Here is a 230,686-nt window from a genome sequence, read left to right as displayed (position 1 = left end):
CTGCCCTTTCCGTTACATTCCGGAATTAGGCGGTCATGTTCCTCTCCATTCTGAAACAATGGAAACCCCTCTTTCTGGTTTATTTGTAGCCGGCAATATAACTGGCATTGAAAGCGGGAAAATTGCAATGGCACAAGGAACTGTTGCCGGATATTCAATTGTAAAACAAGCAAATAAAAAATCTCATTCGGTTGAACAACACTTACAACAAGCGATCCAACATGTACATGCGGTACGTCAACAAGCTGCTATTCAATTTAACCAAGGTGTTGATGTCGGTAGACGGAAGATGAATGAAATTTGGCAGGATTATTCCCTTGCATATGCCCATACTAAAAAGAGCTGCTGAGATTACTCTCAGCAGCTCTTTTTCCTACTCATCTGAGTTATTAAATTTCGCTAATGCGTAAATGCCTTCTTCATCATCTAATTCAAGTTGTAATCTTGCCGCAAATGAATTGACATTATATTCTCTGTCAAGCAATAAGCGTAGTGCTTCGATTAAGTTCGCTTGAATTAAAATTTGTTGGCGACCATTTACCTCTACTTCAGCAGAGAAACCGTAGTCATCGTCGTACATGAGTTCAACTAAAACTTCTTCTGGACCAACTTGTCTTTTTTCAGCGATATATACGCAAAGTGCATTAATCAGTTCTTGTTCAGAAATTTTTATCGTTTCCATGCTACTTCATCTTCCTTTTTCTTACGTTGATCTTTGAAGTATTTAAATGCACGAACTGCTAACATTACGATACCAGCCATTACTAACATATTTACCATAAATGCTAATACAGAACCAAGAGCTCCCATATTTGCAAATAAGCTACCCATTAGTAAACCACCAAGACCACCTAGTAATAAACCTTTCATAAAGCTTCCTTTATTACTTTTTGGTGCTGTGTTTGTTGCTTTCGTTTTTGAATCTGGAGTCGTTTTTTGAGAATTTACATTTGAATCTTTTTTGTTTAAATCAACTTTTGATTTTTGGCCTGAACTTGGTGAAAATGATTTTTTACCAGATTTGTAACTTTTCGCTGCCGCATGATCTACGAACATAAAGCTACTAGCACCAAAGATTACCATGAATGCTGTCATGACTGCTACAAGTTTTTTCAACATATTATATCCATTCTCCTTTTATATAGATATATGTGAAATCTATCTCTCTAGTAAATTCAGAATGATAGATTTATTTTTAAGAACATTTTAAGGTTCTTATGAACTTATTATATGAACTTTTGTCGAAATATGCAAGTATTATTTACTTCCGACAGTTTTATGACATAAGGAAAAATTAAGCAAAACAGAATTGACTTTAAATGAAACAAAACATATTATAGGTTCATAAGAACTTTTTATTATTTATGGAGGTGAAAAGATGGAAACATTTCATCTCACACGAAACGAAATGGCTACCCTTCTTCTATCACTAAGAGGTTGGAATACGAAAAAGCCTCTCGGTATTTTACAAGAAGCTTGGGCAAAGTCACATAAAAAAGATATTGAAAGCGGACAAAGCGTTACTGCTTTTATTACTACCGCACTTTCACCTATTTTCGAAAAACTAATTAAGATTGAAGATACGGACGTTGGTTTTTCATTAAATGAAATAGTTGCGCTTGGCAATCAAATTGAAAATACAAGTTTCTCAGTAACAGCCATGCAGAACTGGGTGAAACGAGATATAAAAGAAATGATTGGCTCTCCTCAAAAAGGAAAAAAATATTCAATTGAACAAGCAGCCTTACTATTCATTGTTGAAGATTTAAAAACAGCACTTGATTTCGAATCCATTCGTAAGCTATTACGCCTTATCGTAAATGACCCAGCCGATCGAAGTGATGACTTAATCAATCCTGTTCATTTATATGGAGCATACTCTTCTCTATTTGAAGAACTCAATCAAGGGAATTGCTTACAATTAAATGCAACAGATACAATCCATACAATTGAAAACATCGTAAAAGAAAGAGCTGATAAAATTGCAAGCAAGTTCGATCAAATTAATAATGAACAACGCGAAGCAATTCGTAACGCCATTATTATCGCCACACTCTCTGTGCATACCGCTTATGTACAAATGTTAGCGAAACGTTACGTAACAGCAACTTTATTTTTACAGAATTTAGATGTGAAGCCGTAAAAAATAGGAGCAGAAATGCTCCTATTTTTTTATGAGAAATTTTTAATAATCTTTTCATTATCTCTTCATGAAAATTGAACTTATATATTTTACTATAATACTTATAAAGGACATAAAAGAATTGAAATAGCAATCCTCTATACAAATAAGGTATAATCTACACATAGTGAATCTTTTATATTATTAACTATAAGGTTCACCTATTCAAAAATACATAAACTAGAAGGTGCAACAATGGTAAGTAGTTTTATTCACTCAGTATTAACATTTTTTGAAGGGTTAGGTTATTGGGGCATTATGCTTGGACTTATGATTGAAATTATTCCAAGTGAGATTGTCCTTGCTTATGCGGGATACTTAGTATTCAATGGTAGTATCTCATTTTTAGGTGCAGTTGTGTTTGGTACAATTGGTGGTGTTATTGCTCAAATCTTTATTTATTGGATTGGACGATACGGCGGACGCCCTATTTTAGAACGTTACGGAAAATATATTTTCATACATAAAAAACAAATAGATGCTGCAGAAGATTGGTTTAATCGTTACGGAACTGGCGTCATTTTTACAGCACGCTTCATTCCAGTAGTGCGTCATGCGATTTCAATTCCTGCTGGTATTACAAAAATGTCATTCCTACGTTTCACTACGTTAACAGCACTCGCAATCATCCCTTGGTCTATCATTTTCATTTACTTAGGTGAAAAACTAGGTGAAAATTGGGAGAATATTAATGATATCGCTGGACCATATGTGAAATCATTCGCAATTGGTGGCGTCATACTTATTGTTTTATACTTCGTTATAAAAAAATGGACAAAAAAACGTAAAAATCTTGCGTAAAAATATATAATAAAAACCGCTATACATTCATTACGAATGTTAGCGGTTTTTATTATAGGCTTGATTTTGTATTAGAAATTGTATTATTTCTTCTTTGTGCTTTAAGTCATGTTGAATGAGTGATGAAAAGTAATGATTTAATTTCACTTTTTTAGTGCCAAATTGGTAGACATTATAAAAATATTTGGTGGGAATTCGCTCAATTTCATCCACTAACTGTTTACGAGTAACACTGAATTGATTTAATAGTCCTTCTTTTGAAATACCAGATCTCGCATATTTAATTGCTCCCTTATTCATTTCCTCAACATCTATTGGAACATTTGGTACAGATTGTCCACTTATAAAGTATGGAATTCTATCCTTTATTAAAAACACGTCCCAAACGATAAAATGTGAAATTACATCCGCAATTGCCCATGAACCTTCTCTTAATGCCTGAAACCATATATCATCAGGTACTCGCTGTAATGTTTGACACCATTCTATTAAATATAATTTTTCTTCCAAAACATTCTCTTTCTTCATTATTCATTCCTTTCTCGCACTTATAATTCATTCATATGAATATCTTCTAGAAATTGTATAAAAAGCCTTCATACTTATGTGGATAAGCTACAATTCACTCATTCATTTCGTATATTATCTCAAAAAGGAGTGATTCCCCTATGCATTGGCAACAAAAAATACAATACTTAATCGGACGCCCTATCGGTATTTCCTTCATTAATGGGCAAGGAACCTCTGGTGTATTATGTTCAGCACATGATGGTCAATTATATGTGTATGAATACCTTTATCAAGCGCAGTTCGCAATGAAGCATTATGATTTTAGACAAATTAAAGATATACATGCCTTTCCGAATTGCCCACATCAAAATCCTCTATACTAAAAAAAGGAACAGCTTATAGCCGTTCCTTTTTCTCCACACTTATTTCTCAGTATAAAAGTTTTGCACTGCTTCATCAAAGTAAATCCAGCCTTTCCAACCTAAATGAATTGTATCTTTTAAGAAATACTTATCATATTCATGGCCAGAGAAATCGACTACTGGATACCCAGCTTTCTCAACTTGTTCCCTAACTTTTTTATAATACACTTCACGGCGCTCTTTAGGGAAACCAGCGTAATCATACCATGGTCCGTTTACAGGTACAGAAATAAAGAGCGGCTTGACATTTTTCTCTTTAAAAATATTTAAAACAATTTGTAAGTCATCATATTCTGGTGATTCTTCATACGATTCATTTGCTCTAAAGTTTTTTAAACCTTTTAACTTTTTCTTCAAATTATGTTTATAGTAATATGGATTTTCAATTCCGAATGTGTTTGTAGTAGATTCCGCTTTCCCTTCTTCTTCCGCATGTTTACGTGCATCTACCCAAGAAATTGAACGTAGTCCCACATTTGTTTTTTCTTTCATCGGCTCAATCTTAAATATGGAGTTAAATAAATCTCTATGATCTAAAATATTTCGATGCATATAAGCAAGTGGTTTAACTAAGCCCGCTTTTACGTTATGTTTCGTATCATTAAATACAATACCTTCTAAGGAATTTTTTAATATATCATCTTCTTGAACAACTTTATAATCTAAAAGTCGTTTCGCAATTTGCTTCTTCATTTCTACATTTATTTTATCATTAAAAATAAAATGATATGCTTGTTGTTTAGAGAAATTGTTCGTAAAATCCCCCTGCGATACACCAGTCTTTGTAAACCATTGTGGTGATAAAACAAAGACTACTTTTTTACCTTCTAACTCATCCATTGTAGATGTCATATTTAATATATGAGCTAAACTTTGTGTACCGCCAATTCCGATTAAATATGGCGTAAAACCAGCGGGATTTACTTTGAAATAATTAGACGGATGATATGCATCCATTCGTAAAAATTCAGATGAACCGTACATCGGTAAATACTGCGAATTCTCTAACATTTTCTGTTGCAAGAATACACTTTGTAATTTTTCTTTTTGTAAAGAAGTTGCCGCATCTTCTACCTTCTTATCACTAATAAGTGATACTAAACTTTTCGATGGGATGAGTATGATAATGAAAAAAAGCACACACGCTAAAATTATCGGACCAAAGGCATGCTTCATTTTCATTTTTTATTCCTCTTCCTATCGCAATTAAATTGTAACCCTTGTCTTTGACACGTCATCATTTCTCTCCTTTTTCTCTATACATGTTCCATTCTATTTATCTATTATATACATGTATGTATTTCTTTCCTTGTTCTATTAAGACCTATATATAGCGCAAGAAAATGTTTCCATAGAAACACGTTAATTATACAAGATTCTACATACATTTCACACTGAAATTTTAGTAATAATTTTATTTTTTAACAATGAAAAAACATATGAAATGTCTAGAATTCTTCGGATGATGTATTGAGTTCAAAATATGATAATAAGCGCCCGCTATAATCAACTTCATGAGTATATATAAACCCTAGATTTCGTAAAAGTTTTTTCGAGTTCTCATTTGCTACTTTTACTCTAGCAATTATTCTTTTTACATTCATCATCTCTTTTGCATATTGAATGGAAGCCTTTGCTGCTTCTGATGCATAGCCATTTCCCCAATATTCCGGATCAAGTAAATACATAATTTCTATTTCACCTGTTTCATCTATTTTTCTTAAACCACAATGTCCTAAAAGCTCTCCTGTATTTCTATTAACTAATAACCATACCCCGAAACCATACTGTTCCCAATGTGATATTAGTTGCATAATATAGTCCTTTGCTTCTTCCTTTGACATTCCCTTTGATTTAGCAAGCCATTTGCCAACAGCCTCTTCTTTTACTATGTTATAAAATTGATCAACATCTTCTATAATGGGCTTTCTCATGAATAACCTTTTTGTATGTATTACTTTCTTTTCTTCAAACATAAAACTTCATTCCCCTCCAAAATTTTATACAGACTAGTAAATTATACCATGTACTATTTACCCGACTTTAACTAAAAAACAGACTACCACAAACGTGGAGTCTGTTTTCTCATCCTTTATTTTTGTACATCTGCCCACTTTAAGCTTGTTGCTGGTCCAAATTGATGTACGTATAAATCTTTCACATATGGCTTTTGTAAGTACGATAATCCGCGCTGGAATACCGGAGCAATTACCGCATCATCCAGCAACATTTTTTCAGCATCTTGCAATGCTTTCCAACGAGCTTTTTCATCATTACCTAATTCTGTTTTAATCTTCTTAATTAACGCATCATATTCTGGATTCGCATATTCAGTATTGTTCACACTGCTTCCAGAAAGGAATACTTCTAAGTAAGTCATTGGATCTGGATAATCTGGTAACCAGCGTGATAACGACATTTCATATTCTTTCTTCTTCTCTAGCGCTAATTTTTGCGTATGTGGTTGTAATTTCACATTTACCTTTAAGCCAGGTAAGTTTTTCTCAAGCTGCTCTTTAATATATTCTCCTACTTTTTTGAAGTTTTCTAAATCATAGTTTAATAACTCAAGCGTTACTTCATTTGTACCTGTTTCTTGCTTCGCCTTTTCCCAATATTCTTTCGCCTGTTTTACATCCGTTTTATTAAACTCACCTGCCGTACTTCTAAAATCTTTCTTATCTGGACCTTTTAAAAATCCTTTTGGCACGTAATAGTTTGCAGCAACCGAACCATCATTTAAAAATGAAGTCGCAAGTCCTTTCTTATCAAACACTGTACTTAGTGCAAGACGTGCATTTTTATTTTTAAGAATCGGCACATTTTCATTAAATCGGAAGAAGTACATAACTGGATCTGTATATTGTTTTAGCTCTTTATTATTTTTATATTTATCTACGAATTCTGTAGAAATGACAGCTCTATCAACTTTATCTGTTTCATATAAATTTACCGCAGTTGAAATTTCTTTAACAATTTGATAGTTTACTTCATCTAGCTTCACTTCTTTTTTATCCCAATACTTATCGTTTTTCTTCATCGTAAAACTAGCTTCATGCTTCCAAGCAGATAATGTAAATGGCCCATTATATACCGCTTTATTTGCTTCTAATCCATATTTATCACCTTGCTCTTTCGCATATTTCTCGTTAATTGGATAGAAGGACGGTAAAATAAGTAGTTTCGTAAAATACGGTACAGGATGTTCTAACTCTACAACGAACGTTTTATCATCCTTCGCTTTTACCCCTAATTCCTCTAATCCTAGCTGTTTCTTATTTATTTTCTCCGCATTTTTCACATCGTACGCAATGTATGCATATTGAGAAGCAGTATCCGGATTAATAAGCTGCTTCCAAGCATATACGTAATCTTGTGCTGTTACTGGATCTCCGTTAGACCATTTCGCATCACGCAAGTGGAATGTATACGTTTTTCCATCTTTGCTCACTTCATATTTTTGTGCGCCAGCTTCAATTACTTCATCATTTTTCGATAAGCGGAATAATCCTTCCATTACGTTATTTAAAACGTTAAATGATACTGCATCAGTTACTTTCCCTGAATTTAATGACGGAATTTCACCCGTTTCTAGTAACTGTAATACTTTCTTCTCATCTTTTGGCTTTGTCGTTGTTTTTTCTTTTGCGCAGCCAACTAAAATTGAAGAAACGAATAGAGTACTAACTAATGAGTAACGAACAACTTTTTTCATTTGAAAACCCCCTCTATTTTTTAAGGTAAGTAACGACGGGCACCAGCATATTCTTCTATATATCCTGGTGTATTTAGCGGTATAATCTCTACTGATCTTTCAGCTCTTGGTGAGTGAATCATATTTCCGTCACCAATATACATAGCAACGTGATGAACACTACCTTTCCCTTGATCATGTGCAAAGAAGATTAGATCTCCTTTTTGTAAATTTGCTTTATCCACTGCAACTCCATTTCTCGATTGCGGACCAGAATCTCGCGGAATGGTAATACCGTGCGATTTATAAATCGTATGTGTAAATCCAGAGCAATCAAATCCGAAGCCACTTGTACCAGCCCAAATGTACGGTAATCCTAAAAACATTTTCCCTGTGTTTATTAAATCATCGGCCGTCGGGGTTGGAATATCATTTTGAGAACGGTAAACCGTTCCATCATTTTTTCGTAGCCAAGCTTTCTGCCCATTTGGTAGCAACACGCGGTATGAAATCGTATCTTCACTAAGTAGCGGCAGTCGCGTATTATAGCTCACTTCAAGCGATTTATGTTTTTCAGAAGGATTTATATATAAAATGGCTGTCGGTTTTGTTACTAATACGAAAGGTTTATTTGTTTTATCTGCAAATTCTTGATTATATGTTAACTGTTTTTCAGGCATCCATCCTGGGTAGCCTTCTTCATTTCGAGGTGTTGGCTGACCATGGACTAACACTTTCACCCAATCCCCTTTTTTATCTACAACTGTTACTTCTTGGCCTAATAACGCTTGCGTTTCTAATTTATTTGCACTTGTTAACCAAAGTTTCTCATCAAGCGTCATCGATTTCGTCCACTTCCACAAATCAACTGGATTTGTAGCACTTGGTGCATCAATTGGCCGTAATGAATCAGGCGTGGTCCAAAGTGTTGCAGCAGATACATCGATAAAAGCCTTACTATCTTTCTTTTCTTCAGCATTTGCTGATGTAAACGATGAAAATATAAATAAAGTTGTTAAAAATGCAGTTCCTACTTTTTTCATACATATCCCCCTTAAAAGATAATTTACTAGTCTCTTCTCCTAAGATTTACTATTCACTGTCCATTGAAGGTTTACCTTTGATCCAGAATAAGTCATTCCTTCCGGTTCTTCCATTAACCAAAGCGGTGCATCAAGATCGAAGTAATGAATATTAGGATGTGCAGCAGCTAAATGTGCAACAGCGCTAACAGAAAGAGAAGATTCCATCATGCTTCCTACCATACATTTCACACCAGCTGCTTCTGCGATATCGGCAATACGCCACGCTTCGCGAATGCCACCACATTTCATTAATTTAATATTGATTAAGTCTGCATATCTTCCTTGCACAATTTTTAATGCATCACTCGCTGAAAATATGCTTTCATCTGCCATAATAGGTGTTTGTACATGATCTTTGACGTACTTTAATCCATCCCAATCTTTCGCATGAACAGGTTGTTCAATAAATTCAATATTTAAATTGCGATTTTCCATCTCTTTAATGATAGAAACTGCCTCTTTTGGATTCCACCCTTGATTTGCATCTAATCGTAACGTCGTATTTTTTGGTATGCTATTTCGAATCGCTTCAATACGTTCTAAGTCTAAGTGTGCAGATTTCCCTACTTTAATTTTTAAAGTTTGAAATCCTTTTTCTACATGTTGCTTTGCCTCTTTCGCCATAGTGAAAGGCTCATCTACACTCACCGTAATATCTGTATGAATTTCTTTCTTCCCGCCTAATAATGCGTAAAGTGGAACGTTATGATATTGACAATACACATCATATAATGCGATATCTACCGCTGCTTTCGCACTTGGATTTCCAATGCAACTCACTTGAATGTGCTGTAGTAACTGCTGAAATTGAATGATATCTTGACCGATTAAACATGAACGCATCGGCCCTAAAATTGCTTCTTCAATCCCGTTAGCGAAATCTCCCGTAATAATCGGTGTTGCAGCTGCAGCTCCCTTACCGATAATTCCTTCATCTGTATGAATATATACATCTATACTTTCTATTTCGGTTACGGTACGAAGAGCTGTTTTAAACGGTGTATGAAGATTAACACGTCTACGATTTACTTTTACATCGGTAATTTTCATTTTGTTCATCCTTTCTTTGTCTAGCAAAATGGATCCTTAATTCTTAACTTTTTTGGATCAAAAGATCTCCGCTTGTGCTTACTTTTCATGTAGAAGGTACATGTGAAATAAAAAAATCCAGCCATAAGAAGATTCTTACGGCTGGATTTTGTCTATGAATGGGTAGACAAAGCAGCGATTTGATTATATTTTTTTTGTGCATCTTTTAATGCTACAAGTAGTGCTTTTTGAGACGAACCGAAATAACGATCTTTTATTTCCATTACTAACGCTGGGTCATTAATATTTTTATGTAGAAATAAATATTTAACAAATTGAGATGTTAATGCAATTGTCGCTGAGCAATCTGCATCTACAATTTCCCCAGTCTCCTTAACAAGTACAAACGCTACAAAATAGCTTTTAAACTTTTCGGTAATGGGATTATTTTGAGGTGCTTTCGCATCCCCTACGACATAAATTGTATTTGAAGCGTACACAGCTCTCTTCCTTTCTAATACGGGATAACGGTTTTCTTAATAGGCGTATGAGTTATAAACTCAACATTGATTAAAAAGTGTATCCGCTTACCTTGTATTATAATACAATTGACAGAATTTTAACAACATTTATTTTCGTATATATTCCATAAGTATAAAAACAGCTCAAGCTCTTCATTTTTACAATATGTAATTGTTTCTTGTACCATGCCATTCCTACATGAAAAAACAGCTAGCTATCGCTAACTGTTCTATTACACTACTTCGGCAACACAAATATAGTTTCATTTGATTTAGAGAATTGATATTCTTTTCTCGCAAACTTCAAAATTTCTTCCTCATCATCTGTTAAATTTTCTATGTTAGTCTTTAAAGAAGCCTCATCTTTCTTTAAAGAAACCAATTGTTTTTTTTGATTCGTTATTGTATCTTTTTTTTCTACAATTATTTCTTGTTGTTTCGTTAAAATAAATTGAACGTACAAAGTAGCCGCCGCAATAAATATAAACATGAATATAAATCGCCTTAGTTTTTTCTTATTAATTGCTTGATTCTCATTAGACTGTGATAGTTGTTCTTGTATATTAGGAACATTTATTCGCTTGAGTTTCCTCATTATGAAATCCCCCTAACACATATATTTTCACTACCATCGGCATGATTTCTTATTAACTTTAATTCTATTCTTATAAAATAAGCTCCTTCACAAAAATATCTCACTAATTAACCAATTAAAGATAGCATTCGACGACATTTCCATATTTACATTGCATTTTTTTATGTATGCTGGCATAAAATAGTAGTTTCTGTTATTCTTTTTCTACTATTGTAGAAGAGTTTTTTTACATACAAAGTTCTCCTTGTTTTAACATGGTTACAAGGAGAAAAGAGATGCATTGTCGTATATTTGATAAAACCAGAATGACTATTTAAGAGCTTAAGTTTAGAGCATAGATCATACCTATATACACTTAAAATAAGAAAAAAGCCCAATTTGGGCTTTTTTAATTTTGTAAATCAATATCATATTCCATACTTTTTGCCGTATCCTCAGCAACCTCCACACCTAACAAATTTTTCACAATATGAAATGACATGTTAATACCAGCTGAAATACCTGCCGATGTAATGATGTGCCCTTCATCTACAAATTTCACATTCTCCATTACTTCTACATTTGGAAAATCTTTTTTGAAAGTTTGAATACTAGCCCAATGTGTTGTTGCTTTTAACCCTTCCAGTAAACCAGCTTTCGCGAGTAATAACGCTCCGGTACAAACTGAAGTCATTAGCTTTACTTCTTTCATTTGCTGACGAACCCAATTTATTATAATATCATTTTTCACTTCATTTTCCCGTGCGCCTTTACCACCTGGAATGATTAATATATCAACTGGTGGTAAATCTTCAATACTATAATCAGGCTGTACCTTTAATCCGTTCCTTGCTGTAATCATTTCTCCATTTTGGCTAACTGTATAAACAGTAAATGGTTTCTCTTCATGTACTTTAGTGATAGAAAAAACTTCAAATGGCCCTGCAAAATCTAACACTTCCACCTCATTAAATAAAAATATCCCTACACTCCATTTATTCATCACACGTTCACTCCCTGTTGCAAATAATGTAAAAGGTGAGCATGACCTTTTTCTAAGGCTATATCATAGGCTGTTTTCTCATCATCACACTCTTCTATATGTTCTGTTGATTATTATATATTCCTTTTTTAATTATAGTTTACATAATAATATTATCTATTTAAACATCTATCTTTTATTTTAAATATTAAAATTTTCTGCTAAAATAATGCTAATCATGTTTAGTATGGAGGAGAAATTATGTTACACGTAATACCTTTAAATAGTGAAGACTATGATTTAATTACAGCGGCTGAAAAGTATACAAGTGAAGTAAAATAATTATTCCAGTTTTCCATTCATCTTATAATATTATTCCAATAAAAAAACAATCCGTTTTAAAAACGGGTTGTTTTTTTATTTCTGTTTTATGCAGTTTATTTTATTTTTCTATTTTTAAAATAATTAAATTATCATTAACAAAAATGAAATTAAAAACATTTAAGTTTATTACATTTTTTCATTTGAAAATAAAAATGCACTTTCTCCTTACATTCGATAAATATGAATATAAAATCTCTAAAATCAGCAGTCTTATCATACCAATCTATAACAATTCTGTCTTCTTCCCTTACCTGTTTCCTTTAACACATATGATTTTAATACAAGCGACGTTAATGAATCTGTTAATGTTTTATATGATAAATTAGATAATGCCAATAGATCGTTCGTATATAACATTCTATGCTTCTCTAATAATAATAGTACTAATCGTTCAGACGGTTTTAATGCCTCATCACTTTCTAGTATAAAGTCTATATTTTTCATTTCTCTAATTATTACTCCTTATATAAAAAAATACTTACGCAACTAATTTAATATAAAAATAATACATAACAAAATTTGAAATATATTAAAATAACATTGTTTTAAAACACTATTATACTATAACATAGAAAAAGCATTTCCCGAAATAGGAAATGCTTTTTTATTGCTTATAGAATTCTTCAAACCATACATTATATTTCAAATATTGATCCGTACAATTCCCTACAAACTTCTCTGATCATTCAAAAGTATTTGTAGTACATCAAGTTCTACTAAAATGAGTTAACCATTTTCCGGCATTTTGTTCTACCTTAAATATTTCTTGCGATGTGCGGCTTACTGTAATGACTTGTTCCACCACCGCCTACTACTACTTTACCGCCCTGTTCGAAAATTAATAATTTACTTGAACCATCTGCAAGAAGTACTATTACTTCAGCATTATTACTTGTTGCTACATAAATTACATAACCACTTTTTGATATACAAGTTTCCCAATTCGCATCAAATTCTGATCTTAATACACGATTTGAATACACTTGATTTTCAATTCTATCTTGTTCTTCGTTTGCCAAATTTATCCCCTACCTCTCTAAAATATCATTTATAGAAACATTACAGTTCTATTTAAAATAGTGACTGTCTTTAATATAAATAGTATATGTAGTTAGTAGAAGGATGCTTGGACAATGAAAACGTAATAACATGTACGTAATATACAATTAAAACAAGACAATCGATATTGTATCGATTGCCTTGTTTTCTTACATACTTCTTTATTTTTCTTTTCGCACTGCTTCAAAAGTAAACATTTGATTTGCCTTTGACGGTTTTTTTTCAAAAACATAGTCAGCAGAGCAAGTAATATTAGAGAAACCAATACTTTCTAAAAGAAGTTTAAACTCTTCTATTCCATACCAACGCACCGCAAAGCGTTGCAATTCCGTTTGTACTAACTGCCCTTTACTCCATTTTTCATATTTTAAATATGATAGAGTAGTTTGATTCAGCCAATCTATTTCAATTGATTTATTTTCTAATGTAATTCCGTCTCCATTTGGCAAAGAAAAAGTCGATGTATGAATCTCCCCCGTCTTCCAGTCATACGGAAGCATAATATCTACGATTAATCGTCCGCCTGGATTAAGGTGTTCATAAAAACATTTCAATGCATTTATAGAATCCTCTCGATTTTCAATTAAGCAAAAAGAACCAGTAGGAATGATAATTGCCTCATATTTATGCGGAAGTGAAAATTTTTGTAAGCTTCCTTCATATAAATTAGGGAGTAAGCCTCTCTCTTTGCATCTTATACGGCACGATTCTAGCATCTCAGGTGAATAGTCAATCCCATCTACTGTAAAACCAGCCTCAAGAAGCGGGATGATGACACGACCTGACCCTACTGCTGCTTCGAGAATTCTACCTCTACAATTTTTCAAACGTTCTTCGTAATACTCAATATCACCATTTAAAGAATAACCGACAGGCTTTGTGTAATCATAAAGTTCCGTGCAAAGTGAACTATAAAAACTAAACATTTATTTTCTCCTCCGTTTTTACGTACGGAAGATTTTCATTCAATTAATCTTCCTGTACCTTTACTTTTAATGAAAATTCGAAAGAGCTGACTGTCATACTATATCACTCGCTTTCCATAGAATATAATCATATTGTATAATATTTCCTTTGAAATGCCAATGTAAATAATGAAAATTCAAACTCTTCACCAAAAGGAGGATATGATGAATTCATTCATTATATTTCTTTTACTTCTTATTGCTTGTAATGCTCTAATTTTCTTTATAGCGAAGAAATATAGGCAAATACGGAAAATATCTAGTGGTATTTTCATTCTTGCTGCCCCCATTGTTTTCTTCGCCACTTTACACATAATTGGCGAAAAAGTAGGCGATGGCTTCGCTGGAGGTTTTGCGGCCCTTATATTTAGTGGCCTATTGATCATGAATGCAATTTTCTTATTTGTTGTAAGTATTTTTGTATCTACCAATAAAAATTCATAATAAACTCCCCCCTTTCAAAATATAAAGAGCTTACTATACGGTAAGCTCTTCATACTATTTATTTCACAATTGGCAATGTCACTTCACTTAATTTTACTGTAAGCTTCGTGCCCGCTTTCGGTCTAATTGTATAATCATAGTCACTAGCTATTAAAACGACCCCTATTTGATGCCCAGCTTTAAATACATAATCATCTGGCTGCATATCCCATGTAAATGTATAATCTTTGCCCGGTTGAATCGCCGTTGAATTTTCTATACTCTTTACGTTTTGTGGATCCATCCAGCCTCTCGTTACGATTTCCGGCTTCGCTCCTCCATAATCAACAAGTAAAGCGGTTAAATTTGATACAGATCGATCAATATTTCCCGTAATTGAAATCTTTGGTGTACCACTTATACGCGTATCTTTTTGCAGTACAGGCATTGTATACACTAATCGATTGGCTACTTCTAATTCTGGGTTTGCAACTAATTGGTTTGATTTTATTTTTGCATCATCTGCGAATGAAAAAACTTTATTTACAGAACCCATACTTAATGGTAAATTAACGGCTTTATTACTTAAATACATTCGCACTTTTGATGGCACAGCTGATGGATCCGGCCAATTTTTTATTTTATCCCAAGTTTTATTTTCACGTTGTACATCGACCATTGGTTCATTCATAATTCCATTTTCAATTCCGTATAACCAATAATCGAACCATTTATTTTGTGTTCTTTGCCAGTCATTCGTTGATGTTCCACCGTGTCCACCTTGATGTAACCACATTTTACGAGGAACATCATTCTCTCCAAGCGCTTCCCACCATTGCGCGAACTGCTTCGTCTTTACATTCCAATCATTTAAACCATGAACAACAAACACACTCGCTTTTACGTTTTTGGCATCTTTTACATAATTTCGTTTATCCCAAAAATCATTATAATTACCAGTTTTCCGGTCCTGTCCGGCTGTTAGCTCTTTTATTACTTGTCCGCAAACTTCAGGGTTTTCCCTTGTTAATACTGCTTCGGCCATATTATCTGTATCTTCTCCTTGGTATCCACCTGGCGCAATCACTGCACCGTTTGCACGATAATAATCATACCAACTACTAATCGCTGCGATTGGTATAATTGTTTTTAGCCCTTCAACGCCTGTCGTTGCAACAGCATTTGGTAACGTACCATTATACGAAACTCCTGTCATACCTACATTTCCCGTTGACCAATCGGCTTTAACTTCCTCACCATTTTCTGTATATGCTTTCGCACGTCCATTTACCCAATCAATAACAGATTTCGTCCCTAATATTTCTTGCTCATCCCCAGTCGTCGGACATCCATCTGATTTCCCAGTTCCAATACTTTCACCTAAAATGACTGCATAGCCTCTTGGTACATAATAATTTCCATACGAACCAAGATTAACAGCTCCATACGGTTTCCCTTCATACGCATACAATTCTTCATCTACGTTATATACAGGAACATCTTTTAAACCAGCTCGATATGGACTCATTTCATATATAACAGGAACTTTCACATTCGAATCAGTTTTTGGACGCATAACTTTTACCGATACACGATCCTTTTTTCCATCTCGATCACTATCTACTTCCGTTTCTACAAATAAATTTTCAATAATCGCTTCATCAAGCGAATAAATCGGTTTTGTCATCCCATTTTCTAATTCAATTTTCGTGTTTGATTGTAACGCCTCTGAAACACTTTTATTTAACTTCACGTCATTCTCATTTATGTAGTTTGTTTCTTTATTGTCTGCATACGCAGTCATACTAGAAACTCCTGATGTAATTGATAAAGATAATATTGCTGATAATGTTGCTATTTTCTTTTTCCCCATACCCTTCCCTCCCCATATATTTCTCTTTTTACTATACAATAAAATTACGGAAAATTCAGTTTATATTTTATACAACAACTTGAGAAATTTGTAGAACACTCTTCCAACGGGCTTTCAAGGTTATATATTTTGAATTACTACTTACATATATCAATAAAAAACATCGCCTATTAATAGACGATGCTCTACTAGTATTGAATTAGTCATTCTTCATATGAATATAAAATCGTATTTCTCCCCCTATAGTAAATACTCCATAGTCAAAACCATGTCTTTCTAAAATACTTTTCACGATCGCTAAGCCTAGTCCTGTACCTGAACGATCTTTACTACGAGAAGATTCTAAGACGTAAAAAGGTTCCCAAATTTTATCGATATCTTTCATATGTTCAGCATTCATACCATTTTGAATTTGAAAATATACACTCTCATTTCGATCTTCTAATGTAATTTTTATATTTTGATTTGATGTATATTTTATCGCATTAGAAATTAAATTTTGGAACACCATTCTCATTTTATTTACATCTGCATAAACAATTGCATCGCCAACATTATAGTTCACTTGCAAATTAATTTCTTTCGACTCCAGTTCAATCTTATGCTTATCTAATATACTTTGGACTAGTGATTTAATAGAGAATTCTTCTTTTTGTAACAGATCTCTTTCTAGTTTAGAAAATCGTAATAACTCTTCAATTAAGTTTGATATGTGATCCGATTGTTTAATGATTGTATCTATGTATGTACCATCATCTAGACCATCTTTTATTCCCATAGAATATGCTTTCACTAACGCGATTGGAGTTTTCAATTCATGGGTCACATCACCCATAAATCGTTTTAAATGTTCATTACGATCTGTTAAATCTTGATGCGCTCCCTGTAGTTTTTCACTCATGATATTAATACTAGTAGCTAAGTCTCCTATTTCATCATTCGTTTTCACTTTTGTCTTTTTAAACTGTAAACGTGAAATATCTTCTGCGACATCACTTAATTCTTTCAGCGGTGTCGTAATTGTTTTTGACAATATCCATACAAGTACGATAATGAGAAAAATCGTAATAACTAAAATGAATAAATAAAATGAGTTTAACGTTTTTATTATTTCATTTGAATGTGCGATAGAAACTCCTACTAAAATCAACATATCATCCTTCGCCATGTATTTCACAAAAAAACTAGATTTGATTTTCTCTTGATCATATATTTTATTCGAATGTCCGAATTTCTTTACTTTCATTATTTCTTCTTTTGTAATCCAAATTTTATTAAGGGCAACTCTTTTTTTTGTAAGTTGCACACGTAACTCATCATTAATATGATCTTCTGAGTCTTTTATGGATGTATACGCAATCGTAACATTCCCCTCATTTTCAATGCTCGTAATTGCTTCATCCAATTGTTCTCTCGGTATGGACTGAATTTGCGCTGTAATACCTTCTAAGCTTTCTCGTGTTTTGTAAATATTATATTTCGGTAAAAGATAGTTAATTAATAATAAAGAGATCGTAAATATAAGAATAACGGTTAAAGATATACTAAGAAATAGCTTTTTTCCAAGTTTATTCACTCTGTTCCTCCAAACTATATCCTAGCCCGCGGTGCGTCTTTATAATATTTTCTCCAACTTTTTTTCGTAATCTCCTTACATGTGTATCAACAGTTCGCTCTTCTCCAAAATAGTCAAATCCCCATACGATATCTAACAATTTTTTACGATTTAAAATCATCCCTTTATGATTTAAAAAACATTTTATTAATTCTAGCTCTGTTTTTGTAATATCTAATTCTTTGTCATTTTTATAAACTTTATTTTTCGTAAAATCAATTTTCAAATCTTGAACTTGAATGACATCATCGTGCTGTATTAGCTTTTTCGCTCGAGTAATGAGTACACCTGGATGAAATGGTTTTTTTACGTACTCATCTGCCCCGCTTTGAAGAGCTGCTAATTCATCTTCGCTTTCACTTTTCGCCGTAAGCATTAATACTTTTACGCTTGAGTTTTTCTTTATTTCCTTACAAACAGTAATACCGCTATGTTTCGGCATCATCCAATCTAAAATAGCTAAATCAATTTTTTCATCATAAAATATTTGAAGTGCTTCTTCTCCATCTTTCGCTAAGAAAACTTCGAAGCCTTCTTTCTCAAAATAAGCTTTTAAAATCCTTAGCATATCTTGTTCATCATCTGCGATTAATACTTTCATACATTATCCTCCATTGCTTTTAAACAAAAATCAATTGTATCATACAACTTCTTTGTTACATGTATGTGACAGAAAAATATTTGAACCAGTTAAGGGTATAGTAAAAACGAGGTGTTGTACTATGATGAAAAAAATCGGGGTCATTACTCTTCTTTTCTTCTTATTATCAACAAATGCGTTCGCAAATACAAATCAACAAATTGAAGTATTTGATTGTCAAAAAGAAATGGTCGTTCAAAAACAATCTTTAGATCCAGCTATTCAAAAAAAAGCTGTTCAATATGCTAAATCCATTACTGGCCCGTTCAAAAACTTAAATGTCGTTCCAAAAGATGGTCACATGATAAAAATCCCTTTATCTAAACCAGTTTCTATTACAAATCAATGGTTACATACAACAATTGATGAAGTACTTATTCTTCTCCCGCTTAACGAAAAACCTTATATTATGCTTTACGATGATGAAAATAATCCACATTTCTATTATGTAAAAGGTGATCCGAAGAGATTATTGAAGCAAATGAATGTAAGCACATAATTGACTAGAAAAAAAGAGATCTCGTAAGCTTATTTTTAGAAGCTGAGGTCTCTTTTTTATACTATTATTTCGGTAAATGAAATTAAATTTTCTTTTTATAAATATAGGAACTCGAGACTAATAAAATATTGTTTTGATAGCCTTTTCTATAATACTTTATAGTGACTAGATCCTTTATATACTTCTCTCTTCACAAATCCATTTGCAGTATAAAATACATCACCTTGTTTCGTATCTGTATGTAAAACCACCACTTTAAAATACTTTTCTGCATGAGATAATAGTTTGTTTAATAACAACTTCCCTAGTCCTATACGACGATAGTCCTTCGCAATATAAAATCTCCTTAATCGGCCAATCTTATTATTTTCTGTATACTGATCCGCATTTAGCCCACCTATTCCAATTAACTTTTCCCCTTGAAAAATACCATATAAACATTCTCCAGTTTTATTAAATGTGTTTATTTTATTTTCATATTCACTTATTAGTTTTATTAGGAAATAAAACCCTTCATCTTTGCTTTCCTGAACAAGATAATCGGATTCGTATATCATTAAATCTTCAATTTGTTGAATATGTATATCTTTCAAGTAAATCCCCCCCTTAATATGGAAACACATAAAAATGCTCTAGAATCATTTATTCTGAGCATTTTTATGATTGTTATCTTATTCAATTCGTAGTATGTGTATTCTTCACTTCAGTTTTAAATCGATAATATAGTTGTTTAAGTCTTATTGAACTAAAGTAGCTGTTTGCTTAAATGAATAGATTTACATTTATAATGTCTCTCAAATATAATATCAGTTTATAAATTTATCATTCTACTCTAACATGTTCAAGTTAAGTTATAATTTGTTAATCTATAAGCTTGTGTAACCACAGTTCAAATATCTTTAACTGTTCTTCAGTATGAAAATAATGTTCACCTGTCTCCATGACTTCTAATGCACAACGATGTTTTTTTGTAAAATCGTTAATAATTTCAAATTCACACAGTTCATCCTTACCTCCGTACATAATATATGTATCTATGTTCCATGTATTAATAGGATGTTCTTTTACATAGCATAAATAATCCCAATATAACTTTTGACCAATCGGTGTCTCTATAATCATTTCTTTTTGCAAAAGTTCTGGTGTTACATTAAACCATTTCATCATATTTTCGATAATTCGTTCCATATTAACTACTGGTGATAAAAATAATGCCTTTTCAATCACATCATTTTGATAGGCTAAAAGGCTAAAATAAGCTCCTATACTACATGCAAACACACTTACCTCTTTCCAATGTTCTTTTGCGTAATTCATAATTATAGATAATTCACTAACACAAACTTGTACTTTGCAAAGTGTATTATCATTTGTTCTTTCTCCATGCTCAGGTAAATCAAAGCTTAATACTTGATAACCTTTTTGATTAGCTTCTTCAGCTAGTATTTGAATAACTGCATCTTCCTTATTTGACATATTTCCATGTACTGCAATAAAAACTTTTTCACTTTTATCTCCCCACAAAACCGTGGGAATATTATTAATGTTAAAATTATCTTTAAGCATATTTCCTCCGTGGAATAAGATATATAGGGATTGGCAAAAACTGCACACACTTTATAATCTTTGCACAGTAGGCAATATTCCCTTCAACTCCATTAAATCATCTATTACTATATCTGCCTGAGTAAGCTCATCTTCTTGTGCAAAATCAAAATTGCATCCAATCGCAATTAAGCCATTTTCTTTTGCTGCATTTATATCAGATAAACGATCCCCAACTACAGCTGCTTCTTTTATATCATATTTGTTCAAAATACTTTTTACTAAGTCGCTTTTATTAAGTGAGTTTATTTGTTCAATACTAAACGTTTCAGTAACCCATTGCTCTAACTCATAATAAGATACGATTGCTTGTAAATATTCAGTTAAACCATTACTAGCAATATAAATTGAACAATTATTTTCTGTTATATATGTAAAAATTTCTTTTACGTTCGAATATAAAGCACCTTTTCCGCTCTTAATATTTTCAATTAGTCTTTCTAAAAAATATGCATCTGTTTGTTCTCTTACTTCAAGAGAATGATTCGGTAATAAAGTTTCCCAAACTTTCGGTAATGGCACACCCATGATTTCACGGTATTTATCAATAGGTGTTACCGTATCCCATAATTGTAGTGATCTTAAATGATCAAAAGTATCATCTAACGATAATTCTAATATTTTATCTGTTTGAAATAACGTTCCGTCCATATCAAAAATTAATGCTTTTAACATTCCATTCTCTCCTTTTGAACTATAATACAGTTTTACTTGATATATTTTTAAGCATCTCAACGATAATTTCTGAACAATAGTTTGCGGCCGTTTTCGCGAAGTCATCATAAGAAATTTGAGCTTCATCGTCTGCGCTGTCAGAAATACATCTTATAACGAGAAACGGTACTTCATTTATGTAGGCAACATGTCCAATTGCTGCACCTTCCATTTCTGTACAATGCGGTGCGTATTCGTCTATTAATTTCGCTTTTAGTTTGGAATCTTCAACAAAACATTCACCACTTACGATTCTTCCTTCATGAATTTCCATATGTAAAGAACTACTATTACATGCTTTACGCGCTAGCTCTACTAATTCCTTACTTGCGATAAATTCTTCTTGAAACGGGAATAAGTTTTTCATTTGAGTTTTACTTACATCATGGTGGGTAACATTCGTTGAAATAACGATATCACCAACTTTTACATCTAGGTGTAACCCGCCAGCAACACCCGTATTGATGATAGCATCTACATCAAATTTATGAATTAATGTTTGCGTACATGCGGCTGCATTTACTTTTCCTACGCCACACCTTGTAACAATTATTTCTGTTCCCATGAATTCGCCAATGTAAAAAGGCATTCCCGCAATTGTTTGTTCTTCTTGTACAACTAATTTTTCTAAAAGTAAGTCTATTTCAATTTGCATTGCTCCGATAATGCCGATTTTATTCATGTATGTTGTCCCCTTTATTAATTAATCCCTTTAATTCTTTCAGACATAACCGAAAATATAAATCTTGGAAGTACAAGTTGTCTCTTTAATCTGTTCGGCTGTGAGAGTAACCTATACAGCCATTCAGTTCCAGTATCCCTCATAATTTTTGGTGCTCTTTTTACAGTACCAGATAATATATCGATCATACCTCCAATACCAATAGATAGTGGAATGTTTAATGTTTGTATGTTTTCATAGATGAATTCTTCTTGTTTTGGTGAACCTAGTCCTACTAGCAGTAAGTGCGGCTTGAATTGCTTTATTTTCATTTTTACTCCTTCTATTTCTTCATCATTTACAAATCCATGCTGTCCCTTAAACTGTGCTCCCGGGAACTGCCCATTTAATTTTTCTAATGCCTTTTTATTACTATCTGGAGCAGCACCAAAAAGAAAGACGCGGTATCTATTATCGTTACAATATTTTATTAAATCGTGAGTGATATCTGCGCCTGTGACGCGTTCTTTCAACGTTCCTTTTAATATTTTCGAGCCAATTATGACACCAATTCCATCCGCTGTTATTAAATCCGCAGATAGTAACATCTTTTTAAACTGTTTAGATTTAGCTGTGCTTTCCTTTGCAGACATAACAATCTCAGGATTTGCAGTTACTACAAATCTTGGTTTCTCTTGTTTTTCATGTAGCCAACTTTTTAATAAACTTATAGCTTTTGTATATTCTAAAGTTGAAAAAGGTATTCCCTTTATAAGTTGGTGATCCACTATACTCTCTCCTTACATAAGTCGCAAATATTCATCAATATCTTTAGAAATTTGTTTAAAGGCTTTATCCCAAAATTCATAGCTCGTTATATCTATTTCAAAATGTTTTTTCATAAGTTCTTCCACTGGGGCTTTTCCTGTTTCTCGTAAAAACTCTTTATATTTCAAGTGAAAAGTACTTTTTCTTTCTTTAGCTATTTCTAATAAACTAAAACTAACTAAATAGCCAAATGTGTATGGATAATTATAAAAAGGAACATCTGCTAAATAAAACTGAACATATTTCATCCAAACAAACGGCTGATATTCTGATAATGCATTCCCGTATGCTTTTTCTTGCGCTACTATAGATAATTTCTCGATTTGATCAGCACTTAAAGGACTTTCTTTACATTTTTCATAAAAGTTCTTCTCAAATTCGAACGATGCTCGAATTGCCATTACATAATTAAAACAGTTTCTTATTTTCCAGCTAAGCAATGACTTTTTTATATCTATACTATCTGTTGTTTGAATTAGATAATTTATAAGCACTGTTTCAAAGAAAATAGATGCTGATTCAGCTGTACTCATTGGCAAATAATCATCTAAAAAAGAAGAGGATGGTTCAAAACTCATATTATAAAAATGCCAAGCATGTCCTAGTTCGTGGGCAAGTATTCTTACACTATCGATACTTCCGTCATAACGCATAGAGATTCGAGATTCTTTTTCACTGAAAAAAGGAGCACAAAATCCACCTGGTGGTTTATTCTCTCTCGGTTCTGCATCTAGCCAACCACTTTCTATTGCATTACGTGCAAATTCTACTAATTCTTCATCTATATTTTTTAATACATCGTATATGTTTTGTACTGCTACTGAAAAAGGAATAATAACCTCATTATTCTCCTTTACTGTCATAAGTTCATGCCATGTAATCGAAGCTCTGCCTTTCTTATACACATTTAAAGCACTAACTAATTTGTCTAGATTTTCTTCTGTCGTATTCCATATTTGTAATAATACAGTTTCTGAAATACCATTCGCATGAAGTGACCTTGCTAAAATCTCTCTATCTTCTAATTCATTACCCTTTGTATTACGCAATCTTCCTATTTGATTTAATACAGTAGCAAAAATTTCTTTCTCCTTATGTAAAGCAAATGTTAATGACTCGAATACTTCTAGTCTTTCCTTTTCATTATCACTATTCATTGCAATATGATTTGCTTGTCCAAATGATAATTGCTTATTATTGTGCTCTATTTCTATCCTATTCCTTAATTGTATGTACATATTTTCCCACGCATTTAGTTCATCTTTTATTAGCCTAGTACTATCGGTAATTTCCACTTCACTTTGCTGTATGACTTGCTGCACTTCACTTTTTAATTCCTTTACTTTCACAGTCAATCTAGTATTATCCGATGCAACACTTTCTTCAGCCGATCGACAGTACAAATAGTATTCTGCTTTTTCAATAGCTTGTATAAGTTTTGAAAGGCCCCCTACATCCTTTGTCTCATAATATTGTTCTTTCAATTCCAATATTGGATTTAGAATATCCTCAACCGGATACAATCGATCTAAATTCCATCTAGCAATTTCATGCATTTTTATAGCCGCCTCCTATTTTTACAAATAGTTACAGAAATTTCCCCCCTCACAATTATAAACGAAATGAAAAATTTTTAATATCTTTAAATATTTAGATTTCTATACAAATATTCTTATTTATGCTCTTTGCTTACGCTACTAAAACGCACATAACATAAACAGATAAATGCTACGGCTACTGGAATCAGTATTACTCCTCCAATAAAAGGGTAAACAACTACACAACATGTAAAAGCTACTATAGAAAAAATTTTACCTAACTTATTCTTTATTAATTTCATCCCAGCCCCAGTACCGACTATATATGTAACAATTCCTAACGAATTCGGTATTAAAACAATTTTATCTATACTAATATGACAAACGAAACTTATTAATAAACCAATTATTGCAATGTAACCAACAACCTTTACTGCATTTGTTGGGGTTTCTCTTTTTTTATTTATATGCGCTAAATAACGCGGTGCAACTTCTTCTTTTCCTAGTGAATAACCTAAGCGCCCCATACTTGCGATAAATGCATTTGTCGTCCCTAAACAAATGATAAAAGCTACAAATCCAATTATCCATGCAAATTGGTCGCCTAATGCTTGCTTCATTACAAGCATCAGAGCTGTAGTATTATCAGCATTGATATGATAGGATTTCGTTCCAATTACTGATAATGCAATACCTATATATAAAACTCCAATAATAATAATCGCAAATCCCGTAGATAAAATAATATTTCTTTTTCTAGGTGATTTAAATTCAGGAGCTAAACTTGCAATAGCTTCCCAGCCGAAAAAAGACCAAAAAATTAATAATGATGCCTCTAAAATTGGATTTATTTCATGCATAGAAATATGTACATTTATATTTTTCATTTCAATATAAGGTAGTGAGCTAATAATTGTTATTAGCAAAATAAAGAAAGTTAATACACCTATACATACTTGAAACAATCCACTCATTTTTAGCCCATATAAATTGAAACCAATTGAAATACTTAAAATAATAAGCGCTATAACGTAAGAAAAATATGATGATAAATCAAACACTCTCACTATATACATTCCACCAGTCATTGAGACAATAATTTGTCCAACACTACCTGCAATAAAAAAACACCATCCTATAATGGCACCAATATTTTTACCGAAAGCTTTTTCTGCAAAAGTAGCTATTCCACCAGCACTTGGATGCTCAATCGATAAAAATGCGAATGTGAATGCAAGTGGAATACTAAGTGATATCATAATAAGCCAAGAAACCATTGCATTCCCCTCTGCTACACTCGCTGTCATACCAGGTAATATAAGAATTCCTGATCCTAGAACCGCTCCGACGTATAAGGCTGTTCCCTTTTTAATAGAAATTGTTTCATCAAAATGATTAGACATTACATGCACCTCCATTTATATTTTAATTATAGAAATTTATCATTCTATTCAATATACAAAAGTGTATGTAATTTAACATTAGATTTTATATTATGTATTCATTTCAGAAATTTACTTTCAATTTTGCAAAGGAGCATAATTCATGGATGAAATTGACAAGAAAATTACGTTATTACTACAAGAAGATGCCAGAATGACAATTACAGAAATGACTGAGCACTTACACCTCAGCCGCCCTAGTGTTACAGAAAGACTAAAGAGATTACAAGATACTGGAATAATCGAGAAATATACAGCTCGGATATCATTAGATGCAGTTGGAAAATCAATTCAAGCATTTTTAAGAATTGAAAATCTAAAGATTCCTTGTAAAAAATTTGAGGAGAAAATCTACGAAGAATATAGAATACTCGAATGTCATCGCGTAACAGGTGAAAGTAGCTATTACTTAAAAGTAGCAGTTCACTCTATGAAGGAATTAGAGGAATTAATTGATATCGTGATACCCTTTGGAACAGTCAAAACTTCGATGATTTTATCTTCACCGATACCATATCGACCAATACTTATAGAATAGCAATGAAAAAGGTTATCCAAAAAGTATAAAATATACTACTCTTTTGGATAACCCCTTACAATTTATTTGAGTTTTTCACTAAACTTCCCTATAAATCCATTTTATTTTCAGCTGATATTTTAAAATACTTCGCAGATAATTTATAAGAGCGATTTTCATTATAAAAGTTACCTAATTCATAGGATAATTCAGCAACTAAACGATGTTGTTTTTTTCCTACTCCCACTTCAATTGCCTTTTGCATATTTTTCTCATATTCATAATAATCCCCACGTATTTTGAATACTTTAGCTTTCAAACCATATAGTTGAACATGTGCAATTGGTACATCATAAATTGATAAAAAATGAAATGCTTCATTCATAACCTTATTAACATTTTCCCAATCTTTAAGTTCTATGTAAACCTCCAACATGTTTCGTAACGCATATACTTTTTGATCTTTCTGTGATAAAAATTCACTTAATTCCAAAGTTTTTTCGTAGTATTTAATGGCATTCGTATAGTCTTTCAAACCTTGATAAATTTTCCCGTAATCATAAGAAATTACAGGTAAATACTTTGACTCACCATTAATAGCCAAACTATTTTCTACTTGCTGTAAAATTTCAAGTGCCTTTTCATATAACTCATCCATAATATACAATATTGTAAGCATTAAAAGTGTATTTATTACGTTTTTCTGCATACCATTTTTTCTGTATATGTTGTAAGCTTTTAAGGCATACAAACGACTAATACTTTTATCTTTATAAAGCTCCTTATATACATGACATAAATTATAGTATATATGACCATGTTGTTCAGTTTCTTCTACGCCAAGTAAACTCTCAGCCTGTACATATATATCATGCGCAGCACTGTAGTCTTGTTGATTATAAAAATATAAACCTCGAGCTTTTAAATAATAAATATAATCTTCAGGATCTTGCATTTCGACCTGACTTGGTATCATTTGCGAAGCTTGATCTATAAGCGATTTCGCATATAACACGTTTTTTTGTCGGGCATGATAGTATATAAGTACACCATATACCTTTAGTAATAAAGGGATTGAATCCACTTCACGAACGTATAATTCTAACAAAGATAAGTCACCTTCTGTAATACTTTTATCTTTTTTATATTTATTACATATTTTTAAAATAGTAAGCTTTATCTCCTCGAAATTTCCATTTATAAGATAATCACTCTTAACTTCTAACTTCTTAGAAACCTTTTTTATAAAAGAAGATGACGGTTTTATTTTTCCACTTTCTATTCTACTTAAATATGTTATTGAACATATTCCTGATACGAGTTCCCCCTGTGTTAATCCTTTATGCATTCGAACATGGCGAATACGTTCCCCTATTTCCATCTTTCTACTCTCCCTGCTTAACCATTTCTTACTTTTCACTAAATAAGCCATTATGTATTGCTTAATCTTTCATATTAAGGAAATGTATAACTTCAAAAATGTAAAAAAATGTATCACACATTTTAATTTTACATTCATACAATGATTATTTCTAGATGCCTTGTTAAATTTAATCGTTAAAATTTAGGTTTTTCACCCATTTTTTTATGTGATTTTACTACTTGTTATTAACAAAAACAGAATCATATACTTGAATTACGATAAAACTAATGAAAAGGATTTAACTACATGTAAACTATCATTCTTCATTTAGATAGTTATAGTTCATTACATTTACCTAGTACATAGAAGATATTTATTGTAAACCGAAAAAATTAAATAAATTTAATAGACGAATTATTAATATCAAATTCTAGAAATTAGTTTATCAAATTATTCAATAAAAATGAAAGGATGATACAAATGTTTGTAAGAATTAAAGATGAATCTTCACGAAAAATAGTTAGATATGCTGGAGGCGCTGCTTTACTTTTAATATTGGCTTCTTTCATTTATCAGTGGAAAAATGACTTAGTAATTGATCAAACTGAAAGATTCGGCTTTGGACTAGCGATTATCATTTTCCTATCTACCTTCTTACCTTTTAAAGAGAAAGTGAATAAATAATTACATATAAATGAGATTAAAAAAGGATTGATCAAAAGATCAATCCTTTACTCTACTTCATTTAAGAAAAATAACGTTATAACGCCAGGTCCTGTATGTGCTCCGATTGCTGCACCAATTGTATTTACGATAAATACTTCACAGCCAAATCTTTCTGTAATTAATGCTTTTAATGCTTCAGCTGTTTCTAAGTCATCGCCATGAGTCATACCAATTGTTTGACCTTTAAGCTCTTTTCCACGTTCTTCCATAATATCAACAATACGACTCAATACTTTCTTTTTCCCTCGTACTTTTTCAAGTGGTACAAGTTTTCCTTCTTCCACGTTTAAAATCGGCTTAATGTTTAGTAAACCACCGATAAAACCTGCTACTTTACTTAAGCGTCCACCTCTCACAAGGTACTGTAAGTCAGCTACAGTGAAGATATGTTCCATATGATTCATTAGAAAATCAACACGTTTTAAAATATCTTCTTTTGATGCACCGTCTTTCGCCATTTTAGCAGCTTCTAATACGACAAGCCCTTGACCAAGCGAAGCACATTTCGTATCGATGATTTCTAAATCTAAATCAGCATATGTTTCTTTTACTTCCTCTTTAATGAGAACTGATGATTGATATGTACCAGACAGTTCAGATGAAAAAGCTAAATATATACAAGGATTACCTTCTTTTGCATAAGAAACAAATTTTTCTTGGAAAGTTTCAAGTGAAGGCAATGACGTTCTATAAACAGCGCCTTCTCTCATATTTTGCAATAATGTAACTGACTCTAATGTAACTCCATCTAAATACTCTGTTTCTGCTTCATCATAAACACGGAGTGGAATTAAATCAATATCATATGCTTGCAGCAATTCTACCGGTAAATCCGCCGCACTATCCGTAATGATTTTAACACCCATTTTTAAACCTCTATTCTGTTATAAATATAAAATAATAAAATAAAAATAGTACTTTTAAATTATATACGTAAAACTTAAATGAAGAAAGGAAAACACTTTATATTGTATGCACTATTCTTCAAAACTTGAACTGATAATAAAAATCATGCCAGTATAATCACTTTTTTCCTGATATTATATTCTATATAATAGGAAAATTACATTTTTTATAAAGGGGAGATATAAATGAGTATTCAAATGGCTACATCTAATGATTTAGAATGGATTAATAATCAATATGACTCAATAGGATTTGTACGAAGTGATTTAAAAAGAGATAAAGTTGCAATTATTACACACAACAATGAGTATGCGGGTGTTGGACGATTAGTCCAAATAGATGAAGATACTTTAGAAATGGGTGGAATTTATATTCTTCCTCAATTTAGAGGGCTACAATTAGCTGGGGATCTTGTTTCATTTTTAGTAGAAACTGCGAAGAAATTACAAGTTCCAAATGTATATTGTCTTCCTTTTGAGGAATTAGAAAACTTTTATAAGAAATATGGCTATACTAAGGTCGATACTACGAAAGAAGTTGTTCATCCAATTATTCTAGAAAAATATAATTGGTGTTTGGATCATTATGAAAAGCATGTTTTATTATTTAAGTTGTAAAGGTACCTAAAGTGAGTATATATAAATATTAATTATACTTTTCCGCATAGATAATAACCCTAATTTATTTGGTCAACATCAGCTTCTACAAGATATACTATTACTTCTTACGCTGTCTTTTTTCTTAACCTTACTTTTGTATAAAAGATTAGTTTGTTTAAAATTACCTTAAATCGTATTCAAATAAACTAATCGAAAGGCCAATTCCTATATAATACAATTAAGTAATTAAAAGGAGCGTTATTTATGATAGATGTAATAAGACTCGTTATCTTTACTGTAGTTGCAATTGGTGCCATTATTAACATATACATAGAATTTAAAAAACCTAAAAAAAGTATATTCTCAATCGTTTTTTTATCAGTACTCTTAATTGGATCCTCAGGGTTAATTAAAAATATTTTATCTCAACTTTTATAGAAGATTGATTAAAAATCAACCTCCCGTCAATAATGTAAATAACATGATTGTATCTCTCCATTCCCCCTTTGGAGAGGAGCAGTTAGCTTTGGCTAACTGCTCTTTTATTTGAACTATTATCCACAAAATAAGTATCATACGCCTTATCAAAAACATATCCTAGTTTTTCAGCTAGTTTTGCAGATGTAGTATTCGCTGCATCCCAGTTTGGATATATCCCTTTTTCTAAACAGTCCAAGATGAGTGCTGCACTAACTATAGTCGCCAATCCTTTTCTTCTATAATTGTGATCAGTCGCAACTTCAATTTCAATGCCATTATCATAAATGCTATATGATGATGCACCGCATACAACTTCTCCTTTATACAAAATACAATACCCTATACCTCGGTTTATATAATCTTCTACTGATTGAAATTGACTTGTAAAATCTTTAGAGACTTTATGTAATGTAGGGTTATTTACGATATTTTCATCTATTCTTCTTAACTCGTATCCTTTTGGAAGCGCTGATATAAGAGATTGTAATTTTGAACGATCAAAAACTTCTGCATTACGTTTAAATTTATATCGTAAAAACTTATCTATTTTTCTTTCGTAAAATGTTTCTAAACGCTTTTTCCATTCTACACTATTTACGATGACTAACATTCTATCAGGAATGTTTCGAAGCAATTCTTCTGTTTCTTTCATCTTTGAATCCCCAGCGTAAAATGTAAAGATCCCTACCGTAATTTGCGCTACTGTCGGATTTTCAAGATCATTTACCCAAGCGGTACCCATATGTCCTTGTAAATAAGAAAGTAAAACAACGTTATTGAAATCTTCGAACATAGTAACTAATTTTTCTCTTGTATGTATATTCGCTTCATATATCATTTACATTCCTGCTTTCTTTAGAATTAATGTACTTCTACTCTTTTCTACATATAAGCAAACGTCTACTACATTCCATATAATTATAAATTATTCATAAATATAAAATTATTATAACATTTAATCAAAAAGTAAATGACTTTCTAGTGTATAGGTTTACAGATAATATACTTAATAAAAATTCACAATCTATAATCTTTTATTATGTAAAAACCCTCAACATTAGTTTAAGGGTTCATTTAAATATATATGTTATAACTCATTCTTATAAACAAATGATTCTGTTCCTCCGTTTTTATATACTTTAGTCACTTTAACAACTGATGTGTACGTATTATCGTCATTCGATATTATCTTTTTCATCTCTTCTATTTCAGCATTACCAGTTCCACTCTCTATCCTCAAACAATTCGAAATGTTGAGGTATCCACTCGATGTGAAAAGAATAATAAACGTAAGATCAGGGAAATGAATGAACAGTATTCCAAACTTTAAAGGATTCGTAGCCGTATCAGATAATACTAGTCGGAAACTTAATAATTCAGGCACTTGAACAAAATCTTTAGAAACAATTGCTTCACCTATTATAGTAATTTGTTTTACTACATTTCCCATCTCATCTATAAACTCAGTACAACTAGGCGCATCAATTGTTTTTGCTTGAAGTGATAAATTCAATTCTGAATTGTGAAAGTCAAAAAAGAGTGTGCTTCCCTCTGTTAAACATTGCGGACAAACGTTTCCAAGTAGACTGAAATCCTCTTCAATAAATTTGACTTTCGTTTTACAACTACAAACTTTTCCTATTCGAATTGCATCAATCTTAGAGCAATCTACAAAAATAACCTCATCGTCCTCTTGTACGAAGGATACGACACCATTCTTCTTATTAAATGAAAGAAAATAAGATACAACAATTTCATTTCCGGCAATTACAATACTCTCAACTTTTGTAAAAGGCTCTAGACTTCGCAAAAATTCACAAATACTATTTTGGCAACATCGATCATTTCGTTTCGGCTCACAACCCACTTACACTCCATCCCTTCTCTATATGTTTTATCTCATACACATAATATGAGCGGGATATGAGAAAAGCTTGGACAATATAACTTTAACGTAGGAATATATTTGCCTACTTATCGCATTAAAAATGAGTACTAACACATAAATTTCCCTATAAATACATATAACAATTTCATCTTTCATGAAAAAAACGTTATAATGAAGTGTAGCCTCTACGATTACGTTATAAAGGAGATTAAAACAATGGCTAAAATTAAAGTATACCAAGCAAAAGAAGAAAATATGGAAGCAGTAAAAAACATCATTGATGTTGAAGAACAAAATCCAACTGCTGAAAACTTACAAAATCTATACGCATGTGTATTAGATACTGAAGATATGGCATTGCCTGAATCATACATTGAAGAAGATATCTTAATTGATTCTATTGAAGTTATGGTTAACGCTTCTCAAAGCAAAATAAGAGACTTAGGTGCTTACGATGTAATCGAAGTTCAAAACAAAGGTAAGAAAACACAAATTTTATTATTAGCAGACGAAGAATACGAAATCATCGAAGGCTAATCTAAATCCGTACATACGAAAAAGCTCCTTTCCAATTGGAAGGGAGCTTTTTCATTACGCTTTTGATGTTTCGCTCTTTTTATTCTTTTGTTGTTTTTTAATTACCATGCGCTCATTTCCCATAAAGAAAATAAATATGAATGCTAAACCAGCTGGTACCAATGCCCACATAAATGTTTGGACAATTGAGCTAGAAAGAGCATCAATAATTTTATCTAATATTTGCGGTGGAATTTGAGATCTTGCCGATTCTGATAAAATAGCTCTTGAATCTCCTAAAGCGTTTGTATTCATTCCCCCGTTCATACCTTTAAATGCTTCTTCTAATTGATCTTGGAAACCTGTTCTTTGGATCATTCCGAAGATTGTAATACCAAGCGTCATGCCTAATGAACGAATAAAGTTACTCGTTGAAGTCGCAGACCCTCGCTGTTCCATACCAAAGTTGTGGATAGCCGCCATACTTAGTACAGAGAATGAGAAACCAACTCCAAATCCAATAATAATCATATACACTGTTAATAATACACGACTTGTTTCTGGCGTTAATGTGCTTAATAAGAATAGTCCAATTAGCATAATAACAGCAGAAATAATCATAATGTTTCGGTAGCTAAGCTTCGTCGTTAAAAACCCACCTAATTGCGCTGTTACAACTGATCCTAACATCATCGGTAATAGTAATAACCCTGAGTTTGTTGCGGTCCCTCCGTATACACCTTGAATGAATAACGGAATGTATACAGTTGCTGACATAAACGCAGCACCATAACATAAAGCAATAATGGTACTCATTCCGAATAAGCGCTGCTTAAACATCTCAAATGATATGATTGGCTCTTCTACTTTTCGTTCAATAAATATAAATGCAATAATTAAAATAGCGAATCCACCAAATAAACTTAAAATAAAGCTAGAATCCCAGTCATACTTTTGTCCGCCAAGTTCTAAAGCAAACATTAACGAAACTACTGCACCAACTAAAGTAATTGCACCAAACCAATCAATTTTTTGCTTTCTATGAACTCGTGACTCTTTATAAAAGAATGTAATAAAAATAAGTGCTAAAATGCCAAGCGGTAAGTTAATGTAAAATACCCAGTGCCAGCTTATATAATCTGTAATATACGCGCCAAGCAACGGTCCAAAAATACTTGATAAACCAAATACTGCTCCGAATAAACCACCCATTTTCCCGCGCTTTTCAGGAGGGAAAATATCAAAAACAATAGTAAATGCAATCGGTACTAATGCCCCGCCGCCAATACCTTGAATGGCACGATAAATGCCTAACTGTGTAATGTTTTCAGCAGTACCACAAAGTGCCGAGCCAATCATAAAGACGATTAAACCAAAAATAAAGAATCTCTTTCTTCCATACATATCTGATAGTTTACCGAAAATCGGCATACCTGCCATTTCTGCGACCATATAGGCAGAAACGACCCATACAAAGTTTTCAAGACCTCCTAAGTCACCAACGATCGTTCCCATCGCTGTTACGACAATGGTATTATCCATTGATGCCATTAAAATACCTAGCAATAAGCCCGCCACAATAAAGCCGAGCTTATTATTCTTCTCAACCATAACCTTGCTCTCCCTCATACTACTTATATTTGTTTATGTTCTTTTACGACTGTATTACCCTTTTGATAAAAACTAGTATGATATTCTACAACACTAATTTCACACCCAGGGCCAATTGTAACGTTGTTTCCTCTCACTACGTCAGCAATCGTATGTTCTAAATAAATATCATCTCCTTCAACAATTGAAGTTTGGAGGTTTCCAACATGACTAATAAAAGGAAGAAATCTCGCTTTTTTACGAATCGTAATTTTTTTACCACCAATTTCTCTTACCTTACTTCCTTCATAACGAAGTGAGATTTGAATATTTTCAGCATTAAGTAATCCATCACTTTCAAGACCACCAGTTAATGATAAATCTTCTACTTCAATATTTCCCCTCACATTTAAAGCACCTTTTACATCGACAAAATCACCTGAAAACTTCCCAGCAATATCTATCATACCTCTAACTTTTGTTTTTTCAATATGTGCATCACCATGCATTTGTGTATTACCATATACTTTTACATATTCTGCATCTACATTTCCTTGTACTTCACTATCTCCATACACAACATAATTTTTTACTTTCATATTACCCCGTACATCACTCGTGCCGTACGTTTTAAATTCATTACAGCTCATATCATTAGAAATCGTTCCTTCGCCGCGTATCTTCACTTTATTATAATCTCCGCCTGCTGAATTACCGGAACCATTTACTGTGAGACTATGTGGATGTTCCATAGTGCTTTCTCCCTCCCATTAAACCTGCTTAATTTCTTTTACATTTGCGCTTTTATCAACAGTTAGAACACCTGTATATTCAATGAGTTCAATCTCACAGTTCGGTCCTACTGTAATATTGTTTCCTCTTACCGTTCTTATGTGAGCATAATCAATATCGATATTGTCACCTTCTAATAGTTCAGCTTCTAACTGCAAGCCAAATACTGTTTTAAATAGCCTACTTAATGTACCTGATCTATGTCTTACTTTAATCGTTTGACCACCAATTTCTTTCGCGCGACATGTACCGTGAATATTAATATTTATTTCATCAGCGCTTAATAATCCGCCAATTGTAAATTGTCCTTCTGAAGAAAAAGTATCTACTTCGCAATTACCGTCAATGGTTGCTTGACCATTGACTTTAAATTCTTCACCTGTGACATTTCCGCCTATCGTACCTTTTCCTGCAATTTTCAAACTGTTTGCCTTTACATTTTGCGTAATTGTAGCTTTCCCATCAATTCGCATCGTTTCAGCATGAACTGTGCCATCGACTTTACCAGATCCGCTAATTCGTGCACTGTTACTTTTCAAATCGCCAGTAACTGCTCCGTAACCGTTACATTCAAATTGCTCACATTCGACATTTCCATTCACAGTTCCTTTTCCGTTTAATTGCACTTTATGAAACTCACCGCCATTCGATGAACCGTAACCATTTATAATCAAATTATCTGTACGCATACTTACTCCTCCATTACAACAATTTAGTTTTTAATGCTTCGGTATATTTCATAATCGCTTCGCGTAAAACGATTTTGGTGCCTTTTTCAAAAATTAAGTCGTCCACGTTTGAAACTAATAAACATGTAGAAATCCCTAACTTTCGGATAATAATTAAGTCACACGTTTTATGTTTAATCGCTTCATAATTTTCACGTAAAACTTGCAAGACCATTTTTCCTTCTTCTAAACTAATCTCTCCCGATTGTAGTAATTCTTCTAACATGTACACATAAAGAATATCTACAAATTGAAACTCCGCTGTTTTATTCGTTTGTTCTATGAAAAATTGTAAAACTGGTTCTGATGCAATCCCCTTACGTAAAATGTCTTCCTTCGTTAAAAGAATTTCCCTCACACTCGGCGAAAACATATTCGCTAGTTCATCAAGTGATAGATCCTCTTTCATCGTTTGAATTTTATCAATACGCTCTAATATCTTTTCTTTCGGAAAAAATGTTTCCTGACCCGTGAATGTAGACTTTCGTACAAACCAATCTTCCGGTATTAAATTTTTTCTTTTCCACCTATATAACTGTCCATATGAAATACCAGTAAGTTCTAATAAATCTTTTTTTGAAATTAAATCTGTACTCAACTGTATAACACTCCTTCCTGATAACAATGTAACATAACACTGTTACGCTGTAAATAGACTTTTATAACAAGTAGCGTAACAATGTGTAAAACAACCCTGTTTCACACAAAAAAAACAGGGTTCTCACGCATCTTATAAAATGCGTAAAAACCCTTATATATCAACATGTAAACCATATTTCATAAAAATCAATCCACCCTTGTGAATTAATCATTATATTTTGTACTTTTTCATGAGAAGTTACTTGTTGTTTGTTACGGTATAAAGGAATAACTTGAATTTGACGTAACAATGTCTCCTCAATATCGCGTAACAGTGTAACTCTTTTCTCTACTTGTTCTTGTTTAAAATAAGGGGACAATGATTTATGAAAATCCACGCTGCTTTGCCCATGAATAAAACTGTTTTTTGTAAGAAACATATATAACAAACTATCTTCTATTCGTTCGCTAATTGTTGCGCTATCATGCATCATATCAGCCTTTTGTATCGTACTAATTTCTAAAAGATCTTCTATTTCAAGAAAATTAGTTTCTACACGAATCCCGTACTTCGCACACTCTTTTTGTATCCATTGTGCATCTTCAACGTGATCTCGTCCTGTAAATGTGTATAGTTGTAGCACTTCACTATGATACGTACTCCTTTTAATTAAACTTTCGATATCTTCCTCAATTTCTACTATACTTTCATTTGCTAATATTAGTTTCTTTGCCACTTCTCCACGTTCTCCGCCAAGTTCTTGAACGATTTTATCACCATGAATAATTTTATATAGCGCTTTTCGAAACAGCTCATCTTGCATTGGCCCTTCTTTTACAAGATTACACGTTACATATGTCACATTCGATTCAAGCCGTGAAAGTTCTTTATTAAGATTTTCTTTATCTTTATACTGCGCCTTTACTAATACGTCATATGTATTTACATTTTGCTCTACATTCAATAGTTCAATTCGGTCAAGAAAAGGTCTTTCACGATAATATAAATCATGTACTTCTAATGCAAATAAATGTGTATTCTTCTCTTGTAATATAAAAGGCCCTGTACCTATGAAGTTTCCTGCTTCATCTTCAATTACGATAGAACACTGTTCTGCGCTTAGCATATGTAAAAACATCCTATTTACCGTATGTAATTGAATTTCAACAACAAATTCATCCACTGCACGGAAACTTTCAACATGTTGTAACATCCATGCGTGTGGGTTGTTTTCAGCTTTCATAAATCGATTTAATGAATGTATAACATGATATGCAGTAAGGCGTTTTCCATTATGAAGACGAACGCCTTTTCGTAAATAAAAAGTCCATACTTTTTCAGCATCATTATATTCCCATTGAAAAGCAAGTCTTGGTTCTATAGAATTTGTTTCCTCATTTACATATACGAGTGTATCAAAAATATGTTTAACCATATGACATTCCGATCGCATCGTAGCGTAAACCGGATCTAATGCAATATCTAAATTCATTTGAACCTGCAAACGAAGTACATCTCTTCTCCCTTCGGATGTCCTTTCTATTTGATGCCCAAATATGGAATCTATCCAAACTTCATACTCTTTCTTTACTGACGGAAATTGCGAGCTGTAGCGCTCCACAAATGAGATTCCACTTTTCACATCTCCTTTTTTCGTTAATTCTTTTCCTCTTTCTAAAATTAGTGGAATTGGTTGCTTTTGAAATATTAATTTAGAACGATTCCCTCTCCCCCGACCTGGAAACCAAGCAATCCAATTTAGTTCATCTAACTTTTTGATAATTAATTTACTATTCCGTTCTGTACAAAATAATGTTTCTGCAATCATTTGTACTGTTACTTCAAATTGTTCGCCTTCTTGTCTCCCTTTACCATAGGCACACCATAGTTCAATATATTGATCTAAAATGAACATTATAATCCCCCTAAAAGGTGAAAAATACCCCCTTTTGTTTCTACCCTTTTTCCATTCCTCCTTTTATCTTATCATTTCAATATAGAAAGGAGGAAACAATATTGAATCATCTCTTATTACGTTACAATAAACCAATCATTATTAGACTGGGCGGTGAATTATTAACTCGAACAACAGAATCCATGTTAGCACTCATTATGATTATTTATGTTAATAAAATGTTAAACGGTAATATAATGATTACTATGCTTATTTTCGGGCTACAACCACTTTCAGACATCGTATTTACACTAATTGCTGGTGGAATTACTGATAAATATGGACGAAAGAAAATCATGTTACTAGGATTGTTACTACAAGGTGTTGCAATCGGTAGTTTCGTTTTCGCTCAATCCGTTTTTATATTTGCATTGTTATACGTCATAAATGGTATTGGCCGTTCCTTATATATTCCCGCTCAACGGGCACAAATTGCTGATTTAACAAAACAAGGGCAGCAAGCGGAAATTTTTGCCCTCCTGCAAACGATGGGAGCAATTGGTACCGTAATTGGCCCTTTAATTGGTGCAGTCTTTTATAACACTCATCCTGAATATTTATTTATGATGCAAAGTATTACACTTATGGTTTATGCAGTAGTTGTTTGGACTCAGCTCCCAGAAACCGCTCCGGCAATTACAATGCCCGAGCAAAAACTTGAAGTATCATCTCCAAAACAGTTTGTACGCAATCATTCCGCCGTAATTGGACTTATGGTTTCTACACTGCCTATTAGCTTTTTTTATGCACAAACTGAGACAAATTATCGTATTTTCGCAGAAGATGTATTTCAGAATTTCATTTTCATACTCGCTTTTATTTCAACATGCCGGGCTATTATGGAAATCATTCTACAAATTTTCCTCGTAAAGTGGTCTGAAAGATTTTCCATGGCCAAAATCATCATTATTTCTTATGCCTGTTATATAGTAGCTGCAATTGGCTACGGCCTTTCAGCAACAATCGTGTCACTATTTTTCACGTTACTCTTTTTAGTCATTGGCGAAAGTATTGCTTTAAACCATTTACTTCGATTTGTTTCAGAAATCGCTCCTTCAGATAAACGTGGATTGTATTTTTCAATTTACGGTTTACACTGGGATGTATCTCGAACTTGCGGTCCTGTTATCGGTGCGGTTTTATTAAGTAAACTAAACGGTAGTATGCTATTTTATATTTGTGCTTGTTTCTTAACAATTGGAGGCATTATCCAAGCTCTTTTTGTTCGAAATTTAGAGCGTAAGAACAGAAGAGAAGTTATTCAAAAAGATGTTTTAGAGCATCCCCATCATATTTTATAAAAGGAAGTTTCTTATTTACACCCAAAAAAGGATGTCACATAGTCTAGTCATCGATTTCGACTTTTGTGACATCCTTTTTTTATTATCCTACCCTGCCATTTTATTTATACTATCCTCTGGCGAAAATACCGAAATATGATTTACCTTACCAGTCGATTTTGGAATAATAAATTTTAACTCAAACTGATTGTTTACTCTATATACATATATTTTATCTTCGCCATTTACTTTAACTGAGTTTGGTTTTCCTAATGCCTTTTCAATTTCTTGTAATGTAATTGATTTTAGTTCTGCATGATAGGAGCGTACATCAAAAACTTGTGATCCTTTATTAAAACCGAAGGAGACATTTTTATTTGTAAAAGTTGCGTACATTCCGTTTCCTGCTTGTTCTGTTTTATCTGCTTTTCCCCACGCTTTTTCTATTTCTTCAATATCTCCTGTATGAGCTGCGAACGGAACATTAGGTACTTTTCCTTCTTTCGCTAGTTCAAACAAGTTTTTAACGTGGTTAATTGATTTTTGGTTTATAACTGTATCCTTCGAATTTGAATCGGTATTTGATTTAACCTCAGGCTCTTTCTTTCCTTCAGAAGAAGTATTCTGTTCGTTTTTACTATTTTCCGAAGTTTGGTTTGTTTCCTTTTTTTCATCTGTTCCTTTACATGCCGCTAAGGCAAATATGCATGTAAAAGTAAGACATAATAAAGCTATCTTTACATACACTTTCATACATTTCAGCTCCCTATTAAATGCTATTCATTTCGATAACCAATCCAACACACTACTTTTTAAATTGTATTTATTCCAAAAAGTAAATACCTCACTCTCTCCCAATGCTTGTACAACATATTCTACAAAAGCAGTTCCTAAAAAATAACCGAGTCGGTTGTATCCAAAATACTGTCCACCAGATAACCGAAACCACTCTTTCTCTTTTTCAAACGTCCATCCTTCTATATAATCTTTCAAAAAACGTTTCTTTATATGTTCTTCATTTTCTATATAGCATTGTAACCAACGTTCACCATCATTGTCATATGAGTAATATACTGATTCATTTAATCCTTTTATAATTTGCTTTGATAAGTATGTTGCAACGCCTTCACGATACAAATTAACTGTCGCATCGGCCCACTCGGCTTTCCCCCAGTCCATTCCATCATTTTGTAACATAACATTATGATATATATGTCCTATTTCGTGAGCGACAATAACACGAAGGTGATTTAAATCTGGAGATAATTTTTCTACCGCAAAAAATATATCTCCAATGATCTCCCTCTCTACGAATGCATTAGATCCAAAAGCTCCAATAAATATGTGGAATTTCATATTTACATCAAAGCTATATTTATTACGATATTCATTCGTTATCTCTTGAATAATAGTCGGTAATGTTTCTGCAATGATACGAATATCTTCTATTTTTGCGGGATATAGGTTAATGGCATTAGAAAGACGTTCTTTCGTTTTAGGACAATGATACTTAAAGTATTCTTCAAATATCTCTGGATGCAAAGTGAAGTATTGATTGAGGACCGCTAATTCTACGTCGGTGCTTTCCCATAATTTTAAAAAACTTGGAATTGTATTGTTTATCATTTTTCCATCTCCTTATATATCCCTTCTCGCCATTTACACTGCACTCCTTCCTTAAATAGAAAAAAGCTGTCCAAAAAGGACAGCTTTACATATGTATTTTACACTTCGATTGACTTACCATCTTCAACAATATGATAAAGTAAGTGAGCTAAATGATGAATTGGACCATACTCTTCCTCTTCTTCATCAGTTTCACCTTGGAATTCAAGATCATTTAAGTATAGTGCTAAAAATTGATAGTATAGTTTTAAATCAAATCCGTAGCACGCAGTTGGCTCTTCATGATCTCCTTCATATTGTAACATTAAGTATTGATCATTTCCTTCTGCATCTTCTGCATCAAAGAATACGAAGAATCCAACATTTGTATCTAAATCAAATAGATGACGAGTGCCTTTTTCTGTCGCTTTATTGAAGTCCTCTTCACTTAATTTATGTACTGTTGTCGCTTTAGCATTATCTTCTTGATGAAAATTTACTGTAAATGTTTTCAATGCTGACACCTCCTGATTGTATAATACTAGCATAACATATAAAAAGGACTGCTTACAAATGTAAACAGTCCTTACATTCATTTTCGCATTGCTCGCAATAAGAAACTTACGATGAAGATTAAAATAATCGCACCAATTAAAGCTGGAATAATTGCATATCCGCCGATTACTGGGCCGAAACTACCAAGTAATTTCCCACCAATCCAAGAACCAATAATACCAGCAATAATATTACCAATTACACCGCCTGGTACATCCCTACCAGTAATTAAGCTAGCAAGCCACCCTAATATACCACCAACGATTAAAGACCAAATCATATGATAACCTCCTTTATATTTCACCAATCAAAATATAATTAGAAACAATTGCTTACCATTAGTTATGTTACATTTTTCATAAGTTATTCATGGAGCATAACTGTATTTTCTTGTAAAAATAATGCATGTTAATTAACTTTTTAGACTAACGATTTATGCAGCTTGAGATATTACACTTATTATGGACAATCGGGCTTCAATATTGTCCGCATAAACTCTTCTTTAAATGCAGGATAATTAAAACCAACCGCAATTCTTTGTATCGGCCGATCATCAAACCTCGTCGGCTCAGCTATTTTTCTAAAGTCAGCCACACTTTGTCCTCTTGTTACGTCATTTGTCGTACTAATCCAAACTGCAGATTTTTTATATTCAAAAATATCATCATTTATAAATGAAATGAACGGAAGCAAATCGTGAATCGGACTTCCAGCAATACCCGGGTATTCTTTTTTATAAAAGTTCTCATAATAAAAATCAATCATTGGTTTAATAAGCTTTGCCTGCCCTGTTCCTTCTTTATTAATAATATCCACCATTTCAGGCGTAATTAGGGCCTGTTGCGTTACATTTAATGGATAAATAGTCGTATTCTTTGCGTACTTCATTACAATATTTGCAGCAATTGGATCTCCATAAAAATTTGCCTCCGATACAGGAGTAACGTTACCAGGAAATAAAAACGCACCACCCATAATATAATACGAACATATTTTATCCATTACATTTGGATATAATAAAAATAATGTTGCCAATGTTGTTAATCGTCCTGTCGCTACGATAATAATATCTTCTGGACAAGGCTCAATTAATTTAATTAATTCACAAAAATTTTCCCGTTTACAAATCCTCATTTCAGGTGGAATAATGGGACCTAGGCCGTGCTCTCCATGAATTTCAGGAAAAAACAAAGGTTCTTCAGCTGTCATCGGTCTTGCTGCACCCTCAATGATTTTTACTTCTGTAGCATAGTATCTTTCTAAAAAATACACATTTTCTGTTACGATTTCTCGCGATACATTCCCATATTCAGCAACAATACCTAAAATATCTAATTTACATGTTTTATTTGCATAAATTAACGCCACAGCATCATCAATACCAAAGTCTCCAAAAAAGATGATTTTCTTATTAACTATACTCACCCCTCTTCAGCATTATCTACTATTATTAGTATGTAAAAAAGACAAGGCTGTGAAACGGTGCAAACTAAAAAAGCCGCCTATTTATTGGCGACTTCAATCTTTTTATAAGATAAATATGCTAGTACATTTTTACTTGAATCATATTTTGGATTATTTCCTTTTCTTGGTTCTCTCGTATGTGTTTTTTCAAATCCAGGAATATCCGGCATTTTCTCCATAAATTCAAGCATTTCTTCTTCAGTTCCTTCAATACGTACGCGAATCATTATTACATTTCCTCAATTCTCATTTTCTCTGTTACTAAGTATAACGTACTTTGGAAAGACTGCAAGAAATTTATCTTTTTAATGTTAAACTTTTTTTACATACAAACAATGCCATTTCAGTATAAAACGATATGATTTTATTATTTTCATATTGAATGTTAAAGAATTCTTGCATTTCAACTGATGTTTTCATCATACATTCTGTTAACTTCACCCGCTTCTGCAAAGGTACATTCATCATATCGCACCACCAGTCAAAATCAAATTTCTTGTCAAAAGTAAGACATGACTGCATTTGCAAACCATTTTTCTCTAATAAGGTAATCCATTCTGTTTTTTTCAAAGCCCGTTCATGACTCGGATCCCGCTTTTTTTCTATAAAATTATAAAATGTATCGTATTCATTATTTTCCGGTGAAACATTATCTATTAAAATAAACAATCCATTATCTTCTAACGTACGATTTACTTCATAAATAAACTGAGCTGGATTCGTAAAGTGATGTGCTGCAATTCGGCACGTAATTGTATCAAAAGAACTATCAGAAAACGGTAAACTCTCAGCGTTTCCAGCAACAAAAGACACATTTTCATGGCCGTTACTTATAATAAATTTTTTTGCATTCTCTAACATTTTTTCTGTTAAGTCTAAAGCAACTACTTCTTTAAACAATGGCGCTAATACATTTGCAACATGTCCTCCGCCAGTAGCAATATCAAGAAGACGATTATTATGACGAGACTCAACTTGTTGAACTACATATTGTAAATCCGGTCCTTTAGCATGAATTTTACTTTTTACATACTTCTCCGCATTATTACCAAACTGTTGTTTCACAAGCTCTTCTTTACTCATTTTATCATCTTCTTTCTATTGTTATTTACATATAGAATTCATATAATAATTAAAGTTCTCTTTATGTATTTTCAAATCCTCTTTTCAGCTCACTTCTTATCATGCTGTCCTATCATCAACATAAAATCGATTTTCCGTTTACATATAAAACAAAAAAGGCTACGGGAACTTGTCCCCTAACCTGACTAAATATCAATTACATTTTTACTTTTTCATATACATCTATATAATATAAATCCTCTTTCAACTTCATAATAACGTCTACTTCGTTATAAGTAGCCTCACGAGCATGTAAACCAAATTGATCCATACCAATCCATATCCATCCAGGTGTATGATAGAGAACATCTACGTTAAAATACTCTAATTTAGTAAGCTCCGATTTAATAAATTTATTTTTATTCGCGGTTTGTTTATCTATTAAACCATATTCTTTTCCATTTTCCAATAGCGATATAATTTTTCCTACAATCGGGTGTTCACGAACAATAAAGTGATATTCCTTTTCCTCCACATTCGCCACAATTAAACGAGAATCAGATAAATCAGCCTCTAAATTCGACATCTTTATTTATTCACCTCCTTTATGAGTTTTACCAATATAATAACATTTAAATATTTAAATACAGTTAATTTAATGTAAAAAATAAAAAATCTGACTCCCTTTTAGAAGTCAGCCTTAATACTTTGAATATCTGTATACTTTTATAAATGATTATATTTTTTCTTTTTCCTCATCGTTCCCGGAAACTAAATTCCCAATAGCATCAGCTGTTACTTCAACTACAAATTCACAAATACCTGCTACAACTTCTCCAATCACTTCATCCATCTTTTTTACCCCCTTATTTTTTATAGCTTATTTGTAGTATAGAAGAGATTGGTTATTTTTAACTATCGGAAAACATGACAACAACATTACATTTTTGTAAGCTTATTCAAATTACGTAGCTTCTATCCTTTGAAACTCTAAGTATGATTCACAAGCATATAGACCATCATAATATTAGGTAAGTTCTAATTATGCTAAAGGAGGTGTGTAAAATTTACTACGTAAAATTAATTAAAGGTCAATCATTCTATGCTTTTGACCACCGTTTCTTAATGTATGAAGAAGAAGAGGTATCCGAGAAAGTTTATAATTACTTACGTCGAAATGAATTTTTTGAAGTACGCAAAGAAGAATATTCTGCATAACTACAAAAAGCATCAAGAAAAATATCACCTAATTGTGTTATTTTCTTGATGCCTTCATTTAATCTTCCTCTTTTCAATAATTGTGCTCAATTCTCTTAAAACTTTCTATTATTTGTCCAATCTATTTTATCGTAAATTTCATATTTTAGCATATGAGGAGGTGAAGAATATGACTCATATCATTGACTATCAAGCTACTCAGCCTATAAGTAAAACGGGTGAAACAACTTTTGCAATCCCAGCTGCTCCAAATAAAGCAATTCTAGCAAATTTGAAATTGAGAATTTCAAGTAGAGATTCACGTAATAATAGAGTAGAATTAATTGCTACAGTTGGTGTAGAAGGTATATCTGGGACTTCACAAATTTTATTCCGAATTTTCCGTGATAACTTTGAAATTTTCAATGCACAAGCAGGTATTGAATCTACAGATTCTGAGCAATTCTACACTCAAACATTTCAAGCTATAGATCAAAATGTTAGCAGTGGAACACACCAATATTCATTAACTGTAGAAAACCTTACTAGTGGTGCAAGCGCAGAAGTTGTTGGTCCTCTATCTTTTAGCGCTTTAGCTATTGGACAAGAGCGTAAATGCTGCTAAGTGAATCTAATGTTTAATTTTGCAATTGAGAAAAGCGAGACATAGTTATATGTTCTTGCTTTTTTATTTTTTTAATATTTATCCCTACTATTCATTATGTTTTAATCATTTAGTATTTACATTTTGATTTGCTTATTTTATCAATTAACGAATCGATTTTTTGACAAATCAAAAAGATTGAAATCCGCTGATGAAACACGTAATATAGACTCTGACTCTAAAAAAGTTCGTTAATAAAAATACATAAAAAAAGGAGGTTTTATATACGAGTTTTTCATTTTAAAAGACGGAGAGGTTTTATATTATGTGGCGTAATAAAAATGTTTGGATTGTTTTAATTGGGGAGTTTATTGCTGGTTTAGGGTTATGGCTTGGAATTCTTGGCAACCTTGAATTTATGCAAAAATATGTCCCTTCTGATTTCATGAAATCAGTTATATTGTTTATCGGACTATTAGCAGGTGTTCTAGTGGGACCTATGGCTGGTCGTATCATCGATCAATATGAAAAGAAAAAAGTTCTTCTTTATGCTGGTTTTGGTCGTGTTATTAGTGTTATTTTTATGTTTTTCGCTATCCAATTTGAAAGTATCGCCTTTATGATTGCATTTATGGTTGCGCTTCAAATTTCAGCAGCATTTTATTTTCCTGCATTACAATCTGTAATTCCACTCATCGTACGTGAGCATGAGTTATTACAAATGAACGGTGTACATATGAATGTAGGTACAATCGCTCGTATTGCAGGTACTTCACTAGGCGGAATTCTTTTAGTTGTAATGAGTTTACAGTATATGTATGCTTTCTCAATGGCAGCGTACGCTTTATTATTCCTCTCAACTTTCTTCCTTCAATTCGAAGATAAGAAATCAATAACACCAAGTAAACAAGCGGCAAAAGATAATAGCTTTATGGAAGTATTTCGTATTTTAAAAGGGATTCCTATTGCTTTTACAGCACTTATATTAAGTATTATCCCTCTATTATTTATAGCTGGATTTAATTTAATGGTAATTAATATTAGCGAAATGCAACATGATCCAACGATTAAAGGATTTATATATACGATTGAAGGTATCGCATTTATGTTAGGTGCCTTCGTTATTAAACGTTTATCGGACCATTTCAAACCTGAAAAGTTACTATATTTCTTCGCAGTTTGTACCGCTTTTGCACATCTATCATTGTTCTTTAGCGATATAAAATGGATGTCTCTTACATCATTTGGTTTATTTGGTTTTAGTGTCGGTTGCTTCTTCCCTATTATGTCGACAATTTTCCAAACGAAAGTGGAAAAAAGCTATCACGGCCGTCTATTCTCATTCCGTAATATGTTTGAGAGAGTTATGTTCCAAATTGTCTTACTTGGCACAGGCTTCTTCTTAGATACGATTGGATTGCAATATATGGTTTTAATCTTCGGAGTTATTTCATTATTAATTATTTTCATATCGCTATCTAAACAGAAACAGTATGAAAAACAACCTTCGCAATCTGCGAATTTATAACATAATTAAAGAAGCATGGATTTAGTAGTATTAAACTAATCCATGCTTCTTTGTTTTATATAATCTTATTTATTACGTTTATTGAAATTATTAAAAGGAGTAAACACTCTTATCTTCGAATACATTCTATAAACTATTATCTACAACAAGGCGGTGTAGGAATGTCTGATGGTATGCAATTATTTATTATCTTTATTTTTGTAATAGTTATGTTTAGCATCCTAAACTTTTTAGCCATTTCCCTTTCTCAGCATAACTTTAAAAGAAGAATTGTCGCAGGTTTTATATTTTCACTACTGACTCCCCTTGTCTTTTTGACTACCACAGCATTCGCTTCTATATTTGATAAAGCTGGATTTGGCGCAGGTACATTAGCCTTTATTGTTGCAATTGTATATATTTGAAACGGAATAATGGTCCTACTTTCCTCTTTATTTTTCCTCAAAAGAAACATAACATAAGCTACAGTACTCAGCATGAATCTGACTATACACTTGATTCATGCTTTTTCAATTCCCCTAAATTTTTATATGAAATTAAATAATTCTTTATAAAAATTTAAACTTTTTTTATTACAATATTCCTATCGCATTCGCACGTTTATCGACAATGAAAAGAAAGGAGTACAAAATGAAAAAGGTTCTATTACTTATTCCATTATTCATTATACTACTCAGTGGATGTAGCAATAATGATATATACGGTTCTTGGGAAGTCGTTGACAACAAAAACGGTCTTTGTCCTATATCGTATAAATTTGAAACAGTTGTAAAAGAAGAAAAGAAAGAAAAAATTATTCAATATTTAGTAGAAATGCAAACAACAAAGAAAAAAGAAGATTTATACAAAGGTTCATTTGTAAAGAATTCTAATGTATATCACATAGATTATGGTAACTCATTTACATCGGATCAAACTTTACAAATTGTCGATGGCAAATTAAATGTATACTTTTATGCAGTGGAAAAATTATGTACATATAAAAAGAAATGATTGCTCTTCATTTAAAACGCAGAAAATATTTTCTGCGTTATTTTTATCCTCCCTCTAAATTTGTCAATCGTTTTAATTTTCATAAAAAAATGATAAAATGTACTCATGTGTTTTCAGAATAATTAAAAACGCAGAAAGAAAACACTGTTTTTTAGGAGGGGTTTTGATGACTTACACGTTAGCAACTAGAATGAAAGCATTCCAATCTTCTATATTTAGTGAATTAGGGGCCTATAAAAAAGAAAAAATTGCAGCAGGTCACAAAATGATTGATTTAAGTATCGGGAATCCTGATATGCCACCTGCTGATTTCGTAAGAGAAGAAATGGTACATACAGCAAATCAAAAAGAAAGCTATGGATACACATTAAGTGGTATTCAAGAATTTCACGAAGCTGTAACTGAATATTACAACAACACTCATAATGTTATATTAAATGCCGATAAAGAAGTTTTATTATTAATGGGGTCACAAGATGGACTCGTTCATTTACCTATGGTTTATGCGAATCCGGGAGATATTATATTAGTTCCTGACCCAGGATATACAGCTTATGAAACAGGAATTCAAATGGCTGGTGCAACATCTTACTACATGCCTCTAAAGAAAGATAATGATTTCTTACCTAACTTAGCGCTAATTCCTGAAGAAATTGCAGATAAAGCGAAGATGATGATTTTAAACTTCCCAGGGAACCCCGTTCCAGCAATGGCTCATGAAGATTTCTTTAAAGAGGTAATCGCATTTGCGAAAAAGCATAACATTATTGTTGTCCATGATTTTGCTTATGCTGAATTTTATTTTGATGGTAATAAACCAATTAGCTTCCTCTCTGTGCCTGGTGCTAAAGAAGTTGGCGTAGAAATCAACTCTTTGTCAAAAAGTTATAGTTTAGCAGGTAGTCGTATTGGATATATGATTGGAAATGAAGAAATTGTCGGGGCACTTACACAATTTAAATCTAATACAGATTACGGAGTGTTTTTACCAATTCAAAAAGCGGCATGTGTTGCACTAAGAAATGGCGCTGCTTTTTGTGAGAAAAACCGCGGTATTTATCAAGAACGTAGAGATACTTTAGTTGATGGATTCCGAACATTTGGCTGGAATGTTGATAAACCAGCCGGCAGTATGTTCGTCTGGGCCGAAATTCCGAACGGCTGGACTTCTATAGATTTCGCATATGCATTAATGGATCGTGCGAATGTCGTTGTTACGCCAGGTCATGCATTTGGACCTCACGGAGAAGGCTTTGTACGCATTGCACTCGTTCAAGATAAAGCAGTGTTACAACAAGTTGTTGAAAACATTAGAAATAGTGGTATTTTTTCTCTTGAAAAAGCAGAAGAATTAGTTAAAAATTAATGATAACTCCCCTGCTTAACTATAAGCAGGGGTATTATTCATTGGAGGTACTTTCATATGCATATTAAAGACACGCTTCCCCATCGTTATCCATTTTTAATGATTGATAAAGTAACAAATGTAAAACAAGGTGAATCCGTTACAGGATATAAACTCATTACAAATAAAGAATGGTTTATAAATGATAGTCAAAAACATATGCCTCATATGTTAATTGTAGAAGCACTTGCTCAGCTTAGTGCATTTGTACATACAAGTGACTCTGACGGACTAGGCTTCCTTTCCTCGTTAGATGGGGCTGAATTCCATGAAAAAGCATATCCCGGTGATAAACTTACTTTACATTATGAGTTAACTCGCAATCGCCGAGGTTTTGTTCTCGGTAAAGGTACCGCAACCGTTAATAATCAACCGATTGTAACGATAGAAAAGCTATTAATATATCAAGCAGAATAGAGACCTTTTTATTCACCAGGGTATCTATCTCCTACCAATTCGTTTCATCAACATGAACAGAGTAAATAAATTACTTAGTTAGGAGCAGGCAAATGGAAAGTACGATCGGTATCGATGCTGGAGGAACATTAACAAAAATTGCTTATTTAAACGAAAAAAAGAAATTAACTTTTGAAAAATTTTATTCAAATGAACAAGATAAAATAATAGATTGGCTTAAGAAGCAAACTAGTATAAAACAAATATGTATTACTGGTGGTAAAGCGAAACAATTACAGCAACTACTTTCAAACTCATATAAAATAGTAGAACTAAACGAATTTGAAGCTACTCTTGTAGGTGTCCGATACATATTAAAAGAAGAAAAATATGATATAAACAACTTTGTTTTAACAAATATCGGTACAGGTACCTCCATTCATTACATTTATAATGACCGATATATTCGCGCTGGTGGAACCGGTGTTGGCGGAGGTACTATTATGGGACTTTCAAAATTATTAACAAATATAGATCATTTTGAAGATGTGATTCCTTTAACAAAAGTGGGTTCTAGAAAAGATTTAGATATTACAGTTGGAGATATTTATGGTGGGATTCTCTCCCCTATTGATAATAGTTTAACTGCAAGCAATTTTGGTAAAGCCGCTACTATAGAATCAAATTATAATAACTCAGATATACTTGCTACTGTACAAGGACTTGTCGGTGAAGTCGTTACTGCATTAAGCCTTCAATTCGCTGAAACAAAAAACATTGACCATATTATTTATATTGGTTCAACTCTATGTAATAACATACACCTTCAAAATATTATTAGTAGCTACACAAAATATCAAAATAAAACACCTGTTTTTTTACAAGATGGTGGTAATAGCGGTGCGATTGGTGCTTTACTTCATGTTACGAATAAAAAAAGCTGACTTTTGTCAGCTTTTTTGCAACGGTACTTCAAATTCAATAATTGATTCCCCGTTCTCTCCAATTCGCTCTACACTAATTCTATCAATTACACATTGTAACTTTTCAGGTAAACTATGTATATCCTTGGCTACTTCAGCAGCTAACTCCGCGCTTTCTTTTCTCCCAACTGTTACATGCGGTAAGTAAGGAATATCTTCTTTCAAAAATTGTATTAAAGGTCCTGTATACAGCATATCATGTAGTTCTTCTATTGGTTTTCTTCCTCCCTCCACTTCAAAAAACAAATAGTTTCCTACATTAGTGATATGATTTGCAAACTCAACTTCAATTTCCCCTACCCCTTTTGATAAATTTAAAATATGAGATTTTAATGCATCACTTGAAATATTACTCTTAAATGGAAATACGATTGTTATATGCGGTGGAATTAATCCAAATAAAGGATCATGTTTTTGCCTAATGTTCTCTATTTTATCGATGGACATGTTATTTAGAAAGAATAAAATGGTACGCATTTTTATCCCCCTCTACTTTCCTTCATTTTAATAATTATCATATTCTACAACAACATTGTACTTCAACAAATTGTTTTGCTTACATGTAAAAACAAGAAAACTTCTCGAGTGAGAAGTTTTCATATAGCATGGTTACTATTTTCCCGCCAAACTTTCCTAAACTTTATATAACAGGCAATTCTCCAAGGAATAATATACGATACTGCAACGATGTAAAATAATAAACTAATCGTTTGCTGATCTAAGTCAACAATATATTGTCTTGAACCGTATCTCAAAACAACAAGTGCAATAAAAGTAATTAAAAAGGCAGCACTTTTTTTCGTATAAATATTCCCATCATCTCTTCGTTCATAATTCGTTAAAACTATAAGCGGCACAGCAAAAAGTACACCAATGAATACCGCTATAATTACTTGTAATATAGCTGGATGTACTGGACCAAAAAACCATAAAACACCTGGTGTTAAAAATAATAATGGCCACAAAATACGTTTTCCCGATCCCTTTATTGGCTTATACATAGAACGATAACGACGCCAAAATATTAGTAGTGCAATGCATAAAAAGACTGTAATTAGTGAGGATGTGTCTCCCATTTAATCTTCCTTCTCCCTTAAATTAAATGTATTTAAATTGTATCTTCAAATGAAACCTTACGAATAAATAGTGCGCTTATTACAATATATATGAAAATAAGTACTATCGAAACTGATATAAAATGAGGTATTTCTAGTAACATTTTACTATTAATAAACACCAATTCTTTTATTCCTATCCCTGCATACATTGTACTAGCCAATCCAAATAAAAATATTATACTAAAGGCTAATCCGAACCAATTAAATCTTTTCTGAAAAATGATTGTTGATTGGAATAAACAAGCTAATGTACTATAAAATATGAACTGCACAAAGAATTGTTCAATTGCATATGATCCTAAATTTATCTGTTCTGTTTTATAAAATGTACCTTGTAAAAATAAAATTTGAAGACCTGAAAACAATGCTGATTGCAATAAAATAAAACATATTGAACCCATCAAGAATTGCAACCTAGTGACACCGAACGAGACGACCGTAGGGAAAATATCAAGTTGAATAAGAAACATACTTATCACAATAAACATTACGATTGCAATTGATGAATTATTAAAGATATCGTGTAAAAATGCTACCTTTATTCCCTTTAAATCCGTTGCTGTCATTGTCCCTTTTATAAGTAATGCTACAGTCCAAAAGGTAAGAATGGCTTTATACTGATATTTTATATGTAACTTCAACTGTTTCATTAACATCGTCATTTCACTTCACCACCCGTTATATGAATAAATAGTTTTTGTAATGTAATTCTATCAATTGCTAAACCTTCTTTTTCAAGAGAGTAATAATCTTCATTAGAAAGTTCTTTCCATATAACAGCAATCCCCTTATTTCCATAAACTTCTCGGTTTATTACTTTTTTATTGCTTGAAAACTCATCCACTTTATCTTTTTTTCCTGAAATAATATGACCTTGTTGTAGCAATTCTTCCACTGATGATTGAACAACCAATCTTCCTTCTTTTATGATGATTACATCTTCAATAATATGAGTTACTTCTTCTACTAAGTGGGTTGATAATATAATTGTTCGTGGATATTCACCGTAATCTTCTAGTAGTAAACTATAAAACAACTCACGATGCGCTGCGTCTAAACCTGTAGTTGGTTCATCAAAAATAGTAATTGGTGATCTACTTGCTAATCCTTGAATAATACCGACAACTGTTTGCATTCCGTGTGATAATTTATGGTATTTTTCTTTCAAATTAAGCTGAAATTTCCTAGCAAGTTCTTCAGCAAACTTTTGATCCCAGTTTTTATAAAACATGTTACATAAATTAAAAATTTCTTTAACTTTATTATTTAAATAAGCAGCTTCTTTCACTTTAACAAAACAAATATTTTGCATCGCTTTACTATTCTCAAAAACATGTTCGCCAAATATTGATACGCTTCCACTACTTGAAGTAATTTGGCCTGCAAGTAAATTTAATAGTGTCGTTTTTCCTGCTCCGTTTCTACCGAGCAAACCATATATTTTATGCTCTTCCAATGAAATCGTTACTTCATTTACTGCTACTTTCTTTTTGTATTTTTTCGTTATATCTTTCGTTTCAAGTGCAATCATCCCTCGTTCCCCTCCTTCGTAATTTTTTGAATCATATCCATCAATTCATCTTTTGATATTTCTAGCACTTTTGCTTCTTCCCACACTTTCGGTAAATATTCGGTCATAAAAGTGTTTTGTCTTTTTTTTAGTACGACTTCTTTCGCTCCCTTTGCAACAAACATCCCGATCCCTCTCTTTTTATATAAAATCCCTTCATCCACTAATACGTTTACCCCTTTAGCTGCAGTAGCTGGATTTATTTGTAACATCTTCGCAAATTGATTTGTTGATGGAACTTGTTCTTCTTCAAGTAATATGTCTTTTAAAATATCTGATTCAATCGTTTCTGCAATTTGCAAGTATATTAATTTATTTTGCTCCAGAGTAGATTTCATAATTTCACCACCTTAGGTTCATAGGTTCATTACTTATGTAATTAACCATATCACATAAAAATGTATATTTCCATAAATTTCTTTTATAAAAAAAGAGAGTCATTCGTTTAAGAATAACTCTCTTTCTAAAATTTTGAAGTTTCAACTCTAACTTTTAAATTCTTTTCATTTATACCATTTTGACAAAAATTAAATTTTTGTCCCTTTATAGACTTTGTACGATCTACAACTTGCCCTAAATGATAACTTGTGTGCTCCACTAAATGTAATAAACTATGAAGGTCAATATGTCTTTTTTCTCCACATGCTTGTATATATGTTTTTCCCCATTCATCAAATACTTCTTCAACGTACTGTAGCAAAAGTTCAGTACGTTGTCGCTTTACTGGAAAATACTCCTCAATTCCCTTTTCAAAGACTATATTTGGATTTTTATAACGACTAGTATTTCTCTGTATATGTTCACAAATATGTAGTATAATTCCACCAATTGAATTCACAAAATCCCCTTGTTTCCATAAATCTTCTTCACTAACGAACTGAATTGCCTGTACTAACTTAGGTAAATAATGAGCCTGCATTCTATGATAAGAAATTTTGTATACTAACTCCATCTTTGTCCCTCCAATTATTTCGACTACTTTACTGGATGTTTAACAAATAAAGATTTTCGGAAATCTTTATCATTCACAAGCCTATTAATTTTTTCGTTATTATCATTAAGGAACTTTACTACTTTCTTTTTATCCCATATATTATCTTCTTTTGGAAAATCATTAAAATTTTCATACAATGTTGGTAGTATTTCTTCTCTTTTTATCGTAAACTTTTTATTTTCCACTTGAAACTCGTAGCTTTTCGCATTTGGTACTAAAATCGCTAAATAAATAATGTTAAAGAGAAAATTCTTCTCCATCGTATCCTTACCATCAAACCAATACGTCTCAACCATGTCTTCTGTAAGGGGGCCATTCCCTTTTGTACCATAGTTCACCTTTATACTTTCATTCTCTAAACTTACACTTTGAAATGTTTCACCACCGGGTAAATGATTAACAATTGCAACTATATCTGAGTTATTCCCAACGTATGTCCCCGCATATTTCTTAAAATCACCAGGTTCAACATCGGATATTTCTTTTATCCTTTCTCCTTTAGAACAAGCAGTAATACATAAAAAAATTGTTAGCATAACAACTACATTACGATGCATATATTTCATTTAGCATCCCCCATTTTTATCGATATTTCGTTAATTACAATACACCTTATCAAAACCCTTTAAAATATACGCATTTTAATCAAAATTAAAAATTTTCATTTTTTATGTTTACAATTATCCATTAATTGTATATACTTACTAACGTAAGAAAAATATTCTAAAAGGAGGTCGAAGGAAATGATGAAATTACAATTACATGCTTTAACTTTAGCGTTAACTGCACCTGTGTTTTCTGGACAATTAAATATGAATTCGACCACCCTAATGGAGAATTGAAAATCGTACTTTATTTCTATTAATTCATAAATTCGCCACAGGAGGTCGTATACTTTCCTGTGGCTTTTTCACGCCTGGCCATAGGAGAACTATATCTTCCTGTGGCTTTTTTGTGCGATTTTTTAGTCTCTTACATTATTTTTTAAAGAAAGGAGCAACATTCGATGACTATTAGCGTATTGTTTTTAAGTATTACGATTCAAAGAAATAAAATTTCTAAAGATGAAATGTTTCATAATGAGCGAATAGAAAAAGCTATGAATGATGTTAAGGAGCGCCAAGCACTTTATTGTGATCACATGTAATTCCTTTTCGAAAGGAGGAATTCATTTATGACTTTTCATATTTTCTTTTTTACGACTGTACTTCAGAAAAATACTTTAACTGAAGCTGAAATCATTCGTAAACAACAATTAAAACAACTGACTGATAAAATGACTGACATTAAAAGTTCATACTATACGCACATGTATTAAAAATATATTTTTAAGGAGAAATACCTTTATGAAATTTAAAGCATTCTTTTTAACGATTACGATTCAAAAACGTAAACTTTCACAGAATGAGATTTTACGTGAACAACACATTCAAACTATTATGGACGAAGTAAAAGAGCGTCAAGCCTCTTATTACACACGCCTTTTCTAAATTAATTATAAAGGAGCAATGCCTTCATGAAATTTAAAGCATTCTTTTTAACCATTACGATTCAAAAACGTAAACTTTCACAGAATGAGATTTTGCGTGAGCAACACATTCAAACTATTATGGACGAAGTAAAAGAGCGTCAAGCTTCTTATTACAGCCGTCTTTTCTAATAAACTTATAAAGGGGTAATATGTAATGAAATTTAAAGTATTCTTTTTAACCATTACGATTCAAAAAACTAAGTTCTCCGACAGTGAAATATTGCATGATCATCAAATTAATAAAGCTATGGAAGATGTAAAAGAACGTCAAAGTCACTACTGTAGCCATCTATAATTCCTTTCGAAAGGAGAAATGTATCATGAAGTTTCACCTTTTCTTTTTAACAATTACAATCCAGAAAGAAATCTTTTCTGAAGATGAATTAAAGCAAGAGCAACAATACAAAAAGATTATGGACGAAATTCGAGATCGTAGAAGCCAATACTACTCTCACCTATAATCCTTTAAAAATATAAAACTTGAAAGGAGTCGATTATGATGTTGATAGCACGCTCTAGGGAAATGATTTGGATAGTTCAGAGGGATTCCACATAGTTTTATCGGGTCTATATCATACAACTTTACCGTTATATTTGATATGTAATAAATATATAATAAGATTGCATTCGTACACTTTTCAACATTGATTAATAAACAAAGATACACCACTTAAAAAGCGGTGTATCTTTCTAAACATATACTATTTTCGATTACTTCGTTTCGTCTTAAACAGTCTCACTAAGTTCGATACAACTGTTTTCGTTACTGCATAAACTGGTACCGCCAAGATCATTCCGATAATTCCCGCAAAGTTACCTACCCCTAAAATTAAAATAATAATTGTTAACGGATGGATATTTAATTTTGAACTCATAATACGCGGTGAAATGATGTTACTTTCAAATTGTTGTACAATTGTTACGATAATAATTACGTACAACGCTTGCATCGGAGATACGAACAAACCTACAATAACAGCTGGTGCTGCACCGATAAATGGACCTAAGTTAGGAATTATATTTGTAAATGCAGCTATAATTCCTAAAACAAAAGCGTACGGTAAATCGATAATTAAATAACCGATAAAAGTAAAAGCACCTACAAATATACAAACGAGCGCTTGCCCTTGAATATATGCAGATAATGTTTCGTTCGTTTCCTTAATGATACGAAGCCCTTCTTCACGGTATGACTCTGGTAATAAACTTACTGCTTTTCCTGGAAACGCATGTCCATCTTTAAACATATAAAATAAAATGAACGGTACTGTAAAAATAACTAATGCGACGTTCGTTATGATACCAAATAAAGCCGTTGCACTCGACGTAATTGTGTTTGGTATATCCTTTAAGTATTCAATTGCATTTTTTTCAATTGTTTCAATGGAAACATAGTTTTGTGTAGATAACCATTCAAACAATCTATGATGGGATAAATCTTGTATGTATAGTTTTCCCTCTTTTATATAGCCTGGCATATTTTTCACTAAATCCATTAGCTGTTGTGAGATCGTTGGAACAACTACCCCAACGCCAACTGCAGTTAATGTTATGATAAAAAGATATAACAGTAAAATCGCTAAATTTCTAGGTACTTTTTTATCCTCCAAAAAGACTAATACCGGATTAAATATGAAGTATAAAAATAACGCGATTAAGATTGGGAAAAACAGCGTTGATATGAAGATACCAATCGGTTGAAATAGAAACGATATTTTTGTGCAAATAAATATGATCGCTACAACCATTAGCACTTCTAATGTCCAAAAGTGCACTTTCGATTTCAAAAAAACGTCCTCCTTTAAACTAGCACTTCTCTTCATTGTACCAAAATAAGTAACAATTTCACATAATATTTTCCTTTACAATATTCCAAAATGCCAATAAATACACTACAATGAGATTACATACAAATTTGCAGGTAAAGGTGATAAAAATGACACAATGCATCATTTGCAGAAAAGATACGAAAGAACTTAGTGAACAATATGTCATCCCAGAAATATTATGTGGATATTATTTCACAAACTCAATTTGTGATACTTGTTATGAACAAATGACAACAAATATTGATCGCCCCTTAATCCGGCATAAATTAAGTCAGTTTAAGATTGAACACATGAAAAAACAAATTGACTCCCCGCTCTATACGAATGAGCATGGTGAGGAACTTGCAGCGGCTGAGACGGATGTTGTTGAAGTAAGTGACGAAATACTTTATTCCAATGCATTAATTATGAAACTATGTAAAAAGCACGATATTTCACTACATAACGAAATCTGGAAAGAAGAACGTGTAACAAAAGTAGCTAGCTCTATTCAACGTGAATTACTTTTAGATAACCGTAAGTATAAAATGAGTGTATTAAAAATGGCTTATACTTTCGCTGTACAAGCAGTCAATGGCTATTTTGAAGATCCAGATGCGATTGATATTTCTAGCATCCTATCGAATGCCGACTTCATGGAATTAAAAGAAAAGAGCATTGTTCGTGATTTAAGCAAAAGTTCTTTATGGAATACATTAAATACAAATAGCGAAAACCACTACTTTATTTTATTGAGTGATAAAGATGGACTGTTCTGTTTCATTCGTCTATTTGATATTTTTGATGTTGTCGTTCATTTATCAGAAAAAAGATATGAACTTCCTTCACCAATTGTCGGCGTAAATGATGTAAATAAGCAAGAATTTTACGTTCAAACTTTAAAACAGTATATGGACGGACTCTTTAAAGAAAAATCACCTTCTATTTGATCACAAAACAGAACATACGGTCTCCTTTCTTGATGAAAAGACACTGTGTTATAATAAGTATGAAAAGAACAATACAATCACATAAACCAATTATAAATTGTATATAAATAAAAAAAGACTAGTGTGCGGCTACACACTAGTCCACGTAACTTAGCAGATTGGATTGTTCATTTATCCTATTTGTTTCTTACAAACAAAACAACCCACATTCTATCGGCATAGGTGGGTTGTTATTTTTTGAGCTTGTCTATTAAAACGACGACGAACGTTAACAATGCAACGAGAAACAGTCCACCTTGCAGTAACAACGCTATTTCACTCACTTATTATCACCCCCCTTCTACTTGGAGAAGTGATAATTGAACAACCAACCATACCTTAAGTTACTATTTAATTTTACCATATTTTCTGATAGTTTACGATGAAAACTCGCAAGTGATTTACTTGCGAGTTTTTTTATCCCGTATTAACAGGCAGTAAATAAAATGGAGTAAAGCATAGGTGAAACTGCCTGTAAATACCCGATTGGTTCAACTAATAATCCTTTGGGACAATTCATCCAAAGGATTAAAGTTTCACTTTATTTCTCACTATTTTTTTAATGCATATGCATCAGCTATCATTTCACCAACAATTTTATTTTCTTGTTTCTTATCTTCTTTCAATAAAGGAAATAACAGTTCGGCCACTTCATATGCCTCTTCTAAATGAGGATATCCAGATAAAACAAATGTATCAATTCCTAACGCTTCATATTCTTTTATTCTATTTGCTACTGTATGCGGATCTCCAACAAGCGCAGTGCCCGCACCACCTCTTACAAGCCCGATGCCAGCCCATAAGTTAGGACTTATCTCTAGCGACTCCCTTGTTCCTTTATTTAAATGTGTCATTCGTTTTTGTCCCACTGAATCATATCTTGCAAATGTCTTTTGAGCAAGCTCAATTGTCTCATTATCTACATATTGAATTAAACGTTCTGCCTCTTCCCACGCTTCTTCTTCTGTTTCCCTTACAATTACGTGTAACCTAATGCCAAATCGTACTGAACGCCCCTTCTCTTCTGCCAGTTTTCTTACTTCCTCTATTTTTTCCTTCACTTGCTCTGGCGGCTCGCCCCACGTTAAATATACATCACTATGTTCTGCTGCAACTTCCTTTCCAGCAGCGGATGATCCTCCGAAATATATAGGAGGGTATGGCGTTTGCACTGGCGGGAACACAACTTTACTTTCCGTAACTTTAATATGTTTTCCTTCTAAAGAAAATGTTTCACCTTGCAATGTCGATTTCCAAACTTTTAAAAACTCATCAGCTGCTTCATATCTTTCATCATGCTCAAGATACAATCCATCTCCTTGTAATTCAACTGGATCTCCTCCAGCGACTACATTAATCAGTAGTCTCCCGTCTGAAATTCTATCAAATGTAGATGCCATCCTTGCTGCAACTGTCGGTGACATTAGTCCCGGTCTAACTGCTACTAAAAATTTTAGCTTTTCTGTCTCAGCTGCAAGAGCTGACGCTAACACCCATGGATCTTCACAACCTTGGCCAGTTGGAAGTAACACACCTGTATATCCTAAATAATCAGCTGCCTGTGCAACTTGTTTATAATAACCATACTCAGCTGCTCTTCCTCGTTTTGTCGTTCCTAAATATCGTCCATCTCCATACGCCGGAATAAACCATAATAATTCCATACCTTTACACACCCCTTATTTATTTTGAAACGTACACTAAACTACTCTATATAAATTACCCCTAATAATTTATATGTTAATTTCCTATCTCGCCTTTAAAATTATCTCGCCATCTTAAAAACTTCACTTCTAGTAAACGTACGAGTGAATCCGAAAACTTCCCAACGAATGCAAAGATGATAATACCGACAAATACAATATCTGTATTTGAAAATTGCCTTGCATCCATAATCATATAGCCAATACCTTCTGTAGATCCCATAAGTTCTGCGACTACTAAACTCACCCATGCAACTCCTAATGATAATCTTGCCCCAAGTAATAGGTTTGGCAATGCTGCCGGTAAAATTAGTTTTGTAATTAATTTTCTTTTACTAAACTCTAACACTCTCGCAACATCAAATAACTTTGAATCTACACCTCGTATTCCTAGAAACGCGTTTACGTATAAAGGAAAAAATGCACCATCTGCAATTAATAACACTTTTGATGTTTCCCCAAAACCGAACCATAATACGAAAAGCGGTGCAACAGCTAAGTGAGGCACAGTTCTTAACATTTGTACTGACGGATCTAAATATTGCTCACTTCTCGTTGAAAATCCAACAATTGTTCCTAAAATAATTCCTAAACTCCCGCCAATAAAGAAACCAGCCGCAGCCCTGAATACACTAATACTTAAATGACCGAATAACTCTCCTGTTTTTATAAGCTCTTGAAAAGCTAAAAATATATCTAGCGGCGTTGGTAAAACTGTTTTAGAAACTAGACCGAATACGCCGGCCAATTGCCAAATTATTAATATAATAATCGGTATAGTAATTGCCCTTATCAAAAATTTGATATTCGTCTTCTGTACTTTCTTTACATTGTTCTTCTCAATCGTTATACTCGCCCTTTTAATAACCGCTTTCGTATTCTCCAATTTATACAACCTCTTTTCACTTCGCCTTTAACGCTTTTTCTACGAAAGAATTATCTACAACTTTATCTGTCTTAATTTCTTTCTTTATAGAACCAAGCTTATATTGAAAATCTGCTGTCTGTTGCTGTTCTGCAATTATTTCTTTCGTTACCGGAACTAAGATGGGTTTGTCGTGATGAAACACTTCTTTTACAATATCTGCATCTATTTTCTTTGCAGAAGTGTATATTTTTATTGCTTCATCCAAGTTTTCATCTTGCCATACACGTGCTTTTTCATATACTTTAAGGAATTTCTCCACTAATTCTGGATGCTCTTTCGCAAATTTTGTTCTCGCAATTAAAAACTCTGGAGAAGATACATTTAATTGTTCACCATCTGTAATCACCTTCGCTCCTTTATTTACCGTATGTAACGATATGAAAGGATCCCAAATTGCCCATGCATCTACTGATCCTGATTCAAATGCTGGCTGCGCTTCATCTGGTTGTAACTGAATGACATTTACATCTTTCGCATTGATACCTTCTTTATCAAGCGCTCGATACAATAAATTAAATGCGCTACTTCCTTTTGCTACTGCGATTTTTTTACCTTTTAAATCTTTTACACTCGTAATCTTGCTATCTTTTTGTACAAGAATCCCTGTTCCTTTTCTCGCATAACTTGTATTAGCAATTTCGGTAAATTCAATACCTGCTGCTTGCGCGGAAATGACTGGGGAGTTCCCAACTTCACCAAAGTCTAATCGATTTGATGCAATCGCTTCAAAATAAGGAGGACCGCTTTGGAATTCTGTCCATTTCACCTTAACTCCTTCTTTTTTAAACTCCTCTTCAAACCATCCCTTTTTCTGCGCGAGTAATAGTGGACTTAATCCTTGCTGAATACCAATTTGTACTGTTACATCTTCCTTCTTACTACTTGCTGTACTTTTCTCACATCCGAATAAAAATAAAGAAATAGCTAATGCAAAAGAAAGAACTTTAAATTTTTTATACATAAATACTCACCTTCTCCCTATAAACTTGTTTGAATCAATCCTCCATACTCAAACTGCTGTAATACTTTCTTTCGAATTTCTTGGAATGACTCCGAAGTTTTACTACGCGGATAAGGTAAATTATTTTCAATTACTTTATGTATTTTTCCAGGCTTTGCACTCATGATGACAATTCTGTTTGAAAGATATATTGCTTCGTCTATATCATGTGTAACGAATATCATTGTCGTCTTTTTTTGTTCCCAAATATTGAGCAGTACTTCTTGCAAATGACTTCGGGTAAATGCATCCAGTGCTCCAAATGGTTCATCAAGTAATAATACATTAGGATCTCTTAGCAACGCTCTTGCAATCGCAACACGTTGTGACATCCCGCCTGATATTTCTTTCGGATATGATTTTTCAAAACCATCTAACCGAACAATTTCAACCCATTCCTTTACCTTATCCTTCACATACTTATCTTTTAATGACAAATCAGCTGCAATGTTTTCTTCAACTGTTAACCACGGAAACAGACGATGCTCTTGAAATATAAATCCTTGCTTCTTACTCGGTTTTGTTATGCGCTCCCCATCAATAATGATTTCACCTTCAAAATCGTTGTCTAAACCAGCAACAATTTTTAATAATGTACTTTTCCCGCAACCACTCGGACCAATTACTGTAACAAAATCCCCTTTTTCTAATTGAAAATTAATATTCTCTAATACTTGAACAGTACCAGTTTGCTTCGAAAAATATTTTGATACCTTATTAATTGAAACAGTCACTTCTTCCCCTCCTTGAAATGATTCATCTAAATGAATAGATTCAGTATTTATGTAATAAAAAAACCAAAGGCATTTTATCAATAGATAAAATGCCTTTGGTTTCTCCAATCAGCAATACGTTATGGAATTAACTACATATTATACAAATATTTCCGATAAGTCAACTAGGTTTTATTAAAAAATACATATGATTCGTTTAAATATCCTTATTGTTATTTATATAAAAATTATTTTTTATGGTTCTTAATCCACTGTAACCAATAAGAAAACTCACATGCCAAATGCATTTGATGCGATTTAATAAGACTATTAGGACAAAGTGCCGGAAACTCTACAACTAGACTTACTTCTATACCAGTATCTGTATCTTTGAATTGATGTCGAACTCCACCAATAGTAGTACCGTCTTTCATACGTGCAACACCTGTTGATTGGTATTGATAAGACTTATCTCTAGGTGTCTTTAATCCTGTTTCGTCACCAAAAACAATAAAAAATTGAACTGGAAATGGAGAATTACCAGTAGTTTCGATAACCTCCAATTCATTTTCCCCAAAGGGTCTTAGTACGTAGTGATCTGGACAGGCTGATAAATTCACTTGATTATTTTCATCTGATTGTTCAAGCATAAAACTATCAATTCCATTTATCGCCTCTTCTGCTGTAATCCCATCTAAATAAATATTTGTTTTTGAAAATTTTCGTCTATCACCAGATAAAGCAGTACAAATACGCATACCCATTTCACTTAATTTAAGTTTAGATTTTAACTTATCATACATTTCATTGTATGAATAATTTAATTTTAGTTCTGTTAGTTTTTTTATCATAACGTCTGTATCATTTAATTCTGGCTCTTTATGTCCTAATGTATTGAAAACTTTTTTCATACGTTCTTTTTTCCACTTTGTAAGTTGTTCATTCGAAATATTGTTTCCATCAATCATGATCTTCATATACATTCTCCTTCTCTTTGATTATATCGTAGTGTATTTAATACTAAATTAACCATTTCTTGCTTCGTGTCTAGATTCAAATTCACCTCTGAATGAGCAATACTGCTAAGACCGTATAAAATAAATCCTGATGCTAATAATGAGTTATCAGTATTAAAAATCCCAGTTTTCACCCCTTCTTCGATTACTTGTCGAATTAATGGCTGCATTCGCGTAAATAATTTCTGTTCCAGTTGAAAATGTTGTTCCGTCTGAAACGAACTCACATTTTTATAGGGTGCTAATTTTTCGATAAATGTCCAAAATATATTTAGAGAATCTTTCAGCTTTTGCATGACAGACCGTTCATTAGAAATAAGTATTTCTTCAATTAACTCCATATTTTTCACAATAAAATCATTTAATACTTCATCAACAAAATTCTCTTTAGACTTGAAGTAATAATAAAATAAGCCCGTTGCTACACCAGCATGATTCACAACATCTTTTATGCCAAATCCTTTCATACCATTTTTCATATATAGTTCAAAACCAATATCCATCAACTCTTGCCTTCTAACATCTGGTTCTTTCGATATTCTTTTCATATGTTATCTCCTATTATGTTTTTTCTGCGACTGAATCTGATTCAATCATAAACGACTGAACTGTATTCAGTCAATATTAATTTCCACAAAAAAGAGTAATCCCAAGAAATATACATCTAACCTTAGACTTATCAAAAAAGTTAGATTATATAACTTGAGACTACTCAATTTCATTAAACACGTATTCTATTTTCAAATCGATTACAATTTAGTTTAACCTCACTCTTTCTGTTTCTACAATCATTTGAGGAAGGGTCTTTTGAATGATTTCCTCTAATACATTAAGAGCTTCATTCACATAACCATCCTCAAACTCCTCTAAAGACTCAGGCAACTCATCCTCATCTAAAATAAAATATTCTCCGCTTGGAAGTACCAAAATATCAATAATTAAGTCTTCAAATGACACTAGTTCATCTGTTATTTGCGTATTTTTTACAACATTAAAATAAGAGCCTACATACGTTCCATTCTTATCTCTCCATATGTATAAATTGTACGGACGATCTTCCCAATAGTATGCAATGGTGTAACTTCCTTTTGGGATTGTTAAACTCGCACGATGTGCAGTCATTGTAAATGAATACTGAACCTCATGAAATAGCACGATACTTTGCAACTGCTTTTCAAGTAATAAACAAGTGTGTTCTACTGTTGTCGAGTCATATCTTATTTTTCTTTCTATAATTTCACTTTTTGGTGTTAGTAATTTATTCATTCTTTGTTTCCCCTTATGCTATTTCTAGCTTTATTATATCGGTTTATATAGTCATAAAGAAGTGTTTGGTCTCCAAGTATACAATAAAACTCCCTCTTATTTTAGAAGGAGTTTTTCACTGTCCATGTTTCATATTTTTTTACTTCTAATGGAAGCTCATTTGTTTTCAGCCACTCTACTGCACTACATACAAGCGGAGATGAATTGTCTTCTGTAATGCTTTCTATAGAAACCCATCTCGCTCCTAAAGAATCTTGACCTTCAAATTGTTTTGGTACTATGATTTTCCCTGCACTCTTTTCAACTTCATACAAAACTGCAATATGGTGTACATGTGTATAATCTTTAAACTTTGAAGGGTATTGAAAATTAACCGTACCTACTTGCTTTATAACCTTTACTTCTAATCCAGTTTCTTCTTTACATTCCCTATGGAGTGCCGATAACAGCGACTCCTCTTCATATAAACTCCCACCAGGTAGATCATATCTATTCTTATATGGACCTTTTGATTTATCGATTACTAATATATTATTATTTTCGATACAAATACCGTACACACCAAACGCACGATGAAAATTAATAGCATTACCCATGTGTTAATTTCTCGGTAACTGCATCATAAAACTTCCGTTCCTCATCAACATTTAAGTGAACGTGACTTACTGTTTTAGAAAATCCATATAACAATTGTGCTTTTATTGGCTCTTTGAGTATGATTTCAAATGTTGGAGGTTCCTTTATAAATTCCATCACCGTTGCGTCAAGAAGCTCTTTCTCTTTTTTTAAAAGTTCTCCTTTATAAAACGTAATCTTATCAATTTGTGTAAACGGTATAATGATTTTCTTTCCTAATCCAATTTGAATGATTACTTTTTGTTCCGTAACAATAATTGGATTTTTACGCATTGCTTGTATTTCAGCTAAAAAATAAAACATTGCATATACGTTTAAAATAAGTAACACCCATGCTACAACTGGATTCCATTGATGAAACAAATAATGAAAACCGATACTTTCTATTAAAGTCGCATGGATGATCATAATATATACACCTATTGCACCAATCTTTTTGTGATATGAGTATACGCATTCACCTTCTGGCACTTTTTCACGCCACGATAAAAATGCATAATAGATTAACTTACACTCTGTTACAATGATATCTACTAATTTATTTCTTTTCATAGTGGTGTCAAACGCTGCATCAATTGCATAAGAAAATGAAGAATACTCACTTTTATATTCTTTATATTTTTTTCTTATTGTAGGGAGCTTTCTAACAATTTTATATAGAAGGAATAACTCTACACATACAAAAGCAATTTCCCCTGCAACTATAATATAAGAAACGTATGAAAAAGCTTGTAAATAGTCGCTTGGAATAATAAATCTTGCAAATATATAACCAGCTATTACAACAGGAAATATATACGTTAACGAGTATCTTTTTCGAATAATAAAGAAATACGTAATGATTGGAATTACAAACATACAATCTAATATTGATCCAAGGACAACTTCTTTCGGAGCAGCTGGTACAATCGGAAGAGCATATAATAAATAGTTTGATAACAAGATTAAAGATACGAGTCCAATCCATATACCTTTTCGCCTTCGCGAAAGTGTGACACTCATACATTCACTCCTCTATTTATAAACCTCGTTTAAATGGTCTTTATAAAATGAAATAGCACGTTCAAATTCTTTAACCTCTTCTACTTTTACGACTGTTTCAAGTAATAATTTCATCGCGGATTCATGATCGTTTACATTATATTTCGCTAATGACAAAAATACTTTCATCACATCATTATCTGGAAACTGCTGCAAACCTGTTTCTAAAACAGTAATTGCTTTGTCATACTCACCTATACAACGATATGTACTACCAAGACCGATATATGCGCCGCAAAGCGACTCACCTTCAAGACCGTTTGCAATCGCCTGTTCATAATACGGCATAGCTTCTGTTTCCAGCCCCATTACATCATGTATCCATGCACATTGATAAAGTACTTCTGCATCCCTCGTAAAGTTCGTTAATCCAATGAGTATCTCTTTAGACTGCGCATATTTCTTTTCTTTCCGGAGTTTAATAGCTTGCTTTAATAAATGTTCCATAGAATTCACTCCTCACCAATTATTCTATGTATCCATATTGAATGGTTAACGTTTGTATCAAAGCAAAAAGTTTCGCTTACCAATATATACTATGCGGATTCACTCTTATCCAAATACTTGAAATTATAAAGCAGTAACGTGATTACATAGTACTTCTAACCTTTTGACAATTTCTTTCGCTGTTTCATCTTTTCCATTACATAACTGCCCTTTACCGTCTTGTCCAATTACGTAGTGCATTGCTCCGCGCGAATATAAAGAATGTGGTGAATTTGCAATCATTACACTTGCCTTTGCTTCTTCCATTCTATTTTTCGCTCTTTCAAACAGTTCTTCTTCATTTACATCGCTTTCAAGTTTAAAGCCAACGAGTACAGTTTCTGAATCCCACTGTTTTATTTGCTTTAATACTTTCGGTGCCTTTTGAAAATGTATAATTGGCGCTATATCACTTGAGATTTTTCCATTCATATCAAGAACATTGCCCTCTTGATCACAAATTTTGTCCACAACCCAATCAGATCCAGCCGCTGCCATAATAACCGCATCGACTTTTTCATGCGTAATGATACTTTTCATTTTATCTCGTAAATCAATAATTCCTTCAAATGGGTGTAATTCTAATTGATTGTTTATATCATTCGGTTTCTCCGCAAAATAACCGTGTAAATATATAACATGGGCCCCTTTACTTATAAGCTCTTCGGCGATTATTCTTCCAATTGTTCCTTTTGCCATATTTGTATGTCCGCGTACTTGATCCCATTTTTCTAAACAACCACCGCTTGTAATTAATACCTTTTTCCCCTTCATTGTAACCATCCCTTACTAATTTTTCTTACGAAACCATTCTGTTCCAAAGTCAACTATATCACGTTGTTTCATAAGACGGCACTTTGCGTTTCCTATTTTTCCTATTGTTACGGTTCCCTTTTGCTCAAACTCTACACCAATTTCTACAAATTTGTCAGAATCGTAATCCATATCAACAAATTCTTTCCATACTCTTTTACCATTTTCTATAATCGGTGCCCCTACTTTTATTAACTCACATGCACCAGAACGTACTTCTGATAAATGTACAGAAGTATTGGAATCATATCCAACACCAATTAATAATATGTATCCGTCTAAATCATATATTTTTCTTAAAGGAGATTCTTCTCCTAAACTCATCGATAGTGACTGATTCACCGTTATTTCTTCTGCATGTTTTCCCCATGCAGCAAAACTTCCTAATGGATGGTTACTGCGTACTACATTCGGATATGTACGAAAACATTCAACTATTTCCCCCATGCCTCTTGTTGGTGTTATTCGTGGATCATAAGCTGGGACATTATCACGGATAATCTGCCACCAATCTTCAGGAACAGGCGGTCTTGACCAATGTTTCGGATCGGATAAATCTGAAGATTGCGTTGGCATAATGAGTGTTCCTTCTTCTGTAATAACATTCATTAACGCCTCTACTACTGCAACTGCTCCGCCTGATACCCAGCCAATGGAACTTAACGAAGAATGTACAATAACCGTCATTCCTTTTTCTAACCCTAATTTTCTTAAATCATTTGTAATTGTTTTGATTGTATTTGGCAATTGCGTACTTGCCACTATGTCATTCATTTTCACGATTGTTCCCCCATTTGTTTTAAACTACTACATACATATATTATCATATTTTTCTTAATTTTTAACTTAATCGTTTTTATCTATGCAAAAAATTAAGGCGTTACATCAAAAACATAAAAACACTATATGCAAACAAAGAGCTCATCAAAAATGATAAGCTCTTTGTTTCATTTATCCTTCAATTGTAACTCCAGTAAACATCGATAAGTTTCCCGTTATTTTCTCACCTACACGTAAAAATAAACCAGCAGCTCTCCCGCTAATACAGTGTGAACCAATCAATAGTTTACCAGTATACGGACCGTCCCACGTGTCAATTGTATAGTCTGGCATTTCTATGTATTGCTGATATATTTTCCGCTGTTCAAAGTAATACTCTGTTTTATCTTCAGCTAATAGTTCATTATTTTCGTATATAGATACTCCTCCGCCTTCACGGCCGTATAAAGGTTTAGAAACATAGGATTCATTTCTTTCTATAAACGGTTTATTTGTAAAATATGTTGGTAGGAAGTATTTCTGAATGATTCCTCGCTCCTCTTCCTTAAAGAAAACTTCTTCTTCGTAAAGTTGCCAAATTAATGCGAGTACACTTTTATTTTGCATAAGAAAAGCAGCTGGTGGATTAATGATTTTCACTCTGCCTTGCGCTATATGATCTAAAAACTGGAGTCCAATTCTTTTCCCGCTTTTATCAGCATCTGAAACTAAATATTCAATTGGATATAGTCTATATAAATAATGAATTCTCTCACCATTTGGCGTATATATACCATCATCTGCCACGACGATATCTTGTATACCTATATAATCCGTTGACTGATCTAAGCAATAGCTTCTTAAAAATTGAACCGTTTGATGGTCTTCATCATGCCAATCATAACTCGTAAAATAAATCGTTTCTCTAGGATCTATACTATAGTCATGTTTAATTTGTTCCCACGCCTGCACAATATGCTCTTCTATATGATTTGGATGATTTACATCGTGATAACGGCATAATACTTCATTTGCGACAGATGGCTCTAAATAACCTGTGGGTGTATCACAATTTACTTCTATTAACTTTATATCTTCACCATTTACGATAAAGTCAAACCTTGTAAAATATGAAAACAAACCTGTATGTTTCATTCTCGCAATTTCCCACGTTTCAGCTGGAAATCCTAATTTTTGAAAATCTTTTGTCGTATTGAGAATGTATTGATATGTTCTATATAGCACATACATAATTTCTTCTGTCGCTTTTGAAATAGCAGTATAAGTTTTTATTGGCATACGATACATACCTGTTGCCATATATTGATTCCATTCTTCATTTTCTAATAGACTCGGCCAAGTAAACCCATTCCGACCAGCCTCTTCTGCAAGTGAAAACCATACTTTCATATAATCTTTCTGTTCTTGTTCTGTATACATTACTCCATTATCCTTTCATTTTAGGATCCGGCTGGCGCTTTTGCATTCCCAATTCCACTAGAACCAGAATTCACTTTCGGCGTTTGTGTCGTAGATGATTTCGGCGCATTTGTATCTGGTGTTACTTTATTTGATGGATTTGGCTGCTGTTTATTTAAATCTACTTTATTGGAAGAATTACTATTGTTACTGTTAGTTCCGCCGTAATACCCTCCACCACCACTGCCACCAGTTCTACGCTCATCTTTTTCACGATAAGGAATAATATTGTTCGTATATGGTTTCTTCAGTACATTTGGTTTTGCTGAATAATTCATATTTGAGGTTCTGCTTGCTAATAAATATCCTGCAACGAACGGCAGTATCGGTAAATGCGAACTTTCATGATAAGAAGAAAATGACGGATTATTTTCCTTACATAACTCATCTTTTTCTACATTTTCATTAGTCGGGGCTTTATCATCACAATTTAATGTTTCTTGTTCATTTTCTTGTTTTGCACCATCTGTTTTAACAGCAGTACTTTCTTGCTGGGCAGTATCTTCTTCATAATCCCCACAGCCCGTTAATAAAAAAGATGATACGCCTATTGAAGTAGCAATTTTTATAAATTTACTTTTATCCATTCTCATGTGTTATACACCCATCTTCTTTTATCTATATTTTTCCAGATAACTATATTATATAATGTTATTATTACTTTTTTCAAACCATACTCAATATGTATATTTTCATTGCTCCTTTTCCAAGTAACAATGAAATCTTTCAACTCCTGGATATTTTTCTCCTAAACTTCTAACCTGAAAACCAATTCTTTTATAAAATTCTACCGCCTCATCGTCTGTCTCTGCTTCTAGATACATCAATTGATGCATTCTTAATACTTCCTTTATCATTTGCCACGCAATTCCATTATGACGATATTGTGGAACGACTGCTATATGACAAATTCTCGCTTTCTTTGCTCCGATTATTTCAATACCTATGCAAGCCTTTTCTTCATATCTATGCAAAGTCGCTTTATTCCTTTCATAAAATAAAACTGCTTTCTTTAAGCTAGTTTCACTTGGTCCGACTGCATATTATAGTACATTTAAAATAGAATCTTTCTCAATTTGTTCAACATGTTGCAAATTCATTTCTTCATCCCTTTCTACGAAAAAAGATTAGCTCTTTATAAAAAGAGCTAATCTCATTACGCAGTTATTTTTTCTTCTTTTTTCACAACGACTGCTACATAACTATGTAGTATCATTCCGATAATAACTAGACTCATACCAATCCAAGATAAAGATGACGGAATTGGCGCAGATAGTAAGATGAGTTCTCCTACTAGCGCAAATAAAACCTCACCGGACTGAGTTGCTTCCACTGTTGCTAGTTTTTGCGGATCATCTTTTACAAGATCTGTCGCAAAGAAGAATAATACCGTTGCGATTAAACCTGAACTAACTGCTACTATAAAACATTGGAAAACTTGGCTACTTGACGGTAGACCATCTGTTGATACTTCATAACCAGATAGTAAAAACCAAAATGGTAGGCTTGCTAATGTCATACCGAGAACTCGCTGGAATACATCTAATTCCCCTTTACAAACTTGCATCATTTTTCGATTTCCAAGAGGATACGCAAACGCTGCAATAAGTACAGGAACGACACATAGAACGGTTTCACGAATTCCTAATGAAGAAGCATGCTCTACTTGCATAAGTACAACACCGCATAAAATAATACCCGACATAACTAATTCCTTCATTGGGAGTTTTTTATGTAACGGATCTACCGCAAAAAATGGTGTTAACAAAATCCCTGCGACGATTGTAATTTGCCATGTTGATGCAACGAGCCAACCAGGTCCAAAAGCTCCAGCAAAACTAAGTGGTGCATAGAAGAGACCGAATCCAACGATACTCCACACTAACCATTCTTTCGGATTATTTTTCATATATTGAAAGAGTTGCTTTAAGTTTCCTCTATACATGACAATAAGTAAAAGCATTGGAACCATAAAGTAGTACCGTAATGATGCACTCCAAATCCAGCTTCCACCTTCTAAATCCATTGCCCGGTTTAAAACGAAGGTAAAGGCAAAGAAAAATGATGCCAATATCCCTACTGCAATAGCTTTCATTATAAAACCCCTTGTTTAGTTTCTTCTTATACTATACAACAAATTAAATATAATTAAAATTCGAAATCTTTATCTCGTATGCATTCTAGCTCTATATAGTTTTCTTAACTGACTAATATGAGCTTGATGGTACCGATTATGATCAGCTATATGCCATATTCCCCACCTTATAGTCGCATTTTCTCCCTTTTCATAAAAAACCTCTCGTGTTAAATCATTTTCTGTTAGTTTCATACATTCCTCATAAAACATATGTTGCACTGCTTCATAATCTTGCATTAATTGTTGCAATGTATGTTTTCTTAAACTGGGCAGCTCTCCTGCTTCATTTAACATAGGTCCATATATATTATCAAGTGCCAGTGGAACGGGTTCTCCTTTTAAGCGGTATACCCAATGCAAATCGACAACTGCTAAATGTTGAAGTAGTTGTCCAATACTATTTTCATTATTTTTTAACCCTTTAAAAGACAGTTCTTTCTCATCGGTACCCTCTACTAACTTTTGCAACCGTTTAAATGTATCGGCAACTGTCGCATATAGAATTGCTACTTGCGGGTTCATATTTTTTTCTAAATAGAGATCTTTCATAGTAAACTCCCTCTTTTAAAGGAACAAAACCATATGTTCATCATCACTATACACACCATTCATCTTTATAGCTCTCTTTTCAATCCCATACGTTTTAAAGCCCATTGATTCATACAACCTTTTTGCTGGCTCGTTAGTGGATACAACACCTAATGTCAATTGTTCCAAGTTCATTTCTCTTGCTTTTTCGATTGCCTTACGTATTAACTCACGTGCAAGACCACTTCTTCGATTGCTTGCATCTACATACATCGCAACGATATGACCTTTATGTTTATACGCCTCTTTCTCTTCTGTTAGTAAAGTAACAACTCCAACTAATTGATGATCTTCATTAAAAGCACCAAATGTACAACTAGTAGCAGCTGTTAAATTACTTTCCACTCGCTTAATCGGATTTTCTTGGTGAATCGCCTCTTCATAAGTTGTTACAAATGCCTCTGGATTTACTTGTAATGCTTGTAAACGTAAGTCCCAATATTTTTTTGCATCTTCTTTCGTAAGTAATCGAATCATATTACTCCATCCCCTTTAAATTAACATAATATTTTTACAAACTACTAATTAAAGATTGATATTCTTCTCTTAACATACTATAACGATAGCGATGAATGAACTGACCTTTACGTAATCGATCATTTCTCATTAACCCTTCGCATACAAAACCAGCCTTTTCATAGCTCTTTCTAGCTTGTAAATTATCTTCATCTACACGTAGCCATACTTTTTCTAATTCGAACTCAAAGAATGCTACATGTAACATACTATATAGAGCTGCTATCCCATATCCTTTGCCCCAATACTCTTTATTACCAATCGCGATTCCCAATTCTGCATTTTTATTTATTTTATCAAAGTTTTTAAGATCTACCCATCCAATATGTATGCCGTTCTCTGCCGTGATAGCTCTTTGTTCATAACCATTTTTTCGATTTATACATGCCTCAATCCATTGTTTTGTATCTTCACGAGTGAACGGTGGATATTGATCTGGTACAACTAAATGTTTCGTTACTTCTGTATCTAATGACCATTGATATCGGTCTTCTACATCATCTAGTGTCAGTTCTCTTAATTGAACGAATGGAACATTCATTGTGCTATCCCCTTTTTATTTTCCTATAGAAAACCCTTCGAACATTCTTCCTCCATACTGTTCTAACGTTTTTTCTATAAAAGTAATTAATTCACTTTTTTCTCGCGTTGTATAAAAATGATCGAACGCTGCCACAAATTGATTTGCGTATTGTTCATCATATTTTCTAAGTACCCTTATAAACCATTTTGAACTTCCAAGCCATTTCCCATTTACTCTTAAAACATATTCATGTAATAAATCAGCTAATAAATTCGCGATAAATAATTCTTCTTCTCTTTTTGATGCACCAATAAAATCATCCAAAGTATCTGTAATAAAATACCGCTTCTGCTTCATCATTTCTTCGGTCCATTTTGCTGGTCCTTTATTTAGTAAATCATTTGCTTCTCTTTTTAGTTTTTCAACAATTTCATTTTCACCTTTTAATACAATCCCCTCTGAAACTAATTGTGGTAACGAAGGTCTCCCGCGATCGCAATCCATTTTAAAAAAGGTTTTATACGTTTCAAAATTATGTACAAACACTTCAACAGGCCATCCATTACTATAGAAAGATTCTCGATAACAAGACGTTAAACTTTGATCAACTATTACAATGTCCAGATCAGATGTTTTTGTCGCTTCTCCTCTTGCAACGCTTCCCCCAAGTAAAGCTACATCACAATCCGGAAAGTGTGATGTAATTATGCTTTGTGCCGCTTCCATTGCTTTCATAACCGTTCCCCTTTTCTTATTTCACTTTCTTTTTTGCAGCTCTTTCTCTCGCTTTTTTTATATACGACTCTGCGTCGGATGTTTTGCATGACGTTGCTCCGTGATCAACCTGTACCTTTCCAATTTTACGTGCAATTTCAATCGCTGTTTGCTCTAAGTCTTCATTACGAATTCCTATCGCGATTAATGCACGATTCATCGCTTCTTTTTTTCTATTTTTTTCATTATGTATATTTACTTTGATTTCTTCTAGATAAGGAGAGAAGAAATCATCTTGTAACGTTTTATTTTTAATCGCTATATTTGCTAATAAAGACCAGCCTGCTCTTCCAATCCATTCATCATCGGAGTTTGTCCATTCTTCCATCCTTTCTATCGCGATTGGTGACGTACAAATAGCTGTCATCAAAACGTCCATTAAACAATAATAATCAACTTCCTGTACCCATTTATTTAACAGTTCTGTCGTAACTTTCTTTGGATCTAAAATCATTGTTGCTAAAGTCATTGCATCCATATTTTTTGTTGCCCATAATGAAATTGCTAAATCATGATCTTTTTTTATCTTCTTTTTTAACAATTTTAAATTAGCAAAACTAACTCCGAATAGTGGCTCTTTCGCTCCGTGGTTTTTATACGTTTTACGATTTTGTTCTGTTCCATATTCCTCTAGTTGCTGTATTACTTCTTCAAGTAACATATACCCACCTCTTTATTTTTTATGTTGACTTCATATATGTATGTACGATATATTCTACATTACTTTTCGATTTTCCTATATTTACTTTTTAAATTCGGTATGTGAAATTTTAAAGACACGTTTTCATACAACAGGCACCCTCTTCGCTAGCATATTATGTATACCCCCTACTAACTCACTCATTGAATTTACTATATATGAACAAATCACATGCATTTTCATTCAATTTTTGTTTCATTTTAGTAAACCTGCAAAATATTGAAATCTTGCATACTTTTGGACAAACTTTTTTGCACTTGTAAAAAAGTTTTTTTGCAATTACCTCCCTATAATTGCTAATATAGTAGAGTAGAACTTTTATAGAGAGAAGGAAAATTATGCACAATGGAATTCGAATGACAACTTTAGTGAAAAGGGCTATTTTGATTTGCGCGGGGGTATTATTTACATACGAAGCGGCTTTAGGATCAACACATACTGCTCTAGCAAGTACAGAGGATGAAGCAAAATCTGTTCAACTTGTAAGTGAAATTCAATCGTCTCTTGCACCGAAAGAAGCTCCAAAACAATACAATGGGCAAGTTAGAAAAGTAGCTTATTTAACATTTGATGATGGTCCTGGAAAATACACAGCTGAGCTTTTAGATATGTTAAAGAAAGAAAATGCAAAAGCAACATTCTTCCTTATTGGTTCAAATGTAAAAGCTTTTCCTGATCTTGTAAAGCGTGAAGATGCTGAAGGCCACTACGTTGGGATGCACAGTATGACTCATAACTACAAGAAACTTTACACAGAAGGTCATTACGTAGATGAGATGAAAGAAGATCAAGGATTAATCGCTGGCGTTCTAGGTAAATCACCAGTATTAACTCGTCCTTCTTACGGCTCAATGCCAGGATTAAACGAAGCGCTTCGCAACAAAGTTGTTGAGAATGGGCTAAAAGTTTGGGATTGGACAATTGATTCATTAGACTGGAGATATAACAAAATGCCGGTTGACGCTGCATCAGCTAAAATTGTAGAAAACGTTATTAATGGTGCAAACAAGCCAACAGAAGTTATCCTTATGCACGACATTCATCCACAGTCCGTAAAAGCAGTACCTGGTATTATTAAAGGGCTGAAAGAAAAAGGATATGAATTAGAAGCCTATAGTGAGAACGAACACTTCCCATTAAACTTCTGGCACGATAATCGTATGTAATAAAAAGACTTGATTTCCTTTAACTAGGAATCAAGTCTTTTTATCGTTTTTGGAATTACTCCTCGTATATTCGACTCAATCCCCCTCTCTCCTTCGTAAAAAAAATACGACGTTTTCGTGCTAAGGAAGATAGATCTATTCATGAAATCAGAAGTAAAAACTTGGATAGTAGAAGAGAAAACCGTATTAAAAAGATGAATCGAAAAGCAAAAGAGATTGCAAAAGCGATTGATACGAAATTAAAACAGATTTATCAAAATACAGTAAGAAATTATAGATTGAATATACAAAGTCAATCCTATTTTTTATATTATCAACACTTTAGCACATATTACTCTTAAGGAGTGATATGTATATGGATTTCCTTTCAGCTGAATATTTGTCAGCCTTACTTGCCATTATTGTAATTGATTTAGTGTTAGCAGGTGATAATGCCATTGTAATTGGGTTAGCAGCAAGACGATTACCGAAAGATCAACAAAAGAAAGTTATTATATGGGGAACTATCGGGGCAATCGCGATTAGAGCCCTCGCTACTTTAGTTGTCGTTTGGTTGTTAAAAATACCAGGGCTACTTCTAATTGGTGGTGTACTCCTTATATGGATCGCTTACAAATTAATTGCTGAAGGCAAAGATCACGATATTAAGGCAGAAGAAGGTTTCTGGTCTGCTATTAAAACCATTATCATTGCTGATGCATTGATGGGAATTGATAACGTTCTCGCTGTTGCTGGAGCTGCGCATGGCAACTTTTCTTTAGTAATCATCGGGCTATTAGTTTCAATTCCAGTAGTAGTTTGGGGCAGTACATTAATTTTAAAATGGGTTGACCGTTATCCCATCATCATTACGATTGGAGCAGCTGTTTTAGCTTATACCGCTGCGAAAATGATTGTAGACGAGAAATGGTTCGCTGCATTTTTCGAAAGTAATCCTTTCATAAAATGGGCATTTATCATTATCATCATTGCCGGTGTAGTTTTCTTCGGAAAGGCAAAACAGAAAGCAACAGATGGTTCTATCTCATGATGATGTTTTATTTACAAACAAAAGGCACTATTCCTATGAATAGTGCCTTTTGTTATTTATTTAGCTTCCCCTTCCGGAGTCGTCTTTACTTTCGTTTTGTTTTTATCACGATTGTTATAGTTATACTTCGAACGATCTATCGGTGTAAATCCTTCCGGTGTATAGAATCGTAATAAGTCACCATTTACGACTTGGTCAGAGTATTTTAACGAGTTTTGAACCATTTGTTCATTTTGTTTTATTTCATCTGTAAATTCTACTGGTTTTCCAGTCGTTGTATCATAGTATTTGCCGTTTAATGCAGTAACTGTTGGGCTTACGAAGTTGCCGTTACGGAACGCAACAACTTGTTTATGATCTGGTGATAATAAATCTGAACCAAATTGAACATAATTTTTTGTATCTGTTCCTAGTAAGTGTAAAAGAGTTGGAAGAACATCAATTTCACCACCATATTGATGTTGTACGCCACCTTTCACACCTGGTACACGAACGATAAATGGTACACGTTGTAACTGTGCATTTTCAAATGAGTTAATTTCTTTACCCATTACTTTTGACATTGCTGCATTATGATTATCTGAAATACCATAATGATCACCGTACATAACGATAATAGAATTATCGTATAAACCAGATTGTTTCAAGTAATCGATGAAACCTTTTACAGATTCGTCTAAATAACGTGCTGTTTGGAAATACGTATCTACAGACGAGTCCCCTGTGTTTGCTGGTTCAATTGTCGCTTCCTCTTTATCAATCGGATACGGGAAGTGATTCGATAACGTAATAAACTTCGTATAGAACGGTTGTTTCAATGTTTCTAATAACGGAATGGATTCATTAAAGAATGGTTTATCTTTTAATCCATAGTTTACTACATCTTTTTCGTTCATATCATAGTATGAAGCATCAAAGAATTTATTAAAACCAAATGATTTATAAATATCGTCACGGTTCCAAAATGTTTTATAGTTACCATGGAATACAGCTGATGTGTATCCTTGTTGTCCTAAAATTGCTGGTGCTGATTGATACGTATTATGAGATTTCGTTGTAAATACAGACCCTTGTGGTAAACCAAACATAGAATTCTCTAACATAAACTCCGCATCAGACGTTTTCCCTTGTCCTGTTTGATGGAAGAAGTTATCAAAATAAAGCGTATTCGCATCTTTTGTAAATGAGTTTAAGAACGGCGTAACTTCTTGACCGTTTAATTTATAATCAATTAAGAAGTTTTGGAATGACTCTAAATGAATATAAATTACGTTCATTCCCTTACCTTTACCGAAATACTCAGGATTCGGACTAGCATAAGTTGATGTTAAATAATTTCTTACTTCTGTCATATTATCTCCATCAGCTAACGCTCTTTCCGTTGATGCTTTCGCACTTTGAATTCCATCATAAATTGTGTAGTTATACGCCCCTAAATATTTCACAATATAATTTCGGTCAAACGTTCTTGTTAATAATTCAGGACGGTCAGATTCTGCAAGTCCTAAGTTAACACTGAATAATAAAATACCTGCTACAAATACTAGTGATACTTTATGCTTCGCAACACGAATTGGTTTTGGATTTGCAAATTTCGTTGCAACTAACACAATTAAAATAATTGTATCTAAGAAGTATAGCGGATCATAAAGATGTAGCAACGCAACAATACTACCACCTAAATCTCCAAAGTTATTCGTTTGTGTCAACGTCGGGAACGTAATAAAGTCACTGAAAAAGCGATAGTATACGACGTTTGCATATAAAAGAATCGACAATAACAAGTTGATAACAATTAACCAAATATAAGATCGTTTCCCTTTTGCAAATAATGCAAGTCCTAAAAATAGAACTGCTGAACTAAGCGGGTTGAAAAACAGCAAGAATTTTTGGATTGTATTTGAAATACCTAAATTAAATTCTGTTACATAAGCCGCATATGTTTTGAGCCAAAATAAAATAACGGCAAACAGAAAGAATCCAAAATGATTGCTTAGCACGCTTTTGCTCTTTAATAAGAATTGTTTCATTTCTCCACCTCTTTTGATCATCCAAGGCTTATTTTTTTATAAGTCTGTCTCTCTATTCAATTTTTTATCTTCAAATAGATTCTATTTATTTAACTATATGAAGAATAATAGTAATTATAATTTGAAGCTAGTATTTATTCAACTATTTCTTTCTATACATTTTGACCTTGGTTTCTATTTAACAAAATAAATTTGTAACATTTTCTGTTTTCTCCCAAGATTCATCCACTAATTATGACATCACATACTATATACCTTTATTCCCTACTTCGCAAATAAATATGTCTCCAGTTCTGGAACATTAATGTAATATAATTAAATTCACAATAGATAACATTTATTTTTTAATGTATATTATATTTCTTCAGTTATTTATGCTTCAGCCATTCTTCTATGTACAACATTCAAATCTCTTTCCTTCAATAAAATTATTTTTGAATAATTATTCACAATCCATAAAATACAATTTATAAAAAAAACTCGCTCCCAAAACGAGAGCGAGGGTTTTCATCATTTATTATTGACCTTTGTACATTGCATCTACTTGTTTTTGAAGTTCTTCATTTTCTAAGAACTCATCGTAAGTAGCCTCTTTATCGATTACACCGTTTGGCGTTACTTCGATAATGCGGTTTGCAATTGTTTGTACGAACTGATGGTCATGTGATGTGAATAAAATTGTACCTTTAAATGCAATTAAACCATTGTTTAATGCAGTGATAGACTCAAGGTCTAAGTGGTTCGTTGGGTCGTCAAGTGTAATAACGTTTGCACCACTTAACATCATTTTAGATAACATACAACGAACTTTTTCGCCTCCAGATAGTACTGAAACGTTCTTCTTAACTTCTTCGCCTGAGAATAACATACGGCCTAAGAAACCACGTAAGAAGCTTTCTGACTCATCTTGTGGAGAGAATTGACGTAACCATTCAACTAAGTTGTAGTCACTGTTCTCAAAGTATTTAGAGTTATCTCTTGGGAAGTACGATTGAGATGTTGTAACGCCCCATTTAAATGAACCACTATCTGGCTCCATTTCACCCATAAGGATTTTAAATAATGTCGTCATCGCAATATCGTTACGACCGATAAATGCAACTTTATCACCTTTATTTAAAGTGAAGTACACATTATCTAACACTTTTTCACCATCAATTGTTTTAGAAAGACCTTCAACAGTTAATAAGTCATTTCCTACTTCACGTTCTGGTGTGAAGCCAACGAATGGGTAACGACGAGATGATGGCTTAATATCATCTAATGTAATTTTATCTAATAATTTTTTACGAGAAGTTGCTTGTTTCGCTTTAGATGCGTTTGAGCTAAAGCGCGCAATGAAGTTCTGTAACTCTTTTACTTTCTCTTCTTTTTTCTTATTAGCATCTTGTGTTAATTTTAAAGCTAATTGGCTTGACTCATACCAGAAGTCATAGTTACCAACATAAAGTTGAATTTTACCGAAATCAAGATCAGCCATGTGCGTACATACTTTATTTAAGAAGTGACGGTCATGGGATACAACGATAACTGTATTTTCAAAGTTCATTAAGAAGTTTTCTAACCATTGAATCGCTTTTAAGTCCAAGTGGTTGGTAGGCTCATCTAGTAATAGAATATCAGGTTGACCGAATAAAGCTTGAGCAAGTAATACTTTTACTTTCTCTGCCCCAGTTAATTCTGACATTTTCTTATCATGAAGGTCTTCACCAATACCTAAACCTTTAAGAAGAATTGCAGCTTCTGACTCAGCTTCCCAACCGTTAAGCTCAGCGAACTCACCTTCAAGTTCAGCAGCACGCATACCATCTTCATCACTAAAATCTTCTTTCATATAAATGGCATTTTTCTCTTGCATTACTTTGTAAAGACGAGTATGACCCATAATTACAGTTTCTAATACTGGGAACTCTTCGTATTCGAAGTGGTTCTGTTTTAATACTGCAAGACGCTCACCTGGCGTAATATGTATGTCACCTGTTGATGGTTCGATTTCTCCAGATAAAATCTTTAGAAATGTTGATTTACCAGCACCGTTTGCTCCGATTAAACCGTAGCAGTTACCTGGCGTGAATTTTATGTTAACATCTTCAAACAATTTGCGATCCGCGAAACGCAAACTAACGTTACTTACTGTAATCATTTGTGTCCTCCTACTAATACCGCTTATTTCAGCGTTTTCTCACCGATTGTCTTAAAAAATCGCATATTACGACTCAATTATTTTAGACTATAGCTATTATATAGTAGAAGCTGGATGAATAGCAACGGTTGATTGCTATTCCTTTCTTTCCAAACTCGAATAAAACCTTTGTTTTTAATTATATTAAAGTTACATACACGTTTTAAAGAGGATTCATTTTGAAAAAACATTTATAATTGGAGCATTATGTTTATCAATTGAAATAATACAATAATTTGTATGCATTTCGTATTATAAATAGCAAACTAAAACGCTCAGAAAATCTTCTGAGCGTTTTCATTTCCTTCTCCAACTAAAGCACCAGGTAGTGTAAAAAGCTATTTCACCATTTGTATTGTTAATTTATCTTTTAACATTGATCTATATGAGTCAATTTCATATTTTGTATTATTGATTTTTTCTTTTTTCATTTTTAACATATCGAATATTTCTAACTCTAAATCCCTTCTAGCCTCAAGAACTTTTATCGCTCCTTCTACACCTAAATGGTTATGTTCTTTCCCATAGCCTTGGTTCGTGTAATAGTCGACAATTCCTTTGGACCATTCTGGATTTCTTTCTTTTAATGCCTTCCTAAATGAAAATTCAAGATCATCTTGTTCTACATAGAATAACATTGGATTTAAATTCTCTATGATTTTTGCAACTTTCATTACATAATTTATTATTTTTTCTTTTTGTTCACCGTATTTAATCATCCCAATTGTTAATGGATTTTGTATGAAACAACATTCAAAAATATAAACCTTATTATCTTCTAGAGCAATTTCAGCAAAGTCCTGCCATTTGTCAGTAATTAATTCAACATTTTTTTCAAATGGTAATTCATATATATCGTTTCTTGAAATATTGTTACATAATTCGTCCGAAAACTGGTCACCAAACTCATTTTTTATCTTTCTGTATGGTAATAAATAATTGCTTCCTTTTTTTAAAACTCTTTTAAGAAGAACTTCTTTAAAATCTCCACTGTTAGATACTAATCTATCGAATTCAAATTTATTAAAACAAGATACACCATCATAGTCAGCGGGGTGGTTCAAATTCCCCTCTAAAAATAGTTCAACTTCAATTTTATTTTGGTTTAGAATTTCATTTATTAGCTTTGCAGTGGTCGATTTTCCGAATCCAGGTAAACCTTCTACTATTATTAGTTTTGTATTCATAGCTATAAATCCCTTCCCTCAAAGTATTTAACCAAGATTAAAAAAATTACTTACTCCACTGCAATCACTCCTTCAAAATACGATATTCAACATTTCCTTTAAAAAATCCTTCTTAAATTAGCCTGATCGTTAACTTAAGAACATTTTTTCACAATCTCTATCATTATTTTAACATAAATTTTCCATTTACCTTTTAAAAAAGATAGTCCACCATTATTTGAGTGAACTATCTAAAGTAAATTATATCTTTTAAATCAAATACTTTGTCAGGAATCCCCAATCGTTGCGCTGGTGTTTTTACTGGTTTCTTTTTCTCTTCCCTTGCAATTTAACTATATATAAGTGCTTAAACACTATAATAACAGTAAAAAAAAGATGCAAAATCATATGTGACTTTGCATCCCTAATTTGTGTGTTATTTTATATTTTCTATCCTATAACGGAACCAGTTACTTTTAAAAGTGGATTCTTTTATTTCCTTTCACTTAATTTCTTTGCATAATTCTTCATTTTACTCGTTAATCCTATTAAAGCAGGTAACAATATTGGCATCACAATAATAGCTAATAGTAACAGTGCAACACCAACAACCGATGCTACTTGTATAAGCGTTAATACACCTGAAGGGATCAATGCAGCAAATGTACCACCTAAAATTAGTGCTGCTGATAATATGACTCCTCCAATATGACGAGAAGCAGTTACAATTTTCGTCGCTGGGTCCCCTTCTAACTCATTGTATCTCATCATTACAAAAATACTATAATCCACTCCTAAAGCGACTATCATTATGAAACTAAAGAACGGAACATTCCAGCTTAATGAATCTACATGTAAAACATGCGTACTAATTTGTTCACTTATCCCTAATGATGCAAAGTACGCTAATAGTAACGATCCAATAATAAAGATGGTGTTTAATAATGAACGTGTAATGACGATTAGTACGATCGCAATTCCAATTAACATAATTGTAGCTGTACGTAAGAAATCTTGACCTGTTACTTCTTTTAGATCAACGTTTCTAGCTGTTGTACCTCCGATTGCTTTTTTCGCTGATTTTAATTCTGTACCATTTAACGTACCGTCTATCGTTTTATTAATTTCTTCAATAACTGGCATCGCTTCTTTTGAATACGGATTTACGTCTAAAATGATTGTCATTTTAGCAGTCTTTCTATCATGTGACATGTACGTATTCAAAGCTTTTTGGAAATCTTCTCCCTCCAAAACTTCTTTTGGAATATAAAATTTCTCAGAGCTTTTTGATTCATTTAGTTCTCCTAAATATTTCTGAGCATCCCCTAGGCCGTTACTTACCTTTTCAAGGCCTTCTGTACTTTTAGATAGTCCTGATTGTAATTGTCCCATCTGTTCTTGCAAGTCTTTCAGTCCGGTTAATAGCTGACCTTGCCCATCGTTTATTTTCGTTAATCCGGTTTGTAACTCAGATGACTTGTTTGCAATTTGTTTTGAACCTGTTGCTCCTTCATTTAATCCATTTTTAAGATCAGCTGCTCCTTTTTGTAACTTAGTAACTCCATTGCTCATTTCTTTTAAGCCGTTATCCACTTTCAATAACGATTGATTCGCTTCTTTAAATGATCCCATCGCCGCATTGTGCTGCGCTTTCAATTTATTTAATTCATTTGACAGCCCACCTAATTGCTTTTGAGCCTCTTTAGCAATTCCTATCGTCTGCAGAATGTTAGGATCATTTGCTAATTCTGGTTTCGTTTGAATGAAATTGGTCATTAACATTTCAATTTGTTCATAACCTTTCTTCGCACCGTCAATCGCTTGAGAAATACTTCCGAAGTATTGATCGTAAGAACTTAAACCTTTTTCTAACTGCGTATAGCCAGCATGAAGTTGTGAAGTTGCATGAGATAATACACTTATATTTTCATTTACTGAAGTTAACCCACTCTCAATTTGCTGCGCACCTTTTGCTCCGTCATTTATGCCATTTGATAGTTGATTTAAAGCTGTTCCTAATGCCGATACACCATTTTTCGCTTCATTTGTTCCATCAATTAACTTTTGAACGTTTGCAAGACTATTTGAGTCCTTATTACCCATCTTATCTTTCGCAGTAGTTAATCCATCATTAATTTCCTTTATACCACCATTGGCATCTCCTAAACCTGTATTTAGTTCACCCGCTTGTTTATTTATATATAGTTCTTTAATCCTATCACCAGTTGGACGTGTCGGTGAATATACTTCTGAAACACCTTTCACTTTCAAAATCTTATCAGTTAGTTCATCTAAAGTTTGAAGCGAACTCGCCTCATCTAACTTGTTATTCGATTGAATGACTAACGTACTTGGTGAAGAAAAACCAGGTGGAAAATGTTCTTCTATTACGTTAATCCCCATTTTCGACTCATATTTATTGTCTACTTCAAATAAATCGTTGTAATTAAGTGTATTAGAATACTTTAATATGAAAGGAATCGATATCACGAATACAATAATTAAAGCTACAAATGGTCTCACTACTGAGTTTTTCGCAAAGAATCCCCATAGACGACTGTCTTCATGACCTTTAAATGTTTTAACGGGATAAAACATCCCTTTTCCTAAAAGCACCATGAAAAACGGATTTAACGTAGTTAATACTAGTAATAAAACTGCGACACCAATTGCTACCGCTGAAGTAGATTGATATAATTTAAAACTCGCTAAAGCAAGAGATGCAAAACCAATTAGTACTGCTATCCCGCTATATAAAACGGTTTTCCCTGCCGATTTAAATGTTTCTTTCGTAGCCAAAAATGCGTTTTCTTGTTTACTTAATTCTTCTTTAAATCTCGTAAATAATAAAATGTTATAGTCCGTTCCTACCCCAAACAGGACAACAACGACAAACACTTGTGTAAAGTTAGAAAACGGAAAATTAAATTGATCTACAAGATGAGCAATAATCCCCATTGAAACTAAATATGATACCCCAACAGTAAGAAGAGAAACAATTGGAACAATCGGTGAACGAAATACAATGATTAATATAACTAGAATGAAAATAATTGAAATAACTTCAGTCTTTTTCACTCCCTCTTGAGAAGATATAAGAAAATCACCCGCGATTAAGTCACTTCCTGTTAAGTACGTTTTTACCCCTTTCGTTTTCACTTTATTATGAAGAGTATTTGAAACTTTCGATATTTCACCATGTTTTTTATCTATCGATATTTGCGTTAAAATAGTCGTATTATCTTTAGAAACTAATTGTTTCTCTAATTCTTTATTATCTAAATGTGAAACAACTTCTTTAATTCCTAATTGTTCTTTTTCATTTTGCAAAGCATTGATTGTTTTTGTTATTTCCTCTTTTTGTTCAGTCGTTAAAGCTGTTTTACTACCACTATTAAAAACTGCTATAATCTCATACTTTTCTGTCCCGTCTTTATTCATTTCTTTTATCATTTTGTCAGCAATACTACTTTGTTCTGTATCAGGAATCGTAATGTGCCCTTTTTCTTTCACTAATTTATCCATATTAGGCATCGTAACGATCATTGTAATGGTAATAACTATCCACAATAGAAAAGATAAACTTCTCCAATTTCTCAGCTTGCTCATTTGCATCATCTCCCGCGATTAAAATTTTATGTTAGTTACGGAATGAATATTCATTCCTATCATTTTATTACATTATTTTGTAAACTCTATTAAACTAGTCTTTCCGGAATGAATATTCATTCCTTTAGTTGCACAAATACCCTCTCCTACTCTCATTTTTTAATTCTATTTAGGAATGAATATTCATTCCTTCCCTTATAAAGCTATAGAATCAAATGATTCTAATAGCGTTCCAAGAGCTTTCTTCCAATTCTTTTACTAACTCTTTCGAGTATTCTAATTGCCCTGTTGCAATTACTTTCGTTAATTTTTCTAACGGTTGATATACAATAATAATTAAAGCAACTGGAGGCAATGGACGAAGAAAACCTTTTGCGATTCCATCTTCAATAATATTCATAAAGAAGCCTATAAAATCGTCAAATATTTTCTTACTTTGTTCATCAAGAAAATAACTATCACAGTGAGAATTTGTAAATAAAAAAGCATCCACATTGTTTCTCGCAAATTCAAATAAACGGTTATACGTATGACTAAACTGTTCACGAATATTTGCTTCAACAGGAAAATCCGTTTTTATCATTTCAGAAAGCTGTAACATACTTTTTGAAAATAATGAGTTAACAAGCGCCTCTTTATTTTCAAAATAGCGATAAATAGTACCCGCACCGACATTTGCTTTTTCAGCGATCATTGGAATTGTCGTACCATCGTAACCACGTTCTGCAAAAAGTTGCATCGCAGCATCAAAAATGTCTTCTTGTTTATTTTTAGCCATTTTTTCACCTCTATTTTCAGGAATGAAAATTCATTCCGTTTTTAATTATAAATTACAGGGAATAAAAGTCAAGTGTGTGACTACGTATAGTTGTAATTTTATTCCCTTATTTGTGAATAAAATTATATCAGCGATTTTCAGGATATATCAACTTACCGACAAAAACCGACGCCCAAAGAGAAAGCTGTCCCAAAATTTGATTTTGGACAGCCCTATTTTTTAAAAGAAATCATAAATAAATGCATCTCGTACCGGAACTATTTTCTCAAACGCTCGTATTTCCTCTTCGCTTCCGCTAATTAATTCTAATTCATTTAGTTCTAATGGGCGTTTGTATCCAAGCAATATTGTAGATAGTGCATTTATATCTAGCTTAATCCCTTTATCCATCGGTTCTTCTATAATTGTTATTTCATAATTTGCAAGTCTCACTGATACATTATTCCACGGTGCAAATGAATCTGTAATATGTAAGATTACTTCTTGCTGTACGTTGTTCCAGTTCAACTCATATTGTTTTAAGAACTGCTCTACATCTACAATTCTTCCCATAAAATATGGTTTTATTTCTGTTTTCACACGTGGTTCTTGCAATGTATATAGCAACTGTTCGTTTTCACTTACTGTCATTTCAAGTTCTTTAATCATAGAATCATGTTGGCAAATAAAGTTCCATAGACCATTTCGTGCTTCATTATGCAGTGGTACGAATTCTTCTACAGTCATTTTAGATTTTTCTATTTTATATAACATGTAACCTGCTGCAGTTTTATTTTCATCGTAGTAAATTGCTAATGTTAAATCATCATAAACTGCTTGTAACCACCATTTTTCATTTCGAACTAGCATACCAGAAAAACGTTCTGCAAATGTTTCATAAAGCTTCTCGACTTCTTCTGAGTGATTTTCTTTATTGAAACGTTTCACAGTACCAATCACTTGTTTTTTCATAACTAAATCACTCTTTGTCATATGACATACAAGAAGATTCGCACAAAGTTCCCAGCCATATTTACGGTAAAATGCAACAGCAAATGGATGTAACATCGATACTGTATATCCGTCTTTTTTCATCGTTTGAAGTGAATGTTGAAGTAATTCTTTCACATATCCGCTTCTTCTGTATTCTGGATACGTTGCTACCCCTGCAACGCCACCCATTTTAAATTTTTCTTTTCCTATGTATATATGAAACGGAATAAGGTGTAGTTTTGCAGCTAAGTCATTACCTTCCATAATTCCGTATACTTCATGACTTTCCTTCATTCTTGTAAGTTGCTGCTGCATTCGTTCTTCTTCAACTTTATATTGAAAAGCGTATTCTGATAAACGCAATGCTTCTCTGAATTTATCTTCTTTTAATCGTATGACGTTCATAAATTTTCCCCCTTCTTTATTTGAATTGTACCATAATTTAAAATATTACAGTGCGGTGAATGAAATTATATAGACTTAACGACACAAATTCAATATAAAAAAGCAGATACATCCTGTATCTGCTTCTCATCCATTTATTTAGTTAACCTTTGAAGTTCTTCGAAGAATGTAGGGTATGATACGCCTACTGCTTCTGCGTCTTCAATTATTGTTTTTCCTTCTGCGATACATCCAGCAATCGCAAGCATCATTCCGATGCGGTGATCACCGTAACTATTAACTGTATTACCTTTTAGAGCTGATTTTCCGTAAATGATCATTCCGTCATCGGTTGCTTCTATACGAGCTCCTAGTTTCGTTAACTCTGCAACAACTGTATCAATACGGTTTGTCTCTTTTACTTTTAATTCGTGTGCATCTTTAATAACTGTAATTCCTTCTGCTTGCGTTGCCGCTAATGCAATTACAGGAATTTCATCGATTAATCTTGGGATAATATCTCCGCCGATTTCGATTCCTTTTAATGAAGATGTTTCAATTGTAATGTTTGCAGCTGGTTCTGATGCACCTTCGTTAATTGGCTCTACAGTAAATGTAGCACCCATCTTCTCTAAAACATCAATAATACCTGTACGAGTTGGATTCATCCCTACATTTTCTAATACTAGTTTACTATTTGGAATAATCGCGCCCGCTACTAAGAAAAATGCAGCTGATGATACGTCACCGGGCACTTGAACATCTGTCGCTATTAACTTTTGTCCACCTGCTAGTTTCACTGTTTTCCCTTCGCGAGTTACTTTGACGCCAAATGCTTCAAGCATTCTTTCCGTATGATCGCGAGAAATATGTGGTTCTGTAACAGCTGTTACACCTTCTGCACGAAGTCCTGCAAGTAAAATAGCTGATTTCACTTGTGCGCTTGCTACCGGGGAAGTGTATTCAATTGCTTTTAAATCTCCACCACGTATTGTTAGCGGTGTAAACGTTCCTTCTTCGCGGCCATCAATGTTTGCACCCATTTGTTTTAATGGATTTGTTACACGTTTCATCGGTCTTTTTGCAATAGACGCATCACCTTGTACGCAAGAGAAAAATGGTGTATTTGCCAAAATTCCTGACATTAAACGTATAGTTGTACCAGAATTACCAACATCTAATACAGCTTTCGGTTCTTGTAAACCTTCTAATCCTTTACCAACTACAGTGACTTCATCACCGTTTTGCACAATGTCTACTCCCATTTCTTTAAAACAAGAAATCGTACTTAAACAGTCTGCACCAGGCAGGAAACCTTTAATTGTTGTTTTTCCTTCTGCAATTGCACCGAACATGACAGCGCGGTGAGAAATCGATTTATCTCCTGGAATTGTAATGTTGCCATTTAATCCGTTATTAACAGGTTGTATTGTTCTTTCCTTCACGTTTTCACCTTCTCATTTAAATTGTTTCATAAGTTTGGTATTTTTCTTCTCCAAGCGCTAGCTTTGCTTTCATACGATCTTCTTCTCGTTGGAAGCTAATACGTAATACCCCAAGCAATCCTTCACGCGCTTCTAATATTTGCAAGTTCGTAATACTAATTTCTTCGCGCGCTAAAATACTTGTAATGTGAGCCAATGCCCCTACTTTATCTAAAACATCGACGTATAAGTCGTGATAGGCAGGAATCGCCCCTCTCTTTCTTACCGGTAAAGAGTCACGGTATTCTTTCGCATCCGCAAAATAGTTTTGAATCTCACCTGCATCTCCGCTAGAAACTGTATCATATAAATCTTCCATTTCAGAGATCCACTCTTTTAATAATACCATTAAATGCTCACGATTTTGCTTAACAATATCACTCCACATTTTCGGACTACTAGATGCGATGCGTGTAATGTCTTTAAACCCTCCGGCAGCTAGTTGATGAATGAGTGGATTATCTCCTGCATGTTTCTCCACTTGCTTTACTAATCCAGCGGCAATAAGATGCGGAAAATGACTTACAATCCCTGTTACATAATCATGTTCTTCTGTATTTAAAACAAGGAAATGTGACCCTGTTCCTTTTAACCAATCTTTTAACTCTTCCACAGGTTCATTTGGCACATGATTCATTGGCGTTAAAATATAAAATGCATTTTCAAATAAATGCGCTTTTGCACTTTCAACTCCCGTTTTATGAGAACCTGCCATCGGATGTCCACCAATGAAAGAAATTTCCTTTGAAAATAAAGCTTCCGCTTCATTCATAATTGTTCCTTTTGTGCTACCAACATCGGTTACAATAACATCTTTTCGTAAACGAAATGACGCTAATTTGTGTAATAACTTCTTCGTTTCTTCAACTGGTGAAGCAAAAACAATTAAATGTGCCTCTTCACATGCATGTTGTAAATTTACTGCTATTTCATCTACTACGTGTAATTCTTTTGCGCGCTCTACTTGTTCTTGAAATATATCATAACCTGTTATCGTTACATCGTGCTCTTTCTTAATTGCTAATGCGAGAGAGCCTCCGATTAAACCAGTTCCAATTAATACTACCTTCTTACGCATTTGCCTCATCTCGAGACTTTCTTTTTTTATTTTCAAAGTGTTGTTGTAACACTGAAATCACTCCTTCATTTTGCTCCCTTGTTCCGACTGTAATACGGACGCCATTTGGGAACGGACGAATAATAAATCCTGCATGTGCACAAGCTTCATAAATCTCTCCAGCATTCTCAACTGGCAAGAAGATGAAATTTGTTTGCGATGGATAAAATGGAATATCATGTTCCTTACAAAAGCTCTCGTATTGTTGTAATCCCTCTGTATTTACACGAACTATTTCCTCAATAAACTCCTCATCACCAAAAGCAATCGTCGCTGCTTTTTGCGCTAATGAAGATACGTTAAATGGCAAACGTACGACATTTAATTTCTCGATTAACTCTTCCTGTCCAATTGCATATCCTACGCGGAAAGAAGCTAATCCGTACGCTTTAGAAAACGTTCTAAGTACAAGAATGTTTTTATGTTTTTGTAAAAGCGGTAATGTCTCTGGGAAATCTTTTGCTGTTACGTATTCATAGTACGCTTCATCAATGACAATTAACGTATTTTCACTAATCCCTTCAATGAATTGAGTCAATTTTCGGTCATTCACATATGTGCCTGTCGGATTATTCGGATTACAAATCCATACGATTTTCGTATTATTATTTACCGCTGACGAAATTTCGTCTAAATCGTATACACCGTTATTTAGTGGAACTTCTTTCACTTCACAGCCTTCAATAATTGCATGATGACGGTACTGCGGGAATGTTGCACCTGCCGTTACGATATTATCTCCTGCTTTAAGTACTGCACGGCTTATGATTTGAATAACTTCATCTAAACCACTACCGCAAAGTACTTGTTCCATTTGCACATGTAACTTATTTGCAATTGTTTGACGGAGTGTTGTAGCACCTCCGTCAGGATATAAAGCATGATCCAACCACGATTTTTGCAACTCATCTAAAACTCGTGGCGAACAGCCGAATGGATTTTCATTCGATGCTAATTTAACAAACGAATGATCTCCGTACACTTCTTTCATTTGTTCAGGTGATTTACCTGGTTTATATGGTTGTAATGATGATAGTTGATCTTTTACTTGCATGTTAAAACCACCTTTTTATTAAAATTCTTTTGCGTATTTATTATGTTGCGTAATGTTTTGCTGAATTAACTCCATACGATCTTTTCCGAATTGTTCGACTAGTGCATGTGCAAGTTCCCATGCTACAACAGATTCAGCTACTACCCCTGCAGCTGGTACTGCACAGCTATCAGATCTTTCAATACTCGCTTGGAATGCTTCTTTCGTATCAATATCAACACTTGCTAACGGTTTGTATAATGTAGGTATTGGTTTCATTACACCTCTTACGACAATTGGCATTCCCGTTGTCATACCGCCTTCTAAACCGCCGGCATTATTCGTTTTTCTCGTGTATCCTTGTTCTTCATCCCATAAAATTTCATCGTGCACTTTACTTCCTGGCTGTCTTGCTGCTTCAAAACCAATGCCAATTTCAGCACCTTTAAATGCATTAATACTCATAATCGCACCAGCAAGTTTTGCATCTAATTTACGATCGTAATGAACGTAACTACCAACGCCAATCGGCATTCCTTCTGCAATGACTTCAACTATACCACCGATTGAATCTCCGCTACTTTTTGCGTTATCAATCGCATCCATCATCTCTTGTTCTACTGTTTTATCTAAACATCGAACTGGTGAATTTTCAGTAATTGTTTGAATTTCTTCAATTGACAAGTTTGAAATATGTTTTGCTTTTACTCCACCAATTTCAAGTACATGCCCTGCTATTTCCACGCCTAATTCTTTTAAAATTTGTTTCGCAACTGCACCAGCAGCTACACGAACTGTCGTTTCTCTTGCAGATGAGCGCTCTAGTACGTTTCTTATATCACGGTGACCGTATTTAATTGCCCCGTTTAAATCCGCATGTCCTGGACGTGGTTTCGTAATTGTACGTTTCATTTCTTTACTTTCTTTTTCCGAAATTGGCTCTGCACCCATTACTTTCGTCCAATGTTTGAAATCATCATTTTTTACGATTAACGTAATGGGTGAGCCAAGTGTCATCCCATGACGAACACCACTTACAATTTCAACTGTATCTGTTTCAATTTGCATACGTCTTCCGCGTCCGTGCCCTTTTTGTCTTCTTAATAATTCTTTATTAATATGTTCCGCCTCCAGCGTTAAACCTGCTGGTACACCTTCTAAAATAACTGTTAACTGCGGTCCATGTGATTCTCCAGCTGTAATGTATCTCATTTCTCTTGCCCCTTTACTATTTTTTTGTACAAAAAAGTCCCTACTGAGCGCTCAGTAGGGACGATATTGATCGCGGTACCACCCTAGTTGTAGACTAAATACCTGTCTACCTCTCTTCTTCTTTAACGATCATTTGACCGTCTTTCCCTCCAAAAGTTGGCGGAAAAGATGCTCCAAGGCTGTAATTCATGCTTATCTTTGTACTGATTCACACCGACCATCAGCTCTCTTTAACAGTGAGATAAGCACTACTGTTTCCTCTTCAGCGCATATATAATATGGAATTAAGATAATTTATTTTTGAAACCTTTTAACTCTTCCATGAATCTATGGAATTCCGGAATATCCATTTGTTGTGCAGAATCTGATAATGCAACTGCTGGGTCTGGATGTACTTCAGCCATTACTGCATCTGCACCAATTGCAAGAGCCGCTTTCGCTGTTGGTAATAATAAATCTCTACGTCCAGTTGAATGCGTTACGTCAACAACAACTGGTAAATGTGTTTCTTTCTTTAAGATCGGTACTGCTGAAATGTCTAATGTGTTACGTGTTGCTCTTTCGTATGTGCGGATACCGCGCTCACAAAGAATAATTTGGTCGTTACCTTGTGCAATGATGTATTCCGCTGCGTTAATGAACTCATCAATTGTTGCTGCTAATCCACGTTTTAATAATACCGGCTTGTTAACTTTACCTACAGCTCGTAGTAAATCGAAGTTTTGCATGTTACGTGCACCAACTTGAATTACATCAACGTAGTCTAATGCCATTTCAACATCGTTTGGATTTAAAATTTCACTAATGATCGCTAAGTCGAACTCATCTGCTACTTGGCGTAAAATTTGTAATCCTTCTACTCCTAAACCTTGGAAATCGTATGGAGATGTTCTCGGTTTGAAAGCACCACCGCGCATTAATTTTAAGCCTTGGTCCTTCATCGCTTGCCCTACTTGGCGAACTTGCTCTAAGCTTTCGACCGCACAAGGTCCCATAATGAACGTTTGTGTGCCGTTACCAATCAATTCACCTTTTACATCAACGATTGTGTTTTCTTGTTTCTTTTTACGTGATACTAGTAATGCTTTACGGTTATCATCTTCTTGTAATTCTAAGCTAGCTTTGAAGATTGTTTTGAAAATATGTTGAACCGTTGACGTTTCGAATGGTCCTTCGTTATTCTCTGCGATCATATCAAGTACTTCACGCTCACGTACTGGATCAAAACGTTTCGTACCTTGTACTTGCTTTTGCTCCCCAATTTTTTGAACGATTTCACCACGTTTGTTTAAAAGGTGTAATAGTTGTAAGTTAATTTCATCTACCTGTTTACGTAATTGATCTAATTCATGATTTGCCATTTGGAAATCCTCCTCTAATGTTTTAAAAGTATAGTAAGAGAATGAAAAATTCTCTATTTTCTGAACTGGTCAATTATACAAATTTAAAGTGGAATCGATACCTCTTCTTATTTTAAACTAATAATTCGTACAAAGACACTATCTACTAGTTAAAAAACCACTTTTTTTGTACAAAAAATCCCTACTGATGCAATCAGTAGGGACGATATTTATCGCGGTACCACCCTAGTTGTAGACTTCTTTCGTCTACCTCTCTTCATTGTTAACGATCATCTGACCGTCTTTCCCTTCATAAAGATAAATACTATCTTTACTACGAAAAAGATGCTCTAGGACTGTAATTCGCTCTTGTTTTTGTACTGGTTCACACCGACCACCAGCTCTCTGTTACAGGGAAACAACAACTACTGCTTTTCCTTTCAACGCATGCATATTTAATTTTCAAGTTGGGCCACTAAAATACAAAAAGTCCCTACTGAATAAATCAGTAGGGACGATATTTATCGCGGTACCACCCTAGTTGTAGACTAAATTTCTGTCTACCTCTCTTCACTGTTAACGATCAATTGACCGCTTTTTCTTCATAAAGACAATACTATCTTTACTACGAAAAAGATGCTCCAAGACTGTAATTCATGATTATCCCTGTACTGGTTCACACCAACCACCAGCTCTCTGTTACAGTAAGACTAACCACTACTGTGATCTCTTCATTGCACTTTGTTTATTCAAATGTTTTTTGAAATTGAATAAGTATGATTCGTATTATAGAACGCTTTTCAAAACACTGTCAACAACTTTTTATATATTTTTTAAAATTACATTTTTGCCCTACATTTCTTCTTGTAAATTCTCCAGAACAATTCCGATGCGAATTATCTCATTATCTATTGCATTTATTACACATTTTTCTACTCTATACCCGATTAATAATTCTTTTATTTGAATGATTTCAGTTTCAAGTAAATTAGCTTCCTGAAGCGTTTGCAGTAAAGTGAAAAATACGTTTGCATACAACTCTTTATACATCTTTATACTCTCAGTCTTTTCAAGTATTTCATGAAATAACTGTTTTAACTCCGTTTGATTCCCTTTTCCACCCACGTCCGAAAATGTTTTACAAATGATAGATAATCCTCTTTCTACTATTTCATCCATAAATAAAATAATACGTAAAAGCATTACATATTCTCTAGCTGTGATTCCCCCCATTTTCGGTCGCTCTCGCAAAAATATACTGAGCCAAGCTGCCCAAAATTTTTGTTGTTCTTTTGCACTTAACGTTTTGACATAATAGCATAAGAACTGCATAAATTTAATTTTATTTTCTTCATTTTCTCGTATAAGTAAAGGGTATAACCAATCTGTTTTTTGCTCCCAATACAGTACACATTTAATAAATACAAAACTGAGCCATTTTAAGAAAGCTTCCCTCGTATGCGGATGTAATACTTTCAAATGTTCTACCGCATACTTAATAAATCGCTTCATTTCTGTAAATAAAGGTAAGTTGATTTGTGTGTAACATAGGCCAGCCCATGCATATTTCGTAATCTCATTTTCCTTCTTTAACTCTAAGTACGGTAACAAATATTTTCGGCACCATTGCTTCTCAATATGATAAAGAAATGTAATATCTGCTACTAAACGAGCTATCATAAAATTTGTTCGTTCTGTACTAATTCTTACTTGTTCTTCAAACAAAAATAAATATTCATACACATTACGATCGTATAAATGATCATATGATAACAGTTTTAATAATACTGCTGTCATTTTCCCAACAGGATGCTGAATCGATTCATTGTAAAAATCTTGTTTTGCCAGCTTAAAATCCGTGTCACTTTTCATGACTTGAGGGAATACCGAAAAAGCAAACCGCTTTACATTGCGTATACTATTTTCCTCTAACTCTTCTAATCGATTACTAATTTCATATAGAAAGCTACTAATTAACCAATGAAAAGCTGTATTTCTAACGAATTTCTGTAATAGAGGAATAACTTTTTGTATTTGTTCATTTGTCAGTCCTCGGTTATTTCGCCACTCCCTAATACAAACAAACCATACTTCATTACTTATTTCGTGCATTCCAACTAATTGATATGCAAATGAAATACTCCATTCTGTATTCAATTTACATGCTTTCGATAACATCTCTAAAAAATGACGTTGTTCAAAAACACCATCTTGAGAAAATTGCTGAACTTGCTTCATAATTTCATCGTCTTTTAGTTGCAATAATCCATCAGCTGTCACATTACAAGTAATACTTTGTTCTGCCGCCTCTTTCTTTTGTACACTGTATCGCTCAGAATGAAAATGAGGATGTTTTTGCTTCATTAACTCGTAACCTTTTGCTGTAGATGGACTATTCGAATCACAAGTGAATAATAAATCCAACACGAAACAAACATCAAATGCTCTTTCCTCCGCAAGGTCCTTTAATACAATTTGAATGACTTCTTCCTTTGTTTTTTCTAAAGAGAGTGCGAAATGATTTTTTATAAGTTGAAAAACTTCTTGTTTATACGTGACGTCTAAAAGAATTCCTTCCTGTAACAACCATTTCATTTTCTCATCGGCGCTAACAAATATATTTTTATTCATCGCATCAATTGCAATTCGGTTTTGAAGTATGCTGTTTGCTTCTATCATTTCTGTAATATAATAATTTGCTTTTTTCTCATTGTTTTCACATAGATAGGCTAAACATTCTTTTACAATTTGAATTAAAAATGCAAGATCATTTTGCTGAAACTCTTTTTCCACATTTTCCTTATCCCTTTTTTTCAGTGCTGTTTGCCTTAGTGATAACATCCGCAACTTCTCTATTCCCATCATCATAATTGGAACGGCGTAATAAGAAATATGCGGTCTCATCTTTTCATTCCAAATTTGCTCCACATAAGAAAATATAGACACGGGTAAACGACTCGATTCCTCAAGTTCTATTGATTCCCCGGTATCATTTCCCCACTTTCTTTCACGCTTCAACTTAAGTTTTCCGTCCAAAATAAACGTTAATAACAATAAAGCGATTTCTTTATGCTCAGGAAAAGAACATTTTTGCAATAAGTAAGAAATTGTTTCAATCGATTTACTATCTTTTTCAGCTGTTTCTAATAAAAGCAGTGTCCATCTTGCAAACAACAACGGGTCCATTTTCATTTTCGTTTCGTTTAAGTAGCTACAAATTGTTCTCCATAATAACGGAGATAGTTTAGAGTGATTTTTAAAAATCAATTGAAATAATTCTTTTTGATGACTAAAAAGAAATTGTTCCACTAACCATTTTGCAAGTAATTCATCTACCTCGTTATAGTTTGATGTAATTAAAAATAAATTTTGTAATTTCCCTTCCGCTTCAAGCCATTCCACCCATTCATAATCGTGAGCAAATTCAACGAAGTAGCGGACTGTTTCAATTTTTTTTATGGATTGTTTTATGTATGATAATTGTTCCTGCTCTACTGACGGTGGAACTGTTACTATGTCACGAATTCGCATTCGTTTTGTAATATAATTATCCCCCATTAACTCCGCCCATCGTTTTACTGCTTTAACGAGAGATTGATGATTATTACCTTTATTCGGATATACAATCGGCCGTATTCCTAAATGCTCCCAGTGGTACGTATTTTCCCCTTGTGCGACAAATGCATAACGTCTTGTACTTGGTGGTAAACCAGTTGCTAAATATTTCATTACTGGATCATTATGGCTATATCCAACGAACAAAACGGTATAATTCGAGAATAAATCAACTAAAAATCTTCTCGCCCATCCTTCCGTCAAGTAAGCCCTTCCAAAATCACCATCTGTTAAAATTAATGCTTCTTTCTCTTGTTCTATATTGCCATGTATGTAAGCGAGTCCTTTAAACGCTCTACCTGTAGGTAACGCAGGTGCGTAATATACGTTTAATTCTCTATTCATTTCTTTCATCGCAGTTGTAAAATGTCGATCAAAATTTGTTGTTACAATGCGGACTTCTGTATCTAAAGGAAACAACCTCGGAATCGCATAATGAAGCGGATTCGGCTTTGACTTTTCAATATGAACTAAATCTCTTGCAACTTGATGTACATCTTTTGTTTTCGCAATTTTACCAAGATAATAATCATGCGGTTCTGTAATTTCACGTTTTTCGACATATAACGTTTTTGCAATTTCATCAACTAAATCATCAAAATTCGGTAAGTTTGATTTCCCTTTCATAGAAACTCCCGCTCCAACAAATAGCACTAACTTTCCTTTTTCAAGATGATCAATTAACTCGTCTGGGATTTCTACTTCTGAAGTAATCCACACCGAGGATTCCCCCTTACCTAAAAATGTCATATACTCTCATTTTACTATAACATTTTTCCTTTGTTTTTTTAATATTTAGACAAATAATTGGCATGAAAAAGTTTTATGTAAATATATCCGTTACAATGTATGAACTCCTATATTTATTGCAAAACTATGGATAAAACGGAGGTGTAAATTTTGAATGATTTCACAGTAGTGCTTATCAAGTTTATATCGTGCATTATCGCATTTAGTATCGGACTCGCTTTATTTTTCCCAGCAACGTTCGTCCAAATTATTTCGTTCAGTCTCTTCGTTACAATCGTATCTTATATGTTCGTTGATAAAATTATTTTAAATCGAATTGGCAATACTGGTGCCATTATGTCGGATTTCTTACTAACATATTTAAGCGTATGGATTTTCGGTAATATTTTATTGGACAACTATATGCAAATTGCATGGGGAAGCATCCTTTCCGCGATTGTCTTTACATTATCAGAAGTAATCGTTCATCGCTTCTCTAGCTCCCGCACAAGGCACCACAACGATAATATTCATATTAATCGACGTTTCGCATATGGTACGGAGTTTGCGGAAGAACAGAATATATTGGATAAAGATAAGAAGAAATAATATTTTGATACAGGAGCGCCCTTTTTAATTATGTGGAGCTCCTTTTTTTGTGTTTTTATTATGGTACGTGAAATTATATCGACGATTTTTCAAATATATTAACGATTATTGCAATATATCGACGTTTCGACAAAGGATATCGACTTACCGACATTATTTGACACGATTTCCTCTAATAAAAAACTGCCTCTTATTTAGAGACAGTTTCTTTCAAATCTTTTAACGTAACAACATTAGCAAACGCTCCAAACACTACGTTATGATGCTTCACAATGTCTTCAGCACGTAACACCTCTGTATCAAACGTACTATGTGCATCGCTCACTAACGTTACTTTATACCCTTCACTAAACGCTCTGCGCATTGTCGTATCCACACAGTACTCCGTTTGCATTCCTGAAAGAATAACGTGTTCAATCCCTTTTTCTTGTAACACTTCGTTTAAGTTTGTCTTATAAAATGAATCTGGCGCCGTTTTTTCAACGATACTGTCTCCCTCTAGTGGAGCAATTGCTGCATGGATTTTCCACCCATCTGTACCTTTTTCTAACGGATGGTCTTTCGGTCCATTGTGTTGCACATAAATTACCGGAATATCATTTGAACGGCATTTCTCAATAAGCTCTTGTAATGTCTCTAAAAACTTTTCCCCATTATGTACTGGCATTCCTGCTGTATACATACCTGCTTGCACATCGATTACTATTAATGCTTTTTTCATTTCGTGCAGCCCCCTTTTATTTATATTCCATCATCCAACAATCTTCTAATACCCCTTCATGCAGTTCATGTTCCTTTAAAAACTTCACCTTTTTAAATCCGCATTTTTCATAACACTTTATTGCACGTTCATTATTTACTTTCGGGTCCATTGCGATTGCTTCTGCTCCCGTGTTCTCCATAATATATGTAATTGCTGCCTGAACAAGTTTAGTTCCAATTCCCTTTTCCCAATAGGCGGGTTCTCCAATAAATTGATCCATCCCCCATACATTTTGCAATTCTTCATAGCCATATAATGTTTTCCACTCCGAATCAACTGGATACATTTGAATATAACCAATCGGCACATCATCAAACTCTATTAAGCACCTTTTTTCAGGACTATTTGGATTATGTATAAAATGATTCAGTACCATTTCTACTGATTGCGGATCATCTCGTCCTTCGTAATACTGCAGTACTTCTGGGTCTGTTAACCATTTTGAAATGATTGGTGCATCCTCTTCTACTACATACCTAACCGATACATTATCTTTTTGAAATAGCATATAGTACCTCTTTTTAATTCTTTATATTTTTTCTTGTAGTGAAATCTTTCATTGCACCTATTAGTGCGTATGGTAACAATGTAATGGCAAAAAATGCTGTAAACACATTAAAATGAGGAATTTTATATGGCGTGAACCATTCTGTAAAAAATTGAGAATTTAATACTCTATTAAAGAATTCTCCGCCAGGTCTAAAGTTTGGTGCCCATGCAGTTACTTCACAAATAATAAACAACAATTGTACAATTATAAATACCCCAAGATAGCGAAACCATGTTCGTTTCCAAATTGGCTGCGCCTTATTTAATTTCGCTTCCATTTCGCCCCCACCTTTTTTATTTACATCATATTAATTATACACTTTCTACGTTTCATTTGTTAAAATTTTCTATATAATCATTCACGTTGGGGGAATACATTATGTCTAATCCTATAAAATCAACATTAATCATCCTTAGAGGAAACTCCGCAAGTGGTAAAACAACAATCGCAAAGCAACTACAAGAACATTTCGGACAAGGCACACTTTTAGTATCGCAGGATGTTGTACGTAGAGATATGCTTAGAGTACACGACACGATCGGTAATTTATCACACGATTTACTATTTGAAATTACAAAGTACGGAAAAGGGAAATGTGAGTTTGTTATTTTAGAAGGTATTTTAAACAGTCGTAGATACGGTGATATGCTGAAAGAATTAATACATTTTTTTGAAGGAAACGCGTATACATATTACTTTGATTTATCGTTAAAAGAAACGATTCGACGACATAACACAAGGGAAAAGCGGCATGAATTTGGTGAGGATTCCCTACAAAAATGGTATAATCCGCACGATACAATCGAAGTTACTAGAGAAACTATTTTTACAGATAACTTCACACAAAAAGATATATTTGATGCAATTCTTAATGATGTGATGGTACGAAAATAAGACCGACAGAATATGTCAGTCTTATTTTCATTATGTTATATTCTAGATTTATTATAAAATCTTCACTTTAACTGTTTGTCTTCCCCAATTCATCGCTTTACTTTTTGAACCCATTAATACATCAATGCGATTACCTTTAATTGCACTTCCGGTATCTCCAGCGATTGCTTCTCCATAACCTTCTACCCATACTTTAGATCCTAATGGGATTACTTTCGGATCTACTGCAATAATTCTCATATTCGGATTAGCCGTTAAATCATGCCCCATCGCAGTTAAAACGCGTCCACCATATGTACCATTCTCACTCGGATCAGCAGTATATGCTGTCGCCACCACCGTTAATTCACGTTTAGCAGACTGCACGTTATTTTTAGACTCTTCTTTTGCCTTTAGTGCTTCTCGTGCTTTTTCCTCTTCCTTGGCTTTGGCTATTTCTCGTGCTTTCGCTTCTTCCTTAGCCTTTGCTATTTCTCGTGCTTTCGCTTCTTCCTTAGCCTTTGCTATTTCTCGTGCTTTCGCTTCTTCCTTAGCCTTTGCTATTTCTCGTGCTTTCGCTTCTTCCTTAGCTTTGGCTATTTCTTGCGCTTTTGCTTCTTCTTTAGCTTTGGCTATTTCTCGTGCTTTTGCTTCTTCTTTAGCCTTTTCTATTTCTCGTGCTTTCGCCTCTTCCTTAGCTTTGGCTATCTCTTGTGCTTTTACTTCTTCCTTAGCCTTTGCTATTTCCTGTACTTTCGCTTCTTCCTTAGCTTTTGCTACTTCTTGCACTTTCACTTCTTCCTTAGCTTTTGCTACTTCTTGCACTTTCACTTCTTCTTTAGGTTTCGCTACTTCTTGCACTTTCACTTCTTCCTTAGGTTTCGCTACTTCTTGCACTTTCACTTCTTCCTTAGGTTTCGCTACTTCTTGCACTTTCACTTCTTCCTTAGGTTTTATTGTTTCTTTTGCCTTTGTTATCTTCTGTGTTTTAGCTTCTTCCTTAGCTTTAACCGATTTTTGTACTTTCGCTACTTGCTTCGTTTTCTCGTCAGCCTTTTTTTCAATGGGTGCTTTACTTGATAAGAAAGAAACATTTACATAAGCTGTTTTTCCCTTATACTCAAATTGTAGCCATCCGTCTTTTACTTGGTTCGTTGATTCAATTACATCATCTTTTTTCAGTCTGCCAAGAATTTTTGATTCTGTGTTTGATTCAGAACGTACATTTAACAAATCTGCTGTTACATGGTAAATATCTTTAGTAAACTCTGAGCTTACAAATACTTCTTTACCATTTAACTCAATTTTTGACCAGCCATCTTCGGTATTGATGACTTTTAACTCTTCCCCGTTTTTTACTTTTTCGACCACTTTTGATTCTGTAGTCGGTTTTTCACGTACGTTGAGTACATCTGCTGTTACGATCGTTTCTGCAGTAGCAGTTGTAGTAAATGCTCCCAATCCGAAAACTGTTGCTGTTGCTGCGCCAATTACTTTTTTCATATTAACCTCCATTATATTTTTTGAATTCTATCAAATACTCCCATCAAATCAAGAGATTTAATGAAAGCATTCGCAACAGTATATTGATACCATTTAATATACTGCTATTAAAACCCTTTATTCCTATACTATCAAATTCTCATTTCTAATTCTATATATTATAACTTCCCATATCCCCTTCTTCACACTTAATAGTTTTTTTACAATTACTAAAACATATAGAAAACGAATCTATTCTTAATATAGCCAAAAATAGACTTATGACATGTTACGACTTTAGTAAATTCATGTAATCTTACATTAGATGGAGCGTGTTTTACTGAAAACAACGGTTATGGTACTGTAAGTAATAGTGTTACAGACAATCTTTTCTGAAGAACAATTAAAAATTTAGTTTGGAGGAATACTATGCAAAAACTATATTTTAATAAATTTGAAGCAATAGATTTCAATTTATATTTTCAACTTGTTTCAAATGAAAAAGTGATGGCACAAATTACTGAACGGGCTATTCCGTTAGAAGAAGCACAAACTAACTTTAAAAATTTGATAAATCGTAATGAAAAGCATCAACTATTCGGTTCTTATAAAGTGTTTAACTCTATTACAAATGAGTATATTGGCCTTGGACATGTAACAGTGAATGACGCTAATGTACAAGAAGCTGAAATTGGATATATGATTTTACCAGAGCACTGGGGAAAAAGATATGGTAGTAGGATTGCAAAGGAATTAATAAATATAGCGAAGCAAACAGATAGAAACGTACTAAAAGCAATTATTGATCCGAACAACATCCCCTCGCGCAAAATTTTACTACATGTCGGTTTTACATCTGAGAAAGTTTGTGAGATTGATGGATTACCTGGGGAGATTTTGATTAAATATTTTTAACTAAATAGAAAAAGGCAATACTACTAGTAGTATTGCCTTTTTCTATTTACCATTATTCATAATTTTAAAGCGCTAACTGCGTTATTTATAGCATACACTCAACCTACTTACTATACAATTGAAAACATCATATACACTCCCACAACGAAGAATACAGCAAGTGTCTTAATTATCGTAATACCAAAGATCTCTTTATAAGCTTCCCGATGCGTTAATCCTGTAACCGCAAGTAAAGTTATAACTGCTCCGTTATGAGGTAAAGTATCCATACCTCCCGCCGCCATTGCAATTACACGATGCAGTACATCTAACGGAATATCAAAGTTTGCTGCCGCTTCAATATATTTTTCAGCCATTAACCCTAATGTAATACTCATTCCACCCGAGCCTGATCCCGTCAGTCCGCATAAGATATTCGTCATAACTGCTCCGCTAATTAAAGGATTTGAGAAAGTCCCCGTCAAATAATTTTGAATCATAACAAATCCAGGTAAAGCTGCTATAACAGCACCAAATCCATACTCAGCTGCAGTATTCATGGCAGCTAAGATTGAACCACTTACGCCCACGCTTGTAATAGATTGAAAATGTTCTTTTACCGCTTGAAAATTTAATATTATAGCAGACAGTATTCCCATAAGAAGTGCCATTTCCACTGACCAAATACCTATAACTTGTCCCATATCAATCGTTCCATATTCCTTTAAACCTATGGATGCAAAATCAAATCCCTTTGTATACCAAACAGGAATGAATACTGTAAAGATTTTATTCATCACTCCAACCAATACAAGCGGAAGAAAAGCTACCCAGTAACTCGCTGGAATTACATCGCTGGAAGCAATTGGCGCTTGCACTGATTGTACACTAGTTGTAGCAGCAAGTTCAGAAGTGGCATCGCCTTTTCCAAAGTACCCTTCTCCCTTAGCAGCAGCCTTCTTCCTACACCATTCCAAATACAGCATGCCACATATAAAGATAAACAACGCTCCGACAATTCCTAATGTAGGAGCTGCATAAATGTCTGTCTTAAAAAAAGTAGTTGGAATAACATTTTGGATTTGAGGCGATCCAGGAAGCGAATCCATCGAAAACGTGAATGCACTGAATGCGATGGTCGCGGGAATAAGTCGTTTCGGAATATCTGCCTCGCGAAATAATTGCGCTGCAAATGGATAAATCGCAAATACCGCCACAAATAAACTGACACCACTGTATGTAAGAATCGCTCCCATTAATACGATAGAAAGAATCGCTCTTTTCACACCGATAAAACGGATAATAATTTTAGCGATTTTTTCTGCTATTCCAGTGATTTCTACCACTTTACCGAATATCGCTCCAAGCAAAAATACAGGAAAATATAATTTTATGAATCCGACCATCTTCGCCATAAAAAAATTAGAAAAGAACGGTAATACATACGCTGGTTCTGTTAAAAGCACAGCGAGCAACGCACATAACGGAGCGAATAGAATGACTGAAAATCCTCGGTAAGCTACAAATATAAGCAAGCCAAGCGATAACAATACAATTAATAAATCCATAACCCCAATCCCCCTCAATAATATGGATTTTTTTACTTTGTATATATCGTTGTAATGCCTGCTTCTGGCAGGCATTACTTTTTGCATATTATAAGTTATAGCCTTTTATTTATGATGAAAGAATGGTGCTCTCTTTTCTATAAAGGCCTCCACTCCCTCTCTTACATCACTCGTTTGAAATACATGTCCGAAATTCTCAGCTTCTATTTTTAATCCTTCTTCAAGAGAAGAAGATAACCCTTTATCGATAGATTGTTTCATCAAAGATAAAGCAGGAAGAGAAAATCGAGCCATTTTCGCAGCTAATTCCTTCGCCTTATTCAGTGATTCACCACGCGGAACAATATGATTCACTAAACCAACTCGCCAAGCTGCTTCGGCAGTGAGTGGTTCACCAGTAAACATCATTTCCTTCGCACTTGCAGTTCCTATTATTCTCGGCAAACGTTGCGTTCCTCCTGCACCTGGAAATAAACCTAATTTCACTTCCGGAAGCCCGATTTGGGCGTGTTCTTCAATAATTCGTATGTCACACGATAAAGCTAATTCACACCCACCTCCTAGCGCTAATCCGTTAATGGCAGCGATTACTGGCTTTGGCAATCTTTCTATTTTATTTAATGGATTCTGAAGCCACAATGATTTTTCCTCTGCATATTCACTCCCTTTCCCAATCCATTCCGGAAATGACTTAATGTCCCCTCCTGCAACAAATGTCTTTTCTCCAGCACCCGTTAGAAGTACAACAATTACTTCATCATCCCGTTCGATTGTATCGACCGCTACCGTCAGTTGCTCCACCACGGCAGTACCCAATACATTCACAGGAGGATTATCAATGATAATCGTCGCAATTCCATTTTCTTTGGACCATGTAACAACTCTATTACTTTCCAATCCAATCCCCTCTTTCCAAAATGTAATAAGGTAAAATCAATACATTAACTCATTCTTTTAATTACATAACCGACCTTTTCGCGATCCCAAGCGCTGCCGATTCCTTCCTCCTTCAGCTTGAACTTTTGAATCCGTTCCGTCGCGGTTTTTGGGAAAGCTTCACAGAATTGAACATATCGCGGTACCATAAAGTAAGCCATACGATCTTGACACCAATCTATAATCTCTTCATAGGACAGTGTTTCCCCTTTTTTGACAATCACATATAATTTGACATCTTCTTCTCCCACTTCTGACGGGACACCAATAGCCGCTGATTCAAGTACTTTCGGGTGATTATTTACAACTTTTTCGATTTCCCAAGAAGAGATATTTTCTCCACGTCTTCGTATACACTGTTTAATCCGATCGCAAAAATATAAGTAACCTTCCTCATCTAGATAACCGCGATCTCCTGTATGAAACCACCCCTCCTTCACCGCCTCCTCTGTTTTATCAAACATTTTATAATAACCTTCCATGAATGCTTGTCCCTGTAATGAACGAATAAAAATTTCTCCAATTTCACCCGTCCGCGCTTCCTTTCCATCCTCATTGACAATCTTCGTCTCTACGTAAGAATATGGTTTTCCTATAGAAGGTGGCTTATTGGCATACAATGGATTCGTTACACAAAACCCCGTTGTTTCCGTTAATCCGTAGCCTTCCACAATCCGAACGCCAAATCTCTCCTCAAACGGCTTCCAAAATTCCTTAGGAGTAGCAGCACAAGCCGTCACCCTTACTAAATTAGCATTATCATCTTCCTTTTCTGGCTGCTTGCAAAGAATAGGAATCATAGATCCCAAAGAATTAAAAATAGTTGCGCCATGACTGCGAATTTCATCCCAAAATCTAGAAGCACTAAATCGCTTACCAAGAGCAATCGTCGCATTGGAAGAAATAGCCCCGAGTACTGTATGCGCCTGGGCGTTTATATGAAATAAAGGGAGTGCTGTAAATAAGACATCTTTAGAACTTGCACCAACCATAAAGTTGGCAAACGACTGTGCAGAATTTACATAGGCTGAATGACTTAACATGACCCCTTTAGGTAAACCAGTCGTTCCAGAGGTATAAAGTATACTATTGATAGAACTGGAGGAAACAAATTCAGTTGGAAGATGTTGATTGTTTGTATGTAGTACATCTTTCAATTCGATTACTAACTGCTCTTTACCATGCTTTGAAATGATTGCGCTTTCATTTTTTCCATAAGCAACAATTTGAATGTCTCTTTGTATAACTGACAAACAAGAGGTTATTTGAGGAAAAAATTCCTTATCAACGATTATTAACTTGCAATCAGAGTGAGATACAATATACTGTAAACCGTCTCCTTTTAAATGCACATTTAGAGGTACCGTAATGGCTCCCATAAAAGATAAAGCAAACCATACATCCAGATATTCAGGAGTGTTATGAAGCATAATACAAACCTTGTCTCCTTTTTGAATACCAAGCTCATACAATCCCGCAATGGCTCTTGTAATTCGATGATGTAAATCCTCATATGTAACCCTTTGCTCTTCAAATTGCAAATACACTTTACTTGGTGTTTTTTCAATACTTTGCATAATAAAATGAGGTAAGCTATGATTTTCCAGCATTGCATTCCATCCCCTTCCTGCTATAATCTTTTTTATTTATATAGCAAGAAACATGCCAAAAATCGACTCATTCTCTATTCCCTTATTCCTTCGTAATCTCCCTAACATGTCCACCTTTACATGTCGCATTTATGCAACAAATATTAGCAACCATGTCGCATCTATAAGAAAACGTCGCAAAAAAGAGACAGTATTTATTACTACAAACAAAAAAAGGGCCTGTTTGCCCTTTACTTTCCTTCATGATATTTCATATTTTTCTATTTTTCGATATAAGCTAGCCCGATGAATGCCTAAAAGCCTGGCTGCCTCTTTTATATTTCCAGCTGTTTTTTCCAAAGCTCTCGTAATCGCACGTTTTTCAGCGGATTCCACTTCCGCCTGAAGTGAATACTCCCCCTCATTCTGTTTTTGATTTATCGTAAATATGTCATGGTATAACTCTTCTTCCTTATCTTTTTTCCGTAAATAGGCCGGAAGATGATGCACTTGAATAATCATTCCTTCTATAACATTCATCGCTCGTTCTAATACATTTTCTAGCTCCCTAATATTCCCTGGCCAATCATGCTCCATGAATATCTCTCTAACTCTCTCATCAAATGAAATAACGTTACTACCTAGCTCACCATTCAATTTCTTAATTAAAAATTCCGTTATATGTATCATATCTTCTTTTCTCTCTCGTAACGGAGGAATAGCAATCTCAAACACATTCAACCTATAATATAAATCCTCTCTGAACTCCCCTCTTTGCACCATTTCACGGAGATTTCGATGTGTGGCCGCAATGAAACGAACATCAACCTTTTGAATTTTCGTACCGCCAATTCTTTCAATCTCTTTCTCTTGCAATACACGAAGTAGCTTCACTTGCATGTCCAAAGACATATCACCAATTTCATCTAAAAATAACGTTCCCTTTTCGGCTAACTCAATCTTCCCAGGCTTACCACCTTTTTTCGCTCCTGTAAAAGCCCCTTCTTCGTATCCAAATAATTCAGCTTCCAAAAGATCTCTTGGAATCGCAGCACAATTCAAACGAATAAATGTACCACTAGCACGCGGACTTGCACGGTGTACCGCATGTGCAAAGAGTTCCTTTCCCGTACCACTTTCTCCTCTTATCAAAACAGTAGACCGACTTTTAGAAACTTTTAAAGCCATCATTTTGACTTCTTTCATTTTTGCACTCTCACCTATAATACTTTGAAAAGAAAGCCGCCCTTCTTGTAGCCGCTGTAATTCAGTTTGATAGTAAGATAACTTTGATTCCATTTCACTAATTTGATCTCCTAAAGCTTTAAACTGCTGTATATCATGAAACATAATTTTACCAATTGCTCCAATAATCTTACCGTCTTTAACGATCGGTATGCGCGTTGCGATTATATTCCGATTACTTATACGCTGAATATGCCCAATTTCCGTCTGTCCCGTCTTTACAATTATATGCATCCTCGTATTCTCAACAACCTCCGTACAATGTTTACCCACCGCTTCATTCGGATCATCTATCCCTAAAAATTTTGCATAAGAGCCACTTAAAAAATTAACAATTCCTTGTTCATTTACACCTAGAATACACTCCGACAGTAAATTCAACGCGCTTTCATATCGACTAATGATACATTCCAAAGACTGTATACTTTTACCCTTTCTCTCCAGAATAGCAATTGATCCGTCTTCTGTCCCATCCTTATAAACACGGCATTCATTCACAATTACAACTTGATTGCCACTCTTACATTCATACCTATACAAACTATCATTTTGATTCACTACTAGTTTTTTACGATCAGGAATAATCGTTGATATATGCTCACCTATTATTTCGGTTTCTTTTTTATGTAACATGCTACAGAATAGTTTGTTACTGTATGTGATGATTCCATCATGACTTATAACAGCAATTCCGTTATTCATTACCTGAAGAGCCTGATTAGTTACCCGCAAATTCATTCGTTCGCTCATATGCATTTGAAAGCCTCCCTATCCAATTGCGCTCTTTTTCGCATGTATTATATATTCATTTTAAATATTTACTTTCCTTTGGTTTTTCCGTTTGAAATTATAATTTCTTAAATTAGTAATATAGCTGATTAACCGGCGGCTTCTTGTTTGATACTAAGTAGCGTTTAATAATCCCCTTTCTTTAACTTCTTTTTGCAAGGAGATTATCTTATGTGCTACTTTCAACATACAACAGGGAAATGTTAAACACTTATTACGTTGGATACATTATAAGTTTAATAAAAATAAAAACAGTTGAAGGATCGTCTTCCATCAACTGTTTTTATTACGAATATTGGTGATAAAACCATAATTATCAGGTTTACTTTAGCATAAAGATCGATCCCAAAGCTTCCAACTAAACCATCTCCCATGCCCTTCTGTTTCTCCAACCGTTTCACGATATTCGTTTCCGTTAATATAATAATCAATATGAAGGTCCCGGTCCCACATGTTGTTATAAAGATGGAATACATCACGCTTTGCACCGATTTCTTGGATTTGTTTTTCCAGCTTACGTTTTACTTGTTCTGGTATTTGATTGGCGACGTGTGTATGGAAAATGCAGATAACAGCATCTTCACTTATTTGTTCAATAATAGATGGTAATAGCTCTACACCGTCTCCTTCTATTAATTGAACAGATTTATTTTTTACTAAAGATGCAGCTTGGTCAAACAGTTCAAGCCTTTCTTTATGTTCTGGCCAAATGAGTGCACGTAGCCATAAATAATCTTCATCACTATGTAGATCGTTTACATGTAAATCTAGTCCGATTCTTTCTACGACAGGTGGACTTTCTTTTAAAAGTTGAGGCACATTTTCCCCTCTTATTTCAGAAGTTACATGTACATTCGAATTTATATTTCCGTAACTTTCACCTGTACCGTACGAATAGCTATATTGGTCCCAAAATAGTTGTAATCCAGAACTTGTCCCAATTTCTATTAAAGCTAACGGTTTATTCATTTTGTTAAATATGTAATTGAAACTTGGATATAAGTACGCACATCGTCTTACTTCATTCGTTTGAACAAGTTTCGTTTGTAATAAAGTAATGATTTCCTCTCTGTACATTTTACAGAAATCTTTAAAATGATGAAAAGCTTGATCTAAATCCGTATTAGCACTTTCAACTAAGCTACTATAATACGTTTTCAGATGATGTTCTTTCCCTGCTAGTAATAAATAATGTACGGCACCTAATAATAAGTTTGGGACTGGTTGACCTGCTTGAGCGTAGGAAGATAGTGTAAGTACTTCCTCATCTTCAGCAATTTGTATTGCTAAGTATTCATATAAGTCACTTGACCCTTTACATTCCTTTATTGAAAAATTTCGAAATAAGTTTGCGATTTGTTCTTGTGTACGCATGTGTATCCCTCCTTTTAACTTTCAGAATAATCATACAATAAACAGGGCAAAAAATCCCATAAAAAGGTATCCTTTCTACTCACTTTTGGATACGTAAGCTTTTTCGAGATAATTTCAAACTGTAATTTTTTTCTATTCATTAACTGAAAAGTGCTTGTTAAATAAGAATTTTGGCAAATAAAGCGTTAAATATTTTAAAATTATCAGATAACACTAGATATTTTAGTCTATTAATTATTATAATAGAGTATGAGATGGTTATATAATTGAGACAAAAAAGGTAAATACCTAGGTGGGGCCTAGGCGGTGTTTCTCTTTTACGGCTTAGACATAGAAAACACCTACTCTTTTTTGCCAATATAGGGGATGGAGAGATTATCATGAGCAACATGCAGCAAAAAACAGACGTTATCTTAATTGGTGCAGGAATTATGAGTGCAACGTTAGGCTCATTACTAAAAGAATTAGCACCTGAATGGGAAATTAAAGTTTTTGAAAAACTTGCAAGTGCCGGGGAAGAAAGCTCTAACGAATGGAATAATGCAGGTACAGGGCATTCTGCACTATGCGAACTGAACTATACTTCCGAAAAATCTGACGGATCTATAGATATTAGTAAGGCTGTAAAAGTGAATGAGCAATTCCAGCTTTCAAGACAATTTTGGGCATATCTTGTAAAAAGCAAATTAATTCGTAATCCACAAGATTTCATTATGCCTCTACCTCATATGAGTTTAGTACAAGGTGAAAAAAATGTTCAGTTTCTAAAAAAACGTTTTGAAGCGCTTTCAAAAAATCCACTGTTTCAAGGAATGGAATTTTCCGATGCTCCTGAAACATTAAAAAAATGGCTTCCACTCATTATGGAAGGTCGTACATCTAATGAACCGATGGCTGCAACGAAGATTGACTCTGGAACTGATGTTAACTTCGGTGCATTAACACGTATGCTGTTTGATTACTTAAAAACGAAAGATGTCGAGCTAAACTACAAACATAGTGTCGAAAATATTAAACGCACGAAGAATGGTTTGTGGGAAGTAAAAGTACACGATATGAATAGTGGTAAAATCGAGCATCATACTGCAAAATTCGTCTTTATCGGCGGCGGCGGCGGTAGTCTACCTCTACTACAAAAGACTGGTATTCCTGAATCAAAACATATCGGTGGATTCCCAGTAAGTGGACTATTTATGGTATGTAAAAACCAAAAAGTTGTAGAGCAACATCATGCGAAAGTATACGGTAAAGCTAAAGTTGGCGCTCCGCCAATGTCTGTACCTCATCTTGATACGAGATATATAGACAATAAAAAAGCTTTACTATTTGGACCGTTCGCAGGGTTCTCTCCTAAGTTCTTAAAAACTGGTTCAAACCTTGACTTAATTGGTTCTGTAAAACCGAATAACGTCTTAACGATGTTAGCTGCTGGTGTAAAAGAAATGGGACTAACAAAATACTTAATTCAGCAAGTTATGTTATCACACGAAAAACGTATGGAAGAATTACGCGAATTCATTCCGAACGCAAAAAGTGAAGATTGGGATATTGTAGTTGCTGGTCAGCGTGTACAAGTAATTAAAGATACTGATGCTGGCGGTAAAGGAACACTTCAATTCGGTACAGAAGTTGTTAGTGCGGCTGATGGATCAATCGCAGCATTACTAGGTGCTTCACCGGGTGCTTCTACTGCCGTTCATGTTATGCTTGAAGTATTAGAAAAATGTTTCCCAAGCCGAATGGTAGAATGGGAAGGAAAAATAAAAGAAATGATTCCTTCTTACGGCATTTCATTAACAGAAAATCCAAGATTATTCCAAGACCTCCATACTTCTACAGGTCGTACCCTTGGATTAAATGAAAAAGAAACAGTTCATAATTAATGAAGAAATAAAAACGTCCGATACATTCGGACGTTTTTTCGTTACTAGAAATTATATTTATCAATATTATCCTTCGTAAATACAACTCGTTCTGGTAACACGATAATTCCGTTTCCTTCTGCCTCATAATCATATCCTTGAATGGAGTTTGGCTCTACTTTCACTTTTCCAATTCCTTTTACTTCGAAGCTATCCCCTACTTTTAACTTCTTCCCTTTTACAACAATTTCATTTGCAACATACGTTGCGAGTGCACCTTGTTGTTTTACATCCCATAAACCAAATTGTGCTACTGTTCCTCGTTTTACGTAATCACGCATAACGTTTGGTGTAGAGAAGCCAGTTACGACAACCTTTTTATCCATTTTTAAATTTTCAGCTGCTTGTGCCATTGCCGGAAGTGCCGTTGCATCTGGACAAATGACTGCATTAATATCAGGATACGTTTTTAAAATATTCTCTCCTACTGACAAAGACTTTTGCGCATTATTTTCACCGTACTGCGTCGTTACAATTTCCCAGTTCGGATATTTCTTTTTAATAATTTCTTTCGCTTTCGTTACCCATTGGTTTTGATCTGTTACTGTTGGGCTAGAATAAAAAAATGCTACTTTCCCTTTATCTCCAATTTGCTTGGAAGTCATGTCAATTAATAAGTTAGCAAGTTGGTCTGGTGTTCCTTGGCTGATATAAAAGGAACGGTCTTTCGGATTCACATCAGAATCCCACGTTAAGACAGTCATTCCTTTTTTCTTAGCACGTTGTAGTGATTGCGATAAACCATCAACTGATGTAGAGGAAACCATAAGTGCATCATAGTTTTGGTTAATAAAATTATTTATATACTTTACTTGCCCTGATACGCTCGCTTCAGACGGTCCATCATACTTCACTTGCACGCCTAACTTATCTCCCATCTCTTTTGCTCCTTCACCACCTGATGTAAAGAAACCAACTCCTGTTAATTTCGGAATAAATGCAAATTTCACATCATCAGCCTTTTTCTTATCTGCCGTTTGGCTAGAACACGCAATTAAACCGATTAAACAAATACATACAATGAATACAATCCCTAGTTTTCTCTTCATGACATTTCCCCCTTATGCAAATTCTTTCTTTTCCCCAGTGTGAATTGATGTAATTTGAAATGTCTCATAATAACTGAAAGAATAAGGATAATACCAATTACTACGTTGGATTGTTCATTTGTTAAACCCGTCATTTGCAAGCCATACTGCATGAGTCCAATGAAAATACTCGCCAGTACAGTACCGATAATGCTTCCTTTTCCCCCTGTAATAAGTGTCCCGCCTAATACGACTGCCGTAATGATTGGTAAAATTGTTTCACTTCCCATATCAGCACGTGCGGAACCGAAATAGGCAGTTAAGAAAGTCCCCCCTAATCCACCTCCTAACCCGGAAAGCATGTAAGCGATGATGACTACTTTCTTCGTCTTAATCCCGGTGTATTTTGCTGCATTTTCGTTCGCACCTGTTAATTTTACATGGCGTCCGTATATAGTTCGGTGAAATAATACAGCACATAAAACTGTTAATACGATCAGTAGCCATAATAAATTTGGTATTCCTATAAAACTACCGCTTGCCAGTTGTACAAATGCGTCAGGTAAACCACTGATCCCTTCATACCCAGAAGCACCTGCCCCTCCTGAAATGACGAGTGCAATTCCTCCGTATAAAAACATCGTGCCGAGTGTAACGACGAGTGGTTCTACATCTGTCATTTTTATAATAAGTCCGTTTAAAGCGCCTGCTAAACAACTAATTATTAGAGATATTATGACAGCAAACAAAATAGATATTCCGCTCATCCAAAGTACACCGATTAAGATTGAAGTGAGACCCATTATTGAGCCGACCGATACATCAATTCCTCCTGTTACTATAACGAAAGTCATTGGTATCGCCGCAATTGCAATAAATAGGAAATCATTTGTACTAAAAAGGAGATTACTAATATTTAAGAAATCACTATTGATTAAACTAAAGAGAATGAATTCTATAAGAAGCAATACAATTAGAACACCTTCCCATCTGTATACATACTTCATAGATTCATCCTCCTTTCTGCCTTCCACTTTTTCATAACACTATCCAGTATGATGATAAGTAATAATAAAAAACCTGAAATAGCATTATTCCAAAATGCTGGTATTTTTAGAAAGACGAGTGAACTGCTTATTGTTTCTAAAAAGAATGCTCCTAATGCAGCTCCAAATAAAGATCCTGTTCCTCCTTTCAAATGAATGCCCCCTAGTACAGCGGCTGCGATTACTTGTAATTCTAATCCTGTACCAGTTTGATTTGGAATGAACCCGATATTCATAACAAATATGCAACCAGCGAGCGCAGCACTTATGCCTGAAATCATAAACGCACATATCTTCACTTTATTAACAGGTATACCAATAAGTCTCGCGCCATCTTCATTATCACCTACCGCATAAAAGTATCTTCCAAATGGCACTTTCCTTAAAAAGAAGTATAGTAGTAGTAAAATAATAAGAACGAACCATACAGTTATAGGTAAACCAAGAATGACGATAGATGACAGCTGCTTAAAATCGTTTGGAATATCTTCAATCCACTTCCCGCCTGTGAAAATTAACATGGCACCTCTAATAATTCCTAACATGCCTAATGTCATAATAATGGCTGGTACTCGAAACTTCGCAACGCCCATTCCGTTTACGAAACCGATAATAGCGCCAAGTGTAATAGTAGCAAATATCGACAAGGATGCACTATATTCATTCGTTAGCAACATTCCGCAAACTGCTGCACTTAACCCCATGCTTGAACCAACTGATACATCTATATTTTTAGTAAATAAGACGAACGATTGGCCAATTGCTAACACGACTAAAATAACGCTTGATTTCACCATTAAAGATAACGAGTTAAATTGAATAAAACTAGGATTTATCATTCCTACAATAGCTATATAAATTAGTAGTAACGTTATGATAGACGTTTCGTGCATTTTTAGCATGCGCTTCATTCCGCTACACCTCCGTATGCAAGGCGTGTAACTTCATTCACACTCAGTTGTTCTTTTTCCATATGAGAAACAAATCGTCCATTTCTCATTACATATACACGGTTTACTAATTGAACAATTTCTTCAACATCTGAAGAGATTAATAAAATTGCGAGTCCTTCCCTTTTCATTTTTTCGATCGTCTCATACACTTCAAGCCTTGCTTTCGCATCAATTCCACGAGTCGGCTCATCAAGAATAATAACTTTAGGATTACATGCGAGATACTTTGCAAGCACGACCTTCTGCTGATTACCTCCTGATAAAGATGCCAGTTCTTCATTCATATTCTGTACAACAATTCGGAACTGTTCTATAAACGAATTAACTAAAGCGCTTTCTTTTTCTTGATTTATAAAAAAGCGATTTTTTTGCCGTAAACTTGCTGCTGCAATATTTTCTTTAACAGAAGCAAGTGAGAAAATTCCATTCCTCGCCCTATCCTCTGGCACATAAACTAGTCCTTCGTCTAGCCTTTTATGCAAAGAACATGTATCAATTGATTTTCCATCTAATAAAATAGACCCTGATTTTACAGTTTTCAATCCAAATATCGCTTCTGCTAATTCCGTTCTGCCCGATCCAACAATGCCTGCAATACCTACAATCTCACCCGCATGTACAGTGAATGATATATTTTCGAATGCGTGACCATTTATATCATTCACTTCTAATATTTTTTTCATCCTTGTGGTCTCTTGAACTACTTCTATTTTCTCTTTCTGTTTATACCCTTTTGGCAATAGTCCCTCCATCAGCATGTCATATGTATAGTCACATACATCTCCTTGACTTACAATCATTCCATCTCGTAATATTGCTACTTTGTTAGCAATTTCAAAGATTTCTGGAAAACGATGCGTAATATAAATCATCCCTATTCCTTTTTCTTGTAAACTTTTCATCAACACAAAAAGACTCTTAATTTCGTGAGTTGTTAATGTCGATGTTGGCTCATCTAGAATAAGAATCTCGGCTTCTCGTATTAATCCTCTAACAATTTCTACTAACTGTTGTTGCGCAATCGATAATGATCCTCCTAGTTCATTAAGGTCAATACTCCATCCTAAGCTGCTAATCAATTGCTGAATCTGTACTCTTAATTTCTTTTTCTTTTCTTTTAATCCGATACATATATTTTCTTCAATAGTCATATGCGGAAAAATGAGCGGTTCTTGCGGTATTAAATACATACCTTTTCGATGTGCTTCTGACGGATTTGAAAACTGTTGCTTCGTTCCTTTTACATATATTTCTCCATCATCATACGAATATAACCCCGTTAATATTTTCATTAATGTTGATTTCCCGGCACCATTCCCTCCAACTAAAGCGTATATATCTCCGCGCTCTACTTGAATGTTCACTTCTTTTAATACAAGTTGATTTAAAAACGCCTTACTCATTTTTTTTACTTGTAATAAAGGTGCGTTCTCCACATGATGTCACCTGCCTTTATACAGAACATTTTTTGAGAAAATGATTATTTGTTCTACTTGTTTTGTAGCATTGTATATTCCTTTTTTTATATCTAGAACACTTTTTTCTACGTACTATTAATCGCTTCAACTGGAATAAACAAAATATATGGTACATATGTTTAAGCTGTGGTCAATTGTTGAAAGGGATGAAAAGTATGACTCAGCTGAACTTTGAAGAGAATTTATTAACGAAAGTAGCTTGGTACTATTATAAAGACCAATTAACACAACAGGAGATCGCTTCACTTCTTCATATTTCAAGAAATAAAGTCGTCCGGTTATTAGATAAGGCGCGGAGTGAAGGTATCGTTACATTTCACGTAAAAGGGACTGGTTTGCACTGTTTAAGTATTGAGCGTGACCTAATGAAAAAATTCCACTTAAAAGATGCTTTTATTATCCCGACCCCAGTAAACAATTATCACGATTCTCTCGGAAAAGCTGCTGCACAATATTTAGAAACTCAGCTCCAGCAAGGAGATTTACTCGGTATTGGCTGGGGAGAAACAATTAGCAAAATGCTAGAAAACATTCATTTCGAAAGTTCTATTAATCTCTCAATCGTAACGTTAACAGGCGGAGTAAATCACTATCTCCCGAGAAAACAAAACTATTTACATTACATGCAAGGTAATCTTCACATTATCCCTACGCCGTTTCTAGCGTCTACAACCGAAATGGCACAAAGTATTTTATCAGAACCGACTGTAAAAGATATGCTTCATGTCGCTTCACTTGCTCATACGGCTGTTGTCGGTATTGGAGGACTATCTCAAGACGCTACGATTGTAAAAGAAGAAAAATTAACTTTACGTGAGATGACATATATTCGTAGTCAAAACGGTGCTGGCGATATTTTAGGACAGTTTTATGATACAAATGGCGATTTATTAGAGCTCTCGCATCACAATCGTCTAATTGGCACACCCCTCTCTGTTTTGCGCAATATGAAGCATGTCGTCGGTGTTGCTGGAGGTACTGAAAAGATAGATGCAATTTATGGTGCCTTAAAAGGAAAGTTTATTCATACATTAATTACCGATGAGGAAACTGCCCTCTCCTTATTACGAAAGGATGGTGATTGTTAATGTCCAATTTATTAGCTCTCGATGCTGGTACAGGAAGCATACGAGCAGTTCTTTTTGATTTACATGGTAATCAAATTGCAGTAAGTCAAAAAGAATGGATTCACAAATCTGACCCTCGTTATCCAGGCTCTATGAACTTTGATGTAATAGAAAATTGGAAGCTAGTACAAGAATGCACGAAAGAGGTTCTTCAAAAAAGCAATACTCTTGCCTCTTCCATTCTTGCTATTAGTGCGACAAGTATGCGGGAAGGATTTGTTTTATATGATCAAGATGGGCAAGAAATATGGGCCTGTGCAAATGTTGATGGGCGCGCATCTGCTGAGGTTAGTGAACTAAAAGAAATTCGGTCACATCTTGAAAAAGATTTATATACAAAGTCTGGTCAAACTTTTTCATTAGGTGCTTTACCCCGCCTACTTTGGATTAAAAAACATGAACCCGACGTCTATAATACTATTCACTCTTTTACAATGTTAAACGATTGGATCTTATATAAATTAAGCGGCGTGCTGCAAATCGATCCTTCAAATGGATGTACGTCAGGTATTTTTGACTTACAAAATAGAGTGTGGGATAACGATGTCGCTAAGGAGTGCGGTCTATCTTTACCATTTTCACCAACAGTAAATGAAGCTGGTACAGTAATTGGCAACGTTACAAAAGAGTGTGCAGCATTAACTGGATTACGTGAAGGAATTCCTGTCGTAGCCGGGGGCGGAGATGCTCAAATGGCATCACTCGGAACTGGAGTCGTGAAACCGAATCAAACATTAATATGCGGAGGTAGTTTTTGGCAACAAGAAGTGAATGTTACTGAGCCAATACCAGATCCACAAGCTGCGATTCGTATAAATTGTCACGTCGTACGTAACCTATGGCAATACGAAACAATTGCCTTTTTCCCAGGCCTCGTTATGCGCTGGTTTCGAGACGCTTTTTGCCAAGAGGAAAAGAAACTTGCTGACAAACTCGGTGTAGATGCTTATGAATTACTAGAAGAACAAGCGAAAGACGTACCTGTCGGTTCACATGGCATTATCCCTACTTTTTCAAACGTTATGAACTACATTTCTTGGCGTCATGCCGCACCTTCTTTTTTAAATTTAAGTTTAGACGCTGACAAATGCGGAAAAAAAGAACTGTTTCGTGCTATTGAAGAAAATGCCGCCTTCGTTACACTTGGAAACTTAAAATTAATAGAAAATCTAACTGGTATATTCCCTTCTGAAGTTATTTTTGCTGGTGGTGCCGCTAAAGGAAAACTATGGCCACAAATTCTATCAGACGTCCTTGGTATTCCTGTAAAAGTACCTGTTGTGAAAGAAGCAGCTGCTTTAGGAACTGCGATTGCTGCAGGAGTTGGTGCTGGCATATATGCATCTATGGAAGAGACTGCCGAACAGTTTGTACAGTGGGAGCAAACATTCGAACCAGTTACTGAAAATCACGAACTATATAAAGAGTTCTATGAAACATGGAAAACTGTGTATGACAGTCAGCTCGCTTTAGCTGATAAAGGGCTCACCTCACATATGTGGATTGCGCCTGGTGCACTGTAACACATTACATAAAGGAGTGAACTGTATGCTAAAAGCGAATGAAAATGACTTCTCCTATCGCTTCGGTGATAACGGGCCGAAATATTTAATACAAGGTCCGAATATCGATCTTGGTCTTGTTGTCATTCAGCCTGGGCAGGAGTTTCAAAACCATTATCATACGACGTGCGAAGAGGTCTTTTATGCATTAGAAGGTGAAATAGATTTCTATGTAAATAACGAAAGAGTTCCAATGAAACAGGGTGATGTCCTGCAAGTTCGCCCTCATGAATCTCACTATCTTATTAACCATTCTGACAAACCTTTTAAAGCGGTTTTTATAAAGTCACCACATTTACCAAATAAAGATACTGTTCAAACGGAAAATCCAACATTAACGAAGGAGTGATTTTGAATGACTTGGGGATTTAAAAATCGATTAAATACAATTTTACCTGATGGCAGAGCGGTTATGTTAGCGATAGATCACGGCTACTTTTTAGGACCAATTCACGGGCTTGAACAGCCACTGGAAACTGTTAAAAACCTACTTCCTTACACGGATTCTCTCTTTTTAACGCGAGGTGTACTTAGCTCATGCATTCCTGAAAATTGCAGTACACCGATGGTTATGCGTGTATCAGGCGGAGCTACTGTCGTCGGTAAAGACTTAGCGAATGAAACAATTGTTACCCCTGTAAAAGAAGCAGTAAAACAAAATGCAATTGGCGTCGGTGTATCTGTTTTCGTCGGATCAGACTATGAAACACAAACAGTTACAAATCTCGCAAATGTAGTTTCAGAAGCTCACGATTATGGCCTGCCAGTACTCGGCATTACCGCAGTTGCAAAAGAACTGCAAAAACGTGAAGCTCGCTTTTTAGCACTTGCTTCACGTGTATGCGTTGAAATGGGTGCTGACATTATTAAAACGTATTACTGCGAAGGATTCGAAAAAATCACAAGCACTTGCCCTGCCCCAGTCGTCATTGCTGGTGGACCAAAACTAGATTCAATTGAAGACGCATTAAACATTACGTATAACGCACTGCAAGAAGGTGCAATCGGCGTAGATATGGGCCGCAACATATGGCAATCCGAACATCCAGCTGCGATGATTCAAGCGATACATGGTATTGTAAAAAATGGATTGAATGTGAAAGAGGCGTTGGAATTATATAATGATGTGAAAAATTAAGGTGAGAGATAGACTATTACACTTAAATAAATAAAAAATCAATATTTACTATAAGGAAAAGCCCATACATAACATATGGGCTTTCTTTGACATTTCTTATTATTTCAAATTTGGCCAGGTCTCTATAGATCGCGCACATTCCAAACAATCTCACCGCGTTCGCCAAACGTACTATGATGCCGCTTAAATCCTAACTTCTCTAACACCCGAAAAGACGCAGTATTCCAAGCGCCTACAGTAGACCATAGTCTTTTGCGCCCCGTAGCAATCGCAGCCTCCAATACCGCTGATGCTGCCTCTGTCGCATAACCCATGCGATGAGCACTACGGAACAACTCGTATGCAATCTCCGGCTCTTCAAGCGTGGAACGACCGATAATTAAGCCACAGTAACCGATGAAATCGCCTTCGTCTCGTCTACGAATCGTGAGAAGAGAAATACCATTTTCAGCTGCTATCTTGCGCTTCTCAATAAGATCGTTACGAACAGATTCAACGGTTGGCATTTCCACTCCACGTTCACCAACTAGTTCTCTAAGCCAGACTGCATCGGATTCCTCCCACATATTCAGGTCGAGTCGTTCCGTTCTTAGCTGGAACGCCATATCTTTAAATACAGATGTCATAGCGATAACCTCCTATTTATATCACTGTACTACTTATAATCGTTTCGTACTGTACCATATGGGAAACCTGCTTGATTCTCTAGATTTTCTTACATTAAGATACATTATTGTTATTTTATACATAATTAATTTCTCTGCAAAATAGACCTTGTTATGAAACTTCATTTTAAAAATTTGACTAGATTACGCTCTTTTAGTTGCTACTTATACAGTATATGAAATTTATATCAACGATTTTCCAAATATATCAATCGTAACTTGAATTATATCGACGATTCGACACAACATATCGATTTACCGACAATATTAGACAATATTATTTATGAAGCACCCACTCAATTAACTCAATTGCTGCTTTAATACGGTCCTTCGTATCATCTAAAAATAGTTTATTAAGTAACGCCTCTAAATGAATTGGCTTATTCGGTAACGTTTTAATATACTTCAACACAGATCCCGCTGGCGGTACTGGCTTATTGTTAATAGCCCATATTCCTTCTAACAATGTCCAAGTTGAAGTTTGAACTATGTATGAAGCCTTTAACTCATCATTTGCTTTCAAAGCAGATTGAATTTTAATTAACGAACTCTGTAACCAATGAGAAATGCCTTTCACTTTGTCGCTAGAAACACGATAGTTTTCAAATTCAGATATAGCTATTTCTTTTAGTTTTTTTAAGTCACCACTTTTATCAAATAAAATTTCACCTTCTAAAAATGAATATAGTTCCATCGGATTGTTTTTAAAGTTTACTAATATTTGATTAACATCTGCACACTTATATTCAACCAAAATGCCTTCTCTCGTTTCAGAATGAAATTTCTTCTTTTGTCCTTCTTCTAAAAGAATATAAAAATCTAAATCCGAATCAGGATATGCGTCACCTCTTGCGACAGATCCGATGAGCATGAATCCATTTACCTTTTCCGTACACAAGGTTTCCGCTACTATTGTTTGCACTATTTTTTTATGTTGTTCATGTTTAAATATTTGTGCTTCTAACATTTGTAACCTCCACACACATTATTAAGGAGTTATTCGTTACCTATATATTTTACTTCTCTTATATCTTTCATCTTCTACATACTTATTCAACAATTGTCAGTTCATATATAATTACATCTTCACTGCTTTTTGTTTTATCTTGAATCGTTACAATGTCTCCAGCTTTTATTTTCGAAGCGTTCACTACTTTTACCATCTCTGGCGGAACATATCCTCCATTGTTCTCTTTATTTAGCGGAAACCACTTTACCGATTTACTAGTTGCTTCTAAAATTTTATATTTAATTGTACCATCATATTTTATTTCACCAACAAGATCTTTTACTAATGTAGGTGTATATTTACCCTCTTCTTTCTCCAAAGAGATATGATCACCTATATCTAGGATACCGTTTCTTTTAGGCGCCTTCCATTTTGTTGAGTTTAAATCATTTAAACTTACTTTCACACTGTCTTCTTTATTTGAGCTAGCATCTTTTAGAAGTATATCATTATGTTTCTTATCAATAATGATATACTCCTTCTGCTCTACTATGTTTGCACTGCTTTCACGTTTTTCTTCCTCATTCTTAAATACTTCTTTTTTCACATTATTATTACTACACGCTGATAATAATATCGTTGCCAAAGCTGTCATTAGTAATATTCTTTTCACTTCATTTACCTCCATTTACAAATAAACATTTATCACATCCATATTTTACTATAAATCAAAAAAAGAGGATATTTGTTTCTTAATAAACAAATATCCTCTACCTTTATATATTACGACTGTTGATAAGCCGCTTTCGATGATTTCACATAATAAACTGCGTGATCCACATTAATAATATGATCTGGTTTTGGTTTACCACGGCTCGCTCTATGTCCAGCTAAATGTTCTTCACTTGTTTCCCAGTTTTTCCATGCTTCTTCAGATTCCCAGCGAATCATAACGACTACTTCTTCGTCGCCTCGTCTTACTTTTTTCACAAGAACACTCAAGTCGATAAAGCCTTCAAATTTTTCAATAATACCTTCTCCAGTAAAACGTTCTACAACTATATTTGATGTACCTTCTTTTACTGTAAATGTTTTCGTTTCGATAAACATATATCCCACTCCCTCTTTGTAATACGAATACTACTATTCTTCTATTATAGTTGATTATGATAATTATTTTCAATTATAAAGTTTAAATTTTTTGAATCAAGCTGTTTTCTCTTCTATCGCCTCATCTAAAAACTTGAAATACGGAAGTAACATTCCTATTAAAGAGGTGACACATATAATTGCACCGATGATTAAATATAGCGCTCTTACTCCCCACATTTCACTCAATATTCCCCCTACTAATACACCTAACGGCATAGCGGATCGTATGAAAAATAATCGCACTGAAAATACTTGTCCTATCATATTGTTCGGAACTGACTGTTGGCATATCGTTGTGTTATGAACATTGAAAAATGCAATACAAATCCCTGCTATTACTTCAACTATTATTGCAATGATAATACTATGATTGAACCCTAGCGAAATGTATGTGAGCCCCCCTATAAACAATCCTCCAAGCATAAGTATACGCCGACTTTTATATGTTACTTTTCCGACTAGTATAGATCCAACTACATAGCCAAGTGGGAATCCGGCCATAAAATAACCAAATTCCGCATATCCCGCTGACAGCTCGCCCTTTATATAAGGAAGGTTTGTGACCATTGTTACTCCTACTCCAAATTGAACAAAAGTTAGAAATATACCGAGCCAAACGATGATTGGTTTTGTGAAAAAATATGTAAAACCGTGAAGAAACTGTTCTAGCCACGTTTTCCGAATAGGTTGCGACGTTCTATTTTCTTTTATATAAAGTAAGAAAGTGCCACTAACAAATAAACAAATGCATACGAAAGATAACGCAAGTTCTGTTCCAATGAAATGAATGACTACTCCGCCTAATACTGGCGCAAGAAACATCATAAGACGAGTCATTCCATCAATGTACGCATTTGCATCTTGAAGTCGTTCTTTCCTTACAATGCTCGGTGTAATTGCTTGACTTGCAGGTGTATAAAGTGGTGTAATAAGTCCCACTACAATCTGAACAACATAAATGTGCCAAACTTCTAAACTACCGGAAACTAACATTATCAAAGGTAATAAGAATACGGACGCTCGTATCCATTGTGAAAAAATCATAATCCACTTCCGACTCCATTTATCAATAAATGGGCCACTGATTAATTGCAGTATGAGAGACGGGATAAAATATAATAGCCACATACTACTTAAAGCCATTTCCGATCCTGTTAACTCATATACTAGAATTGAATTACATAACGTTCCGAAACCCCCTCCTAATTCTGAGATTGCACTACCAATCCACATAAAAAAGAACGAACGATTTTTCAATACATTTTTCAATTTCATACACCAACTTTTCTTTTATATTCCTCCCTTTATGTACATTCTTGTTGTATATTATCTATTTAAAAACGCATCTAATTCTTTCGCTAACGATTGTACTGCTTTCTTTCTTAATACATATTTCCCATCATGTATATCCACTAACTTCGCTGCACGTAACAATTTCAAATGGTGGTGTACAGTCGATTTACCAAGTTGCAATCTTTCTGTAATTTCCTGCAATGTTCGTTCTTTTTCGAACAACATTTTTACAATGCGTAACCTCGCTTCATCTCCAAGAGCTTTATGTTTTTGAACTAAAAAATAGTTCGGTTCATATGGATCTTCAGGATGGATGCTTTCGTTTGCAACTGGGTAATGAAATACTTTCGCATCTTCAATATCCGCCTCAATATTCCAAGGCCTGTACGTCATTTGTGGGATAAGAAGTACGTAATGAACACTTGGTTCTGGCATATAATGAACGCCACCTGTAGCCCACTCGACAAACTCTTCTGGTTTCATCTTTTTATTCATTTCACTCTTTGCTTCGTAGTCTCGTTTTAATATAGAAAGTATTTCTTCTTCCTCTTTCTGAATAACGCTCTCATACCAACCTGTCATAACAGCAATTAAATGGGATTTTAGCACTTGTACATCAACATCACATATAAAACGAATATACGTAGAGAAAAACTGATGATCTTTTGTCAGTTCCATTAGTTCATGTATTGCAGTTACGTTTCCACTTGCCGCTAAAGTTCTTTTTTCTTGGTACTTCTCTCCTAAAAACGGTAAACATATATACTTCAAATCTTCTTCTGAAAGTGAATCGATTTTAGCGTGAAACTGCGATACATCGTGAAAATCTTCTTCATACAACAACTGAAGCAATGCTTTCCACGTATTATTTTCTTTGACAAATTGTAAATGCTCTCTCATTTCTTCTGTTAATGATTTCTTAATTTCTTCCCATTCATTTTGACTCTTTTCAAGTGTATCAATTAACCTCTTATGAGTAATTGCTGCAATGCCAAGCGCACATTCGAAAAGTATCGAATATTTCACTTGAACGTTATAAGTTTCCCTCTTTCTACTCGTTATGTGATAGACCACCATTTTTATCCCCTCCTTGTTTGCTATATATTAAATTCTATGTTTATCGAATTTTACCTTCTACATTTTTAGAATTAACAAAATTTTAGTTGAAATACATTCATTCTAAATTAAGAAGAATAGGAGCTTTTTTATATACAAATAATAAGCCTCAAGGAGTTGTTGACATGTATTTCATATTGAATATGTTAGGGATTTTCGTTGTCATATTAATTGTTTACTTATGTTCGCCTAATAAAAAACATATAAAATGGAGACCAATTGTAATTCTCATCATATTGGAGCTTTTTATTACGTGGTTTATGTTAGGCACAAAGCTAGGCAGTATTATCATTAATAAAATTGCTTCATTTTTCAGTTGGCTACTGGCATGTGCGAATGAAGGAATTCGATTTGCATTTCCTTCTGCTATGGAAAATCAAACAATTGATTTCTTCTTTAGCGCATTACTTCCTATCATTTTTGTTATCACGTTCTTTGATATTCTTTCTTACTTTGGAATCTTAACTTGGATTATTGATAAAGTAGGTGCAATTATTTCAAAGATTTCTCGTTTACCAAAGTTAGAAAGCTTCTTTTCGATTCAAATGATGTTTTTAGGGAACACCGAAGCGCTTGCTGTTGTTCGGGATCAATTATCTGTTTTAAAAGAAAATCGTCTGCTGACTTTTGGAATTATGAGTATGAGTAGCGTCAGCGGATCCATTCTTGGTGCTTATTTATCAATGGTTCCAGCAACATATATTTTCAGCGCAATCCCATTAAATTGTATTAACGCATTAATTTTAGCCAATGTATTAAATCCTGTGGAAGTTTCGAAAGAAGAAGATGTTGTTTACACACCTTCCAAACATGAAAAAAAAGATTTCTTTTCTACTATTTCAAACAGCATGTTAGTCGGGATGAATATGGTTATCGTTATTTTAGCTATGGTAATTGGTTATGTAGCTTTAACTGCATGTTTAAATGGGATTTTAGGATTTTTTGTAACGGGGTTAACAATTCAAAAAATTTTCTCCATTATCTTTAGTCCTTTCGCTTTTTTACTCGGTTTATCGGGCAGTGATGCTATGTATGTAGCTGAATTAATGGGGATCAAAATAACGACGAATGAATTTGTTGCAATGATGGATTTAAAATCAAACTTAAAGTCTTTACAACCGCATACGGTTGCGGTTGCCACAACATTTCTAGCTTCTTTTGCTAACTTTAGTACAGTAGGTATGATTTATGGAACTTACAATTCATTATTTGGCGGCGAAAAATCATCAGTCATCGGTAAAAATGTTTGGAAGCTTCTTGTGAGCGGAATGGCTGTTTCCTTATTAAGCGCTATGCTTGTTGGGCTTTTTGTATGGTAAATAATTTTTAAAATAAAAGACACCCAAACGAATTGAGTGTCTTTTATTTTTATTTTCGAATTTGTCCATTTCCACGAATGACGTATTTTGTAGAAGTTAATGCAGGAAGCCCCATTGGTCCCCTTACGTGTAGCTTTTGTGTACTGATGCCAATCTCAGCTCCGAATCCGAATTCAGATCCATCAGTAAAACGAGTTGATGCATTATGATACAGCGCAGCAGCATCAACAGATACGAAAAATTTGCTGACGTTTTCCTCGTTTTCTGAAATAATCGCTTCAGAATGCATAGATCCATACCTATTTATGTGATGAATCGCTTCTTCTATAGAAGAAACTAATTTAACTGCTAGCGTGAGAGATAAAAATTCTGTCCCCCAGTCTTCTTCTGAAGCAAGTACAATTGATGAATCCATTGCCAATGCTTTTTGATCACCACGTAGCTCCACGCCTCTTTTCTTCAAAGAAGAAAACAACTCGCTACCATATTGCTCTGCCCACTTCTCATGAAGTACAATCGTTTCAATTGCATTACATACAGATGGACGCTGCGTTTTTGCATTTATAATAATATCAAATGCCATTTGTTTATCCGCTGTTTCATCAATGAAAACATGACAATTTCCCGCACCTGTTTCAAGTACTGGGACAGACGCTTCCCTCACAACAGTATCGATTAATTGCTTGCCACCTCTTGGAATAAGAACGTCTAGATAATCATTCATTGTAAACAACTGCTTTGCGCTATCTCGCGTTGTATCTTCTATAAGCTGTACACTTTCTTCTGGTAAGCTTGTTTGTTTGAGCGCTCTGTGAATAACAGCAACGATGGCTTTATTAGAATGAATAGCAGAAGAACTACCACGTAATATGACTGCGTTTCCTGTCTTCAAACAAATTGTAGCAGCATCCACTGTTACATTCGGTCTTGCCTCGTAAATCATCCCAACAACACCAAGTGGTACGCGCATTTCCTGAATAGATAGTCCATTTGGCCTTTCCCATGCACTTACACATTCTCCTACAGGATCACGTAATTCAATTAGCTGCTTAATCCCTTCTGTCATATCAACAATACGCTGTTCATTCAGCATAAGGCGATCAAGGAGAGAATCAGAAAACCCTTTTGCCTTACCTTCTTCTATATCCCGATTGTTTTCCTCTAAAATATAAGCTGTTTCATTTATTAATTGATTTGCAATTGCAGCAAGTGCTTCGTTTTTTTGATGTGTAGATTTTAGTACCAGCTCCCTAGCAACCTCTTTTGCTCTTTTCCCCTTTGCCAACACTTCATTCATTTTTATTTCCTCCTTTTTAAGGTTAAAAAAACTATATTCTTAAAGTGAAACCCAATGATCTCTATGGATGACTTCATAACTATGCCTTTCGCCTCTTGCTTGAATATGTTGACTTTGCATACCTTTTATCTCTCTTAATTCCTCTGCACTATATGTGCATTGTCCTTTTCCAATTACGCGCCCTTGTTGCGTCATTACTTCTACAACATCGCCCACTTGGAAAAACCCTGAAACATTTGTAACACCAGCAGGAAGAAGACTTTTACCATGCTGAATGATAGCTGTAGTTGCTCCGGCGTCTATTTCAATTTGACCGCTAACAACCGAATGCAAGGCAATCCACTGCTTGTTCATCTTCATTTCTTTTTGAGGGGCATTTCCGACATACGTTCCGTCACCTTTCCCCTTCAAAACATCAACAAATTTCTCTTGTCCACGTCCTGTACCGATAAATACACTTACCCCAAGAGATAGCGCCGTCTTTGCAGCATCGACTTTTGATTTCATTCCGCCAGTCCCAAGTTTTGAGCCAGCATCTCCTGCAAGAGAAGCGATTTCTTCTGTAACTTCAGGAAGGAAATAATATTTTTTCGCATCCTCATTTTTCTGAGGATTTTTATCATATAAACCATTCACATCTGTAAAAATCATCAGCATATCCGCCGAAACAAGTCCGCTTACTAGAGCTGACAGCATATCATTATCACCGAACGTTAGCTCTTCTAAAGAAATGGAATCATTTTCATTAATAATTGGAAGAGCAGAACGGTTTAGTAACTCTCCTAACGTAGCGTAAGCGTTACTATATTGTTCTTTTCTAGAAAAATCACTTCTCGTCAGCAATAGTTGTGCAGTAACGATACCGTATTTATGAAATTCCTCCGCGTACGCCTGCATTAATAAACTTTGTCCGACTGCCGCTGCAGCCTGTTTCCCTTTAATTGTTACAGGTCTGCTAGGGTATCCTAGAGCAGAAAAACCTGCAGCAACGGCCCCAGATGTAATTAACAACACTTCATGTCCTTCCTCTTTCAATCGAGCTAATGCCGCAACATGATCTGAAAGTTGTTCTTTAGAAATGCCTCCATGACTATCCGCCAAAGAACTGCTCCCAATCTTTACAACTATTCGCTGTTTCTTCACTTTTTTTATCCCCCAAGTCTAAAATCAAAGTTTTTTATACATTACATTTCTATTCATACAGCTTGCAGCGATTTCTATTCTTATGAGTGCTGCACGTAGCCTATTTAAGAGCAAAATAAAAATGACCGCTTCGCCCTTCATAAAATAAAAAGGACGAAACGGTCATTGTTCCGCGGTACCACCTTAATTGATATACATAGATATCCACTTGGTGCCTATAACGCAGGCGAACGCCTAAACTTTCATTTAAGACTCAGGGATAGGTTCGATATATTCTATACGAGGAATCTTTCAGCCGGTGAATTCCACTCTCTTTCGCAAGAAGACATATGTACTATTTCCCTTCAACGATTTTCGGTTTAATTTTTTTATATTATGCGATATAGTTCGATTTAGTGTCAAGAGGTATTTTTAAAAATACATAGAGCTGCGAGTTACTTGTATGAAGTTATTGCCCTACTGAATGAAAATACAAATCAATATAAGTTCAACTCATATTTATAAACATAAACCTTACATTATAGTGTATACATTTACAAAATGTCGAATATAATTAATTTTTATCTTTTCATGTTGCAAAAAGGAATATATTCTCTTAGAATATTTCTTTATATTGCATGGAGATGTTATTGTTATATTAAGATAATACTTTCGAAATGATATAATTTATTAAAAAGGAGCAAGATTGAATTATTATGGATAAACAAATTGGATTCATCGGATGCGGAAATATGGGGATGGCTATAATTGGCGGGATGCTAAACAAAAAGATAGTGTCTTCAAATAAAATCATGTGTTCAGATTTAAACACGACGAATTTAGAAAATGCTAGTACAAAGTACGGAATAACTATAACTACTGACAACAATGAAGTCGCTAAAAATGCTGATATTTTAATTTTATCAATTAAACCAGACTTATACCCATCAGTAATTAACGAAATTAAAGAAGTGATAAAAAACGATGCTATCATCGTTACGATCGCTGCTGGTAAAAGTATTAAAAGTACTGAAAATGCCTTTAATAAAAAATTAAAAGTTGTAAGAGTAATGCCTAATACTCCTGCTCTTGTTGGAGAAGGAATGTCTGCATTATGCCCGAATGAAATGGTGACAGAAAAAGATTTAGAAGAAGTGCTAAACATTTTCAATAGTTTTGGTCAATCAGAGATTGTAAGTGAAAAGTTAATGGATGTTGTAACATCTGTAAGTGGTTCTTCACCAGCATACGTATATATGATTATAGAAGCGATGGCAGATGCTGCTGTACTAGATGGTATGCCAAGAAATCAAGCATATAAATTCGCTGCTCAAGCAGTATTAGGCTCTGCAAAAATGGTACTAGAAACAGGAATACATCCAGGTGAATTGAAAGATATGGTTTGTTCTCCTGGGGGAACAACGATAGAAGCTGTAGCAACTTTAGAGGAAAAAGGCTTACGAACAGCCATCATTTCAGCTATGCAACGTTGTACACAAAAGTCTGTCGAACTATCTGGTCAAACGAAAAAGTAAAACTATAAATTCACATGAATGTAATTAGAAATGCACTACATGATAAACGGCCAAACTCGAATTTACTTGAGTTTGGCCGTTTTAGTTTTTAATTATATTAAAATAATTTCATTTTCCCCTTCCCTACTATACTTGTGTAATTTTATTAGAAACAAGTAATTTTTCAATGCAAATCGGTAACATATCTAATAGCGTTTCAAATGCGTAATTTACATCTAGACGTTCTGTCCATTGATGTGCATCTTTTCCTACCGGCCCCATATTTAATACTGGAACGTCAAATTCTTCTAGTTCCTGAAGTGGAATTGAGTAACCTTTATCCCATAATGGCATATTGTCTACAAGTGAGCTCATTGAATGTAATGGATTTTGTAAGCCCACATAGCTTAAATCTGAAATTCCTCCAAAATAGTTTTGGTTTTCAAATGAAATATTATGATTGAAGTTTGCATACTTTTCCATCTCTCCAACTACCTCTTTAATTAATTGGTTGTTGCGTGAACTTACAGCTGGATAATATGGCGGAGCAAAGAAAAGTACAATCATCGGTGCTTTTTCTTTACATAAGATGGCTAATTTATCTACTAAATCAATCGTTACCGCACGATCATCTTTATCTTCTCTATTTTTTATAATGCTAAATTGAATTTCATTTATTTTCTCTTGCCCATGTTGTTCAATTGCATATGCGATAAGCTCTTCATACGTTAATACATTTACTTTGAGGTTAGGTGGTATAAATGGATTATATTTAGAAAAACGATAAGCTTGCTTCTCATATGATTCTTCTATTTTTCCTGCTACTTTCGTTACTTTTTGACGCAGCAATGAAACGACATCTGTCATTGATTTTTCTAGTAAAAACAAATTAAATAATGTGACTGCACGATGCGGAATTTGTACAGAGTAATCCTCCTTTAAGTCCCTTTGAAGTAAATTAGTTGGCGGAGGACTCGCTTCCCCTTCTACAATATCACAAAGGTCTGTATTCAACTCTAATTCTGCTGTTATTAATGAAGCCATATAACTCCCATTTAGGCCCGCAAAAGGTTCACCTACATGTGTCTCTTTTCCGTAGCAAAGAAAACCAGGTAACACTTTACCAATAGAACCAGTGTAAATATATTTCTTTTGGTCACCAGGATGCCTTGAAAACATAGGCTCTGAATTTAGTACCGTTTTATACTCTAAATCATGTTCTCTTGCTAACTCTAGTAATCTTGGAACAGCAGCTCTCATCCCTACAGAGTTTACTTCTTCATCTGGTACAGCCAATAAAAGAACATTCCCATCAAATCTTCCTTCACAAGCTTGCTCAATCATCGCCATTTGTAACGCAAGGCCGCATTTCATATCCATTGTTCCTCTACCAAACAGCCAATCTCCTTGTTCTATATCTTCACGTACATGGTCTGGTAATTCATCTTTATGAGAATAAAACATAGATGTTAACTTTTTAGGATTAAATGCATCTTCTTTCCACACTCCGTAATCTTGCACATCTACAACATCAAAGTGACTAACTAAAATTACGGTATTTTTTGTACGGTCACTTTTCTTTACTAGTGCTGTAACAAAATATCTTTCGTCCCCTGTCGGATTTTTCTGCAAATGGTACGGATTTTCTTTGAAGTACTGTAAATCAGATAATTGTTCTACAACGAAGTCTGGCAATATCACTTCAGCTTCTGTACCTGTAATACTAGGAATTTCAACAAGACCGCTTAATAATTGAATCAATTGTTCTTTTGATTGCCACTTTGACATATAAATCCCCCTATTTTTCCGTATTATGAAAACGAATTCCAGTATATGAATAAAAAATGACGACAGCTATCAAAACTATAGTTCTGATGTACTGCCGATTTTTATTGATATTTCATGTGCTGCTTGTTTTACCTTACTAATAAGAAAAGATAGTCGATCATCATTAATGCGATGACTAATTAACCCAACACTTAATGCTCCTACTACTTTATGATTAAATCCGATAATAGGTGCAGCTACTGAAGCTGTCCCTTCTGTTTTTTCTCCATAACTGACAGCATATCCTTCGTTTCTTATTTGCTTTATTTGATCAAGAAGAATTTGCTTTTGTTCTGGTAAGGCAGAAAGTAGTTGCTCAACAATATATTCCATTTCATTCTGTTTCATATTGGCAAGCATTGTTTTATTTGCAGCACCAATTGAAAGAGGAATCTGTTCCCCTAAGTTATCAATAACTCGAATTTTTAAAGGGCTATCCATTCTTTCAATAATAATAGAATGTGTTCCATTTGGAATGTTCAAATAAACACTTTCTTCCACTTCATAGGCCAATCGTTTCATTACTTCTCTTGCGACTGATCTGTAGTCTACCTTCTCCAATTGTCGTAATCCTATTTCCATCCACATTGGTCCAATTTTGTACTGTTTCGTCTCTGAAATTTGTGTAACTAGCCCATGCTCGATTAGAGAGTTAAGTAATCTATGTACTGTACTAACTGGGAGATGTGTTCTGTCCGCTATATCAGAAATGGCCCAATACTCTTTTTCATTAGTAGAATTTAATAACTTTATAATACTTATCGCTCGATCAATGGACTGTACCATAACTCACCTCTACTTCACTTGTAATATGTTAGCACGCTCAATTACCTATCAATTTAACAAACATTCGAAATGAAATCAATCTATTTATTTAATTTTCTAAAAATAAAAATATGTTGCGAACAATAATTTGAAAGCGTAAACAAAAAAATATTGACTTTTCTTTTTAATTATCTGAAAATTATAACAAGATTTCACATCACGGAATATATTCCACAATACGGAAAAACATCAAACTTTATTCTATCAACTACGAAAGTGAGGAAAACAATGGCGCAAGTAAATAATACAAACAATGAATTAAAACGTACGATGAAAAGTAGACACTTATTCATGATTGCACTCGGTGGTGTGATTGGAACGGGATTATTTAACGGATCTGGTTTTATTATAAGTCAGGCTGGACCTGGTGGATCCGTACTTGCCTTTATGGCCGGTGGATTATTAATGTATTTCGTTATGCTATGTCTTGGTGAACTCGCTGTAGCCATGCCTGTTTCGGGGTCTTTCCAGGAATATGCCACTAAGTTTATCAATCCTGCAACTGGCTTTACAATCGGATGGTTATATTGGTTAAGCTGGGCGAATACGACCGGCCTTGAATTTACAACTGCCGGCATTACAATGCAGCGCTGGTTTCCTGATATTCCTGTTTGGGTTTGGTGTTTAATATTTGGCGTTACAATCTTCACGATTAACGCACTATCTGCTCGTAGTTATGCAGAAACAGAATTTTGGTTTTCAAGTATAAAAGTATCTGCCATTATCGCTTTTATTATTCTTGGCGGCGCCGCTATGTTCGGTTTAATTGATTTAAAAGGCGACGAACCAGCTCCGCTATTATCAAATTTCGTAAATCATGGTGGTTTATTCCCAAATGGACTTGCAGCTATTCTATTAACAATGGTTACAGTCAATTATTCCTTCCAGGGTACAGAACTTGTCGGAATCGCAGCAGGTGAAAGTGAAGATCCAGCAAAAACTTTACCTCGTTCTATTAGAAATATTATATGGCGCACGATGTTTTTCTTCGTCTTAGCAATCTTTGTTCTTGTTGCTTTAATTCCTTGGGAAGAAGCAGGATTAACAAAAAGCCCGTTCGTTGCTGTTTTTGATAATATCGGTATTCCATATGCAGCTGATATTATGAACTTTGTTATTCTTACAGCTGTTCTTTCTGTCGCAAACTCAGGACTTTACGCGGCAACTCGTATGCTTTGGTCATTATCAAAAAATGAAATGGCTCCAGCCTTTTTAAAGAAATTATCATCACGAGGAATACCTCTAAACGCTTTAATTATGACAATTGCTATTTCTGCTTTTTCTCTTTTAACAAGCGTTGTAGCAGCTGAAACTGTTTACTTATGGTTAATTTCTATTTCGGGCGTCATAACAATCATTGTTTGGATGTCAATTTGTGTTTCTCAATTCTTTTTCCGTAAACATTATGTAGCAGACGGTGGAAAATTAGAAGACTTAAAATTTAAAACGCCACTTTACCCACTTGTACCAATACTTGGTTTTGGACTGTATGGCATTATATTAATTAGTCTTATCTTTATCCCTGAACAACGACTTGGAATCTATTGCACTGTACCGTTTATCATTTTTTGCTACACGTACTATCACTTTAAAGTGAAGAAAAGAATTGCTACTAACACTCGTAGTGAAAGTAAAATTAGCGAAACTATGTAATACTATACTTATATATAAAAGACCGCACATAGCTTTTACCTTATGTGCGGTCTTTTATCCTTCTAATTCGCTTTAAAATTATACAATGGCTTAATAATGTGTTTTATATCTATCGTTTCTTTTGTATTTTCTATAATTTCATCCATTGGCTTATATACCATTGGTGCCTCGTCAATTGTACTTTCTACTACTGATGTAGTCCAAACCTCTGTCATCGTATTTTGAAATTCCTCTAAACTCAATGATTCTTTAGCCTTCTTACGACTCATGATACGTCCTGCCCCATGCGGACCAGAAAAATTCCAGTCTGGATTACCTTTACCAAATGCAATAATTGAACCATCTCTCATGTTAATTGGAATAATGACTCGTTCATCTTTCTGAGCTGAAATAGCACCTTTTCGTAGAATCATATTTTCTATGTCAATATAGTTATGTATTGTAGTAAATTGATCTGTAATTTTCCAGTCCATTTTCGTAACAATTTCATCAATCATTGCTTTACGATTTAACGCCGCATATTTTTGGGCAATATTCATGTCATTCATATAATCTTTGAATCCTTGCCCTTCTAAATAAGCTAGTTCTTTACGAATCTTTGGCTTCTGAATTTCACGTAAAGTTTCTTGTATTTCTTTTGCTCTCCCCTCTTTCATTAATCTCTTAATAATTTCATCTTTCATTGATGTAACATCAATGAGTTGTTCATATGCGAGGTTTTGGTAATACTCTGCTATTTGTTTACCTAAATTACGAGAACCACTATGAATGACAATATATACATTACCTTTATCGTCCTCATTCAATTCGACAAAATGATTTCCTCCCCCAAGTGTACCTATACTTTTTTGAGCGCGTTGTAATGTAAATGGAGCTCTCACACCATCAAAATCAATCATTTTTGAGAATCGATGTTCTTTATCTCGTATACGAAAACCACTTGGAACGAATTTACGAATTGTTTCGTCTAAGTAATCGAAATTAATTTCTTCTTTTTTCTTATCAATTACAACAACTTCCATCCCACACCCAATATCTACCCCTACAAGATTAGGAACAATTTTATCTTGTATTGTCATTGTTGTCCCAATCGTACAACCTGCTCCTGCATGTGTATCTGGCATAATACGAATTTGACTATCCTTTACAAATTCTTGGTTACAAAGATCAACAATCTGCCCTATCGCAGTCTCATCAACGTTATGTGTAAAAATTTTCGCTTCATTGTATTTTCCTTGTAATTTCAACATCTTTCATTTTCCCTTCCTTTTGAAAGAATTATTTTATTACGTTGTTTCTGTTCTTATCATTACTCTCATCCACCTTCTGCTTTCCATTATATATGCACGATATCCATCACAGTAATAAAAAAATATGATGATTATTCTTGTTTACATAATATATTTACCGTCTCTTTATGTTTATACCTACACATGTATTTTTCCACGTCCCCGATATCAGTTATACATAACAAAAACTCCCCTTACATCGATAATGATTAAGGGGAGTTTTATAGCCGATGAATTTATAGTTCCGATTTCACCCGGACAGAAACATTATTTTTAATTATATTTTTGACTTCTTTAAAGCTAACAAAATTGTTACTTTTCTCATCCCAAAGACGGAAACGAAGTGAACGCAAGCTTGTAGCAAGTGTAATCGTTGGTACATTTTTTAACGGAAGCGTATTATTGTGTGCCTCTTCTAGTTTATAGTTAGGTACTCTTGGACTTAAATGGTGAACATGATGGAATCCAATATTACCAGTTAAGAATTGCAAGATTTTTGGAAGTTTATAAAATGAACTTCCTTCCACAGCCGCTTTCACATATTCCCAATCTTTATCTTCTTCAAAATAAGAATCCTCGAATGTGTGCTGTACGTAAAACAGCCAAATCCCTACTGAACCTGCAATTAAGAATATCGTACCATGTACTAATAGGAACGATTGCCATCCTATTGCCCAGCAAAGTATAGCTACTACGGCAACAATTATAATATTCGTCAAATACGTATTCATACGTTCTTTCTGTCTTGCACCTTTTCGGTTAAATCTATTTTTAAGCAAGAATACATAAATCGGACCTAAACCAAACATAACGAATGGATTGCGATATAAACGATATGCTAAACGAAGTCTAAATGGCGCAGCTACATATTCATCCACTGTAAGTGTCCAAATATCTCCTGTACCTCTCTTATCTAAATTACCACTTGTAGCGTGATGAATTGCATGATCATGCCCCCATTGATCAAATGGGAATAACGTTAACACACCCATACATGTCCCTACTATTCTATTTGCACGTCGACTTTTAAAGAATGAATAATGGGTACAATCATGAAAAATAATGAAAATTCGTGTCATAAAACCAGCAGCTAACAGAGATGGAACTACTGCTAACAGATAAGAAACGGACAAACTTTTATAAGCGAGGTACCATAAAATAATAAACGGCACGACTGTGTTAATAAGTTGCCACACACTTTTTTTAATTGTTGATTTTTCATAAGGGGCAACTTGTTTTTTTAAATTTTTAGTTTTTTCTAATGTCATTTTTTTAATTCCCTTCCTTTATGTTGCTAATTCATATTATAGCATACTATTAGTATCAGGTGTTAAAAGTAGATGTAATAAATATTATTATATACTATAAAATTCTCTTTTTTCTTACTCAATACTTACAAATTACTTACTCCCCAAATAGCGCTATAATTGGACAAATGGAGCGTTTTATTTATAAAATGAACTTCTACAAACTTTTTCACAAGCAGAAAAGAGCTGCCATAAGTCAGTTTCACCGGCTTATGGCAGCTCCTCTTCATTTCATTTTATTTTATCGATGGATCCAAACTGCACCTGCAGACTTGTCTTCAGCTTGACCTACTACTTCAAACTTCAATCCTAGTTTAGGTAACTTACGTCCCGCATCTGGAATAACGCTGTTGATGTATTGCTTAGAATCATCAAATTTTGCAACTCCTGGTAATCCTTTATAGTCAAAGATACCGCGAGTTGGTGAATTTACTTTCCATGCTGGCGTTTGATCAAATGAGAATGCCGCATCGGCAATTTGATAACGTGTACTGCTCTTCACAGTAGGTTGTCCGTTTAATGTTCCTACGATTGCCTCTGGATGAGAATCTACTACTCCAAGGAACCCTTCACCTGGATGAACGCCTACCCAGTTATCTGTAAAGCTTTGATCCGCATACCATACAACCATTCCTGTATTAAATACTGGACCACGTGCATATTGTAATGCAGTATCAGACCCGGCGTAATTACGCCACTCGATATAGTAGTTATGTTTCTTCTGTTCAAATCCGTTAGACACAGTAAATCCTTTTAATGTCATTGCTGGCTGGCCTTCTGCGTCATCAGAGAAAACAACTTTTCCATCTACAGTTAATGCTGCATTGTCTAACGCAAATCCTTTATATGCTACTGCAATATCTGTTACATACTCAAATTGCAGTTTTACTTTCTTTCCTTTGAATTGATTTAAATCATATGATTTATCAATCCACTTACCATCCGTTGTATCTATACCGCCTTTTACATCTTTTTCGCCCATTCGATCAATGCGTGTCTTCGTTCCATCTTCTGCAATCGCATATACGTCAAGGAAATCATACTTCGCTTCCAGTTCGTAAAATGCCTTATAATCGAACTTAGCATCCGTTGCAGTCGTTAAGTCAAATACTGGTGTCTCAAGTGTTGTATGAATATCATTTCCTTTCGTGCTGTAATAAAACTTCTTACCAAATGCTGACTCAATATTTTTTATATCTTTGTCTGGCAAGTTAACACGAATGATTCCTGGTCGTTTTGATTTTGTCACACTTTGATCTAAATATGTTGCAGTACCGATTCCCGTACGAAGTTTATCATAATCTACCTCAACAATATTCGCCCAGTTCCCCTTCATATTTTTTTGGAAAAACTCTTTATTTTGCGGTGAGAAACTTGTTGGCTCTGTACCTGCAATTTTTCCAGCCCAGCTACCGCCGCTCATTAGAGACCATGATTCAACTGGTTCACCTTGTCCTGAATACTTTGTATCATATTCATCTGGCAAGCCTAAATCATGACCATACTCATGTGCAAACACACCAACCGCTCCGTCTTCTGGCTCGATTGTATAATCGTATGCAGCCATCTTTCCGCCCCAGTTCGAAACAGAAGATTTTGTCCCATCAATCGCATATGGCTTCGACCCTAGTTTTGAACGATGAGACCAAATTGCATCATCTTTCAATTTACCACCGCCAGCTTCTTGACCCACGCCTGCATGTACTACCATTAAATGATCGATGATTCCATCTGGCTCATTTTTATTTCCATCACCATCTTGATCGTATTGATCAAATTGGTCATAATCTGCTAAATTGATACCTTTTGCTACTGCTGCTTTTAATGCTTCTTTCACAAAATCTTTTGGGCCTAAAGGACCTTTGTTGTCATGACCAGTTCCCGCATCAGCACCATAATCTGACGCTTTTCCTGGAACAGTAAGCCATTCTGTTACAGTTCCATCAACTGTGTAGCTTCCGCCAGATTGTTCTTCATAATATTGTTTAAATGTATTAATCTTCGATCCATCAAATAACGTAAATGGCTCATTACCAAATAACATTTTTTGATAATGTTCACGATTAAAGTCCTTAGAATACATATACCCCGGTTCTTGATCGATATTATTATGCTTAAAATCGCTAAATTCTACGAGTAATACAAGTACTTTATCTTTTCGAACAGCCCCATTGTACTCAGCTTGCTTCGCTGGTGTAGTCGGTACTTTTCCATTTAATTTTCCTGGGTTCAATCCTGGACCTTGCCCAGCTACTGGTCCTACTTCGGATTGCTGCGCCTGTTCATTTTCCTTCATTTTTGCATCTTTTACTTTTTTCATAAAATCTGAAGCTTCTTGCGTAAGATTATCTCCTGTCAAGATTTCTTTTCCAGGGTTTTCCCCTTTCTTTTTCTCAACATATTTTTCGACAGCCTTTGATGTCTCAGCTTGTGATGCAGATTGATCGATTACTCCCCGTTGCTTCAGCGCTTCTGCCAAGCGTTCCTCTGGTATTAAATGCTCATCAATTGGTAGAGATGGTGGCGTATCAGCATACGCTGCATGACTTCCAAAAGCAAACGTACTACTTAGCACTGCTGCTGTTGTTAATACCGCTAAAGGTTTTAATTTCTTTTTCTTTTTCAATGTATTTCCTCCCCAGTGTCTGCAAATTATCGATTTTTGCCGATAGCAATATAATATTCGTTATAATACGAATATTCAATCTTTTTAAAACACTGAAATGTTGAGAAATATTTTTTCTAGGATGAAAAACATAAAATAGGTAAATTTACAGGAAGTTCACTCTAGAATTTGCGGTTCTCTTTCCTCGTTTTTTCGAATGAAATCTCACCTATACAAAAATGCCAATTCCTAAGTAGTAGCTAAGGAATTGGCATTTTTTTAACGAGAATGCTTTATGAATAAACGACTTGCTTCTTCTGGTACATAGAACTTACCATTGCTTTCTACAACAACACTTCCTAGTTCATAATCTTTATTCTTAATACGAATTATATTTTTGTTAACAAATAATTGAGCTGTTACATTATTATGTTTTACTATGAGTACAGGATTCGCTACATCAGTTTTATCTATTGTTACAGTTGCACCATTCTGCTTAAAAGCTAATTCACTCTCTACAAACAATTTTTTTGTTACTTCTTCTAAGTTAAAGCCCATCGCTTTCGCTATTGTCTTTGCAACGTCTGTGTTTTGAATCAAACCAACTGGCTTTTGAGGACCGTATGAATATAAAAACACATCCTCACCAGTATGTCCTCCTGTTGTGAAGCCTATGTTCGCACGGTTAGCCAATAATGTAGTGAAAATTGGACCTACATCTATTTTCTTTTTAACCACTTTTAACCTTTCTTTTTCATCATAAGTTAAATTGTCCAACCCGTATAATTTAGCTACCTCTTCTACATTGGATATATCAGACTTCAAATTATTGATAGTCCCTTCAAGTGTCATTTTCGCTTTTTTCAACGGATCAATATATGCAGAGACCGGCGTAGTATTATAACCTTTTGTCGTATTCATATTGCCAATAGAAATACCGCTGTTACCATGGTCCGCTACGGCTATTAGCATCGTATTACCATCTTTTTTTGCAAATCTTAATGCTTCTGCAACTGCATGATCAAATGCTAACACATCACTAATCATCCCAATTGGATCATTCACATGTGCCGCCCAATCTGGCTTACTTCCTTCCACAAATAAAAAGAACCCATCTTTATCTTTTGATAACGTTTGAATGGCTTTTTCCGTCATTTGCGAAAGTGTTGGTTGCTCCGGATTTGTTGCTTCACGATCCATATCAAATGCTAAGGCATTATGTGAGAAAGAGCCCCAAATTTTATTAGATTTAGATTTCAATAATGCCTCTTTCGTTTCAATAAAGTCGTAGCCTTTATTTTGAATCACTTTTACTAAATCTTCACCATCTTTTCGAATCCCACTATCTCTCTCAGGTAGAAGTGCCGCTTTTCCCCCGCCTAATACGACATCTATATTTTGATACACTTGTTGCTCCGCAATTACGTCAAAATGCTTGCGGTTTACATGGTGAGCAGAGAACCCAGCAGGAGTAGCATGCTGAATTTCAGCTGTAGCAACAATTCCAGTTGCGCGACCAGTACGTTTCGCACCTTCTAAAACATTGGCAACTGGACGTAACTTGTCCTCTTCTTTTATTGATTTTAAGCCAGGTGAACTCACAATAGTAGGTAATACCCCTACATATCCAGAATTCGATTTATTCCCCGTCGCTAAAGCTGTAGCTGCTGGAGCTGAGTCTGTTATAGCTGATTCCGCCGAATATGTACGAACTCCTCCTGTTACAATTTCATCTAATGCAAGTAGTTTCCCTTTATACAAGCGAGCTAATGTAGTTGCTGAAGAACTCGTTCCGTCCATAACCATTATGATTACATTTTTCGGTTGTCGTTCTACTTTTTTCACTTTCGCTTCCACCGTATGATCATCCATCATACTTTCAGTACATAACATACTTAGTGTGATCGTTCCTACTAACAGTAACTTCTTCATCTTTAAACCCAATACAAACATGATTGCGCCTCCATTAGTTTCACATTCATTTACATACAAAATTCTGACTGCCTACATATGTTTTATTAGTTCCCAATTTTTATAAAGCTAACAATAGTAACTTTCTTATTCATTACATCTCGGTATAGTTCATCTATCTTATAAAGAAGATTTTTCATTATTAACTTGTTAAACAATAAATCCCCAATTGAATTAAATAAAAATTTATTGTTTAACAATAAATTTCGTGGTAAATTAATAAGATATTAAATAAATGAGGTGCTTTTTATGAAACAAGGATCAACACTTTTCTTAAAGACAGCTGTGATTCTAATGGGTATCCCTGTTCTTGCTATGTGCATTTTTTTAGTCCCTAACATAGGGAATTTCGCTGCTAAATTATATCCGGAAATGGCATATATTAAATATCTTGTATTTATCAATTTATACGCGACAGCAATACCTTATTACTTCGCACTGTACCAAACATTTAAGCTTTTAAACTATATTGATAAAAACAACGCATTCTCAGAGCTGTCTGTTAAAGCTTTAAAAAATATTAAGTACAGTGCACTAGCAATTAGTGTATTATATGTATTAGGTATGCCACTTTTCTATCTTGTGGCAGAGAGAGATGACGCCCCTGGTATTATTATTATTGGAATGATTATAATTTTTGCTTCAATGGTAATCGCGGTCTTTGCTGCCGTTCTCCAAAGACTATTAAAAGATGCGATAGATATAAAATCAGAAAATGATTTAACGGTCTGAGGTGAATAATATGGCAATTATTATTAATATTGATGTAATGTTAGCGAAAAGAAAAATGAGTGTAACAGAGCTTTCGGAGAAGGTTGGAATTACAATGGCTAACCTTTCGATCTTGAAAAATGGTAAAGCAAAAGCAGTCCGTTTTTCAACTTTAGAAGCCATTTGTAAAGCATTAGAATGCCAACCTGGGGATATTTTAGAATATCAACCGGAAGAAAGCGAATAAAAAGAGTCCTTCATACGAGAAGGACTCTTTTTATTGCACATTACGGCGCAAAACTAATTTGACCAGTAAACAATAAAATAATTGCGATGATCCAAAATATAAAAAATGATGAGGATAGTATTAACGAAAGAATAGCAATCCCCTTCTTCTCTGTTTTTTTCATCATCGTTATGATAGAAAGTATGATACCTGCAACTGTTAGGGCAACGGTAATATAATCTCCCGCTATATTACCTGCATTCGCTATCCTTGTTGGCGTTATAAAAACGAATAGAAAACATAAAATGCCGATAAGTAAACATATATAGCTTATTTTACTGTACTTCTTTTTAGGACCTATTTCAGTTTTCATACTAATCCCCCCTTCTATATAGCTATAAGTTCATATTAGCACAAATAACCATAATTTGGTTAAATCAAAAAAAGAGATACAGCAGAACTTCCACTGTATCTCTTTTTTATTTAATAAATAAACCTGCTATTTCTTCTTTGTCATTATAAGTTATAATATATGTCCGTTGTTCTTTACTATATTTCGCTACAAGAATCACAGTATATAAATCATCTTTTTCTTCAATCGATTGTTTTTCAATTTTTTCGAACGTACCAGCTTTCTCAATTACAGGTGTAAGATCTTTCATTTTTTCTTCTGGTAATCCAGCTTTCATTTTACTATCAAATTTTTCATGCACTTCTTTATACTTTGCTTCATTTAATAATGATACAGTTTCTTCCGCTTTCGGAATAAATTTTTTAGACGTATTTTCATCTACTTTATTACCGGTACATGCTGCAAGTGCAAACGCCGCGATAGCACTTATAATAATAAGTAACATTCTTCTCATTTTAATACACCCTTTCTTTTTAGAATGAAACTATAACTAAAAGTGAGTAACGCAAAAATTGCTATTGAAACTTCTGACATAATAATCCCAATTTCCCCTGGCACATATAGCGATATAATGCCAGCTAATGCATTTACAGTCCCATGGATGAGAATTGCATACACAACATAACGAAATTTCTTTTGGACGACAGCTTGCAGTACAATGAAGGAAAGCCCAACATGTAATACCATCGCAAAAATACGCTCAATACCGCCGAAATAGTAACTGTCACCATTTTGAATGACTGTTTGTGATAATAATAGGGATATTACTGGGATACCGACTATCAACACCGCCTCAATACCACCATGCCCTGCTCCAAATAAAAAACCAGACTGCCAATCTCGTTGCTTCATAAAATAACGCATTGCGATAAAACGAGCTATCTCTTCAAAAATTCCAGCTGATATACTAAGCAAAACTGCAAATAGTATAGGCTGCATAACAGAAAACATTTGAAAACCTGTGCTAGTTCCATTTAAATAATTTAGCATTGGTATGCGAATCAATATTTGTGATACAACAAAAGCCAATACCCCTAACATATATGGAATATAGCGTTTCTTCCAAAAAGCATATAAAAGTGCTATAAGCGGTAAACCAAAGCTAATCATTGTTGTAAAAATAAGACCATTCATCTCGCTTCACCTCTTACTTGAAGTGTATAAAATTGAGTGAAGAAAGTATGTAGTTATTTCTTATTCGGTTTCCTTTTCATCATAGATGGTCATTTCATCTCATTTAATATAAATGTTTGTGTGAAATAAGGACTTACATAAGTTGTTTCTAACGTCGCATTATTTGTTTTATTTATGATTCGTTTTAATGAGAATAGCCCGTACCCTCTAGCACCTTCTTTACTTGAATGGTTTTTCTCATAAATTTTTTGTAAATCAATCGCTTCACCCTTTGAACTATTACGCACGATAAAATATTGTCGTGAATCCATTTCAAAGAATGCGATTTGTAATATCTTTTCCTCACTACGTACTGCTTCCTCAATTGCATTATCTACTAAAACTGAAATGATACGAATAAATGAAATAATCGTCATCGAAACACTTTCAATGTTCTCTGGTATATCAAGCAGTACTTTTATTTGTTGCTGCTGAGCAGTGCTAACTTTTGCTCTTAATACGCTTCTTACTTCAGGAATTTGTATGCGAGATAATTTTGCGATATCAAGTTCATGATCATTTATTGTTTTTAATGTGGGAGCAATAACATCGTAGTACACTTGCTCAATTTCTTTTACATTTTTTGTACGTATTCCCTCTTCTAACGATAGTAATACATTCATATAATCATGACGGAAACTAGCAAGCTCATCATGCATATCCTCTAATTTCTCCACATAATCTAATAACTCTTTATCTAAACGTTTTTCATGCTCTTCTCGTAACTTTTCTTTCGATAAATGTGAGCTTATTAGTACGATGATTAGTAATAATAAAAAAATAATAATCGCTGAATTATAACTTACTTCACTGTATTGTTGATTTATTTTTGCTAAAAACTCAGTTGACGGCTGAGTTAAAATTAGTTCAATAATAAACCCGATAATTAATAATATATAAGTTACATAGTATAACGGACTACTTACTATATATTGAGCGATTTTTTGAATTCTTTTACGCGCTACTAAAATACCGATAAAAGTAAGGATTGATACGATAAGATGAATAATACTACCTGTCCATAAATATAAATTGAATGGCGTTAACATAAAGATTTTCATCCCTAAATCTAATAGCAACATTTTCACTAACGTTATAATCACCATACTCACCAGTGCAAAATATAAATTATGCTTAAATTTTAATTCATTTTGCATTAATCCTAAACTTATTAAAAATAACACAATCGTACTATTCAACTCTGGATATCTCGTTACTGTTACGACTATAGCAAGTAAAATAATGAATACCGTACTTAAAGCTATCAACATTCTAACTGACAATCTGTTGTATCGGATTAATTGTATATATAAAAACGCGTGACACATACTAGTAAGCAGTATTGCAAATAAATCATAAATATACATTACATCTCACCCTTTAATATGTTACGTACTTTACTCACTAAACGACGTGATACCGGAATACGTTTCCCGCTTTTTAAAACTATCATTTTTTGCTTCGCATCGTAAGAAGACATCTGCTTCGTATTCACGATATATGATTGATGACACCGAAATAAACGTTCATCGATTATTTCAATTTCCTTTAAAGTTCCATAAAAATAAACGATTCGATCTAATGTGACTAATGCTAAACGGTGCGGTTCATCAGTCATAACATATTCAACTTCATAAAAAGGAATCCGCACAGTGGCATTACTATTTTCAACGATAAAGTCATCGGACGGAATAATATGCTTATTTCTTGCTTCATATTGAAGTAAACATTGTTCAAAAACTTTATATCTCTCCTCATATGACGACCCTTTATCAATAAAAGTTAATGCTGATACCATGTATTGATATGAAATAGGTGCAAATTCAGAATGTGTCGTTACAAACACAATAATTCCTTGCGTATCATACTTTCGTATTTCTTGCGCCACTTGTAACCCTTTTCGCTCTTCTCTTTTTATCTCTATATCTAAAAAATAGATTGGGACATACTTCGCCTTTGGAATATTAGTAATAATGTTTTCACTCTTACTAGTTACCTCAATAAAATCAAAAGGCAACATATATTTCTCACAAATCTCTTCAACTAACCGCTTCATTTGCTGCGCCTGTATGACATCATCTTCTAAAATAAAAATACTCATGTGATCACTCGCTTTATTGAAATCTTTTCATCTATAGATTTATCTATAAATATATAATTCAAATTATAATAATATTCTCCTTCTCATTAATTGAAATAATTAATCTGCTATTACATAGAGAAACCTCAACTTTTCAAACAAAAAGTTGAGGTTTTCTTCAAATCAATTTATAACTAAATCCGCCCTATCCTTCGGCGATTCCATTTCTAAGTAATAATCCTCTGCCTTCCAATACCTATTTTGAAACTTCGAAAGTTTCTTTTGGGTCTCTTCGCTTTCCCACAGAAAACGTGTCTCTCTTGGACAATCCAAGTACACCATATAATGAAAGAAATCTCTCCATTCTTTTCGCTGTAGAAAAACGCCTTCAATTACAATTACACCTACTATGGGGATCTGTACTTTTTTCATTTCACATGTATCTGTGTCATCATAATAAAACGGTAATTTCAATTTTGTTTCATATTGTAACTTTCGAAAAAACTTCTGCCGAAGCCACTCAATATCCCATTGCAAATAATAATACTCATACCATTCTTCATAGCCAGTATGATATCGTTTATTACGTTCTACTATATGATCATCAATATGAAAAATATGGAACGGAACGCCTTCTTGTTTCATGTTTTCTTTTAAATTTGCAACGAATGTCGTTTTACCAGATCGACTTAAACCATCTATACCTAGAATGAACCTATTTTCTTTATGTTTCTTCATTATATTTATAAGCTCATTTGTACTCATTACTTCTTCCACTCTTCTTTTAATAACGAGTATAAAATGGTATCATGAGCAACTCCATTTTGAATCATATGTTTTCGAAGTAATCCTTCTTCTTGAAATCCTGCTTTACTTAATAACTTTTGAGAAGCTTTATTTTCTACATATACGACAGCAGCAATTCTTATAAGTTGCAACGTTTCAAACCCGTAAGCTAAAATCGCCTGTAACGCTTCCGATGCGTATCCTTGTCCCCAATATGTATCGTCTAATTCATAACCAATTTCAGCTCGCTTATGATGATGGTTAATTAAATGAAAACCGCACGTTCCGATTAATTGGCCCGTCCCCTTTTTCTCTATTCCCCAGCGAAATACACTTCCCTCTTCATAACGATTTTTAAACGTTTGAATCGTTGTTTTCGCTTGCTCAATATTTTCGAAAGAATCCATTCCGAAATAACGTATAACAGACTCTTTTGAAAAATAACGGAACATCGTTTCTGCATCTAACAGCGTTAATTCTCTTAATTGTAAACGTTCTGTTTCTAGTTTCGGAAACCCCATCTCTTTTTCTCCTTCTATTCTAATGAACTGCAAATTTCAATATAATTCCCATCTGGATCAGCAATATATGCAATGGTTTGCCCCCACGGCTTTACAATTGGTTCAACTAAAACCGTAATACCTTGTTCTCTAAATTGCTCAATCGTTTCTTGTACATTTTCAACAACGAATCCCAATTCAAAATGGGAAGATTGTAACTCACCTTCTGTAAGTGGTAGTCCCGTTAATTCTTTTACGTCTTGCCGCGTATTCATCGCTAATATGGTAGTACCCGTATTAAATTCAATATATGTACCATGCTCTGCTTTTATAGGTAACTGTAAAATATCTTTATAGAATTTTAAACATTCCTCAAACTTTTCTACGTATAAAATGATGTACTTCATCTTCAAATCCATTATTAATCCCCCTTTATATCCATCCCTAAAATTTCGACAAAAGCCTTATAAAAACCTTGTTTCCTATAGTAACGAGCACAAAAAAATGAGGCCGATTTCTCGGCCCCCCAGCTTATTGGCATAAAACAGGAGATTTGGTTTGGACATAACCAGTTCGTACTCTTATTATATTTTATTTTTTCTGAATTTTAAATACATTAAACACCTATTTATATTGAGAAAGTTTTTTTACTTGCATAAAATTAATGAGTTTAAGAAATGCTACAAATGGAGGTGTATACATATGGAACCAATGCTATGTCCAAGTTGTAAAACGAACCGTACCCGCTTTAATATTCTTGAGCAACAAGTAAAACCAGTCAAATTAAATCCACAAACTGGTCAAGTAGAAGAAGAATACACAAATGAAACGATGAATGCTTTTCATATGGCTTATCAAGGACCTACTTATCGCGTCCAATGTGCTGTATGCGGACTCGTTGAAAATCCTGAACAATTTATTAAACCTGCGCAAAATCAGTCTTTCTAATAATGTCATTACTATCCCTTGTAGAAAAATTTTTTTCTATAGGGGATTTTTTCTTTAAATACGGTAATAAAAAACGTATCTCTTCCTTATTATATTATACCTTAAACTTTACACTCTTTTATTAATGTTCATAAAAAGGAGAATTACCAAATAATGCTAATATATAAATAACTTTAACTGGTGATTATTATTGAGAATCATTTCTTTTTCGTTTATGATTTTTTAGTTTAATTACTTGTCTTGGTGTTGCAATTGGTATTTCTACAACGCAATTATACATTTTTTATTATATAAAAATGAGTGAACAAATTATGTTTATATAGAGACAAAAGAAGTTGATTCCGGTATTTAGTATTTAACCTCTTCTCTCATCAACTTCTTTTAAACTCCACTCTTTATTATAATATTTCACTTTTTAATTTCTTGATTTTCCAAGAAAGTCTTATAAAGAAGTACATCCACATACCACCTGTAAGACCGGTCATAACTTTCGCCCACATTGGCACTCTTGATTCCATCGGGCTTAAAAACAGATTATACATTGATGGTAATAAACTTGCTGATATAATAACAAGGAATAACAATAATTCATTTAGTTTTTGTATCCTCGTCTCCTTTTCTGAGTAAATATCAGGCAATTCATTTACTTCTTCTACTTCTTTACAAAAATAATTCCATCTTGTGAAACTTGTTACGCGTTTCCAACCTGACATTTCGTATATTTCGAAATACTCTTGTTGTTGTTCTTTCGAATCTCTATAAACCAATCTAAAATCAGCTTTGTACATTACATCTTTTGGCTCCGTTTTCTGAAACGTATACATTAAATTATATTTTTGTAATGCCCAACCTTGCTGATGCATCTTTCGTAAAAAAGCTTCTTCTTTTTCTAAATTCCATGCCATAAAAAATTTGAATACCCTTTTTGTCTCCATCTTCCATTCACTCCCCTAATATACTATTCCCATTCCTTACAGATCGTTGCAACCTGTTATACTCTAGCTCTAACACTTCTTTACCAAGTGGCGTTAACTCATAGCACTTCTTTCTATCTGTTGAGGCAACTTCAACAATTAATTTCTCTTTTAATAACTTCGTCGTATTCCCGTATAAAGTTCCAGGACCGAGCTTTACTTCTCCATTTGTCATCTCTTCTACCAATTGCATAATTCCATATCCGTGCATTGGTTTCACTAGTGATAACAATATGTAATATGTCGCCTCAGTTAACGGAATATATTTTCTCGCTTTCGTATTCATTATAACCACCTCCGATACATCGCCTCATGATATATCGACTCACGATACATCGTATACCGATATTATATATTCATATTCCAAAATATGCAAGAGTATAATTTAATAACTGAATATTTATTTCTTTGAATTGAAAAACCATATAAATTTTCTGAATAATTTGTTAAAATATAGAAATATCCGTTTATATTTTGAAAGGAATGATACATATGATAAATAAATTGAAAGAAAATATAGGTTCAGTTTTTGTAGGTAAAGAAAATGTTATAGATCTATTAATCGTTTCCTTGCTTGCTGACGGTCATGTACTTCTTGAGGATGTACCTGGTACTGGGAAAACGTTACTTGCGAAAACCCTTTCAAAAAGTATTGGCGGTAATTTTTCTCGCGTTCAATTTACACCGGATGTACTTCCGAGTGATGTGACAGGTATTGAATATTTCAATCCGAAAACGAGCGAATTCGAGTTAAGACTCGGACCAGTCGTGGCAAACATTCTACTGGCAGATGAAATTAACCGTGCAATGCCGAGAACACAGTCTAGTTTATTAGAAGCGATGGAAGAACGACAAGTGACGCTTGAAAAGCAGTCAACTCCTCTTCCAAAACCGTTCTTTGTTATTGCGACGCAAAATCCAATTGAATCACAAGGAACGTTCCCTCTTCCAGATGCACAGCTTGATCGCTTTTTAATGACAATTTCTATAGGTTATCCGAATCCTGGAGATGAACTACAAATGATGCGACGTTTTCGTAACGATGCACCACTAGAAAGTGTCACATCTGTTATTACTTTAGATGATATTTTAGAGGCACAGAAACAAGTAAAAGAGATTTTCGTATCCGAACCGTTAGAACATTACATTATTAAACTTGCTCATGCTACAAGAAATCATGATTATATCGCTAACGGTGTAAGTCCACGTGCCACATTAGCTTTAGTACGTGCTGTTCAAGCTTTAGCCTTTTTACGCGGGAGAGAATATTGCACACCAGAAGATATACAATTGTTAGTTCCTTCTGTTTGGAATCACCGTATCATCTTATCAATGGAAGGCGCATTACGTACGACAAAAAATGAAATGATGCAAAAGATTTTAAAAGAGGTTGACGTACCAGTGGAGATTGAGCAAACATGAATGGACAGCGCGTTGTAACTGTACCTTTATTTTTTCAACTTCATATTATTCAACTATCTGTTCCAGGCGCGATACTATTTACATTTTTTATGCCGCAACGAATCATTATGTTTTTCTTTTTCTTCTACTATTTATTTGCGATTTTCATTTATAAATATGTCGCATATATAGAAAAACAGTTTCAATTGCTAAACGAGAAACAAACAACTCGTTTATTTCCTAATGAATCTGGACAGTTTTTTATTCATTTAAAAAATGGAGCAAACATACCACTCGTTAACGGTGTTTGTTATTTTCATTTAGATCCGTCCCTACTACCGAATAAAGATCAAGGAATTGAACAAATATCGAAAACGTTATTCTCTTTTCCTTTTTCACAACCTGCTCATTCAGCGCAAAAATGGGATTTATCATTAACTGCAACGAAGCGTGGCGTGTTCCAAATTGAACAATTCGAATGTGTTTTGAAAGATCCTTTTCATTTATTATCTGTACATTTACCTGTATTTGATAAATTAAGAACTGAAATTATTGTGTATCCATCACCTAAAGAAGTAGCAGGTTTGCAAGAACTTCAGCAACTTTTAAATGGATCATATCGAACGAATTTTTCTTTTTACAATGATGAAACATCTATTATCGGTGTGAAACGGTACGAACGTGAATCTTTCCGCTCCATTCATTGGAAAGCATCTGCGAAAATGCAGGAATTACAGGCGAAGCAATATGAACCTGTTAAAAATTATAGTTGGACAATTTGTCTTTCATTAGCTGCTAATCGCGGGTTTGGTTGGAAAGATAATATAGAAGATCTTATTTCATTTGCAACATACATTTGTCAATACGCTACGAAGCATCAAATACCGTTTGAATTATTTATTAGTGTATTAGCTGAAGGTGGTCCTCTGCACTTACCATTAAATGAAGGACAAACACATTACGCAAAAGCTTTAGAGGAATTGGCACGTATTTCAGACGATAGCACACTAATTCCGAAACAAGGATTTCTCCATTATACAAATAGAAAAGGAGAACGATCGTCTACAATGATTTACATTGGCTTGCAGAAGAATGACCTCTCTCTTCTATCGCAACCTACGTTTCTCATAAATAACGAAGGGATGGTGGAAAAGCTTGAAAACTTGGCTCTATCACGTTAATGACTTTATTCTGCTGCTCCTCCTTTCGTTATTAACAGAAAGGGACGAACTTATAGCTATTACTATATTTTTAGCACTAAGCTATATTGGTGTATTTCTAATCCATACATTCACGAAGAAAAAAACAACAGGATTTGTCATACTGTTAATGACTCAAATAATCGGTTGTTCTATTTTTCTCCCGTTCTCTCTATTTGGCACAATTATGTTACCGCTTTTCTTCTTTATCGTACATGTAGTTGGACCAGGATACCCAGTTCAAAAATCGTTAGGTGGTATCGTTTGGTTTGGTGTTTCAGCTATATTTTATGCGCCTTTTCCACCACTCGGGAAACTATTACTATTAGTTATACACATTATGATTACATTTTGGTTAACTGGAGCAAATCGGAATCAACAGTTATTACGTTTCGCTTCTATTATTACGATTGGTGTAATGAGTATAATACTTATTCAAGTGTTTCCTTTCATTCGGCTTGTTTTTTCATTTATCATAGAAGCAGTTGCATTAGGGTTCGGATACGCTATCAATCCATTATTTTCAGCAGCCGTGTTAAAAGAAACAGATGATTTTTGGTCGAATAAAGGAAATCTAAAAGACCCTACAATTAAGGATGATTTGGAGCCACGTTCTTTTGATCCAACTCTTATAAATAGCATGACCATAATTGCTTGTACAGCTATCGCTATTTATGTCGTTTGGAAAATAATAAAAAAACGAAAACAATTCAGTTTACCAAATATACCTGTCTTTGAATCTACTATCATCACTGATAAAGAAGGAATGAGCCAAAAACGTTTGAAACGAAACAAACCGCCACATAACGAAATTCGAAAAGAAATTTTTAAGCTTGAGAGTAAGTTAATTCCTCCTTTAAATAGAAATCGAGGAGAAACTATTGAGGCATGGTTAGATAGAATAAATAGTGAAGAAGATGTAAATATTCAGAGTCATATTATTAGTAATGCTTATAATACAGTGCGTTATTCAAATGAGGAAAACACCGTACTTTTGTATGAATTTAAGGAAGAAATCCATAAACTCTATGCATATCAGAAGAGTTTAAAGAAAAGAAAGAAATAACACAACAAAAAGACTCCTATTTTCATAGGAGTCTTTTTATACTTCTACGTTACTTTTTAAATTGAGGCGTTTTTCCCTGCTTCAATCTCTAATGACTCTTCATGCCACCAAAGTGTTTCTTCAGGATCTTCTTTAGCAATTTGGTGTGCTTCTTTTTTCGATTCTACTGTAGGATATGAACCTTTTAGCGCACGTCCTGATGTTGTAACGAATAGTACACTAAATACAACTAATCCAATAATACTTACACCTGTTAAATAAAATGCCGGTGCAAGCGGGTTACCGGTTGCATGAACTAAGTATGAACATACAAGTGGTGTTGTACCACCAAATATCGATACAGAAATATTAAATGAGATCGAAAGTGCTCGATAACGTACATCAGTGAAAAAGAGTGATGGTAATAATGAAGGTAATGTTCCTTCATATACACTTAGGAAGAAACCTAATACGAAAATACCTGCAAATATAGCTGCAATATGCCCGTTACCTATTAGTAAAAAGGCTGGAATTGCAAATACAGTTAAACCAAGTAAACCGATTTGCACGACGCGTTTATTACCAATTTTATCACTTAATTTACCGAAATATAGTGCTAGTGGAATCATAAGTGCCATCGTAATAGAAATAATTAGTAAGCCTGTTGTTTCTTCGACTTTAAGTACTTGAGTTAGATAAGAAGGAATATACGAAAGAATCATATAATTTGTAATATTAAAGAAGGCGACAATTACTGTGCTTAATAAGAAGTCTTTTTTGTGATATTTCATAATATCCATAAATGAAAATTGTTCATTGTCTTCAGATTCCTCTTGTGCTTTTTCCATCTCTTCAAAGATGGGAGATTCATCTAAATGACGGCGTAAGTATAAACCGACCAAACCAATTGGTGCAGCTATTAAGAAAGGAATACGCCAGCCCCAGCTGAGCATTTGTTCATCTGTTAACAATAACGTCAAAATGGTAACAATTACCGATGCAGCAATGTAACCTGAGAGTGTTCCAATTTCAAGACCACTACCGAGTATACCACGCTTTTTATCTGGAGAAGATTCTGCGATATAAACCATTGCTCCTGAATATTCGCCGCCTGTAGAGAAGCCTTGAATCATTCGGGCAACTAAAAGTAGTATTGGTGCCCATACACCAATTTGTTCATAGGTTGGTAGTAATGCGATGAATAATGTAGAAAGTGCCATTAAAATAATAGTAGTACTTAACACGATTTTTCGGCCGTACTTATCTCCTATTCTACCAAAGAATACACCTCCGATTGGTCGAACGAGGAAGGCCGCTGCAAATGTACCGAATGTAAGTACAAGTTGCAATCCACTATTATCAACACCTGAGAAGAATAATTGACTTAAAATTACCGCTAAATACGCGTATAATCCGAAGTCAAACCACTCCATTGCGTTCCCTATACCAGTAGCAACTACTGCTTTCCTGGCTTGTTTAGGATTAACAATATTAACGTCTTGAGGTTCAAAATTTAAATCATTATTTTGTTGCATATAATAAAACAGCTCCTTATTTAATTTAACTTCTTTAAGCACACCTTCTCTTATTGAATAAAATTAATTCGAAGCACTTAAGGAAAATTAACGTCTCCTTATCTGTTATTATTGTTTCACATAATTAATTATTTGTCCAATGAGATGCTCTCTAGGTTAAGTAATTTACTATTTTAAAAAGCTGAAGAAGCCGCTAAAATAGCGACTTCTTCAGCTTTTTATATTTTTTTATATTTTTTTAAATACTTGCTGTAGCAGCTATGTTATGAATACAGGAAATAAACTCATAAATGAATGCGTCAATTTCCTCTTTCGTAATAATATACGGCGGAAGTAATCGAATAATATTCCCTTGTGTTACATCGACTAACATTCCTTTACTCATTAACTCAATCTGTAATTTCTTCACATTTTCATTCGTGTCATTCACACTTATCCCAAACATCATCCCCGCATGACGCACTTCCTGAATATAATAAGAATTTTCTTTCTGAATGTCTTGCAGTTTGTCATTCAAATATAGTGACGTTTCATATGCTTCTTGCATTAAACCATCGTCAAGTAATGTATTTAATACAGTTAAACCTAAAGCCGTTCCCATTGATGAATGAGCAAATGTTGTGCCGTGATCTCCTGGTGCAAATACATCACATAACTTTTCACCTACAATAATTCCGCCAAGTGGTATCCCGCCTCCTGCCCCTTTACCAATTTGAATAATATGTGGTGTAATATTGAAATTTTGATAAGCAAATAGTTTTCCTGTTCTCCCCATACCACTTTGAACTTCATCAACGATAAGTAATACATTATATTTCTCACATAAATTTTGAACACCATGTAAAAATTCACCCGATAATGGATAAATTCCCCCGCTTCCTAATACAGGTTCTAACAGAATCGCAATTGGATTTTCATGAATTATTGTCTCTTCTAATTGCTCTATATTCTCGCGCTCAACTTCATATACTGGGATCGATGTTTTCGGGAAATTTTGATATACACTTTCTTGTCTTGTAAAATGAAGTGCCCCCAACGTACGCCCGTGGAAACTATTCTTCAACACTACAATTCCTTCACGTTCTTCATGCATAATAGCTCTATATTTATCAATTAATTTCAACGTCGTTTCTGTCGCTTCCGTACCTGAGTTTGTAAAAAAGACCTTTCCGTTTTTTAAAGAGCAATCAACTAATTTCTTTGCATACTCAATCGCAACTGGATTTAAAAAATGAAACGGTAAATGCAACGACTTCGTAACTTGATCCATTGTTGTTTGTACGATTTTCGGGTGATTGTATCCTAATACATTTACTCCGACACCAGAAAATAAATCTATATACTCTTTACCATCCACATCATACAGCTTACACCCTGCTCCTCTTTCTATCGCAAGCTTTGTACGACAGTACGTTGACATCATATACTCTTTATCTAATTGAAACCAATCCGACATGTTACATTCCTCCTAGTTATTTTCCCTGTTTTATTTATGTTCATTTTCTATAAAGTCATGTATAAATTCATTTTTAAGATTGAAATTTTAATAGTAATGTTCTTCCCGATATTCATTTTTCCATAATTTCTTCTATTTCAACAGGTCCACTACATACGCGTTTTTCTCATCTAGCGGTCTGTAACTAGTTTGAACTTAGCGTGTTATACATAATCAAGGCTATAAAATCATATTTAGTAACAATGGACGAAAAAGATTTGGAGGCTATATTGATGAATGAACACTATGATAAACAGAGACAATCTTTACTAAGGAAAGACTTTAATGATAATGGAGAACGTAATGAACAAGCTATACTTCACTCCCAAACAGTTAGTTCACGTGGACCTGTTCTAGAGCAAGATAGTGTGCTTCACGAGGCGTTACAACAATTTATTCACGAAAAAATTTTAGAAAGACCTGTTCATGTAAAAGGATTTGGTGCGTTCGGTTATTTTCAAACAATCTATCCAATGCCCGAACATACTAAACTAAATTTCCTACAAAATGCTAATGAGAAAGTTCCCGTTATGGTGCGATTTTCATTAGCTGTTAGCACGAAAGGAACACCTGATACTTCTAGAAATGTACGCGGTTTTTCTACAAAATTTTATACAAAAGAAGGTATTTTCGATCTATTATGTAATCACATTCCTGTCTTTTCTGTACGCGATCCGATGCGTTTCCCTGAAACCATTCAAGCGTTGTCACCTTCACCTAAAAATAACTTATTAGACCCTAATAGATTTTGGAGCTTTGTCGCTAGAGCACCTGAATCCATACATTTCGTTGTCCGTTTGTACTCTGATAATGGTACGGCCAAAAGCCTTCGCCACATCCCAGGACATAGTGTAAATACATATGTTTGGAGAAATGCAGAAGGCAATCGAAAGTATGTAAAGTATCATTGGTACCCATTTGAAGGTGTACAATTCATTACTAGCGAGGAAGCAAATAAACTGGCTGCCGAAAACCCAGATTATAGCGGCAAAGATTTATATGATGCAATTGCAAACGGTAAACCAGTGGAATATGGTTTATATGTCCAGCTCATGGACCCGAAAGATGAAGCGCATCTTTCTTATGACCCTCTAGATGATACAAAAGTATGGGATGAAAAGGTGTATCCTCTTATACCAGTAGGCAAAATGGTATTAAATAAAAACCCTGAAAATTATATGGAACAAGTAGAAAAAGTCGCTTTCTCCCCTTCTAATTTACTTGACGGTGCTGAATTATCAGATGATAAAATGTTGCAAGGGCGAGTTAACATTTATAGTGATTCTCAAAGAAGAAGAATTGGTCCCGAATTTCGGAAATTAACGATTAACAAGCAACAAAATTGGACACCTGCTAATCAAATAACGAGCGGTGACGGAAGATACGTTGAAGGTAAACTTGAAAGAACTTCAATAACGAAACAAGATGACTTTACGCAGGCTGGTGAATTTTATACGAAGTTAAAACCGATAGAAAAAGAACATCTTGCAGAAAACTTAGCTGGTGATTTGAAAGTTATATCTGATGATATTAGAAAGATAGTGTTAGAGTATTTTCATAACGTGTCAGCTGATTTGGTGAAGAGGATTGAAACCAAGATAGAAAAATAATAAGAAGTAAGAACGCATCGACTTTTTTCATAAAAAAGAGCCATTTATCTAACCTTTTTTAGTCAGCTAAATGGCTCTTTTTTATTTTTTCACCACATTATATCTTTTCAGAACTACACTTCCGAATTTATTAAATATCCGATCCATCAAGAAGCCCATCAATCCAAGAATAACAAGACCGACAAAAATCCAATCTGTTTTGAAATATAACCTTGCATTCCAAATCATATAACCAATTCCTTCATTAGCTGCAACCATTTCAGCTCCAACAATGGCCATAAATGAGGATCCCATTGCAAGCTTTGCCCCCGTATAAATATAAGGAAGTGCTGCTGGTATGATGACATGGAACATAATTTGCCATTCTGATGCTCCCATACTTCTCGCTGAGCGAATTTTATCTTCTTCAACAGCTTGCACACCGGTAATTGTGTTAATCGTCACAATAAAGAAAGTTGCATACATAATGAGAAAAATTTTAGATTGCTCTCCAATACCAAACCAAAGCATAAATAATGTTATAAAGGCAAGAGGTGGAATAAAGCGAATAAAATTGATAACTGGATCAAATAGCGCTCTTAACCATGGGATTCGGCCAATTAATAATCCTACCGGAATGGCTACAAGATTCCCTAAAATCCATCCAGCTATTACTCTTAAAAAACTAACTCCTATATATATAAATAAGGAACCATTTTGACTCAGTTCAATTGCTCCATACAAAACTGCTATCGGACTTGGCAAAAATTGCGGATCAGAAAATTTCGCTACAACACTCCATATCGTAAGGATAAGTATCCAAGCGATAATTCCACTTTGTAATAGCTTCTTTTGTAAACCAATCTTGAAATTATTTGTTTCATAAATAGTCTCTTTTCTTGCAATCTCATCTTTCAACACGCTCATATTTGGACCTCCTTTCAATCAAAGTGTGATTGAATCATTTGATAATAGTAATTAAATTCTTTATCTGTAAATGTTCTCGGATACGGTAGTGGAATATCGTAAATCTTTTCAATTTTTGAAGAAGGTCCTTTAGACATTACCCCTATTCTTTGCCCAAGTAATAGAGCTTCTTGAATATCATGAGTGACAAAAATAATCGTTTTGTTTGTTTCTTTCCAAATTCGAATTAACTCTATTTGCATTGTTCTTCTAGTCATTGCATCGAGTGCTCCAAATGGTTCATCCATTAATAAAAATTGCGAGTCATTGGCTAACACACGTGCTAATTGAACTCTTTGTTTCATTCCTCCAGAAAGTTCTCTTGGATATTTTCCTTCATGCCCATCTAGTCCAACAAGTTTTATATAGTGAGAGGATATATCATTTCGGGTCTGCTTTATCATTTTTTTCATTTTTAAACCAAATTCAATATTTTCTTTAATTGTTAGCCACGGAAAAAGCGCTGCGTCTGCTTGTTGAAATACGACGCCACGATTTCTATCAGGCTTAATTACCTCTTCATTATTGACTATTAGTTTCCCTGATGTCTTTTCAACAAATCCAGCAAGCATACTTAATAACGTAGATTTTCCACATCCGCTTGGGCCAAGTAATATAAAAAATTCACCATTCCCAATTGTTAAATTTACATCTTCTAAAACAAATTGTTCGTTATTAAATGATTTAGATAACCCAGAAATAGAAATGGCCACAGGAGATTTCAATACTTCTTTTTCACTTACTGTACTCACCATACTTCACTCCTATTCTATTTATAAGTAACAGATTCAGGGAAAGCTTTCTTTAGTGATTCAAGATCAATCTTATCTTTCAATTCATATTTATCTTTCAGCTTCCCTTTTTCTTCTAACCATTTTTTCATATCTTCTAGATGCTTAGCATCTTCTTTTGTAAATCCAAGAACATAGTTCTGTCTTTCAATATCTTTTAATGCATCTTTCTCGGGTAGTTTCAATTGTTCAAAAGCAAGTTTTGCTGTTTCTTTTTTATTGTTTTCTACGTACTTTATACCTTCAGAAAGAGCCTTAATTGTATTTTCAACGGCTTTTGGATTCTTCTCGACGAATGATCTTTTTGCTAATAAATAGCTGTCAATTGTAACGCCTGCACTTTCTAAATCACCTAATTTTGTTACACCTTTTATATTTTTAAATTTATCCTTTAATGCACCAGAACTCCAAACAGCATCTATATCACCATTTTTCATTCCTACAATAGCTTCGTCTGGTGTACTATATGGAACGAAGGTAATATCCTTTTCATTAATATGTTTCGCTGCCAAATATTTCGCCCAAACATACTCCGTTACAGTCCCTTTAGGTACGCCTAACTTTTTACCTTTTAAATCATTTTCTGTTTTAATCCCCTCTCTAACTAGAAGCTCATTGTCTTTTGATGATTTTTCATTTCCTCGCGTAAGTGTTGAAATTACGACCATATCCCCTTTTCCTAACGAATTTAAAAGCGCATAATCAGCAGCAAGACCTGTATCAGCTTGTTCCGTTAATACCGCATTAACTGTATCAATTCCATAAGCAAAATTCGATAGTTGAGCTTTAATACTATTTTTCTCAAAATAGCCTTGTTTCTCGGCAGCTCTAAACTGAAAAGATCCGCCAGCAGCTGTATCTATAGCCATTTTCACCGCGGCCGTTTCTTTTCCATTACTTTTTGTCGTTCCCGCATTTTCTTTTGAAAAGTTTGAGCATCCTGCTACAGCTAAAATAGTAACCATTGATAAACTTAAAAATAAAGGCTTTAGTTTCACCATTTATCATTCCTCCATAACAATTTGTTCAAGCTTGAAGTAAGGTTTGTTTAACCGAAATATTACGTTAAATTATTACAAATAAAGAAATGGAAACGTTTTGTCATATAACAAACCTATCAAGTTCATTTTAATAAGGGGGGGAAATGACTCTCCCCACACTTTAAATTACTAGCGTTAATCTCGTATTTTATTTATTTCTTCCAATGTCGCTACACAGAAATCTCCGGTGCCGTAAGATATTGTTCCTTCGACTGTCACAACAGATTCCGTACCAGCTTCTGCAGCATTCGGGACTCTAAATGCTGCTATATCAAGAGGAGTAATTTCTTTCTCCTCTGGTTTTTCTAGTTGAGGTACCCACTCATACGGTACACGATACGCACGGTAAACCATATTGGAGTTTCTGTTATTTTTATAAGGTGAAATATATTCCCATACAAGCTCATGCTCACGAGTAACTTCAAAAATCCGACCATCTGCTCCTTCTGTAATCAATGTATTTCCGTTTGGTAGCCTTTGGGCAGAACTAATATATGGACTGTAAAATCGATACGAATCTAAAGGAGCTTGATATCCAGCTTCAGTTGGCGTATATTGCCACTCAATTTCTAAAGTTACTGGATTAATTTCTAGAATCCTCGAGTGATCACGAACAGCATTTTTGGAACCGTATGGAGATGCAGGGTTTGGAAGACCGTATCCTGCCCAACCACCATTATCAAATACAAGTAAATTCCCTTCTCCAGGCAATCCTTTCGGAATGATATGTGCATGATGTTGTCCAATGATCCATCCTAAATGCTTAACATCTGGGCTACAATAATCAGGACCGAGTTTCCAAACTATATTTCCTGTCTTCTTGTCAATAATGGCAATTATATTTGACTCCCTAGCATCCCAAATAATATTTTCAGGATGAAAACGTTCATCTCCTTGGTCATAAAACTTATTCGGACCAATTGTAGACATAGAATTTATATGCATCCAATCTCCATCCGAATTACCACCAAAGGATCTAATATTAGGATTACGGAATAGTACATTTTTAGCACTTTCATCAAATCCAAGTTCTTCAAAATGATCACTGACAGCCCACTCCCATATAATATTCCCTTCCCAATCTACCTCAATAATGACATCATCTAATAACGGCTTATCGGATATATTCGGATTATGTACATTTTTGTGTGCTAAAATTAACGTATTTCCACCATCTGTTTTCGGTTCTAATTCTGGTGCATAGTAACCAACGGGATTTCCCTCACGCTGATAATCATGATGAGCTCTAGCCATCCACTGCGGATCATGGCCTGGGTCTTCAATGTGTTCCAGACGGTTAAATCTCCAGACTATGTTTCCTTCCCAATCTACTTGAACTAAATCTACTTCATCTTGAAAACCGTACTCAGGATCTCTTTGTGCTGTATGACCAAAAACATATCCGCCTGGTAATAACTTATTTGGAAATCCACGCAGTCCTTTCCATAAGTGTACTTCCTTTCCATTCATATCAATTAATAACGCACCATGATCTGCAGCTTGATAAATTGTATAACCACTCCAAGCTTTCCCGGGATTATATACTGTTGCCCCTGTTGGATAAATTGTTGGATGTCCCATTCTTTCCACTCCTATTCATATTATTAATAAGTCACCTTTTAACAGTTTGAATTTTCAGACCCAAATAACTAGAGTAATAGTATTCTTTGTTATTCCTCTGTATTCTCATTGCTTAGTTTCATAATTGTATCCGAAAGGTGTTCTAAATTATGGGCTAAGCGTTTAAAAATTTCGGTCTGCACTTGTAATTCTTCTGTTGAAAATCCATCGAATAAAACAGACATAAAACTTGTTCTTATATTATTATTTCGCTTTATAAATTTCAGGCCATCTTCAGTAATATCAAGTAATGTGATTCGTCTATCTTCCTGATGACGTTTCCGAATAGCCAGGCCTCTTTCTTCTAACTTATCGCATAATGCCGTAATCGCTCCTGATGTAAAATCCAGTTCTTCTGCTAAATCAGTTAGACGCTGCTCACCATCTCGAATAATTTTGTTTAATATTAAGATGCCCGGCAACATAATACCTTCAATCTTAATTTTGTCACGTTCCTTTACAAACTTACGGACCATTTTACGAAACAACCAATCTGTTTCTTCGATTAATGTTGGCATCGTTTTATTCATATCTCCTCCGCTCCTTGCTCTATGAATAATACAAAAAGGCACGAACACATTTCAAAATTATGAAATGTATACGTGCCTTTGGTTATCCAATCAGCTATTCAATTTGTTTTAGCATTAAAATAATGAGTGGTAAAATAAGTAATATCCACATATTAATCCATTAATTCCTATGCGTCAAGTATGTTTTAAAAATATATTTTCCTAATTTATCTATTTGTTCTCGTTTAAGGTTATTTTTGAGATTATTTATATGTAACCCTATTTATAACAATACATCTAAAATATAAAACTCCCCCACTTTACATAACTACTGTAGCGGAGGAGTTCTTTCTAATATTACTTTATCAAATTCACCGGCGAAGCAACTACCTTTCCACTTTTCACATCATATAGCCCTATAGGCGTTACCCGTATAAAAGGCAAGTGCGTCGCAGAAAAGAATAAAATTGTAAATGCTGGATCATCATACGCGTAGCCACGCTCTTGTAGTAATTTCACCATCTGTTTCTCTTCCTGTATTAATTCACTCATTTTTAAATTAGACATAATTCCGAGCAATGGTAATGCGATTTCATGTAATACTTCATTCTTCTCAGCTATTACCATTCCCCCGCCAAGCTCTTTTACTCTATGAAAAGCTATAAGCATATCTTCTTTTCTTTTTCCGATAAGAATGATGTCACCTGTACCAGAATAAGAGCTAGCAAGCCCACCTAGTTCTTTCGCAAAACCTTTCACAACTGTATTCACTCGCCAACTGCCATCACGAGCAATCATCATAAGGAAACATTCATCATGATCTGTGGACAATTCATTACATTCTATGTTGATTTTACTAGTATATGGTTTTGTAATAACGTTATTTAATAAGTGTATACCCGTTTTATTAGAGAAAATCATATCCTCTTTTTCTATGGACCAATCTAATGATAATGGAGTTACTTTACATTTACCCCAGTCTATATGTAATGCTTCATGCGTATTTACACCGTCACGCTTCACCCATTTCCCCTTTGCAATAACGCTCGCTGGTACTGGGTTTTCTTTACTTTCTAAAATATTGATATTAGCAATTCTCCCTGTCCCAATCGAACCATGTATATGCTCCATATTATAATAACGAGCAATATTATAACTTGCCATATGATATGCATCTATTACTGGAACACCTTGCTTTATAGCAGTAGTAATCATTACATTCGTCATTCCGTTTTCATAAAAGGACGGATGAGAACCATCTGTTGTGAAAAAGAATCTATCAAATTGCTTCACACCTAATTCCAGTAATTCTTTTAATAAAACTTCTAAATCTGGTCGGATGGAAGAGTTTCGAAGAGAAACAGTGTAACCTTGCATAAGACGAGTTAACGATTCTTGACCCGTCATTGCTTCATGATCACAGTCTGTACCTAACAGTTTTAATTTTACTAACGTTGCTTCAGATGCTCCTGGGAAATGTCCTTCTACTTTTTTCTGTAATCGCTTTGTTTCCTGCACCCAATTTAACATTTCATCATCGCCATGTAATAATTTTGGCCATGCTGTTAGCTCTCCTCCTTGAAGAACTGCTTCATGCTGTAGCCATTCTATTATTTCTTCACTATTAAATAAAGATTCCCCATTTTGCAATTCAGTTTGTCCATCAAAACGGCACCACCAATACATACTAGCTGGAAGCTTTTTAAATTCATCTAATAAATGAAATGATTCCTCACGCTTTAACGTGAAAAATAGAGTTAAATTATCATTAATAAAAGTTGTTGTTCCAAATTGCATCGCATGATTCGCTAACGTCTCTGGATTATATAATTGATATGGATGTGCATGCGGTTCTATGTAACTAGGAACGACATACTTTCCATCACAATCAATGACTTCACATTCATGTAACTGCTCTGGGAGCTTTTCTCCTACATATATAATACGGTCATCATAGATCCAAATATTTGCTTGCATCCATTCACGTATATAGGAATTTAAGTATGTTGCATTCTTTAATAATTTGTGTGGACTTCTTGTACCGTCTATTATTTCAACATGTTCTCGTAATTGCTTGTTACTCCATCTGAAATACCTTTGTTCCACTGTATTCAACTCCAATGCTATATTAATTAAGATGAAAAATAATTAATCAACTAAACTATTTTCCATTCAAGCTCACTCGATACGTACCCCTATTATATTTAACAATCGCAAAAATTACAATTTTCAGAATGTAAATCATTTTATTGTTCACTTCTTCCCCCCTTTGAACATGAACATTTCTGTGAAGTTGTTTTACTGGAACCTTTGAAAGACTAATGAATATTTTGTAAGGGCAAAAACGTATTTTTTAACAATGGATGTTCTTTTCAAGATAGGGGTGGGATTCAAAGAGGAGACAATTGTATGATTGGTATGAATGTTACAATTGCCACACTTAATCACGGGCTAACTTTAGAAACAAGAAACACGACATACGCCTCCCCTGTTACAATTGGTGAAAATGTATGGATCGGGTCTAGTGCAACCATACTTCCTGGTGTGACAATTGGAAACAATTCAGTTATTGCTGCAGGTGCAGTTGTTACAAAAGATGTACCTGCAAACATTGTCGTTGCAGGAGTGCCCACAAAAGTTGTGAAAGTAATTCATAGTAATTAAAAACATTCTAGATTTTTCAAATGCAAACAAGCTACTTTGATTAAAATTTGCTTTACTACTTATATATTTATTTTATCGCTCTTGTTAAGAATTTTATTTCTCTTTGTGAGAAGAGAATATATCTATATATTTTTCTATACCGCAATAAAAAGACTTATAGAATGATTCTATAAGTCTTTTACTATAAGGAATTAGCCTATACTCATCGATTAACAAATTCAAAAACCAAAAGGTTCGCTATGAATAAAGTTCTAAAAAATAACTACCCACTCTAATTATCAATAATTTCACAATAGTCTTTCAATCCCTTTTACTGCCTCATAGCCAAAATATATTCCAAACATAATTAAAACAATTCCTGCTACTATAGAAATCCATTTCATTACTGTATGATTAATAAATCTTCTACCAAAATGAATAGATGTAGCCATAAATATATCCCAAAGCATAATCCCAGCAAAAATGGCTGCACTATACCATAAAGCTTGTTCTTTTCCAATAGTATTCATAGCACTAGTTAGAACTGATCCATATATCCCTATCCAAAAAATAATATTTAATGGATTTGAAATTGCGATAGCAAACCCCGATAGAAAAGATTTTAAAGGATGTTCTTTTTCACCTGATGAAATATATTGAACTTGTTTAGTAGCTTCTTTCATACTTTCATAGCCCAAATAAATCATCGTTACAAAACCAAAAATCCAAATGCAAAGCTGGGCAACTGGAGTTGTTAAATAAGTCGAAATACCAAAGTAAATTAAAAACATCATTACAACATCTGCTGACATCGCCCCGACTCCTACTAACCATGCACTCAAAAAACCATTTTTTATTCCTTTATTTATTTGAGCAACATTAATCGGACCGACTGGTGCAGACAATGAAATCCCTAATAATATATAACTGAATATCATGCTAATCATTTTTCTTCAACCCCGTAATAGGACATTTAAACCTTTCTCTAATTTTTCTATCTGTTTCATAATCTAATATTGGCTCATGTGTATATTGTTTATACGATATAGCCGCTTCTTCTAACAGTTCTACTACTTGTTTATACATATTTATCCTCCCTTTGATTTCATTACACAATTTGAAAAGATAGCCTTTTCTATTGCTGTTCCAGCTCCTTATTCTTTTTCACAATATATTCAATTATAGTTTAAGACACAATTTAAACTTGAAATAAAATACATATTTATAATATAAATGGAATTAAAATATAAAACCTATATTAATCACTAATTTCATAATAGTCAATCATTTAGACGCAAATCATAATTATCTATTTTTGTATGCTTAATTCTATTTGTTATTAATTCATACGATAAAAGTACCTTATTATGTAAATTACAGAAATACATTTAAATATTTTTCAACAAAAATCAGAATTTACTTATTATTAACTCCGAAATTTAGAACTACTTACCTTTGTATGTTGCAATATTTTAAAAATGTAAAAGTCACTATAAATAAGAAATATCAAATAAATATAATAGATTTATAGTAAAATAAAAAAAATTAAAATACATCATTACTTTTCTTGTAACAGCACATAAAAAACCCGAATCATGGGAAGTAAATTGCTCATGATTCGGGTTTTTTAAGACTATATTTTAATAACAATTAAATTACATACAAGTCCTTATATACCTCTATAGTAGAACTCTTTTCATCTATTATTTATTAAATTCAACTTGCATCATTTTATCAAACTGTGTAAGAATATCAACTGGACCTAAAGAGTTAACATTGACAGCAAATGTATGCTTGCCTCCAATTACTCCACCAGCAAAACTCATAAACCCAGGAATTGATCCTCCGTGACCCCATACTGAGACACCATTTGGAAGTTTTGTCTCATAGATTCCAAGACCATATCCATCACCAATCCCTTTTCCTTCTATAGGAACTGTAGTAAGCATTTCTTTTAGCTCGCGTTCCTTCAGTAACTTACCACCGAGTAAAGATGAAAAGAACTTGTTTAAATCATCCGCATTAGAAATCATATCTCCAGCTGCATTAGCTAAACTCGGATTATAATACGTAATGTCTTTCAACTCGCCTGTTTCTTCCATTTTCACATATCCACGAGCATGATTCTTTCCTGGGATGACAGGTGAATTACCTGGTAAAAACGTATTTGACAAGTCCAAAGGTTCAATAATTCGCTTTTCGATTTCTTCCGCATAACTATTACCAGTTATTTTTTCAATTAGCATTCCCAATATTACATATCCTGTGTTTGAATACAACCAGTCTTTACCCGGCGAGAAATCTGGAGGTAGAGAAAGACCTATTTTCACTATTTCTTCTGCTGTATACGTTTTTTTCGAATTCATTATGTCAGCATCTTTTGACTTTAAGTATTCAGCGATACCACTCGTATGATTCAAAAGTTGACGTATCGTAATTTGATTACCATCATACCCATTTCCTTGAACGAGACCCGGTAGCCACTTCTCAATTGAATCATCAAGTTGTACGCGATTTTCTCCTACTAATTGAAGAACAGTCGTGGCGGTAAAACTTTTCGTCACACTACCAATTCGAAAGCGATAATCTGATTTCATCGGTTTCTTTGTACTTAAATCTGCTACGCCAGCAGTATAACTACTAATTTTTCCTTTATTAGATGTCTTAGCTAATACCCCTGGTGCTCCAATTTTGATTGTTTCCTGCAATACTTGTTTCCAGCCATTCTGATTCTTTTGATCATGTACTTTTGACGAATTAGAAATACTTTGAGTAGACTCTGCTTTCACAGTAAAACCAGTTGTAAATAGAGTAGTACCCGCTAATAAAACTGTCAAACTTGCTAACTTCATTGAATTACGTTTTTTCATAAGGATTTCTCTCCCCTATTCATATCGTATTGATTCAAGCTATACTTTCATCCTATATGATAAAACTCTCTTTTTTCTTATCCATTCCTTACGAAATACTTACGTTTAAATTTAAATAAAGTAAACTGAGGAAGAGTTATGCATGCAAATAAAAAGAGAACATGTTTTCATTTTTTATGTAAACATGTTCTCATAAACATTTAAAATTCTATATCAACTTTTCATCCTATTCTTTACACAACTAATCTAAGTTCATTTTTACCAGCCTGCACTAGCATTCATTCCATTTCCAATAATAGAAAGTAATAGTGGCCATAATACTGGACCTAATGTAAGAAATATATTTAGAAGTATGAGCATTCTATATCCACTGGTGAAATTGTGATTTTTACGATTCACAAATACGAGACTGACTAATGAGATTATGGTCGTTAAAAATAACACTAACATTACCAACCAATACCACACCATTAAACTGAGACTCCATGGTGTTAATAGCTCGTGTATGATACAAAACGAGATTCCTAATACCGCAAAACTAAAGCTAGTCACCGCTGTTTTTATAAGCCATTTATTTATTTTTTTATCGTATGTATTTTTACAATATAAATCTATTAAAGTATACAAAGATAAATATGCCATGAATACGCCTACCCAAGACAATAACCAGTCTCCGTCCCCTTTAAATAATAAGAACAGCAACCAACACATACTTACAGCAGAAAAAACAAAGGAAATAAGTATGCTTTTTAATACCGATTTCATTACATTTTCACACCCTTAAAAAACTTAAAAATTAATTATAATTTATAAAAATTAAGTATAGGTTAACATGTAATGAAGTATAAGTAAATAAAGTTAATTTACAGTTAATTTCATTTTCTTATTTGGAGGCAGTTTTATATATGAAAATGATTCATGATAATCAAATTTCTCTACAAAAAAGTAAAGGTGGATATTTACACATCCACCTTCCCATCTCCCTCTACCCACTTCATTATTTTTTCCACATCTAACTCCGTATAAGTCTTTTCACCATAACGAACAGACTCATATAACGAAGTAATATTTCTCGTTCTACTAATTCTTTTTAACCACTGTTGCATCGTTTCATAGGATCTTCTCTGTTCATGAAATGGTAACGTTCTTTCCCATTCAACTAATGTTTTCCTTATCGTATCTTTAGGTAACGGCTGTTCAAACTGATGCATCACTTTCTTGTTCTTTTCGGTTCTATCCGTATTTTCTTTTGTTATCGATTGTTTACCCTGTTCTATTTCTGATTTCGTTACCTTTTTCCTCATTAATTTATAAACAGCATATAAAATGACCACTGCAATAATTACATAAAAAATGACACTAATCCATGAATTTGAAAGAACAGAAAACACATCAGTCCATGAATTTTTTCGTACAAAAAGTGGAATTTCCCTATCTATTTTCGTTCTTGTATCTACAACTCCTGTTTCTTCATCTATAATTCTTTCAGGTTCATCAAACTGTGCGTCTACACTAGTAAAATCATAATTTCTTTCTGATATTATCTCCGTCTTACTAGAAAAAAGCCCTTTTACTATGTCTTGTACATACACAACACCTTGTGATAACGTTATCGCACTAATCGCAAAGAAAAGTATGATTAAAGTTCTTACACCCCATAACTTCACTTTCATATGTCGCTTTTTATTCGCCATGACATAAGCCCCTTCTTATTCTTTCATTACAATCCATTTATTCGTTCTACTGTATTTCTTTGGTGAAGTACCAAGGATTAAAGGAACCGCATCCAGTTCCTTTCGACGAAAGCCTGCTGTGTAAAAATAAGAAGAAGATACAGGCGTATCTTGGTCTGATATCGAGGCAAGTACCCTTAATACATTTTGCAAGTGTTTCCGATTATCCCCATTTTTTATATGTAGCAAACCGTTATCTTTTACACTATTGATCCATACTTCAAATGAACAGTTTTGCATGAGCAATTGTTTACATATACCCGCCGTTAATTCGATTAGTTCCTCTGTATCATTTCGCAAAGAAACACCACTTTTATTTTGCAAGTTGAGATAAATCGCGTATTTATCTGATTGCGTTCGCTCATACTTTTTCGCAGTTATCGTCCCCGTTTTCGCCGTTGCACTCCAGTGGATGGAACGAAAATCCTCATTTTCATAAGACTTTACTCCCATTACTTTCGTTTCATCATATAAGGGTGAAGACATCGCTTTTCGAAATCCTCGTGACCATTCTTGTAATTCCGGAACTTGTATTTTCGGAACAGCTGGTAAGACTAAATAAGAGGGCGTATCAACTTGTTTATATGTGATATGGTTCGTTATAAATCCAAAGAGATCGGTAATCACAATTTCAACTTCTTCCCATTTCGCGATGCCTCTTTTTAACGCTACAACTTGCAAATCAAATGAAACTGACTCCCTTCCTTTTAAATTAAAATTCATATAATAATTTGAACCTGTACTATGATTTTTGTTTATATCATCATGATTCCAAGTTAGCTTATTTTCACATTTAAATCGAAATACAACATTAAAAATAGGAAAAATTGATTTGTTTGAAATTTTTATTTTGCATCTGTTCGTTTCACCTATAAAAACGTTCGAATTCCCTTGACTGTATTCCCATTGAACACGAGATACTTTACGTATATATACATACATAGCACCTATTAAAATTACATACAAAAATACGAGAGATAATATGAGTAGATTACTTGAAAATACACTTAAAATAACGGCTACAACTGACATAACTCCTATTACGAAAGGCTCCGCTAAAGGTGTATACACAAGCTGTTGATTCATCGTACATTCTCCACCGGCACATTAATCGTATGAAGAATTTCTTTCATAATTTGTTCTTTCGTCGTTTTCATCTCTCCCTCAATCGTTAACGTTAAACGATGAGCACATATGGAAGCAGCGAGTTGTTTTATATCATCTGGCGTACAGTAATCTCTTTCATTTAATATTGCCCGTGCTTGGATTGCCCTCATAAATGCCAATGTGCCGCGCGGACTTACACCAATTTCAATTAGCTCATGCTTACGCGTTGCTTCAATAATTTCAAGAAGATAATCTTGTACATCATTTCCTACTAACACTTCTCTTGCACGCTTTTGCATCATAATAATTTCTTCACTTGAAATAATAGGATGTAATGTTTCTAACGGATCATTCGTTTGAAACCGATTCATCATTTCCTTTTCAGCTTCTCTCGTAGGATAACCTTGGCGAATCGTAAGTAAAAATCGGTCTAATTGAGCATCAGGTAAAGGAAATGTACCCGCAGATTCAAGAGGATTTTGCGTTGCAATTACTAAAAAAGGTTCTGGTAATGAATGCGTCTGTTTTGCAATTGTAACAGTACGCTCTTCCATAACTTCGAGTAACGAAGATTGTGTTCTCGGTACAGCCCGATTAATTTCATCCACTAATACTATATTTGCAAAAATAGGACCTAACCTCGTTTTAAAATCCGATTCCTTCACATTAAAATATTCAAGACCAATAACATCTCCGGGCAAAGTATCCGCTGTAAATTGTATTCTTTGAAATTTTGCGTCCACGCTTTTAGCCAAACTTTTCGCTAGTGTTGTTTTTCCTGTCCCCGGTACATCTTCTAATAAAATATGTCCTTTTGCTATTAGAGCAATGGCTGCAAGTTCTATGGATTCATCTTTTCCTATAATAACTTTCGAAATATTATTAGTGATTTTCTTTAATGTGTTCATCTATTTATCCCCCCATTTTCTTTTGTTCTGAAAATTAAGAATTATTATTTTCCAAATTATAACACATTACGATAAAAGTAAATATATTCCTGTCAAAATAAAAAAGATGACCTTAGCACTATAAGCTAAAGTCATCTTTCTCATTATTTTACTAACTCTCCATTATAAGCTTTTATATCAAGAGGAGCAGTTAACAACTGTTTTACTTTGCTAACGAAAGATGTGAAGTGTTCACTCGTATTATGACTCGCAACTGCTACTTCATCTTTCCATACTTCTACCATCGTATACACATTTTCTTTTTCTACATCTTTATAAAGATCATAAGATACATTTCCACTTTCTTCTCTTGAACCATGAAGTAATGGTTGAACTTCTTCTAAAAATGTTTGTTGTTTCGCTGGATCTACTTGAAATGTTGCGTGAATAATAATCATGGTGTTTCCCCTCTCATATTTCACTTATTTCTTTTGAAATTACTTCCACTCAGCAACTTTTTCAACTGGAAGACGTACTGATTGGTAACCACTATCAGCAGCTTTTCCGATTGAAATTAACATAACTGGTACGTAACGTTCTTTATCTAATCCGAACGCTTCAGCGATTTGGTCTTTTTCAAAACCACCAATTGGACAAGTATCATAACCGTGAGCACGAGCTGCTAGCATAAATTGCATTGCTACAAGACCACCGTCAATAAGTACAGTATCTTTCATTACTTCTGGTGTAACCATTGAGAAGTAAGCTGAAAGTTTTTTCATCTGGTCTTCTTTTACTTCTGCTGGCATGAAACCGCGCTCTACTGCTGTACCGTAAATTTCTTCTGCGTTATCAAAGTTGTTTAAATCACCAAATAAAGCAATCATTGCTGAAGAAGTTTCTACTTGAGATTGATTAAATTTCGCAAGTGGTGCAAGTGTTGCTTTCGCTTCGTCACTTTCAATCACTACGAATCTCCATGGTTGCATGTTTACTGAAGATGGCGCAAGTGTTGCTTCTGTAAGAATTTCTGTCATTTCTTCTTTACTAATTTTCACTGAAGGATCGTACTTACGAATGGAACGACGTCCTGTTAAAATTTCGTTAAAATCATTTGTTTTTACTGAGTTAGTCATAGTTGTATTCTCCCTTTTTTATAATTCTTTTATATTTTCTTGAATGTGATTTAACATATTTAAAAGATTATCGCGTTCTTCTTCACTTAATCCTTTAAATGCCGATGCTGCAAAACGTTCTTTTTCCTCTTGAAACGCTTGAATTTTATTTCGTCCCTCTTCAGTTAAAGAAACTAACGTAATTCTGTTATCATCTGGATTTTTACGTCTTACAATCATTTCATTAGCCTCAAGCTGCTTTAAATGCCTCGTAATCGCTGCATTATCAATATTCACTTCTTGCTGAAGTGCTTTTTGACTAATTTCACCTACTTCATATAACTGAAGTATAAGCTCTAAACGAGATTGGCTCATACCCGTACACCCTTCAAACTTCGAACTTACTTCCTTGTTTAGAAAGTGTAATTTATATAAAATAATCGCTTCTTTTGAGCATGAACTTGTCAAATTACCCCTCCTTTACATCCAATCAAAAAACATTTGATATATCAATGGTTGATACGTCAATTAATATAATCTATATCGATTAAGAATGCAAGCATTTTGTTTTCATTTTATTTTTTCCAAATTAAGGCGCTTTGCGGCGTTACAAAAAATGTAAATTACATTATAATAGTAATAATTTAAATGACTGGAGAGTGATTGTAATGCGGCAATACACAAATAGAAATGAGGAAATGAAAATGGAAAATGAAATGAGGATATTGATATATGACAACAATAAATATAGGAATTGTCGCGCATGTAGACGCTGGCAAGACGAGTTTGACTGAACGTATTCTTTATGAAACGAATGTGATTAAAGAAATTGGCCGAGTTGATGGCGGAAGTACGCAAACAGACTCAATGGAATTAGAAAGGCAGCGCGGAATAACGATTAAAGCATCCGTCGTTTCTTTCTTTATTGATGACTTAAAAGTAAATGTCATCGATACACCGGGACACGCTGATTTTATCGCTGAAGTGGAGCGATCATTCCGCGTTTTAGACGGTGCGATTTTAGTTATTTCTGCCGTTGAAGGTGTGCAAGCACAAACGAAGATTTTAATGCGAACGTTACAGAAACTAAACATACCGACTATTTTATTTGTAAATAAAATTGATCGTCGTAGTGCAAATAGTGAAAAAATTGTAAAGCAAATAAAAACGATTCTTTCAAATGAAGCATTCCCCTTTTACTCTGTCCTAAACGAAGGAACAAAGGAAGCTCGTATTATTGAATATAAATCATATGATGATTGTATAGAACGATTAGCACCATATAATGAATCGTTACTTGAGTCATATGTAAATAACGAAATCGTAACGGACACAATGTTAAGAGAAGAACTCATTAAACAAATAGCGCAAGCAAATGTGTATCCGATTTTCTTCGGTTCCGCAATGACGGGTATAGGAGTATCTGAACTACTTGAAAATATTTCAACCTTACTTCCAGCTAATAATCTGTCTCAAGACGAAGAATTGTCCGGTATTGTTTTTAAAATTGAACGTGAACCTTCTGGAGAAAAGATTGCATATGTAAGAGTTTTTTCTGGTAACTTACACGTTAGAAAACATGTTGATATACAGCGCGATCAGTCTCTACCACATAAGGAAAAGATTAAAAAAATGTGCATTTTTCATAATGGAGATGCTGTTCAAACTTCTACCGTTCCTAGCGGAGAATTTTGCAAAGTGTGGGGACTAAGTGATATTAAAATTGGTGATATTATCGGTGCACGGACTGATTATATAAAAGATATTCACTTTGCCGAACCACAAATGGAAGCTGCCATCGATGCAGTACCTAAAGAACGAATTCATGATTTATACACTGCTCTTATGGAACTATGTGAAGAAGATCCACTCATTAAAGTGTGGAAAGATGATGTTCATAATGAACTATATATTCGCCTTTTCGGTCAAGTACAAAAAGAAGTAATTGAAACGACTCTTTTTGAGAAATATAATTTGCAGGTTACTTTTTCAAATACGCGAGTTGTATGTATTGAGAAGCCAATTGGCATTGGGATTTCCGTTGAAGTAATGGGCGAAAAAACGAATCCATTTTACGCAACAGTTGGATTCAAAGTCGAACGTGGTGAACTTAATTCTGGCATAACATATAAATTAGGCGTTGTACTTGGCTCACTACCTTTAGCATTTCATAAAGCGATTGAAGATACTGTATTTCAAACGTTAAAACAAGGTTTATACGGTTGGGAAGTTACGGACATTTCTGTCACGTTAACGCATACAGGTTATGCTAGTCCTGTTACAACAGCGAGTGACTTTAGAAACTTAACGCCACTCGTTTTAATGGATGCTTTAAAGAAAGCTGAAACATATGTATATGAACCAGTTAATGGGTTTGAATTAACTGTACCAGAGCAGGCAATTAGTACCGCAATGTATAAGCTCGCTGCCATCCCAGCAACTTTTGCAGAGCCTATATTCAATAATGATTCTTATCAATTAACAGGTTCATTACCTGTTGCAAAAACAGAGAATTTTAAACGCATGCTCCATTCCTTTACAGAAGGAGAAGGCATATTTACAACGAAGCCAGCTGGTTTCACAAAACTGAAACCTCCCTTCCCTACTCGAAAACGTGTTGATTATAATCCGCTGAATCGTAAGGATTATTTGCTTCATGTGTTGAAGGCTTATTAAAGTAAAAGAGGTGCAAATTGCACCTCTTTTTGCATGTATTGATAAGTTATTTTTTCCTAACAACTTCTTGAAGCTTTTCTATTATTTTTGCTAGTGCTTCAATTGAATTCTCTGTTTCATATTCCCCAACATTTACAGAATGATTTGCATTTTTGACAACGTCAATCGTTAAATTCGTTTTATATAACTGATCAATTTGATTTGCATTATAATGGTGATCTTTATCCCCAATAACTAAAAGCCCTTCGTGACTACTATGTAAAATAGAATCAAAAATAGATTCAAAAGTTAGTAAAGGTGTAAGTACTATCATTTTCGACTTTAAAAAATTGTCTCTTCTCATTAAATCATTTGCAATCGGAATTGTTCCGAGTGACTTCCCTAAAAACATCGTCTCGTTGTATTGCTCATCTTTTAATACTTCATTCATTATAGGATTAATATCATTCATCATTACTTTCGTTAGTTCTTCTATTGGTTTATTCATTACCTGTTCGTCGTAAGAGTAATGAATATGTACAACATCAATTTGATGTTCAAGCATAAGCATCGTCGCGTAATAAAATAACGGCTTATCGTAATTATATCCTGAACCTGAAAACATAAAGCAAACCGTACTAGAACCTTTTTCGATATGTGTGTAATGAATTACTTTGTCATTTATATGTATCTCTTTTTTAGTTCCCTTCATCGTTTCTCCCTCCGAATACATTTACTTTTGTAATACGATATGTTCTGTGTGAACTGATACATCCTTTACTTTCTCTTTTATAAATGCAGGCTGTAAGTTATATGTATGCAGTTCTTCTACTGGCACCCATCTAAACAAATACGTTCTACCCTCTTCTTCCAAAATATATTGATCCGCTCCATTTGCAGGTAATTCATGTAGCTCTACTTCATAATAAAAACTAATCTCATGAAACTTTCGCTCAGAAAGTGTAAAGAAATTTTCTACTGACCATAATAATCTCTTTATCTCAATAGAAACCGCTAACTCTTCAGCAAGCTCTCGTTTTAACGCATCTTCACTATTTTCTAGCATTTTCACTCTTCCGCCGGGTACATACCAAAAACCTTCACCGTCACCTTGCAGAATGAGTATTTTATTATCATGTTTACAAATTGCTCCGACTCGGTAATTAAAACATGTTTCCTCTAATTTAAACGTAAGATCCATCCGTAACACCCCTTTATATAAATATCAAATTATCACAAAACAATTATGTAATTACTGTACAAATAAGGTTACTAAATTTATTCACTTCATTCAATCATTTTCGAATTTTCTAAACTCTTATTTTTCATCATTACAAGTGCATATACATATGTTACAATCACATTGCACACTAGAAAAACATGATGATACTTACTTTACACTTTACCATGTCTTATCTAATGAAGAATTCGACGATGTTGATTTTGAATTTGACTGGGATGAAGACGATGAAGAAGGTTTAAAAAAGATGTTTCCTAAGCTATGGGAGATGTATGGGGAAGAACCGATTGAGTGGTAGATTCATATTAGGACTCTGTTTAACCAATAAACAGAGTCCTTTTTTCACAAGATTCTTATTTAAACTCTCTTTTTTTCATACCGCTTATCCAATAACATCTTTTCTCTTTCCCTTGAAATACCTGCTTTTAATTCCCATTCGTCTGTGCACTTCATCCACTCATACACGTCTGTAACTGTCTCTTCTATTCTTCTAAAAGTAAGCCCTTCTTTCACAGCATTCTCGACACTAATAGAAAACCCGCCTTTCCACGGCTTCGTCTCACCATCTAATGGAAAAGTTTCCGGAATCCATAAAGGCATCTCTGTCCAAGGCTCTACTTTTTGTTTCTTCATAAATGACTCATCTACCCAAATGAATTCAGCATCACTATTCGTAACCTTTTTACACGTATTTAATAGCTCTTCCATCGTCAATTTATCATTTGGACCTGTTATATTAAATGTTCCTGCTTTATTATTTTCTGCCATGTTTAGTCCCCAGTTTGCGACATCTTTGATATCAACTAATTGCACTGGACGATCTTTTCTTCCTGGAACTAACACTTCTCCTCCTTTTGCTACACGCTGAATCCAGTATGGAAGTCGATCTGTATAATCGAACATTCCTGAAAGAAGTCCTGCTCTTACGTGTAAAACACGCCCAGGCCAATACTTCTCTGCTTCTTTTTCACATAATACTTTCAGCGCACCGTAATACTCATAAGGAGATACTTCACCATTCTCTACAGCCTTTATTTGCTCTTCCGTTGGTTCAGGTTGTAATATATAGTCTTCTTTTATGCCATGCGGAATCCAATCTTTATATACAGAAAGACTTGAGATGAATATATAATGTTTTATATTATCTTTTAAGACATCTCCAATATTCCGAATGTGATGCGGAGAAAACCCACATGTATCCACGACGACATCCCATTTTCGATTTTCTAAGCTTGATACATCACCATTTCTGTCACCGATCAGCTGCTCCACTTCAGGAAAAACTTCTTTGTTTGTTCCGCGGTTAAATAATGTAACTTCATGCCCTCTGTTCAAAGCCTCTTCTACCACAGCTCTTCCCAAAAATCGTGTACCACCTAGTATTAACATTTTCATGGTTCTCCCCCATTCATCATTAAAAATCGTTTCTTTTGTTAAACGAATTTCTATCATAAAAAGTTACGGGGGGATTTTTATTTTACTTTAATCCTACAAATAAAAAGGATCCATCTTAAAAAATTAATCAATACGGATTCTTAAATTAGATATAATTGTTAAATTACTAACTCCGCACAACTTCCCCATCAACTAACTCAATAATTCTATTACACTTATTCGCTACTTCCATATCATGCGTTACAATAATAATTGTTCGTCCTTCTTCATTCAGTTGTAATAACAAATTCATAATTTCTTCTCCTGTTTTTCTATCTAAATTTCCGGTTGGTTCGTCAGCCAATATTAATTCTGGTTCACCTACTAACGCTCTTGCAATTGCGACTCGCTGCTGTTGTCCACCTGATAGCTCGTCAGGTGTTTTATGCATATGTTCTTTTAAACCTACTTTTTCTAAATAGAACTTCGCCTTATTTTTTCTTTCCCGTTGCTTTAACTTTCTATATGTGAGTGGTAGCACTACATTATCCAGTACAGTATGTTCTTTTAACAATGCAAAATATTGAAAAATAAATCCGATCATTTCATTTCTTGTTTTATGAACTTTATTTGCTCTAATTTCAGTTAATGATTTTCCATTTAACGTATATTCACCCTCATTTGGCATATCAATTAGCCCGATAACATTTAGTAATGTACTCTTCCCTGAGCCTGATCGCCCCATTACCGCTATAATTTCGCCCTTATTTATCGTTAAATTTATACCGTTTAACGCGAACGTATTGTAATTCTTATTACTATACACCTTCTTAATGTCTTTCAATTCAATTAAACTCATTATTCCATCCCCCCTATTAATGTTTTCGGTTCGAGCTTTCTAATAAACAAGAAGACAATGAGATTTGAAATAATGATGATCACTAGTAAGAATAGGAATACAAATAATAAAATAGGCATATTTAAATTTATTTCGCGTACAGACGCCGTATCAAAGTCCTTCGAAACTTGTAGATGATTCTCGTATCTCCATAAAAAGTAAACTATCGATAAAAACATACCCACTATCGCAATACATATGTTTTCTAATACAATTTGAATGAACATCCCAAACTTACTTTCTCCAAGGACCATCTTAATACCAAATTCCCTCTTTCTCATTATGATGGAAACAATTGTCGTTACGACCATTCCCGCTATTATAAATAAAATAAATAGACTTCCTACTATAAGATCGATATTTTCCGTATCCATACTACTAGTAACGGCTTCATTTATTTCTTCTCCTAAATTTTTTAAGTATAACGTAACGTCGCTTCCCTTCAGTTGAATCATTTCTTGTAGTTTGTTTACATCTGTGTCTCTTTTTAAATTCATAATTGTACTTTGATGTAATCTTGAAAACATTATTTCATAGTTTTCATATCTATCAATTGGCATGGGTGATAACATAGCCTTGTCTAATTTCTGGTATATACTCACTCCGTTACCATCTATAATAAATTTATTTTCCGGTAAAAATCCAATAATCATATATTGATTATTGATTGTATCCCCTATTTGAAAATATTTCTTAAAGTAAGGACCTACCAAAACATTCGTTTTCTCTTCACTATTTTTGTGGAAGTCTCGATACGAAAAGCCTGCTCCAGTTTTTATAGGTATATTCAGTAATTTATAATAATCTTCATCTATTGTAATTATACGAATAGTAGGGTTTTTATCGCGAAAAGTTTTGTTTTTCAATTCTTCTAACATACTTTCTTGAAGCGGTCGATTGCTGGATTCTAGTTCGATTATGCTCTCTTCGTATGTACCATACGAAATCACATCTTTATTTTGCTGCATTTTTTTATAAATTTCTTCGACTTGTCCTTTATTAAATTGATCTGCCTTCAACCTATCAGTAGTCATCCCATCATAAGTGATGAAATATGTACTTTCTAAATCTAGCAACGAGTTGGAACTGTTTTCAAGATAGTGAAAATTACAAAGCATATTAATGGAAAGGGTTATTGCTGCTAACCCAAACGTGAATTGTATTAAGAGAAAAATAGAAATGAGCAATCTATTTTTCAGGGCCATAAGAGCACTTTTTAGTCTCATCTTATTTACTCCTTTAACGCTTTAGCAGGTTCAATTTTAAGTATTTTGAAAAATGGTATTACAGCGGTGATGAACGAAATAAACAAGGAAATTACTACACTCATCACAACTTTAAAAACATCTATATGAATAGTAAAACCCATTACATGCACTATGCTTTTATTCATTGTACTTAAAATCCATTGCATACATATCGCACAAATAGCTGCAACGATTGCGCATATGAATAATTGGCTAAATATGAATACAAATAAATTCAAATTGCTTGCTCCCAACGTTTTCCTTAAGGAAATACTCTTCTTCTTCGTGTAAATCCAAAAATAACTCGCAATTATACAGTTCATTACAGCAATAAAAAGTAGATTGTACGGAAGAGTAAGTTGTGCTCTCATAGCTTTATTCGAGCTTTTTTCGTTCTCATAATTCTCCTTTTCATTTATCACTTTCACATTCGTATCAATTCTATTTTGCTTAATATACCGAATAAATGTATCTATTTCTTGTTTAGGATTTTCGTTAGACCTTACTATCATTTCAAATGTATTTTCATTTTGTATACGTCGTTTTATCTCATCAGGCATGTCACTTAAGCCGACAAAAACATTGGAATTATATGCGTATCCAGTATTCGCAGCGCTCACGCCTTTAACTCTATATTCTCTACTAAACAGTTTTATTGTTTCAGATTCTTTATAAATTCTCTTTCCGGCAATTACACTATTTTCTTCCCCATCTTCCATACGAGAACCTTTTATTAAAGGCGGAGACCAATTTTTATTTATAAGACCAACCATCGTTACTTCACCTATGCCGGGGATTCCCATTCTCATATTATTTGTAATAACACTTGAGTTCTTAAAACTAGTTCCTGTTACCTCTTGAATTGCTTTGAAATCCAATTCCCCAAAGCTAGTAAGCTGAACAGTATAGTAATATTTAAAATAACCATTTTTGTACTCATAAAATTTTTCATCGTAATAATCTCGAATCGACATCGCTATAAGTATGGGCAGAATTGTTAAAGTAAATCCGATAAATAACATAATGAATATTTTTCTGTTCACTGCTATTTCTTTTAATATTAGATTCATATACCCTCCAAACGTCAAAAAGGTAAATACCCTTTTTGACAAATTCCATATAAACGCTGTACTTATCAAAAAAACTTAAAATATTATTCTATTTCCTTAAACCATCAAGAAATGCACATTAACTTTTAATTCGCCCCTTTCTTTAAAATGTTTTTAGTATGCGGCTTCATTATACATAGAAAAATAAAGGTTAAAATAAATAAATCAAAACCTTAACATTTTTTACACTATATTTATTTTTCGGTTAACTTAATGACATTAAGTTATTTTCCCATCTCCCTTTCATGTAAAATGCCATATATAAAGGCGGTATGAAATCTCATACCGCCTTATATCTTAAATTTAATTGTTTTGTATGTAAGGAAGAATATATTTCACAATTAATTCCCATCTATCCCGTGCATTTGGCATAACTTCAGAAGCAATTACTACAACCAAATCCTTCTTAGGAATACAACAAATCACATTCCCACCGTCACCCATAGCACAGTATGAAAAGATTCCATCTTCTTCTCGTAACCACCATAAGTAACCATATTGATTTGTGTTCATTTCTGTTGATTCTTTTATCCATGATGTTGATAGAATTTGTTTTCCATTATGAGTACCTTCGTTTAAATACAAACTTCCAAACTTATCCATATCCTTAATTGTTAACGTTAGTCCCCATCCGCCCGTTGAAATACCGTTTGGATCATGAACCCATCCCTTTACATCTTTTCCGAATAAGTCATCGAATCCAAATGCTTTCATATTGTAGTTTGGAATTTCTCTCATACCGAGTGGCCGAAATAGCTGTTCATTCGCAAATTCACGCGCACTTTTTCCTGTTGTACTCGTGATAATTGCTGATAGTACATGCGCTCCTGCAGATGAATATTTAAAAGATCCAATCTCTCCGCCGTTCCCAATTCTATGAAGTGTATACTGTACCCAGTCTGGTTGTGTACATAATTCTTCTAACGGTTCCTGCCAGTCTACAAAAGGATATGGAGCTGTCATTGTAAGTAGGTGTCGCACTGTTATTTCAGATGCCTTACGTTTATATTCAGGAAAAAACTCTATTACTTTTTGATCAACGCTTTTTATATAGCCCTTATCTATACATATCCCAATTAGCGCAGAGATTATCGTTTTTGTAACTGACGCTACATGAAATGCATCATCTGGACCATGCCCGTTATAATAGTTTTCAAAAATAATATTACCTTTCTGCGCTACTAACATACCATTCATATTTTCATATTCTTCTTTTATAATCTGATCTAACTTTTCAGCAGTTTTCATTATTCCTTCCCCTTTAACCTATAATTAAAAAGGTTCGATGGGTACATATATATCAACTATATGTTTATTTTCTGGGTGCTGCCTTGGGTCATTTTTATACATTTCAAAAGGATACGCATCTCTCGGTTTATATCCGCTATTTGGTAGCCATTCACCGTATATAAAATCCCATGCTCCTTTATATTCATCTTGGAATATTTCAAAATGCCCTACTGCATACTTTCCAGAAGGTATTAGCATTATTCCAATATCACTCGCTTCTACTGCGGACGCATCCGGAATTGTTATACATAAACTTGTTCTTAAATGATAGTCCTCAGTAAATTCATGATGATCGTGGTAAATGGTTAATACTTTCGTATCCTCAAATACATGATAGTTTTGCTTAGCTGCGTAATGAAATAATTTCTCTATCATTTTTGGAAAAGCTATAGTTAACTCCCTATATGTACCGATATGTCTTATGTATGCGACGTTTATATCGTCCGCTGTTACAATTTCAACATTTCCTCGAACCTTCTTACATTCATTGTATTGAGAAGTTCTTCTTACGTCTTTGCAATTCTTGCTATTATGGTTTCGATATTGAGACGGACTTACACCGTAATAATTTTTAAATGTCCGAGAGAAAACTGCTGAATCTGTAAAACCAAAATGGTAAGCGATATCCGTAATCGTCATATCCAATCGATATGTAAGAAGGTTCGTTGCCCTTTCTAACTTCAAGCGATTCACATACCGGGATAACGGCTCGTCTACTATTCCTTTAAAAGTCCGATGAAAATGATATTTAGAAAATCCTGCTACATCGGCTAGCTCTTCAATAGATAGTGAACTATCGATGTTGGATTCTATATAATCTTGAACCTTATGTATGCGTCTTACATACTCATTTCTACTTTGTTTATTCTCCATACTTGTTATCTCCTCACAACAAAAAGGCTAACTTTTCGCTAGCCTACTTTTACACATGTTTCAAAAATAAAACTCTACTACCGCCGTTCCCATCATAATTTGTATGTACCGATACACCCTCTACTTCATCATCCCCAGCCTCAATTTGAAAGCCAATCTCCCTATGAAACTGTATCGATTTTTTATTAACTGGTGATGTGATTGCTTTTACAACTTTACGGTTATTTGCACGAGCGACATCAAAGAAATAAGAATACAATGTCGATGCGATTCCTCTTCTTCTATACTTCGGATTTACCCCGATAAAATGAACGTACGCTTCCTCTTTATGCGTTTGCGAAAAGAATCCGCATAAGAAACCTAACGTTTCGCCATCTTCTTCAATGATAAAACTTGATTCTTGAAAATGAACGAAAAATAATTTTGGCAACATAGCAGCCATGTCTCTCCCGCCCCACCAATCATTTAAAACAGAATGAATCTTTACATAATCTTCCCCTTGGATGTTTCTTACTCGCATACGTTTCTCCCTCTCACTCACTTCATTTTTTCATAAATTTTAATGACTGTTTCTACTAAAAGGATAAATACCCATATCCCGCAAAATACAAGAACTGACTGAAATATAGAACCTAACATAACAATACTTATTAAACCTAATTCCGATCCCGAAATAGATATTTCATCAAACCCAAGATTATGTATAAATGGACCAGTTGAAAAAGCCATTAAAATTGATCCTATTAAATAAATCACACTCATTATTTTTAATATTTTTATAGAAAGATATGAAGTTTGTTTTTCTTCCACTTGTGATAATTCGATTTCCCCACTCGCAATTCCTTTTTGCAAACAGTCTTCACATAAAAATTCTTCCTTAATTTTTTTACCACCGTGCAATGTACCTGTTATTTCTTTACAGCGCGAACACTTTCGATTTATCATTTTGTTATCACTCCAATCTCGTAAGATTATACTTATACAATTCCATTTTTACCTTATTATCCATTTTATGTATTTTATAGAGAGGTGACGTGTTTTATGATATCTAAACTTACTTTTGGCTATAAAAAGTCTACTGAGCAATATGTATTACGGCCTAGTTGTTATGCAATTATTTTTAACTCAACTTCTTCAAACATTGCTATTATCCAAAAAGGAGACCGTTATTTTTTACCTGGTGGCGGTATGGAAGGTACCGAAACAAAAGATGAATGCTTACATCGTGAACTACTAGAGGAATTAGGATGGGCAATTGAAATTAATCAATATATCGGTAATGCAATGCGATATTTTTATGCGGAAAAAGAAGATACTTATTATTTAAACGATGGGTTCTTTTATATTGCGAACATGGTGCAGACACAAACTGAAAACTGTGAGGAAGATCATGTTTTGCGGTGGATGTCTCCTTTACTTGCTGTAGAGCTTCTCATTCATGATCATCAAAAATGGGCTGTTGAACAAGCGCTTTTATTACAAAAACCAAAAGGATCTCCTTCTATATGAAAGAGATCCTTTTTACTGTTAGCTTACCTTTTTCAAATTGAGAGCTGGCTTTTTGATTCCACCTTTTTTTACAACATATAGACCCACAAAGATAATAAGTCCGCCAACCAGTTGCATCATATTGATTTGCTCCCCTATTGTTACTGCCGCAAAAATAACTGCGAACAACGGTACAAGATACATATATACCATTACTTTCGTTGAGCCTATTTGACTAATACCGACATACCACATCGCAAGTCCGAAGATTGTCGCGAAGACGATTGAATATGCTAGAGACCCCCAGCTTAGCATGTCTACTGGCCACGTTAATGTGTTTACGTTGAATAAACAATATATAACGAGAGGTACAATTCCAATTAAAGTAGACCAAGATGTGACTCTCATTGCGGAGTATTTTGTAATAAGAGGTTGTGCTAATATTGGATACCATCCCCACGCAATTGCTGCGACTAATCCAATTATATTTCCGAGCCATGCATACTCGTAAGTAGCTCCTCCTGTATGGCCTGTTAATAAAACGAATGCGGCACCAATAAAGGCTACTATTGAACCTATTTGTACTTTCATCGAAAAGCGTTCTTGTTTGTGCAATACTGCTAATATCCCTGTAAATATAGGTGACATCGCAATTAATAATGAGGCGTTCGTTGCTGAAGTATATTTCACAGATAGCATAAACATCGTTTGATACATTGTCGTACCAACGATACCGACTGCTACTAATCGTAGCCAATCTTTTCTTTCAATGCGTAATGAGCGTTCCATTAAAAATGTAATAAGTAATAATACCGGTGATGCTACTAAAAATCGTAAACTATTAAATTGAATGGATGACATAAATGCCACGCCATACTTTCCAATTGTATAATTTGCTCCCCATACTAACGCTACTGATACTAGGAGCCATTCCATTTGCCATCGTTTCATCCGAATCTCCCCTTCCATATTTAGCATAGTAAAATTGGCTGGATATAACACCGTCCAATTGGCTGTTTTTTTACCCAGCCAATTTGCTATACTGGATGTATATAAGAGATACGGAGGCGTTTTTTTATGGAATGGAAACTAGATAGTGACAGTAAAATCCCTATTTATCAGCAAGTTGTTGACTTTATTGAGAAACGTATTACATACGGAGAACTACCTCCAGGAAGCTTCCTACCTTCCGAACGAAAATTAGCTACGCAGTTAAATGTAAATCGAAGTACAGTTACTACTGCTTATAATGAATTACGTGCTATGGGAATTGTAGAAAGTACGACTGGTAAAGGAACACGCGTGAGTACACATATGTGGGGCGTTTCTCCGACATTAACGCCGAACTGGAGAAATTTCGTAGAAGGTGGTACATTTTTACCAAACTTACCGTTACTTCGCCATATTCGGGCAGAAGTACAACAAAATGAAAATATTATAGATTTTGCAAACGGAGAACTCGGTTGTAACCTCTATCCTCACGATCAACTACAAACAATTTTACGAGAACAACCGTTAACGCACTCATTAAGTTACGATCATCCGCAAGGGTACCTCCCGCTAAGACAAGCGGTAGTAAAATATATGAAAGAATATTTAAAAGTTGAAGCGACTGAACAATCGATTATGATTACATCTGGCGCACAGCAAGCACTTCACCTTATCGTACAATGTTTATTAACCCCAGGTGATGCTGTCGCTTTCGAAAGTCCATCACACTGTTATTCCTTACCGTTATTCCAATCAGCAGGTATTCGTATTTTCCCATTACCTGTCGATGAACACGGTATTAATCCGGATGATGTGCAAGAGCTATATAGAAAGCATCGTATTAAAATGATCTTTTTAAATCCAAATTTCCAAAATCCTACGGGCACAATGCTGCATCCAAACCGTAGAAAAAAACTATTATCACTTTGTGCAGACTTACGAATTGCGATTGTGGAAGATGATCCATCTAGTTTACTTACGCTAGAAAAGAAACAACCTTGCCCTACCTTAAAATCAATTGATGAAAACGGAACTGTCATTTATGTACATTCTTTATCTAAAATGATTGCACCAGGTTTACGAGTCGGCTGGCTTGTTGCCCCGCAATCGGTAGTAGAAAGGTTATCCGACGCAAGGCACCAAATGGAATTAGGTATGAGCATTTTCCCGCAGTGGCTTATGCAGCAATTTTTCGAAACCGTACCATTTCAGTCTCATATCGTACCGTTACGAAAACAACTAGCAGAAAAAAGAAACGTTATCGTCCGTGCTCTAAACGAGCAACTTCACGATAAAATCTCTTTTTCAAATCCGACCGGTGGTATATACATATGGGGGAAATTAAAAGAACCGATAAACGAAAAACAACTCATTATGCAAAGCTTAAAACAAGAAATAGCCTTTATGCCGGGGAGTATTTTCGGCGCGAAAGATGGTTATATACGTTTATCTTATGGAAAAGTGGATATTGATCAAATTGAGGAAGGGATTTCTCGCTTGCGTGAGGCTATTTTGGTTTGTGAAAAGTAACTTTAGATACAAATCCTCGTTTGACAAAACCTAAATCTACCATTATCATCAACACGAACCTAGTTATAGGAGTGATACCAATGAAAATCTATGTTGATGCAGATGCTTGCCCTGTAAAAGATGTAATTATTTTTGAAGCAACGAAGGCAGAAATTCCTGTTACCCTCGTTACAAGCTTTTCTCATTATTCTAATGCAGAGCAGCCAAAAGGTGTGGAAACAATTTATGTTGATTCTGGAGCAGATGCTGCGGATTACCGGATTATGCAGTTAGCCCAAAAAGAAGATTTAATCGTAACACAAGATTACGGTCTTGCTTCGCTTGCTTTAGCAAAAGGCTGTATTGTGCTACACCATAAAGGATATAAGTACACAAATGAAAACATTGAACAACTATTACAAACACGATATTTAAGTGCAATGGTTCGAAAAAGCGGTAAGCGTACAAAAGGACCGAAACCATTTACAGCAGAAGATAAAGAGAAATTTAGAGCGCTCTTTAAAAGTATGATCGCACTGTAGAAATGAACCGTCTATTTGTAGAGAAAGAAAAGAAGAGAATATCCAAATGAACATTCTCTTCTTCAGGTTTACCCGTTTAAAATGAAGGTAAATTATCTAAGTTATTTTCTTTTATTCCATCCGGTTCGCTACGTATAATATCTCTGCCATACTTATGAAATACATCCACATGAGCTAATTTCCCTGATTTGGCTTCATTAAGAGCAGTCATATAATCTAACTCTCTTCCGCTACTTGTTTTAAACGCTATTAAATCCCCATCATCATTTTTACGAACGGCAACAATTTGTTCTGCTCCTGTATTAACTTCATGGTCTACTTCAAATTGAGCTTGCTCTTCTCCTTGATGTAAATAATCATTATACACTTTTTCAAAATCTTTTTTGTCCATTAAACTCACCTCCAACACATTTTATTAGTATGGTTGGGAGGTAGTGGTTTTATGTGCTTTTTATTAACTTAACAAGACGATACTACTCCACATAAATAATTCAAATTTATTTTAGAATCCTTCCTTGTCTATTTAAGCTAAATTTAAGTGTTTATATTTTCCTGAAAATATTATAATTTATTATATAGAATAGAAATATGAAACGGAGAATGATTAAGGTGAATATAGATATTAATCGTTTAACTGATATTTGTTTAGAGTATCAGCAATCTAGGTTTTATGTTACTAGAATCCCTAAAGATTTCTTATCAATTGCCCGAAAACGCTTTTCTATACCGACGGATGACCAAATTATTGCTTTTTTAAGTTGTAATTTATTTGGATCTGGAAAATATGGTGTTTACTTTACAAGTTCAGGTTTATACTGGAAAAATTGGTTATTAGGTAAAGGAAATATGCAATGGGATCAATTAAATGAAGTGCGACAAATCGAAATTGATAAAGATGGTTTTTTATCTTTTGATGCACAAAAAAGCTTCAATATTAACGGAAGTGATTATCCACCACTATTATTTAAAGAATTACTTATGGCTCTTACGAATTCATTCCAAAATTCAAAGCAAAATGATATACATCCAGCTATAAAAATTAATGAGATAAAATCAATCTGCTCTTTGTTTGAGACGCATAATGAATTATTAGAACCTGATAATGGATTATTTGTAGAAACTCATATTTCAGACAAAAAGTTAAAAGCAATTGAGGCACGATTCATCATTCCAATAGAAGAACAAATCATTGCTTTTTTAGATACATCTGTCCTTGGGAACATGGGGAAGGATCTGATGGAGTATTAATTTGTCAATCAGGTATATATTTTAGAGAAACCTTTGTACACTTATATTACCCCTGGCATATCTTTAGAAATATCCCTATTACTTTAGCTTCAGATGATTTTAAAATTGGAAAAAGAAATATTTTTCATCTTCAACATGCTAGAATGCCTAGTGAAGAGATTCTATTATTCATCAAGAATATAAAACAGTATGTGAATAGTTTATATGAAGAACATCCGGAATTACATATTTAATACATTTATTATTATATATAAGCTTGTGTATGGTTAAGTCTAAAATTTCAATTCAACTAAAAAACCGATTATTTTTGTAGAGGACCTACAAGTATAATCGGTTTTTACTCTTATTCTTTTTTTATAATTCTCTTTTTTAATACCTACACAAACCCCTCAAAGTCTCCAATATATCATCTGTAAAGGCTGTGCTACCCTCTGTCTCTAAAACTCTAAAATATAAACTTCTTAAGAAAGCTCTAATATTTTGCACCAAAATATCATGCTGAGGATGCGGGATGTCTTCAACGATTGCTATACTATGTAACCAGTTGCTCCACTCTTCTTCTGTTAAAAGATTTTGATTACGTAACGACATAATTGGCGTTACTAATCTCTCATCCTCAAAGTGTATGTAAACATAGTCATTTAGGCGAACTTTCTGACGAACAGCTGCAAGAATCGCATATGAAAACTCACGATTTTGTATGGTACGAGCTAACGCATCGAGCGCATCCGCTGCATGCGCAGTAGAGTGTGCCCATCCTTTTCCTTCTACATAACCTCTTACATCTTCTTCTAAATATACATATTCCAGCACTTGTTCTGCTACACTGTACAGTTGTTCTTCAGATAGCAACGGTTCTCTTTCATGAACAGATAAAATAAGTGGTGGAATTAAAACAGAGAACGCACGTTTAAAAACAGAGTCTGTTCCCTTTTCACCAATTTTATAAAATAAATAATCAGGACTAATTGCTTGTAGCATTAATCCCCGTAATTCTTTTTGTCTAAATACATCATTTGTAATCCATGTGTGAAGCGTACTATAAATTAAATCATCACGTAATTCAGCATCAGGTGATCCGATATAATCTAGCATCCACTGTGCATATGGATATGCATCTACGTCTTCTGGTACAGCATAATTATTATTTTTAATTTGTAGTAGTTCTTCTTTTAGTTCTAATACTTCATTCATTCTATTTTTTCTCCCCTTTTTGCGTTTCTTATTGCCTTATCCCCCGTTTTTCACTTTCTAAAGCTAATATAATTATACGAGAATTATAACTATTAATAAAAGGCTATACATATACTTTTGATTGTGTATTACATTCGCTCTTGAAATATAACTTCTGGATTTGCTAAATCACTATTCCGAAATACAACATCCGCACACTCTTTCGGATTATGCTCATCTATATACATCTTACAGGCCGCATGATACCTGCTCAAAAACATCTTCTCTGCTTCTTCATAACCTCCAAAAGCTTCAGTCTCGCGCTTTACACCACGTTTTCTCGCAATCTCAAAATCTGTATCTACAAAAATTTTGTAATCAAATAAATGCTCAACGTCTTTTTTTAATAGAAATGTTCCATCTACTATGAGTACCATATTGGGTTGAGCCATTAACGGCTCATTATGTACAAGAATATCCGTTTTTAAATTATGAGAGATCGTTTCATACTGTAAATTCCCATTAGGTCCTAAAGGTTTTAATAGTCTTTCTTTGAAAGCTGTATAATCGTGTGCGTCTTCATAATACCCTCTTGCAGATTCTTTACCTTGTGTATAACGAATCACTTTTGGGTTATGAAAATCGTCAATGCTAGCGCGCGTTACTGGTAACCCTCGCTTTTTTATTTCTTCCGCTAATTCGTTTGCAAATGTTGTTTTTCCTGATGCTGTAATACCGCTTACTCCAACTTTTGTTGGATACGTTAAATTTAACATTAAAATATGATTAGCAATTTCATTTATACGTTGTTTTCGGTTCATGATATTTCCCCCTTCATTTAGTTTACATAACAAAATTATAATTAACTTTTATGTCACTATTTGTCGGTAAGTCGATATCCTATGTCGAATCGTCGATAAATCGAAAAAATCGTTGATATATTTTAAGTTACGATAGATATATTTGAAAAATCGTTGATATATTTTGATTAGCTTACTTCCCCTTAAACCCTCGATATAAAGCAGTCCGTAATTCTTGTTTGTATTCTTCAATTTCTGGCATATCGAGCTCTTCTGCCAGCCTTATAGCTAATTCAATATCGTACGGTACACGTACAAGTTGGACGGAAAAACTTGCTGCTTCTTTTTCATTGTAAATCCCTTCGAATATTAAATAAGAAGCTTGTGTAATTTCAAGCGGATTTCCTACGCTACCAGCGTTACATAACGTTTTGCCTCTGAAATTTTGAACGAATGCTTGGTGAACATCACCGTAGCAAACGACATCTGGTTTTCTTTCCCCTTCTATATTCTCTGTGAGATCACTATTTTCGAACATACTAATACGTTCTTCTCTTGAAGCGTGTGGTTGAATTCTTTCATATAAACTTCTAGGTGAGGCGTGGAACATACGAATGAGTTTTCCGCTCATAAAAAATTCGATCGAAAATGGTAAGCTTCTTAAATAGTCATTTTGTTCTTCTGATAATTGTTTTTGATGCCATTTTAACGCTTCAAATTCAGTCGGTTTTGTTATAAAATCATCCCAGTTTCCCATTACGACTACTTCACATTCTTTACGAATGATTTCAATTGCTTCACTAGAATGAGGGCCTTTTCCGACTAAATCTCCAAGGCAAATTATGCGTTCGATTCCTCTCAATTTAATATCTTGCAGTACAGATTCTAAAGCTGGAATATTACCATGTATATCTGAAATTACCGCAATTTTGTCCATATGTATTCCTCCTTTATTTATTAAATTCACTTGATTGGTACCATTTTGGAATATAGGATGAAAATTGATTATGATCATCTAAAATTCCGTTTAATCTTTCCTTCATATCATCTACTAAATGGGGCGTGCTTCGGTTTGTCCATACGATATCCGCTGGGAATGTCATTGCTGCATATAATGAGTACAGTTTCCAAAAATGAAGTGACGGTTCGCCTCCGCAATAACCGTGAACTTGTCCAACCGCAAATGGTTTGCTTATTCTTATAGTAAAAATCGCTACGTTATAAAAATCGTGTATCGGATCGCCAAAATCATATCCACCAAAATCGATAACGATAAATTCCTTATTATGAATCATAGTATTTGCTGGATGGAAGTCATCGTGTAAAAAGATGATTGGACGATTTTTCAATAATTGTCTATGCTCCTCTACAAATCTTAAAACTGGCTTCAAATCAAGGAAGTCTATTTTATAGTTTGCTAACGCTTCTACGTATCTTTCATACTTATTCCATCGAATCATTTCCCATTTATTACTTGCACTTTCTTTTTCAATTGAGTGAATCCTCTTTAATACTTCCCCTGCTTTTCTTCCTGCATAATACTGTTCTTCCACCGATAGCTTCGTTAAACCTTCTTCACCATTTACACCTTGGACCCATTCAAATACTTGAACACATTTATTTAATTCCTCAAGTTTTATGAAATGAATTAACTTCGGCGTTGGAATATGTAATAACTCTAATTGTTTCATATACGTATATTCTTCTTGTTTACGTTCAAAATGTACAGCATCACATACTTTTACAAAATATGTTACTCTATTTTCTAATTTTATTTTATATTTCTCTTCATGTGAAAAACCTTTTGAAATAGCTGTACACTTTACAATACGAGGCCATTCTAGTTTTCTCTCTATCTCTCTAAGTATTTCTTCCAAAGCGTTCACCTCTATCAATATATGTACAGACTACCTAACACTTCATACTCTCGTTTATTTTCCCCTTTAAATTCTACTGCAAATGGATATTCGCCATGATTCTTCAAATATTGTAGTACTAGCCCTTTCCCAATTGGTTCACAAAACTGTACTTGAATGTCACCAAACGATACACTTTGACACTCCGCATTCCATTCTTCATTTTTCATGACTGGAGTTGCAGTTAGCTCCATGACTGCTTTCCATTTCCGTACTGTTTCTCGAACATTTTTTACTGCGTAATGGATTGTTTCAATTTGTTGTACTTTGTTTTTATGTTCAGTAATCGTGCCAATGTTACGTAAATCTTTTCTTCTTTCTTCATCTGTTTCATTCCACTGTATAAAGAAAGGTAATTTCGGTCCGTTCTTATCTTGCTTTACAAATAACATTTTCCATTCTAAAAGGCGGCCATCTTTTCTCATACGTTTCCCTTCAAATGGTCCTATTGTTTGTAAACCGTATTTACAAAACTTATCTGCTAATTCTTCAATGGCATCTGTTCGAATTGCGATTTGTAGCATCCCTTCGCCATCTTGTAATTTCACTACCGTTTCTTGTACTAACGGATTTCCTGCTTCTTTCGCTTTTTCTTTATGTTGAACTGCTAAAAATTCTATATAAGATAAATCAAAATAACATAAACTATTCCAAGTACCCCAAGTAGTATGCTCTCCGCCTAGTGCCGTATGAAATCCAAGTGCCTGCATTTGTTTTGCCGCTTCCTCCGGTGTACAGTTCACTGCGTGTACGAGATGATCAAATCGTAACATGTCTTTCTCCCCTTTCTCTCCATCCTTTTATTGTATATTTTATTTTTCTTTCATTCAATTCAAAAAACTTTAAAACCTAGTTGATTTATACGATTAATATGTATTATAATGAAACAAATTTCAATATTGCTGATTGGAAAAACCAAAGGCACTTTTCTCACACGGGAAAAGTGCCTTTTTCATTTACTATTACAGGGGGATTATTTATGCAGAAATTAATTGTCTTTGCTATTATTGGATTTTTCGCTCAATTAATCGATGGAGCGCTTGGAATGGCGTACGGGGTAACGTCTACCTCACTTTTACTAATGTTTGGTATCGCACCAGCGGTCGCTTCCGCATCTGTTCATTTAGCTGAAGTTGTTACAACCGCCGCTTCTGGTGCATCTCACCTCAAATTTGGGAACGTTGATAAATACACCGTTTCCAGGCTTACATTACCAGGAGCAATTGGTGCATTTGTTGGGGCATGTTTTTTAAGTAATTTACCTGGCGATGTCATTAAACCGTACATTTCCTTATTTTTATTTACTTTAGGAGTTTATATTTTATTACGATTCATTATTCAAAAACAGATTGTTACTTCAAATAAACGTATGTCAGCTAAACAACTTGTGCCGCTTGGCTTATTCGCTGGATTCGTTGATTCAACTGGTGGCGGTGGCTGGGGACCGATTACGACACCTGTTCTTCTAGCAAGAGGAAATGAAGCGAGAAAAGTTATTGGATCTGTAGATACGAGTGAATTTCCTGTTTCATTAGCTGCAACAATTGGCTTCTTCATCTCACTTGGCTGGGAACAAGTAAGCTGGGTTTGGGTATTTGCGTTAATGCTTGGTGGTATTGTCGCAGCTCCAATTGCTGCATGGCTAGTACGCATCGTACCATCTCATTTACTTGGCGTATTAGTTGGTGGTCTTATTATCTTTACGAATATACGTACACTACTTACTACTTTTAAAGTAGATCCAACTATTATCTCACTTTCTTACGTCGCAGTTGGTCTTGTCGTTATTATTTCTATTTTCATTGCTGTTCGTAATCATTCCAATCGTTCTAACACATCAACAGCCCAATATCCGAATGATCAAAAACAGATGCTACCTTAATTACTAAAAAACCGCTCAACTTACTTCGAGCGGTTTTTTTCTATTTTCCAATTCATCATTGTTTCTGTCGCATCTACTCTTTTCATATGTAACTTCTCTAACACACGAATCGAACCATAATTATCAAGGAGCGTCTCTGCAATAATCGTTTCTACCTCTCCTGTCTGAAAAGCCCAATCTATTAGTTCTCGTACAGCTTCTGTCGCATACCCTTTATTCCAATATTTCTCAATAAATCCGTAACCAACTTCTACTATATGTTCCTCATTTGGCTTCCCTTTAAACCCTATATCTCCTAGAACGATGTCATCTTCTTTTCGAATGACATACCACGCGCCCCAAGGTAATACATCCTTATTTTGTTTTACATTTTCTACATGCCCTACAATATGTGGGCCACTATTATATCCTTGCTCGTTAGCAACGTGAATACTCTCTTCTGTACACGGCACTATATAGAGCCTTTCTGTTTCTAATTTCATTTTGATTTCCCCTTTTTTGCTTACACGTTACTCTAATTATATCAAAAAATATGACCTGATTATGAATGTCGAATTATATTTTCTGAATTTTCTTTTAATTTTTGAAGGGTTTTTCAATATTTTTTGCGAAACATTTGTATAACAATTTTTTCTTTGCTTATTGTTACATAATAGTAGGTTCGGGTGGAGTTTTGCAAGCGTTTCCTATACAATAACCGATATTTTTTGATTTTTTCCTACAAAATATCTTGCAATATATTCAGAAACTCATTACAATTGCCATATATTAAAAATCTTAGCAATATATAAATCCTCATCAATCCGATGAGGTAGAGGTTGCGACTTTTAAGAGTAAAACGGACGAGATACAGAGAATGTCTAAGACTCCGTTTGAAAGGAAAAGTTGCCGAAGTTTATATTTCTTCTCTGGAAATATGAGCTGGGGCTGTCTCCGAAAGGAACAGAACTGTCACGTTTACAAAATTACCGTGTAAACGTGGGGTGCTATCTTAACGGAAGGGTATGATGGGGTGGTTATTTGTGAAACGTTCCGCCAAATTCCTTTGGCGGTTTTTTGTATTTTTCTCCCCCGCTCCTTCCTATCTTACAAGAAAAGGAGTGTTGAACATGAATAGCGCAACGAATCAAGCTACCTCTAAAACAGAAGCTACAAAAGGAAAAGGTGAATTAAGACGCGGTCTAAAATCAAGGCACCTTACGATGATTTCTCTCGGCGGTACAATTGGTACCGGACTATTTCTTGCCAGCGGTGGTGTCATCCATTCAGCTGGACCTGGCGGTGCATTAATTGCATACGCCGCAATTGGAATTATGGTTTACTTTTTAATGACAAGCTTAGCTGAACTCGCAGCTTACATGCCTGTTACTGGATCTTTTAGCACGTACGCAACAAAATTTGTTGATCCATCACTTGGTTTTGCCCTTGGATGGAACTATTGGTATAACTGGGCAATTACTATCGCTGCTGAACTAGCGGCTGTAACATTAATTATGAAATTTTGGTTTCCAGATACTCCTTCCCTCATTTGGAGCGGATTATGTTTAGCTATTATTTTCCTTTTAAACTACTTATCTGTTAAAGGATTTGGTGAATCTGAATATTGGTTCGCACTTATTAAAGTAGCTACAATTATTATCTTTTTAATTGTCGGGTTTATGATGATTTTCGGAATTATGGGTGGCGAAACTGTTGGCTTCAAAAACTTCACTGTTGCAGATGCACCATTTAATGGCGGCATCATGGCAATTATCGGTGTATTTATGGCAGCTGGCTTCTCATTCCAAGGTACTGAATTATTAGGTGTAGCTGCTGGTGAAACATCTGATCCAGAGCGTAATATTCCGAAAGCAATTCGTTCGATCTTTTGGCGTATTCTTTTATTCTATATCCTTGCGATTCTCGTTATCGGTTTATTAATTCCTTATACAACTGAAAGCCTTGCTGCAAGTGATGTAACAGTAAGTCCATTTACACTTATTTTTGAAAAAGCGGGCGTTGCCTTTGCTGCTTCTGTTATGAACGCTGTTATTTTAACAGCAGTACTGTCTGCTGGTAACTCTGGTATGTATGCTTCAACTCGTATGCTTTGGGATTTAGCTCGCCAAGGGAAAGCACCGAAGTTTCTTGGTAAATTAGATAGCCGCGGCGTACCTGTTAACGCATTAATCGTAACATCGATTGTCGGTAGTATCGCTTTCATTGCTTCTTTATTCGGTGACGGTGTTGTATACATTTGGTTATTAAATGCATCAGGAATGTCTGGTTTTATCGCTTGGGTCGGCATTGCAATTAGTCATTATCGTTTCCGTAAAGCATATATCGCACAAGGAAAAGATTTAAATGACTTACCTTATAGAGCAAAATGGTTCCCATTCGGACCAATCTTCGCATTTGCACTTTGCGTCATCGTAATTTTAGGTCAAAACTACGGCGCATTTATGGGCGAATCAATCGATTGGAACGGCGTACTCGTTTCTTACATCGGTTTACCACTCTTCTTAGTACTTTGGTTAGGATACAAATTTACGAAAAAAACAAAAGTCATTCCACTTGATAAATGTGAACTAAAATAAAGTGAAACGAGCAAACAAATTTGTTTGCTCGTTTTTTATTGCAAACCTCTTTGCTTCCCTATTGCCCCTGTTTTTGCAATAATAAAGGAAATATAAATAAAGGTTGGGATACAATGAACATTCGCATTACTGATGAAGCAATAGCAGCTATACATAGATTAGAACGTGAAGATAAAAAAATCATTCGCATTAGAGGGACAATGACAAACTCTTGTAGTATTTTCGTTGATGTCGATTTAATTTGGGATACATATGTTGCAAATGATGTTGTATATGAAGATGCAGACCTTATCTTGCAAATGGATTCATTTACGAAAGACTACACTGGTGATACGGTGAAGCTTGATTATAAAACGACAGGTTTTAGTATTACGACTCCGAGTGAGACTTTAGTTTATGGATTGTCGATTAAAAAATAAAACTTGTTTTCAACTGACCACTGAGGTGAAAAAATGGGTAAATATGTTCCGCTAAAATTTTTATTTAACGAAGAATTAGCAGAAAAAATGGCTGATTCTATTTATAAACACGATCCTACTTTCTCTAAAAGAAACTTTGTGTCTTCCGTAACATGTAAAGTTGAAAATTTAGAGTTAAAGCAGCGTATTGAAGTATTGGCAGATGAATTACACAATGCTTTACAAAAAGATTTTATTGAAGCAATACATATATTACTGAAAACATTAGGACCAGAAAATACAACAGAAGTAGGCACATTTACAAACGGATATATGTACATGCCTATTGCAAAATACGTTGAAAAATATGGGCTTAACGATTTTGAAACCTCATTCAACGCCATGTATGAAATAACGAAAAGGAATACTGCTGAATATGCCATTCGGCCTTTTCTTCAAACATACCATGAAGACACACTAAACATATTACAAAAGTGGATTCATGATGAAAACAGTCACATTAGAAGATTAGTTTCTGAAGGTACGAGACCTAGACTTCCTTGGGCTAAAAAAATAGGAGCTCTGAAAGGTGACTTTCAGTACAATTTACAGCTTCTTGAGCCTTTAATGAATGACCCTTCTAAATATGTTCAAAAATCTGTAGCCAATCATATTAACGATATTACGAAAGAAGATAAAGAACTCGTTTTTCAATGGTTGCAGCAATTACGTGATAAACAGCATCCAGTTAATCCTTGGATTATAAAACATGGGTTACGAACGGTGATTAAAAATGGTACTTTACCAAAAGATTTTTGTTTTTGAGTATTTTAAACAAAAACGCGTATGCTTCAAAAATAAAGCATACGCATTTCTTTCTTTTAAATACAGCAATAACAAACGTATTTTTCCAACATTCCACTTCTTCAATGAAAGGTCTATAGCATTATTTCGATAAAGCTAAACCACCTACCATTGCTCATAAAATCTATCCCTATTCCATTTCTACTTGCTTCATATAATATTCCATCGCTTCATTAAGCCATTTTTGTTCATCTTCTGTGAAAGGCGAAGGTATCATATTTTCAAGTTCTTGCATATCCAGTTCTTCCACACTAGTATTAGCTAATTTTTGTATCAAATCTTCACTAAGAAATGAAAAAGACTCTTCTATATATTCCTTTACCATCTCTTGTACTTTCAAATCCTCGACTGGTTTACCATATAATTGCTTAACCTTTTTAGACAATTGAATAAACGTTTGATCCAAAGCAATTTTATCTTCTTCTCGTTTCTTTGATAATTCTTCCACGATATTCGTTAACTCATGACGTTTCATCCATTCTTTATGTGTATGTTCTGTATTCATACCGTAAATAAGACTAAATAATACTGTACTATCTATTTCACATTCCTCTTCGACTAACTTCATTAGTCTTTTCATTGCTTGCATTGATTGCTCAATTTGTTCTTTTTCTCTTTCTAACACTTGCAAATGGAGAGACAAACTTTCATTCAAATCAACACCAAAACTTGATTCGTGTAACAAATTAGCGACTTTATCTAGACTATAGCCTAGAAATTTTAAACTCAGAATTTTTTGTAAGGTTATAATATCTTGATACTTGTAAATGCGGTGCCCTGAAGAAGGATTCTTTTCTGGTTGTAACAATCCAATTTCATCATAGTAATGCAAAGTAGGAATTGGTATGCCCGTTTTTTTCGAGAATTCTCCAATAGAAAACTTTTTATCCGTATTCATGTAAATCCCCCTATTAAAAATATAAATTCATTATAAAACCTAAAGTAACTAGAGGTTCAAGAGGATAATTCAAGAAAATTCAAAAATGTTAAAATTCATGTAATCAATACGTATTGCACTATTTCATTTAATGGCCCAATTATTGAAGAGCATAACCTTCCCTCACAAATTCAAAGGACTTTCACTTACTTATCCCGAATATATAAATAACCATTCTTACAAGGAGCGAATTTATATGAATCTATTCGAACACGAAACGTAAAACCGTTCCCCTTTCATAAGAGGTCCTCCTTTTTTCTTTTCTCACCATATCATTTACTTACAAAATAGGAGGATACAATTATGAAACGTGATCCATTATTTTTAACTTTATTAGAAAGTGCTAATACAAATTTTAGCGGTTGGGATTTTTCTTTTATTTCAGAAACGGGTCGAATGAAGAGCGAGCCTTTATCATGGTCGTACGGTAGCACTGCTTATCAGCTTATGCAACGTGTTAAATCAATGCTCGATATGGGTACTGGCGGCGGAGAGTTTTTATCTATGTTACAACCGTTCCCACCAACTATTTATGCGACTGAGGGTTATGCACCAAACTTGCCAATTGCTCGGAAGAAATTAGAATCTTTAGGGGTTACAGTTGTGGCAGTAATTGATGATACTGCTTTACCATTTCAAGATGAACAGTTTGATTTCATTATGAATCAACATGAATCCTATTCTGCTTCTGAGGTAAATAGAATACTTTCTCCTAATGGAACATTTCTTACACAACAAGTTGGTGGTCTCGATTGTGCGGAACTAAATGAGCAGTTTAACGCACCGCTAAATAACGAATTTGCAAGTTGTTCTCTTGAAACAGCATGTAGTGAGTTAAAGGAAAATGGATTTACTATTTTAGAAGCAAAAGAAGAGTTTCCTTTCCAACGCTTTTACGACATTGGTGCTATCGTCTATTATTTAAAAGCAATTCCGTGGCAAATTCCTGATTTTACTGTCGAAAGGTATTATGAGGAATTATATCGTATACATAAAGTCATCTTACAAAAAGGGTATTTTGATGTGACGCAACATCGTTTTCTGATTAAGGCGATTCGCAGTTAATCATGGAGCATATGAAAAAGAGATGGATCTACCATCTCTTTTCCCCGTTTATTTTTAAAAATTTTGTGGTGGTTTCTAGATTGTTAAGTACGTCCACGTCTTGCAATCACATCAGCTAATGTAATAAGTTGCTCGTGCGTTATCTTTCCGGATACCTTTTCTTTTATAATTTTTTCCATTTCCTTTGTAACAGTCATGCCTTCTATTTCTAGACTCGCTTTGGCCGCCTCGAAAGCTTTATTTAGTTCTTCCTCGTTTTTGAATGTCATAATTTGAGTTACCCCCTTCAAATCATTTTTTTACTCTTTTAATACAAGAAAGGTAATATCATCCCATTTCCTCTCTAATTGTAAAGTAGTTTTTTCAATACTAGCCCCTGTTAACAAATCATATCCTTCAATCTCAGCTACCAATTGTTTCTTTTTACTCTTTGGATTCATATCTTTGTATAAGATGTATAACTTATTACCATGTACTTGTATATCAGAAATCCCTTTATCCTCTCTAGTGATTTTTGTATTTTTGTCACTTTGTAATGAATATGTACGTATGATGTTCAAGTTCTCATCTAGCTCTTTCACTTTTTCATCATTATTTAAAATATACACCTTATCTTCAATCACCTGCACTAAAACAGGTATGAATTGCTTGTCATCTAATACCGTTTCTTTTTCTACTACTTTAGTTTTCGGGTTTATCATCATTAATTTAGAAGGCAGCTTTTGATTTACATTATCACTTAATGCGAGTATTAGTTTATCTTTATACTTTTGAAAAATTACTTTTTGAGGAGTTGGTGCAAAATACACATTTTCATTAGGAATTTCAAATTCGTTTGTTTTTTTATTTGTGACCAAATCTATTTCTGAAATATATACTTTATCTAGCGTTTGTGAAAATGCATATATATGATTCTCAATAATATGCGCACCTTGAATCGTTCCCTTTAGTTCTACACTCTCTTGCCTTTTGTCACTCTCTTGCCTTTTGTCACTCTCTTGCCTTTTGTCACTCTCTTGCCTTTTGTCACTCTCTTTCCAATATACAAGTTCACTTGTATATCCCTTCTTTTCGTCTACCAATCCAATATTCACATCATAATATACATATCCTTGTTCTGCATGTATAAAATATGCCCCTGCGTTTACATCTTGTAATTGTTTCGGTCTACTGATTTCTTGCATCTTACCAGTCTTATCAATTGCATAATGATTGTTATTTCTATTTGATGAAAAGTAGTATCCCTTTTCATCTTTTGCATTGCTCATCATACTTTGACCATCTACTTCCATTTTACTAATCGTATTTCCTTTCTTATCATATGCATATATGTAACTACCGGCTTTCATGGCATTTGAATAGGATACGAGGTAATCTGCTTTTTGAATGTCTTTAAGTTCTGTATCACTTTTAGAACAGGCTACAAAAAGGAACATCGTACATATGACGATTATGGTCAATGAATTGCATTTCTGGAACATATCATCACCTCACATATATAATGAGAGCAATCAACATAAAAATGCTGATTGCTCTTTGAAATATTTTATTAACTTGAGTATGAAAGAGTTTTTTTTACATATCGTTTGTTCGCATTATCATCTGTCAAAAATGAAGTTGTGTAATGAATAATATTCCCGTTATCATATGTGAATATATGCTCTAACTTATTTTCTTCTGTTAATACTATTGGTAAGTATTTTGGTAAATTGCTAACTACACCTCTATTATCCTTATTTAATATCCAATCAATTTCTTTCCATTCTAATAATCCTTCCGCCGTACTTAATGGCGTGTCCATATGTACTCCATCTGGCAGATCAGCAAGGAATACATACATTCCTTCACGCCCCTGAGACTCGTCCTTACTTTTAAAAACGACATTCCCTTTATACGTTACACTTGGAAGATCTATGCCTGTTTCCTCAAGCGTTTCTCTAATTATTCCTTCATATGGCGTTTCATTATCTTCAATTTTTCCACCAACACCATTCCACATTCCCATATTCGGCTTTTTATTTCTATTCAATAAGAGTATTTTATTTCCTTTTCTAATGAAACAAATTGTGTACTTGTACATACAATCATTTCCTTTCATTTTCACATGAGTTATTTGGCTTATTTTTAAGTAAAAACACTCGCCTTACAATTCCTTACCACATAGTATATAGTACAACTTTCATGCGTAAATACTTTACGTCAAACGAGAGAATCCTTTATAGAAAGGAGAATTTAAAATGGATAATATAAGCAATGAATTTCTAAACCAATATTACGACAGCCTTGTGTGGCTTAAAGATACACACTGGTTCGGTGTTCCAATTTGTAAACTTCCCTCTGATCTCTTTTTGTATCAAGAAATCATTTATGAATTAAAGCCCGATTTAATTATTGAATGCGGGACATTTCATGGTGGTAGTGCACTATATTTAGCTTCTATGTTAGATTTAATTGGAAAAGGTCACGTACTTACTATTGATCTAACTCCGCAGCCAAATCGCCCATCACATAATCGGATTACGTATTTAACAGCTTCTTCTGTTTCTGTACAGGCCATCCAAACAATAGTAAGTATGCGCAAACCTGATGATGTGATTTTAGTTATTTTAGATTCTGATCATAGTAAAGAGCATGTATCCAAAGAACTTTTACTATATAAATCTATCGTCACTACTGGAAGTTATATGATTGTAGAAGATACATCTATTAATGGAAATCCGCTTCTTCCCGATTGGGGGCCTGGCCCAATGGAAGCGGTTGAAGAGTTTTTAGCTACAAACAACAATTTCATAATCGATGAATCTAAGCATAAGTTTTTCATATCATTTAATCCAAAAGGTTTTTTAAAGAAGATAAAGTGAAACGTTAATAAGTGGGGATAGAGAAACCCCCACTTATTCTATGATCTTCATTTTTGAAAAAGGATAATATACAAATTCCACTTTGCCTATTATATTATCTTCTTCAATATATCCTAAACCATTTCGACTATCTCTACTAAGTTCACGATTATCTCCCATTACAAATAATTTATTTGGTGGGATTTTTGTCTTTTGAAAGTTATAAAACACTTGTGTATTATTGAATAAATCTTTATTTGTATACGGTTCTTCTTGTTTTTTATCATTTACATATACAGATCCATTCGTTATGTTAATTACGTCACCAGGAAGTCCTATTACTCGTTTCACATAATATTTCGATTCATCCTCTTCCTTTATAATGACAATTTCTCCATGCTCTAAATCGGAAAAGTGTACTGCTGCTTTATTTACAAATACGTAGTCTTCTTCATATAAAGTCGGTTGCATTGATTTCCCTTCCACTTTACATAAAGTAAAAGAATGATAGGCTACTACCAAAACAAACACGAAGAGTATGTATTTCCCCCAACCTCTTTTAATCTCCTGTTTCATATCCATTCCCACCTTATTCAAACGCTTTTTAAATCAAAAAATATATCACTGCACCATATATCTCCATGCAGTGATACTATTTTTACTGGGCCTTGTTCGGCTGCTCTACTGGGACTGGATTTCCACCTGCTCTTTTCGCTTTCAATTCAAAATACGCATCCAAAATCTCTTTACCAATCGCGGAATTAATTCCTGATTTGTCATCATTCACCCATGGTACAACAACTGAAAAAGCTACTTCCGGATCAGCATCATACGGCGCATAACCGGCAAGAGTTAAATTATAACATTTTTTTCGATTATTGTTTTCATCTCTTCCAATTTCACTTTCTCCGCCATACACAGTTTCAGCTGTCCCTGTTTTTCCAGCTGGTTTATACGGTAATCCTTTAAACGTTGCAGTACCTGTTCCGTCATTCTCTTGAAAAACTCTTCTAAATCCTTCTTTTACATGATTAATGTATGAAGTGTTCATATCTACTCGATTTAAAATAACTGGTTCAATAGATCGAATAACTTTTCCAACATCCTCTGGTCTATGTGGTTGCTCTCTCACTTCTTGCACAATTTGCGGTTTCATTCTGTAACCACCGTTTGCAATGGTTGAAATATATTGAGCAAGTTGAAGCGGCGTATATGTATCGTATTGTCCAATCGCATAATCAAGTAAAAAACCAGGTATGTTATCCGTTCTACCCATTTGACCAATCGATTCATTCGGCAAGTCAATACCAGTCGGTACACCTAAACCAAATTGTCTAAAATAGTATCGCATTTTATTAAATGTTTCTTGTTTAATGTCTAATGGATTGTTTGGCACATAATTTATACCTGCCATTTTTAATGCTGTATTAAACATATATACGTTTGATGAAATTTGTAAAGCTCTTAAATCATCAATATCACCAAAGTCTTTCCACGATTTCTTCGGCTTAGAGCTTCCTTTAAAATACATGGGTGCATCAAAGAAATGCGTATACGGCTTAATTGTGTCAGTTTGATAGCCGGCTAATAATGTAGCCCCTTTCACAGTTGACCCTAACTCATAAGAACTTGTCATCGTCCCTAAAGCATAGTCTTCTATTTGCATCCCGCCATCTTTATTTACAATTTTCTTTCCTGCCATCGATAAAATTTGACCGTTTTTCGGATTCATCATTACAACGAATGCACGATCCATCATCGGCTCTGCAGAATGAAATGCTCGTAAATTCTTTTCAAGACTTTCCTCTACTTTTTTCTGTAACTCCATATCTACTGTTAACATTAAATTATTTCCACTTTTTCCTTCAGTCACTTTTTCTGTCCGGATTATATTTCCTGCTTTATCTGTAATGCTTCTAGATTGCTCTTTCGTTCCATGTAATGCGTCTTCATATTGCTTTTCGATGTAACTCTTACCAATGCGGTCATTTCGGTTATAATCACGTACTAAATAATAATCTAATTGTTCCCTTGGCAATCCTTCATTTTCAGTAGAAACGCTACCAAGAATAGAACGAAGTATTTTATCATTTGGGTATTCACGTTCCCAGTCCACTGTCGTATCCACTCCTGGCAAGCTTGCCAATCTTTCACTTACGACTGCATATTCATTTTGACTTACATCTTTTTTAATGATTTGCGGCGTCATTTTATATCCCGCATTCATCTTACTTTTAATTGCTAGTACTTCTAGATCCTCTTTTGAAAGTTCGCTTAATTCTTCTTGTGTAATTCTTTCCCTACGTAACTCTTCAACTTTTTTATCTAATTCTTTCCCTTCTATCTCCTGCTTCCTAAATTTACTCTCATCTTCTTTCGTTACTTTTGCTGCTGCCCGCTTTTCATTTAACTGCATCCAAAAATCTTTTTTATCTGTTTCTGTTAACTTGTCTATATCCTCTGGCGACATTTCAATTAACTGGGCTAACTGTCTTGCTACTTGTAAAACTTCTTTCGAATCTACTCCTTTCATTTTCGTATATGTAACGGTTCGTAGTGGTTTGTTATTTACAATCACCTGACCTTGTCGATCAAACATTTTCCCTCTAGGAACAGGTGTACTTACCGTTACATCTTCCTTTTTGTTCACTTCATTTCTATACGTTTCTCCATCAATGATTTGTACTTTACCTAATTGAATTATAATAGCTGAAAATAAAAGAAAGACGATAAAAAATAGTACATTTAACCGAAAAGGAATATGAGTCTTTTTCTTTTTCGATTGTTTCTTCTGCTCCTTTTTCTGTCTCATTTCGCTCCCTCGCTTCATTCTATTAACATTTCTACATGGAACCATTATGTATCAAATTTATTTATATGATATATATAGAATTTTATATTAATTATAAAAGAAATAAAAGATTTAATTTTCAGTTTTTTAATTTTATATCCTATTTATTACCATTCCCTTAATGCACAATAACATGAATATTATTCCAAAAGAAAAATGGTACAAATTTATTTTTATACCATTAGTTTACATTTATTTGTATACTAAAGAAATAAATTCATAAAAGACATTACTTAAGGAGAGAACGAAAATGACAGATTCATTTACAATACATACTAATGCGCCCCATTGTTTAAACTTTATGATTTATATTCAAAATATTTATCTCAACCAAAAAGAGAAAAAAGGAAATTTACGTTTTCCTTACATAGCAAGACAATTCAATTTCTCTACTAACTTTGAAGCAAATTTCAAAGAATTATGGCATTCACTTCGCAAACAAATTGCTAATGACAAATATGATTCGCAAATTTTTTATGATGAAAATCATATGTTTTATGAGAAGCTTTTTGATAATCATTTATGTAATGAAGAATTATTCAAAGAATTAATATGTAGTTTTAAAGTATGGTGGACTAGCATAGCAGGTCAGCTTTCATTAGAGTGGTCTGTAAGTGAGTATAGTACGCAACTTTATAATGACTTAGTTTTATACCTAAGGCAGCACCAAATAGAACCTTTACAACAGCTACATATTAGCTTACTTTATGACGACTGTATATTCGTTAAAGAAAACATTTCTTTCTATTCGGCTATTTTGCCAACTAAAACCTTTTTTATAGGTTATAGAGATGTGGTTGCTACATTATCGAAATGCTTTAAACTGTGATTCTCCAAATAAAAAACTGAGGCGGATACCTCAGTTTTTTTGATAATTTATTTTATTGAAGATAATCCTTCAACAAATTCACCAATCTTATTTTGAAAAACATAATCAAAGTTATATTCTTGCCCTGTTAATTCTTCATTTACTAAGATGGTTGTTGCTCCTACTTCTCTCTTTGCAATTTGCGGGAATGAAGCGACTGGTTGTACTTTTAGTGACGTTCCCATAACGATAAGCACATCTGTTTCATATAAACGTTTGACCGCATTTTGATATTGCGGCAATGTATCTCCGTATAAAACAACGTCTGGATTTAAAATGAAATTACACTTCTGACAGCGCGGCACTTCATGATCAATCATATACTGCAAATCATATCCCGTTTTACACTTCGGACAATGTGCTGTTTGAAGCGTTCCATGTAAATCAATAACATGTTTACTACCACCTAATTGATGTAAACCATCAATATTTTGCGTTAAAATCGTAATATCTTTCCCTTGCTCTTCTAGCTCTGCTAAAAAGCGATGCCCACGATTTGGTTTATATTGATGAAACGTATTGATTTGAAAGATTTCTTTATAATGCTTCCAAAATTCTTTCGGACTTCGGTTATAGTACCCTCTTGATAAGTACATCTCCACATTCGCATCAGCATACAATCCATTTGCCGAACGAAAATCTGGTATACCACTTTCCGTACTTGCACCAGCTCCTGTTAATACTGTAATTTTCTTCGCTTTTTCTAAAATCAAACGTACTTCTTCAAATTGTTGCACAAAAATCACCTCTATGTATATTGCTATACTTATTATACCAGTTGTTTACAGGAGATGTCGTGCAATTCATTCTACTTAATGCGTCGTGCCACCAACCTCTACAATATCCACCTCAACGGTCGTCGTTACCTCAACTGCCAACTCTATCCCTTTACGAATAGTAGAAAGTGACATACTCGGTTGCCCTGGATAATTACTCGCTTGCTCTGGTAAAAACGGAATATGAACAAACCCGCCTTTTATTTTCTGATCCTGTTTCTCTAGTTCATGCATGAGACCATAGAATAAGTGATTACAAACGAATGTACCTGCAGTTTGTGAAACGGAAGCCGGTATGCCCTCTTCCTGTAGTCTTTTTACAATTGCTTTCATCGGAAGTGTAGACCAATAAGCAGCTGGTCCTTCTTCTACGACCGGTACATCTACCGGCTGGTTTCCTTCATTGTCAGCAATTCTTGCATCATCAATATTAATTGCGACACGCTCTATCGTAATATTTGGTCTGCCCCCAGCCTGTCCGATACATATAATTATTTCTGGGTTTAGTTCATCTATATATTCTTTTAAAACTTGTATTGATTTATGAAATACAGTTGGGACTTGTTTACTAATAATCTTATATTCTCCGATTGTTTTTTCATGCAAACTTTTTGAAACTTCCCAAGCTGGATTGATACTTTCTCCGCCGAACGGATCGAATCCTGTTAATAATACTGTTTTCATAGTTTTATCCTCCTAATTAGAAACGATATACAAGGCCGTACATAATAAACATATTAATAATGAAAATGGAAAGAGCAATTGGTACCTGTGCTTTAATAACGGCATTTTTATCTTTTAGTTCTAACAGCATTGCCGGAACGATATTAAAGTTTGCTGCCATTGGCGTAAGTAGCGTTCCGCAATATCCGGCAAACATACCAAGCGCTGCCATAATCGCTGGGTTTCCTCCGTGCATTTGAACAATTAAAGGTAAACCAATTCCGCCAGTAATAACGGCAAACGCTGCGAAAGCATTTCCCATTACGACTGTGAAAAGCATCATTCCTAAACAGTACGCCATAACAGCAACGAACGGATACTCTGTCGGTAACACTTGGCCGACTAAATCAGAAACGACTTGTCCAACGCCAGATTTTGCGAAAATACCGCCAAGTGCCGCTAACATTTGTGGTAAAATAACAGCCCAGCCGACAGCTTGTAATAGTCTACTTCCTTCTTGCACAGGAGTTGTTATCTTCGATTTTGTAATGCGCATCGCCGCAACGAATGCAAGTAATGCTCCTAATGCTAATGCTACTAGCGTTACTTTATCTGGATCAACAAGGGAGACATTTCCCCATTTAATTTTTCCTAACGTTAACGTACCGATAATTGTAAAAATAGGTATTAAAAGTGCAGGCATAAAAATTTTGTTTTTTAATTTCTCAGCATGTTTCACACGTTCTTGTACTGGAACTTCTTTCTCCTCTGATTTTGTTACTTTATTTAGTGAAGCTAATACAACCATAGCGAGTACAATACAGCCAACGTAAAACGAAGGGATTACATTTCCAAATAAAAATGTAACTGCAAACAATGCCCAAAATAAACTAGAACCAAATCGGTTTGGATGTTCACGATCAAATGCGATACGAACTGCGATAAAGGCAACGATTATACCTAATACATAATAGATTGTATCCATTGTGATGATGTTCATTTTATATTGCCTCCTTCTCTTCTTTTTCTTTTGATGTCATCGTTTTCGCTATATATTTATCAAACCTTTTAAATCTAATCCAGCTTACGATAAGTGCAGATATTGCAGTTGGAATACCCCAAAGCGCCATATCCCATACACCTACATGCATACCTACTGAATCGAAGAATCCTTTCATTAATAGAATCGCACCAGTTGCGATAAAAATATCTTCTCCGAAAAACCAAGCTGTATTTTCCGCAGCCGCTGCATTTGCTTTAATCTTTTCTCTTAATTTTTCAGGGAGCTTACCGTATTTACCTTGCGCAGCCCCTTCCGCCATCGGTGCAACGAGTGGTCTTACCGTTTGCGCATGACCTCCAATATTCAGTCCAAGTGCTGCTGATGATTCTCTTATCGTAAAATATGACATTAATACTCTTCCAGTTGTTGCACCTTTTGATTTCGTTATAAGTGCTTCTGCTCTTTCTTTCAAACCGTAACGCTCTAAAATTCCGATTACCGGTAAAGTTAGTATGATAGGCATAGACATATATCTATTTTCTATGAAAAATTTACCGAACATGCTGATCACATCATAAAAGCTTAATCCTGAAACCATCCCCGTAACAATACCTGCAACCATAACGACTAATAGTGTATTTAATCTAAATAAAAAGCCCACTGCAACAAGTAATATCCCGATTAATTTCACCAATTCCAACACTTCCCCTCATTATTTTATTTCGGTGTGCATATAGAAATCTCATTATTTTCGAATGTTCTGTATATTCTTCTCGCAAATTGTACAGCTTTCTCTCCATCACCATGTAAACAGATCGTCTGCGCCTGAACTGCTACTTTCTGCCCGTTCACCGAATTTACATAGCCTTCTTTCACCATTTGAAGCACTTGCTTTATCGCTTCTTCTTCATTTTTTATAAGCGCATTTTCTTCCGTACGACTCGTTAATGTTCCATCTTGCTTATACGTACGATCTGCGAAAGCTTCTTGTACGAAAGTTATATTGTATTTTTCCGCAGCCTGTATAAACGCCTCGCTATTTGCTAATCCGTAAAGTGATAGACTTGAATTCATATGATATATTGCCTTTGCAATTGCATCTGCAATTTCCGGATTAGTTGCCGCCATATTATATAGAGCACCGTGTGGTTTCACATGATGCATCTTCCCGCCAGCTGCTTTTACAAAACCGTCTAATGCACCAATTTGATATAGAACATAATCATATACTTCACTTGCTGGAACGTTCATGTTCCTTCTACCAAATCCAATTAAATCTGGAAATCCGGGATGTGCCCCTATCGCAACGTTATGTTGCATTGCCTTTTCAACTGTTTGCCGCATAACGGACGGATCACCCGCATGAAAACCACATGCAACGTTTATAGAGGAAACGAACGGAAGAATTTCATCATCATTCCCCATTTTATAAGCGCCAAAACTTTCTCCTAAATCACAATTCAAATCAATTGTAGTCATGATATTTCCCTCCTGCACTCAGCTTCGTAAAGCGATGAACTTTTTTAATAGATTCATATTTACTTCTTTTTCTATGTACAATTGTTCCGCTTCTTCAAGCGTAATATTCTCAAATGATACATAGTCCCCTGGTTTTAACTGGGCAAGAAGAGGTAAATCTACTGAAATGATACTTCCCATTCTCGGATAACCACCTGTCGTTTGCCTATCTGCCATTAATATAATTGGCTGTCCACCATTAGGAACTTGAATGGTTCCAAATGTAACAGAACTCGATAAAATCTCTTTTTCAACGGCTCTATTTAAAATTTCTCCCTCAACCCTATAGCCCATACGGTCAGCGTAATTAGATACTTTATACTCTTTCGTAAAAAATGCCTTTTTGCTTTCTTCTGTAAATTGATCATATTCAAAACCAGTTATGACGCGAAGTTTAGGATACTTCTTATATTTTGGTAGTACGCTACTGCTAATTGCCCATTTTGTTTTTATGCGCTCACCCTTTTGTAAGCCTTGCATGAAACGATGAGCCATTTCTGATCTTTCCCCAAGTTGAAAATAGTCTCCTTTTTTCAGCATTCTTCCTTCCATACCACCAATCGCAGCACGTATGTAAGTACTTTTGCTTCCCATCGTACGATCAATATAGATACCACCTGCAAAAGTCACATACGCTCTGCAACCACTTTTCACTTTTCCAAAGCAAAGCATACTACCTTCTTCCGCTAAAATGGGACGCCATAATGGTATACGCTCCCCATTTAGTAACGGTTCCATATCCGCACCGCCAATCGCAAGTAACGTCGTTTTCTTTATTAACAATTTCGGTCCCATAATCGTCATTTCAAGTGCCGCTTCATTCTCTTCATTACCAACTAACATATTAATCATCCGAAGTGCACTTTGATCCATAACCCCGCCAACTGGCACACCGTATTGTTGATAATGAGATCGTCCTAAATCTTGGACTGTTGTAAACATCCCTGCATGCAAAACTTCTACATCCATTCTTTAGCCCCCTCAAGTGAAACGTACTCTTCCTTCGTTATTGGGATAAATCGTAAATACATACCGCTTTGAATAAAGGTTGGTGTTTCTTCTTCCGGATTAAATAAGGAGATTGGTGTTCGGCCAATAATATTCCATCCACCCGGTGTTTCAAGCGGATAAATACCTGTTTGATTTCCGCCGATTCCTACCGAACCAGGAGAGATTTGTAACCGCGGTATTTCTTTTCTAGGTGTTTCTAGTTCTTTTGATAGTCCTCCTAAATATGGGAACCCTGGTGTAAAGCCTAACATATATACAAAATACGTTGTTTCACTATGTATGCGAATCACATCTTCTACTTGTAAACCGTGATAATGTGCGACCTCTTCTAAATCAGGTCCATACTCTCCCCCGTAACAAACGGGTATAGAAATATGTTTCACATCTCGTTTCAGCTCTTCCTTATACGTATCTAACATTCTAACTATGTATTGGCATACGTAATCATACGGTCTTATCTTTCTATCATTTCCCTTCCATACTTCATACAAATTATAGTAAACGGCCAATGAAGTAAATGACGGAACGCATTCAATCATTCCTGTAAACGGATGTTGTTGTAACGCTTGAAATAGTCGTTGTACTTTTTCGTATACATCCATCCCGATTTCTTCACCAAATGTAACAATAATTGCTTGATCCCCTAACGCAGAAAATTTCATCCTACTCCCTCTTTCTATGCCAAAAAGCCGAGTTCTTTCGAAATGCGATTCGCTGTCTCTTTCACCTTCGCGATAAAATATGGAATGTTACTTTCGCTGTACTCAATTGCTAATCCTGAAATACTAATGCCTGCTACAACCGTTCCATCACTTGCAAAAATGGGCGCTGCTATAGCGGCTGTATGATTTTCTAACTCAGAATAGCTAATTGTATGTCCTTCCTTTTTCGCCATTTGTAACACTTCTAGCAATTGCTCCTTATCCACGATTGTTCCATCTGCAAACTGTTTTAAATCCGTTTCCTCTATGTAATTCTGTTTCTCTTGCTCTGAAAAATACGATAGCAATATTCTCGGACATGCACCCGCATAAAGCGGCGCTCTTCTTCCAACCGCCGTATACACACGTACAGGCTGAACGCCTTCCATCTTTTCCACATAAATCGCATCATTACCATCTTGAATAATTAAATTAACTGCCTGGCCTAAACTATCTCTAAGCTCTTTCATATATGGAATCGCAATATTTCTTACTGATAGTCTTTGTGAAACAAGTTGACCAAACCGTAAAAAAACGACTCCTAGACGATATTTCCCCTTCTCATTTTTTTGTAAAAATTCCATTTCTTCTAACGAACCAATTAAACGATAAACAGATGTTTTCGGCATACTTGTAAGCTGAACCATTTCTGTTAAACTTAGCTCTTCATGCTCATAAAACAACTGTAAAATATCCATTGTCTTAACTGCCGTTTTATTTATAGTCATTCTCTCTCCCTCTTATTCCGAATTTCGGAACTTAAATTCCATTTTTCGAAACAAACATATAATTTAAAATTATAAAATATTCTTTCAATTCTATCAATATATTTTTCAACTACTTAACCTTTATGTAAAGTGAATACAAAATAAATTCTAGAAATAATGATGCTTCTCTTTCAAAAGCTCAAGTTATAGCAAAACCAAACGTTTAAATAAATAGGCATAAAAAAAGTATGGAAGAATATTTCCCCCATACTTTTTCTTTATAGCGCTCTTACTTGTTTCAACGGCCAGAAAACAGCTTGTCCTTTTCCGACAATTTCATCTTCTGAAATAAATCCAAACATACGACCGTCTTTAGAAACTTCACGATTATCACCTAATACAAACACTTGGCCTTCTGGCACTTTCGTTTTTCCTGTAATTTGTTCTAACGTAAAGTCTGGAGTTAATACACGACCTGCTGCTTTTTCTTTAAACTCTTTTAAATATGGTTCTTCCATCGCTTTGCCGTTTACATATAAAACATCATTTTTATACTCAACTGTATCGCCTGGTAAACCAATTACTCGTTTTACTAAATCATATCCTTCTTTTCCATGGAAAACGATAATATCAAAGCGTTCTAATCCACTTATACTATACCCAATCTTATTGACGAGAACTCGTTCGTTATTTTCTAAAGTCGGCATCATCGATTCGCCTTGTACTAATGACGGTGTAAATAAAACACCGCGAATAATTGCGATTAATACAAGGGTAAATCCTATCGTTTTCGCCCATGAGAATAATTCTTTCTTCGTATTTTCCTTCATCGTTTCTCCTCTTTCTTAATTGTTTATTGTATGATTTGAACTAATTCTTGTACGAAATTAGGATCAATTTCAGCAAAACATGATTTCCCTTCTCTTACCGCTGTACCGACATGAGCTTGCGAAATTCCAGTTTCATTTAGCAATTGCTTTATATTTTCTTTCGTTACACCAGCTCCAACAACAAGCTGAATTTGACCATCGCTTACCTTTTGCATATCTGTAAGCACCGGAATATTCTCTACTATATTCCCTTGTCCACCTGAAGTTAAGACGTGAGTCACTTTATGAAACTTCTTTAACGTTCTCATTGCTTCTACTGGATTTTCCGTGTCGTCTATTGCACGATGATATGTGACATTTATCCCATCTACCACAGATAATAAATCCGTTAGTTTCTCTTCATCCACTTCATTTCTTTCATTTAATACACCTAATACAACACCAGCTACTCCTAATTTCTGAGCAACTACAATATCTTCTTTCATCATTTCAATTTCTTCTTCCGTATATGTAAAAGACTTCGCATGCGGACGAATCATAACGTGAATCGGTATTTGTACTGCTTCTACCGCTTTTTTTATAAATGCATAACTCGGCGTTAAACCGCCTTCTGTATAAGATGAAATTAATTCAATTCGCTTTCCGCCAGCTCGTTCAATTCGTTTCACATCTTCTAAACATGTTGCAATAACCTCTAGCATGAGATAACCTCTTTTCGTGCTTTTTTCTTATTATACAGTAGGTGAAATAAGAAGCATAGCATTCTCCTATAAAACGATAAAAAGAAGAATGAAAAGAAAGATTTTTTCAATTGATAACGTGTATTGGTAATCTTATATTTTTCATATTCTACAAAAAAGGAGTAACCCCCTAGAACGCCTAACTAGGTGTCACTCCTTTTTATTTTAGTTATTTTTCTTTGTTACTTCATTATAGTAATGGCTAAATGCTTCTACTAATGCGTCTACGGAAGCATACAGTTCTTCTGGTGTATTATCTACGCCTCCCATTTCAATAAGTAAAGCATTTGGAGAAAGGTCTTGATTATATACTCCGTTCCCGCTTTTACGATCTTTAATAAAAATTCCTCGGCTTAAACCGTAATACTTCTCGTCTAAATATGAATTTATTGCCGTTACTATTTTTTTATTTTTTTCAAAGCTAGGATTCTCTCGTCCTAAAATAAAATAGAGCCTCGCATAATTCTTTCCGTTAATATTTTTAGTTGTAATATTTTTTCTTGCATCATCTCTATGAAGGTCCATTGGAAACATAATATTTTTATCTTGCGTTAATTTATCTTGTAATATTTGACGGGACCCTTTATAAGATTGAGCCCAATTTAAATTTTTACTTCGCAGAAAATCTCTCATATTCGTCGTATCATGTGAAACACCTATCCCTTTTTCTTCTAACTTTTGTTTTAAATAATTTCCAACAAACGTAATGTTCACTTCATTATTTGTACTAGAGGCATCATTAGGTTTAGTAGCACCTGGAATGAGAGGAATAAACGCCTCCCAACTATGTGTATGATAAATAAAAACTTTATTTTCACCGTTATTTTGTGTATTTGAATTATTTTCTTTCTCACTCTTTGGGTGTTTAACAGCAGTACCTTCATTCTTAATATTCTCTAAAGGAATACTAGATTCTTCGGGAATGTTCGTATAATCTGTTCCTTCCCCCGCAATTAATATTTCCGAATAAAATTGATTCATATTTGGAAGTTCTCGAGTTAATAAGCTTCGGAGGTCATTTACATTAATATTTGTAGAAAGTGAAAGTAAAAAAGATTCCAAAGACGCTCGTCCTTTTTCTTTATGAAATTCTTCGGCAAAATAACGATTTTCACTGCCTATCATATACATAAGGCCTTTCGTAGAATTCGTTCCTAATAATTGATTAATATAATAAGATTTAAATACGCTTGAATTACTAGAAATGAAGAATGAAGTGAGAATACATATAATCGTGAATAAAATACATATCATTACATACTTTATATTAAATACTTTCAGTTTCACCTTATTCATTTTATATCTCCCTTCATTTACTATATTCTTACGCATAATTTTCAATGAATATGATTACTAATTTAATAGAATCGTCTCAACTACTATTTTTGCAGTTAATCTCTTTCCGTAAAGCAAACGAGGTTAATTTGCCATGCGCAAATATCACTGAAGATTTTTAAAAGAAATGAAATAACCTGAGTCTACATTTGTATAGACTCAGGTTATTTCATTTCTTTATTTTCCATGTCAATGCCTAATTCGTCTTTCAAGAACTTCATACCTTTTCTTGTAAGATGGACAGCCCGATTCTTATCCGTTTTTGTAATCCATTCCTGTTCAAAAAATAGTTTTGCTATTGCAGATCCTAACCAACCAGAAATATGGTAACGTCTTTCACTCCAATCAAGACAAGGTTTTGCAAATATTCTTCTCTTTATATCTGCCGTTTCAATATTTATTCTAAAATTCAGAAACCATTGCTTGCCTTGTTCCGTTACAATGTATTCTCCTTTCTCTAAAATGATAAATTCCTTATCTAATAATTTTTCGGTTATCTCTACACCGAGTCTACCTGCAAGATGATCGTAACAAGTTCGAGCATAACGAATTTGTTTTAGTTGATCTGATTGTTTTAAAGAACGAACTTGAACTGTTGGAGCGATTGTTCCTAACTTTTCAAGAACCTCTGCTACCTCTTGATTAGCAAGTCGATAGTAACGATGTCTACCATGTTGTTCAACTGTAAGTAGATTCCCCTCTACTAATTTAGAAAGATGAGAACTAATTGTTGGATGTGACACCTTTGCCATGTAAGCTAATTCGCTAGCAGGTAGTGCTTGATTATTCATTAAACAATCTAAGATGATTGCTCTTGTAGGTTCAGCAATTAGTTTAGCTATATATGAGATATTCGGATATACATTCATATTTCGATGATACCCTAACTATTAAATTGATACAATTATTTTAAATTTAACAGTAAAGGAGAATGTATTATGAATGCAATTGATCTTAGTATATTAAATTTGAAAGAAACGAGAAGGCGCTCAGAAAAATTATGGAATTCTCTTCCCGATAATTTTCTTAATTGGAAGCCTGATCACGAGGCTATGTCCTTTGGTGAAATGATTCGTCACGTATGGAGCTCAACTTTTTACTATCATATGATTTTAAAAAACAACGGCTCAATAAACGACATACATATCCCGTATGATGACGAGCCAATTACTTGTGTTAAAAAAGAGATTGAATTAGCACAATCATGTTTTGCCGATTTCATAGAATATGTTCAATCAATAAGCATAGCAGAGCTAGATTCAAGACTTATTGATCGAAGCGATGTTGGCTATCAACGATATTTAGGCGATATGCTATTACGAATTGCCTATCATGATGCGGTCCATGCAGGTCAATTTTTACAATATTTACGAATGGTAGATTTGGAAAGACCATTAATTTGGGATTAAAAGCTGTCAAACTAACATTGTAATAAATATTTTTTTAATCAGGAACACTTCCAAAATCATGATAACCATTTATATTAAAAGCCTACATCTCAACTTGGTACGTTCCTGCACATAAAAAGCACGTGTTCGATTACTAATTAAACACGTGCTTTCAAAATAACTATATTGTCCATAAACAATAAAATTCAAGTTAAAAAACCTACGACCGAAACGCCGCATCCGCAAGCATAGACAGTGTTGCATCGTCCATCGGCGGATTGTGTAGTCCTGCTCTAACGTTTAAATAATAACGGTGAAGCGGATTTTTTTCTGACAAACTTTTTGCTCCTACGATGCGCATTGATTTATCTACAATAGATATTGACGCATTTGTTACAGCATATTTCACTGCCGCTAGTTCGGCTTGCAGTGACAGTTTATCTTCTGCCTCATCGTATTTTTTCGCAATTTGATATAAAAAGACGCGAGCTTGCATAAGCTCGAGTTCTAATTCTCCAACTAATCTTCTAACATTCGGTAATAAACTAATAGAATGGTTTAAACTATTTGGTTTGTATGATCCCGCAAACTGAACTGCATAATTTCTTGCTGATTGTGCAATTCCTAAATAACATGCTGGTATATGTAGCAACCAGCCAATACCCTTTTGTTTCACTTTCCCGCCTTTTACATCCGTAAAAAATCGGTTTTCTATCTCTACATTTTGTAAGACAAGGTCGTGACTAGCGGTTCCTCGCATCGCAACGCTATCCCACGTTTCTTCAATAGATACACCGAGTGTATTTCTTGGAATAACAAACTCACCAACTTCATCTCGGCCTTCCATACTCGCTGAAATAATAAAATAATCAAGTATTGGCGCCATCGTTGTAAAGGTTTTCCTTCCGTTTATAACCCACTTCTCGCCTTGTTGAACCGCTATTGTTTCTGGTTTGCCGCCACGCGTCGGACTCCCTGTCTTTGGTTCTGTTGCTGCCCTGTTAAAGAGTGCACCGTTACGCACTTCTTCGCAAAACCATTTGAACATCTCATCATTCCAAGAGCGATTTTCCGCTAGCTCTTTCACAATGCCAAGATGCCAGCCAATCGATAATGCAGTAGCTCCGCAGCCTTCCGCGATTTTCTCTTGAAATAAAACGAAGTCATATAAAGAAATCGCACTACCACCAAATTCCTTCGGTAACGTTAATTTCGTATATCCGATATCTTTCAAATCACTTATATTTTCATACGGAAATGATCCTAATTCACTTAGTTGATGCTCCCTTTCCATGAACTTCGGAATCAATTTATTTATTTGTGTAATAATGAAAGATTGTTCTTCTGTTTCAACAAATGAGAGTGCCATACTATAATCTCCTTTATGTTCGATTCATAAACCGTTCATTTTGTCATTATGATTATATGAAGCTACCTCTCTATTGTTTCACTATTCCGATAAAAATACAATGTTTTTGACTAATAAGAAAAGTTCCTATTTAAAGATAGGTTCTTTTCTTATGTTAGTCTCCCTTTAATGCCTTTAATGGCAAAGAGGTTACATATCCAATATACGAGAATAATTCTTTAAAGAAGAATGGAATTTCTGTGTCTAACGTTTTATATGCTGATGTCGGCGTTGGTGAAGCATACGCTTCAATATTAATATGTTTTGCGATTCTCATTGCGCGTTTCATATGAAGTGGATCACTTACAATCGTGTATGTGCGTATTCCGTTCTCTATTCCAACTTCCTTCGCATTCTTTAAGTTTTCTTCCGTGAAAAGGGATTTTGTTTCAATTAAAATATCTTCGTCTTTTACACCTTGTTTCATTGCATATACTCTTGCAGTACGCGCTTCCTCAAGTTCTGCCTCAAACTTTGTACCACCCGTAAAAATAATCTTTTTAATGTTTCCGTTCTTATATAAAGAAATCGCATGATTAATTCTTTCTTTAAATACAGGGGATGGTTTCCCATTCCAAGAAGCCGCTCCTAGTACGATACCAGCATCCGTTTTCACACTATCGTCTGTTTTAAAACGATAGCTCCAAATATCGTAAGCTGCATAACTTACATATAAAATAGCAGAACAAATCATTAGTAAAAATACTTGAAAGATTCGTCTTTTCTTACTTTTCTTATTTTCTTTCATTTGTAATTGCCTCCGTACATCATCCATACTTATATAAAAAACATTTATATCAAATCGTTTTGTTTGAGTTTATTTAAAAGAAGGAACTTTACTTGTTATTTATGTATAAAAGGGTTTTCATTTAAAATTGAGGATTATCAATTCATTTTCATTTGCGGTTTTCATTACATGTTTTAAATTCATAAGTTTATTACCATACAACTACATTGTAACGAATTTTTTCTCAGAAGGGAACGATGAAACAAAAGGAATTAAAATAAAGTAGCATTTTGTAAGAAAAAAGGTATATTTTTCATGCATCACGAACAATATACCTTTCAAAACACGAATTATAGCTTTTCTTTATACAACTCTAACTTTTCTAACAATTGTTCTTTTACGCCTGGCCATTCACTCGAAATAATACTGTACACCACTGCATCTCTCACATATCCGTTTGGCAATTTTCTTTCATTTCTAAGCACGCCCTCTTTTACTGCACCTAACCTTTCAATTGCTCGCTGTGCTTTTTCATTCCTTGCATCCGTCTTAATTTGTACCCTGAGCATATGCAGTTTTTCAAAAGCATACTGGAGAAGCATATACTTACACTCTGTATTTATACTCGTACGCTGGACACTTGGATGATACCACGTTTGTCCTAACTCGACTGTTTTATCTTCCACTGAAATATTATATAGACGTGTACTTCCTACAATCTTATTCGTCTGTTGATCCACTACAACGAAAGGGATTTGCGTACCCTTTCCATAACCTTGTATCGCTTTTTGCACATATTGTTGCATATCTTGCACACTATCCATTTTAGAGATTAAATACGCCCAAATACCCCGATTTCCTTCTACAATCGAAAACAAAGTTTCGACATCATCACTATCTATTAACCGTAACTTTGCTCTTTCGTGAATGATTTCCATTTGTAAGCCCCCTTTTTTCTTACTATATCACAGAAATTATAATTTAATTATATATATATTAAAATGTTAAAACTAACTTTTAAATGTATTTAAAATTCAATTTCTAATACATTCTTACATAATAATCCGTAAAATCCTGTAACAAATACCGTGTCCATCCCATTATAGCAAGCTACATTTATATTGGTTTCATTTCATGTAAATTAAAAACGCTATTATTTCTACAAAAAAATCATTGTTTTTTTCATTTATGAATCAATTTTTCAGGTTGATATTGTGGATAAATCTGGATAACTTCCAAAAAATACTATATAATAATAAGGTGAAACTTTAAACGGTGAAAGTTTTACAGTTAATTAATACGGGATAAATGGGAGGATATAAAAATGCTAGATCAAATTACTTGGGGAACGCCAGGCAGCTTATTATGCTTAGGATTCTTTTTTGCAGGATTAGGAATTTTCTTAAGAAGTATTACGTCATATTCGAAAAACAAATAAAACATCAAAACAGTTTACATTTTAAAGTATTTACTTGATAAAAACACTAAACAAAAGAATCCTTCCTTTTATAGAAGGATTCTTTTTTATACTTTTCCCCTTTTTAAAGTAACAAATAAGCAATCGGCGTAATGATAAGCAATGTTAATATCGTTCTTTGTACGTACAGAATAATAAGTTCTGATACTTTTAACGGAATATCTGTCGATAAAATACATGGGATGGATGCTGAGAAAAACAATATAGATGATACCGAAACAACCGCAATGACAAACTTTGTCACAAGTGGTGCACTAACTACTAATAATGATGGTAAAAACATTTCCGCAATACCGACGGATGCCGCTTTAGCAGCTAGTTCTGCTTCTGGTAATTGTAATAACCATGTAAAAGGATAGAAAATATAACTGATCCAATCAAATATTGGCGTGAATTTCGCTAAGACGATACCAATTAATCCGACTGACATAATGGATGGCAAAATTCCCATCGTCATAATAAATCCATCTTTTAAATTCACTGCGATATTTTTCGTAATACTCGGTGCAGATTTCGATACTTCTAACGCGTCTTCCCAAGCGCGTTCTAACATTTTCTCCTTATAAACAGGCTCTGGGAACCCTTCTTCCGTTACATATGTATCTGGTTTTCTACTAAGTGGTGGGATTCTTACGGTGATAGCAGTTACGATGAATGTTACAACGAGAGTAGTCCAAAAATAAACATTCCATAAATGCATAATGTCTAATGTTTTTGCGATGATAATCATAAATGTAGCGGATACTGTAGAAAAACCTGTAGCGATAATAGCTGCTTCTTTTGTTGTATATTTCCCCTCTTTATAAACTCGGTTAGTAATGAGAAGCGCAAGCGAATAACTTCCAACGAAAGAAGCAACTGCATCAATTGCTGATCGTCCAGGTGTTTTCCATAACGGTCTCATAATTGGTCGGCAAAACGTACCGATAAATTCAAGCAATCCATATCCGACTAATAGCGCTAAAAACGCCGAACCAATCGGAACGAGTAAACTTACCGATATGACTAGTTTCTCATACAAAAACGGCCCTACATCTGGCGCAAAGAACCAAGCTGGCCCTACTTTCAAACAATATACTACACCGAAAACGATACCAACTACTTTTAAAATAGAAAAACAAATGTCTACGAGGGACGTATTCCATTTTTTCGTATAAAACGGATAAATTGCCCCCACTACCATAACGAGTAGTGCGTAATAAGGTACTATGCTCGGAACGGACGCCCTAATCCAAGATACGATATGATCAATCATAATGGACGAAGCACCGTTTATCGTAACTGGTACGAAGAACATAAACACCCCAACTAGACTAGAGAGTATAAAACGAAGAATAATCCTCTTCTCACTCCCTGTCTTAATTACATTCCTTTTTAATTCAATTTCACTCAAAATTCGACACCTCCTATTTATCTAAATATTCTGTATAATTATATTAAATTCCTTCTTTCGTATTCAAATATGTAAACAGATTTTAAATATTAATTGTTTTATATAGATAAACAAATTAAAATAACCATAATAAGGATATTTCAAAGGGGGCATATAAACTATGAAAAAAAATAAATATTAATTATGAAAAAACATTGCTCAAAAAGAAAATTGTAAAAAAAACTCAACTGCAAGCTGCTAGAGGTCTTGGATATCTAGCTGCCCAAGTAGTTAACTTAAAAATAAATCAAGTTTTAAAAGACAGTGAAAAGAAATAAGAAAAAGCTTAGAAATTCCTACGCTTTTTCTTATTTCTTTTCAACTATATTATTCTCTTCTGAAACATACTATGTCCATCCGTACTACCGACATATTCAAAACCACATCGCTTATAGAAATCATTCAACGTAACATTATGCCCTACACAATCTAGTTTCAAAAACTCTTTGTCATATTGTACATTCTCTTCTATCCACCGTAACATCCATTCTCCGATTCCGTTACCCTTATACTTCCGTTTCACCGCAAATCTATGAATATATAATGAATTAGAAACTTCCTCTTTACCAAAAATATGTTCATCCCATTCACTTTGTTTAGGAGATACTGTAACTGTACCGATAATTTCATCTTCTTTCGTAATCACATATGTATATTTCCCTCTTATACCTTCTAGTATTTCATCCGTAGCCTCTCCGCCTAACAGATACTGCCACTGATCCACTTCTTTATGTTGTAGCCACTTCGCTACTTCTTTTAATAGCGTAATAATGCTATCGCTTTCCTCTTCCGTAGCAGTTCGAATTGTATATTCTTTCGTTATGGTGTTTCTCTCCATACTGCCGTTCCCCTTTCAATTTACTACTATACTGACAAACATGTTCTACCGTCATTTTCATCTGTAACATATTCCACATAAAATCCCTGATTCCGTGCGTTTTCATACATCAGTTCAATCGCTTTCTGATCTTTCGCATAAATTTGTATGTAATCACCATCCGCTACTAATACGACTATCTCACACTTACTTTCCTTAAACTCTTCATATGTTTCAATATCTATTGCTATTTCTCCTTTAGGATACGCTTTTAAATCTGCAAAAATGAGATAATATATGTTATCTTTAACTAACTTTTTCAAATCTAATCCTTCCACTACACTTGGTTGCTCTGGAAATAATGCCTCCTCCAATCCACCACGCGCTATTAAGTAGGACTCCTCATTCCCCACTCGCCAATTTAATGAAGCAATATCGATTGGCTTTAACACTTTCCAAAGTAGATTATCATTTGCATATCCATCTAGAATCTCTACTGTAATTCCTCTTTTCATTTATTTTCTCCTTTCCTCTACATTGTCTTTTTTGTGTTATACATTCATTATATAACACCATTAATTTCTACTTTTAAATATCTCTTCTATGCTACTTAGCTTACATCTAAACAAAAAAACGCTTCACTCATAGTGAAACGTTTTTATCTTTTATACCTGTAATTCCGTTTTATGTCCCTTTACTGCACTACGTTTTAAAGCAGTCGCTAAAATAATAACGATACTTACCGCACCAATCCAAATAAGCACAATAACAGGTGTACTCCAGCTTAATCCATTTCCAAAGAAGAATATTTCTCTAAGTCCTTCAATCATAAATCGCATTGGTAACCATGAATAAACCCAATCTTGATAAAATGGAGACAACATTTCAGGTGCTAATGATAATAACGGTGCTCCGAAAAATAGTAATAAAGCGAATAAACCGATTCCTTTTAGTCCAACTAATGAAAGTACCGCCGATATCATTAAGAAGAAACTAAAGGATGTAATAGATAAAAACAATGCCGTATCAGTGAAATTTGAAATATTTAGTCCTACCATTCCATCCGCAATCCATGTAAGACCGAACCCAATAACAAGTGCTGCAATTGCGCCTGTTACAATTTGCTTTAGTTTTACTACAATGTTTTGTTTTCTTGTATCTACCGGCATTTTAGTTATTGCGATAAAGATAAGCGCTGCGCTCGCTAAACTGGCAATCCATAACGGTTGGAATAAAGAAATTGGCGAGTTACCATTCGCACTATTTTTTCCGGTTTCATTTACATTTATCACTTTCTTTGTAATCGGTGTTACTACATTTGAAACTTGATCTGCTGTTAAAGTAGCTCCTTTTGCTTTCAGTCCTTCTAATATTTGTTTACGAACATTGTTGTTCATATTATCAACTACACTATTTAATATTTGTCCTGCCATAGTTGATGCCGCTGTATTCATTCCTTGATTGATGAATATTTCTACCTCTGGCGAAAATGGCTGTGGTGTTCGTAATGATGCTTGTTTTGTACTAAAGTCTTTCGGAATAACTAATGCTGCGTAATATTCTTGATTATTTAAGCCTTTTTGAACTGCTTCTTTATTTTTCACTTCTACCCACTTTACCGCAGGTTCTTCCTCTGACTTTGATGCCTTTTTCATATTATCAACGATCGTTTGCCCCATGTTCATTTTCGGTTGATTCGGAATTTCTACTCCTTGATCCTCATTTACAATTGCGATTGGCAAATTTTTCGGCTGAGGTTGAACGGTTGGAAATAATGTTAATGAAAAAATAAAAACTACAAGTAGTGCAACAACTGGTGATAATAATAAAAGTTTATTTTTAAACATTCTCTTTTCTCCCCCTATCATTTGATTTATAATAACCAACAACGTGTTGTTTATTTATATTTTGAATTATATGTTCGAGTTGAACCTTATACAATAATCAAAAATCGTGAATGTGTCGGTTATAAGACACTTTCTTGAAATGTGTTGGCTAAAATGAAGGAGGGACATGCTTTGCGCGATAGTAATTTAGATTTACGTGTTGTTCGTACGAAAACTGCCATACGAAATGCATTGGTGGAATTAATTGAAGAAAAAGGTTTTGACGCCATTACAGTGAAAGATATTACAACGAAAGCAAACATTAATCGCGGTACTTTCTATGCGCACTATCAAGATAAATTTGATTTAATGACAAAATGCCAAGAAGACATTATGTATGAGTTTTCTAGCATTGCAAAAAAGAGATTCCCAGAAGTGATTGCGGATCTCGGATCGAATCCTTCTCCAACAATGCCGTTTCTACTTATCACTTCTATTCTTGAATTTCTAAATGAAAATAGTGATTTTATGAAAGCTGTATTAAGTCCAAAAGGAGATTTATCTTTTCAAACAAAGTTGAAAGACTTTATGTGGAAAACATTATTTGAAGATACGAATGGTGCTCTCATTAATAAGGAAAATTTACTTGTTCCAAGCCAATATTTAGCTTCTTATATGGCATCTGCTCATATTGGTGTCATTCAGCAATGGTTAAATAGTGGCCAAAAAGAAACACCAGAGGAAATTGCTCGTATTTTATCAACAATCGCAGTTCATGGACCTTTTTATGCAGCTGGCTTAAAGAAGTGAGTTATTG

At 34.2% G+C, this 230,686-nt stretch carries 240 protein-coding genes, 5 pseudogenes, 1 riboswitch and 4 other annotated features (1 of these 250 only partly in view); of the genes and pseudogenes, 63 read left to right on the top strand and 182 right to left on the bottom strand.

Annotation, left to right across the window (positions count from 1 at the left end; all coding sequences use genetic code 11):
* Nucleotides 1-349 carry the final stretch of an NAD(P)/FAD-dependent oxidoreductase gene (locus MR147_RS05900; RefSeq protein ID WP_074608587.1) on the top strand. The gene continues 887 nt to the left of window position 1, outside the view, so 349 of the gene's 1,236 nt are visible here — the last part of the coding sequence; its start codon lies off the left edge, out of view; it ends in the stop codon at nucleotides 347-349.
* A 24-nt stretch (nucleotides 350-373) separates the two neighbouring features.
* Here MR147_RS05900 and MR147_RS05895 read toward each other — a convergent pair whose 3' ends face one another.
* Complete coding sequence (locus MR147_RS05895; RefSeq protein ID WP_000447759.1) at nucleotides 374-682, bottom strand: YxcD family protein; 309 nt, start codon at nucleotides 680-682, stop codon at nucleotides 374-376.
* Entirely contained in the window at nucleotides 670-1,119 is a 450-nt protein-coding gene (locus MR147_RS05890; protein WP_000914472.1) for a hypothetical protein, read from the bottom strand. Before MR147_RS05890 ends, MR147_RS05895 begins: the two co-directional genes overlap by 13 nt.
* A gap of 259 nt (nucleotides 1,120-1,378) precedes the next feature.
* On the opposite strand from MR147_RS05890, the gene MR147_RS05885 reads away from it, so the two are divergent.
* Both MR147_RS05885 and uptA read left to right on the top strand, forming a co-directional pair.
* Entirely contained in the window at nucleotides 1,379-2,143 is a 765-nt protein-coding gene (locus MR147_RS05885) for a DUF1836 domain-containing protein (RefSeq protein WP_016087514.1), read from the top strand.
* A 234-nt stretch (nucleotides 2,144-2,377) separates the two neighbouring features.
* Entirely contained in the window at nucleotides 2,378-2,983 is a 606-nt protein-coding gene (gene uptA / locus MR147_RS05880) for an undecaprenyl phosphate transporter UptA (RefSeq protein ID WP_000254816.1), read from the top strand.
* Between the two features lie 39 nt (nucleotides 2,984-3,022).
* Here the strand turns inward: uptA and MR147_RS05875 are convergent, their stop codons facing one another.
* Nucleotides 3,023-3,511 carry a DinB family protein gene (locus MR147_RS05875; protein ID WP_001982153.1) on the bottom strand — a complete coding sequence of 163 codons (489 nt, stop codon included), beginning with the start codon at nucleotides 3,509-3,511 and terminating at the stop codon, nucleotides 3,023-3,025.
* 140 nt (nucleotides 3,512-3,651) lie between these two features.
* Here MR147_RS05875 and MR147_RS05870 point away from each other — a divergent pair, with 140 nt between their 5' ends.
* The gene (locus tag MR147_RS05870; RefSeq protein ID WP_074608582.1) at nucleotides 3,652-3,876 is read left to right on the top strand and encodes a hypothetical protein; all 225 of its coding nucleotides are present in this window, start codon (nucleotides 3,652-3,654) and stop codon (nucleotides 3,874-3,876) included.
* Between the two features lie 39 nt (nucleotides 3,877-3,915).
* Here the strand turns inward: MR147_RS05870 and dltD are convergent, their stop codons facing one another.
* From dltD to MR147_RS05810, 12 genes and pseudogenes are all read right to left on the bottom strand, one after another.
* Nucleotides 3,916-5,097: a D-alanyl-lipoteichoic acid biosynthesis protein DltD gene (gene dltD / locus MR147_RS05865; RefSeq protein ID WP_000782319.1), complete on the bottom strand. Its 1,182-nt coding sequence runs from the start codon at nucleotides 5,095-5,097 to the stop codon at nucleotides 3,916-3,918.
* Nucleotides 5,098-5,363: 266 nt separating this feature from the next.
* Nucleotides 5,364-5,891, bottom strand: a complete 528-nt coding sequence (locus tag MR147_RS05860) for a GNAT family N-acetyltransferase (RefSeq protein ID WP_242303783.1) — start codon at nucleotides 5,889-5,891, stop codon at nucleotides 5,364-5,366.
* Between the two features lie 116 nt (nucleotides 5,892-6,007).
* Complete coding sequence (locus MR147_RS05855) at nucleotides 6,008-7,630, bottom strand: peptide ABC transporter substrate-binding protein (RefSeq protein WP_242303782.1); 1,623 nt, start codon at nucleotides 7,628-7,630, stop codon at nucleotides 6,008-6,010.
* Nucleotides 7,631-7,650: 20 nt separating this feature from the next.
* Nucleotides 7,651-8,652 carry a C40 family peptidase gene (locus MR147_RS05850; RefSeq protein ID WP_074608578.1) on the bottom strand — a complete coding sequence of 334 codons (1,002 nt, stop codon included), beginning with the start codon at nucleotides 8,650-8,652 and terminating at the stop codon, nucleotides 7,651-7,653.
* Nucleotides 8,653-8,691: 39 nt separating this feature from the next.
* A complete protein-coding gene (locus MR147_RS05845) occupies nucleotides 8,692-9,753 on the bottom strand; it encodes a dipeptide epimerase (RefSeq protein ID WP_139302814.1) in 1,062 nt (353 codons plus the stop codon).
* Nucleotides 9,754-9,896: 143 nt separating this feature from the next.
* Entirely contained in the window at nucleotides 9,897-10,223 is a 327-nt protein-coding gene (locus MR147_RS05840; RefSeq protein ID WP_000271324.1) for a DUF3870 domain-containing protein, read from the bottom strand.
* Nucleotides 10,224-10,482: 259 nt separating this feature from the next.
* On the bottom strand, nucleotides 10,483-10,839 hold the full coding sequence (locus MR147_RS05835) for an FtsB family cell division protein (RefSeq protein ID WP_001228716.1): 357 nt from the start codon (nucleotides 10,837-10,839) through the stop codon (nucleotides 10,483-10,485).
* A gap of 388 nt (nucleotides 10,840-11,227) precedes the next feature.
* On the bottom strand, nucleotides 11,228-11,824 hold the full coding sequence (locus MR147_RS05830) for a DJ-1/PfpI family protein (protein WP_074608574.1): 597 nt from the start codon (nucleotides 11,822-11,824) through the stop codon (nucleotides 11,228-11,230).
* Nucleotides 11,821-11,907, bottom strand: a pseudogene (locus tag MR147_RS05825) (ankyrin repeat domain-containing protein); the annotation flags it as partial. The gene MR147_RS05830 and the pseudogene MR147_RS05825, both read right to left, overlap by 4 nt.
* A gap of 490 nt (nucleotides 11,908-12,397) precedes the next feature.
* Nucleotides 12,398-12,628 (bottom strand): hypothetical protein, encoded by a 231-nt coding sequence (locus MR147_RS05820; protein WP_000789033.1) that lies wholly within the window; start codon nucleotides 12,626-12,628, stop codon nucleotides 12,398-12,400.
* 311 nt (nucleotides 12,629-12,939) lie between these two features.
* Nucleotides 12,940-13,203, bottom strand: a complete 264-nt coding sequence (locus tag MR147_RS05815) for a hypothetical protein (RefSeq protein WP_001262612.1) — start codon at nucleotides 13,201-13,203, stop codon at nucleotides 12,940-12,942.
* 201 nt (nucleotides 13,204-13,404) lie between these two features.
* A complete protein-coding gene (locus MR147_RS05810; RefSeq protein WP_242303781.1) occupies nucleotides 13,405-14,169 on the bottom strand; it encodes a class I SAM-dependent methyltransferase in 765 nt (254 codons plus the stop codon).
* 204 nt (nucleotides 14,170-14,373) lie between these two features.
* Between MR147_RS05810 and MR147_RS05805 the strand changes: the two genes are divergently transcribed.
* On the top strand, nucleotides 14,374-14,652 hold the full coding sequence (locus tag MR147_RS05805) for a hypothetical protein (protein WP_242303780.1): 279 nt from the start codon (nucleotides 14,374-14,376) through the stop codon (nucleotides 14,650-14,652).
* 58 nt (nucleotides 14,653-14,710) lie between these two features.
* Here the strand turns inward: MR147_RS05805 and MR147_RS05800 are convergent, their stop codons facing one another.
* The 3 genes from MR147_RS05800 to MR147_RS05790 all read right to left on the bottom strand — a co-directional run bounded on the left by MR147_RS05800 (nucleotide 14,711) and on the right by MR147_RS05790 (nucleotide 18,720).
* On the bottom strand, nucleotides 14,711-16,504 hold the full coding sequence (locus MR147_RS05800) for a Xaa-Pro dipeptidyl-peptidase (RefSeq protein WP_242303779.1): 1,794 nt from the start codon (nucleotides 16,502-16,504) through the stop codon (nucleotides 14,711-14,713).
* Between the two features lie 199 nt (nucleotides 16,505-16,703).
* A complete protein-coding gene (locus MR147_RS05795) occupies nucleotides 16,704-18,080 on the bottom strand; it encodes a sensor histidine kinase (protein WP_074608569.1) in 1,377 nt (458 codons plus the stop codon).
* Nucleotides 18,073-18,720, bottom strand: coding sequence for a response regulator transcription factor (locus tag MR147_RS05790; protein ID WP_242303778.1), 648 nt, complete (start codon nucleotides 18,718-18,720; stop codon nucleotides 18,073-18,075). Before MR147_RS05790 ends, MR147_RS05795 begins: the two co-directional genes overlap by 8 nt.
* Nucleotides 18,721-18,841: 121 nt before the next feature.
* Between MR147_RS05790 and MR147_RS05785 the strand changes: the two genes are divergently transcribed.
* Nucleotides 18,842-19,258, top strand: coding sequence for a hypothetical protein (locus MR147_RS05785; RefSeq protein ID WP_074608565.1), 417 nt, complete (start codon nucleotides 18,842-18,844; stop codon nucleotides 19,256-19,258).
* A gap of 146 nt (nucleotides 19,259-19,404) precedes the next feature.
* On the opposite strand, the gene MR147_RS05780 is transcribed toward MR147_RS05785, so the two are convergent.
* From MR147_RS05780 to MR147_RS05750, 7 genes are all read right to left on the bottom strand, one after another.
* A complete protein-coding gene (locus tag MR147_RS05780; protein WP_242303777.1) occupies nucleotides 19,405-19,851 on the bottom strand; it encodes a GNAT family N-acetyltransferase in 447 nt (148 codons plus the stop codon).
* A gap of 268 nt (nucleotides 19,852-20,119) precedes the next feature.
* On the bottom strand, nucleotides 20,120-20,824 hold the full coding sequence (locus MR147_RS05775) for an alpha/beta hydrolase (RefSeq protein WP_139302813.1): 705 nt from the start codon (nucleotides 20,822-20,824) through the stop codon (nucleotides 20,120-20,122).
* Between the two features lie 51 nt (nucleotides 20,825-20,875).
* Nucleotides 20,876-21,538 (bottom strand): HAD hydrolase-like protein, encoded by a 663-nt coding sequence (locus tag MR147_RS05770; RefSeq protein ID WP_242303776.1) that lies wholly within the window; start codon nucleotides 21,536-21,538, stop codon nucleotides 20,876-20,878.
* Nucleotides 21,539-21,557: 19 nt separating this feature from the next.
* The gene (locus tag MR147_RS05765) at nucleotides 21,558-22,259 is read right to left on the bottom strand and encodes a 5'-methylthioadenosine/adenosylhomocysteine nucleosidase (protein ID WP_074608557.1); all 702 of its coding nucleotides are present in this window, start codon (nucleotides 22,257-22,259) and stop codon (nucleotides 21,558-21,560) included.
* A 17-nt stretch (nucleotides 22,260-22,276) separates the two neighbouring features.
* Nucleotides 22,277-23,026 (bottom strand): WecB/TagA/CpsF family glycosyltransferase, encoded by a 750-nt coding sequence (locus tag MR147_RS05760; RefSeq protein ID WP_074608556.1) that lies wholly within the window; start codon nucleotides 23,024-23,026, stop codon nucleotides 22,277-22,279.
* A gap of 12 nt (nucleotides 23,027-23,038) precedes the next feature.
* Nucleotides 23,039-24,622, bottom strand: coding sequence for a M3 family metallopeptidase (locus MR147_RS05755; RefSeq protein WP_074608554.1), 1,584 nt, complete (start codon nucleotides 24,620-24,622; stop codon nucleotides 23,039-23,041).
* Nucleotides 24,623-24,738: 116 nt separating this feature from the next.
* Nucleotides 24,739-26,007 (bottom strand): APC family permease, encoded by a 1,269-nt coding sequence (locus MR147_RS05750; RefSeq protein ID WP_242303775.1) that lies wholly within the window; start codon nucleotides 26,005-26,007, stop codon nucleotides 24,739-24,741.
* A gap of 142 nt (nucleotides 26,008-26,149) precedes the next feature.
* Here MR147_RS05750 and MR147_RS05745 point away from each other — a divergent pair, with 142 nt between their 5' ends.
* Nucleotides 26,150-26,584, top strand: coding sequence for an Lrp/AsnC family transcriptional regulator (locus MR147_RS05745; protein WP_242303774.1), 435 nt, complete (start codon nucleotides 26,150-26,152; stop codon nucleotides 26,582-26,584).
* A gap of 88 nt (nucleotides 26,585-26,672) precedes the next feature.
* Here MR147_RS05745 and MR147_RS05740 read toward each other — a convergent pair whose 3' ends face one another.
* Nucleotides 26,673-27,944, bottom strand: coding sequence for a helix-turn-helix domain-containing protein (locus MR147_RS05740; protein WP_074608548.1), 1,272 nt, complete (start codon nucleotides 27,942-27,944; stop codon nucleotides 26,673-26,675).
* 462 nt (nucleotides 27,945-28,406) lie between these two features.
* Here MR147_RS05740 and MR147_RS05735 point away from each other — a divergent pair, with 462 nt between their 5' ends.
* On the top strand, nucleotides 28,407-28,610 hold the full coding sequence (locus tag MR147_RS05735; protein WP_074608545.1) for a hypothetical protein: 204 nt from the start codon (nucleotides 28,407-28,409) through the stop codon (nucleotides 28,608-28,610).
* A gap of 47 nt (nucleotides 28,611-28,657) precedes the next feature.
* Here MR147_RS05735 and MR147_RS05730 read toward each other — a convergent pair whose 3' ends face one another.
* Entirely contained in the window at nucleotides 28,658-29,518 is an 861-nt protein-coding gene (locus MR147_RS05730; protein WP_074608544.1) for a DegV family protein, read from the bottom strand.
* 225 nt (nucleotides 29,519-29,743) lie between these two features.
* Between MR147_RS05730 and MR147_RS05725 the strand changes: the two genes are divergently transcribed.
* On the top strand, nucleotides 29,744-30,175 hold the full coding sequence (locus MR147_RS05725) for a GNAT family N-acetyltransferase (protein WP_242303773.1): 432 nt from the start codon (nucleotides 29,744-29,746) through the stop codon (nucleotides 30,173-30,175).
* Between the two features lie 502 nt (nucleotides 30,176-30,677).
* Here the strand turns inward: MR147_RS05725 and MR147_RS05720 are convergent.
* Together MR147_RS05720 and MR147_RS05715 are read right to left on the bottom strand one after the other, a co-directional pair.
* Nucleotides 30,678-31,475: a GNAT family N-acetyltransferase gene (locus MR147_RS05720; RefSeq protein WP_074608542.1), complete on the bottom strand. Its 798-nt coding sequence runs from the start codon at nucleotides 31,473-31,475 to the stop codon at nucleotides 30,678-30,680.
* Between the two features lie 249 nt (nucleotides 31,476-31,724).
* Entirely contained in the window at nucleotides 31,725-32,504 is a 780-nt protein-coding gene (locus MR147_RS05715; RefSeq protein WP_242303772.1) for a BC_2878 family exosporium-associated protein, read from the bottom strand.
* A 237-nt stretch (nucleotides 32,505-32,741) separates the two neighbouring features.
* Between MR147_RS05715 and MR147_RS05710 the strand changes: the two genes are divergently transcribed.
* Nucleotides 32,742-33,062 (top strand): hypothetical protein, encoded by a 321-nt coding sequence (locus MR147_RS05710; protein WP_001062732.1) that lies wholly within the window; start codon nucleotides 32,742-32,744, stop codon nucleotides 33,060-33,062.
* Between the two features lie 54 nt (nucleotides 33,063-33,116).
* Here the strand turns inward: MR147_RS05710 and MR147_RS05705 are convergent, their stop codons facing one another.
* The 5 genes from MR147_RS05705 to MR147_RS05685 form a co-directional block, all read right to left on the bottom strand.
* Nucleotides 33,117-34,652, bottom strand: a complete 1,536-nt coding sequence (locus tag MR147_RS05705; RefSeq protein ID WP_000229602.1) for an MDR family MFS transporter — start codon at nucleotides 34,650-34,652, stop codon at nucleotides 33,117-33,119.
* A 23-nt stretch (nucleotides 34,653-34,675) separates the two neighbouring features.
* Complete coding sequence (locus tag MR147_RS05700; RefSeq protein WP_242303771.1) at nucleotides 34,676-35,383, bottom strand: cytoplasmic protein; 708 nt, start codon at nucleotides 35,381-35,383, stop codon at nucleotides 34,676-34,678.
* Nucleotides 35,384-35,401: 18 nt separating this feature from the next.
* Nucleotides 35,402-36,112 (bottom strand): bactofilin family protein, encoded by a 711-nt coding sequence (locus MR147_RS05695; protein ID WP_001258377.1) that lies wholly within the window; start codon nucleotides 36,110-36,112, stop codon nucleotides 35,402-35,404.
* Nucleotides 36,113-36,125: 13 nt separating this feature from the next.
* A complete protein-coding gene (locus MR147_RS05690; protein WP_074610045.1) occupies nucleotides 36,126-36,749 on the bottom strand; it encodes a YhbD family protein in 624 nt (207 codons plus the stop codon).
* 160 nt (nucleotides 36,750-36,909) lie between these two features.
* Nucleotides 36,910-38,646 carry an ABC transporter substrate-binding protein gene (locus MR147_RS05685; RefSeq protein ID WP_074610044.1) on the bottom strand — a complete coding sequence of 579 codons (1,737 nt, stop codon included), beginning with the start codon at nucleotides 38,644-38,646 and terminating at the stop codon, nucleotides 36,910-36,912.
* A 101-nt stretch (nucleotides 38,647-38,747) separates the two neighbouring features.
* Between MR147_RS05685 and MR147_RS05680 the strand changes: the two genes are divergently transcribed.
* Nucleotides 38,748-39,986: an MDR family MFS transporter gene (locus MR147_RS05680; RefSeq protein ID WP_074610043.1), complete on the top strand. Its 1,239-nt coding sequence runs from the start codon at nucleotides 38,748-38,750 to the stop codon at nucleotides 39,984-39,986.
* A gap of 87 nt (nucleotides 39,987-40,073) precedes the next feature.
* Here the strand turns inward: MR147_RS05680 and MR147_RS05675 are convergent, their stop codons facing one another.
* The 8 genes from MR147_RS05675 to MR147_RS05640 all read right to left on the bottom strand — a co-directional run bounded on the left by MR147_RS05675 (nucleotide 40,074) and on the right by MR147_RS05640 (nucleotide 45,237).
* Entirely contained in the window at nucleotides 40,074-40,718 is a 645-nt protein-coding gene (locus MR147_RS05675) for a YjgB family protein (protein ID WP_242303770.1), read from the bottom strand.
* A 27-nt stretch (nucleotides 40,719-40,745) separates the two neighbouring features.
* Nucleotides 40,746-41,591 carry an aminopeptidase gene (locus tag MR147_RS05670; protein WP_074610037.1) on the bottom strand — a complete coding sequence of 282 codons (846 nt, stop codon included), beginning with the start codon at nucleotides 41,589-41,591 and terminating at the stop codon, nucleotides 40,746-40,748.
* 98 nt (nucleotides 41,592-41,689) lie between these two features.
* On the bottom strand, nucleotides 41,690-42,085 hold the full coding sequence (locus MR147_RS05665; RefSeq protein WP_000847587.1) for a hypothetical protein: 396 nt from the start codon (nucleotides 42,083-42,085) through the stop codon (nucleotides 41,690-41,692).
* A gap of 77 nt (nucleotides 42,086-42,162) precedes the next feature.
* Nucleotides 42,163-42,405 carry a GlsB/YeaQ/YmgE family stress response membrane protein gene (locus MR147_RS05660; RefSeq protein ID WP_000638307.1) on the bottom strand — a complete coding sequence of 81 codons (243 nt, stop codon included), beginning with the start codon at nucleotides 42,403-42,405 and terminating at the stop codon, nucleotides 42,163-42,165.
* 179 nt (nucleotides 42,406-42,584) lie between these two features.
* The gene (locus MR147_RS05655) at nucleotides 42,585-43,550 is read right to left on the bottom strand and encodes a nucleoside hydrolase (protein ID WP_001992229.1); all 966 of its coding nucleotides are present in this window, start codon (nucleotides 43,548-43,550) and stop codon (nucleotides 42,585-42,587) included.
* A gap of 77 nt (nucleotides 43,551-43,627) precedes the next feature.
* Entirely contained in the window at nucleotides 43,628-43,816 is a 189-nt protein-coding gene (locus tag MR147_RS05650) for a YvzF family protein (RefSeq protein WP_000621882.1), read from the bottom strand.
* Nucleotides 43,817-43,886: 70 nt separating this feature from the next.
* Nucleotides 43,887-44,672 (bottom strand): class I SAM-dependent methyltransferase, encoded by a 786-nt coding sequence (locus MR147_RS05645; RefSeq protein ID WP_000031330.1) that lies wholly within the window; start codon nucleotides 44,670-44,672, stop codon nucleotides 43,887-43,889.
* A 196-nt stretch (nucleotides 44,673-44,868) separates the two neighbouring features.
* Nucleotides 44,869-45,237, bottom strand: coding sequence for a hypothetical protein (locus MR147_RS05640; RefSeq protein ID WP_074610034.1), 369 nt, complete (start codon nucleotides 45,235-45,237; stop codon nucleotides 44,869-44,871).
* Nucleotides 45,238-45,716: 479 nt separating this feature from the next.
* On the opposite strand from MR147_RS05640, the gene MR147_RS05635 reads away from it, so the two are divergent.
* The 8 genes from MR147_RS05635 (at nucleotide 45,717) to coaW (ending at nucleotide 51,718) form a co-directional block, all read left to right on the top strand.
* Complete coding sequence (locus MR147_RS05635) at nucleotides 45,717-45,869, top strand: YqbF domain-containing protein (protein WP_074610053.1); 153 nt, start codon at nucleotides 45,717-45,719, stop codon at nucleotides 45,867-45,869.
* Between the two features lie 169 nt (nucleotides 45,870-46,038).
* On the top strand, nucleotides 46,039-46,473 hold the full coding sequence (gene exsC / locus MR147_RS05630) for an exosporium protein ExsC (protein ID WP_074610030.1): 435 nt from the start codon (nucleotides 46,039-46,041) through the stop codon (nucleotides 46,471-46,473).
* 304 nt (nucleotides 46,474-46,777) lie between these two features.
* Nucleotides 46,778-47,980, top strand: coding sequence for an MFS transporter (locus MR147_RS05625; protein ID WP_074610028.1), 1,203 nt, complete (start codon nucleotides 46,778-46,780; stop codon nucleotides 47,978-47,980).
* 161 nt (nucleotides 47,981-48,141) lie between these two features.
* Complete coding sequence (locus MR147_RS05620) at nucleotides 48,142-48,384, top strand: hypothetical protein (RefSeq protein WP_074610025.1); 243 nt, start codon at nucleotides 48,142-48,144, stop codon at nucleotides 48,382-48,384.
* A 226-nt stretch (nucleotides 48,385-48,610) separates the two neighbouring features.
* Nucleotides 48,611-48,973, top strand: coding sequence for a hypothetical protein (locus tag MR147_RS05615; RefSeq protein WP_074610023.1), 363 nt, complete (start codon nucleotides 48,611-48,613; stop codon nucleotides 48,971-48,973).
* A 166-nt stretch (nucleotides 48,974-49,139) separates the two neighbouring features.
* Nucleotides 49,140-50,339, top strand: coding sequence for an LL-diaminopimelate aminotransferase (locus tag MR147_RS05610; protein WP_242303769.1), 1,200 nt, complete (start codon nucleotides 49,140-49,142; stop codon nucleotides 50,337-50,339).
* Between the two features lie 57 nt (nucleotides 50,340-50,396).
* Nucleotides 50,397-50,795, top strand: coding sequence for a 3-hydroxyacyl-ACP dehydratase FabZ family protein (locus MR147_RS05605; protein ID WP_242303768.1), 399 nt, complete (start codon nucleotides 50,397-50,399; stop codon nucleotides 50,793-50,795).
* 92 nt (nucleotides 50,796-50,887) lie between these two features.
* Nucleotides 50,888-51,718: a type II pantothenate kinase gene (gene coaW / locus MR147_RS05600; protein WP_074610016.1), complete on the top strand. Its 831-nt coding sequence runs from the start codon at nucleotides 50,888-50,890 to the stop codon at nucleotides 51,716-51,718.
* A 6-nt stretch (nucleotides 51,719-51,724) separates the two neighbouring features.
* Here the strand turns inward: coaW and MR147_RS05595 are convergent, their stop codons facing one another.
* From MR147_RS05595 to MR147_RS05565, 7 genes are all read right to left on the bottom strand, one after another.
* Nucleotides 51,725-52,234: a 2'-5' RNA ligase family protein gene (locus MR147_RS05595; protein ID WP_074610013.1), complete on the bottom strand. Its 510-nt coding sequence runs from the start codon at nucleotides 52,232-52,234 to the stop codon at nucleotides 51,725-51,727.
* A gap of 119 nt (nucleotides 52,235-52,353) precedes the next feature.
* Nucleotides 52,354-52,833 (bottom strand): CcdC family protein, encoded by a 480-nt coding sequence (locus MR147_RS05590; RefSeq protein ID WP_242303767.1) that lies wholly within the window; start codon nucleotides 52,831-52,833, stop codon nucleotides 52,354-52,356.
* Between the two features lie 32 nt (nucleotides 52,834-52,865).
* Nucleotides 52,866-53,537 carry a DUF4052 family protein gene (locus MR147_RS05585; protein WP_074610010.1) on the bottom strand — a complete coding sequence of 224 codons (672 nt, stop codon included), beginning with the start codon at nucleotides 53,535-53,537 and terminating at the stop codon, nucleotides 52,866-52,868.
* Nucleotides 53,534-54,406 (bottom strand): ABC transporter ATP-binding protein, encoded by an 873-nt coding sequence (locus tag MR147_RS05580; protein WP_164690861.1) that lies wholly within the window; start codon nucleotides 54,404-54,406, stop codon nucleotides 53,534-53,536. The genes MR147_RS05585 and MR147_RS05580 overlap by 4 nt, the downstream gene beginning before the upstream one ends.
* Nucleotides 54,403-54,783 carry a GntR family transcriptional regulator gene (locus MR147_RS05575; protein ID WP_074610006.1) on the bottom strand — a complete coding sequence of 127 codons (381 nt, stop codon included), beginning with the start codon at nucleotides 54,781-54,783 and terminating at the stop codon, nucleotides 54,403-54,405. Before MR147_RS05575 ends, MR147_RS05580 begins: the two co-directional genes overlap by 4 nt.
* Before the next feature lie 125 nt (nucleotides 54,784-54,908).
* Nucleotides 54,909-55,397: a DinB family protein gene (locus tag MR147_RS05570; RefSeq protein ID WP_242303766.1), complete on the bottom strand. Its 489-nt coding sequence runs from the start codon at nucleotides 55,395-55,397 to the stop codon at nucleotides 54,909-54,911.
* A gap of 23 nt (nucleotides 55,398-55,420) precedes the next feature.
* Nucleotides 55,421-56,005 carry a DUF4825 domain-containing protein gene (locus MR147_RS05565; protein ID WP_074610002.1) on the bottom strand — a complete coding sequence of 195 codons (585 nt, stop codon included), beginning with the start codon at nucleotides 56,003-56,005 and terminating at the stop codon, nucleotides 55,421-55,423.
* Between the two features lie 440 nt (nucleotides 56,006-56,445).
* Between MR147_RS05565 and MR147_RS05560 the strand changes: the two genes are divergently transcribed.
* From MR147_RS05560 to MR147_RS05535, 6 genes are read left to right on the top strand one after another with little or no spacing between them, the layout of a single operon-like run.
* Nucleotides 56,446-56,586, top strand: coding sequence for a YrzI family small protein (locus tag MR147_RS05560; RefSeq protein WP_074610000.1), 141 nt, complete (start codon nucleotides 56,446-56,448; stop codon nucleotides 56,584-56,586).
* Nucleotides 56,587-56,613: 27 nt separating this feature from the next.
* Nucleotides 56,614-56,757: a YrzI family small protein gene (locus tag MR147_RS05555; RefSeq protein ID WP_029438701.1), complete on the top strand. Its 144-nt coding sequence runs from the start codon at nucleotides 56,614-56,616 to the stop codon at nucleotides 56,755-56,757.
* 28 nt (nucleotides 56,758-56,785) lie between these two features.
* A complete protein-coding gene (locus MR147_RS05550) occupies nucleotides 56,786-56,929 on the top strand; it encodes a YrzI family small protein (protein ID WP_074562549.1) in 144 nt (47 codons plus the stop codon).
* A gap of 26 nt (nucleotides 56,930-56,955) precedes the next feature.
* Entirely contained in the window at nucleotides 56,956-57,099 is a 144-nt protein-coding gene (locus MR147_RS05545; protein WP_000668976.1) for a YrzI family small protein, read from the top strand.
* Nucleotides 57,100-57,124: 25 nt separating this feature from the next.
* The gene (locus tag MR147_RS05540) at nucleotides 57,125-57,265 is read left to right on the top strand and encodes a YrzI family small protein (RefSeq protein ID WP_000669812.1); all 141 of its coding nucleotides are present in this window, start codon (nucleotides 57,125-57,127) and stop codon (nucleotides 57,263-57,265) included.
* 25 nt (nucleotides 57,266-57,290) lie between these two features.
* Nucleotides 57,291-57,431, top strand: coding sequence for a YrzI family small protein (locus MR147_RS05535; RefSeq protein ID WP_071728872.1), 141 nt, complete (start codon nucleotides 57,291-57,293; stop codon nucleotides 57,429-57,431).
* Nucleotides 57,432-57,671: 240 nt separating this feature from the next.
* On the opposite strand, the gene MR147_RS05530 is transcribed toward MR147_RS05535, so the two are convergent.
* Nucleotides 57,672-58,757 (bottom strand): AI-2E family transporter, encoded by a 1,086-nt coding sequence (locus tag MR147_RS05530; RefSeq protein ID WP_000837884.1) that lies wholly within the window; start codon nucleotides 58,755-58,757, stop codon nucleotides 57,672-57,674.
* A gap of 149 nt (nucleotides 58,758-58,906) precedes the next feature.
* Here MR147_RS05530 and MR147_RS05525 point away from each other — a divergent pair, with 149 nt between their 5' ends.
* Nucleotides 58,907-59,728 (top strand): HNH endonuclease, encoded by an 822-nt coding sequence (locus tag MR147_RS05525; RefSeq protein ID WP_074609998.1) that lies wholly within the window; start codon nucleotides 58,907-58,909, stop codon nucleotides 59,726-59,728.
* 230 nt (nucleotides 59,729-59,958) lie between these two features.
* On the opposite strand, the gene MR147_RS05520 is transcribed toward MR147_RS05525, so the two are convergent.
* The 22 genes and pseudogenes from MR147_RS05520 to MR147_RS05415 form a co-directional block, all read right to left on the bottom strand.
* Complete coding sequence (locus tag MR147_RS05520) at nucleotides 59,959-60,051, bottom strand: putative holin-like toxin (RefSeq protein WP_001289320.1); 93 nt, start codon at nucleotides 60,049-60,051, stop codon at nucleotides 59,959-59,961.
* A gap of 267 nt (nucleotides 60,052-60,318) precedes the next feature.
* A complete protein-coding gene (gene ssuD / locus MR147_RS05515) occupies nucleotides 60,319-61,431 on the bottom strand; it encodes an FMNH2-dependent alkanesulfonate monooxygenase (RefSeq protein ID WP_000422272.1) in 1,113 nt (370 codons plus the stop codon).
* A 76-nt stretch (nucleotides 61,432-61,507) separates the two neighbouring features.
* Nucleotides 61,508-62,356, bottom strand: a complete 849-nt coding sequence (locus MR147_RS05510) for an ABC transporter permease (RefSeq protein ID WP_000432111.1) — start codon at nucleotides 62,354-62,356, stop codon at nucleotides 61,508-61,510.
* A gap of 16 nt (nucleotides 62,357-62,372) precedes the next feature.
* Entirely contained in the window at nucleotides 62,373-63,359 is a 987-nt protein-coding gene (locus MR147_RS05505) for an aliphatic sulfonate ABC transporter substrate-binding protein (RefSeq protein WP_242303765.1), read from the bottom strand.
* 17 nt (nucleotides 63,360-63,376) lie between these two features.
* Complete coding sequence (locus tag MR147_RS05500) at nucleotides 63,377-64,132, bottom strand: ABC transporter ATP-binding protein (protein WP_242303764.1); 756 nt, start codon at nucleotides 64,130-64,132, stop codon at nucleotides 63,377-63,379.
* Nucleotides 64,133-64,359: 227 nt separating this feature from the next.
* Complete coding sequence (locus tag MR147_RS05495) at nucleotides 64,360-65,088, bottom strand: hypothetical protein (protein WP_074609991.1); 729 nt, start codon at nucleotides 65,086-65,088, stop codon at nucleotides 64,360-64,362.
* Nucleotides 65,085-65,675 (bottom strand): TetR/AcrR family transcriptional regulator, encoded by a 591-nt coding sequence (locus MR147_RS05490; RefSeq protein ID WP_242303763.1) that lies wholly within the window; start codon nucleotides 65,673-65,675, stop codon nucleotides 65,085-65,087. The genes MR147_RS05495 and MR147_RS05490 overlap by 4 nt, the downstream gene beginning before the upstream one ends.
* Nucleotides 65,676-65,883: 208 nt before the next feature.
* The gene (locus MR147_RS05485) at nucleotides 65,884-66,393 is read right to left on the bottom strand and encodes a ribonuclease FAU-1 family protein (RefSeq protein ID WP_242303762.1); all 510 of its coding nucleotides are present in this window, start codon (nucleotides 66,391-66,393) and stop codon (nucleotides 65,884-65,886) included.
* A 101-nt stretch (nucleotides 66,394-66,494) separates the two neighbouring features.
* A complete protein-coding gene (locus tag MR147_RS05480; protein ID WP_242303761.1) occupies nucleotides 66,495-66,989 on the bottom strand; it encodes an NUDIX hydrolase in 495 nt (164 codons plus the stop codon).
* A complete protein-coding gene (locus MR147_RS05475; protein WP_242303760.1) occupies nucleotides 66,982-68,031 on the bottom strand; it encodes a hypothetical protein in 1,050 nt (349 codons plus the stop codon). Before MR147_RS05475 ends, MR147_RS05480 begins: the two co-directional genes overlap by 8 nt.
* A 12-nt stretch (nucleotides 68,032-68,043) precedes the next feature.
* Nucleotides 68,044-68,517, bottom strand: coding sequence for a tetratricopeptide repeat protein (locus MR147_RS05470; protein ID WP_000400627.1), 474 nt, complete (start codon nucleotides 68,515-68,517; stop codon nucleotides 68,044-68,046).
* Between the two features lie 123 nt (nucleotides 68,518-68,640).
* The gene (locus MR147_RS05465; protein ID WP_000676705.1) at nucleotides 68,641-69,330 is read right to left on the bottom strand and encodes a phosphopantothenoylcysteine decarboxylase domain-containing protein; all 690 of its coding nucleotides are present in this window, start codon (nucleotides 69,328-69,330) and stop codon (nucleotides 68,641-68,643) included.
* A 15-nt stretch (nucleotides 69,331-69,345) separates the two neighbouring features.
* Entirely contained in the window at nucleotides 69,346-70,143 is a 798-nt protein-coding gene (gene aacC, locus MR147_RS05460; RefSeq protein WP_242303902.1) for a BA2930 family N-acetyltransferase, read from the bottom strand.
* A gap of 177 nt (nucleotides 70,144-70,320) precedes the next feature.
* On the bottom strand, nucleotides 70,321-71,568 hold the full coding sequence (locus MR147_RS05455; RefSeq protein ID WP_242303759.1) for a glutathionylspermidine synthase family protein: 1,248 nt from the start codon (nucleotides 71,566-71,568) through the stop codon (nucleotides 70,321-70,323).
* Between the two features lie 20 nt (nucleotides 71,569-71,588).
* Complete coding sequence (locus MR147_RS05450) at nucleotides 71,589-72,200, bottom strand: hypothetical protein (protein WP_242303758.1); 612 nt, start codon at nucleotides 72,198-72,200, stop codon at nucleotides 71,589-71,591.
* A gap of 99 nt (nucleotides 72,201-72,299) precedes the next feature.
* Nucleotides 72,300-72,707, bottom strand: a pseudogene (locus MR147_RS05445) (GNAT family N-acetyltransferase).
* A gap of 56 nt (nucleotides 72,708-72,763) precedes the next feature.
* Nucleotides 72,764-73,702, bottom strand: coding sequence for a DMT family transporter (locus MR147_RS05440; RefSeq protein ID WP_242303757.1), 939 nt, complete (start codon nucleotides 73,700-73,702; stop codon nucleotides 72,764-72,766).
* A 69-nt stretch (nucleotides 73,703-73,771) separates the two neighbouring features.
* Entirely contained in the window at nucleotides 73,772-74,293 is a 522-nt protein-coding gene (locus tag MR147_RS05435; RefSeq protein WP_000654215.1) for a DinB family protein, read from the bottom strand.
* Nucleotides 74,294-74,308: 15 nt separating this feature from the next.
* A complete protein-coding gene (locus MR147_RS05430) occupies nucleotides 74,309-74,809 on the bottom strand; it encodes a GNAT family N-acetyltransferase (RefSeq protein ID WP_000620334.1) in 501 nt (166 codons plus the stop codon).
* Between the two features lie 34 nt (nucleotides 74,810-74,843).
* A complete protein-coding gene (locus MR147_RS05425; protein ID WP_242303756.1) occupies nucleotides 74,844-75,389 on the bottom strand; it encodes a GNAT family N-acetyltransferase in 546 nt (181 codons plus the stop codon).
* 15 nt (nucleotides 75,390-75,404) lie between these two features.
* Entirely contained in the window at nucleotides 75,405-76,106 is a 702-nt protein-coding gene (locus MR147_RS05420) for a nucleotidyltransferase domain-containing protein (RefSeq protein ID WP_242303755.1), read from the bottom strand.
* Between the two features lie 16 nt (nucleotides 76,107-76,122).
* Nucleotides 76,123-76,806 (bottom strand): DNA alkylation repair protein, encoded by a 684-nt coding sequence (locus tag MR147_RS05415; RefSeq protein ID WP_242303754.1) that lies wholly within the window; start codon nucleotides 76,804-76,806, stop codon nucleotides 76,123-76,125.
* 377 nt (nucleotides 76,807-77,183) lie between these two features.
* Here MR147_RS05415 and MR147_RS05410 point away from each other — a divergent pair, with 377 nt between their 5' ends.
* The 3 genes and pseudogenes from MR147_RS05410 (at nucleotide 77,184) to MR147_RS05400 (ending at nucleotide 79,041) form a co-directional block, all read left to right on the top strand.
* A complete protein-coding gene (locus tag MR147_RS05410) occupies nucleotides 77,184-78,011 on the top strand; it encodes a peptidoglycan-N-acetylglucosamine deacetylase (protein ID WP_000551424.1) in 828 nt (275 codons plus the stop codon).
* 83 nt (nucleotides 78,012-78,094) lie between these two features.
* Nucleotides 78,095-78,254, top strand: a pseudogene (locus MR147_RS27335) (DUF3841 domain-containing protein); the annotation flags it as partial.
* 112 nt (nucleotides 78,255-78,366) lie between these two features.
* Entirely contained in the window at nucleotides 78,367-79,041 is a 675-nt protein-coding gene (locus MR147_RS05400; protein WP_000346935.1) for a TerC family protein, read from the top strand.
* Between the two features lie 56 nt (nucleotides 79,042-79,097).
* Here MR147_RS05400 and ltaS read toward each other — a convergent pair whose 3' ends face one another.
* The 12 genes from ltaS to MR147_RS05340 all read right to left on the bottom strand — a co-directional run bounded on the left by ltaS (nucleotide 79,098) and on the right by MR147_RS05340 (nucleotide 100,713).
* Complete coding sequence (gene ltaS, locus MR147_RS05395) at nucleotides 79,098-81,071, bottom strand: lipoteichoic acid synthase (RefSeq protein WP_000808752.1); 1,974 nt, start codon at nucleotides 81,069-81,071, stop codon at nucleotides 79,098-79,100.
* A 517-nt stretch (nucleotides 81,072-81,588) separates the two neighbouring features.
* On the bottom strand, nucleotides 81,589-83,214 hold the full coding sequence (locus tag MR147_RS05390) for an ABC-F family ATP-binding cassette domain-containing protein (protein WP_000633868.1): 1,626 nt from the start codon (nucleotides 83,212-83,214) through the stop codon (nucleotides 81,589-81,591).
* Between the two features lie 377 nt (nucleotides 83,215-83,591).
* On the bottom strand, nucleotides 83,592-84,440 hold the full coding sequence (locus MR147_RS05385) for a P-loop NTPase family protein (RefSeq protein ID WP_242303753.1): 849 nt from the start codon (nucleotides 84,438-84,440) through the stop codon (nucleotides 83,592-83,594).
* A gap of 471 nt (nucleotides 84,441-84,911) precedes the next feature.
* A complete protein-coding gene (locus MR147_RS05380) occupies nucleotides 84,912-88,028 on the bottom strand; it encodes an MMPL family transporter (protein ID WP_139302845.1) in 3,117 nt (1,038 codons plus the stop codon).
* A gap of 211 nt (nucleotides 88,029-88,239) precedes the next feature.
* Nucleotides 88,240-88,806, bottom strand: a complete 567-nt coding sequence (locus tag MR147_RS05375) for a TetR/AcrR family transcriptional regulator (RefSeq protein ID WP_001107307.1) — start codon at nucleotides 88,804-88,806, stop codon at nucleotides 88,240-88,242.
* A gap of 219 nt (nucleotides 88,807-89,025) precedes the next feature.
* A complete protein-coding gene (locus MR147_RS05370; RefSeq protein WP_074609150.1) occupies nucleotides 89,026-90,183 on the bottom strand; it encodes a GNAT family N-acetyltransferase in 1,158 nt (385 codons plus the stop codon).
* A 134-nt stretch (nucleotides 90,184-90,317) separates the two neighbouring features.
* Entirely contained in the window at nucleotides 90,318-91,607 is a 1,290-nt protein-coding gene (gene aroA, locus MR147_RS05365; protein WP_074609151.1) for a 3-phosphoshikimate 1-carboxyvinyltransferase, read from the bottom strand.
* A gap of 16 nt (nucleotides 91,608-91,623) precedes the next feature.
* The gene (tyrA, locus tag MR147_RS05360; protein ID WP_074609153.1) at nucleotides 91,624-92,724 is read right to left on the bottom strand and encodes a prephenate dehydrogenase; all 1,101 of its coding nucleotides are present in this window, start codon (nucleotides 92,722-92,724) and stop codon (nucleotides 91,624-91,626) included.
* Nucleotides 92,717-93,817, bottom strand: coding sequence for a histidinol-phosphate transaminase (hisC, locus tag MR147_RS05355; protein WP_074609155.1), 1,101 nt, complete (start codon nucleotides 93,815-93,817; stop codon nucleotides 92,717-92,719). The genes tyrA and hisC overlap by 8 nt, the downstream gene beginning before the upstream one ends.
* 18 nt (nucleotides 93,818-93,835) lie before the next feature.
* Complete coding sequence (aroC, locus tag MR147_RS05350; RefSeq protein WP_242303752.1) at nucleotides 93,836-95,008, bottom strand: chorismate synthase; 1,173 nt, start codon at nucleotides 95,006-95,008, stop codon at nucleotides 93,836-93,838.
* Nucleotides 95,009-95,061: 53 nt separating this feature from the next.
* Nucleotides 95,062-95,283, bottom strand: a binding site (T-box leader).
* A 9-nt stretch (nucleotides 95,284-95,292) separates the two neighbouring features.
* Nucleotides 95,293-96,369 (bottom strand): bifunctional 3-deoxy-7-phosphoheptulonate synthase/chorismate mutase, encoded by a 1,077-nt coding sequence (locus MR147_RS05345; protein ID WP_001273582.1) that lies wholly within the window; start codon nucleotides 96,367-96,369, stop codon nucleotides 95,293-95,295.
* A gap of 195 nt (nucleotides 96,370-96,564) precedes the next feature.
* Nucleotides 96,565-96,801: a binding site (T-box leader), on the bottom strand.
* A gap of 54 nt (nucleotides 96,802-96,855) precedes the next feature.
* Nucleotides 96,856-97,092, bottom strand: a binding site (T-box leader).
* Nucleotides 97,093-97,200: 108 nt separating this feature from the next.
* Complete coding sequence (locus tag MR147_RS05340) at nucleotides 97,201-100,713, bottom strand: DUF4020 domain-containing protein (protein ID WP_074609159.1); 3,513 nt, start codon at nucleotides 100,711-100,713, stop codon at nucleotides 97,201-97,203.
* A gap of 150 nt (nucleotides 100,714-100,863) precedes the next feature.
* Between MR147_RS05340 and MR147_RS05335 the strand changes: the two genes are divergently transcribed.
* Complete coding sequence (locus MR147_RS05335; RefSeq protein WP_000997708.1) at nucleotides 100,864-101,301, top strand: YndM family protein; 438 nt, start codon at nucleotides 100,864-100,866, stop codon at nucleotides 101,299-101,301.
* A gap of 190 nt (nucleotides 101,302-101,491) precedes the next feature.
* Here MR147_RS05335 and MR147_RS05330 read toward each other — a convergent pair whose 3' ends face one another.
* From MR147_RS05330 to MR147_RS05320, 3 genes are read right to left on the bottom strand one after another with little or no spacing between them, the layout of a single operon-like run.
* A complete protein-coding gene (locus MR147_RS05330; protein ID WP_074609161.1) occupies nucleotides 101,492-102,022 on the bottom strand; it encodes a cysteine hydrolase family protein in 531 nt (176 codons plus the stop codon).
* A 16-nt stretch (nucleotides 102,023-102,038) separates the two neighbouring features.
* The gene (locus MR147_RS05325) at nucleotides 102,039-102,572 is read right to left on the bottom strand and encodes a GNAT family N-acetyltransferase (protein ID WP_074609162.1); all 534 of its coding nucleotides are present in this window, start codon (nucleotides 102,570-102,572) and stop codon (nucleotides 102,039-102,041) included.
* A 13-nt stretch (nucleotides 102,573-102,585) separates the two neighbouring features.
* Nucleotides 102,586-102,891: a YfzA family protein gene (locus MR147_RS05320; RefSeq protein WP_000387607.1), complete on the bottom strand. Its 306-nt coding sequence runs from the start codon at nucleotides 102,889-102,891 to the stop codon at nucleotides 102,586-102,588.
* Nucleotides 102,892-102,992: 101 nt separating this feature from the next.
* Here MR147_RS05320 and MR147_RS05315 point away from each other — a divergent pair, with 101 nt between their 5' ends.
* Nucleotides 102,993-103,508, top strand: a complete 516-nt coding sequence (locus MR147_RS05315) for a kinase (RefSeq protein ID WP_071735995.1) — start codon at nucleotides 102,993-102,995, stop codon at nucleotides 103,506-103,508.
* A gap of 51 nt (nucleotides 103,509-103,559) precedes the next feature.
* Here MR147_RS05315 and entB read toward each other — a convergent pair whose 3' ends face one another.
* On the bottom strand, nucleotides 103,560-104,990 hold the full coding sequence (gene entB, locus MR147_RS05310; protein ID WP_242303751.1) for a cell wall-binding protein EntB: 1,431 nt from the start codon (nucleotides 104,988-104,990) through the stop codon (nucleotides 103,560-103,562).
* Nucleotides 104,991-105,398: 408 nt separating this feature from the next.
* Here entB and MR147_RS05305 point away from each other — a divergent pair, with 408 nt between their 5' ends.
* Complete coding sequence (locus MR147_RS05305; RefSeq protein ID WP_074608442.1) at nucleotides 105,399-105,884, top strand: GNAT family N-acetyltransferase; 486 nt, start codon at nucleotides 105,399-105,401, stop codon at nucleotides 105,882-105,884.
* A 110-nt stretch (nucleotides 105,885-105,994) separates the two neighbouring features.
* Here MR147_RS05305 and MR147_RS05300 read toward each other — a convergent pair whose 3' ends face one another.
* The 5 genes from MR147_RS05300 to MR147_RS05280 form a co-directional block, all read right to left on the bottom strand.
* Entirely contained in the window at nucleotides 105,995-107,431 is a 1,437-nt protein-coding gene (locus MR147_RS05300) for a GntP family permease (RefSeq protein ID WP_242303750.1), read from the bottom strand.
* 105 nt (nucleotides 107,432-107,536) lie between these two features.
* Nucleotides 107,537-108,328 (bottom strand): enoyl-CoA hydratase, encoded by a 792-nt coding sequence (locus MR147_RS05295; protein WP_074608446.1) that lies wholly within the window; start codon nucleotides 108,326-108,328, stop codon nucleotides 107,537-107,539.
* A 44-nt stretch (nucleotides 108,329-108,372) separates the two neighbouring features.
* Nucleotides 108,373-109,977 (bottom strand): ATP-dependent acyl-CoA ligase, encoded by a 1,605-nt coding sequence (locus MR147_RS05290; RefSeq protein WP_242303749.1) that lies wholly within the window; start codon nucleotides 109,975-109,977, stop codon nucleotides 108,373-108,375.
* A gap of 240 nt (nucleotides 109,978-110,217) precedes the next feature.
* Nucleotides 110,218-111,957, bottom strand: coding sequence for a sigma 54-interacting transcriptional regulator (locus tag MR147_RS05285; RefSeq protein WP_074608449.1), 1,740 nt, complete (start codon nucleotides 111,955-111,957; stop codon nucleotides 110,218-110,220).
* Between the two features lie 360 nt (nucleotides 111,958-112,317).
* The gene (locus tag MR147_RS05280; protein WP_242303748.1) at nucleotides 112,318-113,364 is read right to left on the bottom strand and encodes a DUF2332 domain-containing protein; all 1,047 of its coding nucleotides are present in this window, start codon (nucleotides 113,362-113,364) and stop codon (nucleotides 112,318-112,320) included.
* 380 nt (nucleotides 113,365-113,744) lie between these two features.
* Between MR147_RS05280 and MR147_RS05275 the strand changes: the two genes are divergently transcribed.
* Nucleotides 113,745-115,247, top strand: a complete 1,503-nt coding sequence (locus MR147_RS05275) for a malate:quinone oxidoreductase (protein WP_074608453.1) — start codon at nucleotides 113,745-113,747, stop codon at nucleotides 115,245-115,247.
* Nucleotides 115,248-115,291: 44 nt separating this feature from the next.
* Here MR147_RS05275 and lsrB read toward each other — a convergent pair whose 3' ends face one another.
* The 4 genes from lsrB to MR147_RS05255 are packed head-to-tail and all read right to left on the bottom strand — an operon-like array spanning nucleotide 115,292 to nucleotide 119,749.
* Entirely contained in the window at nucleotides 115,292-116,335 is a 1,044-nt protein-coding gene (lsrB, locus tag MR147_RS05270) for an autoinducer 2 ABC transporter substrate-binding protein LsrB (protein ID WP_074608454.1), read from the bottom strand.
* Nucleotides 116,332-117,321: an ABC transporter permease gene (locus MR147_RS05265; protein WP_139302810.1), complete on the bottom strand. Its 990-nt coding sequence runs from the start codon at nucleotides 117,319-117,321 to the stop codon at nucleotides 116,332-116,334. Before MR147_RS05265 ends, lsrB begins: the two co-directional genes overlap by 4 nt.
* Nucleotides 117,318-118,271, bottom strand: coding sequence for an ABC transporter permease subunit (locus MR147_RS05260; protein ID WP_074608458.1), 954 nt, complete (start codon nucleotides 118,269-118,271; stop codon nucleotides 117,318-117,320). The genes MR147_RS05265 and MR147_RS05260 overlap by 4 nt, the downstream gene beginning before the upstream one ends.
* Nucleotides 118,268-119,749: a sugar ABC transporter ATP-binding protein gene (locus tag MR147_RS05255; protein ID WP_074608460.1), complete on the bottom strand. Its 1,482-nt coding sequence runs from the start codon at nucleotides 119,747-119,749 to the stop codon at nucleotides 118,268-118,270. The genes MR147_RS05260 and MR147_RS05255 overlap by 4 nt, the downstream gene beginning before the upstream one ends.
* Nucleotides 119,750-119,946: 197 nt before the next feature.
* Between MR147_RS05255 and MR147_RS05250 the strand changes: the two genes are divergently transcribed.
* The 4 genes from MR147_RS05250 to lsrF are packed head-to-tail and all read left to right on the top strand — an operon-like array spanning nucleotide 119,947 to nucleotide 123,618.
* Nucleotides 119,947-120,879, top strand: a complete 933-nt coding sequence (locus tag MR147_RS05250) for a sugar-binding transcriptional regulator (protein ID WP_074608462.1) — start codon at nucleotides 119,947-119,949, stop codon at nucleotides 120,877-120,879.
* Nucleotides 120,879-122,441, top strand: coding sequence for an autoinducer-2 kinase (gene lsrK, locus MR147_RS05245; protein WP_242303747.1), 1,563 nt, complete (start codon nucleotides 120,879-120,881; stop codon nucleotides 122,439-122,441). Before MR147_RS05250 ends, lsrK begins: the two co-directional genes overlap by 1 nt.
* 25 nt (nucleotides 122,442-122,466) lie before the next feature.
* On the top strand, nucleotides 122,467-122,829 hold the full coding sequence (locus MR147_RS05240; RefSeq protein ID WP_000909989.1) for a cupin domain-containing protein: 363 nt from the start codon (nucleotides 122,467-122,469) through the stop codon (nucleotides 122,827-122,829).
* Nucleotides 122,830-122,835: 6 nt separating this feature from the next.
* Nucleotides 122,836-123,618, top strand: coding sequence for a 3-hydroxy-5-phosphonooxypentane-2,4-dione thiolase (gene lsrF / locus MR147_RS05235; protein ID WP_000219783.1), 783 nt, complete (start codon nucleotides 122,836-122,838; stop codon nucleotides 123,616-123,618).
* A gap of 122 nt (nucleotides 123,619-123,740) precedes the next feature.
* Here the strand turns inward: lsrF and MR147_RS05230 are convergent, their stop codons facing one another.
* From MR147_RS05230 to MR147_RS05205, 6 genes are all read right to left on the bottom strand, one after another.
* The gene (locus MR147_RS05230; RefSeq protein ID WP_242303746.1) at nucleotides 123,741-124,244 is read right to left on the bottom strand and encodes a GNAT family N-acetyltransferase; all 504 of its coding nucleotides are present in this window, start codon (nucleotides 124,242-124,244) and stop codon (nucleotides 123,741-123,743) included.
* Nucleotides 124,245-124,560: 316 nt separating this feature from the next.
* Complete coding sequence (locus tag MR147_RS05225) at nucleotides 124,561-125,250, bottom strand: nucleotidyltransferase domain-containing protein (protein ID WP_242303745.1); 690 nt, start codon at nucleotides 125,248-125,250, stop codon at nucleotides 124,561-124,563.
* 82 nt (nucleotides 125,251-125,332) lie between these two features.
* On the bottom strand, nucleotides 125,333-125,920 hold the full coding sequence (locus tag MR147_RS05220; RefSeq protein ID WP_242303744.1) for a hypothetical protein: 588 nt from the start codon (nucleotides 125,918-125,920) through the stop codon (nucleotides 125,333-125,335).
* A gap of 95 nt (nucleotides 125,921-126,015) precedes the next feature.
* Nucleotides 126,016-126,342, bottom strand: a complete 327-nt coding sequence (hmoA, locus tag MR147_RS05215) for a heme-degrading monooxygenase HmoA (protein ID WP_000469503.1) — start codon at nucleotides 126,340-126,342, stop codon at nucleotides 126,016-126,018.
* 96 nt (nucleotides 126,343-126,438) lie between these two features.
* Nucleotides 126,439-127,659 carry an MFS transporter gene (locus MR147_RS05210; protein WP_242303743.1) on the bottom strand — a complete coding sequence of 407 codons (1,221 nt, stop codon included), beginning with the start codon at nucleotides 127,657-127,659 and terminating at the stop codon, nucleotides 126,439-126,441.
* Between the two features lie 51 nt (nucleotides 127,660-127,710).
* Nucleotides 127,711-128,754, bottom strand: coding sequence for an ArsR/SmtB family transcription factor (locus tag MR147_RS05205; protein WP_242303742.1), 1,044 nt, complete (start codon nucleotides 128,752-128,754; stop codon nucleotides 127,711-127,713).
* 164 nt (nucleotides 128,755-128,918) lie between these two features.
* Between MR147_RS05205 and MR147_RS05200 the strand changes: the two genes are divergently transcribed.
* On the top strand, nucleotides 128,919-130,112 hold the full coding sequence (locus MR147_RS05200) for a NupC/NupG family nucleoside CNT transporter (protein WP_000273611.1): 1,194 nt from the start codon (nucleotides 128,919-128,921) through the stop codon (nucleotides 130,110-130,112).
* A gap of 49 nt (nucleotides 130,113-130,161) precedes the next feature.
* Here the strand turns inward: MR147_RS05200 and proA are convergent, their stop codons facing one another.
* Nucleotides 130,162-131,409 carry a gamma-glutamyl phosphate reductase gene (gene proA / locus MR147_RS05195; RefSeq protein ID WP_242303741.1) on the bottom strand — a complete coding sequence of 416 codons (1,248 nt, stop codon included), beginning with the start codon at nucleotides 131,407-131,409 and terminating at the stop codon, nucleotides 130,162-130,164.
* Nucleotides 131,410-131,448: 39 nt separating this feature from the next.
* Nucleotides 131,449-132,552 (bottom strand): glutamate 5-kinase, encoded by a 1,104-nt coding sequence (gene proB / locus MR147_RS05190; RefSeq protein ID WP_242303740.1) that lies wholly within the window; start codon nucleotides 132,550-132,552, stop codon nucleotides 131,449-131,451.
* 146 nt (nucleotides 132,553-132,698) lie between these two features.
* Nucleotides 132,699-132,909, bottom strand: a binding site (T-box leader).
* Nucleotides 132,910-133,247: 338 nt separating this feature from the next.
* Between proB and proC the strand changes: the two genes are divergently transcribed.
* A complete protein-coding gene (gene proC / locus MR147_RS05185) occupies nucleotides 133,248-134,066 on the top strand; it encodes a pyrroline-5-carboxylate reductase (protein ID WP_242303739.1) in 819 nt (272 codons plus the stop codon).
* Between the two features lie 126 nt (nucleotides 134,067-134,192).
* Here proC and MR147_RS05180 read toward each other — a convergent pair whose 3' ends face one another.
* Together MR147_RS05180 and MR147_RS05175 are read right to left on the bottom strand one after the other, a co-directional pair.
* The gene (locus MR147_RS05180; RefSeq protein WP_074608476.1) at nucleotides 134,193-135,833 is read right to left on the bottom strand and encodes a M20/M25/M40 family metallo-hydrolase; all 1,641 of its coding nucleotides are present in this window, start codon (nucleotides 135,831-135,833) and stop codon (nucleotides 134,193-134,195) included.
* A gap of 75 nt (nucleotides 135,834-135,908) precedes the next feature.
* A complete protein-coding gene (locus tag MR147_RS05175) occupies nucleotides 135,909-136,658 on the bottom strand; it encodes an IclR family transcriptional regulator (RefSeq protein WP_000250772.1) in 750 nt (249 codons plus the stop codon).
* Between the two features lie 267 nt (nucleotides 136,659-136,925).
* Between MR147_RS05175 and MR147_RS05170 the strand changes: the two genes are divergently transcribed.
* Nucleotides 136,926-138,350 (top strand): amino acid permease, encoded by a 1,425-nt coding sequence (locus MR147_RS05170; RefSeq protein WP_000079977.1) that lies wholly within the window; start codon nucleotides 136,926-136,928, stop codon nucleotides 138,348-138,350.
* Nucleotides 138,351-138,412: 62 nt separating this feature from the next.
* On the opposite strand, the gene MR147_RS05165 is transcribed toward MR147_RS05170, so the two are convergent.
* The 4 genes from MR147_RS05165 to MR147_RS05150 form a co-directional block, all read right to left on the bottom strand.
* Nucleotides 138,413-139,600, bottom strand: a complete 1,188-nt coding sequence (locus MR147_RS05165; RefSeq protein WP_242303738.1) for an RtcB family protein — start codon at nucleotides 139,598-139,600, stop codon at nucleotides 138,413-138,415.
* Between the two features lie 275 nt (nucleotides 139,601-139,875).
* Nucleotides 139,876-140,907: a Delta(5) desaturase DesA gene (gene desA / locus MR147_RS05160; protein WP_000171466.1), complete on the bottom strand. Its 1,032-nt coding sequence runs from the start codon at nucleotides 140,905-140,907 to the stop codon at nucleotides 139,876-139,878.
* A gap of 280 nt (nucleotides 140,908-141,187) precedes the next feature.
* A complete protein-coding gene (locus tag MR147_RS05155; RefSeq protein WP_242303737.1) occupies nucleotides 141,188-143,572 on the bottom strand; it encodes an immune inhibitor A domain-containing protein in 2,385 nt (794 codons plus the stop codon).
* Between the two features lie 258 nt (nucleotides 143,573-143,830).
* Nucleotides 143,831-145,504 (bottom strand): alkaline phosphatase, encoded by a 1,674-nt coding sequence (locus MR147_RS05150; protein ID WP_242303736.1) that lies wholly within the window; start codon nucleotides 145,502-145,504, stop codon nucleotides 143,831-143,833.
* A 267-nt stretch (nucleotides 145,505-145,771) separates the two neighbouring features.
* On the opposite strand from MR147_RS05150, the gene MR147_RS05145 reads away from it, so the two are divergent.
* A complete protein-coding gene (locus MR147_RS05145; protein ID WP_242303735.1) occupies nucleotides 145,772-146,254 on the top strand; it encodes a DUF2975 domain-containing protein in 483 nt (160 codons plus the stop codon).
* Between the two features lie 10 nt (nucleotides 146,255-146,264).
* Complete coding sequence (locus tag MR147_RS05140) at nucleotides 146,265-146,480, top strand: helix-turn-helix domain-containing protein (protein ID WP_000974621.1); 216 nt, start codon at nucleotides 146,265-146,267, stop codon at nucleotides 146,478-146,480.
* A gap of 40 nt (nucleotides 146,481-146,520) precedes the next feature.
* Here MR147_RS05140 and MR147_RS05135 read toward each other — a convergent pair whose 3' ends face one another.
* From MR147_RS05135 to MR147_RS05100, 8 genes are all read right to left on the bottom strand, one after another.
* Entirely contained in the window at nucleotides 146,521-146,832 is a 312-nt protein-coding gene (locus tag MR147_RS05135) for a hypothetical protein (RefSeq protein WP_242303734.1), read from the bottom strand.
* 106 nt (nucleotides 146,833-146,938) lie between these two features.
* Nucleotides 146,939-147,325, bottom strand: coding sequence for a DUF3887 domain-containing protein (locus tag MR147_RS05130; RefSeq protein WP_074608483.1), 387 nt, complete (start codon nucleotides 147,323-147,325; stop codon nucleotides 146,939-146,941).
* Nucleotides 147,322-148,005, bottom strand: a complete 684-nt coding sequence (locus MR147_RS05125) for a YhfC family glutamic-type intramembrane protease (RefSeq protein ID WP_242303733.1) — start codon at nucleotides 148,003-148,005, stop codon at nucleotides 147,322-147,324. Before MR147_RS05125 ends, MR147_RS05130 begins: the two co-directional genes overlap by 4 nt.
* Nucleotides 148,006-148,094: 89 nt before the next feature.
* Nucleotides 148,095-149,411, bottom strand: coding sequence for a GHKL domain-containing protein (locus MR147_RS05120; protein WP_242303732.1), 1,317 nt, complete (start codon nucleotides 149,409-149,411; stop codon nucleotides 148,095-148,097).
* Nucleotides 149,411-150,145, bottom strand: coding sequence for a LytR/AlgR family response regulator transcription factor (locus tag MR147_RS05115; protein WP_242303731.1), 735 nt, complete (start codon nucleotides 150,143-150,145; stop codon nucleotides 149,411-149,413). The genes MR147_RS05120 and MR147_RS05115 overlap by 1 nt, the downstream gene beginning before the upstream one ends.
* 162 nt (nucleotides 150,146-150,307) lie before the next feature.
* The gene (locus MR147_RS05110; protein ID WP_074608489.1) at nucleotides 150,308-150,889 is read right to left on the bottom strand and encodes a kinase; all 582 of its coding nucleotides are present in this window, start codon (nucleotides 150,887-150,889) and stop codon (nucleotides 150,308-150,310) included.
* Entirely contained in the window at nucleotides 150,889-151,431 is a 543-nt protein-coding gene (locus MR147_RS05105) for a GNAT family N-acetyltransferase (RefSeq protein ID WP_000506667.1), read from the bottom strand. Before MR147_RS05105 ends, MR147_RS05110 begins: the two co-directional genes overlap by 1 nt.
* Nucleotides 151,432-151,445: 14 nt before the next feature.
* Nucleotides 151,446-151,829: a VOC family protein gene (locus tag MR147_RS05100; RefSeq protein WP_000364501.1), complete on the bottom strand. Its 384-nt coding sequence runs from the start codon at nucleotides 151,827-151,829 to the stop codon at nucleotides 151,446-151,448.
* Between the two features lie 283 nt (nucleotides 151,830-152,112).
* Between MR147_RS05100 and MR147_RS05095 the strand changes: the two genes are divergently transcribed.
* Complete coding sequence (locus MR147_RS05095; protein ID WP_000433609.1) at nucleotides 152,113-152,358, top strand: hypothetical protein; 246 nt, start codon at nucleotides 152,113-152,115, stop codon at nucleotides 152,356-152,358.
* 398 nt (nucleotides 152,359-152,756) lie between these two features.
* Here MR147_RS05095 and MR147_RS05090 read toward each other — a convergent pair whose 3' ends face one another.
* Both MR147_RS05090 and MR147_RS05085 read right to left on the bottom strand, forming a co-directional pair.
* Nucleotides 152,757-153,293 (bottom strand): DUF2812 domain-containing protein, encoded by a 537-nt coding sequence (locus MR147_RS05090; protein ID WP_000448674.1) that lies wholly within the window; start codon nucleotides 153,291-153,293, stop codon nucleotides 152,757-152,759.
* Nucleotides 153,294-153,300: 7 nt separating this feature from the next.
* Nucleotides 153,301-153,618: a PadR family transcriptional regulator gene (locus MR147_RS05085; RefSeq protein ID WP_060631323.1), complete on the bottom strand. Its 318-nt coding sequence runs from the start codon at nucleotides 153,616-153,618 to the stop codon at nucleotides 153,301-153,303.
* 206 nt (nucleotides 153,619-153,824) lie between these two features.
* Here MR147_RS05085 and MR147_RS05080 point away from each other — a divergent pair, with 206 nt between their 5' ends.
* Genes MR147_RS05080 through MR147_RS05070 form a run of 3 tightly spaced genes read left to right on the top strand, consistent with a single transcriptional unit; the run spans nucleotide 153,825 to nucleotide 156,998 of the window.
* Nucleotides 153,825-154,754, top strand: a complete 930-nt coding sequence (locus MR147_RS05080) for an AAA family ATPase (RefSeq protein WP_242303730.1) — start codon at nucleotides 153,825-153,827, stop codon at nucleotides 154,752-154,754.
* Nucleotides 154,751-155,914: a DUF58 domain-containing protein gene (locus MR147_RS05075; RefSeq protein WP_242303729.1), complete on the top strand. Its 1,164-nt coding sequence runs from the start codon at nucleotides 154,751-154,753 to the stop codon at nucleotides 155,912-155,914. The genes MR147_RS05080 and MR147_RS05075 overlap by 4 nt, the downstream gene beginning before the upstream one ends.
* Complete coding sequence (locus tag MR147_RS05070; RefSeq protein WP_242303728.1) at nucleotides 155,889-156,998, top strand: DUF4018 domain-containing protein; 1,110 nt, start codon at nucleotides 155,889-155,891, stop codon at nucleotides 156,996-156,998. Before MR147_RS05075 ends, MR147_RS05070 begins: the two co-directional genes overlap by 26 nt.
* 56 nt (nucleotides 156,999-157,054) lie before the next feature.
* Here the strand turns inward: MR147_RS05070 and MR147_RS05065 are convergent, their stop codons facing one another.
* Together MR147_RS05065 and MR147_RS05060 are read right to left on the bottom strand one after the other, a co-directional pair.
* The gene (locus tag MR147_RS05065; protein ID WP_001186942.1) at nucleotides 157,055-158,512 is read right to left on the bottom strand and encodes an MFS transporter; all 1,458 of its coding nucleotides are present in this window, start codon (nucleotides 158,510-158,512) and stop codon (nucleotides 157,055-157,057) included.
* A 238-nt stretch (nucleotides 158,513-158,750) separates the two neighbouring features.
* Entirely contained in the window at nucleotides 158,751-159,968 is a 1,218-nt protein-coding gene (locus MR147_RS05060) for an aspartate aminotransferase family protein (RefSeq protein ID WP_242303727.1), read from the bottom strand.
* A gap of 272 nt (nucleotides 159,969-160,240) precedes the next feature.
* On the opposite strand from MR147_RS05060, the gene MR147_RS05055 reads away from it, so the two are divergent.
* Nucleotides 160,241-161,617 (top strand): catalase, encoded by a 1,377-nt coding sequence (locus tag MR147_RS05055; RefSeq protein ID WP_242303726.1) that lies wholly within the window; start codon nucleotides 160,241-160,243, stop codon nucleotides 161,615-161,617.
* Between the two features lie 81 nt (nucleotides 161,618-161,698).
* Here the strand turns inward: MR147_RS05055 and MR147_RS05050 are convergent, their stop codons facing one another.
* From MR147_RS05050 to MR147_RS05025, 6 genes are all read right to left on the bottom strand, one after another.
* The gene (locus MR147_RS05050; RefSeq protein ID WP_000114663.1) at nucleotides 161,699-162,523 is read right to left on the bottom strand and encodes an ABC transporter permease; all 825 of its coding nucleotides are present in this window, start codon (nucleotides 162,521-162,523) and stop codon (nucleotides 161,699-161,701) included.
* A gap of 14 nt (nucleotides 162,524-162,537) precedes the next feature.
* Entirely contained in the window at nucleotides 162,538-163,317 is a 780-nt protein-coding gene (locus MR147_RS05045) for an ABC transporter ATP-binding protein (protein ID WP_000255349.1), read from the bottom strand.
* A gap of 14 nt (nucleotides 163,318-163,331) precedes the next feature.
* Nucleotides 163,332-164,354, bottom strand: coding sequence for an ABC transporter substrate-binding protein (locus MR147_RS05040; protein WP_242303725.1), 1,023 nt, complete (start codon nucleotides 164,352-164,354; stop codon nucleotides 163,332-163,334).
* A gap of 174 nt (nucleotides 164,355-164,528) precedes the next feature.
* Nucleotides 164,529-165,974, bottom strand: coding sequence for an aryl-sulfate sulfotransferase (locus tag MR147_RS05035; RefSeq protein WP_242303724.1), 1,446 nt, complete (start codon nucleotides 165,972-165,974; stop codon nucleotides 164,529-164,531).
* Nucleotides 165,975-166,063: 89 nt separating this feature from the next.
* Nucleotides 166,064-166,543 carry a MarR family winged helix-turn-helix transcriptional regulator gene (locus MR147_RS05030; RefSeq protein WP_098671657.1) on the bottom strand — a complete coding sequence of 160 codons (480 nt, stop codon included), beginning with the start codon at nucleotides 166,541-166,543 and terminating at the stop codon, nucleotides 166,064-166,066.
* A gap of 336 nt (nucleotides 166,544-166,879) precedes the next feature.
* On the bottom strand, nucleotides 166,880-168,628 hold the full coding sequence (locus tag MR147_RS05025) for an adenine deaminase C-terminal domain-containing protein (protein WP_242303723.1): 1,749 nt from the start codon (nucleotides 168,626-168,628) through the stop codon (nucleotides 166,880-166,882).
* 303 nt (nucleotides 168,629-168,931) lie between these two features.
* On the opposite strand from MR147_RS05025, the gene MR147_RS05020 reads away from it, so the two are divergent.
* Nucleotides 168,932-169,186, top strand: a complete 255-nt coding sequence (locus MR147_RS05020; protein WP_277930690.1) for a DapH/DapD/GlmU-related protein — start codon at nucleotides 168,932-168,934, stop codon at nucleotides 169,184-169,186.
* Between the two features lie 287 nt (nucleotides 169,187-169,473).
* Here the strand turns inward: MR147_RS05020 and MR147_RS05015 are convergent, their stop codons facing one another.
* The 10 genes from MR147_RS05015 to MR147_RS04970 all read right to left on the bottom strand — a co-directional run bounded on the left by MR147_RS05015 (nucleotide 169,474) and on the right by MR147_RS04970 (nucleotide 177,345).
* Nucleotides 169,474-170,112: a LysE family translocator gene (locus MR147_RS05015; RefSeq protein WP_070171806.1), complete on the bottom strand. Its 639-nt coding sequence runs from the start codon at nucleotides 170,110-170,112 to the stop codon at nucleotides 169,474-169,476.
* Nucleotides 170,105-170,251, bottom strand: a complete 147-nt coding sequence (locus MR147_RS05010) for a hypothetical protein (protein WP_017561334.1) — start codon at nucleotides 170,249-170,251, stop codon at nucleotides 170,105-170,107. The genes MR147_RS05015 and MR147_RS05010 overlap by 8 nt, the downstream gene beginning before the upstream one ends.
* Before the next feature lie 617 nt (nucleotides 170,252-170,868).
* Complete coding sequence (locus tag MR147_RS05005; protein WP_242303722.1) at nucleotides 170,869-172,035, bottom strand: serine hydrolase domain-containing protein; 1,167 nt, start codon at nucleotides 172,033-172,035, stop codon at nucleotides 170,869-170,871.
* A 258-nt stretch (nucleotides 172,036-172,293) separates the two neighbouring features.
* Nucleotides 172,294-172,800: a DUF3902 family protein gene (locus MR147_RS05000; protein WP_049110800.1), complete on the bottom strand. Its 507-nt coding sequence runs from the start codon at nucleotides 172,798-172,800 to the stop codon at nucleotides 172,294-172,296.
* Nucleotides 172,801-172,994: 194 nt separating this feature from the next.
* The gene (locus MR147_RS04995; RefSeq protein WP_074608505.1) at nucleotides 172,995-173,729 is read right to left on the bottom strand and encodes a hypothetical protein; all 735 of its coding nucleotides are present in this window, start codon (nucleotides 173,727-173,729) and stop codon (nucleotides 172,995-172,997) included.
* Between the two features lie 15 nt (nucleotides 173,730-173,744).
* Entirely contained in the window at nucleotides 173,745-174,854 is a 1,110-nt protein-coding gene (locus MR147_RS04990) for a DUF58 domain-containing protein (protein WP_074608507.1), read from the bottom strand.
* On the bottom strand, nucleotides 174,851-175,783 hold the full coding sequence (locus MR147_RS04985) for an AAA family ATPase (protein ID WP_074608508.1): 933 nt from the start codon (nucleotides 175,781-175,783) through the stop codon (nucleotides 174,851-174,853). Before MR147_RS04985 ends, MR147_RS04990 begins: the two co-directional genes overlap by 4 nt.
* A 143-nt stretch (nucleotides 175,784-175,926) precedes the next feature.
* Nucleotides 175,927-176,220 carry a putative quinol monooxygenase gene (locus MR147_RS04980; RefSeq protein WP_000583838.1) on the bottom strand — a complete coding sequence of 98 codons (294 nt, stop codon included), beginning with the start codon at nucleotides 176,218-176,220 and terminating at the stop codon, nucleotides 175,927-175,929.
* Nucleotides 176,221-176,259: 39 nt separating this feature from the next.
* The gene (locus MR147_RS04975; protein ID WP_000185384.1) at nucleotides 176,260-176,898 is read right to left on the bottom strand and encodes a nitroreductase family protein; all 639 of its coding nucleotides are present in this window, start codon (nucleotides 176,896-176,898) and stop codon (nucleotides 176,260-176,262) included.
* A gap of 18 nt (nucleotides 176,899-176,916) precedes the next feature.
* Entirely contained in the window at nucleotides 176,917-177,345 is a 429-nt protein-coding gene (locus tag MR147_RS04970) for a MarR family winged helix-turn-helix transcriptional regulator (RefSeq protein ID WP_000204172.1), read from the bottom strand.
* Nucleotides 177,346-177,609: 264 nt separating this feature from the next.
* Here MR147_RS04970 and MR147_RS04965 point away from each other — a divergent pair, with 264 nt between their 5' ends.
* The gene (locus tag MR147_RS04965) at nucleotides 177,610-179,553 is read left to right on the top strand and encodes a GTP-binding protein (protein ID WP_074608511.1); all 1,944 of its coding nucleotides are present in this window, start codon (nucleotides 177,610-177,612) and stop codon (nucleotides 179,551-179,553) included.
* A gap of 46 nt (nucleotides 179,554-179,599) precedes the next feature.
* Here MR147_RS04965 and MR147_RS04960 read toward each other — a convergent pair whose 3' ends face one another.
* The gene (locus MR147_RS04960) at nucleotides 179,600-180,244 is read right to left on the bottom strand and encodes an alpha/beta hydrolase (protein ID WP_074608513.1); all 645 of its coding nucleotides are present in this window, start codon (nucleotides 180,242-180,244) and stop codon (nucleotides 179,600-179,602) included.
* A 21-nt stretch (nucleotides 180,245-180,265) separates the two neighbouring features.
* On the bottom strand, nucleotides 180,266-180,733 hold the full coding sequence (locus MR147_RS04955; protein WP_074608515.1) for an NUDIX hydrolase: 468 nt from the start codon (nucleotides 180,731-180,733) through the stop codon (nucleotides 180,266-180,268).
* A gap of 181 nt (nucleotides 180,734-180,914) precedes the next feature.
* Between MR147_RS04955 and MR147_RS04950 the strand changes: the two are divergent.
* Nucleotides 180,915-181,070, top strand: a pseudogene (locus MR147_RS04950) (DUF4240 domain-containing protein); the annotation flags it as partial.
* 59 nt (nucleotides 181,071-181,129) lie between these two features.
* Here MR147_RS04950 and MR147_RS04945 read toward each other — a convergent pair.
* From MR147_RS04945 to MR147_RS04910, 8 genes are all read right to left on the bottom strand, one after another.
* Nucleotides 181,130-182,167, bottom strand: a complete 1,038-nt coding sequence (locus MR147_RS04945; RefSeq protein WP_074608516.1) for an SDR family oxidoreductase — start codon at nucleotides 182,165-182,167, stop codon at nucleotides 181,130-181,132.
* 166 nt (nucleotides 182,168-182,333) lie between these two features.
* Complete coding sequence (locus MR147_RS04940; RefSeq protein ID WP_074608518.1) at nucleotides 182,334-183,005, bottom strand: ABC transporter ATP-binding protein; 672 nt, start codon at nucleotides 183,003-183,005, stop codon at nucleotides 182,334-182,336.
* Nucleotides 183,005-184,270: an ABC transporter permease gene (locus tag MR147_RS04935; protein WP_074608520.1), complete on the bottom strand. Its 1,266-nt coding sequence runs from the start codon at nucleotides 184,268-184,270 to the stop codon at nucleotides 183,005-183,007. The genes MR147_RS04940 and MR147_RS04935 overlap by 1 nt, the downstream gene beginning before the upstream one ends.
* A 5-nt stretch (nucleotides 184,271-184,275) precedes the next feature.
* On the bottom strand, nucleotides 184,276-185,361 hold the full coding sequence (locus tag MR147_RS04930; RefSeq protein WP_074608522.1) for an ABC transporter permease: 1,086 nt from the start codon (nucleotides 185,359-185,361) through the stop codon (nucleotides 184,276-184,278).
* Nucleotides 185,362-185,703: 342 nt separating this feature from the next.
* Nucleotides 185,704-186,648: a serine hydrolase domain-containing protein gene (locus MR147_RS04925; RefSeq protein WP_074608524.1), complete on the bottom strand. Its 945-nt coding sequence runs from the start codon at nucleotides 186,646-186,648 to the stop codon at nucleotides 185,704-185,706.
* Between the two features lie 24 nt (nucleotides 186,649-186,672).
* A complete protein-coding gene (locus tag MR147_RS04920; protein ID WP_242303721.1) occupies nucleotides 186,673-187,563 on the bottom strand; it encodes an AraC family transcriptional regulator in 891 nt (296 codons plus the stop codon).
* Between the two features lie 49 nt (nucleotides 187,564-187,612).
* On the bottom strand, nucleotides 187,613-188,083 hold the full coding sequence (locus MR147_RS04915) for a GNAT family N-acetyltransferase (protein WP_074608527.1): 471 nt from the start codon (nucleotides 188,081-188,083) through the stop codon (nucleotides 187,613-187,615).
* A gap of 17 nt (nucleotides 188,084-188,100) precedes the next feature.
* The gene (locus MR147_RS04910) at nucleotides 188,101-188,508 is read right to left on the bottom strand and encodes a DUF3980 domain-containing protein (protein WP_042990604.1); all 408 of its coding nucleotides are present in this window, start codon (nucleotides 188,506-188,508) and stop codon (nucleotides 188,101-188,103) included.
* 96 nt (nucleotides 188,509-188,604) lie between these two features.
* Between MR147_RS04910 and MR147_RS04905 the strand changes: the two genes are divergently transcribed.
* Complete coding sequence (locus MR147_RS04905) at nucleotides 188,605-189,072, top strand: NUDIX hydrolase (RefSeq protein ID WP_074608529.1); 468 nt, start codon at nucleotides 188,605-188,607, stop codon at nucleotides 189,070-189,072.
* Nucleotides 189,073-189,090: 18 nt separating this feature from the next.
* Here the strand turns inward: MR147_RS04905 and MR147_RS04900 are convergent, their stop codons facing one another.
* Complete coding sequence (locus MR147_RS04900; protein WP_074608530.1) at nucleotides 189,091-190,002, bottom strand: DMT family transporter; 912 nt, start codon at nucleotides 190,000-190,002, stop codon at nucleotides 189,091-189,093.
* A 126-nt stretch (nucleotides 190,003-190,128) separates the two neighbouring features.
* On the opposite strand from MR147_RS04900, the gene pdxR reads away from it, so the two are divergent.
* Together pdxR and MR147_RS04890 are read left to right on the top strand one after the other, a co-directional pair.
* Complete coding sequence (gene pdxR / locus MR147_RS04895) at nucleotides 190,129-191,571, top strand: MocR-like pyridoxine biosynthesis transcription factor PdxR (RefSeq protein WP_033693433.1); 1,443 nt, start codon at nucleotides 190,129-190,131, stop codon at nucleotides 191,569-191,571.
* A gap of 80 nt (nucleotides 191,572-191,651) precedes the next feature.
* Nucleotides 191,652-192,092, top strand: coding sequence for a YaiI/YqxD family protein (locus tag MR147_RS04890; protein WP_000708756.1), 441 nt, complete (start codon nucleotides 191,652-191,654; stop codon nucleotides 192,090-192,092).
* Between the two features lie 76 nt (nucleotides 192,093-192,168).
* Here MR147_RS04890 and MR147_RS04885 read toward each other — a convergent pair whose 3' ends face one another.
* Complete coding sequence (locus MR147_RS04885; protein WP_000358170.1) at nucleotides 192,169-192,483, bottom strand: DUF3892 domain-containing protein; 315 nt, start codon at nucleotides 192,481-192,483, stop codon at nucleotides 192,169-192,171.
* A 209-nt stretch (nucleotides 192,484-192,692) separates the two neighbouring features.
* On the opposite strand from MR147_RS04885, the pseudogene MR147_RS04880 reads away from it, so the two are divergent.
* A pseudogene (locus MR147_RS04880) lies at nucleotides 192,693-193,573 on the top strand (hypothetical protein).
* 136 nt (nucleotides 193,574-193,709) lie between these two features.
* Here MR147_RS04880 and MR147_RS04875 read toward each other — a convergent pair.
* The 5 genes from MR147_RS04875 to MR147_RS04855 all read right to left on the bottom strand — a co-directional run bounded on the left by MR147_RS04875 (nucleotide 193,710) and on the right by MR147_RS04855 (nucleotide 198,002).
* Complete coding sequence (locus MR147_RS04875; RefSeq protein WP_074609520.1) at nucleotides 193,710-194,534, bottom strand: DUF2785 domain-containing protein; 825 nt, start codon at nucleotides 194,532-194,534, stop codon at nucleotides 193,710-193,712.
* A gap of 128 nt (nucleotides 194,535-194,662) precedes the next feature.
* Entirely contained in the window at nucleotides 194,663-195,334 is a 672-nt protein-coding gene (locus MR147_RS04870) for a nucleoside/nucleotide kinase family protein (RefSeq protein WP_074609519.1), read from the bottom strand.
* 172 nt (nucleotides 195,335-195,506) lie between these two features.
* Nucleotides 195,507-196,250, bottom strand: a complete 744-nt coding sequence (locus tag MR147_RS04865) for a metallophosphoesterase family protein (protein ID WP_074609517.1) — start codon at nucleotides 196,248-196,250, stop codon at nucleotides 195,507-195,509.
* Nucleotides 196,251-196,263: 13 nt separating this feature from the next.
* Nucleotides 196,264-197,190, bottom strand: coding sequence for an aminoglycoside phosphotransferase family protein (locus MR147_RS04860; RefSeq protein WP_242303720.1), 927 nt, complete (start codon nucleotides 197,188-197,190; stop codon nucleotides 196,264-196,266).
* Between the two features lie 14 nt (nucleotides 197,191-197,204).
* Nucleotides 197,205-198,002, bottom strand: coding sequence for a VOC family protein (locus tag MR147_RS04855; protein ID WP_242303719.1), 798 nt, complete (start codon nucleotides 198,000-198,002; stop codon nucleotides 197,205-197,207).
* A gap of 206 nt (nucleotides 198,003-198,208) precedes the next feature.
* On the opposite strand from MR147_RS04855, the gene MR147_RS04850 reads away from it, so the two are divergent.
* Nucleotides 198,209-199,111, top strand: a complete 903-nt coding sequence (locus MR147_RS04850) for a sulfite exporter TauE/SafE family protein (protein ID WP_074609512.1) — start codon at nucleotides 198,209-198,211, stop codon at nucleotides 199,109-199,111.
* A 20-nt stretch (nucleotides 199,112-199,131) separates the two neighbouring features.
* Here MR147_RS04850 and MR147_RS04845 read toward each other — a convergent pair whose 3' ends face one another.
* On the bottom strand, nucleotides 199,132-199,593 hold the full coding sequence (locus MR147_RS04845; protein ID WP_087932021.1) for a GNAT family N-acetyltransferase: 462 nt from the start codon (nucleotides 199,591-199,593) through the stop codon (nucleotides 199,132-199,134).
* A gap of 322 nt (nucleotides 199,594-199,915) precedes the next feature.
* Nucleotides 199,916-200,108, top strand: a riboswitch (Lysine riboswitch).
* A gap of 112 nt (nucleotides 200,109-200,220) precedes the next feature.
* Here MR147_RS04845 and MR147_RS04840 point away from each other — a divergent pair.
* The 3 genes from MR147_RS04840 (at nucleotide 200,221) to MR147_RS04830 (ending at nucleotide 202,910) form a co-directional block, all read left to right on the top strand.
* Nucleotides 200,221-201,687 (top strand): amino acid permease, encoded by a 1,467-nt coding sequence (locus MR147_RS04840; protein WP_001083374.1) that lies wholly within the window; start codon nucleotides 200,221-200,223, stop codon nucleotides 201,685-201,687.
* A gap of 113 nt (nucleotides 201,688-201,800) precedes the next feature.
* Entirely contained in the window at nucleotides 201,801-202,106 is a 306-nt protein-coding gene (locus tag MR147_RS04835; protein WP_242303718.1) for an iron-sulfur cluster biosynthesis family protein, read from the top strand.
* Nucleotides 202,107-202,139: 33 nt separating this feature from the next.
* Nucleotides 202,140-202,910 (top strand): DNA alkylation repair protein, encoded by a 771-nt coding sequence (locus tag MR147_RS04830; RefSeq protein ID WP_242303717.1) that lies wholly within the window; start codon nucleotides 202,140-202,142, stop codon nucleotides 202,908-202,910.
* 169 nt (nucleotides 202,911-203,079) lie between these two features.
* Here MR147_RS04830 and MR147_RS04825 read toward each other — a convergent pair whose 3' ends face one another.
* Nucleotides 203,080-203,847: a MerR family transcriptional regulator gene (locus tag MR147_RS04825; protein ID WP_242303716.1), complete on the bottom strand. Its 768-nt coding sequence runs from the start codon at nucleotides 203,845-203,847 to the stop codon at nucleotides 203,080-203,082.
* Nucleotides 203,848-204,189: 342 nt separating this feature from the next.
* Between MR147_RS04825 and MR147_RS04820 the strand changes: the two genes are divergently transcribed.
* The gene (locus MR147_RS04820; RefSeq protein ID WP_242303715.1) at nucleotides 204,190-204,951 is read left to right on the top strand and encodes a class I SAM-dependent methyltransferase; all 762 of its coding nucleotides are present in this window, start codon (nucleotides 204,190-204,192) and stop codon (nucleotides 204,949-204,951) included.
* An 83-nt stretch (nucleotides 204,952-205,034) separates the two neighbouring features.
* Here MR147_RS04820 and MR147_RS04815 read toward each other — a convergent pair whose 3' ends face one another.
* The 3 genes from MR147_RS04815 to MR147_RS04805 all read right to left on the bottom strand — a co-directional run bounded on the left by MR147_RS04815 (nucleotide 205,035) and on the right by MR147_RS04805 (nucleotide 207,031).
* Entirely contained in the window at nucleotides 205,035-205,220 is a 186-nt protein-coding gene (locus MR147_RS04815; RefSeq protein WP_000143190.1) for an antitoxin VbhA family protein, read from the bottom strand.
* A 30-nt stretch (nucleotides 205,221-205,250) separates the two neighbouring features.
* Nucleotides 205,251-206,432, bottom strand: coding sequence for a hypothetical protein (locus MR147_RS04810; RefSeq protein ID WP_242303714.1), 1,182 nt, complete (start codon nucleotides 206,430-206,432; stop codon nucleotides 205,251-205,253).
* A gap of 68 nt (nucleotides 206,433-206,500) precedes the next feature.
* Nucleotides 206,501-207,031, bottom strand: a complete 531-nt coding sequence (locus MR147_RS04805; protein WP_074609502.1) for an NUDIX hydrolase — start codon at nucleotides 207,029-207,031, stop codon at nucleotides 206,501-206,503.
* Between the two features lie 157 nt (nucleotides 207,032-207,188).
* Here MR147_RS04805 and MR147_RS04800 point away from each other — a divergent pair, with 157 nt between their 5' ends.
* On the top strand, nucleotides 207,189-207,812 hold the full coding sequence (locus tag MR147_RS04800) for a cephalosporin hydroxylase family protein (RefSeq protein WP_080493756.1): 624 nt from the start codon (nucleotides 207,189-207,191) through the stop codon (nucleotides 207,810-207,812).
* Between the two features lie 33 nt (nucleotides 207,813-207,845).
* Here MR147_RS04800 and lepB (MR147_RS04795) read toward each other — a convergent pair whose 3' ends face one another.
* Both lepB (MR147_RS04795) and MR147_RS04790 read right to left on the bottom strand, forming a co-directional pair.
* Nucleotides 207,846-208,367 carry a signal peptidase I gene (lepB, locus tag MR147_RS04795; protein WP_000806883.1) on the bottom strand — a complete coding sequence of 174 codons (522 nt, stop codon included), beginning with the start codon at nucleotides 208,365-208,367 and terminating at the stop codon, nucleotides 207,846-207,848.
* A gap of 82 nt (nucleotides 208,368-208,449) precedes the next feature.
* A complete protein-coding gene (locus MR147_RS04790; protein ID WP_242303713.1) occupies nucleotides 208,450-210,603 on the bottom strand; it encodes a peptidoglycan D,D-transpeptidase FtsI family protein in 2,154 nt (717 codons plus the stop codon).
* Between the two features lie 289 nt (nucleotides 210,604-210,892).
* On the opposite strand from MR147_RS04790, the gene MR147_RS04785 reads away from it, so the two are divergent.
* Nucleotides 210,893-211,471 (top strand): hypothetical protein, encoded by a 579-nt coding sequence (locus MR147_RS04785; protein WP_242303712.1) that lies wholly within the window; start codon nucleotides 210,893-210,895, stop codon nucleotides 211,469-211,471.
* 47 nt (nucleotides 211,472-211,518) lie between these two features.
* On the opposite strand, the gene MR147_RS04780 is transcribed toward MR147_RS04785, so the two are convergent.
* The 12 genes from MR147_RS04780 to MR147_RS04725 all read right to left on the bottom strand — a co-directional run bounded on the left by MR147_RS04780 (nucleotide 211,519) and on the right by MR147_RS04725 (nucleotide 221,663).
* The gene (locus MR147_RS04780) at nucleotides 211,519-212,247 is read right to left on the bottom strand and encodes an NAD-dependent protein deacylase (protein ID WP_242303711.1); all 729 of its coding nucleotides are present in this window, start codon (nucleotides 212,245-212,247) and stop codon (nucleotides 211,519-211,521) included.
* Nucleotides 212,248-212,322: 75 nt separating this feature from the next.
* A complete protein-coding gene (gene pcp, locus MR147_RS04775; protein WP_074609496.1) occupies nucleotides 212,323-212,970 on the bottom strand; it encodes a pyroglutamyl-peptidase I in 648 nt (215 codons plus the stop codon).
* 16 nt (nucleotides 212,971-212,986) lie between these two features.
* A complete protein-coding gene (locus MR147_RS04770) occupies nucleotides 212,987-213,949 on the bottom strand; it encodes a DUF979 domain-containing protein (protein WP_001021658.1) in 963 nt (320 codons plus the stop codon).
* Nucleotide 213,950: 1 nt separating this feature from the next.
* A complete protein-coding gene (locus MR147_RS04765) occupies nucleotides 213,951-214,646 on the bottom strand; it encodes a DUF969 domain-containing protein (protein WP_000239801.1) in 696 nt (231 codons plus the stop codon).
* 23 nt (nucleotides 214,647-214,669) lie between these two features.
* Nucleotides 214,670-215,431: a 5-oxoprolinase subunit PxpA gene (pxpA, locus tag MR147_RS04760; protein ID WP_242303710.1), complete on the bottom strand. Its 762-nt coding sequence runs from the start codon at nucleotides 215,429-215,431 to the stop codon at nucleotides 214,670-214,672.
* Nucleotides 215,432-215,449: 18 nt separating this feature from the next.
* Entirely contained in the window at nucleotides 215,450-216,439 is a 990-nt protein-coding gene (locus tag MR147_RS04755; protein ID WP_242303709.1) for a 5-oxoprolinase subunit C family protein, read from the bottom strand.
* Entirely contained in the window at nucleotides 216,430-217,143 is a 714-nt protein-coding gene (gene pxpB / locus MR147_RS04750) for a 5-oxoprolinase subunit PxpB (RefSeq protein ID WP_242303708.1), read from the bottom strand. The genes MR147_RS04755 and pxpB overlap by 10 nt, the downstream gene beginning before the upstream one ends.
* Nucleotides 217,144-217,157: 14 nt before the next feature.
* Nucleotides 217,158-217,910: an IclR family transcriptional regulator gene (locus MR147_RS04745; protein WP_242303707.1), complete on the bottom strand. Its 753-nt coding sequence runs from the start codon at nucleotides 217,908-217,910 to the stop codon at nucleotides 217,158-217,160.
* Nucleotides 217,911-218,167: 257 nt separating this feature from the next.
* Entirely contained in the window at nucleotides 218,168-218,719 is a 552-nt protein-coding gene (gene lepB, locus MR147_RS04740) for a signal peptidase I (protein ID WP_000662493.1), read from the bottom strand.
* Between the two features lie 23 nt (nucleotides 218,720-218,742).
* Nucleotides 218,743-219,420, bottom strand: coding sequence for a copper homeostasis protein CutC (locus MR147_RS04735; protein ID WP_242303706.1), 678 nt, complete (start codon nucleotides 219,418-219,420; stop codon nucleotides 218,743-218,745).
* 204 nt (nucleotides 219,421-219,624) lie between these two features.
* On the bottom strand, nucleotides 219,625-220,755 hold the full coding sequence (locus tag MR147_RS04730) for a stage II sporulation protein P (protein WP_242303705.1): 1,131 nt from the start codon (nucleotides 220,753-220,755) through the stop codon (nucleotides 219,625-219,627).
* 203 nt (nucleotides 220,756-220,958) lie between these two features.
* On the bottom strand, nucleotides 220,959-221,663 hold the full coding sequence (locus MR147_RS04725) for an ArsR/SmtB family transcription factor (RefSeq protein WP_242303704.1): 705 nt from the start codon (nucleotides 221,661-221,663) through the stop codon (nucleotides 220,959-220,961).
* Nucleotides 221,664-221,732: 69 nt separating this feature from the next.
* Between MR147_RS04725 and MR147_RS04720 the strand changes: the two genes are divergently transcribed.
* Nucleotides 221,733-222,203, top strand: a complete 471-nt coding sequence (locus MR147_RS04720; protein ID WP_074610932.1) for a DinB family protein — start codon at nucleotides 221,733-221,735, stop codon at nucleotides 222,201-222,203.
* 199 nt (nucleotides 222,204-222,402) lie between these two features.
* Here MR147_RS04720 and MR147_RS04715 read toward each other — a convergent pair whose 3' ends face one another.
* From MR147_RS04715 to MR147_RS04685, 7 genes are all read right to left on the bottom strand, one after another.
* Nucleotides 222,403-223,551: an acyl-CoA dehydrogenase family protein gene (locus MR147_RS04715; protein WP_242303703.1), complete on the bottom strand. Its 1,149-nt coding sequence runs from the start codon at nucleotides 223,549-223,551 to the stop codon at nucleotides 222,403-222,405.
* A gap of 154 nt (nucleotides 223,552-223,705) precedes the next feature.
* Nucleotides 223,706-224,338 (bottom strand): YdcF family protein, encoded by a 633-nt coding sequence (locus MR147_RS04710; protein WP_016717896.1) that lies wholly within the window; start codon nucleotides 224,336-224,338, stop codon nucleotides 223,706-223,708.
* A gap of 329 nt (nucleotides 224,339-224,667) precedes the next feature.
* Nucleotides 224,668-225,255, bottom strand: coding sequence for a GNAT family N-acetyltransferase (locus MR147_RS04705; protein ID WP_242303702.1), 588 nt, complete (start codon nucleotides 225,253-225,255; stop codon nucleotides 224,668-224,670).
* 603 nt (nucleotides 225,256-225,858) lie between these two features.
* Nucleotides 225,859-227,187 carry a YjiH family protein gene (locus MR147_RS04700; protein ID WP_242303701.1) on the bottom strand — a complete coding sequence of 443 codons (1,329 nt, stop codon included), beginning with the start codon at nucleotides 227,185-227,187 and terminating at the stop codon, nucleotides 225,859-225,861.
* 361 nt (nucleotides 227,188-227,548) lie between these two features.
* Nucleotides 227,549-228,064, bottom strand: a complete 516-nt coding sequence (locus tag MR147_RS04695) for a GNAT family N-acetyltransferase (protein ID WP_242303700.1) — start codon at nucleotides 228,062-228,064, stop codon at nucleotides 227,549-227,551.
* A 26-nt stretch (nucleotides 228,065-228,090) separates the two neighbouring features.
* Nucleotides 228,091-228,558, bottom strand: coding sequence for a DUF2691 family protein (locus tag MR147_RS04690; protein ID WP_242303699.1), 468 nt, complete (start codon nucleotides 228,556-228,558; stop codon nucleotides 228,091-228,093).
* 150 nt (nucleotides 228,559-228,708) lie between these two features.
* Nucleotides 228,709-229,929 carry a YhgE/Pip domain-containing protein gene (locus MR147_RS04685; protein WP_242303901.1) on the bottom strand — a complete coding sequence of 407 codons (1,221 nt, stop codon included), beginning with the start codon at nucleotides 229,927-229,929 and terminating at the stop codon, nucleotides 228,709-228,711.
* Between the two features lie 132 nt (nucleotides 229,930-230,061).
* On the opposite strand from MR147_RS04685, the gene MR147_RS04680 reads away from it, so the two are divergent.
* Nucleotides 230,062-230,679, top strand: coding sequence for a TetR/AcrR family transcriptional regulator (locus tag MR147_RS04680; RefSeq protein ID WP_001205693.1), 618 nt, complete (start codon nucleotides 230,062-230,064; stop codon nucleotides 230,677-230,679).
* The last annotated feature ends 7 nt before the right edge of the window (nucleotides 230,680-230,686 follow it).

Source organism: Bacillus cereus group sp. BfR-BA-01350 (assembly GCF_022663775.1).
In the GTDB taxonomy this organism is placed as follows: Bacteria; Bacillota; Bacilli; order Bacillales; family Bacillaceae_G; genus Bacillus_A; species Bacillus_A paranthracis.
The sequence above is the reverse complement of the archived record's forward strand: the minus strand, read 5'-3'. Positions and strand labels throughout refer to the sequence as shown.

Coding starts and splice junctions, on each gene's coding strand:
- MR147_RS05895 (WP_000447759.1), bottom strand. CDS start 682: ATGGAAACGATAAAAATTTCTGAACAAGAACTGATTAATGCACTTTGC.
- MR147_RS05890 (WP_000914472.1), bottom strand. CDS start 1,119: ATGTTGAAAAAACTTGTAGCAGTCATGACAGCATTCATGGTAATCTTT.
- MR147_RS05885 (WP_016087514.1), top strand. CDS start 1,379: ATGGAAACATTTCATCTCACACGAAACGAAATGGCTACCCTTCTTCTA.
- uptA (WP_000254816.1), top strand. CDS start 2,378: ATGGTAAGTAGTTTTATTCACTCAGTATTAACATTTTTTGAAGGGTTA.
- MR147_RS05875 (WP_001982153.1), bottom strand. CDS start 3,511: ATGAAGAAAGAGAATGTTTTGGAAGAAAAATTATATTTAATAGAATGG.
- MR147_RS05870 (WP_074608582.1), top strand. CDS start 3,652: ATGCATTGGCAACAAAAAATACAATACTTAATCGGACGCCCTATCGGT.
- dltD (WP_000782319.1), bottom strand. CDS start 5,097: ATGAAAATGAAGCATGCCTTTGGTCCGATAATTTTAGCGTGTGTGCTT.
- MR147_RS05860 (WP_242303783.1), bottom strand. CDS start 5,891: ATGTTTGAAGAAAAGAAAGTAATACATACAAAAAGGTTATTCATGAGA.
- MR147_RS05855 (WP_242303782.1), bottom strand. CDS start 7,630: ATGAAAAAAGTTGTTCGTTACTCATTAGTTAGTACTCTATTCGTTTCT.
- MR147_RS05850 (WP_074608578.1), bottom strand. CDS start 8,652: ATGAAAAAAGTAGGAACTGCATTTTTAACAACTTTATTTATATTTTCA.
- MR147_RS05845 (WP_139302814.1), bottom strand. CDS start 9,753: ATGAACAAAATGAAAATTACCGATGTAAAAGTAAATCGTAGACGTGTT.
- MR147_RS05835 (WP_001228716.1), bottom strand. CDS start 10,839: ATGAGGAAACTCAAGCGAATAAATGTTCCTAATATACAAGAACAACTA.
- MR147_RS05820 (WP_000789033.1), bottom strand. CDS start 12,628: ATGAAAAATATAGACTTTATACTAGAAAGTGATGAGGCATTAAAACCG.
- MR147_RS05810 (WP_242303781.1), bottom strand. CDS start 14,169: ATGTTTAGTTTTTATAGTTCACTTTGCACGGAACTTTATGATTACACA.
- MR147_RS05805 (WP_242303780.1), top strand. CDS start 14,374: ATGAATTCATTCATTATATTTCTTTTACTTCTTATTGCTTGTAATGCT.
- MR147_RS05800 (WP_242303779.1), bottom strand. CDS start 16,504: ATGGGGAAAAAGAAAATAGCAACATTATCAGCAATATTATCTTTATCA.
- MR147_RS05790 (WP_242303778.1), bottom strand. CDS start 18,720: ATGAAAGTATTAATCGCAGATGATGAACAAGATATGCTAAGGATTTTA.
- MR147_RS05785 (WP_074608565.1), top strand. CDS start 18,842: ATGATGAAAAAAATCGGGGTCATTACTCTTCTTTTCTTCTTATTATCA.
- MR147_RS05775 (WP_139302813.1), bottom strand. CDS start 20,824: ATGCTTAAAGATAATTTTAACATTAATAATATTCCCACGGTTTTGTGG.
- MR147_RS05770 (WP_242303776.1), bottom strand. CDS start 21,538: ATGTTAAAAGCATTAATTTTTGATATGGACGGAACGTTATTTCAAACA.
- MR147_RS05765 (WP_074608557.1), bottom strand. CDS start 22,259: ATGAATAAAATCGGCATTATCGGAGCAATGCAAATTGAAATAGACTTA.
- MR147_RS05755 (WP_074608554.1), bottom strand. CDS start 24,622: ATGCATGAAATTGCTAGATGGAATTTAGATCGATTGTATCCGGTTGAG.
- MR147_RS05750 (WP_242303775.1), bottom strand. CDS start 26,007: ATGTCTAATCATTTTGATGAAACAATTTCTATTAAAAAGGGAACAGCC.
- MR147_RS05745 (WP_242303774.1), top strand. CDS start 26,150: ATGGATGAAATTGACAAGAAAATTACGTTATTACTACAAGAAGATGCC.
- MR147_RS05740 (WP_074608548.1), bottom strand. CDS start 27,944: ATGGAAATAGGGGAACGTATTCGCCATGTTCGAATGCATAAAGGATTA.
- MR147_RS05735 (WP_074608545.1), top strand. CDS start 28,407: ATGTTTGTAAGAATTAAAGATGAATCTTCACGAAAAATAGTTAGATAT.
- MR147_RS05730 (WP_074608544.1), bottom strand. CDS start 29,518: ATGGGTGTTAAAATCATTACGGATAGTGCGGCGGATTTACCGGTAGAA.
- MR147_RS05725 (WP_242303773.1), top strand. CDS start 29,744: ATGAGTATTCAAATGGCTACATCTAATGATTTAGAATGGATTAATAAT.
- MR147_RS05720 (WP_074608542.1), bottom strand. CDS start 31,475: ATGATATATGAAGCGAATATACATACAAGAGAAAAATTAGTTACTATG.
- MR147_RS05710 (WP_001062732.1), top strand. CDS start 32,742: ATGGCTAAAATTAAAGTATACCAAGCAAAAGAAGAAAATATGGAAGCA.
- MR147_RS05705 (WP_000229602.1), bottom strand. CDS start 34,652: ATGGTTGAGAAGAATAATAAGCTCGGCTTTATTGTGGCGGGCTTATTG.
- MR147_RS05700 (WP_242303771.1), bottom strand. CDS start 35,383: ATGGAACATCCACATAGTCTCACAGTAAATGGTTCCGGTAATTCAGCA.
- MR147_RS05695 (WP_001258377.1), bottom strand. CDS start 36,112: ATGCGTACAGATAATTTGATTATAAATGGTTACGGTTCATCGAATGGC.
- MR147_RS05685 (WP_074610044.1), bottom strand. CDS start 38,646: ATGTTCATTTTAGATCAATATATTGAACTATGGTGTGCCTATGGTAAA.
- MR147_RS05675 (WP_242303770.1), bottom strand. CDS start 40,718: ATGAAAGTGTATGTAAAGATAGCTTTATTATGTCTTACTTTTACATGC.
- MR147_RS05670 (WP_074610037.1), bottom strand. CDS start 41,591: ATGATAAACAATACAATTCCAAGTTTTTTAAAATTATGGGAAAGCACC.
- MR147_RS05660 (WP_000638307.1), bottom strand. CDS start 42,405: ATGATTTGGTCTTTAATCGTTGGTGGTATATTAGGGTGGCTTGCTAGC.
- MR147_RS05650 (WP_000621882.1), bottom strand. CDS start 43,816: ATGATTCGCGTACGTATTGAAGGAACTGAAGAAGAAATGCTTGAATTT.
- MR147_RS05645 (WP_000031330.1), bottom strand. CDS start 44,672: ATGAGTAAAGAAGAGCTTGTGAAACAACAGTTTGGTAATAATGCGGAG.
- MR147_RS05640 (WP_074610034.1), bottom strand. CDS start 45,237: ATGTCGAATTTAGAGGCTGATTTATCTGATTCTCGTTTAATTGTGGCG.
- exsC (WP_074610030.1), top strand. CDS start 46,039: ATGACTCATATCATTGACTATCAAGCTACTCAGCCTATAAGTAAAACG.
- MR147_RS05625 (WP_074610028.1), top strand. CDS start 46,778: ATGTGGCGTAATAAAAATGTTTGGATTGTTTTAATTGGGGAGTTTATT.
- MR147_RS05620 (WP_074610025.1), top strand. CDS start 48,142: ATGTCTGATGGTATGCAATTATTTATTATCTTTATTTTTGTAATAGTT.
- MR147_RS05615 (WP_074610023.1), top strand. CDS start 48,611: ATGAAAAAGGTTCTATTACTTATTCCATTATTCATTATACTACTCAGT.
- MR147_RS05610 (WP_242303769.1), top strand. CDS start 49,140: ATGACTTACACGTTAGCAACTAGAATGAAAGCATTCCAATCTTCTATA.
- MR147_RS05605 (WP_242303768.1), top strand. CDS start 50,397: ATGCATATTAAAGACACGCTTCCCCATCGTTATCCATTTTTAATGATT.
- coaW (WP_074610016.1), top strand. CDS start 50,888: ATGGAAAGTACGATCGGTATCGATGCTGGAGGAACATTAACAAAAATT.
- MR147_RS05595 (WP_074610013.1), bottom strand. CDS start 52,234: ATGCGTACCATTTTATTCTTTCTAAATAACATGTCCATCGATAAAATA.
- MR147_RS05590 (WP_242303767.1), bottom strand. CDS start 52,833: ATGGGAGACACATCCTCACTAATTACAGTCTTTTTATGCATTGCACTA.
- MR147_RS05585 (WP_074610010.1), bottom strand. CDS start 53,537: ATGACGATGTTAATGAAACAGTTGAAGTTACATATAAAATATCAGTAT.
- MR147_RS05580 (WP_164690861.1), bottom strand. CDS start 54,406: ATGATTGCACTTGAAACGAAAGATATAACGAAAAAATACAAAAAGAAA.
- MR147_RS05575 (WP_074610006.1), bottom strand. CDS start 54,783: ATGAAATCTACTCTGGAGCAAAATAAATTAATATACTTGCAAATTGCA.
- MR147_RS05570 (WP_242303766.1), bottom strand. CDS start 55,397: ATGGAGTTAGTATACAAAATTTCTTATCATAGAATGCAGGCTCATTAT.
- MR147_RS05565 (WP_074610002.1), bottom strand. CDS start 56,005: ATGAAATATATGCATCGTAATGTAGTTGTTATGCTAACAATTTTTTTA.
- MR147_RS05560 (WP_074610000.1), top strand. CDS start 56,446: ATGACTATTAGCGTATTGTTTTTAAGTATTACGATTCAAAGAAATAAA.
- MR147_RS05555 (WP_029438701.1), top strand. CDS start 56,614: ATGACTTTTCATATTTTCTTTTTTACGACTGTACTTCAGAAAAATACT.
- MR147_RS05550 (WP_074562549.1), top strand. CDS start 56,786: ATGAAATTTAAAGCATTCTTTTTAACGATTACGATTCAAAAACGTAAA.
- MR147_RS05545 (WP_000668976.1), top strand. CDS start 56,956: ATGAAATTTAAAGCATTCTTTTTAACCATTACGATTCAAAAACGTAAA.
- MR147_RS05540 (WP_000669812.1), top strand. CDS start 57,125: ATGAAATTTAAAGTATTCTTTTTAACCATTACGATTCAAAAAACTAAG.
- MR147_RS05535 (WP_071728872.1), top strand. CDS start 57,291: ATGAAGTTTCACCTTTTCTTTTTAACAATTACAATCCAGAAAGAAATC.
- MR147_RS05525 (WP_074609998.1), top strand. CDS start 58,907: ATGACACAATGCATCATTTGCAGAAAAGATACGAAAGAACTTAGTGAA.
- ssuD (WP_000422272.1), bottom strand. CDS start 61,431: ATGGAATTATTATGGTTTATTCCGGCGTATGGAGATGGACGATATTTA.
- MR147_RS05505 (WP_242303765.1), bottom strand. CDS start 63,359: ATGTATAAAAAATTTAAAGTTCTTTCTTTTGCATTAGCTATTTCTTTA.
- MR147_RS05495 (WP_074609991.1), bottom strand. CDS start 65,088: ATGAAGATCATGATTGATGGAAACAATATTTCGAATGAACAACTTACA.
- MR147_RS05490 (WP_242303763.1), bottom strand. CDS start 65,675: ATGAAAAGAATATCGAAAGAACCAGATGTTAGAAGGCAAGAGTTGATG.
- MR147_RS05485 (WP_242303762.1), bottom strand. CDS start 66,393: ATGAATAAATTACTAACACCAAAAAGTGAAATTATAGAAAGAAAAATA.
- MR147_RS05480 (WP_242303761.1), bottom strand. CDS start 66,989: ATGGGTAATGCTATTAATTTTCATCGTGCGTTTGGTGTGTACGGTATT.
- MR147_RS05475 (WP_242303760.1), bottom strand. CDS start 68,031: ATGAGTGTCACACTTTCGCGAAGGCGAAAAGGTATATGGATTGGACTC.
- MR147_RS05470 (WP_000400627.1), bottom strand. CDS start 68,517: ATGGAACATTTATTAAAGCAAGCTATTAAACTCCGGAAAGAAAAGAAA.
- MR147_RS05465 (WP_000676705.1), bottom strand. CDS start 69,330: ATGAAGGGGAAAAAGGTATTAATTACAAGCGGTGGTTGTTTAGAAAAA.
- aacC (WP_242303902.1), bottom strand. CDS start 70,143: ATGAATGACATAGTGGCAAGTACGCAATTGCCAAATACAATCAAAACA.
- MR147_RS05455 (WP_242303759.1), bottom strand. CDS start 71,568: ATGTATACAGAACAAGAACAGAAAGATTATATGAAAGTATGGTTTTCA.
- MR147_RS05450 (WP_242303758.1), bottom strand. CDS start 72,200: ATGAGAATGGATAAAAGTAAATTTATAAAAATTGCTACTTCAATAGGC.
- MR147_RS05440 (WP_242303757.1), bottom strand. CDS start 73,702: ATGAAAGCTATTGCAGTAGGGATATTGGCATCATTTTTCTTTGCCTTT.
- MR147_RS05435 (WP_000654215.1), bottom strand. CDS start 74,293: ATGAAAGATCTCTATTTAGAAAAAAATATGAACCCGCAAGTAGCAATT.
- MR147_RS05430 (WP_000620334.1), bottom strand. CDS start 74,809: ATGATTCGATTACTTACGAAAGAAGATGCAAAAAAATATTGGGACTTA.
- MR147_RS05425 (WP_242303756.1), bottom strand. CDS start 75,389: ATGAATGTTCCATTCGTTCAATTAAGAGAACTGACACTAGATGATGTA.
- MR147_RS05420 (WP_242303755.1), bottom strand. CDS start 76,106: ATGAAAGCAATGGAAGCGGCACAAAGCATAATTACATCACACTTTCCG.
- MR147_RS05415 (WP_242303754.1), bottom strand. CDS start 76,806: ATGTTACTTGAAGAAGTAATACAGCAACTAGAGGAATATGGAACAGAA.
- MR147_RS05410 (WP_000551424.1), top strand. CDS start 77,184: ATGCACAATGGAATTCGAATGACAACTTTAGTGAAAAGGGCTATTTTG.
- MR147_RS05400 (WP_000346935.1), top strand. CDS start 78,367: ATGGATTTCCTTTCAGCTGAATATTTGTCAGCCTTACTTGCCATTATT.
- ltaS (WP_000808752.1), bottom strand. CDS start 81,071: ATGAAACAATTCTTATTAAAGAGCAAAAGCGTGCTAAGCAATCATTTT.
- MR147_RS05390 (WP_000633868.1), bottom strand. CDS start 83,214: ATGATTACAGTAAGTAACGTTAGTTTGCGTTTCGCGGATCGCAAATTG.
- MR147_RS05385 (WP_242303753.1), bottom strand. CDS start 84,440: ATGAATACAAAACTAATAATAGTAGAAGGTTTACCTGGATTCGGAAAA.
- MR147_RS05380 (WP_139302845.1), bottom strand. CDS start 88,028: ATGAGCAAGCTGAGAAATTGGAGAAGTTTATCTTTTCTATTGTGGATA.
- MR147_RS05375 (WP_001107307.1), bottom strand. CDS start 88,806: ATGGCTAAAAATAAACAAGAAGACATTTTTGATGCTGCGATGCAACTT.
- MR147_RS05370 (WP_074609150.1), bottom strand. CDS start 90,183: ATGAACGTCATACGATTAAAAGAAGATAAATTCAGAGAAGCATTGCGT.
- tyrA (WP_074609153.1), bottom strand. CDS start 92,724: ATGCGTAAGAAGGTAGTATTAATTGGAACTGGTTTAATCGGAGGCTCT.
- hisC (WP_074609155.1), bottom strand. CDS start 93,817: ATGCAAGTAAAAGATCAACTATCATCATTACAACCATATAAACCAGGT.
- aroC (WP_242303752.1), bottom strand. CDS start 95,008: ATGAGATACATTACAGCTGGAGAATCACATGGACCGCAGTTAACAGTT.
- MR147_RS05345 (WP_001273582.1), bottom strand. CDS start 96,369: ATGGCAAATCATGAATTAGATCAATTACGTAAACAGGTAGATGAAATT.
- MR147_RS05340 (WP_074609159.1), bottom strand. CDS start 100,713: ATGACATTTTTAGGTAAGGGGGAATCCTCGGTGTGGATTACTTCAGAA.
- MR147_RS05330 (WP_074609161.1), bottom strand. CDS start 102,022: ATGAAAAAAGCATTAATAGTAATCGATGTGCAAGCAGGTATGTATACA.
- MR147_RS05325 (WP_074609162.1), bottom strand. CDS start 102,572: ATGCTATTTCAAAAAGATAATGTATCGGTTAGGTATGTAGTAGAAGAG.
- MR147_RS05320 (WP_000387607.1), bottom strand. CDS start 102,891: ATGGAAGCGAAATTAAATAAGGCGCAGCCAATTTGGAAACGAACATGG.
- MR147_RS05315 (WP_071735995.1), top strand. CDS start 102,993: ATGTCTAATCCTATAAAATCAACATTAATCATCCTTAGAGGAAACTCC.
- entB (WP_242303751.1), bottom strand. CDS start 104,990: ATGAAAAAAGTAATTGGCGCAGCAACAGCAACAGTTTTCGGATTGGGA.
- MR147_RS05305 (WP_074608442.1), top strand. CDS start 105,399: ATGCAAAAACTATATTTTAATAAATTTGAAGCAATAGATTTCAATTTA.
- MR147_RS05300 (WP_242303750.1), bottom strand. CDS start 107,431: ATGGATTTATTAATTGTATTGTTATCGCTTGGCTTGCTTATATTTGTA.
- MR147_RS05290 (WP_242303749.1), bottom strand. CDS start 109,977: ATGCTGGAAAATCATAGCTTACCTCATTTTATTATGCAAAGTATTGAA.
- MR147_RS05285 (WP_074608449.1), bottom strand. CDS start 111,957: ATGCATATGAGCGAACGAATGAATTTGCGGGTAACTAATCAGGCTCTT.
- MR147_RS05280 (WP_242303748.1), bottom strand. CDS start 113,364: ATGCGTACACAAGAACAAATCGCAAACTTATTTCGAAATTTTTCAATA.
- MR147_RS05275 (WP_074608453.1), top strand. CDS start 113,745: ATGAGCAACATGCAGCAAAAAACAGACGTTATCTTAATTGGTGCAGGA.
- lsrB (WP_074608454.1), bottom strand. CDS start 116,335: ATGAAGAGAAAACTAGGGATTGTATTCATTGTATGTATTTGTTTAATC.
- MR147_RS05265 (WP_139302810.1), bottom strand. CDS start 117,321: ATGAAGTATGTATACAGATGGGAAGGTGTTCTAATTGTATTGCTTCTT.
- MR147_RS05260 (WP_074608458.1), bottom strand. CDS start 118,271: ATGAAGCGCATGCTAAAAATGCACGAAACGTCTATCATAACGTTACTA.
- MR147_RS05250 (WP_074608462.1), top strand. CDS start 119,947: ATGACTCAGCTGAACTTTGAAGAGAATTTATTAACGAAAGTAGCTTGG.
- lsrK (WP_242303747.1), top strand. CDS start 120,879: ATGTCCAATTTATTAGCTCTCGATGCTGGTACAGGAAGCATACGAGCA.
- MR147_RS05240 (WP_000909989.1), top strand. CDS start 122,467: ATGCTAAAAGCGAATGAAAATGACTTCTCCTATCGCTTCGGTGATAAC.
- lsrF (WP_000219783.1), top strand. CDS start 122,836: ATGACTTGGGGATTTAAAAATCGATTAAATACAATTTTACCTGATGGC.
- MR147_RS05230 (WP_242303746.1), bottom strand. CDS start 124,244: ATGACATCTGTATTTAAAGATATGGCGTTCCAGCTAAGAACGGAACGA.
- MR147_RS05225 (WP_242303745.1), bottom strand. CDS start 125,250: ATGTTAGAAGCACAAATATTTAAACATGAACAACATAAAAAAATAGTG.
- MR147_RS05220 (WP_242303744.1), bottom strand. CDS start 125,920: ATGGAGGTAAATGAAGTGAAAAGAATATTACTAATGACAGCTTTGGCA.
- hmoA (WP_000469503.1), bottom strand. CDS start 126,342: ATGTTTATCGAAACGAAAACATTTACAGTAAAAGAAGGTACATCAAAT.
- MR147_RS05210 (WP_242303743.1), bottom strand. CDS start 127,659: ATGAAATTGAAAAATGTATTGAAAAATCGTTCGTTCTTTTTTATGTGG.
- MR147_RS05205 (WP_242303742.1), bottom strand. CDS start 128,754: ATGGTGGTCTATCACATAACGAGTAGAAAGAGGGAAACTTATAACGTT.
- MR147_RS05200 (WP_000273611.1), top strand. CDS start 128,919: ATGTATTTCATATTGAATATGTTAGGGATTTTCGTTGTCATATTAATT.
- proA (WP_242303741.1), bottom strand. CDS start 131,409: ATGAATGAAGTGTTGGCAAAGGGGAAAAGAGCAAAAGAGGTTGCTAGG.
- proC (WP_242303739.1), top strand. CDS start 133,248: ATGGATAAACAAATTGGATTCATCGGATGCGGAAATATGGGGATGGCT.
- MR147_RS05180 (WP_074608476.1), bottom strand. CDS start 135,833: ATGTCAAAGTGGCAATCAAAAGAACAATTGATTCAATTATTAAGCGGT.
- MR147_RS05175 (WP_000250772.1), bottom strand. CDS start 136,658: ATGGTACAGTCCATTGATCGAGCGATAAGTATTATAAAGTTATTAAAT.
- MR147_RS05170 (WP_000079977.1), top strand. CDS start 136,926: ATGGCGCAAGTAAATAATACAAACAATGAATTAAAACGTACGATGAAA.
- MR147_RS05165 (WP_242303738.1), bottom strand. CDS start 139,600: ATGTTGAAATTACAAGGAAAATACAATGAAGCGAAAATTTTTACACAT.
- desA (WP_000171466.1), bottom strand. CDS start 140,907: ATGACATTAGAAAAAACTAAAAATTTAAAAAAACAAGTTGCCCCTTAT.
- MR147_RS05150 (WP_242303736.1), bottom strand. CDS start 145,504: ATGTTTGTATTGGGTTTAAAGATGAAGAAGTTACTGTTAGTAGGAACG.
- MR147_RS05145 (WP_242303735.1), top strand. CDS start 145,772: ATGAAACAAGGATCAACACTTTTCTTAAAGACAGCTGTGATTCTAATG.
- MR147_RS05140 (WP_000974621.1), top strand. CDS start 146,265: ATGGCAATTATTATTAATATTGATGTAATGTTAGCGAAAAGAAAAATG.
- MR147_RS05135 (WP_242303734.1), bottom strand. CDS start 146,832: ATGAAAACTGAAATAGGTCCTAAAAAGAAGTACAGTAAAATAAGCTAT.
- MR147_RS05130 (WP_074608483.1), bottom strand. CDS start 147,325: ATGAGAAGAATGTTACTTATTATTATAAGTGCTATCGCGGCGTTTGCA.
- MR147_RS05125 (WP_242303733.1), bottom strand. CDS start 148,005: ATGAATGGTCTTATTTTTACAACAATGATTAGCTTTGGTTTACCGCTT.
- MR147_RS05120 (WP_242303732.1), bottom strand. CDS start 149,411: ATGTATATTTATGATTTATTTGCAATACTGCTTACTAGTATGTGTCAC.
- MR147_RS05115 (WP_242303731.1), bottom strand. CDS start 150,145: ATGAGTATTTTTATTTTAGAAGATGATGTCATACAGGCGCAGCAAATG.
- MR147_RS05110 (WP_074608489.1), bottom strand. CDS start 150,889: ATGAGTACAAATGAGCTTATAAATATAATGAAGAAACATAAAGAAAAT.
- MR147_RS05105 (WP_000506667.1), bottom strand. CDS start 151,431: ATGGGGTTTCCGAAACTAGAAACAGAACGTTTACAATTAAGAGAATTA.
- MR147_RS05100 (WP_000364501.1), bottom strand. CDS start 151,829: ATGGATTTGAAGATGAAGTACATCATTTTATACGTAGAAAAGTTTGAG.
- MR147_RS05095 (WP_000433609.1), top strand. CDS start 152,113: ATGGAACCAATGCTATGTCCAAGTTGTAAAACGAACCGTACCCGCTTT.
- MR147_RS05090 (WP_000448674.1), bottom strand. CDS start 153,293: ATGGAGACAAAAAGGGTATTCAAATTTTTTATGGCATGGAATTTAGAA.
- MR147_RS05085 (WP_060631323.1), bottom strand. CDS start 153,618: ATGAATACGAAAGCGAGAAAATATATTCCGTTAACTGAGGCGACATAT.
- MR147_RS05080 (WP_242303730.1), top strand. CDS start 153,825: ATGATAAATAAATTGAAAGAAAATATAGGTTCAGTTTTTGTAGGTAAA.
- MR147_RS05075 (WP_242303729.1), top strand. CDS start 154,751: ATGAATGGACAGCGCGTTGTAACTGTACCTTTATTTTTTCAACTTCAT.
- MR147_RS05065 (WP_001186942.1), bottom strand. CDS start 158,512: ATGCAACAAAATAATGATTTAAATTTTGAACCTCAAGACGTTAATATT.
- MR147_RS05060 (WP_242303727.1), bottom strand. CDS start 159,968: ATGTCGGATTGGTTTCAATTAGATAAAGAGTATATGATGTCAACGTAC.
- MR147_RS05055 (WP_242303726.1), top strand. CDS start 160,241: ATGAATGAACACTATGATAAACAGAGACAATCTTTACTAAGGAAAGAC.
- MR147_RS05050 (WP_000114663.1), bottom strand. CDS start 162,523: ATGAGCGTGTTGAAAGATGAGATTGCAAGAAAAGAGACTATTTATGAA.
- MR147_RS05045 (WP_000255349.1), bottom strand. CDS start 163,317: ATGGTGAGTACAGTAAGTGAAAAAGAAGTATTGAAATCTCCTGTGGCC.
- MR147_RS05040 (WP_242303725.1), bottom strand. CDS start 164,354: ATGGTGAAACTAAAGCCTTTATTTTTAAGTTTATCAATGGTTACTATT.
- MR147_RS05035 (WP_242303724.1), bottom strand. CDS start 165,974: ATGGGACATCCAACAATTTATCCAACAGGGGCAACAGTATATAATCCC.
- MR147_RS05030 (WP_098671657.1), bottom strand. CDS start 166,543: ATGAATAAAACGATGCCAACATTAATCGAAGAAACAGATTGGTTGTTT.
- MR147_RS05020 (WP_277930690.1), top strand. CDS start 168,932: ATGATTGGTATGAATGTTACAATTGCCACACTTAATCACGGGCTAACT.
- MR147_RS05015 (WP_070171806.1), bottom strand. CDS start 170,112: ATGATTAGCATGATATTCAGTTATATATTATTAGGGATTTCATTGTCT.
- MR147_RS05010 (WP_017561334.1), bottom strand. CDS start 170,251: ATGTATAAACAAGTAGTAGAACTGTTAGAAGAAGCGGCTATATCGTAT.
- MR147_RS05005 (WP_242303722.1), bottom strand. CDS start 172,035: ATGAAAAAACGTAATTCAATGAAGTTAGCAAGTTTGACAGTTTTATTA.
- MR147_RS05000 (WP_049110800.1), bottom strand. CDS start 172,800: ATGAAATCGGTATTAAAAAGCATACTTATTTCCTTTGTTTTTTCTGCT.
- MR147_RS04995 (WP_074608505.1), bottom strand. CDS start 173,729: ATGGCGAATAAAAAGCGACATATGAAAGTGAAGTTATGGGGTGTAAGA.
- MR147_RS04990 (WP_074608507.1), bottom strand. CDS start 174,854: ATGAATCAACAGCTTGTGTATACACCTTTAGCGGAGCCTTTCGTAATA.
- MR147_RS04985 (WP_074608508.1), bottom strand. CDS start 175,783: ATGAACACATTAAAGAAAATCACTAATAATATTTCGAAAGTTATTATA.
- MR147_RS04980 (WP_000583838.1), bottom strand. CDS start 176,220: ATGATTATTATTCACGCAACATTTCAAGTAGATCCAGCGAAACAACAA.
- MR147_RS04975 (WP_000185384.1), bottom strand. CDS start 176,898: ATGACTAACTCAGTAAAAACAAATGATTTTAACGAAATTTTAACAGGA.
- MR147_RS04965 (WP_074608511.1), top strand. CDS start 177,610: ATGACAACAATAAATATAGGAATTGTCGCGCATGTAGACGCTGGCAAG.
- MR147_RS04960 (WP_074608513.1), bottom strand. CDS start 180,244: ATGAAGGGAACTAAAAAAGAGATACATATAAATGACAAAGTAATTCAT.
- MR147_RS04955 (WP_074608515.1), bottom strand. CDS start 180,733: ATGGATCTTACGTTTAAATTAGAGGAAACATGTTTTAATTACCGAGTC.
- MR147_RS04945 (WP_074608516.1), bottom strand. CDS start 182,167: ATGAAAATGTTAATACTAGGTGGTACACGATTTTTGGGAAGAGCTGTG.
- MR147_RS04940 (WP_074608518.1), bottom strand. CDS start 183,005: ATGAGTTTAATTGAATTGAAAGACATTAAGAAGGTGTATAGTAATAAG.
- MR147_RS04935 (WP_074608520.1), bottom strand. CDS start 184,270: ATGAGACTAAAAAGTGCTCTTATGGCCCTGAAAAATAGATTGCTCATT.
- MR147_RS04930 (WP_074608522.1), bottom strand. CDS start 185,361: ATGAATCTAATATTAAAAGAAATAGCAGTGAACAGAAAAATATTCATT.
- MR147_RS04925 (WP_074608524.1), bottom strand. CDS start 186,648: ATGAAAACTGCTGAAAAGTTAGATCAGATTATAAAAGAAGAATATGAA.
- MR147_RS04920 (WP_242303721.1), bottom strand. CDS start 187,563: ATGGAGAATAAACAAAGTAGAAATGAGTATGTAAGACGCATACATAAG.
- MR147_RS04915 (WP_074608527.1), bottom strand. CDS start 188,083: ATGCGAGTAAGAAACATCCAAGGGGAAGATTATGTAAAGATTCATTCT.
- MR147_RS04910 (WP_042990604.1), bottom strand. CDS start 188,508: ATGATAAATCGAAAGTGTTCGCGCTGTAAAGAAATAACAGGTACATTG.
- MR147_RS04905 (WP_074608529.1), top strand. CDS start 188,605: ATGATATCTAAACTTACTTTTGGCTATAAAAAGTCTACTGAGCAATAT.
- MR147_RS04900 (WP_074608530.1), bottom strand. CDS start 190,002: ATGAAACGATGGCAAATGGAATGGCTCCTAGTATCAGTAGCGTTAGTA.
- pdxR (WP_033693433.1), top strand. CDS start 190,129: ATGGAATGGAAACTAGATAGTGACAGTAAAATCCCTATTTATCAGCAA.
- MR147_RS04890 (WP_000708756.1), top strand. CDS start 191,652: ATGAAAATCTATGTTGATGCAGATGCTTGCCCTGTAAAAGATGTAATT.
- MR147_RS04885 (WP_000358170.1), bottom strand. CDS start 192,483: ATGGACAAAAAAGATTTTGAAAAAGTGTATAATGATTATTTACATCAA.
- MR147_RS04875 (WP_074609520.1), bottom strand. CDS start 194,534: ATGAATGAAGTATTAGAACTAAAAGAAGAACTACTACAAATTAAAAAT.
- MR147_RS04870 (WP_074609519.1), bottom strand. CDS start 195,334: ATGAACCGAAAACAACGTATAAATGAAATTGCTAATCATATTTTAATG.
- MR147_RS04865 (WP_074609517.1), bottom strand. CDS start 196,250: ATGGACAAAATTGCGGTAATTTCAGATATACATGGTAATATTCCAGCT.
- MR147_RS04855 (WP_242303719.1), bottom strand. CDS start 198,002: ATGTTACGATTTGATCATCTCGTACACGCAGTGAACTGTACACCGGAG.
- MR147_RS04850 (WP_074609512.1), top strand. CDS start 198,209: ATGCAGAAATTAATTGTCTTTGCTATTATTGGATTTTTCGCTCAATTA.
- MR147_RS04845 (WP_087932021.1), bottom strand. CDS start 199,593: ATGAAATTAGAAACAGAAAGGCTCTATATAGTGCCGTGTACAGAAGAG.
- MR147_RS04840 (WP_001083374.1), top strand. CDS start 200,221: ATGAATAGCGCAACGAATCAAGCTACCTCTAAAACAGAAGCTACAAAA.
- MR147_RS04835 (WP_242303718.1), top strand. CDS start 201,801: ATGAACATTCGCATTACTGATGAAGCAATAGCAGCTATACATAGATTA.
- MR147_RS04830 (WP_242303717.1), top strand. CDS start 202,140: ATGGGTAAATATGTTCCGCTAAAATTTTTATTTAACGAAGAATTAGCA.
- MR147_RS04825 (WP_242303716.1), bottom strand. CDS start 203,847: ATGAATACGGATAAAAAGTTTTCTATTGGAGAATTCTCGAAAAAAACG.
- MR147_RS04820 (WP_242303715.1), top strand. CDS start 204,190: ATGAAACGTGATCCATTATTTTTAACTTTATTAGAAAGTGCTAATACA.
- MR147_RS04815 (WP_000143190.1), bottom strand. CDS start 205,220: ATGACATTCAAAAACGAGGAAGAACTAAATAAAGCTTTCGAGGCGGCC.
- MR147_RS04810 (WP_242303714.1), bottom strand. CDS start 206,432: ATGTTCCAGAAATGCAATTCATTGACCATAATCGTCATATGTACGATG.
- MR147_RS04805 (WP_074609502.1), bottom strand. CDS start 207,031: ATGTACAAGTACACAATTTGTTTCATTAGAAAAGGAAATAAAATACTC.
- MR147_RS04800 (WP_080493756.1), top strand. CDS start 207,189: ATGGATAATATAAGCAATGAATTTCTAAACCAATATTACGACAGCCTT.
- lepB (WP_000806883.1), bottom strand. CDS start 208,367: ATGAAACAGGAGATTAAAAGAGGTTGGGGGAAATACATACTCTTCGTG.
- MR147_RS04790 (WP_242303713.1), bottom strand. CDS start 210,603: ATGAGACAGAAAAAGGAGCAGAAGAAACAATCGAAAAAGAAAAAGACT.
- MR147_RS04785 (WP_242303712.1), top strand. CDS start 210,893: ATGACAGATTCATTTACAATACATACTAATGCGCCCCATTGTTTAAAC.
- pcp (WP_074609496.1), bottom strand. CDS start 212,970: ATGAAAACAGTATTATTAACAGGATTCGATCCGTTCGGCGGAGAAAGT.
- MR147_RS04770 (WP_001021658.1), bottom strand. CDS start 213,949: ATGAACATCATCACAATGGATACAATCTATTATGTATTAGGTATAATC.
- pxpA (WP_242303710.1), bottom strand. CDS start 215,431: ATGACTACAATTGATTTGAATTGTGATTTAGGAGAAAGTTTTGGCGCT.
- MR147_RS04755 (WP_242303709.1), bottom strand. CDS start 216,439: ATGGATGTAGAAGTTTTGCATGCAGGGATGTTTACAACAGTCCAAGAT.
- pxpB (WP_242303708.1), bottom strand. CDS start 217,143: ATGAAATTTTCTGCGTTAGGGGATCAAGCAATTATTGTTACATTTGGT.
- MR147_RS04745 (WP_242303707.1), bottom strand. CDS start 217,910: ATGACTATAAATAAAACGGCAGTTAAGACAATGGATATTTTACAGTTG.
- lepB (WP_000662493.1), bottom strand. CDS start 218,719: ATGAAGGAAAATACGAAGAAAGAATTATTCTCATGGGCGAAAACGATA.
- MR147_RS04735 (WP_242303706.1), bottom strand. CDS start 219,420: ATGCTAGAGGTTATTGCAACATGTTTAGAAGATGTGAAACGAATTGAA.
- MR147_RS04730 (WP_242303705.1), bottom strand. CDS start 220,755: ATGAATAAGGTGAAACTGAAAGTATTTAATATAAAGTATGTAATGATA.
- MR147_RS04725 (WP_242303704.1), bottom strand. CDS start 221,663: ATGAATGTATATCCGAATATCTCATATATAGCTAAACTAATTGCTGAA.
- MR147_RS04720 (WP_074610932.1), top strand. CDS start 221,733: ATGAATGCAATTGATCTTAGTATATTAAATTTGAAAGAAACGAGAAGG.
- MR147_RS04715 (WP_242303703.1), bottom strand. CDS start 223,551: ATGGCACTCTCATTTGTTGAAACAGAAGAACAATCTTTCATTATTACA.
- MR147_RS04710 (WP_016717896.1), bottom strand. CDS start 224,338: ATGAAAGAAAATAAGAAAAGTAAGAAAAGACGAATCTTTCAAGTATTT.
- MR147_RS04705 (WP_242303702.1), bottom strand. CDS start 225,255: ATGGAAATCATTCACGAAAGAGCAAAGTTACGGTTAATAGATAGTGAT.
- MR147_RS04695 (WP_242303700.1), bottom strand. CDS start 228,064: ATGGAGAGAAACACCATAACGAAAGAATATACAATTCGAACTGCTACG.
- MR147_RS04690 (WP_242303699.1), bottom strand. CDS start 228,558: ATGAAAAGAGGAATTACAGTAGAGATTCTAGATGGATATGCAAATGAT.